Origin of the sequence: Bradyrhizobium sp. CCBAU 53421 (assembly GCF_015291625.1) — a bacterium.
Lineage (GTDB): Bacteria > Pseudomonadota > Alphaproteobacteria > Rhizobiales > Xanthobacteraceae > Bradyrhizobium.
Genome location: NZ_CP030047.1, coordinates 4,024,241 through 4,249,003 on the forward strand (window position 1 = coordinate 4,024,241; position 224,763 = coordinate 4,249,003).

Sequence of the window (224,763 nt, forward strand, 5' to 3'; positions counted from 1 at the left end):
TCGGCGACAGCCGTTCATACTCGGTCTTCGCCCGCGCGATGAACTGCGCGAAGGTCGGGTTCTTGTCGATGTCGGGCTTCAGCCCCGACGCCTGGGTGTTGGCGCCGAACGCGAACACGCTGGTCACCCGGTCGGGATGGCGCATCGCCATATCCAGCCCGATGATGGCGCCGTCGCTCCAGCCGACGATCGCCGCGCGCGGAATCTTCAGGTAGTCGAGCAACGCCACGACATCGTCGGTCATCAGGTCATAGCCGAACGGCTGCGCATTGCGGCCGCTGCGGCCGTGGCCGCGGCTGTCGGCGCAAATCACCCGATGCCGCCGCGCGACTTCCGGCACCTGCAGGCCGAAGTAATCGGAATTGGAAAGCCCGCCGTGGAGAAAGACCACCGGGCTGCCTTCGCCGGTTTCGACATGGAACAGGCTGATCCCGTTGACCTCGGCATAGGCGCTGCGCCCCGCGATCGGCGCCGGTGTTGCGGGCAAAGTCTGCCAGCGCTCGAGCGCGTCGGCACGCGGGATGCGCGCCACGCCGAACAAGGCGGTTGCGAGAAAGAGACGTCGGTCCATGATGATGCTCGCGCTAACAGGCGCGCTCCCGGAATGACGTGTGTGACGTCCGCCTACGACTGCGTCTGGCTCTGCCATTGCCCGGGGCGGCCGGCCTGGTCGACCTTGACCGCGACCGTCAGGGTCTCGCTGCCGCCGCCATAGCGGGTGCCGCGAACGGGGGCGGCGCCGAGATAGTCGAGGCCAATCGCGACGCGGGCATGGGCGTCGGTGGTGCAGATGCCGTTGGCGGCGTCGAAGCCGACCCAGCCCAAATCCGGCACGAAGGCCTCGGCCCAGGCGTGGCCGGCTTGCTGGTTGACCATGCCGTCGGAGCGCAGGAAGTGGCCGGAGACGAACCGCGCCGGAACGCCGCCGGCGCGCGCGCAGGCGATCAGGATATGCGCGTAATCCTGGCAGACCCCGCGCTTCAGCGCGAACGCCTCGGAGGCCGAGGTGGCGCTGTTGGTCGGGTCCTCGTCGAAGGTCATGTGCTCGTAGATCTGCACCATCAGCGCGTGCAGGAAGCCGAGCACGTCGCTACCTGCCTCCGCGCGCAGCTCGCGCACGAAACTCGTCATCGCCGGGTTGAGGTCGGTCAGCGCCGTGGGGCGCAGGAACAGGCTCGGCGGAAACCGCTCGTCGCTGCCTTTCAGCACGCCGCCGGTGTCCTGGGTCTCGACCAGGCCTTCGCAGTGGATGGTGAGGTCACTGATCGAGCCGTGCGTCAGCACATGGGTGACGTTGCCGAACGCATCCTCATGGGTGTCGAGCCGGGAATCGGTCGAGACGTCGATCTGCCAATCCGCGACATACTGGCCATCATGGCTACCCGGTGTCATCCGCAGAATCTGGATCACGCCCGAGGCCGCCGGCTCGTAGCGATAGGTGGTGGTGTGGGCTATCCGCAGGCGCATGGCTCAACCGCGTTCAGTCGGTCTTCTGGGCAGGAACGTCATGCCCGGCCCCATGCCGAGCATCACGTCTTTCGTCCTAATCGGCCGCGAAAGCAAGACATCCATGGCCGGCGTGAAGCCCGCCATGACGACAATTTGAGCACTTTTCGGCCGTATCGGTTAGATCAGGTATTGCTTGGTGATGATCTCGCCCAGCCGCGAATTGTCGGCGATGAATTCCTGGATGAATTCGTGCACGCCGTGCTGGAAGATATCGTCCATGTGGCTGTGCTCGAGCCGGTTCCTGATGCCGCGGGCGTGGCGCTGGGAGGCGCCCTGGCGGCCGTAGGCGACGCCGATCTGGTCCAGATTGCGCACCAGATTGCTGTAGCAGCTGGCGAGCGACCGCGGCAGCGTGTCGTTGAGGATCAAGAGGTCGGCGATCAGCCAGGGTTTCAGCGTTTCCCGGTAGACCCAGTGATAGGCGGTCGTTGCCGACACCGAGCGCAGGATCGAGGTCCACTGGTAGTAGTCCAGCGGGCCGCCGACATGCTCTTCCTCGGGCAGCAGCACGTGATACTTCACGTCGAGAATGCGGGCGGTGTTGTCGGCGCGCTCGAGATGCACGCCGAGCCGCGAGAACCAGTAGGCATCGTTGCGCAGCATGGTCCGGTAGGCCGAACCGTCGAAGCGCAGCGAGGTCTCCTGCACGAAGCGCAGGAATTTCGCCAGCTCCTCGCGGTTGGCGGGACCCTTGTTCCAGACCGCCTGCAGCTCGATCCACGCCGAGTTGATGGTGTCCCACATCTCCGAGGTCAGCGCGGTGCGCACCGAGCGCGAATTGAGCCGGGCGGCCTCGATGCAGTTCTTGATCGAGGACGGATTCTCCGACGCGAACGAGAGATATTCGATGACGTTCTGCTCGTTGGCTTCCGGATAGTGATCGTAGAAGCTCGCGCCGACGCCGGCGGTGAGCAGCGCGGAGTCCCACTCATTGGTCTTGCCGACATAGGCCGCGGGCAGCGCGGTGACGCGGAGCGTAGCGTCGATCGTGCGCGCGAGGTATTCGGCACGTTCCACGTAACGGGCCAGCCAGAACAGGTTTTCAGCGGTGCGCGACAGCATGCTTTCAACTACTCGCTCAGTATCCAGGTGTCCTTGGTGCCGCCGCCTTGGCTCGAATTGACCACGAGCGAGCCTTCCTTGAGCGCCACCCGCGTCAGCCCGCCGGGGACGATGGTGGTCTGGCTCGAGCCGGTCAGCACGAACGGGCGGAGGTCGACATGGCGTGGCGCCAGGCCCTTGTCGGTGCAGGTCGGGCAGGTCGACAGCGCCAGCGTCGGCTGGGCGATGAAGCCCTCCGGCTCGCGTTTGAGTTTGTCGCGGAACGCCTCGATGGTCGCCTTGGTGGCGGCAGGACCGATCAGCATGCCGTAGCCGCCCGAGCCGTGCACTTCCTTGACGACGAGGTCGGCGAGGTTGTCGAGCACGTAGGACAAATCCTGCGGTTCGCGGCAGCGCCAGGTCTGCACGTTCTTCAGGATCGGCTCCTCGCCGAGATAGAACTTCACCACGTCGGGCATGTAGGAATAGATCGCCTTGTCATCGGCGATCCCGGTGCCGACCGCGTTGGCGAGCGTGATGTTGCCGGCCGCGTAGGCCGACATCAGCCCGGGGACGCCGAGCGCGGAATCCGGCCGGAAGGTGAGGGGGTCGAGGAAGTCGTCATCGACGCGGCGGTAGATCACGTCGACCCGCTTCAGCCCCTCGGTGGTGCGCATGAACACCTCGTCGTTCTTGACGATGAGGTCGCGCCCCTCGACCAGCTCGATGCCGAGCTTGTCGGCTAGGAACGAGTGCTCGTAATAGGCCGAGTTGTAGACGCCCGGCGTCATCAGCGCGACCGTCGGCTCGGCGGAAGCGCTGTGCGGCGCCACCGAGCGCAGCGCCGACAGCAACTCGTCCGGATAGCGCTCCACCGGCGCGACGCGATGCCGCGCGAACAGGTCCGGAAACAGCCGCATCATGATCTCGCGGTTTTCCAGCATGTAGGACACGCCGGACGGCGTGCGCGCATTGTCCTCCAGCACGATGAAATTGTCCGGATCGGTGCGGATGATGTCGATGCCGGCGATGTGGACGTAGATGTCGTGCGGCACGTCCTGGCCGTTCATCTCCGGCCGGAACACCGGGTTCTGGAAGATCAGGTCTTCCGGGATGACGTTGGCGCGCAGGATGTCGCGGCCGTGATAGATGTCCTTCAGGAACATGTTGAGCGCGAGCACACGCTGCTTCAGGCCCTTCTCCAGCAGCGTCCACTCGGTCGCGGACATGATGCGCGGGATGACGTCGAAGGGGATCAGCCGCTCCTGGGCCTCGGAATCGCCGTAGACCGCGAAGGTGATGCCGATCCGGCGGAACAGGAGCTCCGCTTCCTGGCGTCGATATTCGAGCGCGTCCGGCGGCGTCTCTTTGAGCCAGCGGGAGAGCTCCTGGTAGGCCGGGCGGAGATCCTCGCCAAGGCCGTTCATCTCATCGAACGCGACTGCCATATATCCCGACTGCCCTCCCAAGCCATGTGACACAGTGCATGACTTGATGGGATGGTAGCAAGGGGCGGGCCAGCGCGATATGCATTGGCTTGTGGCATTTGCTAAGGGTGAAGCTGAAGGCCTGCCCGAAAAACCGGCTGAGGTCTGCTTAATTCGGCGGCAAAACCCCGTGACATCAAGGCATTGGATCGGCAATGTCAGGGGATCAAGTTAGGGAATGAGACCATGAGCGAGATCGTCACGGCGGGGATATTGGTGATCGGCGACGAGATCCTGTCCGGCCGGACCAAGGACAAGAACATCGGCTTCATCGCCGAATATCTGACCAATATCGGCATCGACCTGAAGGAGGTTCGCGTCGTTGCCGACGACGAGGCCGACATCATCTCCGCCCTTGATGCGCTGCGGCATAGGTACACCTACGTGTTCACCACCGGCGGCATCGGGCCGACCCATGACGACATCACCGCCGACAGCGTGGCGAAGGCGTTCGGGGTCGATATCCACCATCATCCCGATGTGGTGGCGCGGTTCAGGGAGCGCTGGAGCGAGCAGGACCTCAACGAGGCGCGGCTCAGAATGGCCCGGGTGCCCGACGGCGCCGAGCTGATCCAGAGCGCGACCATCCTGGCGCCGGGCTTCAAGCTCGGCAACGTGATCGTGATGGCCGGCATCCCCACCATCATGCAGGCGATGATGGACATCGTGGCGCCGACCCTGAAGTCCGGCGTGCGGATGCTGTCGGACTCGGTCCGCGCCGACGCGCGGGAGGGCGATATCGGCGGTCCGCTGCGGGCGATCGCTGAAGCCAATCCCGACACCATCATCGGCAGCTATCCGTTCCAGGACGAGAACCAGAAGCCGAACACCAACCTGGTGGTCCGCTCCCGCGATCCGGAAAAGCTCGCCGCGGCGATGGCCGCGGTGAAGGAGATGTTGAAGCAGGTGCAGGCCGCGCAGAAGAAGCCGGCGGGTTGAGGCGACATGGTCGAGCGAAATTCTGAACCGAGTGTGCAGGATCGGGCCGGCAGGCCGTTCCCGGTCTCGTGGGATCAATTCCACCGGGACTGCCGGGCGCTGACCTGGCGGCTCAACGAAGTCGGTCCGTTTCACGCGGTGATCGCGATCACCCGCGGCGGGCTGGTGCCGGCGGCGATCGTGGCGCGCGAGCTTGGCTTGCGGGTGATCGATACCGTCTGCATCGCCAGCTACGACCACGACAAGCAGGGCGACCTGAAGGTACTCAAGGGCATTTCGGAGCAGACCGCCGAGCTCGGCGGCGGCACCGGCAAGGGGCTCTTGATCGTCGACGACCTCGTCGACACCGGCAAGACCGGCAAGCTGGTGCGCGAGATGCTGCCAGACGCGCATTTCGCGACGGTCTATGCCAAGCCGAAGGGGCGCCCGCTGGTCGACACCTACATCACCGAGGTGTCGCAGGACACCTGGATCTTCTTTCCCTGGGACACCGCGCTGTCGTTCCAGCCGCCGATCAGGGATGGGGCGGCGTAGACTTCCACCTCGCCCCGCTTGCGGGGAGAGGTCGGATCGCATGCCGTGCAGCGCAATGCGATCCGGGTGAGGGGGACTCACCGCGAGTTCATCTCTCACTATCTTTGCGGACATAGCCCCTCACCCCAACCCTCTCCCCGCAAGAGCGGGGCGAGGGGGAAGTAAAGAAGCATGCCCCTGCAAAACCGCGTCACGCCCACCGGCGACATCGTCGCGTCAGAGCATCGCGGCACCTTCACCGGCAATCGCGGCATCATCCACGATCCGGCGACGCGGACGCTCTTGAACAAGCGCTGGTCGAGCCCGGCCTGGCTCACCTGCGTCTGCGAGTTCAGGGGACGGCGACGCAAGGTGATGAGCCGGCAGAGCTGGACCGAACTGTTCTTCCTCGATGAAGCGACCGCGTTCGCGGCCGGGCACCGGCCCTGCTTCTACTGCCGCCGCGACGACGCCAAGCGGTTTCGCGCCGCGTGGGAGGAGGGCAATGGCGTCAGCGACCTCAGCGCCAAGGCGATGGATGCGGTGCTGCACGCCGAGCGGCTCGAGCGCGGCAAGAAGCGGCTGCATCCGCTGCCGATGCCGATTGACGAACTGCCCGACGGCACGATGGTGCAGGCGAACGGCGAAAGTTACCTCGTTGCCGGTGGCAAGACCTTGCGCTGGTCGTTCGGCGGCTACGAGCGAGCCGATGCGACCGCTCCCGCGATGCTGTTGACACCGCCGTCGACCGTTCGTGCATTTCAGGCCGGCTATCGGCCGGTGCTGCATCCGAGCACGGCTGCCGCTTTGGGCTGAACCGCCAACGCGGCGCTTACGCCAGCCGCTGCCGCGCCAGCTTTGCACCAGCACCCAGCGCGATCAGCTTGGCTTCGGCGATATCCCGCCGCATCGGCGCCATGCCGCAATTGGTGGTCGCGATGATGTTGCCCTTCGGCACGTGCTTCGCGACCGCCTCGATCACCTTGACGACGTCTTCCGCGGTCTCGACCTCGTCGCTGGCGACGTCGATCACGCCGGCCTGCACGATCTTGCCGGGGAGCGCCGCTAGCAGCTCGATCGGCACCTTCGAGTTGCGGCATTCGATCGCGACCTGTTGGATCGTGCTCTTGTCGATTACCGGGAAGGTCTCTTCATATTGTCGCCACTCGCCGCCGAGCGTCTGCTTCCAATCGGTGTTGGCCTTGATGCCGTAGCCGTAGCAGATATGCACGGCGGTGGCGCAGGTCAGGCCTTCGGCCGCGCGCTCCAGCGCCTTGATGCCCCAGTCGCGGACCTGGTCCATGTAGACGTTGAACGCCGGCTCGTCGAACTGGATCATGTCGACGCCGTCGGCCTGTAGCGCCTTGGCCTCCTGGTTCAACAGCTCCGCGAAGGCGAACGCCATCTTGACGCGGTCGCCGTAATATTGGTCGGCGATGGTATCGATGATCGTCATCGGGCCGGGCAGGGTGAATTTCAGCCAGTTCCTTGTATGGGCGCGCGCCGCGCGCGCCTCGTTCTCATGGACGCGGCCCTTGAGCTGGAGCGGCGCGACCACCTGCGGCACCATCGCTTTGTAGCGGTCCTTGCGGATGCCCATCTCGACCTTATGGGCGAAATCGATGCCCTCGATCCGTTCCAGGAAACCGTGCACGAAGTGCTGGCGCGCCTGCTCGCCCTCGGTGACGATGTCGACGCCGGCATCCTCCTGCAGCTTGACCGCGAGCACGGTGGCGTCGCGCTTGGCACGGGCGAGCTCGGCGCCTTCCGACTTCCAGGGTGCCCACAGCATGTTCGGCTCGGCGAGCCATTCCGGCTTCGGCAGGGAGCCTGCGATCGTGGTTGGAAACAGCATGGGTGCCTCCCGATGGGTTCTGATTGAGCGCCTGTGTGCCATGTCCTAGAGTGGGGGTACAGAACAACAAAAGTCTTTGTGATGGGGAAGTGGACGCCGATGATCGACCTGCACTACGCGCCGACGCCGAACGGCTGGAAGATCTCGATCATGCTGGAGGAACTCGGGCTGCCGTACACGGTGATCCCGGTGAACATCCGCGCCGGCGAGCAGTTCCGGCCCGAATTCCTGGCGATCAGCCCGAACAACCGGATCCCCGCGATCATCGACCATGCGCCCGCCGGCGGCGGCGGGCCGTTCTCGGTGTTCGAGACCGGCGCCATCCTGATCTATCTCGCCGACAAGACCGGCCGCTTCCTGTCGAGGGAGCTGCGGGCGCGGTCGAACGTCATCCAATGGGTGATGTGGCAGATGGGCGGCCTCGGGCCGATGCTCGGCCAGCACGGCCATTTCGCGCTCTATGCGGCCGAGAAGATTCCCTATGCGATCGAGCGTTACCGCGACGAGACGGCGCGGCTTTATGGCGTGCTCGACCGCCAGCTCGGCAAGACCGGTGCCTACATCGCCGGCGACGACTATTCGATCGCCGACATCGCCTGCTTCCCCTGGACCATGACCCACAAGGCGCAGGGCTTCACGCTCGACGACTACCCGAACATCAAGCGCTGGTACGCGACCGTGCGCGCCCGCCCGCAAGTGCAGGCGGGCCTTGCGATCGGAAAATTCGTCAAGGAGCCGTTCGACGAGGAATCACGCAAGAACATGTTCGGCCAGCGTGCGAAGGAGCTGGTCGAGAAGAAATGATGCCCGTTATTCCGTGGCGCGACACGGTCGCGCGCTCTGCGCCTTGCGGCGTTTCCCGGAATGACGACAATGAAACTGGAAAAAGATAAAGGGAAACGCCAATGATCGAATTCTTCTTCGACTGTTCCAGCCCGTGGACCTATCTCGCCTGGCACAACATCCAGCCGCTGGCGAAGGAGTTCGACGCGCCGATCACCTGGCGGCCGATCCTGGTCGGCGGCATCTTCAACACCGTCAATCCGTCGGTCTACGCGCAGCGCGAGACGCCGGTGCCGCTGAAGGCGCGCTACATGAAGAAGGATCTCGGCGACTGGGCGCGCTCGGCCGGCCTTGCGATCAAGATGCCGCCGACCGTATTCCCGGTGAACAGCGTCAAGGCGATGCGCGGCTGCATCCTTCTCGGCAACGAGAAGATGGTGCCGTTCGCGCGCGCCGTGTTCGAGGCCTATTGGGGCGACGACAAGGACATCTCGCAGGATGCGGTGCTGACCGAGATCTGCACCAAGCTCGGGATCGATCCTGAAAAATTCCTTGCCGGCATCGCCGATCAGACGATCAAGGACCAGCTCAAGGCCAATACAGAGGAAGTGATGGCGCGCGGCGGCTTCGGCTCGCCCACGATCTATCTCGACAAGACCGACATGTATTTCGGCAATGACCGCCTGCCGCTGATCCGCGAGGCGCTGGCCCGTCTCAAGGCGCGGGCCGCCTGATGCCGAAAGCCGTCGTTTGCCGTGAGCTCGGCCCGCCCGAGCGCCTTCAGCTCGAGAATTTTGCCTCGGTGGCTTTGCAGCCGGGGCAGGTGCGGGTCGCGATCCGCGCCGCCGGGATCAATTTCCCCGACATACTGATGGCCGCCGGTGAGTACCAGCTCAAGCCGCCGCTGCCGTTCACGCCGGGCTCGGAAGCCGCCGGCGATGTCGTCGAGGTCAATGATGCGGCCGGCGTCGCCGTCGGCGACAAGGTGATCGTCAAGATGCGTTTCGGCGCCTATTGCGATGAGACGGTCGCCGTGCCGTCGCAGCTCGTGCCGGTGCCGTCGACCTTCGACTATGCCGAGGGCGCGACCTTCCTCGCTGCGCACGGCACCGCCTATCACGCGCTGATCGACCGCGGGCAGATCAAGCCGGGCGAGGTGCTGCTGGTGCACGGCGCCGGCGGCGGCGTCGGACTTGCAGCGGTCGAGATCGGCAAGCTGCTCGGCGCCACCGTGATCGCGGCGGCCTCATCCGAGGAGAAGCTTGCGATCGCCAGGGCGCGCGGCGCGGATCATCTCGTGCTCTATGCGCGCGAGCCGTTCCGCGATGCCGTCAAGCGCATCACCGACGGCCGCGGCGCCGATGTGGTGTTCGATCCCGTCGGCGGCGAGGTGTTCGAGAACTCGATGCGCTGCATCAACTGGGGCGCGCGGATTCTCGTGGTCGGCTTCACCGGCGGCATCGGGCTTGCCCGCACCAATCTGTTGATGATCAAGGGCGCCAGCGTGCTCGGCGTCCGCGCCGGTGAGGCGGTGCGGAAGGATCCGGCGCTCGGCGAGGTCAGGTTCAAGGCGCTGAGCGAATGGGCCCAAGCCGGTAAGGTGCGGCCAAATATCTCACACCGGCTGCCGCTGGAAGACTATGCGAAGGCGATGCGGCTGTTGATCGAACGCAAGGCGATCGGGCGTGTGGCGCTGATCACTCGGTGAACGTGCGTAGGGCGGGTTAGCCGTCAGGCGTAACCCGCCGCATCTCGGCGACGGCGGCGGATTACGCTGCGCTAATCCGCCCTACGATTTCGCGAACCTGCCATCGCGCAGGAATGCGATGGTTTGCGCGATCGCTCCCGGTTGCGCACCAGCCAGGGATGCGAGGTGCGGATCACGATGTGATCGGCCATGCCGTCGAGCCTGGTGTTGGCGACCGACACCCTTCCGTCATGCGGACGCGGCAGGCCGATCGACGTGATCGGATAGACCGAGCGGTCGCCGGCGATGATACCGGCCTCGTAATCGATCGGCGGCAGCAGCGCGCTGGTCGCGGCATCGCGGCGGGTGCCGAGCTGCTGGCCGGCCGGGCCGAAGAAGGCGCGATAGGCCGCGAGGTTCTTCAGGCGGTCGGCGATCTCGCTGCCGCCGTTTGGCGTGCCCAGCATCACGACGCGGCCGAGCCGCGCGGGGCGATGTCGTGCGAGATAGACGCGGGCGAGCAGGCCGCCCATGGAATGGCAGACGAAATGCACGGCGCCGTCGCGGCTCTGTACGAAGCGATCGAGCGCGGGGTGGATATCCTCGGCCAGCGCATCGAGAGGCTTGCGCCGGCTGTCATAGTCGAGATTGAGCGTGGCAAAGCCGGCATCCCCGAGCGCCAGCTCCATCCTGCGAAACGAGCGCGCCGTCCTGCTGATGCCGTGCAGCAGGACGACGCCGTCAGGCGTGGGCGCCGCGGGACGCCGTTCGCTCACTTATAGTCGCGCTCCTGCCACCACGGGAAATAGTCCGGCATATCAGACGACACCTTGTTCTTGAACTGCGCCGGACGCTTTTCCAGGAACGACACCACGCCTTCCTTGACGTCCTCGGAGCGGCCGCGGGCATAGATGCCGCGGCTGTCGACCTTGTGCGCCTCCATCGGATCGTCGGCGCCCATCATGCGCCACATCATCTGGCGGATCAGCGCCACCGACACCGGCGCGGTCTTGGCCGCGAACTCCTTGGCGAGCGCACGCGCGGTCGGCAACAGATCGGCGGGCGGCACCACCTTGCTCACGAGCCGGCCGGCAAGCGCTTCCTGCGCCGGGAAGACGCGGCCCGAGTAGCACCACTCCAGCGCCTGCGAGATGCCGACGATGCGCGGCAGGAACCAGCTCGAGGCGGCTTCCGGCACGATGCCGCGCTGCGAGAACACGAAGCCGAAGCGCGCGGCCTCCGACGCAATGCGGATATCCATCGCAAGCTGCATGGTGACGCCGATGCCGACCGCCGGGCCGTTCACCGCGGCGATCACAGGCTTCAGGCACTTGAAGATGCGCAGCGTCACCTGGCCGCCGCCGTCGCGCACCTGCGGATCGCTATAGTCGACGCTGCCGTCGGCATTGCGCTTGACCGGGCCGCGCCGCGCATCGCGATCGAAAGTGTTGGCACCGGAGGATAGATCGGCGCCGGCACAGAAGCCGCGGCCTTCGCCGGTCACGATGATTGCCCTGACGTCGTCGTCCTTGTCGGCCTTGTCGAACGCGTCGATCAGCTCCTGCTGCATCGTGGCGTTGAAGGCGTTGAGCTTGTCGGGCCGGTTCAGCGTGATGGTCAGGATCTGCTCGGCGACCTCGTACTTGATCGTCTCATACGCCATGGGGATGATTTCCTCTCGGTTTTCTTGAATGAACGACGTGCGTCGTCATCCAGTTAACCCGGCAATCATCCCTTGTGAAGAAGTGGGGATGCGCGGCGTGGTTCCGCGCATCCCCACTTGCGTTGAGGCGCTACTTCTTCGGTGGCGCAGGCCACGGCTTCTGCGGGCCGCGCAGGCCTTCGAACGCCTTGCCCATGCCGAGCACGCCGATGTCGTCGAAGCGGCGGCCGATGATCTGGACGCCGATCGGAAAGCCCTTCTTGTCGTAGTCGCCGTTGATCGACAGCGCCGGGTTCTCCGACATATTCCACGGCACGGTAAAGCAGATGTGCTCGAACGGCTTTGCCGGGTCGTTGAGCGGCGCTGCGAACTCCGCAGGGAAATTCACGACCGGCGACACCGGCGAGATCACGTAGTCGACTTCGCAGAACAGTTTTGCGGCGGCCGCGCGGATCGCCATCGTCTGGTTGAAGCCGCGCACCACGTCGACGCCGGAGAGCTTTGCGCCGGCCTCGGCCCAGTTGAGGATGTAGGGCAGGGTCTTGCCGCGGTCGGCCTGCGACAGCTTCGACAGCTCGTCCCAGGTCCGCGCCCGCCAGAAATTGTCGAGCCCTTCGAGCATCTCCGGCGTCAGGATGCCGTCGATCTCGGTGATGACGGCGCCGGCGGATTCGAACGCCTTCCCCGCCTTGACGACGATTTCGCGAACCTCCTTCTCGACCTTCTGGCCGGATCCGGCATCGAGCATCAGCCCGATGCGCAGCTTGCGCGGCGACTTCTCCAACGCCTTCCAGTTCACTTCCAGCGCCGGCAGGCTCATGCCGTCGCGGCGATCTGGGCGCGACAATACGCTCATCATCAGCGCGGCATCGTCGACGGTGCGGGTCATCGGGCCGGCGACGCGGCCGACATAGGGTGGATCGATCGGCACGCGGCCGAGGCTCGGCTTCAGCGCGACGAGGCCGCACCAGGAGGCCGGCAGCCGCACCGAGCCGCCGATATCGGTGCCGAGATGCAGTGGGCCGTAACCGGCAGCACCGGCCGCGCCGGCGCCGGAGCTCGAGCCGCCGGGGTTCTTGCTGACATCCCAGGGATTGCGGGTGAGGGGATGGAACGACGACAGGCCTGACGACAGCATGCCGTAATCCGGCATCGTGGTCTTGGAGAAGATCACGCAGCCGGCTTCGCGCAGCCGCGCGGCAGGCGGCGCATCCTTTTCCGCCGGCGCGAGCTTGACGCTGGCAGAGCCCAGCGGCACCGGCTGGCCTTTGGTGGCGACGTTGTCCTTGATGGTGACGGGCACGCCGTCGAGCGTGCCGGCCGGCTCGGCTTGCTGCCAGCGCTCGGTCGAAGCCTTGGCGACCTTCCGCGCGCCTTCGGGATCGTACAGATACAGCGCCTTGATGTGCGGCTCCCAGGTCGCGACCTGGGAGATGATGTCCTCGAGCACCTCGGACGGCGAGAACTGCTTGGCACGATAGCCGGCGAGCAGGTCGATGGCGGAGAGATCGTGCAGCGACGTGATGGCGTCCCCTTTCGGCTTATGCATGCGCACCTGCCGGCATGCGTTTCTCGATGATGCGGGCGAACATGCTGGCGCCGATCGGCAGGATCTTGTCGTCGAGAACGTAGCCGGGATTGTGCACGGGCACTGAACCGTCATGGCCGACCCAGAAATACGCGCCGGGAATGGCCTGCATCATGTCGGCGAAATCCTCGCTGCCCATCTTGGGCGTCGAGCGGGTGATCACCTTTGCCGGATCGACAACGGTGCGCGCGACTTCCTCGACGACGCGGGACTGCTCTTCCTGATTGACCAGGACGCTGAAGCCATCGCGGATCTCGACCGAGATTTCGGCGCCATAGGCCACGGCAAAGCCGGCGGCGATTTCGCGCATGCGCTTGCGGATCAGCTCGCGGATCTCGTCGGAGAAGCAGCGCACCGTGCCGCACATCCAGGCTTCGCCGGGAATGACGTTGTACGCCGACCCGGAATGGATCTGCGTGATCGACAGCACCGCGGCCTGCAGCGGATCGACGTTGCGGCTGACGATCGACTGCAACGCCTGTCCGAGCGTCATTGCGATCACGACCGCGTCCTTGGAGCGCTCCGGCATCGCGCCATGGGCGCCGTAGCCCTGGATCCTGATATCGAAGAAGTCGGCTGCGGCCATTGCCGGGCCCGGCAGGATCGCGATCTCGCCATGGTTGAGGTCGGGCGCGTTGTGCAGGCCGTAGACCTCGTCGCAGGGGAACTGCTTGAACAGGCCGTCCTTGATCATGGCGCGCGCGCCGCCGAGGCCTTCCTCGGCCGGCTGGAAGATGAAATGCACCGTGCCGTCGAAATTTCGGGTTTCGGCGAGATAGCGCGCCGAGCCCAGCAGCATCGTGGTGTGGCCGTCATGGCCGCAGCCATGGAAGCGGCCGGGGATGGTGGAGCGCCACTTCAGATTGGTGTTCTCCTCCATCGGCAGCGCGTCCATGTCGGCGCGCAGGCCGATCTTCTTGGTGCCGTTGCCCTTGCCCTTGAGCACGCCGACCACGCCGGTGCCGCCGAGGCCGCGATGCACCTCGATGCCCCAGCTCGCAAGCTTGTCGGCGACGATGCCGGAGGTGCGGACTTCCTCGAAGCCGATCTCCGGATGCGCATGCAGATCCCGTCTGATGGCGGTGAGTTCGTCGGCAAAACTGTCGATGCGCTCAATGGTCGGCATGGTCTCTATCCGTTTGTGCGTGATGGGGAGGAGGGGGTGAAAGCGGGGCCGTTAGGCTTGATACGAATGCCGGGACGCAAATGTTTCCACGGCAGCGTGGCGGTGTCGGCCGGCATGGCGCCGGGCGCGGCGCAGATCAGCAGTTTCTCGGCGATCGGCTCGAAATCGGCGCGGAAATGCACCGAGCTCTTGTTGACCAGGATCTTCTGCGCGGTCGGCTCGATGCCGACATAGCGGTACATCGACTGGTCGGCAAGCTGGGCCTTGTAGGAGCCGACGACGACACGGACGTCGCCGACCCGCAGGCAGGCCGACGGACCCATGTCCATGTCGCGGCCGCCGAAATAGGGGCCGGGTGCGACGAACTTGCCGTCCGAGAGCTTTTCGACGACGAAGGTCTCTTTGTACGGCGCGTCGCCGGGAATGCCGGACTTGCCGCCGAGCTCGAGCGTGACTGATGCTCCGACGCCGGCCACATGCGCAGCCTTGGCCGATTGCGGGTCGTAGATCACGCCGGTTGCGGCACTCGCTTTGTTGCGCACCAGCGCGCGCAGCATGCCCGTGGTGTCGGAATCGCCACCGGCGCCGGGATTGTCCTGGGTGTCGGCGATGATGATCGGCTTGCTCGCCGACTTCGCCAGTTGCATCGCCAGCTGCACGCCTTCATCCGGCGAATAGATCCGGCCGTCGAAATCGTCCTCATGGCTCTCGACCAGGGCGACGACCTCGTCGGCGGCCGCATCCGCGTCGGCCTGGGTCAGGCCATAGGCGAACACGCTCGGCCCGCAATCCCTGAAATCGGCCGCCGGGAAGCCCGGCGCAAACGACAGCGTCGGCACGGCGTCGCTCTCCAAGGCCGCGAGCTTCTGATAGATGCCCTTGGTCGGCTGGTCGTTGGTGCATTGCCAGCTGATCGGGATCAGGAACGGCAATTGCCGGAATGCTTTCGCAAAGCGCTGCCCGGACTTGAGCATCAGCGCCAGATGCCGTGCGCAAGCGCGGCCGGTGTCGGCCATGTCGACATGCGGATAGGTGCGGTAGGCGATCAGCGCATCGGCATGCTCGACCATCCTGGGCGAGACGTTGGCATGCAGATCGAGGCTCGCTACCAGCGGCACATCATTGCCGATGGCCTTGCGCACGCGGGCGAGGGTTTCGCCTTCACCATCGTCATGATGCTCGGTGACCATGGCGCCGTGCAGGTCGAGATAGACGGCATCGATCGGGCCGGCGGCGACAATGCCGTCGACCATCTCCGTCACGATCCGCTCGAACGCATCCTTGCTGACATGCGCCGACGGGCTCGCCGCGGCGAAAATCGTCGGCACCAGCTCCCAGCCATTGGCCTCGGCGGCCTCGACAAAGCCGGCGAGGCCGACATTGATCTTGCGCATGACCCTGAGCACCTCGGCGCCATGGGTCATCGACGGCCAGCCGCCGCCATGCACGAAGTCGTCGTAGGTTGCCTTCGTCGGTGCGAAGGTGTTGGTCTCGTGCAGGAAGCCGCCAACGGCAATGCGGGTCATCAAGTGGTCTCGATACGTTTCTTCGATCGTGATGCGATCGGAACGGTTCGCGCCACGATCTCGTTTCGTTGGTTAGAGCGCGAACTTTCGGGGAGGCCGGTGTCCACCCTCGGGTCATGCCCTAGCGCGCGACGTTAAGCGTGTCGTCGCGCCAAGCGCAAGCCGTCGAGCACCTCCGGATTTGCATGCCCTATGGGCGTCCCGAGTGGTTCGGGTGCGTCAACGTTGCTAGCCGTCATTCCGGGGCGCGTCGAAGACGCGAACCACAGGTGCGCAATTGCGCACCGTGGAATCTCGAGATTCCGGGTTCGATGCTGACGCATCGCCCCGGAATGACGGTAAACCGGCTACTCCGCCGCCTCCGAAACGGGGCGGAAATTCGCAAAATCCCAGCCGCGTCCGGGTGCCGCATCGAGCAGCGCGCGGGTATAGGCCTGCTGCGGATTGGTCAGCACCTCGGCCGCCGGTCCCTGTTCCACGACGCGGCCATGTTGCATCACGGCGACGTCGTCGCAGATCTGCGCGGCGACGCGCAGATCATGCGTGATGAACAACAGCGCGATGCCGAGCCGCCGCTGGATCTCGTCGAGCAGATTGAGAACCTGCGCCTGCACCGAAACGTCGAGCGCGGACACCGCCTCATCCGCTACCAGCACGTCGGGATCGAGCGCCAGGGCACGCGCGATCGCGATGCGCTGGCGCTGGCCGCCGGAGAACTGGTGCGGATAGCGCGAGATGGCGTCGGGCGGCAGATGGACGAGCTCGAGCAGCTCGCGGGCCCGCGCCAGCGCATCCTTGCGCGGCATGCCGTAATTGATCGGGCCTTCGGCGATGCTCTCGCCGACGGTGACGCGCGGATTGAGCGAGCGGTAGGGGTCCTGGAAGATGATCTGGATCTTCTGGCGATGCGGCTGCAACAGCCGGCGCGACAGGTCGGATATCTCGCGGCCGGCGAGCCGCACCCCGCCCGAGGTCGGATCGATCAGGCGGACGATGCAGCGCGCCACCGTCGATTTGCCGGAACCGCTTTCGCCGACGATGCCGAGCGTGCGGCCCTTGCGCAAAGTGAGCGTGACGTTGCTGGCGGCGGCGACCTCGCGGGCTTTGCCGTACAGCGACCGCTCCCGGTAAACCTTGCTGAGCTCGTTGGCCTCCAGCACCACCGGCTCGGTCGTCTCCGGCCGCGGCGCGCGCGGCACGAGGCTCGGCACCGAGGACAAGAGGTTGCGGGTGTACTCCATCTTCGGAGTGCGCAGCACCTCCTGCAGGGGGCCGGCTTCGACCAGCCTTCCGTGCCGCATCACCGCAACGCGGTCGGCGATCTCGGCCACCACGCCCATGTCGTGGGTGATGAACAGCACAGCCGTGCCGTGATCGCGTTGCAGGTCGCGGATCAGCGTGAGGATCTGCTTCTGGGTGGTGACGTCGAGCGCGGTGGTCGGCTCGTCCGCGATCAGCAGCTTCGGTTCCAGCACCAGCGCCATCGCGATCATGATGCGCTGGCGCTGTCCGCCCGAGAGGCGGTGCGGGTAGGAGGAGAAGATGCGTTCCACGTCGGGCAGCCGCACATGCTCCATCATGGCCAGAATCTTCCGACGCCGCGCGCGGGAGTCGAGATCGGTATGGGCGCGCAGCACCTCGTCGATCTGGCGGCCGACCGGCACGACCGGATTGAGCGCGGTCATCGGCTCCTGGAAAATCATCGCCATCCGCGTCGCGCGCAATTGCCTTAAGCGCCGGTCGGTTGCGGTGAGCAGTTCCTCGCCGACCAGCTTGACGCTGCCGCCGGAGGGCACCAGCGTGCCCTTCTGCTGCAGGCCCATCACGGTAAGCGAGGTCACCGATTTGCCGGAGCCGCTTTCGCCGACGAGGCAAAGCGTCTCGCCTTCGCGCACCTGCAACGACAGGTCGTCGATGATGCGGTGCGCGTCCGCCTTGCGGCCGAGACCGACGACGAGGTTGTTGATGTCGAGGACGACGTGGGAAGAGTTGGTATTGGTCACTTGCCCTCACGCTGCTTCATGCGGGGATCGAGCGCGTCGCGGGCGGCGTCGCCGATCAGGTTGACGCTGAGAATGGCGATCGAGAGCAACAGCCCCGGCCAGAAGATCAGCGACGGCTTGACCTGGAAATAGGCGCGGCCCTCGGCCATGATGTTGCCCCAGGTCGGCGTTTCCGGCGAGATGCCGGCGCCGAGGAACGACAGGATCGCCTCGGTCAGGATCGCGGATGCGCAGACATAAGTGCCTTGCACGATCAGTGGCGCTATCGTGTTCGGCATCAGATGCCGCCACATGATCTTCGGCAGGCTGGAGCCGAGCGAGATCGCGGCCTCGACATAGGGCTCCTCGCGCGCGGTCAGCACCACCGAGCGCACCAGCCGCGCCACGCGCGGGATCTCGGGGATGGTGATTGCGACCATCACGGTCCAGATGCTGGCGCCGGACAGCGACACCACGGCGATCGCGAGCAGGATGGCGGGGATCGCCATCAAGCCGTCCATCACGCGCATCATCACCGCGTCCACCCAGCGGAAGAAGCCGGCAACGAGGCCGATCAGCAGCCCGATTGCGATCGAGCAGACGGCGGCGCCGAGCCCGATCACCAGCGAGATGCGCGAGCCGTAGATGATGCGCGACAACAGGTCGCGTCCATAGGCGTCGGTGCCGAGCAGGTATTGCGCGCTCGCCGGCTTCAGCCGCTGCGCCGGCGTCAGCAAGAGTGGATCATGAGGCGCAAGGAGCGGCGCGAAGATCGCCATCAGGATGATCAGCACGAGGCAGATCGTCGCAACCGCGATGATCGGCGTCGAGGTGAGGAAGCCGAACTTGACGCGGAACGGCCGGGTGACGGGGATGGTGGATTCGGGAAGGGTTTCGATCGCCATTGCTCAGTACCGGATACGAGGATCGAGCAGGGTGTAGGCGAGGTCGATCAACAGATTGACCGCGACATAGATACCCGATGTCAGGAGGATCATGGCCTGGATCACCGGATAGTCTCGCGCCAGCACCGCATCGACGGTGAGGCGGCCGATGCCGGGCAGGTTGAACACGCTCTCGGTGACGACGACGCCCGAGATCAGCAGCGCGAAACCGGAACCGATCACGGTGATGACCGGGACCGCGGCGTTGCGCAGCGCATGGCGCAGCAGCACGCCGGTCTCGCCGATGCCCTTGGCACGCGCCGTGCGCACGAAATCCTCACCCAGCACGTCGAGCATCGAAGCCCGCGTCATGCGCGCGATCAGCGCGACGTAGATGAAGGAGAGGGTGCAGGTCGGCAGGATGATGCGCTCGAAGAACGGACCGAAGCCGGCCGAGATGCTCTTGAAACCCTGCACAGGCACCCAGCGCAGATCGATCGCAAACACCTGGATCAGCACATAGCCGATCACGAACACCGGGACCGAGAAGCCGAGCACCGAAAGCCCCATCACGAAGCGGTCGATCCAGGTGCCGTGCTTCCACGCCGCGATCACGCCGAGCGGCACCGCGACCAGGATCGAAAGGACGATGGTGGCGAGCGCAACCGAGATCGAAGGCTCGAGGCGGGGGCCGATCATTTCGAGGATCGGCTTGTTCGAGATCAGGGAGACGCCGAGGTCGCCGTGCAACAGCTTGGCGACCCAGGTGTAGAACTGGATGTAGATCGGCTCGTTAAGACCGAGCGAGGTGCGGATGCGATCGAGCTGTTCGGGCGTCGCATTGTCGCCGGCGAGGATTGCAGCCGGGTCACCCGGCGTCAGCCGCAGCAACAGGAACACGAACAGGGCCACCACGCCCATCACGGGAATGGCGGCGAGGATGCGGCGAAGCAGATAGCCGAGCATCGCTGCTATCTCCTGCCGTCAGAGGGTGCGAAGCGAAGGCTGGGCCGCATCATACTCATGGTGTCCCCGTGATGTGTCTCATGCGCTTCTGCGTCTTGTCTCAAAGGCAGCGCGAACGTGATGAATTTGCAGGCAAATACTGTGCCAATGGCGACGTTATATCAAGGCGCGGTTCGGGCCGTTGGAGGCCTCCTCTGGTTTGAAGCTGCTATTTCGAATTGCACTTGTCGTCGTGTGCCACCGACCTGAGACGACAAGTTCATTCACGCTCTCATCACGCCGCACCAATTGGCGACGAACAGTGCGATGCTCTGCGTTGTCTTGCGAAGACTGTCGAGCTCGACACGTTCGTTGAACGCATGCGGGCCGACACCGTAAGGACCATAGCAAAGGGCAGGGATGCCGTAATCGACGCAATAGTAGCGGGTGTCGTTGACGGCCGTAGACAGGCGCTCCTGCATTGGAGCCTGGAAGATGGATTGATGGGCTGCCGACAGCGCTGCTTCCGCTTCGCTGCCGGGCGCGCACACCGCGGCGTCCGCCTGGAAGCCGCTCCACACGAGCTCGGCCGGATTGTCGGACAGGAAGTCGTCGGCCTTGTGCGCCTCGGCCAGGCATTCCTCGATGCCACGCATCGCCTGCTGCGGCGTTTCGCCCGGCAACAGGCCGAGCCGGCAATCCAGCTCGCACCACGCCGCGGTCGAACTGGCCCAGTCGCCGCCCTTGATGATCCCGACGTTGAACTTGATCGGGTTCTTGACGCTGCGGAACCAGCTATTGTCGAGCGCCCGCGCATTGAGCGCCTTGGTGTAATCCTGGAACGCGCGCACCAGATGCATCGCCGACAGGATCGCGCTGGTGCCGGACTCGGAATAGGCGACATGCACCGGCGTGCCGCGGACGCGCAGGCGAAACCAGACGGCGCCGACCTGGGCGCGCGTCAGCGTGTGTCCGGTCGGCTCGGGAATGAGGCAGGCGTCGGCGCGATAGCCGCGCATCAAGGTCGACAGTGCGCCATTGCCGGTGCTCTCTTCCTCGGTCACGGTTTGCAGATGGACGCGTCCGCCCGGGGCATAGCCGGCATCGCGGATCGCATCGAGCGCGAAGATCATCGCCGAGACACCGGCCTTCATGTCCTGCGCGCCACGCCCGAACATCCAGCCGTCGTGCACGGCGCCCGAGAACGGCGGCTGGTCCCAAAGGTCGGCGGGCCCCTCCGGCACCACGTCGATATGGCCTTGCAGGATCAGGCTGCGCCCGCCGCCTTTGCTGTCGCGCGTCGCAACGACCTGCTGCGATCCGGCAAGATCGATGCCGTCCATCGGTGCAGCCTTCGGATGGCTCATCAGGTTGACGTCGGCGAGGTTGAACGTATCGACGTCGTAGCGGCGCCTTGCTAATTGCTCGGCCAGCCAGTGTTGTTGCGGCGCTTCCTGTCCGCGCAGGCTGCGGAACTGCACCATGCGCGACAGGAACGCGACCTGATCGTCGAAGTTTCGATCGACGGCCGCGCAGAGCTCTGCGGCAATCTGATCTGGCTTGGTCAACGTCCCGGTTGTCATGTCGCGCCTTTCGTGGAGCCCGATGCGTGGGAGCGAGCGTTGATCGTTTCGGGAATGTGGCGCACCGTGTTGATGCGCGTGCCGGTGGCGAGGATGCGTATCGGTCCGCCGAAGAGATCGGCGCCGGCACACGTGACGTCCGTAATGTCGCGCCGGGCCGCAATGCCATGCGTGCCCGCTACCCCCATGCGCATTGTCCCCTCCCGCGCTGAAGCGTTTTTTCCCATCATGACGCTAGTCGTTGTCATGCGGCGATTCTCAGCGAATTCCGACTTGGCCACACGAAAATACGCACATATTCTTCCTCATCAGCGGGATAATTAGGGGAAAGCTGCACGGGCAGTCTCGTTCGCCTCGACCTGCGACGGCACCATTGAGGGCGTGTCGAGGTCGCGCCAGTCGTCGATCGCCCCTGCCACCATCTGTGCCGTCGCAGCCGACAGCGTCCAGCCGAGATGACCGTGGCCGGTGTTGTAGAACACGCCCGGAATCCGTCCGGCGCGAACCACCGGCATCATGTTCGGCATCATCGGGCGCAGGCCCGCCCACGGCACGACCTTCGAGGTGTCGATGCCCGGGAAATGGTGCCGTACCCAATCCACCAGCGGCTGGATGCGGTCGGCGCGGATGTCTCGGTTGAAGCCGTTGAACTCGGCCGTGCCGGCGACGCGGAAGCGATCGGCGCCGAGCCGGCTGGTGACGATCTTCGCGGCCTCGTCGAGCAGGCTGACGGTCGGTGCGGCGTCCCGGCTTTGCGGCGCATCGAGCTGCACGGTGATCGAATAGCCCTTCACCGGATAGACGTTGACGCGGTCGTTGAGCAGGCCGGCGAAGTGGCGGCTCGCGACCCCGGCGCAAATCACGATGCCGTCCGCCCGCAACTCATGTCGCGTCGCGACCTCGGCATCGTGCGAAGCGGCTTGGTTCCAGCCGATCCGGAATCCGCCATCGTCACGCGCGATCGCGTCGACGTCGGCCTCATGGACGAAGCTCGCGCCGCGGCGGACGCAGGCGTCGGCGAGGCCGCGCGTGAACTTGTGGATATCGCCGGTCGCGTCCGACGGCGTGAAGAAGCCGCCATAGCAGGTCGTCTGCAGCGCGGGTTCGATGCTGCGGATTTCATCCGCCGTCACCGGCCGGCGGTCGAGCCCGCCTTGCTGCAGCAGCGCGTTGACGCGCAGGCCCGCCTCGAAGCCGGCCTTGTCGTGATAGACGTGCAGGATGCCGCGGCGTTCGAGATCGAAGGCGATGTTCTCGCGCTGGGCGATCGAGAACAGATGCTTGCGCGCTTCGATTGCGAGCCGCGTGGTCTCGATGGTGTTGCTGCGATAGCGCGTGATGCTGCCGACGAATTCGCCGATCCAGGAATATTTGTGCCAGCTCGGCTTCGGATTCATCAGCAGCGGCGCGTCGCTGCGCAGCATCCAGCGCAACCCCTTGAGAATGGTCGCGGCGCTGTTCCACACTTCGGCGTTGCTGGCGGAAAGCTGTCCGCCGTTGGCGAACGAGGTTTCCATCGCGGCATAGCGATGCCTGTCGAGGACGGTCACCCGGTAGCCGCGTTCGAGCAGGGCATAGGCCGTCGTCACGCCGGTGATGCCGGCGCCAATGATTGCGATGTGAGGCATGGTGGTCTTCAGGCTCCCGTGGGTTAGAGTCGCCGAACCGCCGGTGAAACCGGTTGTTTCGACGCCCCATCTGTCACGGTACCTGAGAGCTTGATCCGCATCGGGCGTGAGCCCGACGGCGAACTATCCCCTTCGGTGGACGTCACGGCCGTTTCCATTTGGCCATGTCCGTCTCTCTCCAGATCGTCCTGACGATACAGTCCTTTTGCCTGAGAGTTTCCGGGGCGGTTGCTCCGTCGGCGCCGAAGCAACAACACGAATGTTGTCGCTTCGATCTCTCCCGCATCGTCGCGTTGGACGGCCGGACCGTAGGCGAAGCCTCAAAATTGAACAAGGCTAAATTTCGATCCGGCAGTGCCAACGTGTTGTGCAGTGCAAATCAACCTTAGTCGAGCGTTGCGAGCAGTGCGGCCATCAGACGGCCGCGCTCGGCAAGGCTGTCGACTTCGATATGTTCGTTCAAAGTGTGGGCGTCGGCACCGCGGACGCCGAGGCCGTCGAGGGTAGGGATGCCCATCGCGCCGGTGAAGTTGCCGTCGGAGCCGCCGCCGGCGCTGCCGTGCGGCAAATCAAGACCCATGTCGGCGGCGAGACGCTTCGCCTTTTCATAGAGCGCCATGGTGCCGGCATCCGGCTCCCACACCGGGCGCGTGACGCCGCGCGTCACCTTGAATGTCACGTCATTTGCGGTGCCCGACAGCGCCAGCATGCGCTCCACGCCGCGATCGAGATCGGCCTGGCGCTTGGCCATGCTGAGCGCTTCGCCGGTGCAGGTCGTTGCGACGCAATTGACCCATTGGCCGCCATGCACGATGCCGACCGAGAAGGTGCAGTCCTCGGTGGTCATGCCGTCGATGGCGATGATTTGGCGAGCCATTTCGCGGATCGCGGAACGGCCGGACGACAGTGTCGCGCCGGCATGGCTCGGCTTGCCAATGGCTTCCAGATTGAAGCGCGCGATCGCGTAGCGTCCGGTGACGACGCCGTTGTTCGGCCGGCCGGGCTCCGGCACCAGCACGTATTTGTTGCGTGCGGCTTCCGCCTCGATGATGTCGCGCGTCGATGGCGTGCCGACCTCTTCATCGGGCGTGAACAGCACCGTGATCGGCAGCGGCGTCGTGAAGGAGGCGCGTGCCAGTTGCCGGATCGCCTCGATCGACAGATAGTTGCCGCCCTTCATGTCGAAGATGCCGGGCCCGAAGCACTTGTTGCCTTCGCGCCGCCACGCCAGCTTTTCGATGGTGCCGACCGGGTGCACGGTGTCCAGATGGCCGGCGATCAGGATGCCCGGCTGGCCTTGTTTTGGATGGGGAAAACGGGCGCGGACGCAGCCGGCAAAGCCCTGGCGTCCCGCGATGCGTTCGATCGTCGCACCCATGATCGCCATCTCGCGCGCGGCGAGGCCGAGCATGCGCTCGACCGCGGCCGCATCCCATGTCGGGCTCTCGCATTCCACCCAGCTGCGCAGCCCCTGCAGCATCGCTTCGGAATCAAAGGGAAGATTGGCGGGGTTCATGTCTTTTCTCTCTTGTTGTTTGTTCGCGCCGATACGCGTTCGCGTGCCATACGAAAAGCTCGGGCGACGACTTTGTAAAGTCAAATGCGCTGCACCCGCCGTTCATTCGTTCGTATACGTTTGATCCCGCCCGAAACCGATTGACGCGCATTGCGCTTGATGCAAGTCTCGATTTCACAAGCCATACAGCATGTTAGTTCGCCTAAATAACGAACCGCATGCATAACGAATAAGCCGGCTTTGACCAGTTACACGTCAGGAGAGAATTGCATGTTCCCTATCTCGCGTTGGAAGCGCCGCACGCTCGCGGCTGCGTTGTCGGCGCTTGCGCTGTCATTCGCACCGCACGAATTGTCGTTTGCGCCGCCGGCCATGGCCGCGGACAAGACCATCACCGCGGTGATGCATTCGGATCTGCGCGTCATCGATCCGATCCTGACCACGGCCTACATCACGCGTGACCATGGCTACATGGTTTACGACACGCTGGTGGCGACCGACTCCAACTTCAAGATCCAGCCGCAGATGGCGGACTGGAAGGTGTCGGACGACAAGCTTACCTACACCTTCACGCTGCGCGATGGCCTCAAGTGGCACGACGGCACGCCGGTGACCGCCGAAGACTGCGTCGCGTCGCTGAAGCGCTGGGCCAAGGTCGACGGCATGGGCCAGAAGCTGATGGACTTCACGGCGAGCCTCGAGGCCACCGATGCGAAGACGATCACGCTGAAGCTGAAGGAGCCCTACGGCCTGGTGCTGGATTCGATCGGCAAGCCGTCGTCGCGCGTCGCCTTCATGATGCCGAAGCGGCTGGCCGAAACGCCGCCGGACAAGCCGATCCCGGAGCAGATCGGTTCGGGCCCGTTCAAGTTCGTGCAGGCCGAATTCCAGCCGGGCGTGAAGGCGGTCTATGTCAAGAACAAGGACTACGTGCCGCGCAAGGAGCCGGCGAGCTGGACCGCGGGTGGCAAGGTCGTGAAGGTCGACCGTGTCGAGTGGGTCACGATGGCCGACGCGCAGACCGCGATGAACGCGCTGCAGTCCGGCGACATCGATTTCCTGGAGAACCCGTCGTTCGACATGTTGCCGATCCTCGAAGGCGACAAGGACCTGAAGGTCGAGACGCTGAACAAGTTCGGCTTCCAGACCCTCGGCCGCATGAACTTCCTCTATCCGCCGTTCGACAACATCAAGGTTCGCCAGGCGGCGCTGATGGCGGTCAACCAGAAGCAGGTGCTCGACGCGCTGGTCGGCAATCCCAAATATTACAAGACCTGCGTCTCCTTCTTCATCTGCGATACGCCGTTCGCGTCCGAGATCGGTGGCGAGACGTTGTTGAAGGGCGGCGACATGGCGGCGGCCAAGAAGGCGCTTGCCGAGTCGGGCTATGACGGCACGCCTATCGTCATCATGGCGCCCGGCGACGTCACCACGCTCAAGGCGCAGCCGGTCGTTGTCGCCCAGCAACTGCGCGACGCCGGCTTCAAGGTCGATCTGCAGGCCACCGACTGGCAGACCGTGGTGACCCGCCGCGCCAGCCAGAAGGCGCCGAAGGACGGCGGCTGGAACATGTTCTTCACCAACTGGGTCAGCGCCGACGTCTCCAACCCGATCGCCAACCTCTCGATCGGCGGCCAGGGCAAGAATGGCGGATGGTTCGGCTGGGCCGAGGATCCGAAGATCGAACAGCTCAAGGATGCCTTCGTGCGCGCGCCGTCGCTCGACGAGCAGAAGAAGATCGCGGCCGATATCCAAAAGGAAGCCTACGAGCAGGTCATCTACATTCCGCTCGGCCAGTATCAGGGCCCGAGCGCCTGGCGGAAGTCGCTGAGCGGTGTGCTCGACGGTCCAGCGACGCCGATCTTCTGGAACATCGACAAGTCCGAGTAAGCTTGCGGCTTGACGCAACACGTGTGGCCGGGACTCGTCCCGGCCATTTTTCGTTTTGCGGCATGACAAATTGATGCGCGACTGGTTCGGCGACGGCAGTCGCTAGTTTACGTGACCCGATTTGGCGTTGCCCGCGCTCGACAGGCTCGAGAGCTGCGTCTGTCCGACACTGGCGCCGTTCATCCAGACCATTGCTCCCGCGGCAAACGCCAGCAATCCGTACAGCACGACCGAGCCGCGAATCCATCGCCGGTAGACCGCGCGCTCGTCGGGCGTCGCATCGCGGAATTTCTGTGCATTGAGCCCGTTGCTGCAATGAGCTGCGTCGTCGCCGTGCTCCAGAAGCGAAGCGCCATGATCCGGCGCGGTAGTGCCGACAATCCGATTGCGACCGGCAATCCGATTGCGATCCGCAATCGTCATCGCCTATCTCCAATTCATTGATCTCGAAATGCGAGGGCCGCGAAATGTGCGGCCGGAATTTTCCAACACGCCAAGACTAGCACGGCCGGCGATCACGGCGTGTGAACCGCGCCACAGCCGGAAGACACGATGAGGTGATGCGCGCACCGTGATATCGCGCGCGCGTCTGCCCAGCCGGTCGGCAGGCGCTGGCATGCCAATTCGGCCGCGGGGGCGGTCTTAAGGTTCCCGTCAGCATTGCGTCGTAACCTGACCACCAGTCTGTGTACCTACCGCGACGGGCCCATGGCCGACGACGACAACAGGCCCGCACCGGCCAGCGCGCAACAGCCAATACCGACCGAGAAGCGGCGTGCCGGCGCGCGCCGCCGCGTCCTCAAGTCGGGCGCGATCGAGTTCGGCAATGAAGCGATCGCCTGCACAGTCCGCAATCTCTCGCCCCAGGGCGCCTGCGTCGAAGTCAACTCGCCGCTGTGGTTTCCCGACCGCTTCATCCTCGGCGTCGATGGCCAGCGGTGGCCGTGCCGTATCGTATGGAAGAAGCAGAAGCGGCTGGGACTGGCGTTCGATTAGGGCGCGATGCCCGGCGCGCCACGCCGATTTGCACGAACAGTTGTCGTCTATTTCACAAACTACTCAAGGTTACCGGGGTAATGTCCTGCGCGGTTTCGGCGCCGCCCTGGGATGCACGCGCTCGCCGTGCACAGGCGGTGTCGATTTTTTCGCGCCGGTGGATTCACCCAGCCTCGGGGAAATTGTGATGACCATCAACGTCAAGGCTTACGCGAACGCCGATGATATCCTGATCGCCTGGCAGCCGGATGCCTGGTCGAACGACTGGGTGGGTTTCCAGCTCGAGCGGCGCAACAACATCACGCAACAGACGACCATACTGTCCAACCGCATTCCGCCGCAGCCCGGCGAGAAGCCGGTGGCGGACGCCGGCATCTCCTCGACGCAATCGCCGTTCCGGCGCTGCATCTGGACCGATCACAGCGTCGTCGACACCGACAACGTCTCCTACCGCGTCACCGCGATGAAGAACGGCGCGAGCGGGACGTTCACGCCCGATGCCGCCTCGGTGTCGGCCTGGACGACGCCGGCCGTCGCTTCGGGCGATGCGGGCGGCGGCTTGTCGGCCTATTTCAACCGCGGCACCCTGATGTCCCAGATCGTCAGCCGCTTCGTGAAGGGTGATACGTCCGACGACTCGCTGCGCAATTTCGTCAAGGGCCTCTCAGATCCGGCCAATCAGGCGCGGCGCTATCTGTCGGGCGATGCCCTGCACGAGATCCTGGCCTTCCTGCACGATGCCGACCTCCGCGGCAGCCAGGTTCATGCCGCCATCTACGAGATGAATGACGAGGAGCTGGTCGGCGCGCTGAAGCCGTTCGGCAGCCGCGGCAACGTCCTGCTCGGCAATGGCAGCGCAACCAAGCCCAACATCGCGGGCGAGCTCAGTGGCGCTGGGCTTGCGGTCAAGCATCGCGATCTGTCGAATGCGGGCAGGTCGTCGCCCAGCGTCCACAACAAGTTCGTGGTCGAGAGCGACGCGCATGGCAATGCCATCCGCGTGCTGACCGGCAGCACGAACTGGACCACCACCGGTCTGTGCACGCAGCTCAACAATGTGCTGATCATCGAGAACGCGGTGATCGCCAGGCGCTACCTCGATCAGTGGGGCAAGCTGGTCGCCGCGGGCAACGCCATGCCGCCGGCCCTGAAGACGTCGAATTCCAGTCCGACCAGCGACAGCAACATTTCGGTCTACTTCGCCGCGACCAACGGCGAGGCGGAGTTCACGCCGGTGCTGGACCTGATCAAGAACGCCAGGGACGGCGCGCTCTTCCTGATGTTCATGCCGGGTCAATCGCCGCTGCTGGAGTCCCTGCTGGAGCGCGCACAGCAGAACGACATCTATGTCCGCGGCGTGGTGTCGACCATGATGGCCAGCAAGAACGGCGACATCGTTTCGGTCGGCGGCGAGGTGGTCAAGTCGGGCGCGCCGAAGCAAACCTTCCACGACGACGTCCAGCTGCCGCATGGCGTCAGCGCAAGCAACGAACCCTCATGGGCCGACGTCGAGTTCAGCGTCCAGCAGATACGCAACGCGGGGATGATCGCGATCGTTCACTCCAAGACCATCGTGATCGATCCGTTCTCGGACAATTGCGCCGTCATCACCGGATCGCACAATTTCTCGGTCGCCGCCTCGGAGAAGAACGACGAGAATCTCGTGATCATCCGCGGCAACAAGCAGCTGGCCCAGGCCTATGCGCTGCACATCAACGGCGTCTACGACCATTATTCCTGGCGCGGCTATCTCGGCAGCGGCGGCAATCCGGACCAGATCTATTCGCTCGACGGCTGGAAGCCGGGCGGCGGCAAGGAGCAGGAGCTGGATTTCTGGATGGAGGAGCCGGTGCCGCCACGCCCGACGCGTAGTGGCGGTGGCGGCGGCGCGGCGCAACAGCCCGCCGTGGCTCGTGCGGCGTCGACGAAGAAAGCCGTCAAGAAAGCTCCGAAGAAATCGGTGAAGAAATCAGCCAAGAAGTCCGCAAGGAAATCTGCCAAGACGTCAGCCAAGACATCGGCGAAGAAGGCGAAGGCCAAAAAGCCGGCGAAGGCCGCAAAGGCAAAGAAAGCAAAAGCCAAGACGGCGAAGAAGGCCAAGGCCAAAAAAGCCAAAGCCAAGAAGTAAGAGGGGCCGCACGACAGGCTGGTGCGGGCGGTGGGACTCGAACCCACATGACGTTGCCGTCGAGGGATTTTAAGTCCCTTGCGTCTACCAGTTCCGCCACGTCCGCGTCGTTGATTTGGATAGCGTTTTCGACTTTCCACCGCAAATGTTTTGCAGATTTTCCTTCGCGTTTTGCAAAATCTGTTCACGATGCGTCCTTAGTGAGACGCTTAAACGCTCTGGTGATGTTGGCCTCTGATTCGACGTGGCGGCTGTAGTGCGCGCCCATGCGCTCCGACTTGTCGGCCGCGCGGGTCTGTCTTGGCGTCGCGATCTTTAGCGTCACCATGCTGGTTGCGGTGGTGACGAGCATTCTCATAATCAGTTAGGAACCGGCCATCGCTCCCCTAGTTGTCCGCACGTTCAGGTGCTGACCCCCGTCCGGCGACACTTGAATGGTCAACTCGAAACGGTCTCAGTGCCCCACAGTCGCTGGGGCCGTTTTCGTTTTGGGAACAAGTGGTAATCAGCGGAGTTAGCCGACTAATAATATGTGGAGATCGCGGCGCGCGCTGGGCGACCACCGCTGCAACGGGACGGGGCATCCGAAACGACAAGGCCGCCTGTTGGGCGGCCTATGGTGATCGAGATCGAGGGAGATGATCCAGCGCCGGTCATTCCCGCTTTATGGTTCCGTCGTGGCAATTTTCGCGATATCGGCCGCAGTTGTTGTTGCCTTCGACGCCGAGTTCTTCTCGGTACATGCAGGCATCACGCAGCCACTCGCAGTTGAGATGAGGGGTCGAGGGCGCACACGATTTGCGAAACTTAATGCAGTTATCGTCACCTTCGCCAAGTTCGTCTTTCATTTCGCACGCCCGCAGCAAGTCGCGGCAATCGCCGCCTTGTGGCGTCGTCGCATTTGCGGTGAGCTGACCATCCACACCGGCCAACATGGCGAGTGTTGTTACGATCCTGAACCCAATGATCACCCGCCTATTTGGACTCACGCCCATCTTGATTTTCGGCTCCTGCAAATGAGAACGGTCGCAGTCAGCGACCGTTCCTAAGCTCGGGGCTTTCCCCGGCTGCAAGGGCGTGGATCGTTCAAGCAAACGGCCCGCTCGATGGCGGGCCGGTGGTCGAGATCGAGAGAGGAGGGGGCGGAGTGCTGCGCCGGCCGCGCAAGCATGCGGGCCTGACTCTTCGCATCGAACACCGGCGTCCCGTGCTCGTCGCCCATAGTGAACCGGCTTTTCCGGTACGGATGGCGGGGTGCAGGCCGCCTCTCAAGGCGTCGAGCCGGCGCGCGGCGTTGTGTCGTCACTCGCCCTGGACCTACCGGCGATCAGCGCGAGCCGGTTATCAATCCCAGCCTCGGTTCGGCGCATCTGGATTGCTATGAGCCGGTGGTTCATCGTGGACTCATGCAACTCGACCAGCAATCGTTCTTCGGTCTCGGTCCAGCTCTTGAATCTGTTCGCACGCATTCGCCACGCTCCGACTGCGAGCGATGATCGCTAATTCCCGAAACCTCGGAAAAAAAATTGCACGAGAGGATGTCCGACACGCAGCGACCCCGTCTTGCGGCGGGGCTTTGGCGGGGTCGCTTGGCTCCGCGCAGGGCTTCATGGGGGGCATGCGAAAGCCCACGCAGGAACAGCGGCAGTCTACGCCCAACGTCGGGACGAGTTTATTGCTCAAACGAGGCACTCCGTTTTCTCAGAACGGAACGGCCTTCTGATCGTCAGCCAGGCCCCGGACCGCCAAGACAAATAGGGTGTTCACAAGATCACCACACAAGCCGCCACTGCGAGAGTCAGCGCCAGCAAGAACAGCACTATGTGCGACGTCCGGTCATTCATTGGGATGTCATCTAAACATTTCTAACTGACATCAGCCTTACGGCTGTTCCGATATGCGGTTTCAAGAACGGCAGGCTTACCCACACGCTTGGGACATCAGCTGGGACATGGTGTGACATCCGTGACATCGGACATCGGAATCGCCGAGAATTCTGCGGGACATTCGTGTGTCGCCGCATGTCACGTTTGGAGAGATCAGGGCCGCTGGACATGACGTCGCGGGCGCTAAGGCGCCGCTCCGATGTCGCGACGGGCGTGTTATTATCTGAAGCCATGTCCGACAGTGCTCCTACACTGTCTGACGGTGCCGGTGATGACGGCTGGTCACCGTCTTCTCCAACAAGCCCGAAAGGGGTCAGGAAGCCTCAGCCTCATCGCTGAGGCCTTTTGATTCCTGGACCTCCGATGTAATCATCACCGCTTCACTGCGGATATCGATTCCCGAATTACCGAATTGGTGAATGGGCGCGATGGTTTTGCAGATGTCGTCGTTTTCGATCGTTATCGATCGTGGAATTGGGCGATGTTTTGCTGGAAGGTCGAATGATTTCAGCGTGTGCGTCTACCAGTTCCGCCACGTCCGCATTGCGCCAGGCGCGCCGATTGCTAGCGCGTTTGCCGGCGGAGTGGAATTGCCACTATCCGCTGCTAACAGCTGCGCTTTCAAAGGCTTAACCTGTCCGTTGCAATTCCATTTGCCTCGGCGGCCGGGCATTGGGATAAGCAGCGCGCCGCCGCGATTGAGCCTCAATCCGGACACCGGCGGCTGCTTTAGGCAATCTCAACACTGTCGGACTAAGAAACCTGAATGTCTGTTCGTCTCCCACGCCGCCCAAATCCGTTGCGCGCGGCAGCCATCGTTGCGCTGTTCGCCTCGGCCGCGGGCGTTTCCGGCTGCGCACAGATCGGCGAGAGCGTGCCCTCGGCGTTCGCCGATCCCGCCAAGTACGATCTGTATGACTGCAAGCAGCTCGAGACCGAGCGCAAGGGCCTCGCGGCTCGCGCGACGGATCAGGAAAAGTTGATGGCCAAGGCGGAGACCGGCGTCGGCGGTACCGTGGTCTCCGAGATGGTCTATCGCAACGAGCTGATCGCGATCCACTCCCAGCAGAGGCTGGCGGAGCAGGCCTGGCGCGCCAACAAGTGCCACGAGAGCCCGCCGGACACTCCGGCGGCCGCACCCGCAGCCCCGACGCCGGCGGCGAACGGTCCGCGCGCGCCGCGAGGCCTCATCCACTGAATACCCGCCTCGTAACGGGCGATTGCTTGTCGCGCACGCAAGCCGCGTCCGGCCGATCTTTCAGGCGCGCCAGTCGTAAATCCAGTCCTGCCGCGCCAGCATGCGCTGTGGACCGATGGCGCGGATCGCGAGATCGCGCGCGATCGCCAGGGGTCCGCTCAAATGATAGATGCGGCCTTGCTGCCGCGCCAAGCGCTGTACCTTCAGCACGCGCCCGCGCCGCATCCTGGCGTAGCGCTTCAGCGCGTCGGGAATGCCTGCGGTGTTTTCGCCGGTGCAATCGGCCAGGGCCTTGGCGAGCACGGCCGCATCCTCGATCGCCATGCCGGCGCCTTGCGCGGCAAACGGCAGCATCGCATGCGCGGCATCGCCGAGCAGCGTCACCGCGCCTTCGCTCCAGCGGCCGATGTCGGGCAGGGTGAACAGCGCCCATTTGCGCCAGCCGTCGACCGCGCCGATCAGCATCCGCGCCGTGGCCGGCCAGCGCGCCGTGCCGAACGCGCCCTTGATCTCGTTGACGTCGCCCGGCGCGCTCCAGCCCGGCCGGTTCCAGGTGCCCGACACGATCGCGACCACGTTGACCTGGCGCCCGCCCGAGATCGGATAGGCCACGAGATGCGCGTCCTGCCCCATCCACAGTTGCACGCGCGGCGCGGTGTATTCGCGCGGCAGGGCGGTTGCGTCCAGCGTGCCGCGCCAGGCGATCAGGCCGGAGAATTGCGGCTGCACATCCGGAAACAAATGCCCGCGGACCGACGACCAGATGCCGTCGGCGCCGATCAGCGCAACGGCCAACTCATCCTGCCGCGCGTTGCCGCGCCGCTGCACCACCGTGAGGCCCTTGGCATGCTTGGTCACGTCTTCGAACTGGCAGCCGAGCCGCAGATCGATATCGGGATGGGCGTTGACGGCGGCCTGCAATGCGGACTGCAGATCGGCGCGGTGGATCACCCAATAGGGAGCGCCGGCGCGGAACTCGGCGGCTTGGCCGAGCGGCATCCGCGCGATCTCGCCGCCGGCCCGCGCGCTCAGGATGTTGACGGAGTCCGGCGTGACCGCACGCCGCGCCAGCGGTTCCTTGAGCCCGAGCTCGACCAGGATGCGGCTCGCATTGGGAGAGAGTTGGATGCCGGCGCCGGCTTCCTCGAGCCGCTCAGCCTTTTCCAGCACGACGACTCGAAAGCCCTGTGCCGCCAGTGCGAGCGACGCGGTCAGTCCTCCGATCCCGGCGCCAGCAACGATGACGGTTCGCGTCAGCGCCACGGAGCGGTCAGGCGACCTTGTCTTTCAACACACATTCCGGCGGCCGTGCTTCGCCGGCAGCAAGGTCGGATGCGAAGCGGTAGAGCGTCGAGCAGTACGGGCAGATGATCTCGTTGTCGTTGCCGAGGTCGAGGAACACGTGCGGATGGTCGAACGGAGGGTTGGCGCCCACGCACATGAACTCCTGCGACCCGATCTCGATCACCGAGACACCGGCATCGTTATGGAAGTGCGGGACGACGTGGTCGGACATATTCTCACCTTGGTGGCAACGACGGGCGGACGCAATCAACAGCATGCGGCATTGCGAAATGCCGCGCACCATACTGGCGGGAACAGTTGATTCCTAGAGCCCCGATGGCTCATTTGCTCATGCAAATTCGACACAATCTTGTCGTCCCAGAGAAGCCCTTCTTTGGTCGGAGCCGTTGTGTCGCAAAAACGGCACACTATTTCCAAGGCACGAACTGAACAAGGCGAATTAAACTTGAGGTTTCAAGGGGAATGAACGGGGTGCGCCTCAGTTTTGCGATGGCCGGCCTGGCAGCGAGCGCTGCCGTGGGCGCGGCGATCTGGCCGCACGCCCGGGACGCCGGCACGGTGCTGTCAGCGCGGAACGACCCGGCTGCGCTCGCCGACCTCAGGCTCAATTCCGTGCTGCGCAACAACCCGGCGTTGATATCTGAGAATATCGAGGCGGCACTCGCCGCGGGAGATGCCGATCTTGCGACGAGCTTCGTCGCGCTCGCAGGCGAGAAGAACATTGCGCTCGGCGATGAACTCACAAAGCGCGTCGACGACGCGCGCGCCGAGCAATCGTCCACCACGCATTTCGCCAAGGGGTTCGCCACCGGCCTCGTGACCGGCAATGCCGACGATGTCGCGAGCCTGTCCGGCACGGTCGCAGGCGACCTGTTCGTGTTCGGTGACGTCAGGGACGTCGTGCGCGAGAGCAAGCATCTCGTGATGGGCGAGGACACCGACCAACTGGTGCTCGGCCTTGCGGCCGCCGGGCTTGCCGTGACCGCGGCGACCTATGTGTCGGTCGGCGGCGCCGGGCCGCTGCGCGCCGGGCTGACGCTGGTCAAGGATACCCGCAAGGCGGGACGGCTGAGCGAGGGGATGATCGAATGGGCCGGACGCTCGACCCGTGAGGTGGTCGATCAGCCGGCGCTGCGCGAGGCAGTCGCATCGGGCTCGGTGCTGCGGCCGGTGGAAACCGCAACCGCGATCCGCGCGGCCTTCCGCGCCGAGAAGGCCGGCGCGCTGGTGCGCGTCGCCAAGGATGTCGGGCGCATCGGCGAGGCGGCCGGGGTTCGCGCCGCGCGGGACACGCTGAAGGTCGCGGAGAACCCGCAGGAGATCGCGCGCGCGGCCCGCATCGCGGACGTCAAGGGCGGCCAGACCCGCGCGATCATCAAGCTGCTCGGCCGCGGTGCGCTGCTGCTTGTCGCCGGCACATTCAATCTCGCGATGTGGTTGTTCGGCGCGCTGCTCGCGCTGTTCGGCTTCCTGTCGTCGATCAAGGCCACCACCGAGCGGGCCACTGCATGGTGGCTCAGGCGAAGCAAGGCGCTGCGCCTGAAGCGCCAGATGGCCGCCGCAGCTACCTTGGCGAGCATGCCTGCCCAGGGCTAAGCTTGCGGTCGCCGGTCGATCGCAACTCCAAAATCCCAAGTCGCAAGAAAACAAGTCCCGAGAAAAAACGGAATCGATGATGCCGAGCTTCCATCACGGCGATGTTGAAATTGCCTATGTCGACGAAGGTGCGGGCGAGCCGATCGTGCTGGTGCACGGCTTTGCCTCGAGCAAGAACGTCAACTGGATCTATCCGACCTGGGTGTCGGAACTCGTCAAGGCTGGCCGGCGCGTGATCGCGCTCGACAATCGCGGCCACGGCGAATCCGCCAAGCTGTACGATGCCGCGCAGTACGAGATCGCGATCATGGCAAGCGACGTGATCGCGCTGATGGATCATCTCGGCATCGCGCGCGCCGACATCATGGGCTATTCGCTGGGCTCGCGGATGACGGCGATCCTGGCGCGCGAAAATCCGGATCGGGTGCGTTCGGCGATCCTTGGCGGCATCGGCATCGGGCTGATCGAGGGCGGCGGTCCCGGCGAGGCGGTCGCGCTGGCGCTGGAGGCGCCGTCGCTCGACGACGTCACCGATCCGGTCGGCCGCACCTTCCGCGCCTTCGCCGACCAGACCCGCTCCGACCGCCGCGCGCTCGCCGCCTGCCTACGCGGCTCGCGCCGGCTGATGACGCGCGAGGAGGCCGCCGGCATCGGCGTGCCGGTCCTGATCGCGGTCGGCAGCAAGGACGAGATCGCCGGCTCGGCGTCAGCGCTCGGCCGGATCATTCCGGGGTCGCAGGTGCTCGACATTCCGAACCGCGACCACATGCGGGCGGTCGGAGACAAGGTCTACAAGACCGGCGTCATCGACTTCCTGTCGCAACGAATATAGCTCGTCGGGATCGTTCCCGGCATCGTCCTTGGCGAAGGCGCGGGCGGCCGCGATCAGCACCACGAAGGTCGCAACCCACACCATGCGCGCGCCGTAGCGGTCGTGCGGCCCCGAGATCACGCCGCAGACGGCGGCGTTGCCGAGCAAAGCGAGCGTCACCGTGCCCGCCAGCAGCGTCAGATCGTCGAGCCGCCGCTGCCACAGTCCGCGGCCGAACACGATCACGACCAGCAGCATCGAGGCCAGCGCGACCGGCACGTGGATGCGGTTGATCGCGGTGAAGTCGAGGTGCCACTGTTGTTGCCGTGCGGCGCGCATCGGCGCGAGCTGCCTCGGAATATAGCGCTCGATGATACCATAGGTATGCGGGATCCAGCCCGAGGAGCCTTCGCCGGTCGCGACATGCACCAATTGATCGGCGGTTGCCGTCAGCGCCGCCTTGGCCTGCCATTCCGGATATTCGGCGAGCGAGCGCACCACGATGTGGCCCATCTCGTCATTCAGCCCCTGGAAGCGGCCGAGCGTGTTGAACATGCTGTGGCCCCACAGGAAGTCGTCGGCGGTCGGCGGCAACTCGTCGCGATAGGGGCAGAGCTTGAGGTTCTCCGTCGCGCAATGATCGCGCAGATATTGCGCGACGATGCCATCCTGCAGCATGCGGCCGAAGGCGACGCCATAGCCGCCGGGTGTCCAGGCCAGCTGTCCCGACAGCGCGAAGTTCGCCGCCAGCAGCATCACGGCGCCCGTGACGATGGTCAGGCTGCCCTGCACGAGCCCCGCGACCGGGACGCGGCGGCCGAGCCACGGACGCAGCATCCAGCCGACGCAGCACAGGCCCAGCAGCACCGCGAGCGTCGCGCTGTGCGTGGCGGCGGAAAACGCTGTGAATCCGAACAGCACCGTTTTCTCGAGGGTCGAGATCCTGTCGCCGTGCAGGACGAGGATGAAGAGCGCGAGCACCGAGAGGCCGGCAAAGATATCGGTCAGCAGCATGCTGGCGAGCCAGGGCAGGGCGGTGGTGGCGATCAGCGCAAGGCTGATCGCGATCAGCCGGACCGGCCGGGCGAGGTCGAGCATGCGCAGGGTCAGTTGCAGGATCCACAGCGTCGCCAGGGTCTGGATGCCGAGGTTGAGCCAGAAGCCCGACGTCTCACCGACATGCAGGTAGATGCCGAACACCGTGGACCGGCTCGGCACCAGATAGCCCTCGTACCAGCGCGCCAGATAGCCGCCGGTATCCCATTGGAGCAGCGGATAGCCGTTCCAGAAGGCAGGGGCGAGCAGGAGGAGGGGAATGGTAATGGTGGCGACCCAGACCGACCGTGCATCGGTCAGACGGGCACGTAAACTGCGGGTATTGATGACGTTTCCCCCTTTTATTGGGGCCGACCATGCCCAAAACCACACCCGCGACGAAATCCGTCAATAGTTGCAGAAGCACGGCTTGATTTCGGCAAAATCCCGACCAATTCCCCTAGACGTCGGCCCGAGGGGGCGTTCGGCTGGGGTTTACCGTACCGAGCCTTCCCGGGACGCGCTGGGTTCACCGTGCTATAACGCACATCAGAACAACCGAATTGCGAGAGCAGCTATGGCAGTTCATCAGGTCAATCCGCAGGGGAGCAAGCTGGCGGCGCTCGATCCGATCTGGGATCGAATCCGCGGCGAGGCGGAGGACATCCTGCGGCGCGAGCCGGAACTCGCATCCTTCATCTATGCGACCGTGCTGCATCATGAGCGGCTGGAAGATTCGGTGGTCCATCGCATTGCCGAGCGGCTCGATCACGCCGCGCTGTCGGGCGACCTGATCCGCCAGACCTATGGCGAGGCATTGCGCGACGAGCCCGATATCGGCAACGCCTTCCGCGCCGATCTCGTCGCCGTCTATGACCGCGATCCCGCGACCTCGCGCTTCATCGATCCGTTGCTCTACTTCAAGGGCTTCCACGCGCTGCAGACCCATCGTCTCGCGCACTGGCTGCATCAGAAGGGCCGCAAGGATTTTGCCTTCTACCTGCAGAGCCGCTCGTCGGCGGTGTTCCAGACCGACATCAATCCGGCGGCCCGGATCGGCCGCGGCATCTTCCTCGATCACGCCACCGGTTTCGTCTGCGGCGAGACCGCGGTCATCGACGACGATGTCTCGATCCTGCATGGCGTCACGCTCGGCGGCACCGGCAAGGAGAACGAGGATCGCCATCCGAAGATTCGCCACGGCGTGCTGATCGGCGCCGGCGCCAAGATCCTCGGCAATATCGAGATCGGTCATTGCGCGCGCATCGCGGCGGGCTCCGTTGTGGTCAAGCCGGTGCCGCACAACGTCACGGTCGCGGGTGTGCCGGCGAAAATCGTCGGCGAGGCCGGCTGTGCCGAGCCGTCGCGCACCATGGACCAGATGCTCAACGCGATCGGGCTTTGATTTCACTCGCTTTCTGATCGGCGGCGCGCTTTTGCGTGTGCGCAACATCACGTCGTCAAGGCCTGAAAAGGCTCTGGCGATCTTTGCCGTCTCGTCCTAAAACTCCCCCGAAAATCATCGACCCGATTGGAGACGGCTGTGGACGTTCAGGAAGTCAGGAAGCTCGACGCGTATCTCAAACGCGTGTTCAGCAATCCCAAGATCCGCGTGGTGCCGCGGCCCAAGAAGGACGACTCGGCCGAGGTCTATATCGGCGAGGAGTTCATCGGCGTGTTGTTCGTCGACGACGAGGACGATGATCGCTCGTTCCAGTTCCAGATGGCCATCCTGGAAGAAGATCTGGGTGAGCAGGGCTGAACGGCCGCTCGCTGCCACCGGCGCCGGCGCATGATCGCTTGCGCCGGCGGGCATTGGCGCGCGGCTCGACCGATCCCGCAAGCCCGGGCTCCGCGATGGCGAACAAACCGGCTGCCGGGGCCAGGGCACACGACTCAAGCGCCGCTTGAGACCAGCGGCGGCGCGATCAGCGACAGGCCGGCGAGCAGCAACAGTGCCAACACCGCCTTGCGGAACATCTCGTTGTCGATGGTTCCGTACAGCCTGAAGCCGCTCCACAATCCGGCGAGCAGAAACGGCAGGCCCAGGCCGTACAATTTGACGGTTTCCAGCGTGACGGCGCCGGTGACGCCCATCGAAATCGAGATCACGACAAAGGCGGCGAACAGCACCGGCTGGAACACCGCGCGCTGCACGTCTTTCGTCCAGCCGCGCCATTGGCAGGAAATGGTCGAGACGATGCCGCCAAGCCCGGTGAGACCGCCGACCAGCCCGTTGACGAGGCCGATGGCGATGTCAGCCATGATACCGATCTTCATCGGCTTGAATGCCGGTCGCGCAAGACTGTAGATCGCGTAAAGCGCCAGCAAGGTGCCGACGCCAAATCGCAAATGGACGGGACTGAGGTAGGTGAGCAAGACCACCCCGGTCGGGATGCCAATCGTCGTGCCGAGGCATAACGGCCAGATGGCGCGCCAGTTCAGCGCCTGACGCAATTTCAGGATGCCGTAACCCTGTGTCAGCAGGCCGTAGCCCGCGATCAACGCTGCGGTCTGGACCGGCGTGATGATGTGCAGCCACACACCGGACACGACGAGCCCCATCGCAAACCCCGAAAAGCCGCTGACGAACCCGCCGGCAAAGGCGGCGACGGCAAAAAGAACGAGTCCCATCTCATCCATCGGTCGCTCCTCAAAAAGCGAGGTGACGCACACTTGGATGGAGGGTCCATCTGATGGGGAGGATGCGGATCCCCGCACTTGCTGATTTGGCAGTTACCGGCGGATTGCCGGCTTGGCTATTTCGCCTCTCCGTAGGTGATTTGATCGAACAGCGTCACACTGTCGGCCTTGGTCCAGAGCCCGACTTTGCCCGCATCGCCGAACGTGGAATCCTCCACCTCGAACAATTGCTTGCCGTTGAAAGATACGATGAAGCGCGAGGCCTTGAAGTCGATGCGCAGCGTGTGCCAGGTGTTGGACGGCACCTTGATATCGACTCCGTAGCCTCCCTTTCGGCCGACAATGTCGAGCGGGCTTCGAACGCCGTTCACCGTCTTGTAGAGAACGACATTGTCCTCAAGTGCGTTGGCGCGGGTCACGTAATAGTTGTTCGCGTCCTTCGCCCGCCAAACAATGCCGGCGGCGCGGTCCTGGGAGCCCGCGACAGCCTTGAACCCGACCTCGACAAAGCCGTCGCTGATGCTGGTGTTGTCCTTCAACAGCAGCGGGTAGGTGGCGCGGCCGGACTGCTTGAGCACCTTCGATTTCGACGGCGCCGTCGCATCGTTTTCGACCGTCCATTTTGCGTCGCCCGACCCCGTGACGGCGGCAGTCCAACCCTCAGGCGCAACGCCGATCCGGGTACTCTCAAAACCGATTGCGGATCTCGACATGTCACTCACTCCCAGGAGAAGCAGCGTAGCTGCGGCAATAGCCATGCGTCGTTGGAGATGGGACATTTCCAGGCCTCCTAGAGACGACGATTCCGCTGTGCGGATGTCGTCGTGTAATGCGAACTGAGCAGGCGCTGATCATTCGAAAAGCCCGGGCTCTTGAACGGGAGACACCGCCGGCTCGGGAAGTTGTTCGGATCCCGTGATTCCCATTGCGCGTAGCGCTATGAGGAATCCCTGCCGGACCTCCTCTCTGTTCCGGTGATAGACGGCGACCAGCGATTCATCGGCGCAATCGTCCCGGCCGGGCTGGGTTGGCCCGGACCAATCCTGCCACTGGCCGGCGACGCGTTCGTCTGAACTTGCGGGGGCAGGATCGATATCCGGCGAGGTCCGCGAAGACGCCGACCGCAAGGCAAATTGGCTGGAAGGAATTGCTGGCTTGCTTTCGTCCATGTGCACATGCCCTCGACAAATCGAGCGTTGCACAGTCTTGGACCGAAGCCTCAAGGGGAGACCGCATTTCCCCTAAGGAAATTTTAGTCCAGCGAGGCGGCAAACGCAACATGCGTCGACCGGTGCCGCCATGGATGCTTCGCGAAAACTGTCATCCGCCGGTGCCTTGCACCGACCAGGCGGCGCAGAGGCGGCTATCCCTTCGCGCTGTGCATCTGTGCGGAGAGGCGGTTCATCGCGGTGGCGATGTCGCGCCATTGCGCAAGCCAGCCGCGCGGAAAGCGGAAGGTCAGGTCGGCGCCCTCGATGCGCTGCTCACTCAGGCACATGCCCGGCGTCGACGTGTCGCGCGTGCAGCGCGCGATCAATTGCGGCTCGGTCGCGGTGAACAGGTCCTCGCCGCCGTAGGGCGTGCCGTCACGGAATGCGCGCGCCGTTAGGCCGTCATCGGTATTTGCGCGTTCGTCGAGATAGCGCGGATAGATCGTGCGCACGCGCATGTCCGGCGCTAGTGAATCGTGATGCGCCGCGATCGACACGAAGATCCTGTCGATCGGCTGCACCTTGTCCTCGACCGTCTCGGCGCTGTAATGCTTCGGCGCGGCGGGTGCCTGCAGCGACGGGTAGAGGAAGCTCAAATCGACGCGCTCCTGCGGCCCGGAATGGCGCTGGATCTTCATGCGCACCGCCATGGTCGGGACGTTGAACAGCGTGCCGCCGACGCTCACCGGCAACCGCGACGGATCGCTCGACGGGACGGTCGTATAGGTCGGCCACAACAGATAGGCGACGAGCGCAATCGCGCCGGCCGCAATGACCGCCGAGGCGATGATCGGAACGAGATGCGCGCGCGGATTGCGGCGGGTGTCGCGGGCGAGATGCTGGGCCGTCGAGAGGAGCGTCATGAGCGAGGTTGAGAGCAGGCCGGGAGTGGCCGAATCATCTGCCGAATATGCCACGCGGCGAAGAATTTCCGTACGATTCCAATGGAATCCCTGATCGAATGGCCATGCGCAAACGCCGCGCCGGGCGCCCCGGTTAACCTTTTCTTAAGGATGATGTGGCGGCGGGCCGGCAATTCTGCGAAGCAGGAGCGAGTGCCCTGTTGCGTAGCGGAAGTTCCGATGTCGCCCGATACCTTGAATTCGCTGTTCTCGCTCGTCATCGGCTTTGCGTTCGCGGGCGCGCTGGCCAGCGGCTATCAGGCGATGGCGGAGCGCCCGGCCGGCTTCGGCCTGCTGCAGGAAGGCGTGGCGCCGAAGACCTTCGCCGCGGTCCCGTTTCTGGTCTTCGCCGCACCGTTCATCATCATGCGCAACACGCTGCGCGGTGCGCGCATCGAGCGCCGCCGCTTCGAGTTCGTGATGATGGCGACCGTCATCTCCGGCTTCTGGAGCCTGATGTCGGGCACCTTCTTCGTGATGACGCTGCGCGCCGCCGGCGTGATCGGGTGATCCGATCATGATCCGCGCCGGATCATGACGGCACTTGCTTGAAACCAAGTCGTCCGCTGTGCCAAGGTCACCTTGATCCAAGGAGACCTTCATGGCGATCTACGAACTCGACGGGCAGGGGCCCGATCTTCCCGCCGACGGCAGCTACTTCATCGCCGACAATGCCGTCGTGATCGGCAAGGTGCGCCTCAAATCCGCGGCGAGCGTCTGGTTCGGCGCCGTGCTGCGCGGCGACAATGAGTGGATCGAGATCGGCGAGGGCTCCAACGTCCAGGACAATTCGACCCTGCATGTCGACCCCGGCTTTCCGCTGACCATCGGCAACAACGTCACGATCGGCCACAATGCGATCGTGCACGGCTGCACGCTGGAAGACGGCGTGCTGATCGGCATGGGATCGATCGTGATGAACGGCGCGCGGATCCGGCGCGGCAGTGTCGTCGGCGCCGGCTCCGTCATCACCGAGGGCAAGGAGTTTCCGGAAAACTCCCTGATCATCGGCGCGCCCGCGCGCGTGGTGCGCACGCTTGACGCCGCGCAGGCGGAGGCATTGTCGCGGCCGGCGAAGTCCTATGCGATCCGGGGCCCGCAATACAAAGCCGGGCTGAAGAAGATCGGCTAACCCCTCAGCGCTTGCGGCCCTGCTTGCGAGCGCCCTTTGCTGTTGCGGGGCGTGGCTTTGCCGCCTGCTGCAGTCCTGCTGCTTCCTGAAGTCTTGCGCTCTTGCGCAGCGCATCCTTCAGGTCGATCGGAATACCGTGCTTCTTGAGGAGGTCGGCGAAAGCCTCGTCCGCGAGCTCCTGTAAGGTCGCCATCCGGTCGCGGCCAAGCTGCTTCAGCTTGTCGGCGGTATCGTCGTCGAACTCGATCAGCTTGCGCAAATTGCATTGCTCCCAAACTGTATTGCCCCAACGCCTGTGGGAACCGGCGTTTTGCGGACCAGTTGATGTCCGCAAGGGAGAATTGGCATGCGCAAATTATCCGTCACCACAGCAGTCGCGACAATCGCCATTCTGCTGACACCCGCTGTTACCGTTGCCCAAGGCACCGGTAGCGGCACCGGTAGCGGCACCGGGAGCACCAGCCCCTCGTCCGCCAGCCCGACATCGCCGCAAGCCACATCTCCGCCGCCCGGCACCAACAGCGCCGGCACCGCGCAATCCTCCGGCCGGCTGAACGGCGGGGAGGGCGTCACCACCGGCGCGGCGTCGAGCGAAAGCTTCGACAAGGCGATCGCCGACGAGAACAGGGAAGTCGATCGCCGGACGAAAGGCATCTGCCGCGGCTGTTAACTTTTGACGGCTGGGCCTTGATGAACGCGGGTCGCGCAGAAGTGAGCGTGACATGACCGCGCGGTCGAAGCCGCGATCCTAGATTGGGTTAGCATGCGCGGGACGCGGCGGAGGAGGCTTGGAAAGAAAAGCCTTGGACAGAGGAGTGACGGGTGATGTTGCGTAAAACGATGATTGCCTTGCTGGCGACGGCCACGGTCGGCCTGTTCACGGTCGACGCCGCGTCAGCGCGAGGTGGCTTCGGCGGCGGCGGCTTTCACGGCGGTGGTGGCTTCCACGGTGGTGGCGGCTTTGGCGGCTTCCACGGTGGCGGCGGCGCTTTCCGCGCCATGGGCGCGGGCGGTGGCTTCCGCTCGGCCGGGATCGGCGGCGGCTGGGCTGGCGGCGGTTGGCACGGAGGTGGCTGGCACGGCGGTGGTTGGCATCGGCGCGGCTGGGGCTATCCGTTCGCGGCAGCCGCGATCGGGTTCGGCCTCGGCTATGGCGCCTACGATTACTATGACGGCTACTACGGCAACCCGTACTACGCCGGTTACGGCTACGACGACGGGTATGGTTACGGCTATGGGTATGGTGACGGCGGCTGTTACGTCGTGCGCCGTCGCATGCTGACGCCGTATGGCTGGCAAGTCCGGCCGGTGCAGGTTTGCAACTGAGCCATCTGCTGACGCATGGCCGGTCCATCGGATCGCCATGCTGATGATCTTGGAATGATTGGCACGGCCCCGGTGTCCTGACGCCGGGGCCGTCGCGCACTGGTACGCAGCTTGCAACACTGTGCAGCAGTCTGCGCGTGAACGTGTCGCGAAAACCAATGATCCGGTTGCGATCGGAGCCGGGCCTCAGAGGATATCGGAGATGCTGACCATTCCTGATCTGACATTGCTGTTCATGGTTGTTGTTTCGGGCCTCGCCATCGCATTCGTCTACATGCTCCACGAGCTCGAGCCGAAGCTCGCGCGGCTGCGGCAGCGCGCCAATCGCGTCATGCGCGACCGCACCAAGTAGGCGGCAATGCTGTTCGCTGCGGCTTCAGCCGTAGCGATGTTGCGCGCGCAGAGCCATCGGCCGGGCACGCCACATGACGTCCGGAGTTCACTGGGCGTTGCGGGCAATCCTGCCAGCGGGATTCATCGCCCCAAAAAAACAAGGCCGTCGACGTAGTATACCGTCAACGACCTTGCCAGCCCCGGATATTGAAATCGGCTCACGCCATCCGGTGATTTAAGGATGACTCGGATTCGAAGTCGGATATGTGAACCAGTTCACAAAGTCAGGATTAATTCACGGTAACGGGCACTCATGCGAGCTGTCCTCGGCAGGCCGGGCGCCTGCAAGTTCCACCTTAGCTGCTGATCTTGCTCCGGATTTGGCGCATTTTGATGGCCGGTCTGGTGACCGGGCGATCGGCATCCTCGGTCGTCAACCGCGCGATCTGTGGCGCTTGCGGTTGGCGCTCCGGGTGGCCTTCGACCGCTTGCGCGGCTCGGGCTCGGCGGCCGGCTCATTGGCCTGCGCGCTCGCGAGCGACTGGCGCAGGCCCTCGACCTGTTCGGTCAGTGCGGCGACCTGGTCGGAGAGCTTCTTGGCGTCGGCCTGTTGCGCGGCGACCTGCTTGCGCATGGTCAGCAGCTGGTCCTGCACTTCCTGCAACTGGTCGATGGATTCCTGCTGGGTCACCTCCATGCCCTTGGTCTTTTCCACCAGGGCCTCGGAGACCTGCGCGGTCCGCGCCTGCAATTGACGGGCGGCGATCATCCGATCGGTCTCCGGCACGGCGCCGCTGAAGGCACGCCACAGCGCGATCGAGCCGATCCCGAACAGCACGAGCACCAGCGCGACGGCGCCGATCGCGATCGGCTGCACGCCGATCAGGCTGCCAGCTTGCGAATTCCGGGGGGCAAGTTCGACCATGCGACCAGAACCGGACATCAATTGAAAGATTTCGAATAGCACAACCGCGACGCGGGCAAAACCCCCGGGAATTCAAGCAGGTGGCGCGGGGAGTGCAAAATTTGCCGCACCTGTGCCCCAAAACGGGACTGTCCGGCGCGTCCGTGCCTCAGCCCGTCGGCGCGATCAGGCCGACACTCATGTCCTTCGCCAGATAGACGCAATTGCCGTCGGCGAGCACGCGGCCGTCGGCGATACCGAGTACCAGCCGGCCGCGCCGGACCTGGCGCATGTCGACTTCGTAGCGCACGAGCCTGACCTCCGGCGTGATGTGGCCCCTGAATTTGACCTCGCCGACCCCGAGCGCGCGGCCCTTGCCCGGCGAGCCCGACCAGCCGAGCCAGAAGCCGATGATCTGCCACATGGCGTCGAGCCCGAGGCAGCCGGGCATCACGGGATCGCCGGCAAAGTGGCAGGCGAAGAACCAGTGGCCCGGTGCAATGTCGAGTTCAGCGGCGACATGGCCCTTGCCGAAGGCGCCGCCGTCGAGGCCGATGTCGGTGATGCGGTCCATCATCAGCATCGGTGGCGCCGGCAGCTGTGCGTTGCCGGGACCGAAATAGCCGCCGGCGCTCGAGCGCAGCAGATCCTGCTTGCTGTAGGACGATTGCGGCGTGTGAAAGTCGTGCGGGTTGAACAAGATGGCCACCGACCTTGGGGTTACGGTTGAACGTTAGGAGCGGCTGCGCCGCGTGGCTTTCGGCTTCACGGGCGAGGGCTTGGCCGGCAGGCGCAGCGCCGCGGCCATGAAGGCCCAGATGTCGTCGGTGAGCCTTGCCGGATCCGGCCGCCGGTCGGCCGTGAGCGCACCGATCAGCGCCTGGCGGATGCCGCCGATCATCAGCGCGATGGTGAGGTAAGGGTCGAGGTCACCGGGGATGATCCCGTCGCGCTGCGCCGCGGCGAGCATCCGCGCCCCGGCCGCGAGCTGCCTTGCGGTGAAGGCGGTCTCGACATCCAGCACCTCGGGCGCCCGGCTCAGCGGTCCGATCACGAGCGGGGCAAACGGATGCTCGTAGTGAAACGCGACATAGGCGCCGATGCGCGCCTTCTCCCGGCCCGCCCAGTCTGCCGCCGGCAGCTTGGCACCACTGAAGGCCGCTTGATCGAGCCGCTCGTAAAACGCCTCGACGACGGCGGCGATCAGGCCGGCCTTCGATCCGAAATGGTGATAGGCGAGCCCGACCGAGGCCGACGCCCGTCTTGCGACGGCTTGCATCTCGAGATGCCCGAGCCCCTCGATCAGCTCGTCCTGGGCGGCGGCGAGTAGCCTGTCCCGCGTTCCCTGGTTGGCAACGGTCATTGGTCATCCCGCAACTGAATTGAATTCAATTCAATAGCCCCGATGCTACGATGTCAAGCATGGCGGCGGGAAGCCGGGCGACGGGACGGAAAGGCAGGGGATGGCATTCGCGATCAAGGCCGAGATCTCCGATCCGCGGGCGGTGGCTTTCGTCTTCCAAGCGCAGAAGACCATGTATGGCGGAAAGCTGATCGTCGCGGGCGACATCGTGTTCGTCTTCGCGAGCGAGAACGAGGGCGGCAAGGGCCTGATCGCCCGCGCGATCGTCACCTCGCCCGAGGCAGTGCCGCGCAAGGCGGGCATCGCCCGGCAAACCCCGCGAGTCAGCATCGCGGTCAGGCGTGTTGCACTGGCGAAGCGGCCGCTCGGACGTGACACGCTCAAGCGCTTCAAGGCCTGGGACGACGGCCGGCCCGAGACCGAGCTCAACTTCAAATTCTATCGCCAGGCCACCAACAAGATCGTCGGCATCACGGACAGGACGGCGGCGTTCCTCGATCGCTTCTTCTGATCGGCCGCCGTACCCCGCAAAAGGTTGCGGCCAGGCTTTGGGGGAAGCCTGGCCGCGCGCGAACCGGTCTGGGACGGGGAGGGGTGGGGATGTGACCGGGTCGCGAACTCGATTCCTTGTTGCCGCTCAGCGCGAGCTTGCGGTTGAAACTGCGGGGCGGCTGTCGCCGAGCGAGACCCACACATTGGGATCGCTCTGCGATTGCCGCTTGACGAAGCGGTAGCCGGTCTCCGTCCAGGCGACGATGCTCTCGTTCTGATTGTCGAGCACGAACTCGCCCTTGTCGGTCTTCACCGTCAGCACCGCGTGGCCTTCGCCCTTCTTGTCGCGGACCACCGTGATCAACAGCGCCTCGCGCGGCCAGCCGGCGTCCATCAGCATCTTGCGCTTCAGGAGCACGTAGTCCTCGCAGTCGCCGTAGCCGTCCGATGGCAACGACCATTTCTCGATCACGCCCCAATGATCCATGTCGGTCATCGGCTTGATGGATTCGTTGACCCACTTGTTGACCCGCACGAGGTCGCGCCAAGCGGTCTGCGACAGCACGATGTCGCGCGGTTGCGTCTTGCCGCCGCGGCACTCGGCGGGATTGTCGGTACAGAATTCGACCCAGCCGATCGGCGAACGCGCAACGTCACCGAGGCTGGCGTAGACCACGTCGCCGGCCTTGGCCGACACGCACGTCGCAAACAGAATGGCGGCAACCGCCAAACCTTTCCCCTGTCCCCTGAACCCAAACATCGTAGCCCCCGTTCTTCTTGTTGGGACCACGTTTCGCACAAAGCTTTTGCGCCGCCGCTAAGTACGCAAAGTAGATTTGACGCGAATACTGGTAAAAGCTGCGGCGAATTCGATCTGTACTTGAATCGAATTCGCGTAAAATTTGAAACAACTGCAATTGATTCAAATTTTATGCATTAACGCGGCAAGCGTTGTGCCGGCGCGGTTTGTTGCGCCAAACGGCGCCGCCGTTAACCGCCGAATTCACCGGGCCAAACGCAGCGAAGGCGGCCACCGGTGCACCGGAGGCCGCCTTCGCGGGCTGAAAACGGGGGTGTTGAGCGGTTTTTCGCTTTACCTCGCGGTAACGCTCTCTTCGAGGGTTTCCGCGGACTGCTCGTGGACGAACTCGAGCGCGAAGCCTTCCTCGAGATTTCGCACCACGCGAGCCTGCACCCGGCCGAGCATCACCAGCGACTTCAGCGGCGGGCGGTTCTCGGCGGCGATCGCAGCGCCGGACAACGAAAGGTCGATGATGCGGCAGGTCATCCGCGTGCCGTCTTCCTGGGTGAGCAGGGCGATCGGGTTGCGCGGCACGATACGGTCGTGGCGGCGATCCTCGGGCAGATTGAGGATGTCGCGGTTGGCGAGCCAGGTCAGCTGGGCGGCGAGCTTGTCGCGCTTGCGCGCGGTGGCGCCGATCGTCATCGCAAAGCCGTTGTCGATGATGCGGGTGATGCGGCCCTCGACCCGGCCGATATGGTCGAGATAGGCGATCACGCGGTCGCCGACATTGCCGATGCCGGGCGCCAGCAGAGCGAGGCCGCCCGGGGACATGTTGATAATCTGGCAGGGAAACTCGCGCCGGTCGGGCAGCATGTAGCGGCCGAGCAGGTGCACCTTGACGCGCTGGAAGCGGCGCCGCTCCTCGGCTGCGGGGACGACGTTAGTTTTCTTCTGTGCAAACGACATCACGACAAACCCGGCCACCGTCCATTCGGAGCCCCGACGACCCTAAGACTGATAGGGTTAACGGGACGTTACGGTTGTGAAAGGGAACCCGGACACGGAGCGAGAGAGAAGCAGGCGAAGCTCACGTGCACCGTACCGAGGACATTAGCCTCACTCAGATGCCGCATCCGGTTCTCCGAACCATCGCGCGGCGGCTCGGGCAGTCTCCTCCAGATCCGGCGCGATGTCTGTGGCCCAGGCCACAACCCCGTCGGGACGCACCAGCAATGCGCGCAAGCCCAGCCGATCGCCGGCGTCGCTTGCGACGTAGCTGATCCGGCCGCGCCAGCGATCGGCAAACGCTCGCAAGGCAGAGCGCGCCTCGAAGTCGAGCAGCAGGCCGCGTCCGTCTCTCAGCAATTGGCCGAGCCTCATCCCGCAGGCGAGCGCGAAGTCGGGCACGCTGCGGCCCATCAGCGGATGGCCGGCGCCGAGATCGTAGCGCAGCGACACGCCCCATACGCGTTCGGCAAAATACGTCGCGCCGTCCGGCGTCGCGATCAGGTCGCGGATGATGGCTTCGAGCGCACGCGAGCTGCGGCTCGGCCGCATCAGCGCGACCTGGGCGCGCGACCAGTCGAGGATCTGCGCGCCCACCGGATGGCGCTCACGCGAGTAGCTGTCGAGCAGGTCCACCGGCGCATCGCCACGGATCGTGGCCGCGAGCTTCCAGCCGAGATTCATCGCATCGCCAAGTCCGAGGTTGAGCCCCTGGCCGCCCAGCGGAGAATGGATGTGCGCGGCATCGCCGGCGAGCAGCACGCGTCCCCTCCGATACGCCGGCGCCTGACAGGCGCGATCGGTCCAGGTGGTGGCGAGCTGGAGCGCCGTCAATGTGACATCGGTGCCGGAGATGCGGCGCAGCACCGCCTGCACATGCTCGCGCGTGATCTCTTGGGTGCGATGCAAGGCGCCGCCGTCGAAATCGACCATCGCGATGGTGCCGGGACGTGCATGCGTATACATGCCCGTCGGCGTGTAGTTACGGCCCGGGCGGAGCTTGTCCGGATCTGATATCTCGACCTCGACCGAATAGCCGGTGAACTCGGGATCGGTGCCGACAAATTCAAAGCCGCCGGCCTTGCGCACGATGCTGCGGCCGCCGTCGCAACCAGCCAGCCAGCGTCCACGGAACGTCTCGGTGCCGGCGCGAACGGTGACGCCGTCATCCGACTGTTCGAACGCCTCGACGCCGAGGCCGCGTTTGATCTCGACGCCCATTGCGACCGCGCGCGCGGATAGCACAGATTCAAGCTGCTCCATGTCGACCGCCATGCTGGTGCCGGCCGGACCCGGCAGCCGATACGGCCATCGCGAGGTGTCGATATCGTCGTGATAAAACTGGATGCCGGCGAAATGGCCGGCCGGGCGGCGCGGCTGTTGTATCCAAGGCGCTGCGGTCGCTGCGTCTTCTTTCGCACGCTGTCGCGCCGCGATCTCGTCCAGCATCCCGCGACGCTGGAGGGCTTCGATGGTGGGCGCCGAGAGGCCGCGCATGCCGAACGGCAGCCGCTTCAATGGCGAGCGCGGGTCCGCGGCCTGCTCCAGCACCAGCACCGAGCATCCGGCGAGCCGCAGCTCGCAGGCAAGCATCAGGCCGACGGGGCCGGCACCGGCAATCACGACATCATGGGGAAGGGGATGGTGGTTGTGCATGACCTGCTCCTTTGTCGATGTTCGACCGGAGCGGTTCGTCGGGTTGAGAACCACACGGACGAACAATGGACGCTTCGATGGCGTCCGGTGTTCGTCGTGGGGATCTCATGCACGCGGCAGGAGACCAGAGCTTTCGCTTCGTTTGCGAAAGGACTTGGGCTTACCAAACCAAGTCTGCCTTTTCCGACAGGGGCGATATAGCGGCGTCGCGGCAGATCCGCAATGACGATCTGTGCATGCGGGTTACGGGAACAACGCGCGGCCGTGAGGTGCGACCGCATCAGCGTTATCAGGGCCGTCGACGCGGCGCGCACCGGGGCGCGGCGCAAGATTGTCCGGCGTCTTGATGTTGCGCGCGAGGCCCGCGGCCTCGAACGCCCTGATCAGCCACCAGCCGAGATCGATCTGGCCCGGCAGCAGGCCGAGCTTGGCGGAGCCGGGATAGGCGTGGTGGTTGTTGTGCCAGCTCTCGCCCATGCTGATCAGCCCGGCGATGCCGACATTGTAGCCCTGGGCCGCGACGCCTTCGATGACCCAAGTCTGTCCACCCTGGCGATGCGAGTAGTGACCGATCAGCCAGTGACCGGTGACGCAGACCGCGACCCGGACGCAGATGCCCCAGACCAGCCAGCTCCACGAGCCCATCGCAAAGAAGAGCATCGCCCAGGGCAGTTGCTGCCACATCCAGCTGCGCTCGACGAAGGCATAGAAGCGATCGTCGGCAAGCCGCGGTTCGAGCTGGAATACCGGCGGGTGCTTCAGCACCAGGATGCAGTGCAGCTGCCACCAGGCATCGCGCCAGAAGCCGGCAGCATGGCGGGAGTAGGCGTGGCACGCCGCCTGGCGTTGCGCCCAGTCGCGGAAATCATGCAGCCGCACCATGCCGTAGGGGCCGGCCATTCCGACCAGCGTGCCGAGATAGACGCAGAGCCGCTCGAGCCACAGCGGACAATCGAAGCTCGCATGGATCAGGCGGCGATGCATGCCGACCGAATGACCGAAGCACAGCGTGATCGCGCTGGTCGCGATGAACAGCGCGAACGCACTCCACGAGAACAGCAGCGGCCCGAACACGATCGCGACCGCGGTCATGCCGCCGAGCCACAGCGACTTCGCCGGTGCCCATTGCACGCGCCCGTCCAGCGGGTCGGTGCGCTCGTCCGCGAAGATGCGTTCGGACCCGGGTTGCAGCTTCATTCCGTAACCTGAAATTGTGCCGAAGGTTGGGATGAAGCGGCCGTTGCTGTCAATCCACCGCGCACGCCCATCGTGTCGCAGTCCGCATTGGCATCTCCGGCCGCTTCGCCTAGCCTGCCGTGACTTAGTCAGCTCATGGGGCGGAGACGTTCGATCATGCGACTGAAATTCTGGCTCGCGCTCGTCGCGGCGATCCTCGCCGGAACCGGCATGGCATCTGCCGCCGAAATGCGGGTCACGTTGCTCGGCACGGGCACGCCGACACCGCGGCTCTCCAGCTTCAGCGCTTCGACGCTGGTGGAGGCGGGGCCCGAGAAGCTGATCTTCGATCTGGGACGCGGCTCGACGATCCGCTTGTTCCAGAAGAAAATCCCGATCGGCGCGATCACGGCGCACTTCATTACTCATCTGCATTCGGACCACATCGTCGGCCTTCCCGACATGTGGCTGACCGGATGGATCGGCACGCCATACGGCTCACGTAAGACTCCGATGGTGATCTTCGGGCCGAAGGGCACCGTGGCGATGACCGAAAATCTCACCAAGGCGTTCGCCGAGGACATCCGCATCCGGATCGATGACGAGAACTATCCGCCTGCAGGCGTCGCGTTCGCGGCCAAGGACATCGAACCGGGCCCGGTCTACGAGAACAATGGCGTCAAGGTCACCGCGATCGAGGTCAATCACGGCGAGAAGATCAAGCCGTCGTTCGGCTACGTCGTCGAATATGACGGCAAGAAGCTGGTGCAGTCGGGCGATACCAAGCCGGACGAGCGGATCGCGAAGGCGGCCGAGGGCGCCGACCTCCTGATCCACGAGGTCGCGGTCATCGATCCCGACCTGTTCAAGGCCTAGCCGAACTATCGGGCGATCGAGAACCATCACACCTCGCCGGAGGAGGCCGGCAAGATCTTCGCGCAGGCGAGGCCAAAGCTTGCGGTCTATTCGCACATCGTGTTCGCAAGCCAGCCGCCGACGCAGGACGTGCCCGAGGATGCGCTCTTGAGGCGGACGCGCGCGACCTATCAGGGACCGCTGGTGATCGGGCACGACCTGATGTCGTTCGTGATCTCGGACAAGGTCGAAGCCTTCGCGCCCGACGGCACCGCGATGAAGTGACGATCGCTGTGTGAACGCGATGCGGCGGGCTTGGCTTCTTACTTGGCTTCGGCGTCCATGGCCGGCTCGGCCGGCACCGCGGGTGGCTCAACCGTCACGGCCTTCAGCACTTTGCGCCTCGCCGCACGGATCTCGAGCTGCAAAGGCGGCTGATAGGACCCGGCTGGCGGCTCGAACATGAAGGCATGGTGCCCATCGCCCTTGTTGAGCTTGAGAAGATCCTTGCGGAACTGATCGGCGACGACTTCGCCAACATGATCGCCGTTGAAGTAGATGTCGATCGTGACCCGTTTGTCGGGGTGCCGGTCGTACAGCGCCCAGCCGGCGATCCTGTTCTCGTTGAAGACGTCGACATGGCCGGTGACCTCGCCTGACAGGCTCTCGATGCCGGCCTCGATCACCTCGAGGTCGCTCCTGTAGATCGATCGCGTGACGTCGAAGCTGAAATGCGCGGTGTCGACACATTGGTCGAGCAGGTTCTGCCGGTGCTCTTTCATGCGTTGCAGCGTGTCCAGCTCGCCGAGCTTGACGTACATACCAACGATGCCTTCGATACCAGGATTCATGGTGTCGTTCTCCGCAATACTGCAAGCCTATTCGCCGTTAGATGCCTTCACAATCAATGGTCCTTTGCGATGCTTCGTTTGCGGAAAACCTTCCCGTCAAGACTTGAAGCGCCTCGTCCCGCCAATGTCTGTCATGACGGCCTTCATGACAGGCGTTCATGACATCCCGATCGTCCTGACCTAAAGTCGGTGCGGCCGAACCCGGCCCAATGACAAGGACAGGGAGAGCGAACCGATGGAGCAGATCCGCGTCTGCACGCATGACGGACCTGGAGCCAAGCCCGTAATCCGGACCGTGCCATGGCCGGAAGTCGGCAAAAAGGCGGCCTTGATCAAGGTCGGCGCCTGCGGTGTTTGCGGAACCGACCTGCACATCCTGAAGGGACATTGGCCGAAGCCGCTGCCATGGCCGTTCACGCTGGGCCACGAGATCGGCGGCGTGATCGTCGAATGCGGCCCGGAGTTCACCGAAGACTTCATGAGCAAGCCGCTAACGGTGGGATCGAAGGTGATGATCCCGCCCTTGATGCCGTGCGGCCGCTGCTATTACTGCATCCATTATCCCGAGAGCGCCAACAAGTGCCTGACGCCGGTTTACTACGGCCGTTATCTCGGCTTCGACAAGGCGCCGCACATGTGGGGCGGCTGGGCCGAATACGTCTATGTCGATCTCGACATGCTGCCCGGCACCAAGATCTACAAATTGCCCGACGACATGTCGTTGCGGCTCGGCGCGCTCTCGGAACCGTTGACCTCCTGCATCCGCGCCTTCAACCGCGCCACCCGCGCCGGCGGCTTCAGCTGGGGCGACACCGTGGTGATCCAGGGCTCCGGGCCGATCGGCATCCTTGCGGTCGCGGCCGCGCAGGAGATGGGGGCAGGGCGCGTGATCTGCGTCGGCGCGCCGGAGGCGCCGCGGCTGGCGCTGGCGCGCAAGTTCGGCGCCGAGGCGACCGTCGATATCGAGCAGCTGAAGACGCCGGAAGAGCGCATCAAGGCGGTGCGCGATATCGTCGGCGGTTTCGGCGCCGACCTCGTGATGGACTGCTCGGGCCATCCGACCGCCGGCCCCGAGGGCATCGAGATGCTGCGCGACGGCGGCACCTATGTCGAGATGGGGCAGTTCACCGATGCCGGCTCGATCGACACGTCGTGGCACCGCATCTGCACCAAGGACCTCAACGTGCTCGGCTCCTGGGGCTTTACCGGCAATGATTTGCCGCTTGGCGTCGACATGCTCTACCGCACGCGCAACGAATATCCCTGGCTCGACATGCAGACGATCTATCCGTTCACCGAGGACGGCGTCGCGCAGGCGGTGGCGGACGCGATGGCGATGAAGACGGTGAAGTCGACCATCGTGCCGTGGCCGGAGCTGATAGGCTGATGCAGGCATCGCTATTCCTGTTGCAGTGCTCCCAAAGAGTGTGGGCCAGGGTGCCGCCGGGGGGCGGCCTGATATCGCTCGCCGGGACCGCGGCCCGGCGCTAACATCCGCGCATGCAATCGAACCGTGTGCCGCCGAGCGCAACGTTTGCGTGGGGAAACCTGTCCGAGGACTTCGCGCTGTTCAGGACGCTCAGCGCCGAGCAGCGGCTGATCGCCTTTGGCGCGATGACCCGGCGCGACCTAGTGCGTGGCGAGCTGCTGGTCGAGCAGGGCGGTGCCTCGGACTCGTTGTTCCTGGTGCTGCACGGCGCGCTCGCGGTGCACCGGACCGATCATCCCGAGCCGATCGCGGAGCTTCGCGCCGGCGAGCTGGTCGGCGAGATCGGCTTCTTCGCCAACATCCCGCGCACGGCGAATGTGATCGCGATCCGCGATACCAGCGTGCTGGTGCTGACGCGGGCGGCCTATGCGAAGCTTGTGCAGGAAGCGCCCGGCATCGTCGAGGCGCTGCTCGCGGCGCTCGCACAGCGGTTTGCCATCCAGACCGCGCGCCTGCTGCCCGTCCGGGCGTCACCGAAGGCACGCACCGTCGCGCTGATTGCGGGCGGACGGGAGCCGGTGCCGCCTGCCTTCGAACAGCGGTTGCGCCAAAGCCTTGCCGCCGCGGGCGCCGAGATCGTCGATCTCGCGCGCGTGCAGGCCATGTTTCCCGGCCGTGCACTGGATTCATCCGAGGTCGCCGACTGGCTCAACCGGATCGAATACGACGCGCCGTTGGTGGTCTATTTCGGCGGTCGCGAGGCATCGGAATGGGCGCGCAAGACCATTCGCCAGGCCGACCTCGTCGTGTTCGCCTGCCGCGGCCACGCGCCGGCGCCTGATCTCACCGAGATCGAAAGCTTCGCCTGCACCGTGCATCCCGCGTCGGCGCGGCGCCTGGTTCGTGTTCACGACATCAGGCAGCACGAGGTCAGCGGCACTGCGGCCTGGCTGGCGCGGCTGCCGTGCTTCATGCACCACCAGGTAGCGCTCGAGGACCAGCTCGATATCGAGAGCCTGGTGCGCTTCCTGTGCGGCCGCGCCGTCGGGTTCGTCGCGGGGGGCGGCGGCAGCCTCGGCACCGCGCATGTCGGGGTCTACAAGGCGTTCCGCGAGCGCGGCGCGATGTTCGACATCTTCGTCGGCACCAGCGTCGGTTCGGCGATGGCGGCGGGCTTTGCCAAGAATTACGACGCCGAGCATCTCGAGCGCGGCACCCATGAGATCTTCGTCTCCAGCCGCAGCTTCCGGCGCCCGACCTGGCCGCGCTACGCGTTGCTCGACCACAAGGCGTTCGACCGGGCGCTCGCCGATCAGTACGGCGACACCTGCCGGATCGAGGATTGCTGGCGGCCGTTCGCGGCGGTCGCGACCAATTTGTCGACGCACAGTCTCGAATTGATCCGCACCGGCCTGCTCTGGCAGGCAGTGCGCGCATCGAGCGCCATCCCCGGCCTGCTGCCGCCGTTCTATACCAGAGACGGCTCGATGCTGGTCGACGGATGCCTCGTCGACAACGTTCCGCTGGCGCAAATGCAGCAGCTGAAGAGCGGTCCCAATCTGGTGGTGCATTTCGGCGAGCCGGCGACCGAGATGTTCGACGTCGACTATGCCGCGTTGCCCGGTCGCCTTGAACTGCTGGCAACCATGCTGCTGCCGTTCGGCAGGAAAGCGCTTCCCGCCGCGCCGAGCGCCGTCAACGTGCTGTGGCGAAGCCTCGTCGCGCATCAGCGCTACGATACGCTGCCGACCACGCCGCTCGACTTCGTGATGCGCCCGCCAACGCCTGTTGGCATCGACGTGACCGATTTCGACCGCCATCAGGAAATCTTCGAATCCTCGTACCGGTGGGCGCAAGAGACCATCGCGGTCTCGGAGGCGGCGCATCATCCGGCCATTGCAGCCATCGTCGCGTCGGCCATCGCCGCGGACAAGAGTGCGGATCAGACGACGACGGTGACCGCGCCCGTGACCCAGCAGGCTCGCGTCGGTTGAGCCGCTTGCAGGCGGCGGCGAAGTCGACCATCGTGCCGCACTGAAATCCGGAGACGACAATGCCTTTCGATTTGATTCTGCGCGGCGGACGGGTGATCGACCCGTCGCAAAAGCTCGATGCGGTGACGGATGTCGCCTTTGCCGGCGGCAAAGTCGCCGCGGTCGGCCGGGAGCTGAAAGCCGATCCGGCGACCGACGTCCGCGACGTCTCCGGGCTGATCGTCTCGCCGGGCATCATCGACCTGCACACCCATGTCTATTGGGGCGGCACCTCGCTCGGCATCGACGCGGAGGAATTCTGCCGCAACTCCGGCGTCACCACCTCGGTCGACACCGGCAGCGCCGGCCCCGGCAATTTCGCCGGTTTCCGCAAGCACGTGATCGAGCCGAGCCAGGTTCGCATCCTCGCCTATCTGCATGTCTCGCATGCCGGCATCTTCGGCTTCTCCGACCGCGTGATGGTCGGCGAGAGCGAGGAGCTGCGGCTGATGAACCCGGTCGATGCGGCGCGCGTGGCGGACGAGAATCGCGACCTGATCGTCGGCATCAAGGTGCGGGTCGGACTGTTCGCCTCGGGCACCTCGGGACTGGTGCCGCTCGAGATCGCGCTCGATGTCGCGGAACAGGTCGGCATGCCCCTGATGGCGCATATCGACCATCCGCCGCCGAGCTACGAGGAGGTGCTGGCGCGCCTGCGCCTGGGCGACGTGCTGACCCATGCGTTCCGCCCGTTCCCCAACACGCCGGCGACCGCGCAGGGCACGGTGAAGAAGGTGGTGCTGGAGGCGCGTGAGCGCGGCGTGCTGTTCGACATCGGCCATGGCAAGGGCTCGTTCGCCTTCAAGACCGCACGCGCGATGCTCGCCAACGGCTTCTATCCGGACACCATCTCGTCCGACATCCATCAGCTCTGCATCGACGGGCCGGCCTTCGATCAGGTGACGACGATGTCGAAATTCCTCTGCATGGGGATGTCGCTGCCGGACGTGATCGCTGCGTCCACAGTCAATGCCGCGATGGCGCTGCGTCGGCCGGAACTCGGCAGCCTCAAGCCCGGCAGCGCCGGCGACGCCACGATGCTCTCGATCAGGGAAGGGCAGTTCGACTATGTCGACGTGGTCGGCGAGCACCTGACGGGCGATCGCAAGTTCATATCCGAAGGCGTCGTGATCGGCGGACGCTGGTGGCATCCGAAGTAAGGCGCGTACTTACAGGATCCGCGTCCGCTCCCTTGCCAAATTTCAACTAGATCAGCGAATGCAAAGCCATGACCGCGGCCTCGCGGCTCTCCACCGGAACGAAGAAGCTGACCGAATGCGATGACAGGACATACTTGTCGGCTATGATTCCGTGACGTTGCAGAATCTGGACCGCCTTGTATGGCAGGTCCGAGGAAATGCCGCCGAAGCAAGTGAGGCTCACCGAACTCAGCGTCTCGCGCTGTTTGCGCAGGCCTTTGCTCTGTTCCAGTGTGCGCAGCAACGCGTCGAGTGTCTCCGAATCGCAGGTCATCATGATGCGGGTTTTTTCGGCGGTGAAAGCCGAGGCGAGCAGTTGCGGCCACGGCAAGCCATTTTGCTTCAGATGCTGCGCGAACTTCTCAAAGCCTTGATTGAGGTCCGCCGAATCGATTTCCACATGCTCGATACGAGCCATCGAGTTGACGGCCAGGACTTTTCCGTTCTCCATGTCCGCGACCTCCTTCATCACTTGCGTGCTGTGTCGCGCGCCGCCCCATTGTCTCAGGACCAAAGGCACGTTTTGGCTGTGGGCCAGCTCCACGCTGCGAAAGTGCAGGACTTTGGCGCCCCAGAAGCACATTTCGGCCAGCGATGCGAAATCCAGCTGACGCAGGGGTTTTGCGTTCGCCACAATGCGCGGGTCAGCCGAGCAAACTCCGTCGACTTCCTTGATGATCTCGCAGCACTCCGCCTTGAGCGCCGCGGCCATGGCGACCGCGGTGGTATCGCTGCCGCCCCGGCCAAGCGTCGTGATTTCCTTGGTCAGCGGGTTCACGCCCTGAAAGCCCGCCAAAACCACGATGCGTCCACGATCGAGCTCTTCGCGCACGCGAATCGGCCGCACATCCAGAATGCGTGCGGAGGAATGGGACCCGTCGGTCATGACACCGGCCTGACTCCCAGTAAAGCTGATCGCCGGCACGCCGAGATCGGACAGCGCCATGCTCATCAAGGACATGCTGATGCGCTCGCCGGTGGTCAACAGCATATCGAGTTCGCGGCGATTGGGATGCGGGCTGACCCGATAGGCCATGCTGACGAGTTCATCGGTGGTCTTGCCCATCGCTGAAACGATCGCCACGACACGATGGCCGCGGCCATGCAGATCGGCGACACTGCTCGCGGCCGCGCGGATTTTTGCCGGTGTTTCGAGACAGGCGCCGCCGTATTTTTGCACGATGATGGGATTGCTAGGCATTCTTGCCCGCATCGTGTTGGAAGGCGCAGCTGAACCCGATCAGATCGTTCTCCCCTTCGACGCTTTTGCGGTCTTTGACCGTTTCGCCACGACCCGCACAGCGCCCCGGTTGCGCTTCTTGGTATCCTCTTCCACGTGCTGAGCTTTCGTCCCGCCGCGGTGAGCGGCGTATTCCTTGCCGTCGATCGGCGCGACATGCGGTGGATCGCGATCGAGATACGGTCGCCCGATTCCAAAATCCGGTCCACGCGCATCGATCCATTTCCAAAGCGCCTCGGTGGAGACCCAGCGCTCCGCCCGCGTCGCGCCTTTGACGCTCACGATATCGGCGGCAAGCCCGTGGCCATAGCCGCCACGGAAGCTCCCGCCATGGTATGACTTGTCGGACGCCGCTTTCAGGCCGCTCGCGATCGATTGACGGTAGTCATCGCGGAACGCGCTGGTGATGCCGGGCGACAACCCGGCCTGCTCCGCCGCGTAAAGCGCGTGAAACAGCTTGAGTTTGAAGCTCCGATCCACCCCTCCGATCACGTAGTCGATCATCGGCATGCCCATTCTTTCCGCCGCCTTCGGATCCTTCCACGTGAAATCGTTGTCGACGCGCCGGGTGAACGTCCTGGTGACGGTCACCGTCTTGCGCTTCTTCTTGACGGTCACTTTCCGCTGCTCTTGTACGCTGATGGTGTCTTGTTTGGGCGTCCGTTCGTAGAGCGCCCACAGGTAGCGATCGATGCAGACATCGACGACGAGGCACTCCTCGAAAATATCGAGGGGTTTCGCGGCCTCCTCGGTGTCACCAGACACTGGAGGCGGGCTTGCCGTCGCCGCCTGCACCGGCGATGTTTCGGCCGGCAGCGTCTGCGACGCATCCGGCAACGCGGCCACGACGATTGACTTCGGTCCGCTCGAGGCCGCCGTCGCATCAGGGGCCGCCGCCGGCGCCGATTCAACCGCCATCGCCGCATCGGCGGTAGCGACAGCGTTAACCATGACGCCTGCCTGCGGGGTGGCCATCGTGTCGGACGCCGGGCCCGTTACGGGCTCTGCAGCCATCGCTGCTTCAGCATTCACTTTGGTGACGTTGTCGACCGCAGTGGCCTGTCGCGCATCAGCCGGTTCGGCGTTGGCGGTGAGAGATGGTGCGAGGTCCTCGATGGACACTGCGCTGCTGTTCCCGATGCCGGCAGAGCCAGCAAGCCAGGCAAGCAGCCAACCTGCGAGAACGACGGTCCCGCACATTTCCGGAGTCGCAATTCGCCGCGGGTTCATCACCCCGTAGCCTCCAAAGGCTCGATCCGAGCCCCGTTGCACCGCCCAGCACGCGACGGCATCGATCATTCGGATCAAAATGGAAACGCGCAATGGGCGGATACCGTTAACGCTACGCTTTTCCAGAAAGTGTTGCCCGACCGCAACGCGCGGCTGCGCGCAACCTGGCGTGGCGATAGCCGAATCTTGATGAGTCCGCGCCCTAGTCGGCAACGATCGGCCCGAACGGTTCCCACCGTTCGCCGCTGAAGCGCATCATGCGAAACTGCTTGATCACACGATAGTCGGTGCGGCTGGTGCTGATGGCGAGGCCGGGCAGCAGCAGGTCGAGCTTGACGTTCGCAAGGCTCGCGGCCTGGCGCATGACGTTGTCACGGGAGACATCGTCGCCGCATTGTTGCAGCACGTGCACCAGGAGCTCGGCCGCGCTATAGCCATAGACAGTGAACAGGCTCTTCCTGTCGCCATCCGGATAGTACGAGTCCATGAACGCGCGCCATTTCTTCATGCCCGCATCGTCAGCCCAGGTCGGGTCCGCGGCCTCCTTGAACGAGCTCGCCGAGATCAGCCCCTTGGCATTTTCGATTCCCGCCGGCACCAGCACCGCGTCGATCGAGGACGAGCCGACGCCGAGCAGATGGAGCGGCCGCCAGCCAAGCTCGGCCGCCCTGCGGATCGCCTGGGCGGCGAATTTCGGTGCAGCCATGTCGATCAGCACATCGACCGCGGCGGCCTTGAGCCGGACCACCTGCGTATCGATGGTCGGGTCGGTCGCGTCATAGGCAGCTTCGGATACCAGCATGGCCGGTGCTTGCGCGCCGAGCGCGTCCTTCAGCCCCGCGAGATATTCCTTGCCGCTTTCGTCATTCTGGTAGAGCAGGCCGATCCTGGCGTTCGGATGATTGTCGAGGATGAATCGCACATAGACGCGGATCTCGGTCCGCAGGTTCGGCGCGAATCCCATGGTCCAGGGAAAGCTGATCGGATCCTCGAAGCGCGTGGCACGCCCGCCCGCGAACAGCTGGGGGATATGGCGGTCGTTGAGATATTTCTGTACGGCGATGTTTGAAGCGTTGCCGACGCCCTGGAATGTGAACAGCACCTCGTCGCGCTCGACGAGCTTGCGAACCTGCTCGACCGTCTTGGCCGGCGTTGCCGCATCGTCATAGGAGATCAGGTTGATCCGGCGGCCGTTGATGCCGCCGCCGTCGTTGATCATCCGGAAATAGGCGGCCTGCACCTTGCCGATGACGGAGAACGCCGATGCCGGGCCGCTATAGGGCATCGTCTGTCCGATCCTGATCTCGGTATCGCCGGCGCCGGGATCGTATTTGCGCTCGTCGGCGAGCAGGTCGGCGGCAGCAAACAGACCGAGGCTGACGATCGCAATTCCGATTGCCGGTCTGCATCGGCTCTTAAGCATTGCGTGCATCCATCCGGCATTCCCGACTGCTGCAAACCGACTCCATAGCATCAGCGTGCGCATGCAGTATCGCGATGTGGTCGGGCGTTTTGCCCGAAGCGGCGTCGAGATATTCCCGGCTGATCAGTGAGCCAGCTCGCAGTAAAGGCGTGAGCTCCGCGCCCGGCACTTCGCGCCGCATGCGCGCCGTCGCGTCGTGACGCGCCGCTGCGAATGATGCGCAATCGCAGCAAACTATTCGCGTCGATCGGTGTCGCGCGACTCGTTCGGCGGTTCATCCTCTCATCAAAAAAAGATCGGCAGTGCGAATAATGTTCACGCCTTGCGCCCCAGGCCGCGCACCACATGTCCGCACCGCAATTCTTGGGTGAGGTTTGGGTTCCCAAACCGCCCAGTTGCGAATTGTGGAGACAAGACTATGGACTTCCTCGGTTTTCTTAATGGTTCAGGTTTAACCCAGCCTGCCATTTGGATCGCTGCAGCGGTCGCATGTGTGATCCTGCTGCGCATATCGAACGTATTTCGCTACATTCCCAACAATCAGGTCGGTATCGTCGAGAAGCTGTGGGCGATCAAGGGCTCGATCGATGACGGCTTCATCGCGCTGAACGGCGAGGCCGGCTACGAGCCGGAAGTGCTGCGCGGCGGCCTGCACGTGATGTTTCCCTTCATGTACCGGATCCACCGCTCGGACCTCGTGACCGTCGGCCAGGGCAAGATCGCCTATGTGTTCGCGCGTGACGGCGCGCCGCTGGAGCCGTCGCAGGTGCTCGGCGCCAACGACACCGAAGACAAGTCGGACTTCCAGGATGCGCGCCGCTTCCTGCTCGGCGGTGGCCAGAAGGGCCCGCAGCGCAAGATCCTGCGCGAAGGCACCTATGCGATCAACACCACGCAGTTTGCCGTCATCACCGACGAGCGCGTCTACGGTCATGCGCTCAGCGAGCGGGAACGCGGCGTGCTGGAGAGCATGCAGCTGACGATCACCGAGCGCTGGGGCTTTGCGCCCGTCGTGCTGGCGGCCGATCACGACCTGGTCGGCGTCGTCACCGTGCATGACGGCCCGTCGCTGCCTCCGGGCGAGATCATCGCGCCCGAAGTCGGCATCGAGCTGCGCGATACGTCGACCTTTCACAACAATTTCCAGGAGCCCGAGAAATTCCTGAGCGCCGGCGGCTATCGCGGCCGCCAGCTCCAGGTCATCGTCGAGGGCACCTGGTACATCAACCGCCTGTTCGCGACCGTCGAGGCCGTGCCGAAGACGGTGATCCCGGTCGGCAATGTCGGCGTCGTCATCTTCTACACCGGCCCGCGCACCAACGACGTCTCGGGCGAGCAGTATCGCCATGGCGAGCTGGTGCTCAACGGCAGCCGCGGCGTCTGGAAGGACCCGCTGCTGCCGGGCAAGTACGCCTTCAACACCTATGCCGGCAAGATCGAGGTGATCCCGACCGTCAACTTCATCCTGAAATGGATGCGCGGCGAGGTCGGTGCGATGAAGCTCGACGAGAACCTGTCGGAGATCTCGCTGATCACCAAGGACGCGTTCGAGCCGACGCTGCCGCTCTCGGTGGTGATGCATATCGACTACAAGAAGGCGCCGATGATCATCCAGCGCTTCGGCGACGTGAAGAAGCTGGTCGAGCAGACGCTCGACCCGATGGTCAGCGCGTTCTTCAAGAACATCGCGCAGAAGATGACGCTGATCGAACTGCTGCAGAACCGCGCCGCGATCCAGGCGGAGGCGGCGCACGACATGAAGGCGAGGTTCGAGAGCTATTCGCTCGACCTCCAGGAGGTGTTGATCGGCACGCCGCGCGCGGCCCCCGGTGACCACACCATCGAGAACATCCTGATCCAGCTCCGCTCGCGCCAGATCGCGCGCGAGCAGATCGAGACCTATCAGGAGCAGGAGAAGGCCGCGGTGCAGGAGCGCGCGCTGAACGAGGCCAAGGCGACGGCGGCGGCGCAGACCGCACTGACGCAGTCGCTGATCCAGGTCAAGGTCAACGAGAACGAGGGCGCGGCTGCGCTCGCCCGCGCGCAGAAGGATGCCGAGACGAGGAAGGTGACCGCGGCCGCGGTCGGCGAGCAGTCGCGGCTCGAAGGCAAGGGCGAGGCCGACCGGGTGCTGGCGGTCGGCGCCGCCAACGCGCAGGCGACCAAGCTGTCGGTCGATGCCTATGGCGGGCCGGAATACCGGCTTGCCGAGCAGAACTTCGCCAAGTTCGCCGATGCGCTGACGCGCATCAACCAGCCGCTGGTGCCGCAATTCCTGATGTCGGGCGGGCAGGGGCAGGAGGGCGGCAGCGCGGGGCTGATCCCGACTGCGATGCTGAGCTCGATGTTCGGGCAGATGATGCCCGGCGCATTGGAGAAGTTGAAGGACGAGGCACCGAAGGCCGTGCGCCGCACCAACGGCCAGTGATGCAGTGATGGTGCGGTGAGATAGCCGGGCCACCGCCGCGAAGGAAGTGCGCTCCCTCTCCCGCTTGCGGGGGAGGGCTGGGGCGGAGGCTCTTTCCACGAGTCACGTCGAGGAGATAGCCCCAACCCGCCGCAAGCATAGGGCAGTTGCATCTGCGTCTTTGCCAGCCGCGCAGATGCTTGGCCTCGTGGTTCGAGATGCGGACAACAATCACCTTCGGTGGCTATGGGTCCCGGCCTTCGCCGGGACGACGATGAGGATAGTTCTCGTTTCAAGTTGCCACACCACGCGACGTCATCACCCGCGAAAGCGAGGGCTTTGCAGAAGTCTGCCGGGATGATTCTCTTTGGTGAAGGATTCGCCGGAGGAACGGATGGCGGAGCGGCAGATTGGTCAATTGAGCTTTACCGACGGGCTGGTGAATGACGCGGCTCGAGCCAACGCGCCTTTGCAGCGAGTATCGGAACTGGTCGACTGGAGCGCGATTGAAGCGCTGCTGAGCGGCTTGCGTAGCGGGTCGATGGGAGCGCCCGCTTACCCGTCGCTGGCGCTGTTTAAGGCGCTGTTGCTGCAGCAATGGTATGGGTTGTCCGATCCGGGCCTTGAGGAGGCGCTGGTGGACCGCCTGTCGTTCCGGCGCTTTCTGGGCCTGTCGCTGAGTGAGCCGGTACCGGATCATTCCACGCTGTGGCGTTTCCGCGAACAGCTGGCCAGGAGCGGGCTGGCGGAGCGCGCTTTTGCCCTGATTACGGCGCAGATCGAGAAGTCCGGCTTCGTCTTGAAGCGCGGCACATTGATTGACGCTTCGCTGATCCGCTCGGCGGTTAATCCGCCCGAACCACCGGATCCCGATTTGCCCCCGGATGCGGACGGGCGCCCCGCCAGCAAGCTGGTCAAAAGCCCTCACGATCCTGACGCCGCCTGGACCAGGAAGGACGGCAAATATGCCTTCGGCTACAAGATGCACGTGGCGATGGACCAAGGCAGTCGCATCATCCGGCGCCTTGCCTTTACGCCAGCCAATGTCAACGACACCGTGCCCGCCGACGAGCTGATCTGCGGCGACGAGGCAACAGTCTACGCTGACAAAGCCTACGATACCATCGCGCGACGTGGGCGGCTGAAGCAGATGGATATTCGCGACGGCATTATGCGCAGACACAACCGCTGGCTTCGCTTGGGGCCTTGGGCGGTGCGTCGTAACGCGGTCATCTCGCATCGACGCGCGCCGATCGAACCGTTGTTCGCATTGCTCAAGCGCGTCTACGGCCTTGCGCGTGCCCGCTATCGGGGCCTGATACGCAATGCCGCAGCTTTCCAGCTCGCCGCGACCGCGATCAATCTCCAGCGATGGGCCAGGACGCCACCCCACATCGCCTAACCAAACGAGGCACCCAGCCATCATGGCTGGCCCGTCCAGCCGCTAACCGGCCCAAACAACAGCCGTCCGGCCCCGTCGAGCTGTTCGACTTTCGCAAAGCCCTCGCGAAAGCGGGTGATCCAGTATTCCAGAGACGGCTGTGCTTGAGCCGATGGGCCGCGCGGCGTACTGGATCGCCCGGTCGAGCCGGGCGATGACAGCGGTGGACGAGAGATACGTCTTGTTTCGCGGCCAGACTGTAGACCCTCATCGTGAGGAGCGCCACGCGAGGGGGTGCTTGCACGATTTCGGAATAATGGAATTGTGCCGCTGAGTTGCCCGACGTGTCAAGTGGCCGCGTCGAGCGCCGGCAGCCGACGGCTACTGTGCATGGGGTTGTTTTCGATATTTTGGCCGTGCGCAGCTATTCCGTCTTGTCGACGTTCCAGAACACCGGCGGGGCCGGGCCTTCCAGCACGCCGGTGAGCGATTTGCGCCAGGCGCACGGCAAGCGGAACTGGCCGAGCGGGACATAGATCACCTGCTCGTAGGCTTGCTTCTGGATCTCCACCGCGAGCTTCTTCTGGTCCTCGGGGGAAGTGGCGCGCGCGTAGGCGTCGCGCATCTGTTCGAGCTTGGCGTCCTCGGGCCAGCCGAACCAGGCGCGCTTGCCGTTGGCCGCGATCTGGTTGTTGACGATCGGGTTCATCACCTCGGTCGCGCCGGTGAAGGTGAAGAACAGGTTCCAGCCGCCTTCCTTGGGCGGCTTCTGGCTGGCGCGGCGGCTCACCACGGTCTGCCAGTCCGTCACCTGCGCATCGACATTGAAGCCGGCCGCGCGCAACAGCTGCGCTGCGACGGTCGGCGGCCCCTTCAGTGTCTGCACGTCGCCGGGGATCATGATCACGACCGGCGTGCCGTCATAGCCCGAGGCGGCCAGCGCCATCTTGGCCTCGGCCATGCCGTTGCCCTTGATCAGCGTCTCCGCGCCGGCGTCGCTGGCGAGCGGCGTGTCGCAGGCGAAATACGAGCCGCAGATCTCATAGTATTTTGCGTTGCCGACGGTGGCGTCGAGCACGTCCTTCTGGTTCATCGCCAGGAATGCCGCGCGGCGGATCTTCGGATTGTCGAACGGCGGGTGCAGGAAGTTCATCCGGCCTTCGATCTGGAAGCCGAACTTGTTGAGCACGGCCACGGTCAGATCGGAATTGGCTTCGAGCACCGGCACCAGGTCGATTGACGGCTGTTCCAGGAAATCGATGTCGCCGGACTGCAGCGCGTTGATCGCGGTCTGCGCGTCCGGCATCGTGATCCATTCGACGCGATCGACCTTCGCGACCTTGCCGCCCGCCAGCCAATCCGGCTTTTCCTTGCGCGGCACGTAGTCGGCGTTGCGCTCATAGACCGCCTTCACGCCCGGCTGGAATTCCGCGGTGACGAATTTGAACGGCCCGCAGCCGATCTGCTCGGCGATCTGCTTGCCCGGCGGCGTCTCCGCAAGCCGCTTCGGCATCATGAAGGCGACATAGGAGGACGGTTTTGCCAGCGACTCCAGCACCAGGCCGTACGGCTCCTTGAGCTTGAGCACGATCGTCTTCGGTCCGCCGGCCTCGAGGGAGGCGGTGAATTCGGCGAGCTTCTGCGCCATGCCGTCGACGACGGTCCAGCGCTTCAGCGAGGCGATGCAGTCCTCCGCCGTGACCGGCGCGCCGTCATGCCATTTCAGACCGTCGCGCAGCGTGAAGGTGTAGGTGAGCTTGTCGTCGGAGATGGTCCAGTCCGCCATCTGCGGCCGGACCTTGAAGCTTGAATCGATGCCGAGCAGCGTGTCGTAGACCATGTAGCCATGGTCGCGGGTGATGTAGGCGGTGGTGAAGCCGGGATCGATGATGCGCAGATCCGAGTGCATCACCGCCGATATGGTCTTGCCCTTGCCGGCGGCGCTGGCGCGGGATGACAGGATCGCCGGGGCCGCGATCGCCGGCGGTACGCTGGCCGCGAGCTTGAGGAGCATTCTGCGCGAAACATCGACCATTCGCCGTCCCCCATTTGTCGTTGCGCCGGCCCGCAGGCTGCAGCGAGCCGCATGCTTCACCAATCCGTGACTCAAAGCAAGCAAGGGCCGTGCCGCTGATCTCTGAATCTCGGCGCAGGTTCGCGCGGACAGGTGACGTGGAACGTTCGATGACCTTCGGCGGCGGCGGGCCGCGGCACTGCGCAAGCGCGCATCCTGCATAGGAGCCTGCGCTTCCTGCCGCACCTCGCAGGCTGTTCGGACCCCGCTTCGCCGTGTAGGCTTGCAGTCCTGCGGCCAGCAATAAGGCCATATCCCCTTGAGGGAACAAGCAGCCGAGGGAGACCAGAAGAACCGTCATGACCGATATCCGATACGTAGCACCGCGCACGCTTGATGAAGCGATTGGCGCATTCGCTGCCGCCGGAAGTGCCGCCCGCATTATGGCAGGGGGCACTGATTTGTTGGTGCAAATGCGCTCCGGCCTGGTGCGGCCGGGATTGATCGTCGACATCAAGAAGATCGGCGAGATGACCGAGATCACCGAGGCCGCCGATGGCGGTTTCCGCGTCGGTGCCGCCGTCTCCGGCATGGAGCTCGCCGACCACGCGCGCTTCGGCAAGGTGTGGCCCGGCGTGCTGGAAGCCGTGAACCTGATCGGCTCGAAGCAGGTGCAAGGCCGGGCCTCCGCCGGCGGCAATCTTTGCAACGGCTCGCCGGCCGGCGACAGCGTGCCGGCGATGATCGCGGCGGGTGCAATCGTCACCGTGCAGGGCCCGAACGGCCGGCGCGAGATGAAAGTCGAGGACGTGCCGGCCGGACCGGGCCGCACCAACCTCAAGCCGGGCGAGATCCTCGTCAGCTTCACGTTGCCGCCGCGGCCCAAGGCCTCGGGCGATGCTTACCTGCGGATGATTCCGCGGACCGAGATGGACATCGCGGTGGTCGGTATCGGCGTCAGCCTGACCTTGCAGGATGGCGTCTGCACCGCGGCGCGCGTCGGCCTCGGCGCGGTGGCGCCGACCGCGCTGCTGGTTGCGCCTGCAGCGCAGGCGCTGATCGGCTCGAAGCTCGACGCAGCGGCACTGGAAGCGGCCGCTGCGGCGTGTCGCGCCGCCTGCCGTCCGATCGACGACAAGCGCGGCACTATCGCCTATCGCACCAAAACCGCCGGCGTGCTGCTCAAGCGCACCGTCGCGATCGCCGCCCAGCGCGCCGGAGGACACTAGCGCCATGCCGAAACTGCACGTCACGACTTCCGTCAACGGCGAGCCGGTCGAATTCCTGTGCGAGCCCTATGAGACCATGCTCGACGCGTTGCGCGGGCAGTTGGGACTGACCGGCTCCAAGGAAGGCTGCGCTTCGGGCGATTGCGGCGCCTGCTCGATCACGCTCGACGGCCGCCTGGTCTGCTCCTGCCTGATGCTGGCGGCCGAGGCCGAGGGCCACGAGATCCGGACCATCGAGGGCATGGCCAAGGGCGACAAGCTGCATCCCCTGCAGCAGAAGTTCCTCGAACATGCCGCGCTCCAATGCGGCATCTGCACCTCGGGCATGCTGGTCGCCTCCGAGGCGTTGTTGGCGCGCAACTCCAATCCGACCGAAGAGGAAGTGCGTTTCTGGCTCGCCGGCAATCTCTGCCGGTGCACCGGTTACGACAAGATCGTCCGCGCGGTGATGGAGACCGCAGCCGAAATGCGGGAGATGCGGCCATGAACGTCGTCAACAACAAGTGGATCGGCCAGCGCACTATCCGGCCCGATGGCGTCGACAAGGTGACGGGCCGCGCGGCGTTCGCCGCCGACACCACCATGCCCGGCATGATCTGGGGCAAGGTGCTGCGCAGCCCGCATCCGCATGCCCGCATCAGGTCGATCAAGACCGCGAAGGCCGAGGCGCTGCCCGGCGTCAAGGCGGTGGTCACCTCGCGCGACATCGTCGATTTCACGATCGAGAAGGGCGCCGTGATGCTCGGCATCCAGGACATGCGCTGGATGTGCCGCAACGTGATGGCGCGCGACAAGGCGCTGTTTCCCGGCCACCCGGTCGCAGCCGTCGCCGCGACCACGGAAGCGATCGCGACCGAGGCCTGCAAGCTGATCGAAGTCGACTACGAGGTGCTGCCCTGGGCGATCGAGATCGACGACGCCTTGAGGCCCGACGCGCCGATCCTGCACGAGTTCAACAAATTCGACGGCAAGCCCTCGAACATCATGGGCCGCATCGAGTCCAAGAAGGGCGATATCGCGCAAGGCTTCAAGGACGCCGATGTCGTGATCGAGCGCTCCTTCACCACGCGCCCGGTGCACCAAGGCTATATCGAACCGCATGCCTGCCTGATCTCGGTTGCGGCCGACGGCAAGACCACGATCTGGTCGTCGAGCCAGGGCCAGTTCATGGTACGCGCGATGACGTCGATGCTCACCGGCATCCCGCAGAGCGACATCCGCGCGATTCCCGCCGAGATCGGCGGCGGCTTCGGCGGCAAGACCATCGTCTATCTCGAACCGCTTGCGACCTTGCTCGCCAAGAAGTCCGGCCGCCCGGTCAAGATGGTGATGACGCGCGAGGAGGTGATGCGTGCCACAGGTCCCACCTCGGGCTCGAAGAGCACGGTCAGGATCGGCGCCAGGAAGGACGGCACCATCGTCGCCGCCCACGGCAGCTTCTATCTGCAGGCCGGCGCTTTCCCGGGCTCGCCGATCCGCGGTGCGGTCGGATGCAGCTTCGCGCCCTACGACATCCCGCATGTGCTGTCGGAAGGTTTCGACGTCTGCTCCAACCGCTCCAAGGTGGCGGCCTATCGCGCGCCCGGCGCGCCGATCGGCGCCTATGCGGTGGAATGCGTGCTCGACGAGCTCGCAGAACGCCTCAAGATCGATCCGCTGGCGCTGCGATTGAAGAACGCGGCCAAGGAAGGCACCAAGGCCGCGCATGGCCCGGTGTTCCCGCGCATCGGCTATATCGAGACGCTGGAGGCCGCTAAGAACCACCCGCATTACGCCGCGCCGCTCGGCAAGTATCAGGGCAGGGGCGTCGCTTCCGGCTTCTGGTTCAATGCCGGCGGTGAATCGTCCGCGCAGGTCAACATCACCGAGGATGGCAACGTCGTCGTCACCACGGGGCATCCCGATATCGGCGGCTCGCGCGCCGGCATCGCCAACATCTGCGCCGAGCTGCTCGGCATCGACTACAAGCGCGTCTCCGTGATCATCGGCGACACTCAGACGGTGGGCTTCTCCAACCTCACCGGCGGCAGCCGCGTGCTGTTCGCCTCCTCGATGGTGGTGACGCAAGCGGCCGACAAGGTGATCGCGACCTTGCGCGAGCGCGCGGCGAAGCTCTGGGAGATCGATCCTGAAGCGGTGAAGTGGGAGAACGGCGCCGCGCATCCCGTCAGTCCGAACGCCGGCCAGTTCGAGCCGCTGACGCTCGCCGACCTCGCCGAGAAGGCGCCGTCGCAGGGCGGCCCGATCGGCGCCAGCGTGCAGCTCAACACCCAGGGCGCCGAGGGCGGCTTCGGCACCCATATCTGCGACGTCGAGGTCGATGTCGATCTCGGCATCGTGCGCGTGATCCGCTACACCGCCGTGCAGGATGTCGGCCGCGCCGTGCATCCGAGCTATGTCGAGGGCCAGCTGCAGGGCGGCGTCGCGCAGGGCATCGGCTGGGCGCTGAACGAGGAGTACATCTACAACAAGGACGGCAAGGTCGATAATCCGGGCTTCCTCGATTACCGCATGCCTGTCTGCTCCGACCTGCCGATGCTCGACTGCGCGCTGGTCGAGGTGCCGAACCCGAAGCATCCGCAGGGCGTCAAGGGCGTCGGCGAGGTGCCGCTGGTGCCGGTCATGGCCGCGGTCGCCAACGCTGTCCACAACGCGCTCGGCAAACGCTTCTACAGCCTCCCAATGTCGCCGCCGAAGGTCTCGGCGGCGCTGGATGCACCGGCGCAACAGGCCGCGGAGTAGAGCGTGGTGGGCGGGTCAGGCTCGCCGTGAACGGATGAGGATGACCCACCCCGACGAGCTCGCCGCCTACATGATCTTCGGCCGTGGCGATTGGGCCGCATTGCGCGCCGGCACGTCGCTGACGCTGTCGGACGCCGATCTTGCGGCCCTGCGCGGTCTGAACGGGCCGATCGATTCCGCCGAAGTCAGCGACATCTATTTGCCGCTGACGCGCCTGCTGAATCTGCATTTCTCGGCGGCGCGCAACCTTGCGCAGGTCAAGGCGGAATTCCTCGGCCGGCCGGCCCGCCGTTCGCCCTACATCGTCGCGCTGGCCGGCAGCGTCGGCGTCGGCAAGAGCACGTTCGCGCGCGTGCTGTGTGCGCTGCTCGCCGGCTGGGCCGACCATCCGCGTGTCGAGCTGGTGACGACCGACGGATTCCTGCATGCCAACGGCGTGCTGGAGGAACGCGGCCTGATGCGGCGCAAGGGCTTTCCCGAGAGCTACGATCTGCCGCGGATGCTGCGATTCCTCGCGGCCGCAAAGGCCGGTCAAGGTGAGCTCGAGCTGCCCGTCTACTCGCATTTGATCGGCGATATCGTGCCGTCGGAACGGCAGGTGATCCGGCAGCCGGACATCCTGGTCTTCGAAGGCCTCAACGTGCTGCTGGCGCGCGGCACAGCGCCGGTGGTGGTCTCGGACTTCTTCGACTTCTCGATCTATCTCGATGCCGATGAGGCCGACATCCAGTCCTGGTATGTCGAGCGCTTCCTCAGGCTGCAGCCGACCGCGTTCCGGAACCCGGCCTCGTATTTCCACCATTACCGAGACCTTCCGCCCGCCGATGCGCGCGAGGTGGCCGAGCGGCTGTGGCGTGAGCATCATCGCGCCAATCTCCGGGAGAACATCCTGCCGACGCGAACGCGCGCCGACGTCGTGTTGCGCAAGCGCTCCGACCATTCGATTGGCGAGGTCTGGTTGAGGGAGACGTAGCGCAAAGAAACGTAAGGCGGGTTGCACTCCGTTAATCCGCGCTACGTTTTCGCTGTCACCCCAACTCCTTCCCCAGCTGCGCAAGCACCGTCTCGCAGGTCATCAGATCGAGATGTCCGCCCCCGGCGTTCTTGAAGAAGGTGATGTCGTCGGCTGACTGCCGGCCTTTGACCTTGCCGGTCGCGAGATCATAGTGATCGCCGAGCACGTCGCTTTCCTTGATCGCGCCGCTCGCGATCGGCGCCAGGATGTCGCCGACGCCGTCGAAGGCGGATTCGCGGCGGTCGACGAAGATGCGCGATCGGCGCGCCGCCTCGTCATCGGACTCGCGGGTCTCGGGGGTGAAGCCGCCGACCAGGTCGAGATGGGTGCCGGGGTTCAAATTGGCGCCCTTCACCAGCGGCTCGCGCGAGCGGGTGCAGGTGGTGATGATGTCGGCCTCACGCGTCGCGGCGTCGAGGTCGGTGACGACGTCGGCGGCGATGCCGTCGTCTTCAAGCTGTGCGGCGAGCTCCTGCGCGCGCTCGACTGTCCGGTTCCAGATCCGTACCCGCCGCAGAGACGGCCGCACCGCGCGGTGGCCGCGCACCAGCCAGTGCGCCATCTCGCCGGCGCCGACCACCAGCAGCGTCTCGGCGTCCGGCCGCGCCAGATGCTTGGCGCCGAGCGCGGAGTCAGCCGCGGTCTTCCAATGGGTGATCTCGGCGGCGTCCATCACCGCCAGCGGCCGCCCATCATTACCGTCGAACAGCACGCAGACCGCCTGCACGGCCGGCAGCTTGCCGTGCGCGAGGTTGCCCGGGAAGCTGGTGTAGAGCTTGGTCATCATGAAGCGGCCGGCATCGACCGCGCTGCGCGTCACCAGCTGCTGGCCTCTGTCGTCGCCGAGATAGCTGTCGTGCACCGCGATCTTCGGACGCCGATGCGCGGCCTCGATCGCCTCGATCAGGATCGGAAAGCTCAGGACGCGGTTGACCTCGCTGTCGTCGACAATATGCACGTGCTTCTCTCCTCAGGCGCCCTTGCGCTCCGCCTCAGGCGCGCTCGGCGCCAGAAATCGGTCCGGACTGGATAGCGCGTGGGGAAGGCCAGTCAACCGGGCATGCGCCGCCGCGCGGCACTTGCTATCCTGCGCACCTGATTCTCTCGCAGGTCTCCGCAAGCCGTGGTTGCAATTGTCGTCGCCATCCTGATCTTCATGCTACTCGCCGGCGCCGCGCTTGGAACCATGGCGATCCATGGCCGGCTCCAGGACCATCACCGCAGCGACGAGACCAATACCTCGGTACGCCTGGTCGCGACCCTGTTCGTCACCATGCCGTCGCTGCTGCTCGGCCTGATGATGAACAATTCGGCCAGCACCTATGTGGCCGTCGACCGCAATTTGCACGTCTTCGCCACCGACCTCATCCTGCTCGACCGCAGCCTGCGGCCGCTCGGCCCCAGCGCCGACGAGCCGCGCCAGCGGCTGCTCGCCTATGTCGAGCAGGTGCTCAAGGATGTCCCGATCTCGCGCGCCAACGAGGTGTCCGAACATCTGCTCGACGAGGTCGGCAACAGTCTCCGCGAGCTGAAGTTCAACGACGAGCAGAAGATCGCGTTGTGGAACGAGGCGCGGTCGGTCTATCGCCAGGCGGTGCAGCAGCGCTGGACCTTTGTCGAGCAGTCCGACAGCTCATTCCCGTCACCGCTGATTTGCATCCTGGTCGGGTGGCTGACGCTGATGTTCGCGACGCTGGGCTTTCGCGCGCCGCGCAACGCGGTCGTGGTCGCGACCTATATCGCCGCCGCGGCGCTGATCTCGGCCGCGATCTACCTGATCCTCGAAATGAGCACGCCGTTCACCGGCCCGATCCAGCTCTCCGATCGCCCGCTGGTGCGCGCGGCCGAGGAGATCAGGCGGTAAGACATCCGGGACACGTGCAGGTATTCGCACGTGCTTCCTGTTTTATTCCGCTGCAGTCAGAGATCACCAGGAAAATTCTTCGCGCGCCGCCGACGGAATACGAAGCGTGCTCCGGCGTCCTTACGCATGCAAGCCATTTGCATTCGAAAGGGAGACATCATGAAGACAACGCTCGCACTCGCACTCGCCGCCGCGGCTTCGTTCGCGCTCGCATCCGCCGCCTTTGCCGCGCCGCCGACCAAGACCGGCACCACGGCGAAGGGCTTGGTCCTGACCGACAGCAAGGGCATGACGCTCTACACCTTCGACAAGGACAGCGACGGCAAGTCGGCCTGCAACGGCCCCTGTGCGACGAACTGGCCGGTGCTGAAGGCGGAAGCCAGCGACAAGGCCGAAGGCGGCTATACCATCATCTCGCGTGACGACGGTTCCAAGCAGTGGGCCTACAAGGGCAAGCCGCTCTACACCTTCGCCAAGGACCAGAAGGCCGGTGACATCACCGGCGACGGTTTCCTCAACGGCGCCTGGCACCTCGCCCAGCCGTGAGATCAGCAGGGCGGGTTAGCGAGCGGGTTGCGCGACCGCTAACCCGCCCGGCGATCGCACTAGCGGCCGCCTCCGCCGCCACCACCGCCGCCGCCACCGCCTCCACCGGCGTTGAGCAGGCTCTGATTGTAGCGCGGATCGGACTGTCTCATGTAGGCCGGCGAAGTGTCGCGGTTGCGCGCACGGCCCGGATCGGCCTGCGCGACAGGCTGGCCGCATCCTTCCGTGAACAGGAAGAAGCTGCAGGGCGGAACGATACGCGGCTGAAATGCATGGGCTGCGGTGGTCGTCAGCGCCGTCGTGGCGACGGTCGTAGCCAACACCGCGGTTGCCGCGAGGGTGGTGGTGCTCGCGACGGTGAATAATGTTGCTAACGAAAATCTTGATCGCATCGACATTGGAAATTCCATCCTTCGGTTCGGCGAAACCGGAATGGCCCGCTCGTCGAATTGGACGGGGCCTGATGGAAGTGGGTTCGAGAGGGAAGCGGCGATTTGGCGCCGCGGACACGACAACGTGAAGGCGCGAATGCTCGCGCCGTGTGCAGGCCGGCCGGGCCTTGCGAATTCAGGCTCGCTGCTTGAGCGCCATGCCCATGCTGATCCAGCTGACGCCGGCGCAGATCAGGTCGACGCTGAGGAAGATGCCGAGCACATAGAGGCTCGACACCGGCCAGCGTGCCAGGATCATGGCCCCGAGCACCAGCGTGATCAGCCCGGAGATCGCGACCATTCCCCACGGCGCGGCCGAGTTCATGCCGAACGCCAGGAAGATGCGGACGATGCCGGAAACCACGAGGGCAATGCCGAGGAACAGCGTCAGCGTTGCAGCCGCGAGCAGCGGGTTCTCGAAGGTGATGAAGCCGGCGACGACATAGAGTGCGCCGAGCAGCAGCCAGAACAGGAACTTGCCCCACGTCTTGAACTGGAAGGCGTTGATGATCTCGGCAACGCCGGCGACGATCATCATGGCGCCGACGAACAGCACGCTGACGACGGTGGCAAAGAACACACTGCCGAAGGCGAGCACGCCTGCGATCAGGTAGATCACGCCAAGGGCGACGATCCAGCCCCATTTCGCGCGAAGGTTGGCAAGCCCGGATCCGAGGCTGTGAGGCGGTGTGGCGGGTGAGCTGGACGCTGTCGACATCGTATCGCTCCCGAAACTGAACCGGGCCATGCTACCATAGGTGATAGCGCGGACAAGGGCGGGCGCCCGGCCGGCACGAAATGCATGCTGGCACCAAAGGCGCCGCGACACGTTGATTCAAATCAACCGCCGTGTTGCCGCGCAGCATTCGTGGTTTGACGGCAGTCCGCATCGGACGACGGACTGTCCGGATCGGAGTGCAATTGTCCGGATCGCGCATCCACCCAAGGAGGTCGATATGCCCACGACGCACGACAAGGACCATGTCTACAAGATCCTCGAACTGGTCGGATCATCGGACAAGAGCATCGAGGCGGCGATCGAGAACGCCGTCAGCCGCGCGTCGACGACAATCCGGGAAATGAAATGGTTCGAGGTGGTGCAGACCCGCGGCCACATCGAGAACGGCAAGGTCCGGCACTACCAGGTGACGCTGCGGGTCGGGTTTACGCTGGAATAGGGCGCCTCCTCGTCATTCGCCGGTGCGCAATTCGAACGCGAACCTGCGCCCCACTATAGCTGTCATCGCCCGGCTCGACCGGGCGATCCAGTACGCCGCGGCTCCTCGGCTCAAGCACAGCCGCCTCTGGAATACTGGATCACCCGCGCATGGTGATGACACCGCGCTGTTTGACGTCTTGAATTGCGACCCATCCTCACCGTCGTCCTGGCGAAAGCCAGGACGACAGTTGTGGGCTACCCCATCACCGCCGCGACAGCGGAGCGGGCGGGGGCGGGGCAGTCGAGCCGGCGGCGAGCGAGCGCTGCACCATCACGGTGTCCGACCAGCGGCCGTAGCGATAGGCGACACCGGGCAAATGGCCGACGCGGGCGAAGCCGAACCTTTCGTGCAGCGCCAGCGAGGCGGCGTTGTCGCTATCGATGTAGCCGATCATCTGGCGGAAGCCGGAAGCGGCGCAGGTGTCGACCAGCTCCTGCAACAGCCGGCCGCCGACGCCCTTGCCGGTGAAACGGTGATGCACGTAGATCGAATGCTTCACCGTGTAGCGGTAGGCCGGACGTTTGCGGAACTGGACGACATAGGCGTAGCCGACAACCTCGCCGTCGCACAGCGCGACCAGATGCGGCAAGCGGGTGTTGCGCAGATTCTTGCGGCGGTCGCGCAGGTCGTCGGGCTCGGGGGTGCCGCTATCGTCGACGCTCTCCTCGATGCCATGACGGATGTGGTAGCGGTAGATCGACAGCATCGCATCGACGTCGCTGTCGCGCGAGGCGCGGACGGTGATCTTGTGATCATTCTCCATTGTGTGGCGTCCGCTGGCCTATTCGGACACGACATAGGTGTAGAAGCGGACGCAGCCGGATTCGTCGATCTCCTTGTAGATGCCCTGGACCTCGACCTCGAAGCCCGGGAACGCGTTGAAGCTCGCCTCGAACATCTTGAGATAATCGATCATCGGCTTGCTGCGCTCCGACAGCCGTTCGCCGGGCACGATGGTGGCGATGCCGGGCGGGTACACCACGAACGGCGTCGCGGCGATGCGGCCGAAGATCTGGTCGATCGGCAGGTAGTCGACGTCGTTGCGGATCAGATATTGCGCCGCCTGGCGCGGCGACATCGCGATCTCGGGCAGATGCTCGGGCAGGAATTGCTTGGCCTGCAGCGTGCTGACGCCGCCGTCGCGGAAGAAGCGGTGCATGTCGCCGCAGAGGTCGCGCAGCCGCACCCCGGTGTAGCGTTGCGGGCGGCGGCGGAAGAATTCGGGGATGACGTCCTCGACCAGCGCATTGTCGTCGTGCAGCTTCTTGAAGGCGACGAGCCCGGACACCAGCGTGCCGGCCTTGCTGGCCTCGACGCCGGGCGTCAGCAGGAAGAGCAGGGAGTTGAGGTCGTTCTTCTCGGCGACGATCTGGTTCTCGCGCAGATATTGCGCCACGACCGGTGCGGGGATGCCGTGATCGGCATAGGCGCCGGTGGCGTGATCGAAACCCGGCGTCAGCAATGTCAGCTTGTTCGGGTCGGTCATGGCAAAGCCTTCCGTCAGCTCGGGGAAGCCGTGCCAGGTCTGGCCGGGGCTGAGCTGCCAGTAGGACGGATTGGTCGCGAGCTGATCGGTCGAGATGGTCTCCCAGGCGACATTGTGCACGCCGTTCTCGCGGGCGACGTCCGGAATCATCACGCGGTCCGGCACGAACGGCTCGAAGAACCAGCGCCGCTCGGCGCGCGTCTCCTTCTCCTCGAACTCGCGCTTCACCGCGCGGATCTTCTTGCGCAGCTCGATGCCGAGCCGGATCGTGTCGTCCCACAACACTTCGCCGGAGCGGCCCTTCATCATCTGCGCGCCGACGTCGAGCGAGGCGAAGATCGGATAGAACGGCGAGGTCGAGGCGTGCTGCATGAAGCTTTCGTTGAAGCGGCGGTGCTCGACCCGGCGCTTCTGGCCCTTGATGTGGCGGTCGCGGATGTGGATCTGCGAGGCCTGCGAGAAGCTCGCGAGCTGCTTGTGGGTCGATTGGGTCGCGATGATGCCGGGCGCCTCGGGGCCGAGATTGGCGAGCCCCATCGCGAAACGGCCGGCATAGATCGGGTGGAACTTCATGAAGCCGGCCCAGGCCTCGTCGAACAGGATGTAGTCGCAGAGATGGCCGATCCGCTTCAGGATCATCTCGGCGGAATGGATGGTGCCGTCGTAGGTGCATTGCTCGACCACGGCGACACGGAACGGACGCTCCTTCTTCCAGGCGTTCTCGTCCTTGACCAGGGGGTGCTTGCGGATCTGGTCGCGCAAGCTTCCCTCGTCGAGCAGGTCCCAGCGCATCGGGCCGATCAGGCCCCAGGCATTGCGCACGGTCGGTACATAGACCGGGATGCCGCCGCCGATCAGGAGCGCGCCGTGATGGGCGGCCTTGTGGTTGTTGCGGTCGAACAGCACGAGGTCGCCGTCGGTGACAAGCGAGCCGAGCGCCACCTTGTTGGAGGTCGAGGTGCCGTTGAGCACGAAATAGGTCTTCTCGGCGCCGAAGATCCGCGCCGCCTCCTTCTGCGCCTTCAGCGCCGGCCCCTCGTGGGTCAGGAGGTCGCCGAGGTCGAGCACGGAATTGTCGAGGTCGTCGCGGAACACCGCCTCGCCGAGATGCTCGACGAACACCCGGCCGATCGGGCTGCGGCTGTAGAACACGCCGCCATTATGGCCCGGGCAGGTCCAGAGCTGGTTGCCTTCCTCGGCATAGTCGACCAGCGCTCCGAAGAACGGCGTCTTCAGGTTCTCTGCATATTGCTTCAGCCTGGAGATCAGGTTCTTGGCGATGAAGGGCGGGGTTTCCTCGGACAGGAACACATAGCCGTCGATGAAATCCAGCACCTCGACCGGCAGGTCCTCGAATCGCTTGCGGCGGATCAAGAGGATGATCGGGAAGTCGAGGCCGCGGCGGCGCATCAGGTTGATCAGCGCCGCGGTCTTGCCCTCAAGACCCTTCTTGCCCCAGTCGACCACCATGCAGCCGATCGCCGCATCGGTCTGCACCGCAATCTCGGCGTCCTCCAGCTTGCGGGCGCGGACCACTTCGAAGCCGGAGCGCTCGATCTCGGTGATGATCTGGTTGAAGCGGATGCCTTCGAGGTCGTCGGCCTCGAAAACCGGCGCTGCGAACAGGAAGTTGAAGCGTTTGAAATAGTCCATGCGTGTCCCCGAAACTGGTCCGCTGAACCTGTCTGCACAATTCATGACAAAGAGATGACAATGCGGGGCGGGGCATCTCGAATTGGCTTTTTGCAGCATCACCCCTCAGGGGGCTGCCTGAACCCGCGGATATCAGAGCTGCACGGAAATAAAGTCTGCCGTGCTCCGACGGCCTCAAGGCGCGACAGGGACCAGGCCGTAACGCAGCATCGTCTCCTTCATCTTGGCTGGATCGGGGGTACCTCCTGCCAACAGGGCCGCCATTTCCCTGAAATATTGCGGACCGAGCGCGCCGGGGCTCAGCAGGCAGAGACAGCTCGCCGGACGGTCCGAACGGTTGGTGAAGCCGTGCACGACGCCGCGCTTGATGAACACCGACTCGCCGGGGGCGAGGTCGATCTCCTTGCCGTCGACCCGCCAGGTCGAGACGCCCGACAGCCCGTAGATCGTCTCGTCCCAGCTCTCGTGATAGTGCGGAATCGGCATCCGGGCGTTCGGCTGCAGCGTCATCTCGAACAGATCGACGCTGCCGCCGGTGGTTTCCTTGCTCTGCAGGAATTTGAGCTGCAACGTGCCAAGATCGATCAGGTCGGGCATGACGGACTCGCAAATGGTTTGCGTGCCCACGATAGCGGACGGCGCCGCAGGAAGCCAACGGCGCGTGCAGCCCGGACTGTGAAGCGCTATCCGGCGCCGGTCCGGTGGCCTCGCATTCCGCGGATGCCGGCTCCGCGCCGGCTCGCTCAGTAGACGAGGTTCGTTCCCGGCGGCTTCTCCAGCGCCGCTGCCAGCGTCCGATACTCCTCGCAGCCGGTGCCGCAGATCTCGGCGATCCGCTGCAGATGATACTGCGCCTGGTCGCGGTTGCCCTGTTCGATCTGCCAGAGGCCGTAGTAGTTCCAGGTCAGCACGTGGTTTGGATCGGCTTTCAGCGCGCGCTCGTACCAGACTTGCGACTGCTTGTAGTCGCCGAGCTTGCGATAGGAGTAGCCGATCAAATTGGCGACATCAGGATGATCGTCGCGGCCGAGCGCGTGCAACTGATCGATCGCGGCGGCGTAGTCGTTGCGTTCGTAGATCGTCGCATAGGCCGCGCGATAGTCGTCGCGGAAGGCCGGATCATCGAAGCTGGATTGCTTGACCGGCTTCTTCACCCTGTGCGTGGTCTTTCTGTCCTTCTGCTGCGGATAGGCCGGCGCAGGGGTGCTGTAGCTCGACCCGTATAATTCTCCGCCGCCTGCTCCTCCGCCGCCGCCACCGCCTCCGCCGGCGGCGAGGGTGGTCTGCTGCGGAAACAGGATGATCGGCGCTGTCAGAACTGCCGCAAGCATTGCGAGCTTCACAGGTGACTTGATCATGCGCACCTCCCGAGTAGACGTGGACAGTCGTGGTCTGAAGCACTAACTCCCGATCGCGGGAGACATTCCGCGGGTTCTGAAAAATTGTTGCCGATGCGGCAATCGCACTGTCGCTTCCGGACCTCGCGCTTGCGCGTATGCGCTGTCTTGTTCGCGCCATCGAACGACGAAGCCGAAATTAACATCGATGTTAGATTCGCGTGCAAATCTTCAGCGTCTTTCTGGCGCGCAGCGACAAGGACGATCGATGATGAAAACGGACCTCGCCGAGATCTACCGGAACTACATTGTCTGCCTGAACCGGCGGGACTGGCCGCAGCTCGCTCAATTCGTCGGCGACGACGTGTCCCACAACGGCCGGCGGCTCGGGCTGTCCGGCTATCGCGCGATGCTGGAGCAGGATTTCCGCGACATCCCCGACCTTCGCTTTGAGGTCGTGCTGTTGATTGCGGATGCGTCCCGTGTCGCGAGCCGGCTGATATTCGACTGTTCGCCGAAGGCAAGATTCCTTGGCCTCGATGTCGATGGCCGGCGCGTTTCGTTTGCGGAGAACGTGTTCTACGAATTCCGTGACGGCAAGATCGTGGAAGTCTGGTCAGTGATCGACAAGGCCGCGATCGAGGCGCAACTGTAAGCGACGACTCGCGCGGCGCTATTTCTGCTCGAGGTGCCAGGCGCCGTCCCAATCCGCCGCCGGCGGATTTTGCCTGAACGCTGCGACGCGCGCCTTCATGGCGATCGACGGGCCGTCGCCCGGCGCCGCAGCGAGCGCCGCGGTGAACGCTTGCTCGGCGTCGTCCCAGCGGCGGTCGCGATAGGCGGCGAGCCCATCCGCGTAGCGCTGCCGCAACTCGGTCTGTGCCGGCGTCAACTCGTCCTTCTTGCCGATGATCTCGAACACGGCGACCGGCTGGGTCTGGCCGACGACGACGAGGCGGTCGATCTCGCGTAGCTCGATGGTTGAGGCGCAGGCGCTCGCGGTGGCCTCCGAAATCAGGCTGCGGCTGCCGTAGAATTTGTTGGCGCCCTCCAGCCGCGAGGCGAGGTTCACGGTGTCGCCGAGCACGGTATAGCTCATCATGAATTCGGAGCCGATGCTGCCGACCAGCGCTTCACCGGTGGCGATCCCGATCCTGATGTCGCAATCGGCCGGGATCGCCCGCACGCCGAGCAGTTCGGGCAGGTCCTTGCGCAGCTGGCTGACCTGACCGACCATGTCGATGGCGGCCAGCGCGGCCAGATGGGTCTGCTCGGCCTCCTCGACGAAGGGCGCGCCCCAATAGGCCATGATGGCGTCGCCGATATATTTGTCGATGATGCCGCGATGCGCATGGACCGGCGCCGACATCGTCGACAGATACAGGTTCATGATCTTGACGAGGCCGCTCGGCGTCACGCCTTCGCTCAGGCGGGTAAAGCCCTTCATGTCGCAGAACATCACCGTCATGACGCGGCGCTGTCCTTCGGTGGCGGCGATCGCCGGCTGCTCGAGCAGGCCTTCGGCGATCCGCGGATTGATGTAGCGGCCGAACGTCTCGCGGATGCGCTGGTTGTGGCGCAGCGTCTCGATCATGCGGTTGAAGGCGGCCGAGAGCTGGCCGATCTCGTCCTGGGTCGTGATGGCGATGGCGCCGTCGAGGCGGCCCGCCTCGACCTCGCGGGTGCTCTCGAGAAGGCGCATGACCGGACGCGTGATGCCGCTGCCGACCAGCATCGCGAACACGAAGCCGAGGATCGCGGCAATCGCGGTCACAACGCCGGAGATGATGATCGCCCGCTGCTGGGCACTCATCACCTTCGCCGCGGCGGAGGCGACCTGCGCCAGCATGTCGGCGCGGATGCCTTCGATCCTGTTGTTGAAGTCGTCGCGCAGGGCGTCGGCGCGGAGCGTGGTCGCTTTCGCGGCCGCGAACTCCTGGGCGTCGAGTTGCTCGAGCAGCGTCTTGTTCTCTGCGTTCAGACGCATCAGGAGGTCGTTGACCGCATTGTCGATGCGGTCATCGAGGCGCCCGAGCGCGGCATTGTCTGACGGCGTCGAGGGATCGGCGATGATCGCATCGATCAGCACGCGCGCCGCGTCGGCCTCGCGCTTGATCGCCGGCTCGATCTCGTCGAAGGTCTTGCGTGCCGCCGCGTAGCCGCCGTCTTCGCCGGGCGCCTGCATCTTCGCCATCATCATCCGGCGCATCGCCAAAGACCGCTCGAGCGAGCGGATGTTGACGCGGGCGAGATGGCCGTAGGCGGGGATGTAACGGTTGGTGAGCTCGTCCAGCAGATGGCCGACCTGGCCCGCCATCACCATGGACAGCAGCGAGGTGATCACCGCGAGGACGATCAGTCCTGCGGCAATGCCGACGATCTTCTGCCTGATCGAATTGCGAAACATGCCGAGCCCCGCCGCAGCTGCAATAAACGGGTCCACCCCCGCCAAGGCGGCGAACCAGCTAATAGAGTTCCACGGCCCGCGGTGCAAGCGACCGGCGTGGCCGGTCGCGCCGGATCAGGACAGGAGCCAGGGGCTAGCGCAGCCCTTCATAGACCATCAGGCCGCGTGCGATGGCGAGCTTGCGCAGGGTCCGCGGCACAAACCGCTCCTGTGGATGCAGGTAGCGCCACGAGGTCAGGACGAGGTCGTGCAGCCTTGTGACGTCGTCCTCGAACGGGGCGAGCAGGCCGGTGAGGCTCGCCGGCATATGGACGCGCGCGGTGAAGGGCAGCAGCAGCAATTCAAGGTGCGCCTTGGCGCCGGTCTCGGTCGTGGCGGTGACGCCGGCGATGGCCGGCAGCGTCTCTTCGACGACGCAGGTGATGATGTCCTCGATCTCGCCGCGGCTCGCGTCGGTGAAAAGCGCGGAAAAGCTGCGGTTCTTGAGATCGCAGCCGAGCAGGGCGGAGGTGCGGGTGCCGGCGACCCGGAACGGAAAGCGGGTCTCGCCGTCATAGGACAGCACGAAGATGTCGGACAGCAGCTCGCGCACCGCGGACGGCTCGAACTCACTCCGGTCGGGCGCACGCGCAGTGCCGCGCTTCGCATTCCAATAGGCGAAGTACTCGCGGCTGGAGCTGTGTTTCATCTAAAGAACCTTGCCCGGCGCCTGCCTCGGCGGGACACATCTGTCCCGGTTTTGCTCAGGCGCCTTCCCTTCTCTGTTGTGCAGGGAAGGCAGTGCAGCGTCCATGCCGTGGCCGCGGTTTGGGCGGCTTATCGGCAGCTTTGTGTTGTTAACGTAAATTTAACTATGTCCTTGGCGGCGGCGGAACCCGCGGGTAGGGTTCGCGCGTTCCCGTTCGCCGGCTGCCCCAAGCGCTGGCGCAGTTGGTACACAGGCGGCGTCAAACAGTTTGGTCACCGTGCGGGGAGGGGTGGGGATGTTCTCCCGATCCCTCTGGGGCACGCGAAGACCAGCCGATGAGGGAGGGTGTTCTCAGCGCCCTCCCTTTTCTTTTGTCTCTTTTGTCCAAGAATCTCGTGTCCCGGACGCAGTGCAGCGCAAAGCGGTGCGCTGCAGAGCCGGGACCCATGCCAGAACCCGCTCAAGAATTGAGCTGATCAGACAGATCTCGCCAATCCGGATTGAGTCCTTCAATCAACTTGATCTTCCATGCGCGACGCCATCGTTTGAGCGAGTGTTCACGCGAGCGCGCTTCCAGAATGGAGTCGAATGCCTCAAAGTAAACCAGCTGATCGACGCTGTATTGTCGCGTGAAGCCTGGGACGAGCCTCGCCTTGTGCTCAGCGATTCGGCGAGCAAGGTTGTTGGTCACGCCCACATACAGCGTTCCGTTTCGTCCGCTCGCGAGGATGTAAACGAAAAATTGCGCGTTCATCTTGGGCCAAATGGATGCGGAAGGCGCCTAAGTCTCGCAAGTTCAGGGAGCATTGCCAATTCCGTGGGTCCCTGTGTCTTGGAAGTCTGTCATGATGAGGGTGGGCGGGAAGCCGTTGGGTCCTTGGCGCTTGACGCCGTGAGCCGGCTCGGTCTCCCGCCCGTTCCATCTATCAACCTGAACAGTTGCACGAGGCTGCGCCAACAGACCTCGCATCACAGGGACAGGCACCGTGATCATAGCTCTTCGTTACGTCGGAATCGACATCTCCAAGAAACACCTCGATATCTTTGATGAGGCTGACGGCGTGCCGAGGCGCATTGCCAACGCGCCACAGGCCATCACACAGCAGGTGGCGCGTTGGCAATGCGATACGCTGGTCGTCTTCGAGGCGACGGGTATCTATGACCTCGCGCTTCGCGAGGCGCTGCGTCAGGCCGGGATCCGGTTCGCACGGATCAACCCGGCCCGTGCCCGCGACTTTGCACGGGCTAGCGGCCTACTCGCCAAGACCGATCCGATCGATGCGCGGATGCTGGCGGCCTTTGCGCGGGCCATGCAGCCTGCCCCCGAGCAGGTCGCCGATCCTGCACGCAACACTTTGGCGAGGCTTGCAAAACGGCGGGATCAGCTGGTCCTCATGCGCGCCCAGGAGAAGAACCGGCGCAGCGAGGCCGACGATCGCGCCATGGCCGAACGCATTGGCCGCCTCATCGAGGTCCTCGACAGCGAGATCGCCGAGATCGAGGCGGACATCAGTGCATTGATTAAAGCCGAAGCGGAGATCGCGGACGATGCCAAGTTAATGCGTTCGCTGCCCGGCGTGGGTCCGGTAGCCTGCATGCAGCTCATCGCGCAGATGCCGGAACTCGGGCGGGTCGGGCCGAAACAACTCGCAGCGCTCGCTGGCCTGGCTCCCTTCAACGTCGACAGCGGCGCCTTCCGCGGCAAGCGCAAGATTGCGGGCGGCCGAAAGCGCGTTCGTGACGCCCTCTATATGGCGGCCCTCAACGCAGTTCGCAGAGCTGATCTGTTCAAGGCCTTCTATGCACGACTGCGACAGGCCGGAAAACCAGCCAAACTCGCCCTCATCGCCGTCGCCAGGAAGCTGCTAACGGTCCTCAATGCCATGATGCGAGACCGAAAGCCGTACCTGCAGACCAAACCAACATAACAGTTGCCGGCTCTGCGTCGCAACACTGCGTGCTGCGACGCGTCCGGGACACGAGAGGTGTCCGATTTCGGGATTGTGCACTTGCACAGCGGTGTGAAAGCCGCCTATCTCTGCTTCACAGCCGCATTCGAGGTCGCCGACCCCTTGGACTCCCATCCCGAATCCCCGCTCGAGCCGCCGCCGGAGGCGCCGCGCGAGCCGATCCTGACCTTGCCGCCGGCGCTCACCGCCTACATCCTCCTGATCGCGGTGATCCATCTGCGGGTGCTGCTGCCGCCGGAGATGGAGAACTGGACCATCGACGTCTTCGGCTTCATCCCGAAGCGCTACGATTCGACGCTGCTCGACGTCACCTTCCCGGGCGGAGACGGCGCCAAGGTCTGGACCTTCGTCACCTATTCGCTGCTGCACGCCAACCTCACCCATATCGGCTTCAACGTGCTGTGGCTGCTGCCGTTCGGCAGCGCGCTGGCGCGGCGCTTCGGCGCGGTACGCTTCTTCGTCTTCATGGCGGTGACGGCGGCCGCCGGCGCGCTCGCGCATCTGTTGACCCATGAGCACGCGATCGCGCCGATGATCGGCGCGTCGGCTTCGGTGTCGGGGACGATGGCGGCGGCGATCCGCTTCGCCTTCGTGAAGGGCAGCTTCCTGTCGTTCAGCCGGGGCGACGCCGATGCCGCCGCCAAGGTGCCTGCGCTGTCGCTGTGGCGGGCACTGCGCAACGGACGGGTGCTCGCGTTCCTGGCGATCTGGTTCGGCGTCAACATCCTGTTCGGGGCCACCTCGCTGTCGCTTGGTGCCGAGGACGCGAGCGTCGCCTGGCAGGCGCATATCGGCGGCTTCCTCGCCGGGCTGTTGCTGTTCTCGTTGTTCGATCCGATTCCGCGCGCGCGAGACGATGCTGCGGATGCGTCGTCGGTGGACCAGTCCGGCCGCGTCTGATCGCCGCTTGCGGCTCGGTTCGAATTCCTCCATCATCTTTGCGACACAGAACAAAGCGGGCCGACAGATCGAGCCCAGCTACCGACCGCGCCCCGGAACCGAAATCGGCGCGGAACTGTTGATTGAAGACTCTGGCGAACAGGCTCGGCTCCGCTCAAGCGGGGCACGAACGGATTCAGGGAGGCCGACAATGACGGTACGTTCTATTCTCGATGCAAAGGGCCATCAGGTCATGAGCGTCGCGCCCGGAGCGAAGCTTTCGGCCGCGGTCAAGCTGCTCGGCGAACGCAAGATCGGCGCGGTGCTGGTGATAGAGCAGGGCCGGATGGAAGGCATCCTGTCGGAGCGCGACATCGTGCGCGTGCTCAGCGAGCGCGGCGCGGGTGTGCTGGACGAACCGGTGAGTGCAGTGATGACCAAGAAGGTCGTGAGTTGCCGCGAGTCCGATACCGTCAGCGGCCTGATGGAGATGATGACGACCGGCAAGTTTCGCCATCTCCCTGTCGTCGAGGACGGCAAGGTCGTCGGGTTGATCTCGATCGGTGACGTCGTCAAGCGTCGCGTGCTGGAATATGAGCACGAGCAGGAAGCGCTGCGCGACTACATCAAGACGGCCTGAGCGCTATTTCCCGGTGGTGCCCGCGCCGTTGGACGGCGGCACCAGGATATCGATCGCTTCCTCGATCGCGCCGATCGCGCGTTCGGCTGCGCGGATGCCGTGCGCGATCAGGTCGTCGGCGCGGTGGAAGTCGAACCAGCCGATCTGACCGACGCGCGGCGAGATCAGCATGTCGGGCGGATCGCCGGCGAGGCGCGCGCGCGTGATCCGGTCCTGCATGATGTTGAAGGCGTCGACCATCACGCTCGAGATCCCGGGCCGGCTGGCGCTGCCGAAAAACTCCCGCTTCACGGTCCGTTCGGCGGAGAAGAAGCGGCCGAACCGCCGCTTCGGCGGTTCCGGCTCGATCTCTGCCTCGGCGGTCACCGCGACCGTGACCTCGGGCGCGGCGGACGGCCCGTGATTGTAGATCGTGGTCGAGTGCGCGAACACGTCGCTGGAGAGGTTCGCGGCAATGACGATCTCGGCGCCGAGGGCGCGGGCGGCCGAAACCGGCACCGGATTGACCAGCGCGCCGTCGACCAACCAGCGGTCGCCGATCAGCACCGGCGCGAAGATGCCGGGCAGGGCGTAGGAGGCGCGCATGGCGTCGACCACGCGGCCCTGGGTCAGCCAGATCTCGTGGCCGGTGCGGACCTCGGTCGCGACGCTGGCGAATTTGACCGTGAGGTCCTCGATCATGACCTGGCCCAGCGCCGCCTCGATCTCGGCAGCGAGCTTGGTGCCGCCGATCAGGCCGGACCCGTTGAGGCGGATGTCGAGGTAGCCGAGCACGCTGCGCGGCTGCAGACTGCGGGCCCACTGCTCCAGCGTGTCGATATGGCCGGCCGCATAGGCGCCGCCGACCACAGAGCCGATCGAGGTGCCGACCACGACGTTGGGGACGATGCCATGGGCGAGCAGGGTCTTGATGATGCCGATATGGGCAAAGCCGCGCGCGGCGCCGCCGCCGAGCGCAAGCCCGATCACCGGCCGGCGAACCGGTCCCAGTCCTACCTTGTCGGGGCCGTCGGAGCTCTTGTGGCCTCGGCCCATCCAGCTATCCAACACGACAAATCTCCTGCCAACGCGAGACTAGGCCGCGCGGCATCGCTGCGCCAGCGTTGTCCAGTTTCATGGTTAGTCCCACAGGCATGATTCATGCCCGGGTGGTCCGCGGTAGGCAGGGAATGTGACTGGACCGCGACGATGGGACTAACATCGGCTTGATCGAGCGGTTCCAACCACGGACCGCGCCCCGGGACTGTGACAAAGCCTTGGAAGAAGGCTTGAATTTGCCGCGTTTTCGTTGAAAAGCATGGGGATGACTTCAAGGGGCAACGGCATCTGCGGATGCGGGCGGGGCATGCGGCTCCTTCCGCTATTGATGCTTGCGGCATTTTTGCTGGCCCTGATCCCCACGTCCGCGTCGGCGCAGTTCTTCAGCGACCGGCCGCCGCCGATCCCGCCCGCTCCGGTGCCGGAAGTGCCGTCCGGCCCGGCGCTGAACCTGGCGCCGCCATCAGGGCCCGGTTCGGGGCCGGTTCTGCCCGGTCCTCTGAACCAGCCGACCATCGTCCAGCCGTCGATTGCGACCGTGCCTCCGGTTGCGCCACAGGCCGGCTCGCCGACGGCCGGGCAGGCGGTGCTGTCGCTGACGGCGCGGTACGGCAAGGACCTGCCGGTGATCAATGGCGGGCTGGTGTGGCGGGTGTTCGCCGACAGGCCGGATGACAACGGCACCTACAAGCTGATCCGCGAGGAGCGCGGGGCCACGCCCAACCTCGTGCTGCCGCCCGGCAACTACGTCGTCCATGTCGCGCTCGGCCTGGTCAGCGCGGTGCGCGCCGTCAGCCTGAAGTCGGAGACCGACCGCGAGTCCTTCGTGCTGCCGGCCGGGGGCCTGCGGATCGAGGGCCGGGTCGGCTCCAGCAAGATCCCGGCAAACCAGATCTCGTTTGCGATCTACAAGGGCAGCCAGTTCGACGGCTCGGACCGTGGCCCGCTGGTGCCCAACGTGTCCGCCGGCGACGTCGCCCTGCTGCCGGAGGGCACCTACTACATCGTCTCCAACTACGGTGACGCCAACTCCGTGGTGCGCTCCGACATTCGCGTTGCGGCGGGCAAGCTGACCGACGTCACCGTCACGCATCGCGCGGCCGTCATCACCCTCAAGCTGGTCAGCGAGAAGGGCGGCGAAGCACTCGCCAATACCGCATGGTCGGTGATCACGCCGGGCGGCGACGTGATCAAGGAATCGATCGGCGCGTTCCCGCGCGTCGTGCTCTCCGAGGGCGAGTATCGCGCGATCGCCAAGAACGAGGGCAAGGTGTTCGAGCGTCCCTTCAACGTCGTCAACGGCGTCGATGGCGAAGTCGAGGTCGTGGCGCGCTGACGCCCGGCCGCGCTGCATTTCATGCAACTGTCATAGTCTCTAACGTCAACTAACCATCGCGCGAATTTGAGCTGTCATAATCGCTCGCAGCGACGCGCGGCATCGCTATTTTTACATGGCGTTAAGCCGCGGCATGACTTGGATGCCACGGGGACTAAAGCGCGCTGAGTTCACGTCGTGTCGTCATCGCGCCTTGGCTTTTTGCTTGAGCATGATCTTCTCGGAAGGCGGCTTCGCGCTTTTCCGGATCACGCTCCGGCGTTCGCGTGAACGGGGCGTGCCATGGTCATGGCCAACAACAAATCAGCAAAGACGTCGGCCAAGTTCAGTTCCGAAATGTTCGCCGACGTTTCGGTTCTGCAACGCAAGTGGCAGGCGGCCGTCCGCCCCGGCGAGAAGCTGCCGCACTATGAAGACGTGATGCTCGGCAGCCTCGGCCGGCTCGCCGATCACATCGTGCTGCTGCGCAACGTCGACGGCGTGCTGAACGTCTCGCACACCGGGCGCTACGTGCAGACCTGGCTGAACGACGAGCGCTGGGACATTCCGCTCAGCGCGCTGCCGCCGGACTGCGCCACGGCATTGACCGAAGCCGCGGCGAATGCGCGCGAGAACTGCCGGCCCTATCTCGCGTCGGCGCATTGCGTGCGCGACGGTCTGGTGCGGACCTTCGACGTGCTGGCGCTGCCGACGCGGTCGCGCTGGGGCGGCATCCTGGTCGGCGTCTACGTCAACGAGCGCAATGCGCAGTACAATCTTCTCGACACGATCTTCTCGGCCACCGACGAGGGCGTGCTGTCGCTCGCCGCGATCCGCGACGCGCGGGGCGAGGCGGCCGACTTCCAGATCGTGCACCTCAACCAGGGTGCCGCAAGGCTCCTGATGCAGCCCGCGACCGAATTGCTGTGGCGCCGGCTCAGCGCCGGCGGCAATCCGCTCGCCGCACCGGCGGTGATGAACCGCCTGCGCGGATTCGTCGGAAGCGGCTCCGGCGGCCAGTTCGAGATCGACAGCGGCGATCGCTGCCTGCGGCTCGGCGTCACGGCGTTCGGCGACATGCTGTCGCTGACCGTCTCCGACGTCACCGCGCTAAAGCAGCGCGAGGTGTCGTTCCGCCTGCTGTTCGAGAACAACCCGATGCCGATGTGGGTGTTCGACGCCGGCACGATGGAATTCCTCAGCGTCAACGACGCCGCCGTTCAGCACTATGGATACAGCCGGGAGACGTTTCTCGGCATGACGCTGCGCGAGATCTGGCCGGTCGACGAGTGGAGCGTGCATAGCGCCGCCTTGCGCGATATCGGCGACGTCTATCAATCGAGCCGCGACTGGCGGCACATCAGGGCCGACGGCACCGAGATCCATGTGCTGACCTTCGGGCGCAGGGTGGCGTTCGAGGGCCGCGACGGCTATCTGGTCGCGGTGGTCGACATCACCGAACGCCGCGCCGCCGAGGCGCGGATCGCGCACATGGCGCACCATGACGGCCTCACCAACCTGCCGAACCGCGACTTCTACCAGGAACGCCTGAGTGAAGCGCTGGATCGCGGCCGAAGCGGCAACAAGCGCGTCGCGGTGATGTGCATCGACCTCGATCTGTTCAAGAACGTCAACGACTCCTTCGGGCATCCGATGGGCGACCGGCTGCTCAAGCTGGTGGCGGAGCGGCTGCGCGAGGTGGTCCGCGACGACAATTTGGCGGCCCGGCTCGGCGGCGACGAGTTCGCGATCGTGCTTGCCGCCGATGTCTCGCCGAACGAAGCGAGCGCTTTCGCCGAACGGCTGATCGATGCTTTGAGCGCGCCCTACAAGATCGACGGGCTCGAAGTCGTGGTCGGCGCCAGCGTCGGGATCGCGCTGTCGCCGGGCGACGGCACGACGTCGGAAGAACTGATGCGCAATGCCGACATGGCGCTGTACCGTGCCAAGTCCGAGGGCGGCGGCGTGCATCATTTCTTCGAGCCGGAGATGGATCAGCAGGCGCAGAAGCGCCGCGACATGGAGCGCGATCTGCGCGCGGCCTTCAACAACGGCGAATTCGAGCTGCACTACCAGCCGCTGGTCGATATCGCCGCCGACCGCATCTCGGGTTTCGAGTCGCTGCTGCGGTGGCGGCACCCGCAGAAGGGCATGATCTCGCCCGCGGAGTTCATTCCGGTTGCCGAAGACATCGGCCTGATCGTCGCGCTCGGCGAATGGGTGCTGCGCGAAGCCTGTGCGGAAGCGATGAAGTGGCCCGCCGACGTCAAGGTTGCGGTCAATCTGTCGCCGGTCCAGTTCCGCAGCCGCAATCTGGTCCAGGCCGTGATCTCGGCGCTGGCGCATTCCGGCCTGCCGGCGCGCCGGCTCGAGCTCGAGATCACCGAGTCGGTGTTCCTGGCGGAGACCGAGGCCAATCTCGCGATCCTGCATCAGCTTCGCGAGCTCGGCGTCAGCATCTCGATGGACGATTTCGGCACCGGCTATTCCAGCCTGAGCTATCTGCGCAGCTTCCCGTTCGACAAGATCAAGATCGACCGCTCCTTCGTGAAGGACCTCGCGCGGCGGTCCGACTGCCTTGCGATCGTGCGCGCGATCTCCGGGCTCGGCCGCAGCCTCAAGATCACCACGACCGCGGAAGGGGTCGAGACGACGGACCAGCTAGACTGGCTGCGCGCCGAAGGCTGCAACGAGGTGCAGGGGTTCCTGTTCAGCGCTGCTAGGCCGGGCCACGAGATCGCGGCCTTGCTGACCGGCTTTGCCGAGCGCGCGTCGAAGGCGGCTTAGCTCGTCACCCTCGGGCTTGACCCGGCATCGCACCGTTGAGGTTGCCGGGCAATGTCGGACCGGCGGTGTCGCCGACCGGGCGGATCAGAGCGACCTATCGGCTGACAGCGGCCTAGCGGCAGGCGTTGCCCCGCGCTGCCATCCGCTCCCGTGTCATTTCCCACAGTGTGGCTGAGCGCGGCAGCATTCCCCAGCTGAGCCCGGATCGCAGCGTGGCCGTTCGGTAACATTCAGCCAAAAAGCACCTCGGTGCGCGGGGTGAGAAGACGCACGTTCGAAAGCCTGCGACATGGGGAAGGGGAGTCTGCGTCCGGCGTCGTCGTATCGCTTGGAATCATTTTGCAGCAGTCATTTCGCAGGGGCCGCCGACGATCGGCGTCGGTTGAGGGTAGCGCCCGTGGGGCGGACGAACCAATGCATAGAAACCGACTTGGAAACCAATTTGCGCGGGCGGCTGGCACAGTGAGAGACAAGTTCTGGTTCGCGGCGACACTGGTCGTCGCTGTCTGTCTTGGGACGGTGACCGCGGCGCAAGCGCAGTTTGTCGTCACCACCACCGCCGACAGCGGTCCGGGCTCGCTGCGTGATGCCATCAATCAGGCCAACGTCGCCGGCGGAACGATCACGTTCAACCTGCCCGCAAACTCGACGATTGCAACCAGCGCCGCCAATGGCGCGCTGCCGCCCATCAATAACAACGTCACAATCGACGGCTCGGGATCGAGCGGCCTCGTCATTAGCGGCGGCAACGCCAATCGCGTCTTCTTCGTGCTCTCTGGCACGGTTGCGATTTCGAACCTCACGATTGCCAACGGCAGTGCCCAGGGCGGTGCTGGCGGCGCATCCGGCAGCGCCCCCGGCGGCGGCGGTCTCGGCGCCGGTGGCGCGATCTTTGTCAACGCTGGTTCGACGACCGTCAGCAACGTGACGTTCAGCAACAATACCGCCACGGGCGGCGCCGGAGGCGGTGTTGCGACGCAAAACGGTACGCCCGGCGGCGGCGGCGGTGGCGGTTTGGGCGGCAGCGGCGGTAGCGGCGGTCAGGATGCCGGCGGCGGTGGTGGCGGCTTTAGCGGCGGCGGTGGCGGCGCCGGCGGATCCAATGACGGATCGAGATTCCTGAACGGCGGCGCCGGCGGAAGCGGGCCTGGAGGTAGCGGCGGCAACGGAAGTGACGGAACGAACGGCGGCGCAGGACAAAATGGCACCAACGGCGGATCAGGCGGTGCAGGAAGGACGGGCGCTGCAGGATTCTCGACCGGCGGTGGCGGTGGCGGCGGCGGCGTCAATGGTGGCAATGGCGGTGACGGCAGCACGTCGAGTGTCAACGGCGGCGGCGGTGGCGGCGGTGGTGGATTGGCCGGCGGTGCCGGCGGCGCCGGCGGTTCGCAGCCGGGCAGTCCGAACGGAACGGATGGCACGCTGGGCGGCGGAGGTGGCGGCGCGGCTGCCGATAGCTCCACGGCCGGCAATGGCGGCGATTTCGGCGGCGGCGGCGGTGGTACCAACTTCAGCAGCGCAGGATCCGGCGGTTACGGCGGCGGCGGTGGCGGCGGCGGCGCCATCGCCCCTTCGGCCGGTAATGGCGGCTTTGGCGGCGGCGGCGGGGCCGGCACGAACTTCACTGCTGCCGGGTCCGGCGGCGTCGGTGGTGGAAATGGCGTGGCAGGCAGCGCCGGCGGTGGCGCCGCTTTCGGTGGCGCCGTATTCGTTCGCGCCGGTGCCTCGCTGACCGTCGGTGACGGCACGTTCGGGAGCAGCGCCGTTACCGGGAGCCAGGGCGGCAACGCGGGCGCGGCGGCCGGCTCCGATCTGTTTCTCTCGAGCGGCACGACCACCACTTTCAATCCGACCGGCACGCTCACGCTCAGCGGCACGATTGCTGACGACAGCGCCGCGAGCCTTCCGACCGGTCAAGGCTATACGGCCGGCACCGGCGCCGGCGCGGCGGTCGCCATCTCGGGCGGCACGGTCATCATGACCGGTGCGAATACCTATTCCGGCGGCACCACGGTCAACAGCGGCACCCTGCAACTCGGCAATGGCGGCACGACGGGTTCGATCATCGGCGACGTCGCCAACAATGGTAAGCTCGCATTCGATCGCTCCAACACCATGGCGTTCAGCGGCACGATCAGCGGCAACGGCAAGGTGGCGCAGATCGGCAGCGGTACGCTCAGCCTTTCGGGTGCCAACACCTACTCGGGCGGCACGACGCTGACGGCTGGCATCTTCCAGGTCAATGCATCCTCGACGGGCACTCCGGGCGCTGTCACCTCGGGCCCGCTCGGCACTGGCGTCGTGACGTTCGATGGCGGTACGCTGCAGGCAGGTGGCGCCTACACCATCGCCAATACCGCGGCGATCAACACCACCGGCGGCACGATCGACGCCAACGGATTTGCCTTCACTTACTCCGGCGTCATCGGTAACGGCAACGGCACGACCGGCGGTCTGACGATCGCCAATACCGGCGGCAACGCCAGCGGATCCGTGACGCTGGCCAACACGGAGACCTATACCGGCAGGACAACCATCAACAGTGCGGCGACGTTGAACCTCGGCGTCGTCAACGCGATCGCGGCGTCGAGCGGTGTTGTCGTCAACGGGACGCTCAACCTCGGCGGTTCCGATCAGCAGATCGCAGCGCTGTCCGGGATCGGTACCGTAACGAACGACGCCAACTCGAATGTCCTGACCATCGCGGGCGGTACTGCCTCGACCTTCTCGGGCGCGATCACCGACGGCAGTGGCAAGACCGGGCTCTCGCTCGTCAACGCGAACACGGCGCTGACGCTGAGTGGCGCCAACACCTACTCCGGAGCTACGACCGTCGGCGACGGCGTGAGTGCCAGCTCGCTGATCGGCGGTGCGGTGAACGCGCTCAGCGCCAATTCGTCGGTGACGGTGAAGGCCGCCAGCAATCTCGATCTCGGTGGCTTCAACCAGCAGATCGCGGGGCTGTCCGGCGGTGGCATCGTCACCAACAACGGCGCGGCGGCGGTACTGACGGTCAACAATCAGGGCGGCAGCGCGACGACGTTCGGCGGCGCTATTCAGGACGGCACCGGCGCGACGGGACTGGCGCTCGGCGGCAGCCTGACAAAGCTGACGCTGACCGGCACGAACACATATTCCGGTGGGACGACGATCAACGCGGGCACGCTGGCGCTGTCGGGAACAGGCTCGCTCGCAGCGTCGAGCGCGGTCAATCTTGCGACCGGAGCGACCTTCGACATCTCGCAGACCTCTGCCGGCGCGTCGATCACAACGCTTGGCAATACCGGTACGGGGCAGACGGGCACGGTGTCGCTTGGCGCCCAGATGCTGACCATCACGGCGAGTTCAACGTCATTCGCGGGCGTGATCCAGGATGGCGGTATCCAGAATGGTGCCGGCGGCTCGTTGAAGATCAACGGAGGGGCGCTGACGCTGACCGGTGCAAACACCTACACCGGCGGAACGCTGGTCTGTAATTGTGCGACCCTGCAGCTCGGCAACGGCAACGGGACCGGTTCGATTGTCGGCAACGTGACGCTTGGCGGAACGCTGATCTTCGATCGCAACAATACCTATCAGTTCGACGGCACCATTTCCGATGGCGGCGGTGGCAAGGTCGTGCAGGCCGGCAGCGGCACGACGATCCTGACCGCGTCCAATGCATATACGGGCGGCACGACGCTGACGCAGGGGACGCTGGTGGTTCGGGGCGCGTCCGTCTTCACCAACGTCAACGATCCCTCGACCCAGACGGCCTCGGCGGTCGGTCTGGGGACACTGACCTTCAATGGAGGCACTCTTGCAGGCGGCTCCTTGCTCGATCGCGCTTTTGCCAACGGCGTCGAGATCACCGCCAGGGGTGGCACGATCGACGATGCCGGCGGCCTCATTCGCTTGTTCGGCACGATCTCGGATGCGGCATCGTCGCGAGGCGGCACGCTGACATTGATGAGCAGCAATCCGCGTGCTTTCGCGGAAGGCATTTTGCTGGGCGGCGTCAGCACGTATTCCGGCACGACGAATATCGCGTCGGGTACCGTCATCGCGCAATCGTCGACGGGTCTCTCGCGCAACTCGGCCTTCCTGGTCAATGCCGGCGCGACCCTGGACCTGTCGGGCTACAGCAACTCGGTCGCCTCGCTCGCGGATGGCAGCAGCGGCGGCGGTGTCGTCAGGAATGCCGCGGCGAGCGGCACGGCGACGCTGACGATCTCGGGCGTGAACGGCGGGTCGACAACGTTCTCCGGCACGATCCAGGATGGCGGCGGAGCCGGCGAAGGCGGCGCGGCCGGTCCCAAGCTGGCATTGGTCAAGAACGGCGACAGCAGGCAGATCCTGACGGGCACCAACACCTATCGCGGTGCGACGACGGTGAACGGCGGCACGCTGGAGATCGGTAATGGCGGCGCAATCACGCACAGCGCCTCGCTCACGAACGCCGCGAATTTCGTCGTCGATGGCGGCGGCGCGGCGACATTCGGCTCGGTCACCAACACGGCGACCGGCAAGATCGTCGTGGCGGCAGGCGGTACGCTGCATGACGATCTCACCAACGCCGGCACCGTCATCAACAACGGCACCTATGTCGCCAACGTCGCCAGCAATAGCGGCACGATCGCCAACAATGCGACCTGGACCGGGACCATCACGACCGCGGGCACCTTCATCAATGCGGCGGGTGCCACCGTATCAGGCCTGGTGACCAACAGCGGCACCGCGAGCAATGCCGGCACGCTCAATGGAGGCCTCACCAACACTGGCGGCACCTTCAACAACACCGGCACGATCAACGGCACCACGACGATCTCGGGCGGCGGTGCGCTGTTCGGTACCGGCGCGGTCGCTAACCTCAACGTCGGCAGTGGCGGCATCTTCGCAGCGGGCAACGGCACCGCGGGATCGTCGATGACGGTCAACGGCAGTCTCGCATTCTCGTCGGGTGCGTTCTATCAGGTGGCGATCAATCCGACGACCGCATCCTTCGTGAACGCGACGGGATCGGCCACTCTGGGCGGCGCCTCGGTGCAGGCGTTCTTCTCGTCCGGCACCTACGTCGCCAAGCAATACACCATCGTCGCCGCGGCAGGCGGCATCAGCGGCACGTTCAACACGCTCGCCAATACCAACCTGCCGTCCGGCTTCACCTCGACGCTGAGCTACGATCCGACGCACGCCTATCTCAACCTCGCCCTGAGCTTCACGCCGCCAAGCGGCGACCTCAACATCAACCAGCGCAATGTCAGCAATGCCATCGTCAATTCCTTCAACAGCACCGGCACGGTACCGATCGCGTTCGGCGCGCTGACGCCGACCGGCCTGACACAGGTCTCGGGTGAACTCGCCACGTCGACGCAGCAGACCACGTTCAAGGCCATGGACCTGTTCATGGGGCTCCTGACCGACCCATTCATGAACCGGACCGGTGGCGCCGCCACGCCCGGCGTGCCGGGTTATGCGGAGGACGACAATGCCGGCGCCTATGCCGCGACACGTCAGACAGATGCGTTCGCGATGTTCGCCAAGGCGCCGCCGGTGACTTTCCAGCAACGCTGGAGCGTGTGGGCGGCCGGCTTCGGCGGTTCGCAATCGACCAGCGGCAATGCGGTGGTTGGATCGAACAGCACGACCAGCAGCATCTACGGCACCGCCGTCGGTGCGGACTATTTGTTCTCGCCGAATACGGTCGCCGGTTTTGCCGTCGCCGGCGGCGGCACGAGCTTTGGCGTGAACAACCTCGGAAGTGGACGCTCCGATCTGTTCCAGGCCGGTGCCTATGTTCGCCACACCGAAGGCAATGCCTACATCACGGCCGCGCTGGCTTACGGCTGGCAGGACATCACGACCGATCGCACGGTGCCCGTACTGGGGCTCGATCATCTCCGGGCCGAGTTCAACACCAATGCCTATTCCGGCCGCGTCGAAGGCGGCTATCGTTTCGCCACGCCGTGGATGGGCATCACGCCCTATGCGGCCGGCCAGTTCACGACGCTCGATTTGCCGAGCTATGCCGAGCAGACGATCTCCGGGCTGCCGACCTTTGCGCTCGGCTATGCCGGCAAGCGCGTCACCGACGCGCGCAGCGAACTCGGCTTCCGGACCGACAATTCATTCGCGGTGCAGGACGGCCTGCTCACCCTGCGCACGCGGTTCGCTTGGGCGCATGACTACGATCCGAACCGCACGATCGCGCCGACGTTCCAGGCGCTGCCGGTCTCGTCCTTTGTCGTCAACGGCGCGGCACAGGCGTCGGAGTCGGCGCTGACGACGGCCGCGATCGAGATGACGTGGCGCAACGGCTGGTCGGCGGCTGCGACCTTCGAGGGCGAGTTCTCGAACGTGAGCAGCAGTTACGCCGGCAAGGGCGTCGTGCGCTACGCCTGGTGATGTCTGCCGGCGGCCCGTCGCGTCATTGGGCTGCGTTGCAGATTTGGTCGCTGTCGGTGCATGGCTCCGCTGCCAGCCCGACCGGCTTATGGGATCATGACCGCCCTTAGAATCGCGTCACGATATCCGACAGCACCGGGCGCGGGCGATCTTCGCTCGGCTTGGTCGGGGTCCCGATATGAATCAGGCCGGCGAGCTTCTCGTCCGGCTTCAGGCCGAGACCGTCGAGCACGTCGCGGTCGAAGGCGAACCAGCCGGTCAGCCAGCAGGCGCCGTAGCCGAGCGCGGTCGCCGCGGTGACGATGTTCATCGCGCTCGCGCCTGCCGACAATTCCTGCTCCCACGGCGGCACCTTCGGGTGCGGCTTGGTGAAGGAGACCACGCCGATCACCAGCGGGGCATCGGTCAGGCGCTTCTTCTCGACCTCGATGTCGGTGGCCGGCGCGCCGGGGTTCTTGCGGGCGAACACCTTTGCGATCACGTCGCCGGCGCGCGCGCGGGCGTCGCCCTCGAACACGATGAAGCGCCAGGGCGCCAGCTTGCCGTGATCGGGCACGCGTGCGCCGATCGTCAAAATGGTCTCGAGCTCGGCCGCGGACGGGCCCGGGCCGGTCATCTCGCGCGGTTTCATCGAGCGGCGTGTCTTCAGGAGTTCAATGGCATCGGGCACGGAAATGTCCTTCAAGTGGAGTCGTGCCCCCAAGATGGGGGCACGACCAAGCCTGTGAAAGCCAATTTAGACCGATTGTGAAGATCAGGCGACGGATCGCGCCCGTTTCACGTCCGGCGGCGTCGCCTCGTCCACCAGCGCGGCGATCGCCTCGTCGGTTGGCATCACGGTCTGGCGCTCGCTGCCGAGGCGGCGGACCGATACCGAATGGGTCTCGGCCTCCTTCTTGCCGACGACCAGCAGGGCCGGGATCTTGGCCAGCGAGTGCTCGCGGACCTTGTAGTTGATCTTCTCGTTGCGCAGGTCGATCTCGACGCGCAGGCCGGCGCGGCGCGCCGCTGCCGCCACCACCTTGGCGTATTCGTCGCCCTCGGAGGTGATGGTCGTGACCACGAGCTGGGTCGGCGCCAGCCAGAGCGGGAAGTTGCCGGCGTAGTGCTCGATCAGGATGCCGATGAAGCGCTCCATCGAACCGCAGATCGCACGGTGCACCATGACCGGCGCCTTCTTGGAGCCGTCGTGATCGATGTAGAACGCGCCGAACCGCTCCGGCAGGTTGAAGTCGACCTGGGTCGTGCCGCATTGCCAGTCACGGCCGATGGCGTCGCGCAGCACGTATTCGAACTTCGGCCCGTAGAACGCGCCTTCACCCGGGTTGATCTCGGTCCGGATCCGGTTGCTGCCCTTGGCCTTGATCTCCGACAGCACGGTGGCCATCACGCGCTCGGCGTGATCCCACATCTCGTCGGTGCCGACCCGCTTCTCCGGCCGCGTCGAGAGCTTGACCGTGAGCTCGCCGTCAAAGCCGAAATCGGAGTAGGTCGACAGGATCAGCTCGTTGATCTTGAGGCACTCATCGGCGAGCTGCTGTTCGGTGCAGAACACGTGGGCGTCGTCCTGGGTGAAGCCGCGCACCCGCATCAGGCCGTGCATCGCGCCCGACGGCTCGTAGCGATGCACGACGCCGAACTCGGCGAGCCGCAAGGGCAGGTCGCGGTAGCTCTTCAACCCGTGCTTGAAGATCTGCACATGGCCCGGGCAGTTCATCGGCTTCAACGCGAACCAGCGCTTGTCCTCGGCCTCGTCGCCGGCGGACTGCGCCGCGAACATGTTCTCGCGATACCAGTCCCAGTGGCCCGAGGTCTCCCACAACACCTTGTCGAGGATCTGCGGAGCATTGACCTCGTTGTAGTCGCCGAGCAGCCGGCGCCGCATATAGGCGATCAGCTGCTGGAAGATGGTCCAGCCCTTCGGGTGCCAGAACACCACGCCGGGGCCTTCCTCCTGGAAGTGGAACAGGTCGAGCTCGCGGCCGAGCTTGCGGTGGTCGCGCTTCTCGGCTTCCTCGATCTGCTTGAGGTACGCGTCGAGGTCTTCCTGCCTGGCGAAGGCCGTGCCGTAGATGCGGGTCAGCATCGGATTGTTGGAATCGCCGCGCCAATAGGCGCCGGCCACCTTCATCAGCTTGAAGGCATTGCCGACCTTGCCGGTCGAGGTCATGTGCGGGCCGCGGCAGAGATCGAACCAGTCGCCCTGGAAGTAGATCTTGATCGGCTCGTTGCCGGGAATGGCGTCGACCAGCTCGACCTTGAAGGCCTCGCCCTTGTCGCGGAACACCTGCTTGGTCTTCTCGCGATCCCAGACCTCCTTGGTGAACGGCTTGTCGCGCGCGATGATCTCGCGCATCCGCTTCTCGATCGCGGCAAAATCTTCCGGGGTGAACGGCTCATTGCGGAAGAAGTCGTAATAGAAGCCGTTCTCGATCACCGGGCCGATCGTGACCTGGGTGCCCGGCCACAGCGACTGCACGGCTTCGGCGAGCACGTGCGCGGCATCGTGCCGGATCAGTTCCAGCGCGCGCGGGTCTTCGCGGCCGATCAGTTCGATTTTGGCGTCGGCTTCGATCGGATCGTTGAGGTCGGCGAGCGTGCCGTCGAGCGCCATCGCGACGGTGCGCTTGGCGAGCGAGGGCGAAATGCCTTTGGCGATGTCGAGGCCGGTGGTCCCTTTCGGGAAATCGCGCCTCGCTCCATCAGGGAAGGTGAGGGCGATCTTGTTCACGGGTTCTGCGGGCTTGAGGTTCGAGAGGCTGTACTGGAATCCGGATTCGGATTTGGGCGGCGTGTCGGCCATGATGTCTCCTGTAGCTCACTCCTGCGAACGAGCGCAGGTAAGCGGAAAGCAGCGGTATAGCAGGGGATTTGACGCCTGCAATCCGGCAATATCAAGAAAATGGGCCACCGGCCGCATCGAATCGGGGGAGCTCGCCTGCGCCTGGCGCGTTGCGACACTGCCGATCATCGTCTAACGTCCGACGTCCATTTTCCCGCCATCGCGATCCGCAAGGTTCATGTTTTCCCGTCTCCTGTTTTTCGTGGCGCTGCTTCTGATCCCGGGCGTGTTGCGGGCGGAAGAAACACCGGTCGAGAAGGCCGGATTTGCGAAGAAGCTGACCATCTATCTCGCCAAGGGTCCGCCGAATGCCTGTGGCGCCGGTTGCGATCGCTGGATCGCGATCGAGGGCGAGATCGATCGGGAAGCCGCGCAGCGGATCCGCACCTTCCTGTTTCCCATCAAGGACAGGCAGCTTCCGATCTACCTGCATTCGCCGGGCGGAAACGTCGAGCAGTCCTACGCGATCGCGCGGTTTCTGCGCGCGCACAAGGCGATTGCCCGGGTCGGTCGCACCACCGTGCCGGCCTGTTCCGCGGGCACGCAGACCGACGCCGCCTGTCTGAAGATCAAGGCCGCGAAGGGAGAGGTGGAGGCCGAGCTCACCACGCGCAATGCGATGTGCGTCTCGGCCTGCGCCTATCTGTTCCTGGGTGCGACCAACCGCGAGGTGGCGCCCGACTCGGTGCTTGCGGTGCATAACTCCAAGCTGATGTTCGTCGTCCACGGCCATCCGCCGCCGCAGGTCGTCGCGGATTTCAGGCGGCGCGAGATGGTGAGTGCCGATCGCGACCGCAACCTGTTCCTCGAGGCGATGGGGATCAGCCATGAGCTCAGCGACCTGATCCGGACCGTGAAGTTCGAGAGCCTGCATGTGCTGACGCGGCAGGAGCTCTATCGATTTGGCATCGATATGCGGCCGTTGCCGGAAACCCTCTGGGCGGTGGAGAAGGAAACGCGGCCCTATGTCCGCAAGATCGCGCAGCAGAAGAAAGGCGACGGTAGCGCGTTCCGCATGATGGAGTGGCGGCTGTTCTGCGAGAACAAGGATCGCGGGCGGCTGATGTTCGTGCGTGAATTCGACGAGGGCGGCGCGGGCAAGAGCACCGTGGTGATGATGGCCGGCGCCACCAGGGCGATCGCATTCGGCAGGTTGCCGGCGCGGTTCGGCAAATACGAGGTCTGGAGCGACCCCGTGGCGTCGGACATCGTCAAGGCGATGCTGGCGGTCCCTCATCTGCAGGTCGGCGAAAGCCCGCTATCGTCCGACGGCAAGCCTGACGGCAAGGCCAGCGTTGCGACATTCGATATCGACACGACCGGGCTGGAGCAGGGGTGGACGCAACTGCTGGCGTCATGTCCGGCCACGACCGTCGGCCCGAAACCTGCGAGCCCATGGCCGTCCGGCGCGTCGCCGAGCGTCAACGCGGCGCCGGCGGCATCGCCGTCGCCGTGAGCGCAAGGACGGGTGCAAGCGGCGCCACTTGATGGCGTGCTATGCATTTAGATGCAGTTGCATTGATCTCGGAGTCTGCTAACAACGCGGCGTGAAACGCTTCGCTCCCACCGCATTGATGCTCGGCAATATCGTCACCGGCTGCTCGGTGCTGGCGCCGGCCGGCATGCTGGCGGAGTTGTCGGATGGCCTCGGCGTCACGATCCACACCGCGGGTCTGTTGATCACCTTTGGTGCGATCGTGCTGTGCGTGGGCTCGCCAGTGACGGCGTGGCTGACCAGCCGGTTCGAACGGCGCGCGCTGCTGACGGCGACGCTGCTGGTGCTGACGCTGACCAATGCCGCATCGGCCTTCGCGCCGGACTACGACAGTCTCCTGATCATCCGCCTGGTGATGCTTGCGGTCGGCGTCCTCTACACGCCGCAGGCGGCGGGCACCGCGGCGCTGATCGTGCCGATGGAGAAGCGCGGCAGCACGATCGCCTACATCTTCCTCGGCTGGTCGCTCGCCGCCGCGATCGGGCTGCCGTTGATCACCTTCATCGCAAGCCGTTACGGTTTTCGCGTGACCTACGGCGCGATCGCGCTGACCGGGCTGATGAGCTCTCTGCTGCTGTGGTGGCGGTTGCCCGGCGGTTTGCATGGCATGCCGGTCGACCTGAGGACCTGGGTCGATCTCGGCCGCAATCCGACCGTCGTCCTGCTGTTGTCGATCACGACGCTGCAGATGTCCGGCCAGTTCGTGGTGTTCACCTTCATGGGGCCGCTGCTCGGCAAATTGACCGGCGCTAACGCGGACGCCGTCGGTGTCGTATTCGCGCTCTACGGCATCTTCGGGTTCGTCGGCATTGCGATCGCGACCCGCATCGTGGATTCCTGGGGCGCCTGGAAGACGTCGGTGCTGTTCACCGCGTTGCTGCTCGCCGGCGTGGCCGGCTGGGCACTGAGCGCCGGCGCCTACGCATTGATGGCCGCCTCGGTTGCGTTGTGGGGCCTCGGCTTTGCCTCGACCAATTCGATGCAGCAGGTGCGCCTGGTCGGCGCGGCGCCGGCGCTGGCGTCGGCGTCGGTCTCGCTCAACACCTCGGTGCTGTATATCGGCCAAGCCATCGGATCCGCGATCGGCGGATTGCTGTTCGCGCGCGAATGGCTCCACAGCGCGGGCTACGTGGCCACGGCCTTCGTCGCGGCGGCGCTTGCGGTCGTGGTGATCACGCGGCCGCGACGCACGGCGGGCGCTGCCGCAGCCGAGTGAGCCCGTTCGCTTTTGAGGCGCGAAGCGTGCGCGTGGCCGTGCTCGAGGGCTGGTGCTAGCCGGTGGTCGACGCGCTGTGCGTCACCACTTCACGCTCTGGCTCGGCACGATGAACGCCGTCGTGCTCGGCTTGTTCGAATTGTGGGTGAAGTATCCGTAGGCGGCAACGATCACGACGAGCAAGGCGAGCACGGCCAGCAAATCGATCTGCCGGGGATCGTGCCCGTTGTGGCTGAGTTTCCAGCGCATTGTTGTTTCCTCCCCAAGGGGGCGATGAAACAATGCGCCGACGATCGCCACAGTTCCGCCGGAACAGCTATGCGCGTGGCGTTTGGGAGCGCCGCAGCAATCGATCAGGCATCGGTTGACGCCGCGTCAACCTTCGTTGACGCCGCGCCAGCGGCCGTAGCGCCAGGGCAGGTACCAATGCGCCCCAAGCGGCTTCGTCTGCGGGACGTTGTCGATGCCCGAGGTTCCCCAGGGCTGGCAGCGCAGCAATCTTGCCAGCGTCATCCATCCGCCGGCCCAGAGTCCGAAGCGCTCGATTGCCTCATCGCCATAGACCGAGCAGGTCGGCAGATGCCGGCAGTTGTAGCCAACCAGCGGCGACAGCGTGTGCCGGTAGATCCAGATCAAGGCGCGGCCGAAATTGCGCGGCATGCGGCGCATGGTGGTGGCACAGTCCGTGCATCGCGGATGGCGTGTCGTCGAATGATCGGTTGGGGACATACGCAAGTATGTACGTAATCTTGCGGGGGTTCCAAGCCAAGGAACTGTTCAATTGCAGATATTTACGCCACAGTTCACCATTATCGCACAGCGCTGGTCGCGGTGCAGCAAGGGTCCTATGGACGGTCCAGGTCAGCAACGCTACCGTTCCCATAACGCGCCGATGACAGATTCGTGGCGCATTGACATGGGGCCATTGCCACCGCTCGCATCACCAAGGGCTTGGGGGAAGGAACCAAATTGAGGCTCGTCAGGTCGATCTCGTTGCGCAGTTGGGTGCTTACCGGCGCCGTTGCCCTTTGCTTTGCGGTCTCCGGCACCGCCACATGGGCGGGGAACTCCGCGCAGACCAGCTCGACGCTCGAAGAGCGCAAGCTGCCGATGAAGTTCAGCTGGATCGCCTGCCAGCCGAATTGCCGCGGCTGGGTGTCGGCGGTCGGCATCATCACCGCCGATAGCCCCAAGGAATTCGACGAGTTCGCGCGCAGCCGCCAGCTCAACGGCGCCACCATCGTGCTCGACTCCAGCGGCGGCTCGGTCAACGACGCGATCGCACTCGGCCGCCGCTTCCGCGGTCTCGGCGCGCTGACCACGGTCGGCACCAGCGTCGTCAATCAGGCCGCGCAGGGCGATCGCGCCAGCGTGCTGCCGGATGCTTATTGCGAGTCGATGTGCGTGTTCCTGTTGTTGTCGGGCAAGACGCGCTACGTGCCACCGGCCGCGCATATCCGGGTGCATCAGATCTGGATGGGCGACCGCGCCGATGACGCCAAGGCCGCCAGCTACACCGCGCAGGACCTGATGATCGTCGAGCGCGATATCGGCCGTCTTGCCAAATACACGTTCGACATGGGTGGCGGGGGTGAGCTCTTGTCGCTCGCACTCAGCGTGCCGCCGTGGGAAGACCTGCACGAATTGTCGCCGGCCGAACTGCGCCTGACCAATCTCGTCACCACGGACGCGGTCGCGGACGTGCTGCCGCGGCAGGACAACGCAATCCCGGTTGCCGAGGCGAAGCCGAAGAACGGCGATCGCTTCGCGAGCAGCGCGATGGAAGGCGAAGCACTGCCGCAGGCTGCGAGGGCGACCAAGACCGCCGAGGCCGTGGTGCCGACCGGTGGCACCGCAGCGCCGGCGCCGGTCCAGCCGTCGCAGTAAGGTCTAGGCCGTCGGGCTTACGCCGGCTGTTTTGCCTTGGCCTCGATCTGACCGATCGCGTCGACCACGGCATCGAAGGTCAGCAGCGTCGAGGCATGGCGGGCCTTGTAGTCGCGCACCGGCTCGAGCAGCGCGATGTCGGCCCATTTGCCGCCCTGCGGGGGCTGGCCATTTTCCTTCAGCATCTTGCGGACGGTCTCGCGCAATTCGCGCAGCTCGTCCGCGGTCGACCCCACCACATGGCTCGCCATGATCGAGGAGGAGGCCTGGCCGAGCGCGCAGGCCTTCACGTCATGGGCGAAGTCCGTCACCACAGGGCCGTCCATCTTGAGGTCGACCTTGACGGTCGAGCCGCACAATTTGGAGTGGGCGGTGGCACTGGCGTCCGGCTCGGCCAGCCGTCCGAGGCGCGGAATATTGCCGGCCAACTCGATGATCCGCTTGTTGTAAATGTCGTTCAGCATGGGGACAGATGCCTGGTTCCGGCCGTGCCGGGCGCTCTTGGCGGCTGGGTTTCACCGTCCTATATATGAACGGCAGCGCCGGAAACATAGCCCGGCCATGCGGCCAGCGCGGCCCACATCCGTCGCGGTGGTGCTACAATTATGGGACTCAGGCGTCCGGCGGTTCGACGATCCGCCCCGTCTGCCCGGTGACACATCCGGCCCGAAGGCTAATGCCAGGCCGGTCGAACGGAGAAGACATGGACGCCTTGATCAAACCGATTCGCCCCAACAAGCCCGACGCCAAGTCCAGCGAGCTCGACCCCGCAGAATTCCTGGCGGCGGCCGTCCGTGCCGACCAGCCGCGCCCGTCGCGGGCCGAGGCCGAGGACGCCGTGAAGACGCTGCTCGCCTATATCGGCGAGAACACCGGCCGCGAAGGTCTGCTCGACACGCCGCGCCGCGTCGTCGAGGCCTATGACGAGCTCTATCAGGGCTATCATCAGTGCCCCGCCGAAGTGCTCAACCGCACCTTCGGCGAGACCGCCGGCTACGACGATTTCGTGCTGGTCCGCGACATCGAATTCACCTCGCAGTGCGAGCATCACATGATGCCGTTCTACGGCAAGGCGCATATCGCCTACACGCCGGTGGAGCGCGTCGTGGGCCTCTCCAAGCTGGCGCGGCTGACCGACATCTTCGCCCGTCGCCTGCAGACCCAGGAGCATCTCACCGCGCAGGTCGCAGCCGCGATCGACGAGGTGCTGAAGCCGCGCGGCGTTGCCGTGCTGATCGAGGCGGAGCATACCTGCATGTCGGTGCGTGGCGTCGCCAAGCATGGTGCATCGACCTTCACCAGCCGCTTCACCGGCATGTTCCGCGACAATCCGGCGGAGCAGCAGCGTTTCCTTTCCCTGGTGCGAGGACCGAACCGGTAACCTCGCATTTTCCCAAGCGAGGTTTGCCGTGTCCGCATCGACCCACGATCATGACCGCGAAGAGGGGCTGGCCTTCCAGCCCAAATTCGACGCGACAGGTCTTGTGACCTGCGTCGCGACCGATGCCGCGACCGGCGACGTGCTGATGGTCGCGCACATGAACGACGAAGCCCTGCGCAAGACGATCGCGACCGGCGAAGGCTGGTATTTCAGCCGCTCGCGCAACGCGCTATGGCGCAAGGGCGAGAGCTCGGGCCAGACCCAGCGCGTGATCGAGATCCGGATGGATTGCGATCAGGATGCGGTGTGGATCAAGGTCGAGCAGATCGGCGCGGCCTGCCACACCGGGCGGCGCTCCTGTTTCTATCGCGCCGTGAAGGACGAGGGCGGCAATGTCGGCCTGTCATTCGTCGACGCCGAGCGGCTATTCGATCCGGCACACGTCTATCGCAAATAGAGCGTTGATCTAAATCAAATGCGATGCGTCGAAGTGGTGCACTTCGTTGCCTCCTGTCCGGCCGTGTGCAAGTAATTGCACATCGTCGTCGCGCTGGGGGTGAGTTGTGGCGCATCGTCTGATACCGCTTGTTGGGTTTCTTGCCTGGGTTGTATTGCCGATCGGGGCGGCGCAATCGCAAACGGTGGAGCGTGCGCCCGATACGATGGCCGCGCGCGTGCTTGCCTGCGCGCCGTGTCACGGCGCCGAAGGCGAGGGCACCAGCGACGCCTATTTCCCGCGCCTTGCCGGCAAGCCGGCCGGCTACCTTTATAACCAGCTGATCGCGTTCAGGGACGGGCGGCGGAAATATCCGCCGATGAACTATCTGCTGGAATTCCAGACCGACGATTACCTGAAGAAGATCGCCGAGTATTTCGCGTCGCTCCGGCCCGCATTTCCGCCGCCGGTCCCGCCGGTCGACAGCAAGGAGATATTGGCGCGCGGCGAAGAGATCGTGAAGAACGGCGATCCGCAGCACGGCATTCCGCCGTGTTCGGCCTGTCATGGTCCGGCATTGGGCGGCATGGAGCCCGGCATTCCCGGCCTGCTCGGCCTGCGCGCGGCCTATATCAGCGGCCAGCTCGGCGGCTGGCGCTACGGCACGCGGACCGCGCTTGCGCCCGATTGCATGCAGATCGTCGCGAGCCTGCTGACGGAAGATGATGTGAAGGCTGTGGCGGCCTACTTGTCGTCGCGTCCGGCGCCGGCGGATCCGTCGTTCGCGCCGCGAGGCAGCCTGCCGATGCCGCTCGAATGCGGCAGCGAACCGCACTGAAGGGATCGTGCCGATGTCGCGAACCTCCACAGGAGTGCTTGTCGGATTGATGCTCGCATGCGCCCCCGTCGCCGCACTGGCGCAGCAGAAGGCGGCCGATCCGACCGTCATCGCCAAGGGCGAGTATCTCGCACGCGCCGGCGACTGCATCGCCTGCCACACCGCGCGCGAAGGCAAGACCTTCGCCGGCGGCCTTCCGATGAAGACGCCGTTCGGCACGCTCTACACGTCGAACATCACGCCCGATCCGCAGACCGGGATCGGGACGTGGACGTCGGATCAATTCTACCAGATGATGCACAATGGCCGCTTCCCCGACGGCGGTCTGGTCTATCCGGCGATGCCGTTCGCCTCCTACACCCAGGTGACGCGCGAGGACAGCGACGCGATCTACGCCTATTTGCGCACCGTGCCGCCGGTCAAGCAGCTCGACAAGCCGCACGACCTGACCTTCCCGTTCAACAACCGCTCGCTGATCCTCGGCTGGCGGACGCTGTTCTTCAGGGAAGGCGAGTTCAAGCCTGATCCAACGAAGTCGGCAGAGTGGAATAGAGGCAACTATCTGGTCGAGGGGCTGGGTCATTGCGGGATGTGTCACACCCCGATCAATGCGCTCGGTGGCAGCAAGCAGTCGCAGGCCTTCGAGGGCGGCCTGATCCCGATGCAGAACTGGTACGCGCCGTCGCTGACCTCCAACAAGGAGACGGGGCTCGGCGACTGGACGATCGAGGAGATCGTCGACTATCTGCGCAAGGGCGTGTCCGCCAAGGGCGCCGTGTACGGACCGATGGCCGAGGTCGTCTACAACAGCCTGCAATATCTCAACGATGATGATGTGCGCGCGATGGCGGTCTACCTGAAGGGCCTTGCGCAGGGCGGTCCGCCAGAAAAAGCGTCGACTTCGCTGCCGTCGGCCGAGAGCAGTCTGCTGCTATCCCTTGGCAAGTCGATCTATGATCGGGACTGCGCGAGCTGCCATGGCGCGACCGGGCAGGGCATGCCGCCGGACTATCCGCCGCTCGCCGGCAACCAGTCGATCCAGATGGTCTCCGCAGTGAACCCGATCCGGATGGTGCTCAATGGCGGCTATCCGCCGGGCACGTCAGGCAATCCGATGCCCCACGGCATGCCGCCATTCGCGCAGAAGCTGTCGGACGACGAGGTCGCGGCTGTCGTGACCTACATTCGAACGGCCTGGGGCAATCGCGGCGAGCCGGTGTCGGCGCGCCAGGCCAACGAATTGCGTGCAGCAACGCTGAACTAGGAACGCGGTCATGATCAATTCATCTTCGCCGCAACCGAACACATCGGGCTCGGAAGACGAGGCCGTCGAGACAATTGTGCGCGCTGGCCCGAGCGGTGCCGTCGCGATCGCAGGCGTTGCGACGGCCATCGTGGTCGGCTTGTGGTTTGCGTTCTATCTGCTCGTCTTCCTGCCGCGGAGCGCTCCCTGATGGCGACCGAGACGGACCATAGCCTCGGCGAAGCGGTTGCCGCACGGATCGAGCGGCGCTGGGCGACGCTGTCGATCGTCATTGTCGGCCTGCTGGTCGGCATGGCGGCCTATATCGGCATCCATCAGGCGACGATGCCGCAGGGCCGGGTCGAAACCGCCGATCCCAAGACGTTGCATCTGTCCGGCGAATTCGTCGAGAGCAATCTCGGCAGCGAAATGGCGGCCGACGGCTCGGTCACCGTGCGCGCCATCGGCCAGCAATATTCCTTCACGCCGCAATGCGTCGTGGTGCCGGCGGAGACGCCGATCACCTTCCGCGCCACCAGCGCGGATGTGGTCCACGGCTTCCTGATCGAGGGCACCAACATCAACACGATGTTGGTGCCGGGTTATGTCACGGACCTGCCGGTGCGCTTCAAGACGCCGGGCGATCATGTGATGCCGTGCCAGGAATTCTGCGGCATCGGCCACCAGGGCATGTGGGGCAAGGTCAAGGTGATCGACAAGGCCGCGTTCCGGGACATGGCGGCAGCAAAGCGGAGGCTGACCTGTGTTGACTAACAGACGGCTGATCGCAGCGCATTTCTGGCTCGCCTTCATCGTGTTCGGCGTCGCGCTGGTGCTCGGCGCCTGGCAGATGTTCGTGCGCAGCCCGTTGAATGCCTGGCATTTAAACCCGGAGTTCTACTATCGCTCGGTTACCGCGCACGGCTCCGCGATGGGCTACGTATTCCCGACGCTGATCGCGATGGGCTTCGGCTATGCGATCACCGAAGCCTCGCTGGAGAAGGAACTGATCGGGCGGCGCTGGGCCTGGGCCGGCTTCTTGCTGGTCGCCGTCGGCGCCGTCGTCGCGATGATCCCGGTGTCGCTCGGGCTCGCCTCGGTGCTCTACACCTTCTATCCGCCGATGGTCGGCAATCCCTTCTATTACATCGGCGTGGTCATGGTCGTGGTCGGCTCATGGATCTGGGTCGCGCTGATGGTGACCAATTTCGCGATCTGGAAGCGCGACAACCGGGGCAAGCCGGTGCCGCTTGCGATGTACGCCAATGTCGCGGGCTCGTTGCTCTGGGGCTGGACCGCGGTCGGTGCGGCGCTGGAGATCCTGTTCCAGATCCTGCCCGTAGCGCTGGGACTCAAGTCGACCATCGATGCGGGGCTGGCGCGCGTGTTCTTCTCGTGGACTTTGCATGCCATCGTCTATTTCTGGCTGATCCCGACCTATATCGCCTATTACACGATCTTCCCGCGCGCGATCGGTGGCCGGCTCTTTAGCGACGCGATGGCGCGGATTTCGTTCATCCTGTTCGTCGTGGTGGCGATGCCGATCGGCGTGCACCATCTGTTTGCCGACCCACAGGTCGGCGCCGGCTTCAAGTTCATGCACTCGGTGTTCACCGGCCTCGTCGCGCTGCCGACGCTGCTCACGGTGTTCACGATCTGCGCGTCGGCGGAGATCGCGAGCCGCCTGCGCGGCGGCCGCGGCGCATTCGGCTGGATCGGCGCGCTGCCATGGTCCAATCCGATCATGCTGGCGACGGCGCTGTCGCTGGTCATGCTCGGCTTCGGCGGCGCCGGCGGCCTGATCAACATGAGCTATCAGCTCGATGCCACCGTGCACAACACGCAGTGGATCACCGGCCATTTCCACCTGATCTTCGGCGGCGCCATCGTGATCATGTATTTTGCCATCGCCTATGATCTGTGGCCGCATCTGACCGGGCGTGCGCTGGACAGTTTCGGCCTGATGCGCACGCAGCTCTGGCTGTGGTTCGTCGGCATGATCGTGACCACCTTCCCATGGCACTATGTCGGGATTCTCGGCATGCCGCGCCGCATGGCATACTATGACTATGCCAACCCCGCGATCTCGCCGCAGGCCTTCTCCGTATCGATGTCGGCGATCGGCGGCTTCATCCTGCTGCTGTCGGGCCTGCTGTTCCTGCTGGTGCTGATCCGCGGCCAATTCGGCGCGCGAGGCGAGGCGGGTGCCTACCGCTTCGCGGTGCCGCTGCACATGCCGGCGCGGATTCCGGTTGCGCTCAACTCGTTCGGCCTGTGGCTCGCCTTGATGGTCGGCCTCACGGTGGTGAACTATGGTTTCCCGATCGCGCAGCTGATGACGCTGAACGAGACCAGTGTGCCCGCGGTCTATGTCGGAGCCGGCCGATGAGCGATCAGCAGCTGTTCTCCCCGCGCAATCCCTGGTTCGGCATCAGCGTCGGCGTCACGGCCGCCATTGCCGTGCTGTCGGCCATCGCTGGCCTGATCTGGTTGCCGCTGGCGCAACCCAACCTCAAGCTTGCCGGCGTCTGGGACGCGATCTGCAGCGCGGCCGGCGTTCCGCGCGCTGCCGTGCAGGAGGCCAGCGTCAAGCCGGATTTCAAGACCTCCAATGTCGTCATGACGTCGGAGATGCTGACCAAGGTCGATCAGGTCTCGATCGGGCGGGGCGCGACGCTGGCGCAGCGTTGCGCGATCTGCCACGGACCGCAGGGCGTCAGTGACGCCAATTCACCGAACCTCGCCGGGCAGTTTGCCGCGGTGACGTACAAGGAGCTGAGCGACTTCAAGTCCGGCGCGCGGGTCAGCGTCGTGATGAGCCCGTTCGCGGCGGCGATGAGCGACCAGGACATGAAGGACGTTGCGGCCTATTACGCTTATCTGCCGCGGGTGCCTTCGAACAGCCTGGACACCGGGCGCCCCGCGCCGGCGATCGTGGTGACGGGCGCCCCGATGCGCAACATCCCGCCCTGCGGCTCCTGCCACGGCGACATCGACAACAAGGCGGGGAGCCCCTGGCTCGGCGGTCAGTCGGCGGTCTACATCAAGGTCCAGCTCGAGGCCTTTGCGTCCGGGGCACGCCGCAACGACATCAGCGAGCAGATGCGCAACATCGCCCGCCGGATGACCGCCGAGGAGATCGACCAGGTCGCGCACTACTACGAGGCCCAGCCTTGAGCTGCGTTAACGCGCCGTTAACCATAATTACGGCAGGTTGACAGGACATGGGTGCCGATTGCCGGCGCCCGGCAAGGCACCCGGACAGATGGCGGTCGACCTCTTCAATGCGACGGCTTCGGCAGGTGTCGATGCTTCGCGCCTGAAGGTCGCGAGCTCGATCAAGCAGGCCGCCGCCACCACCGGCACCAGCTTCGAATATCTGCTCACCACCGCGAAGATGGAATCCAACTTCAATCCGCGGGCCGGCGCCACGACCTCGTCGGCGCACGGACTCTACCAATTCATCGATCAGACCTGGCTAGGCACCGTCAAGGAGGCCGGAAGCCAACTCGGCTACGGCCAGTATGCCGACGCCATCACCAAGAATTCCGACGGAAGCTACTCGGTCAGCGATCCCTCCGCGCGCAGCGCGGTCATGAAGCTGCGCGACGATCCCGATGCGGCGTCGTCGATGGCGGCGGTGCTGACGCAATCCAACAGCTTCAAGCTCACCGGCACGCTCGGCCGTCGTCCGAGCGATGCCGAACTCTACATGGCGCATTTCATGGGTGTCGGCGGCGCCGGCAAGCTGATCTCGAGCGCCGAGGACAGTCCGAGCGCCAATGCGGCCGCGATGTTTCCGAAGGCTGCGGCTGCCAACCAGTCGATCTTCTACGACAAGTCGGGCAGCGCGCGCAGCGTCAGCCAGGTCTATTCGGTGTTGACGACGCGCTACGCCGCGGCCGCAAATTCGAAGGATACGCGCACCGCCTTTGCCGCGGCGGGCGGTGACACCATGTCGCCTTACGCGATCGCAAGCGCGACACCGACACAAGCGGTGACCATGGACACCGCGTCCTATCTCTCTACCTTCCCGAACGTCAGTGCGGGCTCATCGGCTGGTGCGACCTCGGCCGTCGCATCGGCGCAGCCGGCGCCAGCCTTCCGCTCGCTCTACCAGGCCGGCGACCGTTCACAGCCGATCTCGCCGGCGGTGCAGGAGCTGTGGGGCAGTTCCTTCGCGCTGACCACGTCGGCGACGCCGAAGGTCCGCGCGCCCGGGCGGCTTGATCTGTTCAGCGATCCGAACGGCACCTACAGCAGCGGCTAGCTTTCGTGCCTCGCGTTGACGCGCCGTGGCCGTCTTAACGAAACGTCAATAATCCCAAACGTTTATGATGAACCCTTTGTTAAGCGTCATGGTTTATTTTTCCTTGTAGTTGGCATCGTATGTCGATGCCGTCTCGTTGCGTAAGCCGGCAGGACCATGATCGTTCGGCAGTTCATTAGTTGGATTAGGACCGCTCCGGCGGGCGAGCGGGCAGAGGCGACACGGGCGTTGGCCCGCGCCTGGCTCATTTCGGATCTCACCGAGGACGACCGCATCGCAGCCGAAGGCGCGCTGCTGATGCTGCTCGACGACCCGTCGCCATTGGTGCGCCAGGCGATGGCCGAGGTGTTCGCCCATAGCGCGGAGGCGCCGGCCGCGATCGTGCAGGCGCTGTCGGCCGATCAGCCGGCGATCGCGCTGCCGGTGCTGGAGCACTCACCGCTCTTGATCGATGCCGACCTCGTCGACATCGTCGCCACCGGCTCCGACGAGATGCAGTGCGCGATCGCGCGCCGGATCAACCTGCCGGCCTCGGTGGCCGCGGCGATTGCCGAGGTCGGTTCGGCGGCGGCCGCGCTCGAGCTGATCGAGAATCCATACGCCGGGCTTGCGCCATTCTCCTGGGACCGCATCGTCGAGCGTCATGGCCATCTCGCCGCGATCCGGGAATCGATGCTGCAGCTGGAAGACCTGCCGTCCGCGACGCGGCTGGCGCTGGTCGCAAAGCTCTCCGACACGCTGGCGCAGTTCGTCGTCGCGCGGAACTGGCTCGGCGCCGACCGCGCCGACCGCATCGCCGGCGAGGCGAAGGAGCGCTCCACGGTGAATATCGCCGCGCGTGCCTTCGGCGACGACATGCAGAATTTGATCACGCATCTGCGCGCCACCGGACAACTGACCGCCGGGCTGATCCTGCGTGCGCTGCTGTCAGGCAATCTCGATCTGTTCGGAGCTGCGCTCGCCGAACTGTCCGGACTGCCCTATGGCCGCGTTTCCGCGCTGTTGAACGACCGCGGCGGCAACGGCCTGCAGGCGCTGCTGCGGCGCGCCGGTCTGCCGGAATCCACCTACGCCGCGTTCCGCGTCGCGCTCGAGGCCAGCCACGAGGTCGGCTATGTCGACAGCGGCGACGGTGCCGCGCGGCTGCATCGCCGCATGGTCGAGCGCGTGCTGACCCATTGCGAGACCGATCATTCGGCGGCCGAGCCGCTACTGATCCTGTTGCGCCGCTTCGCGACGGAATCGGCCCGCGAGGATGCGCGGATGTTCTGCGAGGAGCTCGCCGCGGAAGACGCGATCGCGGTGCTACCTTACGACGACGATCTGATCGCGGCCTGACGGCCGCGTTTTCCTGCAATTGATGGCGATTGAAGCCTAGGCCCTTTGGCCGTGGCGCGCGGCTATTCGCCGGGCACGATGCTCGGCGCGAGGATGGCCTCGAGATGCTCGGGCCGGTCGCGGTTGGCGTGAGTCAGGAATTCATCGGCGATGCCGCGGAGCTGCTTGCTCAGCACGCCGGCCACGACCGCGGTATCGAGCTTGGTGCGGTTGCGCACGATCGCCTGCACGGCGTTGATGTGGTGGGCAATCAGCTGCTGCGGCACCGCGGCGAGGTCGGGAGCGTGCTCGATGATGCGGCACAGGCTTTCGGCCGCCGCGGCCGCCGAGGGATAGCCGAATGTCGCGGCGTCGCCCTTGATGTCGTGCGCGGCGCGGAACAGCTCCTCGCGCGTCTTGTCGTTGAAGCCCTCGCGCAGCACCGTGGCGTGCGCGGCGGAGAGGCGGTCGGCCTCGATCGTCATCCATTCCTTGAACTCACCCGACAGCCCGGCGAGCGCCTTTTCGGCGCGGCCGACGGGATCGTCGAGATCGCTCTCGGGGACGCGCAGCAGCATCTTGCGCAGCGGGTTCGGCTGCGTGATGACATGGTGGGTGCCGAAGCTCTTGACCTCGATCGTCCCGGGTTTGTCTTTCGCCATGGCGATATCCTAAATGCTCGAGCGCGCCTTCTCGAGCAGCGACGGCTGCTGCAGGATTTCGACCTCACCGCTGCCGCGGCGCTCGGGGCCGATATAGGTGTTGGTGGTGTTGCGGCGGCGGTCGGGGCCGAAATAGGTCTTGGTCTTGATGAACGGGCGCGGATTGGCGACCACGTTCATGATGCGCTGGTAGAGGCCTTTGGCCGAGATCGGCTTGGCCAGGAATTCGGTGACGCCGGCGTCGCGCGCCACCGTGACGCGGCGCTTCTCGGAATGCCCGGTCAGCATGATGATCGGCGCGTAGGGATTGCCCTTGGATTCCGGCTGCCGGATCATCTGCGCGAGCTCGAGCCCGTCGAAGATCGGCATCGACCAGTCGGTGATGACGATGTCGGGCACATAGTGGGTGTACATCTCGAGCGCGGTGGCGCCGTCCTCGGCCTCATACACCTCGCGCGCGCCGAACGAATGCAGCAGCGTCCGCAGGATGCGGCGCATGTGCGGATTGTCGTCGCAAATCAAGAACCGCAGCTTGTTGAAATCGATGCGATACATGGTCCGGTCCCGAAGGGGCATACCGGGCCAAACGCGGTATTACCCAACGTTAACCATATCCTGCCCGGGGTTAATGATTGGTTGCCGCGCAAGGGGGCGGGGGATGCGGTGCGCCGTCAGTAGCCGAACTGCTCGCGCAGGATGCGCTCTTCGAGCGAATGACCGGGGTCGAACAGCATCCGCATCGCGATGGTCTTGTCGGAGAGCACCTCGACCCGGCGGACGTCGCGGACCTCGTCATGGTCGGCGACCGCGGCCACCGGGCGCTTCTCGCCCTCGATCACCTCGATCACCACGAAAGCGGAATTCGGCAGCAGCGCGCCGCGCCAGCGCCGCGGCCGGAACGCGCTGATCGGGGTCAGCGCCAAGAGCGCCGCGTTGATCGGCAGGATCGGCCCCTGGGCGGAGAGGTTGTAGGCGGTCGATCCGGCAGGGGTCGCCACCAGGATGCCGTCGGCCATCAACTCGGGCATCCGCTCGTGCTCGTCGATCAGGATGCGCAGCTTGGCGACCTGGTACGTCTGCCGGAACAGCGCGACCTCGTTGATGGCGTGATGCAGATGCACCGCGCCGTGGGTGTCGGTCGCGCGCATCAGCAGCGGATTGATCAGCGACTCCCGCGCGGCGGCAAGCCGCGTGCGCAGATCATGCGTCGAATATTCGTTCATCAGGAAGCCGACGGTGCCGCGATGCATGCCGTAGATCGGCTTGCCGCTGCGCATGTTGGCGTGCAGCGTCTGCAGCATCAGTCCGTCGCCGCCGAGCGCGACCACGACGTCGGCTTCGGCGGCCGAATGGTTGCCGTACATCGCAGTCAGCTCTTCGAGCGCGGTCTGCGCTTCAGCGCTTGCGCTGGCGACAAAGGCGATCTTGTCATACCGCTTGGAGCTGGCCATTGCTCACGAACTCGTTTGGCACGGAACACGCCGCGCTCGTCTATACATCCCGGGCGGCCTTGTCGAGATGGTCCGGGAACGGACCGCATGCCTTGCCGGTGCCGCCAAGCTAGCGCAGTTTGCCGATGGAATGCGTAAACGTCGGCCCAGGGAGTGAACGGCATGGCTAACAGTTTTGCGACACGGCTCACCGCAGCGTTGCTGGTGGCCTGCCTCGCAACCGCGGCGCGGGCCGACGAGGAGGCCCCGCAGCCATCGCCGTCGCCGAGCGTGCAGGCCCCGAGCGGCCAGACTCCAAGCGGCCAGAAGGGGCGGGCAGGGCGCGGCGAGGCCGGCTCCGGCGCCAGCGCGGCGGCCAACACGCCCGCCGCCGAGCAGCATCGCCTGCCGCCGGACTCCACGACCAAGCAATCGGTAGCGCTGCCCGGCCGCACGCTGAACTTCAGCGCGACCGCGGGCTCGATCCGCGTGTTCGACGACAAGGGCGAGCCGCTCGCCGACATCGCCTACACCTCCTATCAGCTCGACGGCGCCGAGAAGGCGAGCCGCCCGGTGACGTTCCTGTTCAACGGCGGGCCGGGCTCCGCGTCCGCCTGGCTGCAATTCGGCAATGTCGGGCCGTGGCGGCTGCCGTTCGACGGCGCGGTGTCGTCGGCCTCGCCGGAGCTGCAGCCGAATGCCGACACCTGGCTCGATTTCACCGATCTCGTCTTCATCGATCCCGTCGACACCGGCTACAGCCGTTTCGTCACCACGTCGGAGGATGCGCGCAAGCGCTTCTTCACCGTCGACGGCGACGCCAACTCGGTCGCGCTGGTGATCCGCCGCTGGCTGGAGAAATACGACCGGCTGACTTCGCCGAAATATCTCGTCGGCGAAAGCTATGGCGGCATTCGCGGGCCCAAGGTGGTGCGCAATCTGCAAATGCAGCAGGGCGTCGGTCCGCGCGGCCTGATCCTGATCTCGCCGGTGCTCGACTTCCGCGACTATACCGGCTCCAGCCTCCTGCAATATGTCGCGAGCCTGCCGACCATGACGGCGGTGGCGCGGCAGGCCAAAGGGCCGGTGACGCGCGAGGATCTCGCCGACGTCGAACGCTATGCGAGCGGCGATTTCCTGCTCGACCTCGTCAAGGGGCAGGCCGACACCGAGGCCACCACGCGGCTCGCCGACAACGTCGCAGGCCTGACCGGCATCGATCAGGCGGTGAGCCGCAGGCTCGCCGGCCGTTTCGACATCGGCGAATTCCGCCGCGAGTTCGATCGCAAGAGCGGCAAGGTGACCGGCCGCTACGACGCCTCGGTCGAAGGCTTCGATCCCTATCCGGATTCCAGCTACTTCCGCTTCAACGATCCGTCCGGCGATCCCTTGATGGCGCCGCTCACCAGCGCCGCCGTCGACCTCACCACGCGCAGACTGAACTGGCGGCCGGACGGCTCCTATCATCTGCTCAGCGAAAGCGTGAACAAGGCCTGGGAGTTCGGTCACGGCATCAATCCGGCGGAGTCGGTGACGCAGCTGCGCCAGGCGCTGGCGCTCGACCCCAAGCTGAAACTGCTGATCGGCCACGGCCTGTTCGATCTCGCGACGCCGTACTTCGCCTCGAAGATCATACTCGACCAGCTGCCGGCCTTCGCAGGACCGAGCCGCACCAGGCTCGCGGTCTATCCCGGCGGCCACATGTTCTACTCCCGCGACGGCTCGCGCCAGGCCTTCCGCAAGGAGGTCGAGGCGCTGGTGAAGTGAGGGGATGTGGCGGCGTGGATTGCGCCGCTGGCGCCACGTCCACAGCCGTCGTGCCTGCGAAAGCAGGGACCATGCGCCGCGGCTTGGTTGCGGACGGGATTAGTCGTTCCAGCGTCGCGCAATCATCGGTATTGGTGGTTATGGGTCCGTGCTCCCGTGCGCAATTGCGCACTAGGCAGGGACGACACGGAATGTGTTGCGCAGCCGGTGAGTCATACACCTGCGTGCTTGCGACATGGTCGCCCGAGGTTTGTCTCTCGTCTCGCCCTAGCGCTCACGGCTCCACGGGAAGAGGGAGGCCGGGAAATCGGCCGCGTAGCGGTGACCGATCGGCGGACGGGGCTCTTCCTGCGGAGGATTCCGGTCGGGCTCGACCACCTTCCTGTAAAGATGCCAGGTCGCATGACCAAGCACCGGCAGAACGACGCAGAGGCCGACGAAGAATGGCAGTGAGCCCACGGCCAGCAATACCGCAACGATCAGTCCCCAAGCGGCCATCTCGATTGGATTCATCATCACGGCCCGTATCGAGATGCGGATCGCGTCGATCGCCGTCGCATGACGGTCGAGCATCAGTGGAAATGAGACGACGCTGACGCATAGGGAAACCAAGGCGAAAAGGAAGCCGACGCCGCATCCGACGATGATGAGCGACCAGCCTTCGGGCGTCGTCAACACGCGCTTTGCGAAATCGGGGATGCTCGCGGCCGGCGCATAGCCGAACGTCATGATGTAGATCGCGTCCGCGGTGGCGATCCAGACCCCGAACAGAACGAGCAGGAGAACGCCAAGTTCGAACATGGCGCCGAACGACGGCGCACGCAGCACCTGCATTGCATCCCAGGCTCCTGGCTCCTCTCCGCGTTCGCGTCGTCGGCTCAGTTCGTAGAGGCCTAATCCGGCGAAGGGACCGATCAGGGCGAAGCCGGCGGCGAGCGGAAACAGCAGGGGCAGCACCGAATAGCCAAGCACAAGTCTAAACAGGACAAGTCCGAGCACGGGATACATCACGCACAGAACGATTGCGTGGGTCGGGATGGCCTTGAAGTCCTCCCAGCCGAGGCGCAGCGCGTCGCCCAGGTCGGAAAGGCTGATCTTGCGAACGACGTAGGCGGTAGAGACGCCAAACAATTGCAGTTTGGGTCGTGCGAACACCGTGGTCATGGTTCCGGTCTCCTTGCTTGTGGCCGCAGGGGAACGGAGCGCCATCAACACACGCACATCCGCCTCATGCGCGAAAATCGCGACTGAGTCCGGCAAATCAGATTCAACCAGAAGGAGCTTGCCGGACGACATCTGTCGCAACCGGTCAAGTAAAACTAGTCCGATGCGCGGCAGAAGCAAGGTGGCGAATGCGGTCGGGAGAATTGTGCAGGTGCACACACGAGGTCTTGCGATGCACCATGCGATAGGGGAGGGCCGACCGGTGTTCGCGGCATCCAACACGCGCCGGATAGCGGCGGGCATTACTCCTCTATTGACGTCTGGCTCGATGGGTACCATGTTGATGATTGACGCCCCCAGCTCCGATGAGGTTGCGGCCGTGACGTTGAGTTTTTGTCATGTCCCAGCATCGTGACCGGCAGAATGGGCGAGGCAAAAGCCACGGTGATGGTGAACGTGAGACCATCCCTCTGACGTGAGCTCCGCCCTTTCGTTCGTCTCCGCAGCCTTCGATGGCAAGGAGGAATGAGGGATGGCTGTAGCGATCTTACTGCTCCTGGTTGCCGTCGCCTCGGTGCTGTTTCACCTCTACAGCCCCTGGTGGTGGACCCCGATTGCCTCGAACTGGCGCTACATCGACGACACGATCAACCTGACATTCTGGATCACCGGAGCAGTGTTCTGCGCGGTGATAGCCTTCATGGCCTATTGCGTCCTGCGCTTTCACCACACCGAGGGACGGCGCGCCCACTACAATCCCGAGAACAAGAAGCTCGAATGGTGGCTCAGCATCGGCACCGCGATCGGCGTCGTCGCCATGCTGGCGCCCGGCCTCGTCGTCTGGCACCAGTTCGTCACCGTTCCTGCCGACGCGACCGACGTCGAGGTCGTTGGACAACAGTGGATGTGGAGTTATCGGCTCCCGGGGAAGGACGGCCGGCTCGGCACGTCAGATGCGCGCCTGATCAGTTCCGAGAATCCACTCGGGTTGAATCCCAATGATCCGAACGGACAGGACGACATCGTCGTCCAAAACGAGGATCTGCATCTGCCGGTCGGGAAGCCGGTGAAGGTGTTGCTCCGCTCGATCGACGTACTGCACGATTTCTATGTGCCCGAGTTCCGGGCCAAGATGGACATGATACCGGGCTCGGTGACCTATTACTGGCTCACGCCGACCCGCACCGGGACATTCGACGTTCTCTGTGCGGAGCTGTGCGGTGCTGCGCACGCGCAAATGCGGAGCAGGGTCGTCGTGGAGGAAGCGAAAGAATATCACGCGTGGCTCGAGAAGCAGCGAACGTTTGCGGAGTTGTCAGGCCAGCGCGACGTCGCGAAGGCCGCATACAGGACTGGCAGCGAATGAACATGCCGACGAGGATCGGCCGGATGTTCGGCCGGATATGAAGTGAACTCGTCGCTGAGCGGAAGACCAAGGAGGGTATTCCGATGGTCGATATCCCGTTTGATGAGGTCGCAGGCATCCCGCCCGCCGAAGTAGGTGAGGTCGAGCTCTATCATCCGCACAGCTGGTGGACGAGGTACGTCTTTTCGCAAGACGCCAAGGTGATCGCCGTCCAGTACTCGATCACGGCGATGTCGATCGGAATGGTTGCGCTGGTGCTGTCGTGGATGATGCGGCTGCAACTAGGATTCCCCGGCACGTTCTCCTTTATCGATGCCAATCAGTACCTTCAGTTCATCACCATGCACGGCATGATCATGGTGATCTACCTGCTCACGGCGCTGTTCCTCGGCGGCTTTGGCAACTACCTCATCCCGCTGATGGTCGGCGCGCGGGACATGGTCTTCCCCTACGTGAACATGCTGAGCTATTGGGTCTACCTGCTCGCGGTGCTGGTGCTGGCCGCGACGTTCTTCGTGCCGGGCGGGCCGACCGGCGCCGGCTGGACGCTTTATCCACCCCAGGCGATTCTCTCCGGTACCCCCGGACAGGACTGGGGCATCGTTCTCATGCTGGCCTCGCTGATCCTGTTCATCATCGGCTTCACGATGGGCGGGCTCAATTACGTGGTAACGGTATTGCAGGCCCGCACACGTGGCATGACCTTGATGCGCATGCCCTTGACGGTGTGGGGCATCTTCACCGCCACCGTGATGGCGCTGCTGGCGTTCCCGGCGCTGTTCGTGGCCTCGGTGATGCTGCTGCTCGACCGCCTCCTTGGAACCAGCTTCTTCATGCCGACACTGGTCGAGATGGGCCAGCTGACCAAGTATGGCGGCGGCAGCCCGATCCTGTTCCAGCATTTGTTCTGGTTCTTCGGTCACCCCGAAGTCTACATCGTCGCGCTGCCGGCGTTCGGCATCATCTCGGATCTGATCAGTACGCACGCGCGCAAGAACATCTTCGGCTATCGCATGATGGTCTGGGCGATCGTGGCGATCGGGGCGCTGAGCTTCGTCGTGTGGGCGCACCACATGTATGTCAGCGGCATGCACCCGTATTTCGGGTTCTTCTTCGCCACCACGACGCTCATCATCGCGATCCCGACCGCGATCAAGGTCTATAACTGGGTGCTGACCCTTTGGCGCGGCGACATCCATCTCACGGTGCCGATGCTGTTTGCGCTCGGCTTCATCGTCACCTTCGTCAATGGCGGCCTGACCGGGCTGTTCCTCGGCAACGTCGTCGTCGATGTTCCGCTGTCCGATACGATGTTCGTTGTCGCGCACTTCCACATGGTGATGGGGATTGCCCCGATCATGGCCGTGTTCGGCGGAATCTATCATTGGTATCCGAAGGTCACCGGGCGGATGCTCAATGATGTGCTCGGACGGTTCCACTTCTGGGTGACGTTCATCGGGGCCTATGCGGTGTTCTTCCCGATGCACTATCTCGGCCTGCTTGGGATGCCGCGCCGCTATCACGACATCGGCGAGACCTCCTTCGTCCCGGCATCCGCCCATGACCTCAATGCATTCATGAGCGTCGCGGCGCTGATTGTCGGCTTCGCCCAGCTCGTCTTCCTCTTCAATCTGGTCTGGAGCCTGTTCAAGGGAAAAGAGGCGGGCGGCAATCCCTGGGGTGCCACCTCGCTGGAATGGCAGACGCCGGAGACCCCGCCGGGGCACGGCAACTGGGGCAAGGAGCTCCCCGTCGTCTATCGCTGGGCTTACGATTACAGCGTGCCCGGTGCCGCCAGGGACTTCATCCCGCAGAATGAACCGCCGGCCAAGGTGCTGGCTCAGGGAGCCCATCCGTGAGTGCCATCGTCCTGTTCATTGCTACGATTGCAGCGATCGCGGGATGGTGGCTCTCGCAGCAACGGCTGGCCGCCAAGCCGTGGCTGGAGCAGGGCATTGCCGTCGATCTTCGCGGCGATCGCGGCTCTTCGGTGCCGGCGGCGAAGATCGGCCTCGGTGTTTTTCTCGCGGTGGTCGGCTCGCTGTTCGCGCTCCTGATCAGCGCCTACTCGATGCGCACCACCATGGTGGATTGGCGCGAGCTGCCGCTGCCGAGGTTAGTGTGGTTCAACACCGGCGTTCTCGTCATCAGCAGCGTGGCGCTGCAATGGGCGCTGATGGCCGCGCGCCACGACGACCATGAGGGCTTGATCGCGGGCCTGTTGGTCGGCGGTGCATCGGCCGTGATGTTCCTGACCGGGCAGCTCGTGGTGTGGCAGCAGCTCAACATCGCCGGGTATGTCGTGGCGTCGAATCCGGCCAATTCCTTCTTCTATCTGATCACCGCGCTCCACGGGCTGCACGTGACCGGCGGCCTGGTGGCGCTCGGCAGGGCGACCGTAAAACTGTGGCGCGGCGCGCCGATGACGCAGATGCGCTTGAGCGTCGAGCTTTGCACCATCTACTGGCATTTCCTGTTGTTGGTCTGGCTGGTCCTGCTCGGTCTGCTGACTGGCTGGACCGACAATTTCGTCGACATCTGTCGACAGTTGCTCACCTAGCGAGGGCAGGAAGCGATGACGGAAACCACACTCGCAACCCCCAAGGCGCTGCCCGGAACGATACCCGGATTGCGAGGCATCGCCGCCGACTGGGCCTCGGACCAGCGCGCGTTCAAGAACGTGTCGTGGGGGAAGGCCATGATGTGGATCTTCCTTCTGAGCGACACCTTCATCTTCAGCTGCTTCCTGCTGTCGTACATGACGGCGCGAATATCGACGACGGTGCCGTGGCCGAATCCCAGCGAAGTCTTCGCGCTCAATATCGGCGGCCGGCACATCCCGCTCATCCTGATCGCGATCATGACCTTCATCCTGATCAGCAGCAGCGGGACGATGGCGATGGCCGTCAACTTCGGTTACCGCCGGGATCGCGTCAAAACGGCAGCCTTGATGCTGGCCACCGCGGCATTCGGCGCGACGTTCGTCGGAATGCAGGCTTTCGAATGGACCAAGCTGATCATGGAGGGCGTGCGGCCCTGGGGCAACCCGTGGGGCGCACCGCAATTTGGCGCCTGCTTCTTCATGATCACCGGCTTCCACGGCACCCACGTGACCATCGGTGTGATCTTCCTGATCGCCATCGCGCGAAAGGTTTTGCGGGGAGACTTCGATGTCGAGCGGCGCGGGTTTTTCACGAGCCGCAAGGGCTACTACGAGATCGTCGAAATCATGGGCCTGTACTGGCATTTCGTCGATCTGGTCTGGGTGTTCATCTTTGCGTTCTTTTATCTCTGGTGAGGTCGCGCATGACAGAAGCAGCGGTACATGTGGAAGGGCAGGCAGCACAACATGCGCTACACACCTATGTGCATGGTGCGGTGGCATCAGGCGCCGCGCATGCAGAGGGGCAGCAGCACCCGATCAAGCTCTATCTCGTGGTCTGGGGATGGCTGTTCGTGCTCAGCACCTGCTCCTATCTCGTCGACTATTTCGGTATCCACGGCCACCTGCGATGGTCGCTGATCCTGCTGTTCATGGTGCTGAAGGCCGGCCTGATCGTCGCCGTATTCATGCATATGGCCTGGGAGCGGTTGGCGTTGGCCTACGCCATCCTGTTGCCGCCGGTGCTGGTGCTGGTTTTTGTAGGGATCATGGTGTTCGAATCCGACTATACGCATCTGCTTCGGGTGATGTTCTTCGCCTCGGCAAGCTAGAAATGGGACGGCCTTGCGAAGAAGGCCTTCAACCGATGGCTTTTTCGAACTGACGAGGAATTAATCTCGTGCAAATCAATCGTTCAATTCTTCGCCGGAGCTATGCCAACATCGGAGACTATGTCGCACTGACGAAACCGCGCGTGATGTCGCTGGTCGTCTTTACCGCACTTGTCGGTCTCATGGTCGCACCGGGCGGCATCGATCCCTTCACCGGGCTCGCTGCTCTTCTTTGCATCGCTGCGGGCGCCGGCGCCGCGGGTGCGCTCAATATGTGGTACGACGCCGACATCGACGCGATGATGGCACGCACCGCCATCCGTCCAATTCCCAGCGGCCGCGTATCGCGCCCGGAAGCATTGGTCTTCGGATTGATGCTCGGCACGTGCGCCGTCCTGGCCCTCGGCACCTTGCTGAACCTGGCCGCTGCTGCGCTGCTCGCCTTCACGATCTTCTTCTACGTCGTCGTCTACACGATGTGGCTCAAACGCCGAACGCCGCAGAATATCGTCATTGGCGGTGCCGCCGGTGCACTCCCTCCGGTGATCGGCTGGGTCGCGGTCACGGGATATGTCGGGCTCGAGCCGTTCATCCTGTTTCTGATCATCTTCCTTTGGACGCCACCCCACTTCTGGGCACTGTCGCTCAATCTTGCTGGAGAGTATGCCCGCGCCGGAGTGCCGATGTTGCCGGTCGTGGCTGGCAAGACCGAAACAAAGCGCCAGATTCTTCTCTATAGCGTGCTTTTGGTTCCGACCTCACTGCTGCCTTGCGCACTGGGGTTTGCGGGAGCCGTCTATGGCGCGGCTGCGGCGACGCTGGGCGCGATCATGATTGTTCTCGCATGGCTGGTACGCCGCAGCCACGACAAGGAACGGCGGCCTGCTCGTCGCTTGTTCGTGTTTTCGATGCTCTATCTGGTCCTTCTTTTCGGGGGGCTGCTGATGAATGCTGCGCCCTACGCTCAGTCCCACTGACTGATTGGATGATACGGGCAAACCATATACTCAATCGGAATCCCGATAAACCGAAGAAATCTGCGCGGGGGCCTGCGCCGTGGGGCAAACTCGGTGGTCGACTATGCCGGGACCCGCCGGACCCAAGCCCGTTTCGCGACCCTTTGGTCCCGTATGGCCAACGTGGCGGCCGAACCGCCACAATCCTGCGGAATTGCGATAGGCCGGCGCGGCGACCGGCCGCGGAGATCAAGAGGCAACAAAATTAGTTCTAGCCAATAACAATGCTAGTTCAGACGCAATCTGAGGTGTAACGTCCGCAGCTCCCTCAGTAACAGTCAGGGACGCGCCCATATGTCTGCTCTCCAAGCAAAGCTGGAACGATTTGAGATCCTTGCGGTCGAATGCGAGACGATCGCTAGCCGGGCGCTGGATGGGGACAATCGCGAGCTATATCTGCGGCTGGGTGCGCGCTATCGCGACCTGGCGACCGATATGCGGAACGTGATCGCGACCGTCGATGGTGCAGCGGCCTAGCTGCTGCTGGATCGGTGGTTGACATTGCGGAAGCAGCGGCCCCAGCGAGAGGCGCAGGTTGAGGCCGCGTCCAGATGCTGTCCGTTCTCGGCTTCTGGACGACAACCGGGCATCCCTGTCGCGGCCCGCTCAGCGATCCTCGCCCGTCAGGTTAACCTGTCTCAGCCATAGGTCTCCACGATGAAGTCGATCAGCGCGCGGAGCTTCGGCGTCATCTTGCGGTTCTTCGGCCACAGGATCTGGCGCGCGCGGGCTTGCGTCGCATAGTTCGGCAGCAGTACCTGCAACCGGCCCGCGGCGATGTCGTCGGCCAGCAACTCGTCGCGCATCAGCACGATGCCGGCGCCGGCCAGCGCCGCATAGCGGATACCGAACGCACTGTTAATGAAGAGGCGGCTTGCGACATCGACCTGCACTTCGCCTTCCGGTCCGAAGAAGGTCCAGCGCTGCCCGTCAGACCAGCCGGGATAGCGCAGGCATTCGTGTAAGGCGAGATCGCCTGGATGCGTCGGCGTGCCGCGTTCGGCAAGATAGCTCGGCGCGGCGCACAGCACGCCGGTATAGGGAGATAGCGAGCGCGACATCATGGTGGAGTCGGTCAGGGTGCCGACCCGGATCGCGGCGTCCAGCCCTTCCTCGAGCAGGTCGACCATTTTGTCGCTGAGGATGAGGTCGACCGAGACGTCCGGATATCTTTTCATGAAGCGGACCAGCGCGGGCGCCAGGCTGTACGATCCGAACGCGACCGAGGTCGCGACGCGCAGCTTGCCGCGCGGCGCGCTGAGGGCCTCCTCGACCAGCGCGTCGCCGGCCTCGGCCTGCTCCAGCAGCTGCTTGCAGTGATCGAGATAGCTGCGGCCGAGCTCGGTGAGGCCCTGCCGCCGGGTGGACCGGTTGATCAATTGCGAGCCGAGCCGGTCCTCCAGAAAGCGGATATGCTTGCCGATCATGGTCGGCGACATCCGTAATTCCTTGGCTGCCGCGGTGAAGGAGCCGAGATCGGCAACGCGGGCGAACACGGACATGCTGGTCAGTCGATCCATGATTATAAACCAATAGTCATTTCACTGCGGACCAAAGGGCCGCTTATAGCGTGTAGGATTTCTATTTATTACCACAAGTGAGCAATCGACGCGATGATGCGTTCGATTGCTTTGAAATACCGCCGAATTCGCCCCGAGGGACGCAATCCCGCGCAGGGCTCGAACCAGGACAGGAGTGTCAGGATGCCTTTCCAGATCACGATCAACGGGACCAGTCATTCGGTCGATGCCGACGGCGATACGCCGCTGCTGTGGGTGCTGCGCGACGTGCTCGGCATGACCGGCACCAAGTTCGGCTGCGGCATGGCGCTGTGCGGCGCCTGCACGGTGCATCTCGACGACAGCGCGGTGCGCTCCTGCATCACGACGATCGACAGCATCGGCGACTCCAAGATCACCACCATCGAGGCGGTCGGCAAGACGCCGGCCGGCAAGAAGATCCAGGACGCCTGGCTCGCGCACGAGGTGCCGCAATGCGGCTACTGCCAGTCGGGCCAGATCATGTCGGCCTCCGCACTGCTTGCGAGCAAGCCGAAGCCGACCGATGCGGACATCGACGACGCGATGTCGGGCAACATCTGCCGCTGCGGCACCTATGTCCGCATTCGCGAAGCCATCAAGCAAGCCGCGCAGTCGGGAGGTTGAGCCATGACGCTGTTGGACAATCTGTCTGAGCGCGCCGCCGATCTGTCGCGGCGCAACTTCCTCCGCGCCAGCGCGATCTCCGGCGGCGGCCTGATGCTCAGCGTGAGCCTGCCGTTTGCCAGCCGCGAGAGCGAGGCTATGGCAGCCGGCGACTTCGCGCCGAATGCCTTCATCCGAATCGGCGGCGACGGCAAGGTCGTGCTGACCATGCCCTATGTCGAGATGGGGCAGGGCACCTACACCTCGATCCCGATGCTGATCGCGGAAGAACTCGAGATCGGCCTGACGCAGGTGCAGCTCGAACACGCGCCGCCGAGCGACAAGCTCTATGCCAATCCGCTGCTCGGCGTGCAGGCCACCGGCAATTCGAACGCGATGCGCGGCTCCTGGCAGCCGATGCGGAAAGCCGGCGCCACCGCGAAAGCGATGCTGGTCGCGGCTGCGGCGAAGCGCTGGAACGTCGAACCTGCGTCCTGCCGCGCCGAGAACGGCGAGGTGCATCATGCGGCCTCCGGGCGCAAGCTCGGTTACGGCGAGCTGGCGGCCGCTGCGGCGCAGATGCCGGTGCCGGAGAACGTGATGCTGAAGAGCCCGGCCGAATTCAAGCTGATCGGCACGCCGGCCAAGCGGCTTGATACGCCCTCCAAAGTGAACGGCACGGCCGTCTACGGCATCGATGCGCGGCCGCCCGGCGTGAGGGTCGCGACGCTGGCGCAGTCGCCGGTGTTCGGCGGAAAGGTCAAGCGCGTCGATGATGCCGCGGCGAAGGCCGTCAACGGCGTGCGCCAGATCGTGAAGCTCGATGACGCGGTCGCCGTGGTGGCCGATCACATGGGGGCGGCGAAGAAGGGTCTTGCGGCGCTCACGATCGAGTGGGACGAGGGGGTTCACGCCAAGCTCGCCACGGCCGATATCGCGCGCGAGCTCGAAGCCGCCACCACCAAGCCCGGCGCGGTCGCGCAGAATGTCGGCGACGCCGACAAGGCGATGGCGGGCGCCGCGACGAAGCTCGAGGCGAGCTATCAGCTGCCGTTCCTCGCCCATGCGACGATGGAGCCGATGAACTGCACCGTGCATGTTCGCGCCGATGGCTGCGAAATCTGGGTCGGCAACCAGGCGCTCTCGCGCGTGCAGGCCGTGACAGCAAAGATGCTGGACCTGCCGCCGGAAAAGGTGGTGGTGCACAATCATCTGCTCGGCGGCGGCTTTGGCCGCAGGCTCGAGGTCGATGGCGTGATCCGCGCCGTGCAGATCGCAAAACAGGTCGATGCCCCGGTCAAGGTGGTGTGGACCCGCGAGGAGGATATCCAGCACGACATGTACCGGCCGTACTGGTGCGATCGGATTGCGGTCGGCCTCGATGCATCAGGCAAGCCGGTGGCCTGGAATAACCGTTTTGCCGGTTCGTCGGTGATTGCGCGATGGGCGCCGCCGGCGTTCCGCAACGGTCTCGACCCCGACACGACGGAAGGCGCGATCGATCTGGTCTACGACATTCCGAACTTCCACGTCGAATATGTCCGGGTCGAGCCGCCCGGCATCCCGACTGCGTTCTGGCGCAGCGTCGGACCCTCGCACAACGTGTTCGTCACCGAAAGCATGATCGACGAGATGGCGGCGGCCGCCAAGCAGGATCCGGTCGACTATCGCCGGGCTCTGCTCGGCAAGTCGCCGCGCGCCAAGGCTGCACTCGAACTCGCGGCAGCCAAGGCCGGCTGGGGCGGCAAGCTGCCGGCCGGGCGCGGCCGCGGCGTGTCGCTGCAATTCGTGTTCGGCAGCTACCTCGCGCAAATTGCGGAGGTGGAGGTGGCCAAGGACGGCTCGGTCCGCGTCCACCGCGTCGTCTGCGCGATGGACTGCGGCACCGTCGTCAATCCCGACACGGTGCAGGCGCAGCTGCAGAGCGGCATCAATTTCGGCGTCACCGCCGCGCTCTACGGCGAGATCACGCTGAAGGACGGCCGCGTCGAGCAGAGCAATTTCGACAGCTACCAGATGCTGCGCATCGATCAGGCGCCGGCCATCGAAGTCCACATCGTGCCGAGCACCGAGCCGCCCGGCGGCATGGGCGAGACCGGGACATCGGGCATCGTGCCCGCGATCAGCAACGCGATCTTCGCGGCGACCGGCAAGCGGCTGCGGAGGATGCCGATCGATCCGGCGGTGCTGAAGCAGGCGTGACCGATTGAAGCTTGTCAGGACAAGGCCCCTCGCATCGCGGGGGGCCTTGGCGCGCGCAAGGCTTCGCGTTCTCGAGCTTCGCCCTTGATTCCGCCCTCGGTGAGGGCGTCGGCACGCAGTTCTCGAAGACGAGCTTGCCCAGGCTGGTGAACCCGCAAACCGGCATTGATGAAGGCGAATTGAGCCGAATCCGCAGCGGCATCGAAAATATTCGTCGTCCGGCCGATCGGGGTGTAACCAAACCGCCCGCGTGAGCGAACCAGACGATAGCAGCGCTGCATGACGACCGCGGAAAACGAACTCAAGATATTGATGCTTGCGAGCCAGGATGGCGACGCGGCGGCCCACCGGGCGCTGCTGGAGCGCCTGAGCCGGCATTTGCGTGCCTACTACAAGAGCAAGCTTGCGAGGAGCGGCCGCGGCGCGGCGGAGGCGGAGGATCTGGTGCAGGAGGCCGTGTTGGCTATTCACCTGCAGCGACACACCTACGACCCGGCGCAGCCGTTGACGCCCTGGGTGCATGCGGTCGCACGCTACAAGCTGATCGATTTCCTGCGCCGCACGCGGGCCTCGCGCGCCGACGTACCGATCGACGAGGCCGACGACATCACCGCGCATGACGACCACGTCGGCGCCGAGAGCAGCTTTGATGTCAGGCGATTGCTCAAGCAATTGCCGGCCAACATGCAGTGCGCGATCAGGGCCGTAAAGCTCGACGGATTGAGCGTCGCGGAAGCAGCGCAGCGATGCGGCATGTCGGAATCCAGCGTGAAAGTCGGCATTCATCGCGGGCTGAAGGCCCTGGCCGCGTTGATCGCTCGGAGGACGGAGCCATGAAGACGGATGAACTCATCGCCGCGCTCAGCAACAATGTCGAGCCGGTCGATCGCCGGCTGGTCGGCCGGAGTGTCGCGATTGCGCTCGGGCTGGCACTGGTTGCCGCACTTGGCCTCGTGCTTGCCGGGCTTGGCATTCGCACCGACCTGGCCACGCCGCGTGCCGTGACTTTCCTCTTTCTGAAGTTCGCATTCGCGTTCGGCACGGTTGGTGCCGCGTCGATCTATTTGACCCGGCTGGCGCGGCCGGGCGGCGAACGAAAGATCTCGCTCGGGCTTGCTGCAATACCGTTCGCCGCGATCATGCTGCTTGCCGCCATCAGCCTTGGGCAGGCACCCAGCTCCCACTGGGACAGGATGGTGATGGGAGACCAATGGCTCGAATGCCTCATCTCCGTTCCGATCATCGCGATCGTGCCGTTTGCCGTCGTCATCTGGGCAGTCAGAAAGGCGGCGCCGACCAATCTGGTGCAGGCGGGGGCATTCGGCGGCCTCGTCGCAGGCGGCGTGAGTGCCGTCGCCTATGCGCTCCACTGCACCGACGACTCGTTGCCGTTTGTCGCACTGTGGTACGGCGGCACGATCGTGCTGTGCACACTTGCAGGCGCGGCATTGGGACCACGGTTGCTGCGCTGGTGAAAGGCAGTGATCAGACCTCTCACGTCGGCGTGAGCATGTAACCGGGGAAAGGCCGGCTCCGTATTCATGATCGGAAGCGCAAATCAATGCGCTTCAGCAAAATGATGGAGCCGATGATGTTGATCAACAAATGCCTGCTTGCCTTCTCAATCCTCGCGCCGCTGGTCGTGGCGTCCGCAACCGCGCAGGCGGGGCTGACGGCCTCCGACCGGAGATACCTGCCCAACGAGGCCGCAGAAACGGCAGCGGCCGCCACGGTTGCCGTGCAACGCGACCCGATGTCTGCATTCGGCTATGATCAGGGAGCGGCGTGCGCGCAGCCGGCGACGGTTCCGGATGCTGCCCGGACGCCGTGGCGCTATCACGGCGGCCCGAAGTTTCAATAGGCGTTTCATGCGGGACGCCAGGCTGCGATGAACGATTAACCACCCAATCTCCCCCTGGTGCACTTGTGAACAGGGTGACCTTTTCAGCACCCGTCCTTTGTGAGACTGTCGCACCATGAATGTTCGCCAATTGTTCAGATTGCTGCTCGCCGTCCTTGTGACGGCAGGCCTGACAATTGCGCCGCTGGCTGTGCCCGCGGCGGCCGGATCTTCGTTGACCGGCATGAGCCAGGTGGCGGACATGTCTGACATGGCGGCCGATATGCCGTGCTGCCCCGACAAGCAGAAGAGCAATGATTGCCGGGATTGCCCGCTGGTTGCGATCTGCATGTTGAAGGTCCTGCACGCGGGACCATCGACCCTCGGCCTCGCAATGCGGCGATCGACACAGCTGCAATTGCATCCCCGCGACGATCTGGTCGCCGACGGGCTGGTCCGTCCGCCTCCCGACCATCCTCCCCGATATTTGGTCTGATTGGCGCCGCAAGCGCCGGTTGCTGCCGCGCGACCTTTGGGCGCGCGGAAGTCGCATGCCGCGCAAGCGGCTGATCAAATCCAATCGAGGAATGAAACGAATGACGTCGTTCAATACGTCGCGTGCCGCAGCGGCCGCGCTCATCGGCCTGGCATTGACAGGCACCGCCACCGTCGCGCGCGCCGACATCAAGGACTACGAATTCCAGCTCGTCGACCAGACTGTCCAGGCTGGTCCGGACAAGATTGTCACCGTCCGGCTGATGAACAAGAAGACCGGCAAGGCTGTGCCTGATGCCGTGATCTTCGCGACGCGGCTCGATATGGCGCCGGACGGCATGCAGGAGATGGCCACCAAGGTCACGCCGATGCCGGGGACCGAACCTGGCACCTACCGGTTCAAGGCGAACTTCGGCATGGCCGGGCGCTGGCAGCTGTCGCTCGGCGCGAAGGTGCAGGGCGAGACCGGCTCGGTCGAGAGCAAGCTCGTCGTCACGGCCGGAAAATGAACCGGCTCGCCCTGGCAGGCGCTGCCGCTGCGATCGTTGCAGCGGCAGGCGTCGCATATCTCGGTCGCGGCCTGCCGCCGTGGCCGGGCGCAAGTCTCGCGGCTTCCGCCGTGCAAGCGGCGGAAGCAGGCGCGCCGATCTATTTCCGCGATCCGGACGGCAAGCCATCTTATTCGCTGACGCCGAAGAAGACGCCTGACGGCCGCGACTACCAGCCGGTCGCCGCCGGCGCCGATCTCAGCTTCGATGAGCCGGAGGCGCCGATGGCGATGCCGGTGGACAACAAGGCCATGGCCGCCAAGGGCGAGCGCAAGGTCAAGTATTATCGCAATCCGATGGGCCTTCCCGACACCTCGCCGGTGCCGAAGAAGGATTCCATGGGGATGGACTACATCGCAGTCTACGACGGCGAGGACAGCGACGATGGATCGATCACGCTGTCGCCGGGAAAAATCCAGCGCACCGGTGTCAAGTCCGAGGCGGCACAGATGCGCCGCATCCGCACGCTGGTGCGTGCGCCCGGCACGATCCAGCTCGACGAGCGCCGGGTGTCGGTGATCGCGATGCGGGCCGAGAGCTACGTGCAGAAAGTCGCTGATATCACGACCGGGAGCCGGGTGACCAAGGGGCAGCCGTTGATGGAGATCTACAGCCCGGCGATATCGTCCGCGGCGGCCGAATATGTCGCGACCATGACCTCGAAGGCGATCGCAAATATCGAGCCTTACGGACGCGGCTCCAAACAGCGGCTGACCAATCTCGACGTTCCCGAGCCGGTCATCGCCGAGATGGAGAAGAACCGCACGGTTCCGCTCGCGATCCAGTGGCTGTCGCCGCGCGACGGCATCGTGTTGCAGCGTGCCGCGATCGAGGGCATGCGCGCGCAGCCCGGCGACGTGCTGTTCCGGATTGCCGACGTCTCTGTCGTGTGGGCGCTGGTCGACGTCGCCGAGCGCGATCTCGGCAGCATCGTGGTCGGGCAGACGGTCGCGGTGCGGGCCCGCAGCTATCCCGGCCGCAGCTTCATGGGCCAGATCAGCGTGATCTATCCGCAGGTCAACAAGGACACGCGCACCGCGCGGGTGCGGATCGAATTGCAAAATGCCGATCTGGCGCTGCTGCCGGACATGTATGTCGATGCCGAGATCGACACCGGCAGCCCGGCGCCGGTGCTGACGGTGGCCGACAACGCGATCCTCGACACCGGGAGCCGGCAGACCGTGCTGATCGACCGGGGCAACGGCCGGTTCGAGCCGCGCGAGGTCAAGCTCGGCCGGCGCGGCGAGGGCTATGTCGAGATCCGCGACGGGATCGCGGAAGGTGACGCGGTGGTCACGTCGGCGACCTTCCTGATCGATGCCGAAAGCAACCTGAAAGCCGCGATCAAGGGCTTTGCCGAGGCCGGCGCCGCGCAGGCGGCAGCGACCGACGGCCAGATGACGGACGGAGGCAAGCCATGATCGCCCGCGTCATCGCCTGGTCGGCGCGCAACCTGCTGCTGGTGCTGTTCGGCACTGGCTTCGCTGCCGCCGCAGGGCTTTATGCGCTGCTGCATCTGCCGCTCGATGCGATCCCCGATCTCTCCGACACCCAGGTCATCGTCTATACGGAGTATCCCGGCCAGGCGCCGCAGGTGATCGAGGACCAGGTCACCTATCCCCTGACCACGGCGATGCTGACGGTGCCGAAGTCGAAGGTCGTGCGCGGCTTCTCGTTCTTCGGCGTGTCGTTCGTCTATGTCATCTTCGAGGACGGCACCGATATCTACTGGGCGCGCTCGCGCGTGCTCGAATTCCTCAACGGCGCGGCGTCGCGCTTGCCGGCCGGTGTGTCGCCGACGATCGGGCCCGACGCGACCGGCGTCGGCTGGGTCTTCCAGTACGCCGTGATGTCGAAGCAGCTCAATCTGGCCGATACCCGCACCATCCAGGACTGGAACCTGAAATTCGCGCTGGCAAGGGCGGAAGGCGTCGCAGAGGTTGCGAGCGTGGGCGGCTTCGTCAAGCAGTACAATGTGATCCTCGATCCGCAGCGGATGCGCGATCGCGGCATCACCATGCAGCGGATGCGCGATGCGATCCGCGCCAGCAATGCCGACGTCGGCGGCCGCACCGTCGAGCTCTCCGAGTTCGAATATGTCATTCGCGGCAAGGGCTATCTGAAGGACATCAACGATCTCGGCAACGTCGTGCTGAAGACCGACAACGGCACGCCGGTGCTGCTGCGCGACGTCGCCCGCGTCGAGCTCGGCCCCGACGAGCGGCGCGGCATCACCGAGCTCAACGGCGAGGGCGAGGTGGCCAGCGGCATCGTGCTGCAGCGCTTCGGCGTCAATGCGCTCGACGTGATCGAAAACGTCAAGAAGCGCTTCAAGGAGATCGCGACCAGCCTGCCGAAATCGGTCGAGATCGTGCCGGTCTATGACCGCTCCAACCTGATCTATGCGGCGATCGATACGCTGAAGCGCACGCTGTTCGAGGAGAGCGTCGTGGTCGCGCTGGTCTGCTTCGTGTTCCTGCTGCATGTCCGCAGCGCGCTGGTCGCGATCCTGATGCTGCCGGTCGGCGTCCTGATGGCGTTCGGCGCGATGAAGCTGCTCGGGATCGGCTCCAACATCATGAGTCTTGGCGGCATCGCGATTGCGATCGGCGCCATGATCGATGCGGCGATCGTGATGATCGAGAACGCGCACAAGCATCTGGAGCGGGCCGAGCCAGGCCGGTCGCGGGTCGCGATCCTGATCGAGGCCGCGGCGGAAGTGGGGCCGGCGCTGTTCTTCAGCCTGCTCATCATCACCGTGTCGTTCATGCCGATCTTCACGCTGGAATCGCAGGAGGGCCGGCTGTTCTCGCCGCTCGCCTACACCAAGACGTTCGCGATGGCGGCGGCGGCGCTGTTGTCGGTGACGCTGGTGCCGGCGCTGATGGTGATCTTCGTCCGCGGCCGGATCGTTCCCGAACACAAAAATCCGATCAACCGCTTCCTGATCTGGATCTACCGTCCGGTCATCAACGGCGTGCTGCGGGCCAAGACGCTGGTGATCCTGCTCGCGCTCGCAGCGATCGCCGTCACGGTCTGGCCGGCCCGGCAACTCGGCACCGAGTTCATGCCTGATCTCAACGAGGGCACGCTGCTCTATATGCCGACCACGCTGCCGGGGATTTCGGTGACCAGGGCAACTGAGCTGCTGCAGATGCAGGACCGCATCATCCGCAGCTTTCCGGAGGTCGTCTCGGTCTACGGCAAGGCCGGCCGCGCGGCGACTGCGACCGACCCGGCGCCGTCGGAGATGTTCGAGACCGTCGTCAACCTCAAGCCGAAGCAGCAGTGGCGCAAGGGCCTCACGCTCGACGGCCTGATCGCCGAGATGGACAAGGCGCTGCAATTCCCCGGCGTCTCCAATGCCTGGACGATGCCGATCAAGGCGCGGATCGACATGCTGTCGACCGGGATCCGGACGCCGGTCGGCGTCAAGGTGATCGGTCCCGATCTCGCCGTGATCGACAAGCTCGCCCGCCAGGTCGAGCAGGTCGTGAAGGGCGTGCCCGGCACCTCGTCGGCCTATGCCGAGCGCAGCCTTGGCGGCTACTACCTCGAGATCACGCCGAACCGCGAAGCCTTGTCGCGCTACGGCATCGCGGTGCAGGACGTGCAGGACACGATCGCGACCGCGCTCGGCGGCGAGACCGTCACGACGACGGTGGAAGGACGCCAGCGCTTCACCGTCAACATGCGCTATCCGCGCGACCTGCGCGACAATCCCAGCGCGATCGCCAGCGACATCCTGGTGCCGATGCCGGCGGGCGGCGCGGTGCCGCTCGGCGAGGTCGCCGATATCACACCGGCGCGCGGACCGACCACGATCAGGACCGAGAACGGGCAACTCGCGACCTACATCTATGTCGACATCCGCGATCGCGATCTCGGCGGTTATGTCGCGGATGCGCAGCGCGCGGTGCAGGCCGGCGTCCAGTTCCCGCCCGGCACCTATGTGGTCTGGAGCGGGCAGTACGAATATCTGGAACGCGCCACCGCGCGGCTCAGGATCGTGGTGCCGGTGACGCTGCTGATCATCTTTCTCTTGCTCTACCTCAACTTCCGCTCGGTGGCGGAGACCATGATCGTGATGCTGTCGCTGCCGTTCGCGCTGGTCGGCGGGCTTTGGCTGATGTGGGCGCTCGGCTTCAACCTGTCGGTCGCGGTGGCGGTCGGCTTCATCGCGCTGGCCGGCGTCGCCGCCGAGACCGGCGTCGTGATGCTGATCTATCTCAACCAGGCGCTGGCGGAGATCACCGCGCGCCGCGCCGCCGAGGGACGCGCGGTCGGTCGCGACGACCTGCATCGTGCGATCATCGAGGGCGCGGTCGAGCGGGTGCGGCCGAAGATGATGACGGTGGTCGCCATCATGGCCGGGCTATTGCCGATCATGTGGAGCACCGGCACCGGTTCCGAGATCATGCAACGCATCGCGGTGCCCATGATCGGCGGCATGATCTCGTCGACCTTGCTGACGCTGATCGTGATTCCCGCGATCTTCGCCGTCGTGAAGGGCATCGGGCTTCGCGCAAGGAAGCCGGAAACAGATGTCGTTGCGCCGGTCGTGCGACAGCGTGTAGCAGGAGCGGGGAAGCCGTAGGCTGGTTCAAACCGGATTGAATGATACCCTGCGGGGGTATATAGCGTTGCGGTGAACTGATTTGCAGTTGGGCTGCGGTCAGGCGAGTTCGGAGCGATCGGGCGCGTGTTGGTGGGACTGAGCAGGTCAGGGCGGGTGCGGGCGGGATGTTCCATCATCCTGGCCTATCTGTTCTGCGTGCTCGCGCCGTCCATAGCGCTTGCGTTCGGGGCACCGTTTCCGTGCCTGACCGATGAGGTTCAGCCATCCACCGCGATGCACGTGCATGATGCCGCGATGATGCATGCCGATGGCGCCGCGCACGATCATGCCGGCCACGATCACGGCGGCATGCAGATGCATCACGCCGCCGATGGCGCTGCACCGCCGGTCAAGCACAGCCACGACGGCAAGACCGCGCCGGGGCCGTGCTGTACGATGATGTGCGTGTCGGCGCTGCCGGCCGATCTTCCGCTTGTCGCCGGCCCCTTGCACCCGATCGCGACCCGTCTCACTGAAGCCTTCCAGAGCTTGCGCAGCGAGGCGCCGGCGCGGCTCTATCGTCCCCCCATCGCCTGATCCTCGGCTGACATCGTGGCTGCGCCGCGCGCTCGCGCGCGCATGCCTGTCGTTCATCTGACGATCGGGACAAACCCATGTTTTCGCATTTCGGGGCGAGGCTCGCCGCCGTGGCTACACGGCGTGGCCGGCGCGCGCCACCCACATTCGTGTCGCGGATGGCCGCCGCTATCCTCGCGGCCGCGCCGCTCGCCGGCTGCATGGCCGACGGCCGGCCGCTCGCGGTCGCGAGTGATCCGGCAAATCCGTCGGCGCGCACGGCCGGCGTCGGCTATCGCTCGACCATCGCGCCCTACAGCAGCCTGCGTCCTGCGACCCCGCTGCCGTGGCGCGAGCGTAATGACGGCGTGACGCCGCCGCCCAAATCGGACCGGTAGGAGGGCGCCATGCGACATCTGGCCATTGTGCCGATCCTGCTGCTGACATCCGCGCTCGCGGGATGCGCTTCGTTCTCGCCCGACAGCGGCATGGGCGTGGTCTCCGAGGTAACCGAGCAGGCGATCGGCAAGGACGTTGCCTTCGTTCGCTCGGCGGACGAGGCCGCGACTGCCGACGCCGCGGTGAAGCGGCTGCTCGCGCGCAATTTGACCGCGGATGCCGCCGTCCAGGTCGCGCTCTTGAACAACAAGGGCTTGCAGGCCGCCTACAACGAGCTGGCGCTGGCGGAGACCGATCTCGTCGCCGACAGCCTGCCGCCGAACCCGACCTTCTCGGTCTCGCGCATCACCGGCAACGGTGCCAGCGAGGTCGAGCGGCAGGTCGTCGGCGACATTCTGGCGCTGGCGACCTTGCCGGCGCGCTCCGAGATCGCGCGCGAGCGCTTCCGCCAGGCGCAGCTGAAGGCGGCGCTCGCCACCCTGCGGCTCGCCGCCGAGGTGCGGCGCAGCCATGTCGCCGCGGTCGCTGCGAACGAGACCGTCGCGCTGCTGACGGACGCGAAGGCGACCGCCGAGTCGACCGCGCAACTTGCAAAAAAGCTCGGCGAGACCGGTGGCATGAACAAGCTCGACCAGGCCCGCGAGCAGGTGTTCTATGCCGAGATCACCGCTGACCTCGCCAGCGCGCGGCAGAACGCGGCGAGCGCGCGCGAGCGGCTGGCGCGTCTCTTGGGATTGTGGGACGGCGATCTCGGCTTCCGGATTCCCGGCAAGTTGCCATCGCTGCCGAAGCGGCCGCTGGAACAGCCGTCGATCGAGGTCGCCGCGGTCGGTCACCGCGTCGATCTGCAGATCGCGCGGATGGAGATCACAGCCCTCGCCAAGGCGGTCGATCTCACCGAGGCGACGCGCTTCGTCACGCTGCTCGACGTCGCCGGCATCGACAGGCGGACGCGCGATCCGGAAGGCCCGCCATTCAAGGAGCGCGGCTTCGACGTCCAGTTCCAGATTCCGATCTTCGACGGCGGCGAGGTGCGGGTGCGGCAGGCGGCGGAAACCTACCGGCAGGCGATGAACCGCCTGACCGAAAAGGCGATCAACGTCCGCTCCGAGGCGCGCGACGCCTACCGCGTCTACCGCTCGACCTACGACATCGCCAGCCACTACCAGCGCGAGGTGCTGCCGCTGCGGCAGATCATCACCGAGGAGATGCAGCTGCGCTTCTCCAGCATGCAGGTCGACGTGTTCGCGCTGCTGACCGAAGCGCGGCAGCGGCTCGGCTCGCTGCGCGCGGCGATCGACGCCAGACGCGACTTCTGGCTGGCGCAGTCCGACCTGCAGACCGCGATCAACGGGGGCGGCGCGTCGGCCGCGCCGTCGACTCCATCCGCCACAGCCTCGGCCGCGCCTGCGGCCGGCGATCATTGAGAGGAGACGTAGATGTTTTCACGTCGAGGATTTCTTGGGAGCGCCGCGCTGGTTACGGCAAGCGCGGTCAGCGGCCGCGTGCAGGCCGCGGCCATTCCGGAAGCGCCGACCATGGACAAGGCGGTGATGCAGCCGCCGCTGCATCCGTCGAGCGGGCCCGACTACCGGCCCGTGGTGACGCTCAACGGCTGGTCGCTGCCGTGGCGGATGAACGGCGACTGGAAGGAATTCCATCTCGTCGCCGAACCCGTGGTGCGCGAATTCGCCGACGGCATGAAGGCCAATCTCTGGGGCTACAACGGCCAGGCGCCGGGACCGACCATCGAGGCGGTCGAGGGCGACAAGGTCCGCATCTTCGTCACCAACAAATTGCCTGAACATACCACGGTGCACTGGCACGGCATGATCGTGCCATCAGGCATGGACGGCGTCGGCGGCCTCAACCAGCCGCACATCAAGCCGGGCAAGACCTTCGTCTACGAGTTCGAGATGAAGCACAGCGGCACCTTCATGTACCACCCGCACTCCGACGAGATGGTGCAGATGGCGATGGGCATGATGGGCATGTTCATCGTGCATCCGCGCGATCCTGCATTTCGTCCGGTCGACCGCGACTTCGTCTTCATCATGAGCAGCTACCTCATCGATCCCGGCACCTATCTGCCGAAGGTCAACGAGATGACCGACTTCAACATGTGGACCTGGAACAGCCGGGTCTATCCCGGCATCGATCCGATGCCGATCCGGCTCGGCGACAGGATCCGCGTGCGGATCGGCAACCTGACCATGACCAACCATCCGATCCACGTGCACGGGCACAATTTCGCGGTGACCTGCACCGACGGCGGCTGGGTGCCGCAGAGTGCGCAATATCCGGAGACCACGACCGACGTGCCGGTCGGCGCCGTCAGGGCGTTCGACATGCTCGCCGACAATCCCGGCGACTGGGCGTTCCACTGCCACAAGTCGCACCACACCATGAACGCGATGGGCCACGACGTGCGCAATTTCATCGGCGTGTCGCGAAAGGATCTGGCGAAGGCGGTCGGCAAGCTCGCGCCCGACGCCATGGTGATGGGATCGACCGGCATGGCGATGGGCAACATGGAGATGCCGGCGCCCGACAACACGCTGCCGATGATGACCGGGACCGGGCAATTCGGCCCGATCGAGATGGGCGGCATGTTCACGGTCATGAAGATCCGCGAGGGGCTCGGCCGCGACGATTACGCCGATCCGGGTCCCTACAATTATCCGCCGGGCACCGTCGCCTATGAGGTCGAGGCGCCCGCGGCCGAGCCCGCGCGTCAGCCGTCGGCCGCGCCCGAGCCGAAATCCAAGCCATCGATGAAGGGAATGAAGATGTAGCGGATCGACGCGCCATCCAACGACACGCAGTTATCAAAACACAGAATGGAGAATCCAGTGAAGCACCTCACCACGATCGGCATCGCGCTCGTCGCGCTGTCGGTTACCGCCGCGCCGTCGCGCGGTCACGAAAAACACGCGCACCAATCCTTTTCGGCCGGCGAGCCCGGCGACCCGAGCAAGCCGTCGCGCACGGTCGAGGTCGAGATGAAGGAGATGGAGTTCACGCCGTTCCGCATCGAGGTCAAGCGCGGCGAACAGATCCGCTTCGTGATCAAGAATGCCGGCACCGAGGATCACGAATTCCTGCTCGCGACCACCGAGGAGAATCTGAAGCATGCCGAAGTGATGAAGAAGCATCCGCATATGGAGCATGACGATCCGAACGGCGTCCGCCTCGCGCCGAAGAAGACCGCGGAGATCGTCTGGAAGTTCACCAAGGCCGGAACATTCGAATATTCCTGCCTGATCCCCGATCACCGCGACTACGGGATGACCGGCCGCGTCATCGTGAAATGAATTCAGCAACAAAAGAAAGGACGACGACGATGAACAGGATGATCCGGACCGCACGCGGCGCCACGCTCGCGCTGGCGCTGACATTTGGCGGCGCGCTGGCCCAGGCCGCGGCCATCAACGGCGAGGTCAAGAAGATCGACGAGGGCGCGGGCAAGATCACGCTCAAGCACGGCCCGGCCAAGAGCCTTGGCATGGATGAGCCGATGACGATGGTCTACCGCGTCAAGGATCCCGCGCTGCTGAAGCAGGTCAAGGTCGGCGACAAGGTCAGGTTCGAAGCCCAGGAGGGCGACGGCGGCTATACCGTCACGGCGATCCAGAAGGCGAAGTGAGCGACAGGCTTATCGCCGCTCCACGCACGATGGGCTGTCGGCTGAGATGGAGCCGGCAGCCCCAGCAAGCGCGGGTGCGGGAATTTCGCCACGCATTTACCTTAAATGATGGCGCCGGGGGAACGTCCGTGGCGGCGGTGCGTTGCTGTGCATCATTCGTGTGCAGAAGGCCCCCTCCATGACAGTCAACGCGGCGATACTGATGGCGGCATTGGTGCTGTCGGGAACCGTGTTGGCGCAGAGCTCCGGTCCGTCGGCCGGCTCGGCGGGCGCCGGGCAGGCCGCCAATGTCACCACCACCGGCCAGGCGATGAACACCAGCAAGAAGACCGGCGACAGCGGCCCGCCGATCGAGAAGGCCGCGCGGCCGGCGAAGCCTGGGGATGGCGCTGGCGGCAATACGGTCGGGGTGAGCCGTCCGCAAAAGCCCGACCGGCGTCTCGAGCATTACCCTTAGAGCGTTTTCGAGCGAAGTGGATACCGGTTCGCGTCAAGAAAACGCGTCAAAACAAGAATCTAGAGCCCCGTTCCGATTCAATCGGAACGGGAGAGGCTCTAGGCTGCGATCCACCCATCCTACGGCACAGCAAAAAGCCGGCGGGTCCTGTGACCGCGCCGGCTTGATGTTTTGAACGGTTGCCTAGCTCAGTAAACCAGGCCGGTGCCCGGGGGCTTCTCCAGCGCCGCGGCGAGCGAGCGATATTCGTCGCTGTTGGTGCCGGCGAGCTGGGCGATGCGGTTCAGGTGGTACTGCGCCTGATCGCGGTTGCCCTGTTCGACCTGCCAGAGCCCGTAATACTGCCAGGTGCGCACATGGGCCGGGTCGGCCTTCAGCGCGCGCTCGTACCAGATCTGCGAGACCTTGTAGTCGCCGAGCTTGCGATAGGAGTATCCGATCAGGTTGGCGACGTCGGCACGGTCGTCCTGCCCGAGCGCCTTCAGCTGCTCGATCGCGGCGGTGTAGTCGTGCTTGTCGTAGATCGTGGCATAGGCGGCGTGATAGCCGGCCAGGAACTTCTGATCGTCGATCGCGGAGCTCTTGTCCTTCTTCGCCTTCTTGCCCTTGCTGCCGCTGTCGGAAGCCGGCGGGGCGGGATTTTCGCCGCCTGCGGCGTAGGCCGAGATGACCGGCCCGGCGGCGAGCGTCATCGAGAGCACTGCGAGGCCCAAAATCTTCGTCGTCCTGCTCATTCCTGGTTGCTCCTGATCGTTCATGATCGTGCTCGGCAATCCTACACCGAGGCCCGATGACTTGAACACCCAGGGGTGCAGAACATTCCCGGCCGATCCCACGATTGCGTGATCCCTGCAATTGACCCGCAGCGTCAGGCAACATGACCAAGATGTCATTCACATGAATGAATTCCGTCCATGCCCTTCAGAACGGGTTCAGTGCGCGGCCCCTAAGGTCACGTGCATTGATCGGTGAGGCCGACCATCCGGCCGGAGACCTCTCGATCCCGAAGAGGAGGACCACCATGCTGAAGACCATTTCCGCCGCGCTGCTCGCCATGTCCGTGATCGCAGCGCCCGCGCTCGCCGCCGAAACCGGCAAGACTGCTGCGCCCGCGCCGGCGACCACGACCGCCCCGGCAACGACCGCCCCGGCGACCAAGGCCGCTCCCGTCATCAAGAGCGAGCAGGTGCCGTCGAAGGTGCGCAACGCCAACGCCAAGATGCACCACAAGCACTATAGCCATCACCGCCACCACAAGCACATGGGCATGCTGAAGGTGAAGGCGCCGAAGCACGTGACCAAGCACGTCCACGCCAAGGTCGCGACCAAGCACGTCGTGCCGGCCAAGCGTGGCTGATCAGCGCGGCTGAACCTGATCCGAGCGGCGTAGTTCGATCCACATTGCCCCGCTGCGCCGTTGGGATGCAGAACCGGCCCGTCCGTCCATTGCTTCCCCAATGGCGGCGGGCCGGAGTGCGTCCGGGCGGGAACAACCGAGTTGCGAATTCCCCGCCTGGCGGTTTATGAGACGGCACCGGGGCAACATGAAACAGCTGACTTTGCGGACTTCATCCAGACTGGCGGCAATCCTGCTGCTCTCGATTCCGCTTGCCGGCTGCCTCACCAGCGATGACGGCGGCAGCTCGACCACGTTCACCGATGATCGCGGCGTCGCCAACCAGCCCTTTCCGGACCGGTACCGCGACCAGATCCTGGCCTTCATGCGGACCTACCTGAACAATCCGGTCGGGGTGCGCGAGGGGGCCATCGCCGATCCGGCGCAGCGCACGATCGGCGGCCGGCTGCGCTATGTGGTCTGCCTGCGCTACAGCGCCAAGGAGACCGATGGCACTTACCGCCCGGCCCGGGAGCGCGGCGTCCTGTTCGTCGACGGCCGGCTCGACCGCATCCTCGACAATGCCGCCGAGGCCTGCGCCGGCGCGTCCTACGCGGCATTTCCGGAACTGGAAAAGATGTCGCGCTAGGGCATGATCCGGAAAAGAGTGAAGCGGTTTTCCCTCGCGACAAACGCGTAGCGTTTGCGCGGAGATCTTGCCCGCTATTAGCCGCGGCGGCTTGTCGCAAGCCTGACCGGATCCTTAGCGAACTCCGATCACTTTTCGCGGAGCACTGAACTTCACCTTAGCCGTTTGCGACTTACATACAGCCGAAATACGGCTGCTTAACCGGTGAAAAAACCTTCTGTGCCAGGGAACAAACGGGCGTTGTTGCGACCCCGTCACAGCACGGAAACATCACAGGTCAGGCATTGCCCCAAAGCAACCTAATTGGCGTCACGTTGTTTGGCTTAACAGCGCAGCGTTAGTAACGGGGACCGAAGATGAAGAAGTTTTTGCTCGGCACAGTCGCGCTGGCCGCCCTTGCGGGCCCGGCATTTGCGGCTGACATGCCGGCCCGCACCTATACCAAGGCACCGCCGCCCTATACCGCCCCGGCACTGGTCTACAACTGGACCGGTTTCTATATCGGCGGCCATGTCGGCGGCGCGTTCACCGACGGCAATAATTTGATGGGCAGCGATGCGCGCTTCATGGGTGGCGTGCAGGGCGGCTTCGACTATCAGTTCGCGCCCAACTGGGTGATGGGTATCGAGGCGCAGTACTCCTGGCTGCCGAGCTCCACGAACAACGGTCTGGTGTTCCCGGCCGGAACGGTCGTGACCGGCAATACCGACCAGCTCGGTTCGGTGACCGGCCGCCTCGGCTACACCTGGGGTCCGGCGCTGCTCTACGCCAAGGGCGGTTACGCCTGGCGCGACAACAACAACATCACGGCGTCGGTCGGCGGCGTGCCGGCGGCCTTCACCACCGATGGCGGTCACAAGGACGGCTACACGGTCGGCGCGGGCCTCGAATACATGTTCGCCCCGAACTGGTCGGCGAAGGCCGAGTACCAGTACTACAATTTCGGCAAGACCACCTTCACCAGCGGTCCGGCCGACATTGTCGGCGCGAACTTCCGGAACGACGAACACACCGTCAAGCTCGGGGTCAACTACCGCTTCGGCTGGGGCGGTCCGGTGGGCTCCCGCTACTGATCACGTCTCGGTATCACCGGGATCGAAAGGCCGGCCTTCGGGTCGGCCTTTTTTGTTGGCCTGCCGCGCGCCGGCGCCCCCGCATTCACCCGATGTTCAGGCCTGATCGTGCAATGCAAAAAATAATTCCTGCATTGCACGGAACTTTCATCGTGATGCGCTATTGTGGGATCGCCGGGCTGGTGGACAAACAAACATGCGTAGCTTTGCGTTAGGGCTGATCATCTCTGCGGTCTCCGTGCCGTGCCTTGCCCAGACCATCCTCAAATCCGAACCCTTGGCACTTGCGCCTTACGAGGTCGTGTTCGTGCAGGACGCCTCCTGCACCGCCGGCAAGGTGCTCAAGGTGACCGGGTCGATCCGCGGTCTGCATCGGCGGAAAATCTGCGTCTCGCTCGCCGCCGAACAGGCGTCGCTGGCGACGGCGACGCCGTAAGGGCGACACGACGCCCCGCACCAAGCTATCCGGTCCGCCCTAGCGCACCGGACGACCGGTCGTCCTTCAGTTCAACTTCAGCTAATTCAACCGCGGCTAGTTCAGCCGCGGTTCTTGGCGCGCTTCGCGATCGGCATCAGCCTTGTTCTTGACCGGGTCCTCGTTCGGGTCGAGCTGGCAGGGCCGGATCTCGTAGTCATTGTCCAGCACCGGGCGGGGCGCGGACTTCTCCTCCTCGGAGACGGTATCCACCACCAGGCCCGATTTCCGGGCGAGCTTCCAGACATCGGCCTCGGTCGGGTAGGCCTTGCTCAGCCTGGCGTCTTGATAGAACAGCGCGTACGGCATTCGTCGTTTCCCCAAACAACCGACAACGCCAAGGCCCGTCCCGGGTTTCAGGCGCGAGCGCTGTTCCGATCACGGAACCGTGAGCGAAGATACGGCAAGCATCTGAAAATATGAGTCATTTCGGGCCTTTCGCCGGCGGGGCCTGAGTCCTTAATGACCGGTAAACCCCGGAAAAAAGAATCCCCGGGACTCCCCGGGTAGAATCGCCGGATGCTCCGAGCCATGAGAGCGATCCACCAGCCCCCCTACGAACGCGTGCAGCTCGCGCTTGCGGTTGTGCTGCTGGCGGCCTGCGCCGCAAACGTGGCGCTGGTCTGGTCCTGGCTTTAGGGAAATCTGGCTTCAGCCAAAATCCGTATGTAGCGGCCCGGGCGAAAACGCCGTGGCCGCGCCACGCCGGTAGCGATTGACGGCCCAGCCGTTCCTTCCATGATTGCCTTCCATCATTGCCGGCAGAACAAGTGCCCGCCGCGGCCAGCGCGGACGGGCTGCGATCCGGGGGAGGCGATATGATCGAAACGCTGAAGGAACGGGTCAATGGCGACGCCGACCTGGTGCGGCGCGGCCGCTATCTCACCACGACCTTCCTGCTCGAGATCGGCAAAACCGCCTGGCTGATCGCGATCCATGAGGGCCGGATCGTGGCGATCACCAAGGGCCCGTTCGTGATGCCGTCGTCGTCCTTCGCGCTGCGCACCTCGGATGAGGAGTGGGACAAGTTCTGCGAGAAGCGGCCGCCGCCGGGCTCCAACGACCTGATGGCGCTGATCAAGCGCCGCGTGCTGAAGGCCGAGGGCGAGCTTCAGATCTTCATGGCCAACCTGCGTTACTTCAAGGAGGCGCTCGGCAAGCTGCGCCGCGAGGGAGCGGCCGCATGAGCGCCAAATTCGAGCCGATCGTCGGCCGCTACATGCACCTCGAACTGTTCGGCCGGCCGCACCGCGTCTATGTCGAGGAGGCGGGCGAGGGCACGCCGCTGCTCTGCCTGCACACCGCCGGCGCCGACGGGCGGCAATATCGCGGCCTGATGAACGAGGAGCGTGTCACCCGCAACCATCGCGTCATCGCCTTCGACATGCCCTGGCACGGCAAGTCGTCGCCGCCCCAAGGCTGGCACGACGAGGAGTACCAACTCACCTCCGCGCAATACGCCGCCATGATCCTCGCCGTGATCGAGGCGCTCGACCTCGACAAGCCGATCGTGATGGGCTGCTCGATCGGCGGCCGGATCGCGCTGCATCTGGCGCTCGAGCATCCGGAGCGCTTCCGCGCCATCATCGGCCTGCAGGCCGGCGCGCATGTCGATCCCTATTACGACCTAAACTTCCTGCACCGCCCGGACGTGCATGGCGGCGAGGTCGCGGCCGCCATCGTCTCGGGTCTGGTCGGGCCCGACGCGCCCGACAAGGAGAAGTGGGAGACGCTGTGGCACTACATGCAGGGCGGCCCCGGCGTGTTCAAGGGCGACCTCTATTTCTACAAGATCGACGGCGATATCCGCGCCCGCGTCGCCGAGATCGACACAAGGCGCTGCCCGCTGTTCCTGCTGTCGGGCGAGTATGATTATTCCTGCACGCCGGAGGAGACTCTGGCGGTCGCGAACAGCATTGCCGGAGCCAGGGCCGCCATCATGAAAGGCCTCGGGCATTTCCCGATGAGCGAGAACCCAAGCGAGTTCTTGAAGCACCTGCTGCCGGTGCTGGAGGAGATCGGCGGCGGCTAAACCGCCCTCGACCTCGGGCGTTGCGGTATGACAGACTGCGGCACGAAAGGTTTGCGCAGGAGGTCTCCATGCTTCCGAAGGCTGAAGCGGCATATTTCGCAATTGCCGACATCTCCGGCTATACCAACTTCCTCGCGGCGGTCGAGCTCGACCACGCGCAGGATATCATCGCCGATTTCATGGACGTGGTGGTGAAAGGGCTGCGCCCGCCGTTTCGCCTCGCCAAGTTCGAGGGCGACGCCGCGTTCGTCTACTCGACCGGGACAATCGACGGCTCGCTGCTGCAGGACGCGATCGAGGGCGCCTATTTCAAATTCCGCCGGCGCCTGCGCGACATTCGCCAGGCCTCGACCTGCGAGTGCAAGGCCTGCGTCGCGATGGGCGATCTCGATTTCAAGTTCGTCATCCATCACGGCGAGATGGTGAAGCAGAAGATGGGCGGCCGGGAAGAGCTCGCCGGACGCGACGTCATCCTGGTCCACCGGCTGCTCAAGAACACGGTCAGCGAGAAGCTCGGCGGGCGCGCCTACGCGCTCTACAGCGACGCGGCGATCCGTGCCATGGGCGTCGATCCGGTGGCGCAAGGTCTCATCCCGCATCAGGAAACCATCGACGTCATCGGCGACGTCACGCTGTGGGCGCGCGATCTCGAAGCGGCGTGGCAGCACGACGACGCGCAAACGCGGATGGAGGTGACGCGCGAGGACGCCTACGCCATCCTGGAGTTTGATATCGCCGCGCCGCGGCAGACGGTGTGGGAGTTCATCACCGTGCCCGGACAATGGCGGAAATGGTGGGACGCCGACGACATCGTCGAGGAGTCGGGCAAGGGGCGGCGCGGTGTCGGCACCAAAAATCATTGCGCGCACGGCAACCATACCAACGTCGAGGAGACGCTCGACTGGCGTCCGGTCGATTACTTCACCGTCGGCATCACGCTGCCGGTGCCCGGAGCGCCGCGCATCATCATGACCCGGGCCGTGCTGGACGGCCCGGACGGAACGTCCCGTTTCGAGTTGCGGATCGCCAAGCCGAAGCCGAAGGACAGGGCGTTCCTCGATGGCGCCGCGGCCAAATTCGCCGAACGCATGACCCAGGCGATGGCTGGCCTGCGATCAATGGCGGAAGGCAAGCAGCCCGGCGTTGACGCCATGGAAGAGCCGGAGCCGGCGCGCTCGAGCGGACGCTTCCTGACCGAACCGGTGAAATCCGAAGCGCGGAGCTGAGGCTCATAGGTTTGGAGAAGGGGCGCCGGTTACTTGCCGGAGCGCGGCAGCTCGCTGTTGTCGCGGATCGCGGCGCGGACCTTGGCCATGGTCGTCGTGCAATATTCCTCGCGCTCCTTCAGGAAGCGCTGCTGCTGCGCGCGGAAATTGGCCACCCGTTCACGCACCTCGGATCCGAAGTCGCCGCTGATGTCGAGCTTGGCGAATTGCGGCGGCTGTGCCGGCGGCGGCGGGACTTCGACGACGGTCACCGTCAAGGGCGGCGGCGCGGGGGGCAAGCCCTCGAGCACGGTCGGCACCGGAAGCGGCGGCGGCATGACCATCCGGGTCTCGGCCGCCGGCTTGATCTCCAGCGCGGCCTTGATCTCCAGGAGGGCCTTGTCGTCCAAGGTGGGCTTGGCCTCGGCCTCCGCCGCTGGGTTCGCGGGCTGCGGGGCAGGTACCGGTGCCGCGGCGGTCCGCGGGGCGGGCGCCGGCAGCTCGGCGTCGGGCAGCTTGCCCTTCACCGACTGTACGAAAGCCATTGTCTGCGCGATCAGGAGATCGCGTTCCTTCATCCACTTCATGGCGCACCTTGAACGCGCGGATTGCAGCAGAGCAACCCCACGGAATCAAGCACTGGCCATCATGATGGTTGACGAAGACGCCTGTTTTACAGGCGCGGTGACAAAATTGTGACGCGCCAGGGCGCGAGGACGGTCAGCGCTGGCGGGGATTGGTGTTCGGGACGAACGGGGTACCGACGATCCGGACCGGTGCCTGACTGGCGATCGGCGCCTGATTCGCGGCCGGCCGGGACACCGCGCTGGCCGGCGCGGGCGCCGGATCGAGCAGGGCAACGATGCCGGCCGCGGCCACGCTGAGCAGCGTGAAGCTGCCCAGAAGGAGCAAATTGCGGTTGGTCTCGCGTACCCTCATGCGAGGGAAAATCGCGTGAGGGGGCATAATGTTCCGAACGAATCCTCAGGCGTTTTCGCGGCGATCGGGCCCCAACGTTAAGGTGCTGCGTCAGGAGCGGCAGGGACCCCAGGGCGACCCGATCAGAAGATGAGCCGGCCCAGCGGGATCAGGATCGCGGCGGTGATGGCGCAGCCGAGCGCCAGGCGGCCGATCTTGTGCAGGGTCGAGATCTGCGACGGGTCGCGATGCGGTTGCCGATCCAGCCATCGGCCGAACCGGCGTACCGGCAAACCCAGGATCGATGCGAGCAAATAAAGGATGCCGTCGAGCGCTTCCAAGCGCATTCCTTGCAACTGAGTGTCCGGCCCCGGCGGGGGAGCGGATCGGGCTGTTTTAGTGAGCTGCTGCTGGGCGAGCTGCTGCTGCCTGGATCGGCGCCGGTTCGGCGCTGCGGGCCTCGATCAGGTCGGCGTAGCGACCATACTCGTCGGCCATTTCGAGCAGTTTTTCACGCACCGCGGCGTCGGTGACCTGGCGGGCCAGCCGTCGCGCCTGATCGGACTGGAAGCGATAATGGGCTGTGTCGGACATTCGCGGGCTCCTCACACATGTGTAAGGGCCACCCGGCAAAGGTTCATCAAGACGTCATTGAAGCGAAGGCGTCACTGAAGGGAAGCGTTATTGAAGGGTGTTTGCCCGACCGGCCAGCGTGGCCGGGTTGCCGGCCTTGTCCTCGCGGACCTCGACCTCGAACCAACCCATCTCCTTCAGCTCGCGCGCCTTCTTCTCGGCCGCGTCTTCGCTGTCGCGCTTCAGCACGATCTGACTGGTGCCATCCCGGGCAAGGATCAAATAGGTCATTGGCTGAGTCCCACCCCGCATTCTGCATACCTCATTTTGGGCCGCAAGGACAGAAACAAGGCAGGGATGGGTGATCCTACGGGGATGCTCCCACCATTCCTGCCAGGCGGCGGGGCAGTCCGGATTCCGTTTGTCGGAAGCGGCACGGCATGCGACCGCGCGGCCGAACTGGCTGGCTGCATTGAGCGGGAGTAGGAGAGCAAGAGCGGCTGCAAAAAAGGGTTCGCAATTCGCTCAACAAATTCTGGCGTGCAATTGCCGCAGGCTGCACCGTGATGATCGAAGCCGTCGCGCGTGTCCGGCAGCGACTGATTTGGCGCACGCCCTCGTTCTACTTGAATGAACGCGGCTGAGCACCGGGAGACTACGGCTCCCTCTGTACGTTGTGGGTAAGCCAAGTGAGGGACTTTGATTGAATCGCAAGTCCGTGCTCGGCTTGGGGACAACACTCGGCTCAAGCCGCGACGATCTGATGGAGGACGCGATGCCCAGGCACTTCGGTTTGAAGGCAACTCCGGCCGCAGGACGTTCGGCATTCACGGGATCATCTGGAGATTTGCAGGAGCGAACTGCGTCGGCAGCTGCATCGAAGAACCGTGCTCCGGCCAGTTCGCCGGCGCCGAAGCCCGCCTCGCCATATTCGGAGCTGCCGTATTCTCCGACGAGCTGGCGGGGCTGCTGCGGTCGACGGTCGATCTCGGCCGATTGAGGAGGCACGCGACGAGGCGTGGCCAGTCTTATGGCTGGACGGCGCGTGCTTTTTGTCGGGCCCCGGCAACCGTGCCAAGCGGCGCTGCCGCCGGCTCGCCAGCATGACCGCGGTGTCAGCTCAATTGGTGCCCGCGAGGATGATCAGATTGTTGTAGACCGGTAGCGCAATGAGCGCGACGACATAAGCCATTTGGCGTTCGCTCTTGCCGTGCCAAAGCAACCATATCACGAGGTAGGTCAAACCCAGTTTGGCAATCAGCCACCATTCACCCAGCCACGCCTGGGTCAGCCACATGAACGGGTTCAGTTCGCCCATTCCCCGCTGCAATATTTCGTTGGTGGTGATGAGATCCGAGTAGCCCATCAGCAGGGCACAGACCAACAGCAATGCCTTCAGCAAAGAGGTCTTCGCTCGCAACTGCGTTTCCGTCATTCCGGTTTCTGCCCCGAAATCCGCGTGTGGCTCCCCAGTTCCACAATTTTGCGGAATATTTTCAGCGAGTGCAAGCCTCCGCCACTTGGTGGTCGAACCTTATGCCCGCCAATCGCACTGCAAACCGGCGCACCCTCGGGGGCTGCCTTGATGGCGATGGCCGGAATTAACCCGGTCGGGGACCTCGTATCGAGGCGCGGCCAACTGAGCTGTCCGATTGATGTCGTGAAAAGCTGGTGCCGGCTGAGGGGATTGAACCCCCGACCTTCAGTTTACAAAACTGCTGCTCTACCGCTGAGCTAAGCCGGCGACATGGGAATGATTTGCGCGCTCGCATAGCAGACTTGGCGGGGCAGGGCCAGAACCTGCCGGCCCGAATCCGCTACCCGGCCCCTTATAGGACTGGCAGCAAAAAGGCGGCCCGGAGGCCGCCCTTTGCGCCCGTCAGCGTTTGGCTTGAGCTACTGGCAGGGGTGCTGAAGGCCGTCGCTGCCGCGGAACCAGGTGCCGGGGGTGCAGACAAAGCCATTTTGCCGGGCATATTCCGCGCCGCCGATCGGGGCGCGGCCATAATAGTCGGGGCCGCCGAACGGGGCGGTGGCGATCGCAGCCGCCGTGCCGACCGCGCCGCCGACCACGCCGGCCGCGACGCCGGCAGGACCGGGATCATAGCGGTTGTAGCTGCCCTGCCAGTCGCGATCGCGCCGGTAAGAGCGGTGATGGTAGGTGGTGCGGGTGGTGCCCGGCGCCATCGTCTGGCATCGGGCGGCGGGATCGGCATTCGAGCAGCGCGCGGCGGTGCCGATCGTCTGCTGCGCCATCGCGGGGCCGGCCAGTGCCGAGGCGAGCAGGGCTGCTGCGCCAAGGATTTAGAGTTGTGTCATGAGATATCTCCTCTCGTCGTAGTGGAGAGCTAATCTCGCTCTGCCGCGACCGTTCCGACGCGGCCTTGCGCCGTGTTCAAACCGATGTGAAGTTCCGCTTGATGCACGCATGACGCGTTCCGGATCATGCTGCCTTTGACGAGAATTGCATGCACACACGCGACATCGACTACACCGGCGGCGATGCCAATTTGCGACGAGGTGCTGGTTTGACGAAGGGCTGGCCTGACAAGATCGGCGATGTGGTGTTTGATCTGCCGTCACGCGCCGGCGCGGGGGATCGATGTTCGCAATCTTGAGTCTTGGCTTTCTGCTCGGCATGCAGCACGCGCTGGAGCCGGATCACATCGCGGCGGTATCGAGCATCGCGGCGCGCCGCACCCATGTCGGCGACATCGTCAAGCACGGCCTGACCTGGGGCCTCGGTCACACGCTCACGCTGTTCATCTTCGCCGGCGCGGCGATCCTGCTCGGGCGCGCGATCCCCGAGACGGTGGCGCAGCCGATCGAGACCGCGGTCGGCGTCATGCTGGTCGGCCTCGGCGTGCATGTGTGGTGGCGGCTGTGGCGCGACCGCGTGCACTTCCACACCCATTCGCATGGCGACGGCACCACGCATTTCCACGCCCACAGCCATGTCGGTGACGTCGTGGCGCCTGCGTCCACCGTGCCGCACGTCCGCGCGCCGCACGGCCATGCGCACGGCTTCCGCTGGCGCACGCTGCTGGTCGGCCTGATGCACGGCATGGCCGGCTCCGCGGCGCTGTTGGTGCTGACGGTGTCGCAGGCCCCAGACCCGGTGATCGGGCTCGGCTATGTCGCGCTGTTCGGCGTCGGCTCGATGATCGGGATGGGCGTGCTGTCCAGCGTGATCGCGGTGCCGCTCGCGGCCTCCGCGCGCTGGCTGACCTGGGCCAATCGCGGCCTGCAAATCGCGGTCGGCGCGGTCACGATTGCGATCGGCATCCACTCGATCATCGAGAACGCCTTCGCCTGATGCCTTGTTTGAGCATGATCTTTTTCGGAAAACCGCTTCGCACTTTTCCGGATCATGCTGCGGCCGTTAACGATTTCTGATCCCGCTCGGCCGCATTGACCGGATGCCGATGCTTACGCGTTAGGCTTACCGCCAGTTTGGCCCGCGTCCTTAACCCTTCCGCCAAGCCGTTGGATTAGGCTGCGGATGGAACAATCTGGGACGCTGGGTGAACATGCGCGGAAGTCTTGCGCTCGCGATATTGGCTGCGACGACCTCGACGGCGCTGGCCGGCGGCGGTTTCGACATCGTCGTGCCCGTGCGCCCCGGCGTGCCGATCATCATCAACGGCGTCGACGCCTCCTACGCGGTGGTCGAAAGCGCGATGGGGCTTGCCCGCAACGACTCGATGGTGCCGACCGTCTATGGCGGCCGCCCGATCGATCCCGAGCCGAATGTCGGCCACTATTATCCGAGCCTCGGCCGCATGCCGGGTTACGGCCGCCTCGAGATCGAGCCGCCGGCCAACCGCCGCCTGCCGAAGCCCGCCGAGAGTTATCATCAATCGTGGGGAGCGCAATCCGCGCCGCTGCCGGCACAGTCCAACGTGCCGGTCGATCCGCCGCCGGTGATCTACGCGCCGGAATTCAACGGGCCGCGGCCGCTGCCGGGTCCGCCGATGCGGCCACCGCGACCGAGAGGCTTCTGAATGGGGAGCTCTCAAGCAGAGGGCACTTCATAGCCACCAAGAGCTACGCGACGACAACAAGACCAACAGGGCAAGATTTACAGGAGAGAGTAATGCGTCAAATGATTAAAGGACTGATTGCGGCCGTGGCCGTCATGGTGACCGCGCCCGCGATGGCGTGCGGCTTCAACCCTTGCGGCTATTCCGCGCCGGTCGTGAATTACGGCTGCGGCGGTTGCGGCGGCTACTACGGCGGTTACGGTTACGGCGCAGTCGAACGTCTGCCCGACCCGGATGCCGTTTATCCCGGCGCGGCGCAGCAGTACTATTACGTCAACCAGGGCCCGGCCTATACCGGCCCGGGCAACTGGGCGCCCCGTCCGTACTACCGCGAGGGCTACGGCCGTCCATATTACGGCTATCGCCACTACGGCTACCGCCATCACTATCGGCCCTACCGTCCGCACTACGGCTATCGCTACGGCTACGCGCCGCATCGTTACGGCCGTGCGCCGCTGCGCCGCTACTACTGATCCGATCGTCAGTCCAGGATTCTATCCAAGACATCAGCGCCCGTTCGCGTGAAGCGAGCGGGCGTTGCTACATCAGCCCGAGCCGGCTGGCGCCGATATAGAGCGCGAGCACGCAGGCGTTCGACACGTTGAGGCTCTTGATCTCACCGGGCATGTCGAGGCGGGCGACGACGCGGCAGGTCTCGCGTGTCAATTGCCGCAAGCCCTTGCCTTCGGCGCCGAGCACCAGCGCGAGCGGCTGCTGCAATTGAACCTTGCCGAGATCCTCCGATCCCTCGCTGTCGAGGCCGACGGTCTGGAAGCCGTGGTCGTTCAGTTCGTTCAGCGCCCGCGCCAGATTCTGCACGGTGACCATTGGCACCAGCTCGAGCGCGCCGGAGGCGGACTTCGCCAGCACACCGGTCGCCTCCGGGCTGTGCCGCGCGGTGGTGACGATCGCCTTCACCGCAAACGCCGCAGCCGAGCGCAGGATGGCGCCGACATTGTGCGGGTCGGTGATCTGGTCGAGCACCAGCACGATGCCCTCCTGCGGCAGCGTGTCGATGCCGGGCGAGGGCAGGGGATCGGCCTCGGCCAACAGGCCCTGATGCACGGCATCGGGCGTCAGGCGCCGGTCGATGTCGCCGGGCCGGACGATCTCCGGGGTGACCCGTGTCGCGATGTTTTCCTCGGCAAGCCGCCGCGCCGCGTTCTCGGTGAGGTAAAGCTTGCGGATATGGCGGTCCGGGTTGGCAAGCGCGGCCGCCACCGTGTGCCAGCCATACAGAATCACCGGTCCGTCGGAACCGGATTCGCGTTCTCGCCGAGCCGCCGGGCGGGCGAATTTCGGCCCTTTTTGGAAGGGTTTACCGCCCTTGCCTCGGAAATTGGGTCTGCGGTCGCGATCGCTCATGTGAGGCTTGTGTCACGGCTCCCGAATATTGGCAATTTAACCGGCAAATAGGCGGCCCGCTTGGTTGACTTTGGGGACCGCATTCCCCCATAAACGCGCCCGACCGCGCACCCGCTTCGGGTCGGCCGGTTATCAGCGTCATTTCGATGACCCGGTCCGCCGCCACTCGCGCGGCCGGTCCGACGCTGTTGGACGGGGGAGTGTCCCGAGTGGCAAAGGGAGCTGACTGTAAATCAGCCGCCTCATGGCTTCGCAGGTTCGAGTCCTGCCTCCCCCACCACGCTTCGCCCTGACGGGCTACGCGTGGCGCAGCCACGCTTGGCCCGTCAGGGCGAAGCGTGTCCGGCGTAGCTTGAGCGCTAGCGAAAGCGAAGACGGACTGGCCGAGGCCAGCAAAACCCCATCGTAGCGAAACGAGCGAAGGCTGCCACGCCGAAGCCCAGAGGGCGAAGGCGGGCCGTGTCCGTAATCGCTCTGATTGTCCCGATGCGATCCGCAATGGTAAGCATCCATCGAACGGGATGGATGGTCAGAAATCGGGCGGAGCAATGCGGCCGGAGCTACGGGCATTGACTGGGCTGCGCGGCGTGGCGGCGATGGCCGTCGCGCTTGCTCACTTTCAGCTATTTTATCCCAGCTACGCCAACGCCCCGATCATGTGGGGCAACGCCGTCGACCTGTTCTTCGTTCTCAGCGGCTTTACGCTGTCCTACGTCTATCGCCGCGAGGACTTCCAGTTCTCCAGCTTTTTGACGGCTCGCATCGCCAGGATCTATCCGCTCTACATTCTCACCACGGTAGTCGCCGGCGCAGCCATTGCTTTGCCGCTGCAGCTTGATCCGACGACCTACCCGCTCAAGAACGCGATATCGGACTTCGTGCTTCAGGCCTTGATGCTGAACGCGTGGCCTTTCGGATCCGCCGTTCATTGGAACGTTGCGGCATGGTCGATATCCTCCGAATGGTTCTGCTACCTCGTACTGTTCCCGCTGTTGCTCTATCAGAAGGCGGCAAGGTCGGCAGCAATGCGGCTGCTCTGCATCGTCGTGCTGTCGGCAACGTCTTATTCGATCTTCGTGCGCTGTTTCGACGGCAATCTCGGCGCTGCCCGGATCTACCATTCGGAAAGCCAATGGAGCTACTGGGTCGCTCTTCTCCGAGGGGTGTTCGGCTTCACGGCCGGCTGGGTCGTCTTCGCGTGCTACGAACGGCGTGACGGGCTCTACACCTTCTGCACACGGGCCTCCACGTTGATCTGGTCGATCGTGATCCTCACGGTCGTCCTGGCGTACCGCGATCTCGTCAACCCGCAGGCGCTGGTGTTCCTCCATCCATTCGTCGTGCTTGCCGCGACCGACCAGGCATCGGCCACGTCGCGCCTGCTGGGATCAAGGCCGCTGCATTTTCTGGGCGTGATTTCGTACTCGATCTACATGATGCATTACATCCTCTTCGTCGGTTTCCTTGCTGCGCTCGGTCCGCCGAACACCTGGTCACCTCTCACCTATGTCCTGGCGGCTGCGATGTCTCTTGCCGTCTTGGCTGGCAGCTATTTCCTGATCGAACGGCCGGCACGCGATGCCATCCGCAATCTCCAACGCATGCGCCAGGCAACAGCGAGCACGTGATCGCGCGCCAATTCCCACTCCATCCGCGCGCACATCTCTACCCGCGTGGCGCCGCCGCCAGCACGACTTACCCCCGCAACCCCCGCCGCAGCAGCTTGGCGAAATCCTGCGCCATCTGCGACGGCGCCTCGTGCGTCGGGGAGAGGATCGCGATCTGGTACTGGACCTTCGGCTTGAACGGGCGGATGACGAGGCCCTCGGTGAAGGGCTTGCTCACCACGGGATCGACGATGCCGACGCCGCGGCCCTCGGCGACGAGCTGGCAGGCGGTCGAGAAGAATTCGGTCTCCGCGACCACGTTCCAGCGCGCGCCATATTCGGAGAAGGCGGATGCCAGCTGCTGGTAGATCGGATCGCCGCGAAACAGCGTGACGAACGGGACGCCGTCGAGGTCGTCTGGGGTGATCTGCTTCAGCTTCGCAAGCGGGTGGGCGTGCGGCAGCATGCACATGCACTCATACGAGAACACCTCCATATGCGAGGTCGGATAATCCAGCGGCAGCTCGGCGATCGCGAGATCGAATTGCTGGGTCGAGATCAGCTCGCGGACCGTCGCGGAATTCCGCGTGATGATCTTGATCTGCAGCTCGGGTCTGTTCTTGGCGAACTGCGACAGCAGCCGCGGCAGCAGATTGATCGAAATGCTCGGATAGGCCGCGATCGCGAGGTGACCGCGCCGCCCGGACCTGATCTCGGCCGCAACGCGCGATGCGTTCTCGGCAGCTTCGAGGGCGCGAGCCGCCTCGACATAGAACAGCCTGGCTTCCGGGGTCGGTTGCAGGCGGCCGCCGCGGCGCAGGAAGAGGTTGAGGCCGGTCTCGTGCTCGAGGCCCGCGATCATCGTGCTGATGCCGGGCTGCGACATGCCGAGCAGCTCGGCCGCCCTTGTCATGGTGCCGTGGAGCATCAGGGCACGGAAGCATTCGAGCTGTCTGAGGCGCATGGGGCAACTATACGAATCTGCTATAATGGACACAATTAATATTATTAGAATTACATGACGGGCGATGCTCCAATGGCGTAACGAGCCATTGAGGAGACATCACGTGACCGCAGCAACCATCGATCTAACCCGCGCCCGTCTGATCCCCGCCCGCAATGGCGTGGCGGCTCGCCTCGATGCGGGCGAGACCGTCACGATCGTCAACACCCATGGCAAGCAGGTGGTCGATACCTGGGCCTTCAATGCCCGCGACACCGGCGAGTTCATGTCGATGGAGCACAGCCGTGCATCGATGCTGCGGCTCGTTCCGCGCGTCGGCGACACGCTGACCACCAACCGGCGCCGCGCCATCCTCACCTTGGTCGTCGACACCACGCCGGGAATCCACGACACCTTGATCGCGGCCTGCGACATCCATCGCTATCGCCAGCTCGGTGCCGTCGGCCATCACGACAACTGCACGCAGAATCTGGCGCACGCACTCGAGACCGTCGGCCTGTCGGCGACGGTGACGCCGGCGCCGCTCAATCTGTTCATGAATGTGCCGGTCACCGACAGCGGACAACTGGACTTCAGATCGCCGGTCAGCGAGGCCGGGCAGTATGTGGCGCTGCGTGCCGAGATGGACCTGGTCATCGTGTTCTCGGCCTGTCCGCAGGACATGGTGCCGGTCAACGACATGCGCCCGACCGACGCTCATTTTTTCATCGCCTGACACTGTCAGCGCGGAGAACCGATGATGCGCAAGCTGCCGCCGCTCAATGCCGTCCGCGCGTTCGAAGCCGCGGCGCGCCACGAGAGCTTCACTGCCGCCGCCAATGAGCTCTGTGTCACGGTGACCGCGATCAGCCACCAGGTCCGGCAACTCGAAGCAATCCTCGGACACAGACTGTTCGAACGCTCCGGCCGCGCGGTCGTGCTGACCGCGGAGGGCCATGCGCTGTTTCCGATGCTGCGCGACGGTTTCGACCGCATGGCCAGCGCCTTCGCGGCAATCAGGCCGCCGGCCGATGGCGATGCGGTCACCGTATCGACCACGCGCGCCTTCGCCGAGCGCTGGCTGATGCCGCGGCTGGCGCGCTTCAACGCGGCGTTCCCGTCGGTCGTGGTCCACATCGATGCGACCGAGGAGGTGCGGGCGCCGGGCACCGACGGCGTCGATCTGGCGATCCGCTACGGACGCACTGAGCGCGCCGGCGAGACATCGGTGCTGTTCGGCGATCGCTACATTGCGGTTGCGGCGAGCGCGATCTGTCCGCCCGGCGCGCGTCCCGCCATCGACGACATCCGCTCGCGCTCGCTGCTGGCGTTCCGCTGGAAGAACGCCGCGCTGGATTCGCCCGCATGGTCGGCCTGGCTCGCGGGGACCGATCATGATCCCGGCCGGGACTTCCGCATCTCCTGGTACAGCGAGGAGCCTCTGGCGCTGCATGCCGCCGAGCGCGGGCTCGGACCGCTATTGTGCAGCGATGCGCTGGTGGACGAGCAATTGCGTCAGGGCACGCTGCGCCGGCTCGACGGTCCCGCGCTTGCGGGCTTTGCCTATCGTCTCGTCGATGCGCCGGGCGCTGGCCGGCGCAAATCGGTGACGGCGTTCATCGACTGGCTGCGCGCCGAAGCCGCCGCATTTCGGGCGGCTCCCGGACAGGTCATGATACGGGCTGCGTGAAGTAGGGCAGGGTCTCGATACGGACCCGGTAGGTGCCTGCCTTGACCAGGCCATCGAGATGCGCGGCGATGTCCTCCAGCGATGCGAACCAGACCTTGCGCTCGGCGACGATCCGTTCGAGCCAGCGCTCCACGACGCGCCAGCGGGCAAGCCGGCCGGTCAGGAACGGGTGCCAGATCCCCATCCAGAATCCGCCGGCCTCATAGGCCGCCTCGAACTCCTCGAACGAGGCGGCAAGGCCCTCGCTCGGCGATTTGACCGGCATCATGTAGCCGATCTCCGCGTAATGGGCGAAAGGCGGCCAATCGTCCGATCCCCAGTGCGGCGGCATCTCGTAGAGCGACCCGCGCGCGGTGCGCATCTGGTACGGGATGTCGTCGGCCATCAGCGACGAATCGTAGACAAAGCCGTGCTCGATCAGGAGATCGATCGTGGTCTGGTTGGCGTTGTAGACCGGCGCGCGGTAGCCGCGCGGCTTGCGCCCGGTCATCGCGACATGGATGCCGAGCGCGCGTTCGAAGGCCTCGCGCTGCTGTCCCGATGAAATCTCCGTCGGATCCTCGTGGATATAGCCGTGATGGCCGATCTCGTGGCCACCCCTGAGGATCGCCTCCACCGCATCCGGATAGCGCTCCATGGTCCAGGCCGGCATGAAGAACGATTGCTTGAGGCCAAGGCGCCGATAGGTCTCCAGGATGCGCGGCACGCCGACGGTCGGACCATAACGTCCCATCGTGATCGGATAGAGCCGGTCGAGCGAATCCTTCGGCCGGGCAATGTGGATCAGACTGTCGGCATCGACGTCGAACGTGATCGCACAGGCGCAACGCGCGCCGTTCGGCCAGGGGATGGGATTCTTTATCATCGGATCATCCTCGTGCAGCCGGCGGACAGCGGCGCATCATTCGGCCGCGACATTAACAGGCCCGTCGATTCCAAGACACTGCCGGACCAGCACCGGGATTGCCGCAAAGGCATCGGCGACCGACCTCCGGTAGCGCTCGTCGTTGAATTCCTGGTAGTCGACCGCGATCAGATGGCTCTCCTGCACCCCGAGATAGTGGGCGCAGGTGAAGATGTGCGTCTCCAGATGGTTCATGGTTTCCCGCACCCCGCCGGGGCCGAAGCCGAATTCGCCGCGCGAGCTCAGCACCACCAGCGTCTTGCCGCGCAGGACCGGCTCGAGCGGAAAGTCGCCGCGCGCGAGATCGAAGCTGAAGGTCTTGTCGATGCGGATCACCTTGTCGAACCATGACTTCAGTGCGGCCGGCATGCCGTAATTGTGCATCGGCGCCCCGATCACGATCACATTGGCGCGTTCGAGCTCGTCGATCAGCTCGTCGGAGAGACGGAGCTCGTCGCGCTGCTCCGCCGTGCGCTCGCCGGGCGCGGTGAAGGCGGCGGCCACCCACGCCTCCGTGATGAGGGGCGGCGGGTCGCGGCCGACGTCGCGCGAGATGACCGTGGCGCCGGGCTCGTGCGTCAGCCAGTGCTCGACAAACGAGCTGGAGAGTTTTCGGCTGACCGAACGGTCGCCGCGCGGGCTGGCATCGATATGCAGAAGTGTCGTCATCCTTGGCCTCGGCTGATTGGAGAGCAGTGCGTCGCTCCACAATGATCGAATGCCCCGGGCAGCGTGATTGACGAATCCGGCAGCCGGGTTGAGAAAATCTCAACAGTGAAGCGGCGCGCCATGGTGCCGCGATGTGCGCGCGTGATCGCGGCCGATTTGCCGACATTCGGGTAGACAAACTTCACTCTCGATGCCGTCTCAACCCGGCTTGAGGATTTCTCATTACCGCCTCAACGCTGCCTGCTGCTCAGATACCCCATCCCGGCCCAAACCAATGCGCCGGACAACGGGGGAAACATGTTGCTCAAGCAGACACAGCTTCCGGCGCAGGATGAGGCCGGCTTCGATGCCCACGGAATCGAGCCGGTGCCGGCGGCGCACCGCACTTCGTCATCGTTCGATCAGTTCTGGATCTGGACCGGCGCGAACATCGCGCCGATCAACTGGGTGCTGGGCGCGCTCGGCATCCAGCTCGGCCTCAGCCTGCTGCAAACGCTTGCGGTCATCGTTGTCGGCAATCTGTTCGGCGCGGCGCTGTTCGCCGCCTTCTGCCTGATGGGGCATCGCACCGGCGTGCCGCAGATGGTGCTCGGCCGGTTGGCGTTTGGCCGCCGCGGCGCCTATCTGCCGGCACTGGCGCAGGTGCTGATGCCGATGGGGTGGGTCGCGATCAACACTTGGATCGTGCTCGACCTCTGCATGGCGGCGCTCGCCCAGATGGGCGTCGGCGGCGGTGCCGAGTTCAAATACACGATCGCGGTGCTGGTGATGCTGATCCAGGTCGGCATCGCGGCCTGGGGCTTCAACGCCATCAAGGTGTTCGAGCGCTACACGATGCCCTTCATCCTGCTGATCATGGCGGTCATGACTGCGCTCGCTTTCCTGCGTGTCGATATCAAGTGGCAGTCGGCCACCGTCACCGGCATGCCGGCCTTCGCCGCGGCGACGCAGCTGATGACCGCGATCGGCATCGGCTGGGGGATTTCGTGGCTCACCTATGCCTCCGACTATACGCGCTTCACCAGGCCCTCGCTCGGCGCGGCCAAGGTGTTTCGGGCGACGTTCCTCGGCATGTTCCTGCCGACGGTCTGGCTCGCTTTCCTCGGTGCGGCGATCGCGTCCGCCGGCGCCGGCTCCGATCCGTCGAAGCTGATCATCGCAGCGTTCGGCGCGATGGCGCTCCCGGTGCTGCTGGTGCTGCTGCATGGCCCGATCGCGACCAACATCGTCGTGATCTATTCGGCGGCGCTGTCGTCGCTCGCGCTCGATCTGCGGCGGCCGCGCTGGGTGATCTCGGTGATGTCAGGTCTGATCGCCTCCGCGATCCTCTACGGCTTCTTGCAGTCGGGCGATTTTGCTCATGCCTTCGACAACTTCATGGTCGCCCTGATCGTCTGGATCAGCCCATGGGCCGGCGTCACGCTTGCGGATTTCTACCTGGTGCGGCGCGGCCGGATCGATGTCGCCTCGCTCTACGGGGCGCCGGGCCGGTATCGTGATTTCAATTGGGCCGGGCTGATCGCCTTTGCTGCCGGCTTCGCGGCGGCGTGGGCCTTCCAGATGGGCACGATCAAGGCCATGCAAGGTCCGCTTGCATTGGCGACCGGCGGGGTGGATTTGTCGTGGCTCACCGGTATCGGCGTTGCGATGGCGAGCTACCTTGCGCTGCATCGGCTGTTTGGACGTCCGCTGGCGCGGAGCGTGCCGTCGCCGGCCGCGGACGCAGCGTCGATCGAACCCGCGCCCACATCGACCTGACGGGGGCCCGCGGTGCGCTGGTTCACTCCATCCGCCCAAACAGCTCCACCAGCGTCTCGCGCAGCCAGCGCTGCGCGGGGACGGTGTCGTTGCGCTGGTGCCAGAACAGGCTGACGATGCGCGGCGGCGCCGGCAGCGGCACCGGCACCGCATGCAGATGGGGCGCGTGGCGGGACTGTGCGCTGAGATCGCGCGGCAGCACCGCGATCAGGTCGGACTGGCGCACGATCTCGTAGGCGGCGTTGTAGTGATTGACTGTCGTGACCAGATTGCGCGACAGCCCGCGCGAGGCGAGGAACTGGTCGTAGGTCGGCAGCGTCTTGCCGGCGAGGCTGACGTCGACATGCTTGGCGTTGAGGAAGCTGCGGGCGTTGAGCCGTTTCCTGTTCGCCAGCGGATGGTCCCGCCGCATCATGCAGGCATATTCGACGGTCCATAGCGAGCGTGAGCGGATCGCGGCCGGCGGCTGCTGCGCCTCGTTGACATAGACGCTGAGCACGCAATCGACCCGGTTGTCCTCGAGCCGGTCGCCGATCTCGAGGATGGTGTTGGGCAGAGTGTGGATGCGCGCGGACGGCGCGATTTCGCCGAAGCGGTTGATGAGCCGCGGCATCACCAGCGAGGAGACGTAGTCCGACATCGACAGGCTGAATTCGGCCTCGGTGCGCCGCGGATCGAAGGCGTCCTCGTCGAGCGCGTGGCGGACGTGCTCCAGCGCGTCGCCGATCGGTTGCCACAGCGCCACCGCGCGCTGCGTCGGGCGGATCCCGCTGGCGGTGCGCACGAACAGGGGATCGCCGAGCGCGTCGCGCAGGCGGGCGAGGGCATTGCTGACGGCGGGCTGGGTCATCGTCAGCGCGCTCGCGGCGCGGGTGACGCTGCCCTCGGTCATCAGCGCCTCGAAGACTTTCAAGAGGTTGAGGTCGAGCGTGCGGAAGGACACGAGTAATATTCACATAGGTGATGTGCCAGATAACAATTATAAATTATTCCCATAATATTGATTTGTCTATCATTCCCCCGGCTGACCCTGCGGCGTGTGCCGACCGTGGGGCGGAGGGGGGCTATTTCATGTCGATGATTTCGGCGCGCATCGAGCGCCTGCCGTTCGCGCGTTTCCATGTGCACCTGCTGCTGATGGGCGGCCTGGGCTATCTGTTCGACGCGATGGATGCCGCGGTTCTGGCGTTCATCCTGCCGGTGCTGCGCACCGCCTGGGGTCTCACCAATGTCGAGACCGGCGTGCTCGGCAGCAGCACCTTCGTCGGTTATCTGTTCGGCGCGCTGCTGGCGGGGACACTGGGCGACCTGATCGGCCGCCGTGCGGTGATGATGTCGGCGCTGGCGCTCTACAGCGCGGCCTCGCTGGTCAGCGCGGCCGTGGACAGCTGGCCGGCGTTCTTCGCCGCGCGCGTCGTCGCCGGCATGGGCACCGGGGCGGAAAGCGCGATCATCGCGCCATACCTCGCGGAATTCGTGGCGCGGCGTTACCGCGGCGCCTTCACCGGCGCGCTCGCCGGCTTCTTCTCGTTCGGCTTCGTCGCAGCCGCCTTGCTCGGCTATTTCATCGTGCCGGCCTATGAGAACGGCTGGCGCATCGTGCTCGTCGTCACCGCCATACCTGTCGTGATGCTGTTGTGGTGGCGCAGGTCCTTGCCGGAATCGCCGCGCTGGCTGGAAAGCCGCGGCAGGGCCAAGGAAGCCGAAGCGGTGCTCGACAGGATCGAGGCCGGCTTCGCGCGCGAGGGCCGGCTGCTGCCGGCTCCGGTCGCCGAGCCCGCTGCGCCTGCCGTATCGTCGGGAACGCTGCTGAGCAATTTTGCGGCGCTGCTGGCCGGCCGCCAGGCGCGGATCACGACCATGACCTGGATCATGTGGCTGTCGATCACGTTCAGCTATTACTCCTTCTTCGTCTGGATTCCCGGCCTCTTGGTGCAGAACGGCATGAGCATCACCAAGAGTTTCGGCTATTCGCTCGCGATGTATTGCGCGCAGGTGCCGGGCTATTTCACTGCCGCCTTCTTCAATGAGCGGATCGGAAGACAGGCCACCATCGCAACCTACATGCTGCTCGGCGGCATCAGCGCGCTCGGGCTCGCTTTTGCTGCCAGCGACGGCCAGATCATGACGGCCGGCCTCTTGCTGTCGTTCTTCATGAACGGCACCTATGCCGGCGTCTATGCCTACACGGCGGAAGTGTTCCCGACCGCGATCAGGACCACGGGGGCGGGGCTCGCATCCGCGATCGGCCGCATCGGCGCGATCGCAGCGCCGATCCTGGTCGGCTATCTCTATCCCAATTTCGGCTTCGCCGGCGTGTTCGGCGTCACCACCTCCGTGCTGTTGATCGGCGCTCTGACCGTCGTGCTGATGGGCGTGCCGACGCGCGGCCGGTCGCTGGAAGATATTGCAAGCGAAGCCGCGTGAAGCATGATCCGGAAAAGTGTGAAGCGGTTTTCCGAATAGATCATGCTCAAGCCACGCTGCCCTGACAGGAGACCTTTATGACAAGTATCCTCTTCAAGAACGCTGCGCTGCTCGATCCGCTGCGCTCCGATCTGCTCGAAGGCCATCACGTGCTGGTCGAGGATCGCCTGATCAAGGAGGTCTCCGACCGGCCGATCGAGGCCACGGTCGATCGCGTCATCGACCTCAAGGGCAAGACCCTGATGCCCGGCCTGATCGACCTGCATGTGCATGCGGTCGCGGTCGAGCTCGATCTGTCGCAGCAGGCCCGGATGGCCAACGTGCTGGTGACGCTGCGCTCGACCATGCTGCTGCGGGGCATGCTGAAGCGCGGCTTCACCACGGTCCGCGATGCCGGCGGCGCCGGCTATGCGCTCAAGCAGGCGATCGACACCGGCCTCACCGATGGTCCGCGGCTGTTCGTCTCCGGCCGGGCGCTGAGCCAGACCGGCGGCCATGGCGACGGGCGCGCCCGCTCGGACTATCTGGCCGACCCGACCTGCTCCTGCTGCGTGCGGGTCGGCGCGATCGCGCGCGTCGTCGACGGTGTCGATGCGGTGCGCAAGGCGGTGCGCGAGGAGCTGCAGATGGGCGCCGACCAGATCAAGATCATGGCGTCCGGCGGCGTCGCGTCGCCGACCGATCCGATCGGCGCCTACGGTTACTCCGAGGACGAGATCCGCGCCATCGTCGCGGAGGCGAAGGCGCGGCACACCTATGTGCTGGCCCATGCCTACACCGCGGAAGCGATCGAACGCGCGGTGCGCTGTGGTGTGCGTACGATCGAGCACGGCAATCTGGTCGATCTGCCGACCGCCCGCCTGATGGCGGAGCAGGGCGCCTATGCGGTGCCGACCCTCGTCACCTACGAAGCATTGGCAAACGAGGGCGCGAAGTACGGCCTGCCCGCGGCGAGCGTCGCCAAGATCGCCGACGTGCGCGACGCCGGCCTGCGCTCGCTCGCGATCTACCGCGAGGCCGGCGTCAAGATCGGGTATGGCAGCGATTTGCTCGGACCATCGCAGCGGCTGCAGAGCGAGGAGTTCCGGATCCGCGCCGAGCTGATGGGCGCGCAGGCGGTGATCGCGAGCGCGACCATGATCGGCGCGGAGGTGCTCGGCATGGAAGGCAAGCTCGGCCGCATCGCGCCGGAGGCCTTTGCCGACCTGCTGGTGGTCGAGGGCAATCCGCTGCGCGACGTGGGGTGCCTGCTCGGCCAGGGCGAGCAGATCCCGCTTGTCATGAAGGCCGGCAAGGCCGAGGTCGATAGGCTGAGTGGGTAGGGCAATCGCATCTGTCATCGCCCGGCCTGTGCGCAATTGCGCACATGGACCCGGCGATCCAGTACGCCGCGGCCATCGGCTCAAGCACTACTGTCTCTGGAATACTGGATCACCAGCATGCGCGGGTGATGACACCGTGTGGGAGGAGCCGCACATTACGAATTCGGAATAATAGAAGAATGCCACTGAGTTGCCCGACGAGTCAAGTAGCCGTGTCCGCCGGCTACTTTGCATGGGGTTGTTTTCGATATTTTGGTCCACGCGACGGCAGGCGATCGCATCCGGCGATCTTATGACCGTCCGCCCTCACCACACCACGCGGAGGCCGGCGGTGCCCATCGAGGGGCTCGGGCAGGTCCGACGAGCTCGATCACGATACCGCTGGCGGCGTTGACGTTGCCGGGCGGAAGCACGACATACCGGTTGCCGACCCCACCCGCCGCTCCGGAGCCAGCCATGAACGCGCCCAACATCGATGCCGTCCCGCCGCAGTCCGACGGCGACGTCGTGAGCTGGCTGACCAACCAGACGCGCGACCAGCGCTTCATCGACAACATCTTCGCCGAGCTCTGCGTCCGGCTGCAGGGCGCGGGCATCCCGCTCAAGCGGGCGACGATGAATCTCCTGATCCAGCATCCGCAATGGCTCGGCGCCCGGATCATGTGGGCCGACGGCAAGCGCGAGGCCGAGATCAACCGGGTCGACTACGATGTCCAGCAGCGCTCGGAATATATCGGCAGTCCGGTCTACGAGATCCATCAGGGCGTCGACGAGGTGCACGAGAAGCTCGAACGTGACCCATCACAGGGCCGCAAGCACGCGCTCTATGACGACATGCGCGCGCAAGGCCTGACCGACTATGTGGCGTGGCCGCTGCTGCATACGCTCGGCAAGCGGCATGTCGTGACGTTCGCGACCGACCGGGCGGGAGGCTTCGATGACGCCCATGTCGCCAGTCTGAAGAAGGTGCTGCCGGTGCTGGCGCTGGTCAGCGAGATCCGGATGAAGAACCGCCTGGCGCGGACGCTGCTCGAGACCTATGTCGGGACGCACGCCGGCGAGATGATCCTGGCCGGTGCGACGCGGCGCGGCAGCGGCACCACGGTGCGTGCCGCGATCATGATCTGCGACCTCAGGGATTTCACCCGCATCTCGGATAGCTGGCCGCGCGATGACGTCATCGATCTGCTCAACGACTATTTCGACGCGATGTCGGAGCCGATCGCGCGGCATGGCGGGGAAATCCTGAAGTTCATCGGCGACGGTCTGCTCGCGATCTTCCCGCTGAGCGATCCCAAGGCCTGCGCCAACCTGCTGCACGCGGTGTCCGAGGCGCGCGAGGCGATGGCGGCGCTGAGCGAAAAGAACAGCATGATGGGCCGGGCGCCGATGAATTACGGCATCGGCGTCCACGTCGGCGACGTCATGTACGGCAATATCGGGTCGCGCAGCCGGCTCGACTTCACCGTGATCGGCCCGGCGGTGAACATGGCCTCGCGGCTCGAAGCGCTGACCAAGCAGTTGAAGAAGAACGTGCTGCTGTCGCGCGCCTTCGCCGATCTGGTCGAGCACGATTTCGCGCTCGAGCATGTCGGCGAGCATGCAGTGCGCGGCTTCAGCGAGCCGATCGAGCTGTTTGCCTATAGCGGCTGAAGGATCTTCAGGCCGGCGTCGCCTTCGGCGCCGGCGCAGCCCGATCGATGAATCCCTTGGCGAGGGCGTGATAGACGCCCTCCTTGCAGATCAGGCGCGAACTCGCATGCGCAATCAGGGCCGCGGCCATCAGCGGCACGACCATCGCGTGATTGTCGGTCATCTCGGTGACGATCACGAAGGCCGTAATCGGGGCCTGAACCACGCCGGCGAAATAGGAGACCATGCCGAGCAGCATGATGGCCGGTAGCGGCGCTCCGTGGAACAGCGGCGCGATGTTGGAGCCGAGCCCGGCGCCGACCGCGAGCGAGGGTGCGAAGATGCCGCCCGGCATGCCGCTGATCGAGGCAAAGGTGGTGGCCAGGAATTTCCAGAGGCTGAAGCTCGCGGGCAATTGCGAGCCGGCTTCGAGCGCGGATTTGACCTGCTGATATCCCGTGCCGTAGATCGCGCCGTCGGACGCGATCCCGCAGATCGCCGCGGCCAATCCGCAGACCGCGGCGAAGCAAACCGGATAGCCTTTGATCGCGCGGCCCACCGGATTGGCAAATCCGCGCGCCATTGCGATCAGGATGCGGCTGAACAGGCCGCCCGCCAGACCTCCGGCGACGCCGCAGATCGGGACCGCGAGCCAGTCGGCGCCGTTGTGCAAGCCCGTCGCGCTGGTGCCGAAATAGGTGTAATTGCCCATCAGAGCGAGCGACGTCAGGCCCGCGGCGATGACCGCGCCGATGATCAGGCTCGAGGTTCGCGTCTCGAAGGCGCGGCTCATTTCCTCGATGCCGAACACGATTCCCGCCAGCGGGGTGTTGAAGGCCGCCGCGACGCCCGCGGCCGCGCCGGCAAGGATCAAGCCGGGTTGACGCCGGGGCGAGAAGCGACCGAGCGCAAACATGATCGACGCGCCGATCTGCACCGTTGGTCCCTCGCGCCCGACCGAGGCGCCGCACAACAGGCCGAACAGGGTCAGCAGGATCTTGCCGGCCGCGACGCGCAGCGAAACCAGGCTTTCGCGCGCGGTCTGGTCGGTCAGATGGCGTGCGGCGATGGCCTGCGGGATGCCGCTGCCCTGTGCGTTCTGAAAGAAGCGATTGGTCAGGAAGACCGACAGGGCGAAGCCTGCGGGCGTCACCACCAGCGAGGCATAACGGACATGCGACACCAGCGCGGAGAAGGCGACCTGCGCCAGATCGGCGAGTTGTGCGAGCGCGACGGCGGCCGCGCCGACGGCAATGCCGCCGAGCAGGAAGATGGCCCGGCGTTGCCAACGCGCGGAAACAATTCTGAGCAGCCGCCTGTGGCGGTTGGAGGGGAAGGCCATTCTGACGGTGTTCCGGCTGATGTCGTGGTCCGGTCCGGACGGATCACGTCATTCCTAGCACGCGTCGGTGGTGGGCGAAGCTCAACAAATCAGCAAGGCATGCCCGCGCAGCGGCCAGATGCCAAAGCCGAAATCTACGATTGTGCGCGAGCAGCAGATATCCCGCCGTCTATCTCCGGCGCCGCTGCTTCCTTGGAAACAGCCGGTCGCGGATGTAGCGCGAGGTCGGCGTCAGGCGAAGTCCGCGCGGCTTCTGCCAGGCGGCGCGGTCGATCTCCTTCTTGTCGCCGATCGCCAGCCTTCCCTTGGCGTTCTTGGCGATGAAGATTGCATCGCTCATCCTGCGGCCGGAACGCTTGTTCTTGGCCGTCACTTCCTTCCACAGGCTGAGCCTGCCGAGCTTGAGCTTCGGCAGCTCTTCCTTGATCTCACGCTTCAGGCAGTCCTTGCCGGTCTCGCGCGCACGCCTGCGTCCGCCGGGGAACATCCACAGCCCGTCAGATCGACGTCGGACCAGAAGGACCTTGCCGCGCTTCGCGGCAACCAGTTTGGAAGACTTCGTCATGTACTGCGCAATGATCGAAACAGAATCGACCCCATTTTAATTTGTCTATTTGAGTAGACAAGTTCCAACGACGAATTGTTCCACAGTCATGTGTCGGCCGTTTGTCTGTCACGGATGGGCCTGAGCACTGAGGAAGTCCTGACGACGCGCGTTCTCGTAAGAGGAGGCTGCAAATGATGAGGTGGCCGGCTGTGACGGTCTGCCGCGGCTTCACCGCAGAGACGCGCACACGTTCGCCGTGATCCCGGCCGGGCGCGTTCGTCCGTGGCTCTCCGGTCTCGTTTCATCGAACATCCTCACGTTGAGTTTGTTGAGAATGAGATACTCCTGGTTCCGTAGCGGGAACCCTGCGATCGCGTGTCGATGACAAAAGCCCATGACAGCCAGCTCCGCCGCTTGACTAGATGTTCTTGTTTTGTTCTAATTGCCCTCCACCGTGAATAGGAGCCCGTCATGGACAACCGTATCAGCGAAATTCGCAGGCAGATCAGGGCGCTGCGCGTCAGTATGCTCGAGGCCGAGGCGATCATGCGACAGCAGATCAACCGGGATGAGGACTGCGCCTTCGTCGCCGGGGATCTCCTGAAGATGCGCCTGGTGATGAGCCGTCTGGTCGAGGAGCGGGGCATGCTGGGCGACCGCGAGCCGATCGTCGTGCATGCGAGCGTTGTGCCGCGCCGCCGCGCCGCGACACCGATCTTTCTTCGCGCGGCGAAGCGAGAGCTCGTCGCCGGCGAAGCGCGTGGGTGATGACGCACCCGGGATGCAGCGGCTGCGCGCCGAGTTGCGCGCGCTCGACGCATCCGTGAACCGGCTCAGGCAGGCCGGACGCGATAGTGCATCGGCGCAGCTTCTGCTGTCGCGCAAGCGCGCCGAGCTGGAGGACGTGATCTGCCGGAGGAAAGATGAGAGAGCCGCTTCGGTATTTCCACGACAGCGATGAACACGCACCCTGGATCAAGGCGCTGGCCGAGGTCCGGCACATGGCGACGCGGGAAGGCTGGTGCTTTCACCACGTGCAGGCGATCATCGTCGCGATCGACCAGTATGCGGAGGCCGCGCTCGGCAACCGCGAGTTCTTTCTCAACCGCCCGCAGACCGTCGGCCCGCTGCGGCGAGGCGAGGTGCCGTAGCGGGCGGGATCGCGTACGACATCTTGCGCGCTGGCGCTGCCGCCGTCACCGCCGTGTGGATGACCTGCTTACGGCAGCACATCCTCACGGCAGCACGTCGGCGGGGTGCTTGTCGCGATGCTCGACATATTCGACACGTGTCCGGTCCGGATGCAGCACCAGCATGTTGCGGCCGGTCGGGACCGGCTTGGGAACCTCGAGGATCGTGGCGCCGACGCCGGGGAGATGCGCCGCGAATGCGTCGATGTCGTCGACCAGAAACGTCAGGTGCGTCGCCGTGAACGGCTTCAGGCTCTGTTCCGTCCCTGCAATGAACAGGATCGAGGCAACCTGCGCTAGTCTGAGATCATATTCGGGATAGTCGAAGCGAAGGCGCGCCTTTTGGCCGATCAACGCTTCGTGGAAGGCCACGGCCTCGTCCAGGCCCTCGAGCGGCAGGTAACGTCTCGCCAGGATATTGAGTATCTTCATCGCCAGGTCCTGCTGTTCTGATGTTGCTGCGGCCGCCATCCGGTCCGGCCAGACGACGCGACAAGGCGCGCCGCCGCTTGCGCAGCACCGCGATCGCGCGATCGATCTGATCGAGCTTATCCTGCATCACCAAGGAGCAGTTGACGCGCGCGCCGCGCCGGCCGTCTTCGAGCGCAGTCAGAAGATTGCGCAGCTCACGGGTCGAGAAACCCGCGGCGATGAGGTCTCTCACCCACGCGGCCCGCTCGATCTCCGACGCCGAGTAGCTTCGATAGCCGTTCGAATTCCGGTGCGGCACGATCAGGCCTGCCGCCTCATAATGCCGAAGCGCCCGGGCACTTACGCCAAGATGGCGTGCCGCCTCCTGAATCCGCATCGCGATCTCCTGTCGAGGGCAGGCTTAGCACCTTCTCATTAGCGTCAATGTCAAGCGCCGTGTTCAGGGCTGCGCCGGGCGCGGCCGGCTGAACCTCGTCAATTCGCCGGCACGGACGCAGGGGCCTATGTCCTGGCCTGCCTGATGTGGCCGGGATGGCCAATCCGCTGCCGGCGACATATCGTGACGGTCCACGGCCGAATCTGGGGCGGATCGTTCATCGCCGGGTCATCTATGTCAGGCCATCGTCAGCGCCGCGCCGGCAGGGGCGGCGGCACATTTCTCGGAGGAGGTTTCGGATGATCAGGGGCTGGCAGATTGCGGCGTCGGCGCTCGCCATCGTCGTGACGGTTGCAACGCTGGGCGCAGAGGCGAACGCGGCGCAGTGCGGCAACGGGCCCGGCGGGTTCGAAGCCTGGAAGGAGCAATTTGCCGGTGAGGCGCGAGCCAAGGGCGTCGGTGCCACCGCGATCGACGCGCTGATGCAGGCACATTACGCCAGCGCGACGATCGCCGCGGATCGCGGCCAGCGCAGCTTCGGCCTGTCGCTCGAGCAGTTCATGGCGAAGCGCGGGTCGGCGACCATCGTGGCGCGCGGCCGCTCGCTGAAGCAGTCGCAGGCGGCGATGTTCGCCTCGATCCAGCAGCGCTACGGCGTGCCACCGGGACCGCTGATCGCGATCTGGGGCATGGAGAGCGGTTTCGGCAGCCAGCGCGGCAACCAGAACATGCTGTCGTCGATCGCGACGCTTGCCTATGACTGCCGCCGTCCGGAGTTCTTCACCGAGCAGCTCTATGCCGCGCTGAAGCTGATCGACCGCGGCAGCCTGTCCGGCAGCACGCGCGGCTCGATGCATGGTGAGATCGGCCAGACCCAGTTCATGCCGAAGAACGTCCTCGCCTATGGTGTCGGCAATCTCGACGTCGCCGCCAATGCGCTGGCCTCGACGGCGAACTTCCTGCGCGCCAATGGCTGGCGCGCCGGCGCCGGCTATCAGCCGGGGGAACCCAACTTCGCCGCGATCGAGGCGTGGAACGCGGCGGGAGTCTATCAGAAGGCGATCGCCATCATGGGACGGCAGATCGACGGCCAATGAGCGCGGGACAGGGTTCCTTCACTGCCTGTTAACGCAACGGTGCCCAGATCGTTTGCGGTGAAACGGAGCAGTTGGAGACAGGCTCCATGCTCAAGAACGGCACCTATGCGGCGTGGTTTCGCACGCCGCTCGCTGACGGTACCGGCATCGTGCACGTCGCCGACGGACGGCTGTGGGGCAGCGATGCCATTATGCTCTACAGCGGCACCTATGAGGTCGATGGCGAACGCTTCTCCGCGGTTCTCACCGCAAGACGGCATTCCGAAGGTCATGCGACCGTGTTCGGCACCGACGACCTCGTAGTACGGCTCGAGGGTGTCTTCAGCGGCACGATCGCGACCTGCACGGGCAGGGCTGACGCCGTGCCCGATCTCGCCTTCGAGGTGACGCTGATGCCGAGCCACGACGTGCCGCCCGAGCCGCCGCCGGATCTGCCGCTGCCGAAGTTCGATCCGAGCAGGCTGCCGAAATTGCCGAAGCGCTCCGGCCGCTAACATCTCCTTACGCGTCGCTGGGACCTGCGGTCTCCGGAAACGGTGCGCCGGGGATATAGAGCTTCAGCGGGCGGATCTCGTAGACCGCCGACGGGTTGACGCTGCGCAGGTCGCGCGCCGCCGCGATCGCTTCGGCCTCATCGGCGCAATTGATCACGTAGAAGCCGAGCAGCTGCTCCTTGGTTTCCGCGAACGGGCCGTCGATCACCATGCCGTGGCCGGGCCCACGTAGGGTGCTGGCCTTGCGCGTCTCGTCGAGCCGTGCGGCCGGGCCGAGCCGGCCCTTCAGCCGTTGATGGACCTCGCGAAGACCCGCCATGACGGCTGCGTCCTCTTCGGCATTCCACGACTTGACCTCGGCTTCGACGTGGTAGGCCAGGATGGCATAAAGCATCTCGTGAGCTCCTCATTTCCAATGCGGCAGGCGCCAAAGCGCGATGATTGTTCGAGCATGATCTGTCCGGAAGATCGCTTCGCACTTTTCCGGATCATGCTCTAGGACGTCGCTTGCGCGCCCATGCCGACATTTCATCTGTAGCGGACCGGCCGGTTTTTCGGCTGCGACAATGTATCCCCCCGGCGGCATGGCGGCGGCGCGTGGCGCGGGCCGGACAGCCAAAAAGGCGCGGCGGATGAGCTTCCGCCGCGCCCCCGATTTTGTTGTCTCGCTGGTCCAGGGCTGAGAGCGCCCCGATGCCAGGCTGATTACTCAGCGCCTAGCGGGCGATCCCAGCGAGGTGACAGCGCTTGAGACAAGACACTAGATCACCTCCTTTCTTTGTTGATGGGACCTGCAATATAGGTGGCGAATCCGCCGCTGTTAAGGCCGCCATCCGCCCGATTCGAGCCAGGATCGGGCGGATTGCGTGGAAATGTTTGCGTTTGCCGGACGACAAAGCCGTACACCGTGGCAGTTGAGACGGCCGTCCGGCCGTGTTAGGGGATCGTCCGACGCGGGTGTAGCTCAATGGTAGAGCAGCAGCCTTCCAAGCTGAATACGAGGGTTCGATTCCCTTCACCCGCTCCAATGTTTTCAATCACTTGAGGCACAACCCCGACTCCATTCGGACAAAGCGGCTGCCGCTCATTCGGACAAATGTCTGCCGTTCGTTCGTGTTGCTCGACGCTTTTTGGTGCCGGTTGCGATCTGTCTTGTGGTTCGCTTCACGTAGCGCGGTAGCACCTTCGGCGAGCTGTGCCGGCCCTGTGCCATGATCTCGCGATCGGTCAACTCGGCATCGCCCGTCTCGGTGAAACCGCCGTGTCTGAAGCTGGCGAATGATAGCTCATCGCGCATCTGCGCGGCGCGGATGATCGCCTTCACCTTTCGCGACACGTGGGTGAAGTCAGGCGCGTCCGGTTGCGGCCATGTTGGCCATGGCCCTTTGCTGCCCCAATCCCGCCGCAACATCAGCCCGCCGATGCGATGGCGCTTGAGGGCGTCCAACTCGGCCATCAGTTCGGGATAGAGTCAATGCCTGTTTCCGGATCAAATAGCGGAATCCAGCTCTCGGTTCCGGTCTTGGCATCGATCACCCGCACCATGTTCGGCCGTTCTTTCGGGCGGTAGTGCGACAAATCGAACGTCGCAAAGATGTCAGTCTCCCGCTGCAGCCATTCCCAGCCGATCAGCGCGGCGGTTGCCAGCGATGACAAGCCCAGCTCTACAGCCTTGCCGCGGAACGCGATCAGTTCCTCATAGGTCGCAGTCGGAGTCTGGCGGTCGGAGGATTCCAGGCCCATCTTTGCGAACGGGTTGACCAATGGAATGGTGCCGGCGACAATCATCTTCGGATTGCGGCGGGCACAGATGAACCACGCGCGACGGCAAGACTTCATCGCGTGGTTGACCGTGGTGCGCCGTTCGCGCTCCACCACATTGCCTTTCGCGTCGGCGACCTTGACGACCAGCAGCTTCTCATAGAGGTCGTCAGTGATTGACGTATCGATGGCAGTCATCGGCCTCTGCCCTAGTCGCGTGCCGTCTTTGAGGATGTAGCCGCCAACCAGCCTGAAGCCGTTTTCGTGATTGCGCTTGTGCTTGGCCGATAGCTTTTTGTAACGACGATCAGCGCGATACTCGGCAAACATCCAATCGAGCGTCCCAAGCTTGACAATGGCTGGTAACTCGGCCGGTGCATCACCGCGCATGCGCCACGCATCAAAGGCAGGAAGTAGGATCTTCTCGGCGCGTTCGACTGCGGCAGTGTAGTCGGTGCCGAGCGGGCTGTTCTCGATCTTGCAGCCGGCCTTCCTGGCCCATGACGGCACGTGGAAGAAGTAACCCCAGTCGCCGCTCTGGAGCGGCTTGCGCTCGACATAGCGGGGCAACGGGAGGGCGGTGCGGAGCGGTTTCATCAGAGCAGCCCCCGGAGATCGTCTGACGTGTCGCTGACTCCCCTATCCTGATCCGACCCGGCGTCGGCAACAACGATGATTCGTCCATCTGGTGAAATCTCGACCCGGCCAACCGTCACGCCGGCCGCCGCTACGGCCCTGACGGCCTTGGTGACGTCGGTCTGTTTGAAGGCTTGCCTGGCGCGAGACATTACGCCGTCCCTGCGTTTGGCCGCCGATCGAGATAGTCCGGTATGTCTAGCCCGTCATCTGGCGCGAGTGGGGCGGACTCGGTCCTCGGCGCGGTGGTCTCCTCGGCCTCGATCGCCTTCTGCTTGGCCTGGTCGACCTCGGCCAACAGGTCCATAGCTTCACGCAGTTCGTCTCGCGAACACGCGTCGGCCAGTGCCGCCGCGAAACACGATCAGGCGTCTAACGGCTTCACTGAAGAATCTTCGCTCGGCAGAACCTGATCCGAATGGTTGTTCTGCTCGAACCGGACCAGAAGATGAAGGACCGGGGTGTACTCGTGCTGTTGGAGGCGTGGTCACGACCTCCGGACGGGACTTCGGCTTGGTGGTCGGTATCGGCTTAATCGACTTCGATTTGTTGGTCGGCTGACGCCTGCCCTTGGTGTCGACAACTCTCTCGACGTGGGGAATGCTCCCCACGCGTTCCTGTTCGCGTCGAACGGCAGCGACCGTCTTGTGATCCACCTTGGCTATCTCAGCGGTCGCGCGGTCGGATCTCTCCGGGCTTTCTTGCAGAAGCTTCGCGATCAGATCGCGCTTGGTCTCCTGCGTCAGGTGTCGCCGGTGGATATTGGCGCTCGCAATGTACTCGACGGGATCGTATAGGATGACGTTGACCGCAGCGGCCATTGACCTCGTGCCATGGTTAAACTCGAGGTTGAGGTCGACCTGTTCGCCATGTGGGTCAAAGGCTTCAACTTCCCAGCGATACTTCGTCTGGGACTTCCTCACGATCTTGACCTGAAGCCCGACCCGCTCCATTGCGTCCAGTCGGTTGCGGCCGTCGATCAACAGCGCCTTGTTGTCCTCGACTATGACAGCGATCGGGCTGGCCAAGCCATTGCGCTTGATGTCCTCGCCGAGAGCGGCCAGCTCTTCATCAGTGAGCATGGGGAACAGATCGGCGGCGGGATGTACTGGGAGATGATCGCGCCAGGACATCATCGCCCCCCCGGCCGCTTCGCCCAACCCTCGGGATCGGCGACCCATGCATTGATTTCGGTGCATCGCCATCCAAAGCGATGCGGCGAAATACGGATGCGCCGAGGGAACAAGCCGCGCTTCTCCATGCGCTGGCGTGTCGGGTCGCGAAGCCGCGTTATCTTCTCGACTTCGGTCGGGAGTAGGAATTCGGGATTTGCAACGCTCATGAGACAAGCCCATCACAACATGGTGGATGTTGCGCGGGGGCCCCTTTGGTCCAATCAATCCCCGCTGGGCCAGTCCCCCTGACACCGCACCGTTTAGCGTGAAGGGGCGCGGTTGTTTCCTCAAAGAGGTCGGGAGTTGTCGGTCCTCATATGGTTTTGAGCGCTAGGGTAGTCAAGAGTCAGTCTCCGGCTCGAACGAAAAGCCGCATGAACAAACGTTCAGCCGCCGTTGAACGCGCTCCCCGGCGCGCGCTATTGCTCGCGAGCAAGCGCGTGAAGAGCAGCATCGATACCGGCGACAAGCTCGCGGCAAACAGGCGAAGGCATCTGCGAGAGACGATTGCGAAGAACCTCGAGACCTGCCACGGCTTGCTCGATCTCGGCGCCGGCTGCGCGTTCTCGTAGCCGGTCCATTTCTTGGGCGTCGATGCGACGGGCATTTGCATACCAAAGATCCCTGGTCCTGCTGTAGGTGAAGTCCAATCGCCTCGCGGCTCGGTAGATTGCTGCCTTGACGCTGTCGCCGACGGGCCTAGGCTCGGCGCAGCGATGTACTAGGTTCCGTGCTTCCTCGATCGGAGAGACACAGGGCGATCGCGCCAAGGTCGGACGGGCCGGAGCCGCATAGCTCCGCCGCTCACTGGCAAGGTGCATTTGGTTGCTCGCGGATTGAATATTTGATAGAAAAGCTATTAATGCATCTGAAGGCGGAAATCAATAGAAATTCTATCAGTGGGGCAAAAATGATTTCGGTTCGTCAACTCAAAGCCGCGCGCGTACTTTTGGCATGGTCGCAGGAGGACTTGGCTCAGGCCTCGGGAATATCTGAGCCGACAATTGCTCGTCTTGAATCGGTTGACGGACCTGTAGGGGGGAGACCAGAGACGGCCTCTGCCTTGGTCGGAGCCCTCGAAAAAGCCGGCGTCGAGTTCATCCCGGAGAACGGGGGAGGGGCTGGGGTGAGGCTTAGGAAAAAGAAGCGTTAGAAAACGGAGCCGCTCATGGCGCCCAGCGCTCTGCATGCACAAGAGTTGAACCGACGTTCTAGGTCGTGCCCGCAACCTACTGCGGGACAGGGATTGCCTGCTTGCGTCGCGGAGGGGCGAATGCTCCTTGCGCCATATGATGTCATCTGAGTGAATCTGTAATCGTCTCTAACCGCGGGTCGGACCGAGACTGGTCTGATTATTCGACCTTGGAATTCGCATTCCTCGTTGCTTCTTGTCGCGCAGGGTGACGTACATCATCGCGGCCATTAAGGCGTCGTTGAACGCGTCATGTTGAGGAAGCGAAGGGATTTCGAGGTCCGCGAGAATTGCGGAGAACGAGAGATCGATGGAGATGTTAGGGTGCGCATCACCGTACTTCCGCTCGTAGTAGAGGCTGGAGATCTCGATACGGGGGTTTGGCAGTTCGATTCCAATGAACGGAAGAATATATTTGTCCAGCATCGCGATGTCGAAATCGACGTAGTATCCGACCAACGGCCGCCCGCCTACGAAATGCAGAAAGTCGGGCAGCAACTTCCGGATCGGGGATCCATGCTCAACGTCGACCTGACGCAGGCGGTGTATCTTGATCGCATCCGCCCGTATGCTTGCGTCGGGACGTACGACCCTCTCGAACCGTTCACTTGTCAGAATGCGGTTGCCCCTGATCTTGATAGCGCCGATGCTTATGATGTCGTCCGTACGTACGTTTAGTCCCGTGGTCTCGCAATCGATCGCGACAACTTCGTCCGCAGGACCGCGCTCGAACATGAATCGATATGACTGGTCGCCGATTGACGCTTGGTGAAACAGGCGTTTTATCGCGCGCGCAATCACGTCAGAAGACACCGAGATTGAAGTGATGGCGAATGAATTCGCGGAACTTCTTGACGACATAGAATGAGTCACGCAGGAGATCACGTTCCATACTCGACAAGGATGCCGGTCGCACCAGCGTGCCTGTGGCGCCGGCTGACTCCGCTAGTTGTCCGTCGAGACGCAGCATCAGCATGAAGTTGAAAGCTTGATGGAGCTCGCGGGCGAATTCGGCATGCAAGATGCCCATTTCGCGTAGACGGTTGATGCGCCTATCCGTCGCGGTCTCCATCAACCCATGCTCGAGAGCGAGGCTGCGAACGCCATGCACAATCGGAAATAGACCGCCTTTCTTCAGGTCGATCGCGTCGCCATTGCCCGCAGATGTGATCAAGTTCTTGAACAGGCCAATCGGTGTCGCGAAGAGGTCTATAGCCCGTGCGAACTGCGCGAGGAACGCCTGCTCCCCACGTGCCGTCTCGATCAACGTAGTCTTCGCTTTGGCCAGAAGTGTCGCTTTGCCGGCAACGCACCGCGCGTCAAAAAGTATCGCGACGTTCAGATGAGCGGTATCGTCAGGCAACGTGAGCCAGTTGCGTATGTCGGCGATATAATCGGGCAGCGGTTTGGACCACGCTGGATTGCTCACCATCACGTGTCCGGGGCACGGCGGAAAGCCAAAGGCTGACAGTGCATCGGAGAACGCGGTACGGAATGCATCAAGCGTGGTCTTGTCGACTGCACCTGACAGGATGAGAGCGTTGTCTTGATCTGTGCGGGCAGTCTGCTCAGCTCGGCCCTCGCTTCCCATGACCATCAGGCACCCGCCAGCGCGAATGTCGGCCGGCGCCACGAGGTCGAACAATCTGGAAAACAGACGCTGGTTCAAATCGGAAACAATTTCGCCAATCAACTCGACGCCGATCCCTTGGCGGCGCAGGGTCCGCACCTGGGCCGCTATCTGGCGAGCGGCAGCCGCCAGGTCGTCTTGATTCGCCGCGCGCTCAATACGTCCTGCAATGACCTGAGCGCTACCGGCGAGGAAGCCCAGTACATCGATGTCCTCCAGGATGCCGACGAAACGTTCGTCGTCGCGAATGACCACGCGGCGCTTGTTGAGCTTGGTCATGAGCACTAGCGCTGACGACACGAAATCGTCGGGTCGCAGTGTAACCAGGTCGAAGTGCGCAAGATCGCGAACAGATGTTTGAATAGATTGGCGCCGTAACACAACGGCTTTTGACAGGTTCATGCCCGTGATGATGCCGGTCCGTTGGCCGTCGCGAACAAACAATGCGTTGCTGTTAATCTCTTGCATTTTGCGGCCAGCCGTTTCCACGGTGTCGTCGCCTTCAACGAAGGCAGCAGGGTGCAAAAAAAGCTCGGAAATGCGAGCGCGCATCATAGATCCGTGCCTCTGTTCATCCTGATCCCTGACGAAATCATCCAGTTTGCGCGCGATATCGTGGTAGAAGAACGAGGCAAACCTCGGATTATTCTGGATCAGGTCGAGCACCGCAGCTCGCGGAGCGGAGTAGCATAACGTTTCGTCACGCGCGAGAAAGGCATGACCGCTCTTGCCGTGCACCAGGGCGCGGCTATCGAAGCTGTCCTTGGGGCCGAGCAAAGCCAGCAGATCGGTCCCGTCGCGCTCCTCTATGGTGCCTTTGATGACGACGAAGAGGGCCTGCGAAGGGCTGCCTTGATCGATGACCGGTTCACCGGGTCGAAAGTAGACGATATCCAACGCCGCACGAAGCGTCTCCACTTCGTGCGGCGTCAGACGATCAAACGGTGGATTTGCGGCATCAAAAGCCTTGGGCATTCGCAATTGTGCCTATTTTCCATAGAGCGAGAGGTTCAATGACTGGTAGCGCTTGCTGCTCCGATGCCAGTCTGGCTCCGGACGAATTGCGCGTCGAAGCCGTCGCGGTCAGTGCCGGCACGCGCGCTACGGTCCAGAACTGAGATCAGCCAGATGGAAACGAATGCAATTGCCATCGAGAACAGAGCAGGGTTGTCCAGCTTAATGGGGGCCGATCCCTTCGCAAAGCCGAGGGTCACCTCCCACACTGCCGGCGACAGGATGACGCCGACGACGGCGCTGATCAGGCCGAGCAGGCCTCCAATCAAGGCACCCCTCGTGGTGAGGTTCTTCCAGAAGATCGACATCACCAGTACCGGGAAGTTGCAGGACGCCGCGATGGCAAAGGCAAGGCCAACCATGAAGGCGACGTTTTGGTTCTCGAAGATGATGCCAAGCACGATTGCGAGCATGCCCAGGAACAACGTCGCTATCTTTGAGACACGAACTTCGTCCTGTTCATTGGCATGGCCCCCCTTGATTACCATGGCGTAGATATCATGGCTGATGGAGGAAGCTCCTGCGAGCGCCAGGCCGGAGACCACCGCGAGGATGGTGGCGAAAGCGACGGCCGAAATGAAGCCGAGGAACAGATTGCCACCTACTGCGTCCGCCAGATGGATCGCGGCCATGTTCGACCCGCCTTTGATCGCGGCGATCCCGCTTTTGGTTTTCTCGAGAATCCCTGCGTCGAGGAACGCCAGATCGGTCGAGACGAGCGTGATGGCGCCGAATCCGATGATGAAGGTCAAGATGTAGAAATAGCCAATGAAGCCTGTCGCATAGAATACCGACTTGCGTGCGGCCTGCGCGTCTTTCACCGTGAAGAAACGCATCAGGATATGGGGCAAACCGGCGGTGCCGAACATAAGGGCCAAGCCGAGTGAAATGGCCGATAGCGGATTTGAAATCAGGCTGCCGGGTTCCATGATGGCCAGTTTCTTGGGATGGACTTCGGTTGCCTTGGCGAACAGTGCTTCCGGGCTGAACCCGAATTTGTAAAGCACGGCTCCTGCCATGAACGTCGCGCCGAACAGCAACAGCACAGCCTTGATGATCTGTACCCAGGTTGTGGCTTTCATGCCGCCAAAGGTGACGTAGATCATCATGAGGCCGCCGACCAGGACGACGGCGATCCAATAGTCCAGTCCGAAAAGCAGCTGGATCAGCTTGCCGGCGCCGACCATCTGTGCGATCAGGTAGAAGGCAACGGTCACCAGCGAACCGCATGCCGCCAGGACGCGTATCCGCGTCTGGCCGAGCCGAAATGATGCGACGTCGGCGAATGTGAACTTGCCGAGATTGCGGAGTTGCTCGGCAATCAGGAATGTGACAACAGGCCAGCCGACAAGCCAGCCGACCGAGTAGATCAGGCCGTCGTACCCTGAGGTATAGACAAGGCCTGAGATACCGAGGAAGGACGCTGCCGACATATAGTCGCCGGCGATCGCGAGACCATTCTGGCCGGCCGAGATGCCGCCGCCCGCCGAGTAGAAGTCCGCGGCCGAAACCGTCCGTTTCGATGCCCAATAGGTTATTACAAGGGTCAGGGACACGAACCCGATGAACATGCCAATGGCGGCCCAATTGACCGCTTGCCTGGCGCCGCCATCAATCGTTCCAGCCGCAAATGCAACCGAAGGCAAGCAAACGAGCAACGTTACGAACAGGTGGCAAATCTTTTTCATTGGCGGCGGGCTCCAACAATCTTGCGGATCAGAGGGTCATATTTTGAATTCGCTTTGCTGACGTAGATGCCTGTCAGCAGAAATGCCGAAACAATGACCAGTAGCCCGATGGGAATGCCAATGGTCGTGACGCCTGCTCCTATAGGGGTGCCCAGGAAGTGCGGAGCGTAGGCGACGAGCAGGATGAAGCCGAAATATACGATCAGCATGATCGCCGACAGCGTCCAGCCAAGGGACGAACGGCGGCGAACTAGTTCCTGATAATCTGGGTCTTGCTCAATCTTTTGGTGGGCGTTCAATTGTCGGGTCCCTTCGAGTGAGTGGAAGAGCGTCTGGCCGCGCGGAGCGGCGTTCATTTCCAGCGTATTCAACGTCGGGCTCTTGCGGGCGTGAGGCGCGCGGACTCACAGCAGTCGCTGTTGAGCGATGTGAATATGTAGGATCGAAAAGGAGGGGTCTTGATGCAGATCAAATGTCGCGTGTGCGCATTGATCGGCTGGTCTTGAGCGAAGATATCTCTGTTGCGGTGTCTGCAAAGCAAGCTGCAGAGGCGTGCTTTTTGATGGAGATCAACCCGGCATCGATCACATGATCATATATGGCGCATGAGTGGGGGAGTTGGACAAAGCAGCCAGTCGGCCGCGTGCGTACCGCATGGCCTCCGAGAAGAGAGAGCCAACTTCCTTGGTGTTGTGGGTAGTGGCGTCACACAGAAGATAATCTCGGAGGAAATCCTATGGATGTGAAGTTCGTGAATGCTGGTTCGCCGGAAGCGAGTTACGACGTGCCGGCCGACTGGGCCAAGCGCGCTTATGTCAACGACGCCAAATATCGCGAGATGTACGCGCACTCGGTCAAGGACCCGAACGGCTTCTGGGCCGAGCACGGCAAGCGGATCGACTGGATCAAGCCCTACACCAAGGTCGAGAACGTCTCCTTCGCGCCCGGCAACATCTCGATCAAATGGTTCGAGGACGGCGTGCTGAACGTCGCCTGGAATTGCATCGACCGCCATCTCGAGAAGCGCGGCGACCAGACCGCGATCATCTGGGAGGGCGACGACCCTTCCGAGTCCAAGCACATCACCTACCGCCAGCTGCATGACGAAGTCTGCAAGATGGCCAACATCCTGCGCACCCGAAACGTCAAGAAGGGCGACCGCGTCACGATCTATCTGCCGATGATTCCGGAAGCGGCCTACGCCATGCTGGCCTGCGCACGGATCGGCGCGATCCATTCGGTGGTGTTCGGCGGCTTCTCGCCGGACAGCCTTGCCCAGCGCATCAAGGACTGCGATTCCAAGGTGGTCATCACCGCCGACGAGTGCCTGCGCGGCGGCAAGAAGGTGCCGCTGAAGGCCAATGTCGATTCCGCGATCGCCAAAACCGGCGGGGTCGATTGGGTCGTGGTGGTGAAGCGCACCGGCGGCAAGATCGACATGAACCCGACCCGCGACCTCTGGTATCACGAGGCTGCCGAGATGGTGACGACGGAATGCCCGGCCGAGCACATGCATGCCGAGGACCCGCTGTTCATCCTCTACACGTCGGGCTCGACCGGCACGCCGAAGGGCGTGCTGCACACCTCGGCCGGCTATCTCGTATTCGCGTCGATGACGCATCAATACGTGTTCGACTACCACGACGGCGACGTCTACTGGTGCACCGCCGACGTCGGCTGGGTCACCGGCCACAGCTACATCCTTTATGGGCCGCTAGCCAACGGCGCGACCACGCTGATGTTCGAAGGCGTGCCGAACTACCCGGACAATTCGCGTTTCTGGAACGTCGTCGACAAGCACAAGGTCAACATCTTCTACACCGCGCCGACCGCGATCCGCGCGCTGATGCAGGGCGGCGACGAGCCGGTGAAGAAGACTTCGCGCAAATCGCTGCGCCTGCTCGGCTCGGTCGGCGAGCCGATCAATCCGGAAGCCTGGGAGTGGTACTACCGCGTGGTCGGCGACGACCGCTGCCCGATCGTCGACACCTGGTGGCAGACCGAGACCGGCGGCATCCTGATCACGCCGCTGCCCGGCGCGACCAAGCTGAAACCGGGATCGGCGACGCGGCCGTTCTTCGGCGTGGTGCCTGAGATCGTCGATGCCGACGGCAAGACGCTGGAGGGCGAGACCTCGGGCAATCTCTGCCTGACCAAGTCATGGCCGGGCCAGATGCGCACGGTCTACGGCGACCATGCGCGGTTCGAGCAGACCTATTTCTCGACCTACAAGAACAAGTACTTCACCGGCGACGGCTGCCGGCGCGATGCCAACGGCTATTACTGGATCACCGGCCGCGTCGACGACGTCATCAACGTCTCCGGCCACCGCATGGGCACCGCCGAGGTCGAGAGCTCGCTGGTGGCGCATGAGGCGGTGTCGGAAGCCGCCGTCGTCGGCTACCCGCACGACATCAAGGGCCAGGGCATCTACGCCTATGTCACGCTGATGAAGGGCACCGAGCCGACTGAGGCCTTGCGCAAGGAACTGGTCGCCTGGGTCCGCAAGGACATCGGCCCGATCGCCTCGCCGGACCTCATCCAGTTCGCGCCCGGCCTGCCGAAGACGCGCTCCGGCAAGATCATGCGCCGCATCCTGCGCAAGATCGCCGAGGACGAACCGTCGAGCCTCGGCGACACCTCGACCCTCGCCGATCCGGCCGTGGTCGACGACCTCGTGCAGAACCGGCAGAACAAGAGGGGTGCGTAGGCGTAGGAAAGCGACCGTATCGTACCAACGGCATACCGAATGCTCGAACCTGTGGAGACAACGCTGTGAGATTAGTTCTGTTGGGGGCCCCTGGATCCGGGAAAGGGACTCAGGCGGCCCGTCTTGCCAAGCGCCTGGACATTCCTCAACTGTCGACCGGCGATATGCTGCGAGCGGCCGTATCCGAAGGAACGCCAATCGGGACAAAGGTAAAGGCGACAATGGAGCGCGGTGAACTTGTTCCCGATGATCTTGTCGTGGCCATCGTTGCCGAGCGCATATCGCGACCTGATGCGAAGTCCGGGTTTATCTTGGACGGCTTTCCCCGGACCATTGCTCAGGCGGCGGCGCTCGACGATATTTTGCGCGCGGCCGATCTTCGAATTGACCGCGTGCTGGAATTGGACGTCGACGAAGCCGCTCTGCTGAGCCGCATCCTCAACCGCGCGAACGAAGCAAGATCCAATGGCCACGCACGCGCGGATGATAACGAAGCTGCGCTGAGAGTGCGCCTGGCCGAGTATCGCGGCCAAACCAGACCGCTGGCCGACTATTACCGTGAGCAAGGACTTCTGAAGAGCATCAATGGTCGGCAATCGATTGACAAGGTAGCAAGCTCGCTGTTGGAGGCGCTCGATGCTTGAGAGAGCGAGAGTTAGTGGGTAGCCAAGGTCCGGGCTCAAACCCGACGCCTCCACCATATCGAAGCTACCTTGCCGCTTCCGGCTCAGCATGGGGATAGGGGCGGCAAGTCTATGTCTGTTTTAGTCTGGCCCGAGCGGCACCGCGCCGTTAAACTGGGAGGACGCGATGCATTGACTGGCGTCAAACCAAAGGCAACCTAATACTGCTAGATGCGCTTATCCGAAAAGCTGGGGCATGATATGATTATCTGTGGCCTGAAGTCTTTCATGATTGCCGGTCTGACCGCTGGTTTCGCCGCGGCCGCTCACGCTGAAGACGCCGATGTTGGCAAGGCGGAATTTCAAGCGTCGTGCGCAAGCTGTCATGGCGTAGATGGAAAGGGCAAAGGACCTGTTGCTGGGCAACTGAAGGTACCGCCTGCCGATTTGACGGCCTTGGCCAAGAACAACAACGGGGTCTTTCCTATTACCGCCGTCTACGAAGCCATAGATGGGCGGAGAACAATTTCCGCGCACGGCACGCATGAAATGCCGATTTGGGGGGAACGATTCAACCCCGTCAAGGGCTTGCCTCACATTGTCGATCCGGCCTACGACGCGCTCGATCCTTCCCGGGATTTGCGGGAGGTCGTCGTGCGAACACGAATCCTTGCCATTATCGATTATCTGAATCGCATTCAGCAGAAGTAGCGCGCCGCGAAAGCGCACGGCCCCCCCCGGCAACGCAATCTGCCGCAATAGATGGGCGGCAACCGCACGCACGCATCCAGGCTCGTCCTATCATTGATCCCCATCAAGGCCGCTGCGAGTAAAGTCGCTAATGGTCATATGGAAAACGGAGGATCAACGATGACCGGCATAGTGCTTGACGCACAGCAAATTCAGAACGCTCCAGCTCCCGTTCGCCTCTGGCTTGAGCAGCAGATTTCGGCCGCTCTCGGACCGAAGCCGGCAGCCGGAGCGTCGTCGCCTCGCCTGGCTGCCTGCACGGAAGCTCAGGCAGCGAACCTTCTCAATCGAATCAGACAGGCGCCATCTGCGGTCGAAGTGTTCTTCGGGCTCGCCCATCCCGAGATATCGTTCGGCGAGCCGCCTGTCGTGACGTTCCGTCTCCTCGATCTTCAGCGTCGCGCCAGCCTGGAGAACGTCACCAAGCTGCTGGAATGTTTCGATCTCATCAACCGGGCGTTTGCGGAAATATGTGGCGATCCGGCAGCCAGGTTGTGTGATTTTGACGCCGCAGGGCATTGCGCGATTCTGCCAGCCACCCAGGGCAGCATCACCGCGCTGTGGAAGGCAATCATTGCGGCTGAGCGGCCTGGCGTGCTGCCGATCGCCGCAGCCGAATAGGCGGGCGGGGGCGAGATGACTCCGAAAGGACCATGCCGCAAGTTGGCGCGAAAGTGGTCCGAACGCCTGTCGTTATCCGTGATCGTCGTCACGTGCATGCTCCTGCTCTGGCCTGGGCTGGCGCAAGCAGGGGAAATCCGGGATGTGCAAACTCTTGCTCCACTGGTCGGGAAGGTCATCCAAAGTGTTGTCGGCATAAAGGCCAGCACGGAGGCTGCGGCAGCCTCCCGGTCAATGGGCGCTGGTGCCGAGCTTCCCAATGGTCCGCTTCCCACGACGAAGGACGTGTATGGTGCGGGCGTCATCATCAAGGCGGAGTCCGGATTGATCGTGACGAGCAATCATGTAGTCAACGGCGCCAAGACACTATCGGTCCGATTGCCGGACGGGCGCCAGCTCGACGCCAGATTTGTAGTGGCCGACGAGCGATATGACCTGGCGATGCTGAGGATTTCGGCCTCCGGCCTGACCGCAGCCCGCATCGGTCGATCGATCGACGCAGAGCCCGGGGATTTCGTCCTTGCGGTCGGTGGCTCCGCGGGATCCACTCCGAGCGTTAGCTTCGGCATCGTCAGCGCTCTGCATCGTTCGCGGCCTGGCATTCCCTGCCAGGATCTCATTCAGACCGACGCGTTGCTGGATCGTGGCAGTGCAGGCGGGCCGCTGTTCAATCTGCGGGGCGAAGTGATCGGCATTGTCGCCGCCAGCGTAGGCGAGACCGAATCCGAGCGCGCCTTTGCGGTTCCCTCGGATGCCATCGATCGCCTGTTCGTCAGGATGAACTAGGTGTTCGCTGCGATCCTGGATCGATTTGAGGCCGTTTGATCCGATCTGGAGTTTCCCGGCCCTGGAGAGGAGCCGTTGAAGCGGAGGATGTCGAGATGGCGGGAATTCCAAACAACGCGCTGGTGTTTGTCGGGGACGGGCGCAAGGCATTGTTGCTCCGCAACGAAGGCGATGATCGGGTTCCCAACTTGAAGGCGGAGGCTGTCTTCGACGATCAGAATCCGGCGACGCATCTGCAAGGCACGGACCGCCCCGGACACTTCGTAAAGGGGATCGTCTCCGGTCAGCGGGGAGCCGTCGAACCGACGAACTGGTACGAACTCGAGGAGTATCGATTCACAAGGCGGATTGCGCGGGCAGCAGAGACCATGGTCCGGAGTCGAAGAGCGACGGCGCTTGTCATCGTCGCTCCACCGCGCACTCTGGCACAGCTTCGAGCGACACTCGCTCCCGATGTCAGACGCCACATCATTGCGGAGATTGCCAAGGATCTGACCAGGCTTCGCGTCGGGGAAATTGAAAGGCACATTGTGGAAGCACTTGCGTCGCACACACGATAGGTACTGTGCGGCCGACAGTACCTCAAGAGCGAGTTCAAGAGTAAGTCCGTCTCGTCGTATAGAACAGCCAGATCGCTACGACGGCCAGCAACGCTGACATTATCCGCCTGATGAGCATTGTATTTGCCCGTTTTTCGATGCTTGGCCGGATGGCGTTGGCTGAAATCACGACAGCCGTATGAACTGCAGTCGCTATCGTGACGTATACTGTCAGCAAGATCGCCGTCTGCAGAAGCAGTGGACGCGCCTCGTCGATAAAAGTCGGAAAGATCGATAGATAGAAAACACCGGCCTTGGGATTGAGAAGATTGGTAATCAAGCCCCTGAGGAAAAATCTGGTGTTCGCCGTCGCTTCGAATGGCTTGGTGATCTCTTGTGGTGCATCGCGCCATCCTTGCCAGGCAAGCCAAAGCAGGTAGAGCGCGCCACCCCAGCGAAGGGCTTCGTAAATCGGGTCGGAGGCAGCCACGATAGCTGCAAGGCCGAGCGACGATGCGATTCCAATTCCTAACAAGCCCAAGGCGACACCGGCTGTCGCGGCAAGACCGGCCCTGCGGCCAGCCGACGCGGCCAGCACCGCAAGATAGCCCATGTTAGGCCCCGGTGTCAGTTCGATGAGCGTGACCGTTAGTGTGAAAGCAAAGAGAGAGTTTTCACCCATGGATCGATCCGCGCGTCCCCCACGCGGGGTTGCCCTAGATCTTGGTTTGATGGCTTGATCTGGGTCAAATTCTCCGTGTTATGCTACCGCTCTCGATTTCGAGCTGACATGGCTGCAGTCAGCAGAACGCGCAACGGCCGCGAGCTTCCGCGAGTAGCATTCGACGTGGGCAATCAGGGTAGCGGCCCCATCCTCAGCGGCGATTCCATATTTGCCTGACAGCTCGCCGGATGATCGTGCGGCGAAAACCAGCGGGTATAAAAAGCTGCGCGGCTTATTGATCCAGATCAGCCTGGCCTTCCATTTTTGATCGATGCTGGCAGATCATCGCGTACACGAAGCTCTGGGGAGGTTGCCATGTTGGCTTTGGATGTCATGCGGACGTCTTTCTCGACGATCAAACCCGGCGCGCCATTGCTCTATGCCGTTCGTCTCTTGCTGGAAACCGGCCAGCGCGGCTTGCCTGTGCTCGATGGCTCAGGGGCGCTGATCGGTGTTATCTCCGAGGGCGACTTCCTTCATCGTCGCGAACTCGGCGTGCATTGGCCAGAGGGCTTTTGGCTCGAATGGCTGCTGAGCAGAGAGGAGGGGCGACTGGTCCGTGAGCGGACCCGGGCCCTGAGCGTCGACGCTGTGATGAGCCGCAAGCCGGTTTGCGTCGACGAACGCGCGACTGTGGATGAGATCGTGGTCGAAATGGACAAGCATCAGATATCGCAAGTCATGGTTCTCCGGGATACGCGTGTGGTTGGCATCGTCGGACGTGTGCAGCTGATCACCGCGCTCGAGCGAATACTCGCGCGATCCGAGGGCGATTGATGCGGAAGACCGCAGCAGGCAATTGTGGGCAACGCGCGAACGATCCGTGCGCGCTTCCGGTCGAGCGTACCAGCGGCGAGAAAGTAGGCTCGACTCCGCACCTTACCATCATGGAATGCTATCGCTGAATTGACCTTCTGCGCTCAGTTTGATCTGGCGCAAATATCACTGGAAATCGATGCGTTACAAAGCGCGGGTCCTTGCAGGCCGAACACGCACGTCCTTCAGAGAGGCCAGATCGTGTTGCCGGCCTGCGTTGGATGAAGGGCGGCGCCCGCCGTTGCACCCCCGTCGGCGAAGCCGCCCTTCCTCTGGACCGTTCCAATAGCAAAAGACCGAGGGTAGCATGCAAAAGGACTATGCCGACGTCTGCAAGCGCATCTCCAACAATCTGGGCCAGCTGCGCAAAGGTATTCCTGAAACCATGCGAGCGTTCTCGGCCATGGCGCAGGCGGCCACCAGAAATGGCGCGCTTGATGCCCGGACGAAGGAATTGATCGCGCTCGCGCTGGGCGTTGCCGCGCACTGCGATGGCTGCATCGGCTTCCACGCCGTGGCCCTGGTCAAGCTTGGGGTTAGCCGCAAGGAGGTCGAGGAGGCGCTCGGCTTGGCGGTCTATATGGGCGGCGGACCGTCCCTGATGTATGCCGCCGACGCGCTGGGGGCTTACGACCAGTTTCAGGAGCGCGCGGTGGTTCCCGAGCCGGCGATGGATTGATCCGACGTCACGCGCCGTGAGGCGTTGGCGAACTGCTGGAAGGGACCGGAGCTGTTCCCCTTCGATAGCCGGGAGATTGGTGCGATGTGCGCTGGAGATGGCAAGCGGCGGCTGCCGCAGCAACACGGGAGTGGAGCCGTCACCGTTGCGCAGCCACGTCAAGCGGCGAAGAATGCCGATGAGGTGGCGGAGAAGAAGCCGCGCGCCCGTAAGCCTCAGGACGACGCGTCATATTGGGCGTCCCGCGCCGAGCGGACGAAGCGGCAGGCCGCGCGACATCAGGACCAAGCGACTCGCGATCATTTCATGAAGATCGCGGCCGGATATGAGGCGCTCGCCCGCTCGGCCCGTAGCGTAGGGCAGGATCAGGCAGGTGACTAACGAAGAGTCGAGGGGATCGAGGCAGGCTTAACCTTGGCCGAGCCGCATGCGCGACAACAGGCAATGTCCGAGCTGGTGGAGCGGGGATTTGGCCGATGTCATGCTGGTTGCGATCTGCACCGCATGAATTGATCATGATCAAGGGCTGTGGGCCGGAGTCCGTTCAAAGTGAACCTTCACTAAAGGAGGCTCGGTGCCATGACACGCAACGTCGGACTCATTGATCAGTACGCCCGGATCTTCATCGGTCTGGCTCTGATCGCATATACCGTGAAGGACGGCTCGCTGGGAGCGGGATGGCTGGTCGCCGGGACTCTCGGATTCGTTTTGATCGTGACGGCATTCATCTCGTACTGTCCGCTGTACACGTTGCTGGGAATCAACACTCGGCAGAAGTCCAGCTCGGTCTAGAGATCTGATAACAGCAATGAATGAAGACCTCACTCTTGCCGAGTTGCGGTCGAGACTCGATCGTCTCGGCGCGGGCGCTGTCTTGAGAATTTCCGATCATGATTATGAGCGGTTGTTTGGGATCAACGAGGTCGCTGCCGCCAAGGCCGCACAATTTGCCAGGAAGCATCATTGCGTGAGCGTTCCGGGAGAGGGCTCGGTGTACTTCCGAAAGTCGAACTCCGACGCATATGGTTCAGCCGAGTTGGTGCAGGACGCTCCCTCAATTTCAAGCTGACCCGAAATCCGTTCAACGAACCTTCAGTCGAGAGTGATGATGGTCAGAAGCAGCTGGAAGATCTCCCAGCCGGCGGCGACCAGCAATGTCCCAACGATGAGCACACGGCCGTACCATGAGACGGTCGGACCGCTCCGACGCTGCCGGCGTCGGAGCTGATTGACCGTCGGCATCGATGTAAAGGTTGGAACGGCGTGAGCATACCTATCGCTCGCGTCGTCAAGTCTCAGTTCGTTTCGTTGCCGTGATCGATCCATTTGTGGTCAAAGCCGTGTATCTTACCGGCACCACGATCGCATTCCAGGGACGAAGGGCCTTGATGCGGATCAACTCCGGTCCCACGGCCTGGCTAATGTGTAGCGTCGTAGGTCATCCATTCAGTGCGGTATCGCTGGCAGGATATTGTCGCCCCAGTGCAGCGCGATTTGGCTCATGTGTAGCGGCTGGAAGCGCAAGGCGCTTTCCGGTCTCCGCCATGACGAGGTAGCCGAGCGTTATCAGCGTGATCGCGCCCAGGAGTACAGGCGGCAGGTCCGCGAAACCGAACAAGGAACCGAACGGTCCCAGGGCGAGGAAGATGCCTGAAGCAAGCGCGCCCAGCGAGCCCAACGCCAGGATGCGGTGCGGGCGGCTCGCGCGCCACGGCGGCCGCCGCGAGCGGATCAGGAAGATCACGAGGATCTGCGTAGCGATCGATTCCAGGAACCAGCCGGTTTGGAACGCGGCCGCATCGGTATGGAAGACCTTCAGGAGAATGGTGAAAGTCGCGACGTCGAACAGCGATGAAATCGAGCCCATGACGAACGTGAACCGCAGAATATCCGCCATATTCCATGATTGGGGTCTCTCGGCATCCTCCTCGTCGATCTCGTCAAACGGAATGCCGGTCTCGGAGAGATCGTAGAGCAGGTTGTTCAGGAGGATCTGCAGCGGCAACAGTGGCAGGAACGGCAGGGCAAGGGATGCCAGCGCCATCGACAGCATGTTTCCGAAATTCGAGCTGGTACCCATGCGGACATATTTCAGGATGTTCGCGAACGTTCGCCGTCCCTCGATCACACCGGCGCCCAGCACCGAGAGGTCAGGGGCCAGCAAAATCATGTCGGCGGCTGCGCGTGCCACCTCGGTCGCACCGGCGACGGAAATTCCAACATGGGCGGCGTGAATTGCCGGAGCGTCGTTGACGCCGTCGCCTATGAAGCCGACGACGTGACCACGCTGGCGTAGAGCCCGGATGATCCGTCGCTTCTGCTCGGGGTCGATCCTGGCGAACAGGTCGACATCCTCGATCTGGGCGGCGAGTGCATGATCGCTCAAATCGGCTATCTCGCCGCCGGTCAGGATGCGACCCGAGGGGAGGCCGACGGCATCCGCGACGTGTGCGACCACCGCAGCGTGGTCTCCGGAGAGCACCTTGATGCCGACACCGCGTGCCCGCAGGTCTCGGACCGAGTCGGCGGCATCGCGCTTGGGAGGGTCTGCGAAGGCGCAGAAACCGACCACCGTCAGGACAGCTTCGTCCTCGGTCGTGACGGTGACCCGATCCGGCGCCATGGTTCGGATGGCGACGCCGAGCAGCCGAAAGCCCTGCCGGGCATGGTCGTCCTGCAGGCGAACGAGCTCTGCACGGTGGCTGTCATCCAGCGGTCGGGCCAGGCCATCGACCTCGACCGCGATCGCGCGGGCCATGATCGCTTCCGGCGCGCCCTTGACGATCAGGAACCGGTCGCTGCCTCGCGCCGCAAGCACCGAGAGGCAGCGCCGCTCGAAGTCAAAGGGAATCTCGGCGAGCTGGGTCCAGGCGCTGGTCCCCGGCGGGTTGTCTGCAGCAAGTAGCGCCTCATCCAGCGGGCTGTGGATCCCGGTCTGGAAAGCGCTGTTCAATCGAGCCAGCTCGAGCACCCGATCGCTGGGGCGTCCCGCAGGATCAAAATGTGCCGCGAGCGTGATCTTGGCTTCTGTCAGCGTGCCGGTCTTGTCGACGCACAGCGTGTCCATTGCACCAAGATCGTGGATCGCAGACAGCCTCTTGACGATCACCTGCCGCTTCGCCATCCGCTGCGCTCCGCGCGCCAACGTCACCGTCATCACCATCGGCAAAAGTTCGGGCGTCAGGCCGACAGCGAGCGCGACGGCAAACAGGAATGACTCCATGGCCGGCCGATGTGCCACGAGATGGGCGAGCAGCACGAACAACGTCAAGAAAAGCGTCAATTTGAGAATGAGCAGGCCAAGCTTCTGGACGCCTTGCTCGAGGGCGCTTGGGGGATCGTTCGCCAACAGCTCGGCACTGATCATGCCGAAGCGCGTACGACGCCCGGTCTCGACGACAAGCATGACCCCGCTGCCGCCGACGACGCTGGTGCCGGCGAACAGGGCATTGCTCGCTTCGGCGGGTAGGCTGGTCGCGCATGGCTCGGTCGTCTTGGCGGCCGGAAACGGTTCGCCGGTCATCAGGGCCTCGTTCAGCTGGAAGTCGCGGGCCATGAGCGCGACCCCGTCGGCCGGCACGAGGTCGCCGGTCCGCAGCTCCACGACGTCTCCGGGGACGAGTTCGCTGATTGGTAGCGCCACAATTGCACCATCGCGAATGACGTCGGCCTGGATCGCAACCGAGCGCCGCAAGGCATCGGCAGCGACTTCCGCGCGATGTTCCTGCAAGATGTCCAGCGTCAGTGACAGGCCCACCACTAGCGTAATGATCACAAAGCTCGCGAAGTCGCCGCTGAAGCCCGATACGGCCGCCGCCACGATCAGGATGGCGATCAGCGGATTGACCAGACGATGCACGACCTTCTGCAGGATCGATCGCGTCCGCGACGGCTCTGCGAGGTTCGGGCCGATCCGGGCGAGCCGCTTTTCGGCCTCCTGTTGGCGCAGACCGCACCGTTGAGTGTCCAGCCTGCGCAACAGCGCATCGGTCGGCTCCCGCCAGAACGCTTCAACGGCTGGCCCATACGCGGACGGCTTGAGCGGCATGAGGGTCTCGTGATGTCGGAAAGAATTGGCAAATTGTAGTGCGGCCGAATGGATCCGCGGTTGATGTGGCTCAAGCTGCCCGCGGGCAAAAGCGTTCTTCGATAACTAATTGATTAAACGTTGGAATCGTGAGATCGCGTCGGGACCGGACTGCGCCGCGGCGTCAAATCCGACACGCCCGCAATCCGCTTTGCTCGAGGCTGCGCGGATTCCCCAACTGCGCACAGCCCGCCCCACTGAAGCTGCCGGCAGGCGTAAGCTGGCAGCTTCTTTTGGGCAGGCCGCTGTCTGATCGGAGATCCGAAGCAGCGGGTGACTTAAATCTGCCGGCACAAGCCAGCCACCATCGTTGGCACCTTTCGCATGCCTACAAGGGGCGATCGTCTTCGGTCGAGGGCTCTTCCTGCAACGAGACAAAGTCGCCGCCGCCATAATCGTCCTCCGGCAGCGGGTAGGTGATCTTAACCAGTTGGTCGTCGACCCGCTTCACGCCCGCGACGTTTTCCGCAGCAACGATCGCTGCTTTGTGCGCATTGTCGTTCCGGATGCTGCCGCGCAGGCTGACGATCCCGTCATTTACGCTGACGTTCAGTGCAGCGGGTCGCCAAGGCGCATGCGCAAATGCCGCAATGACCGACGCACGGATCTGATCGTCATTGCCGGAAGCGGAAGACCACTCGAGGCGAAGCTTTGCGATTGCCGTCATGAAATCCGTGCGCGTGACGATCCCGATCAGCTTCTTATCGCGCATGACCGGGAATCGCGTGACGCCGTGCGATTCCATGAGCTCGACGACCTGCTCGAGCGATGTATCCTCCTCGACGGTGATTGGGTCGGGCGACATGATCTGACTGACCTTGCGGCCATGTTGGCGCGCGAAGTCGAGTGCAACCTGGTTCGTGCCTGCGAGCATCGCAAGCCAGCGGCCGCGGCGCTTCTCCGTTCCAACTTCCACGCGCCGGATGAAATCTCCGTCCGACAGGATTCCGATGAGCGCTCCATCGTGATCCGTGACAGGAAGGCCGCTGATGTGATGGGACAGCATCGTCCTGATGGCATCGATCACCGATGCCTCGGCATCGATTGCAATGACGTTCCGTGACATGATCTCCCGCACGCGCACGGCGCAAATCCTCCGACATGAGCTGATGAAGCTCAGCTAACTCCTGGAACAAACAACGCGTGTTGATCCCGATCAACCGGACGGCCGTTGTTCACCGGGACCTCGCGCTCCCGAGGAGGCATCCGGGGAAGGACGACAGCGTGCCGTTGGACCGCGAAGGGGCCGGCCGCCCGCCGCGGTCGCAACCTAGACCGCTCGGCTATGCCGTGCCGTGGCGCGACCGAGGTGAGCGTCGAACGCCGAGGCGACGTTGCGGACCAGGAATCCCGCGTCATCGTTGATCAGGAGACGGTCGCCCCTCACCGTCACAGCGCCATCTGCGATCAACCTCTCGAGCCGGGACCGATCGACGACGGCCAAACTCGGGTCCCAGCGGTGCTGGTGGCATATTTGCGGCAAGTCGACGGCCATGTCGCACATGATGCGCTCGATGATGTCGGCGCGAAAGCGGTCCTCCGCCGTCAGCATGTAGCCCTTGACGGTGGCAAGCCGGTCCTCGGCGATGTGCGCCAGGTAGTCGCGTGTCGCGACTGCATTCTGCACGAAGCCCTGCGGCATGCGGCCGATTGCGCTGGCGCCGAGACCGATCAAGGTCTCGGCAGCATCGTCCGTGTAGCCCTGGAAGTTACGCCGCAGCCGGCCCTCGCGCTTTGCCATGGCCAGATTGTCGCCGGGGAGCGCGAAATGGTCGAGGCCGATGCGGATGTATCCGGCGTCGGTCAGCGCCTGCGCGATTGCCTCGGACTGACGATGCCGCTCGAGGCTATCCGGCAGCAAGTCCTCGTCGATCATGCGCTGGTGCTTCTTGAAGGAAGGAATATGGGCGTATCCGAACACGGAAAACCGGTCGGGCCGCAGCGCGACGCATTTGTCGATGGTATCCAGGCAGGAAGTGACAGTCTGAGCGGGCAGGCCGTAAAGCAGGTCGAAGTTGACGCGGCCGACGCCGGCATGGCGCAGCCGCTCGACCGCTTCCGCGGTCTGCTCAAGGCTCTGCGACCGATTGATGGCGTGCTGGACGACAGGATCGAAGCTCTGGACGCCAAGGCTCGCGCGGTTGACGCCGCTGTAGCCCAATGCTTCCGCCATCGGCTCGCTCAGGGTGCGTGGATCGATCTCGACGGCGATCTCGGCGTCGGCCTGCACGAAGAACGAGTAGCGCAGCGCGCTGACGAGGTCGGCAAAGGTCTCGGGCGTCATGATCGTCGGGGTGCCGCCACCGAAATGGATATGCGAGACGGGCAATCGCTGACCGACCGCTTCCGCGACGAGGTGCGCTTCGGTGCGAAGGCCGGCGGCGTAAATGGCGATCGGTTCGTTGTGCTTGGTGATGGAGGTGTGGCACCCGCAGTACCAGCACATCGACCGGCAAAACGGCACATGCAGGTAGATCGAGGCCGGCCGCCGAGCTGGAACCGACCTCAGCCATACCCGGTAGTCAGCCTCGCCGACCGACGCAGAAAAATGTGGAGCCGTGGGATAGCTGGTGTAGCGTGGCAGTCTGTCCTGCCCATAGGTGATTGCCAGGCTCGACCGCATTGGATTCCTTGCCTCTCACGCGCCGCCGATCATCGGAGCCAGGCTCGCCCTCTTACGCCGCCATGACCCGGTTCGACATCGCACGGTTGCGAAGCTCTACCCGGCGCGAGGTCGGTAGCGAGATCACGCCGTTCTGCTCGAGCTGGGTAAAGGTACGTGACACCGTCTCGATCGTCAGACCGAGATAGTCGGCGATATCCTGCCGCGACATCGGAAGCTCGATGGCGGCATTCTTGACGGCGCGCTGGGCCATGTCGTTGAGAAAGCCGACGACACGATCTTCGGCGCTGCAGATCAGCAGCATCAGATGCTCCTGGAAACGGCGCAGTTCCCGGGCCGTCGCATCCCACAGCTGCCGTGCCAGATCCTTTTCGTGCGTCGCACGGACCATGAGCGCGGCGCGCTTGACCACGATGACCCGCGTCTCGGAGACGGCCTCGGCCGAGGAAATATGGGTCTCGCCAGCCTCGAAGCCGAAGATGTCGCCGGGCAGATAGAATGCGCCGATCTGGCGACGTCCGTCTTCCAGGATCTTAAAGGTTCGGACCGCGCCTGAAACGACCTGGTAGAGATATTCCGCGGCCTCGTCCTCGCCGTAGATCTCGCTGTTGCGAGCGAACCGCATCGGCATCCCGATCATGCCGAAAGGCCCTTCGACGCGCGCCTGCCGGCTGAGGATGCTGGTCGGGTGGCGGCTGTTCTCGAGAGAAATGGCGTTCTGGGCCTGCATGGCGGCGCTCCATGGATGGGAAGATCGATGGAGCCAGATTGATCGCATCTTCTGGATCGGGAAATTTGGATATTTCCCCTAAGTAGAAGCCACTTACGTATATATACGTAGGAGCCGGACAACTAGCCTCGTGCCGCGCCATGAGTCGCTCTGCGCGTTGGTCGAGAGGCGAGGCTAGCTCCCGCTCTTGTCGGGATATGCAGCGCGAGTGCTGGCTTCATTCCCGTCCTGTTCCCGAAGCCAGCGCGTCGTGTTGCGATCGGTCACGGCGAGCACGAGCGCAAAGATCGCGAAGATGAGACAGACGGCCGTGACTACAAGCAGTGTACTGATTGCCATGTTGGACCCCTCGATCTTATCTAGCCGGCCGCCTTGATGTCTTCCGGCGATTCGACGTAGTAGCCCGAATAGCCGTCGACGAAGCAGAGATGATCGCGGACTTCCTTGACGCCCGACGTGTTCTCGGCAAGCACGATTGCGGCCTGGCGAGCTCGTTCATCGAAGATCAGGCCGTGCAGATGCACGGCGCCGTTGCGCACCCAGACCTGGAAGCCGGCAGGGCGCCAGCCGGTGGTGTTGATTTCGCGCAGAATCCGTTCGCGAATATGGCTGTCATCGGCGGTCGGATCGGGAACTTCACGCGCCAGCGAAGCGACGGCCTGCAGGATGTCCGCTCGGGTGACGATCCCGACCATGGTCTTGCCGTTCACGACCGGCACCCGTTTCACGCCATGCTTGTGCATCAGATGCACGATCTCGTCGAGCGACGTCTGCTCGTCGACGGTGATCGGCTTCGACGTCATGACATCTTCGACCTTGCGGCCGCGCTCATGCACGAAATCGGTGGCGGCGCGACCCACGCCGGTGAACAGCTCCAGCCAAGCTGATCGCTTGTGTCCTGTGCCGATCTCGCCGCGTTCCAGGAAATCTGCCTCGGACACCATGCCCCTGAGCGTGCCGTCTTCGTCCATCACCGGCAGGCCGCTGAGATGGCATCGCAGCATGATGTTGGCCGCATCCAGGATCTTCGTGTGCGGACTGACGGCGATGATGTGCTTGGTCATGATCTGATGCGCACGCATATTGGGGACCTCCGTGTTGAGAAACGAACAATAAAGCTTCGCGTGCCCCGCACGTTGACCTGGCTCAACGGTCTGCCTGGCCGTGTTCCAGAGATTTCAGGAACAGCATGAAGTCGCCCACCTGGTCCGGCTCAAAGCTGAACTGGGGCATGGTCGGATGGCCGGTGACGATCCCTTCCGCCAGTGCTTCCTGCAGCATCTCGACCGGATAGCGTTCGTGCAATGTCCGGAACGGCGGTGCTATCTTCAGCGGGCTCGGGCTTACCCGGTCGATTGAATGGCAGCGAGCGCAGTAGAGCTGCGCAAGGCGACGACCTTGTTCCTGGTCGGCAGCGGCCGGAGTCAGCATGGCGCGGATCGCGCCGATGATGACGAGGCCGTGAGCGACATGACGCCGAAATGTCCTGGCAGGATGTTTCACGGGACGGCTCGCGCTTAGTGGGACATCAGAACCGGGACGGTCATCGCTCGCAGCATGTCGCGCGTAACGCCGCCGAGCAGCGTCTCCTGCAGACGGGAGTGGCCGTATCCGCCCATTACCAGAAGGTCGAGGCTCTCATCTGCCGCGATCGACAGCAGGATCGACTGAACTTCTGACTTTGACGCCGGCAACGACGCGATCTTGGCCGGAAGCCCTTCCTTCGCAAGATAGCGCACCAGATGGTCGGTGGAGCTTTCGGAGGGGATCGGACCGGCCGCACCGATGGTGATGACGGCGAGAGCGTCGGCTGCGCGCAGCAGCGGCATGGCGTCGTGGAGGGCGCGGGCAGCAAGCCGGCTGCCGTCCCAGCAGATCCCGATTCGCTTCGCCGAGAATGCGCCATGGAACGTGTAGGGCATGAACAGGACGGGACCGCCGGCCTCGAACAACAGCTCCCGCGGGATCACGTTGTCGTAGCTGTTGTATTCGCCCAGCGGCTGCACCACCACGGTCAGGTCATGCAGTCGCGCACTGGCACAGATCGTCTCGCGCGCGTCGATGGGGAGTGCGCCTACGGCGCGGGTTGCGTAGGATATCCCTGCATTCCGCGCCTCGATATCGAAAACGCGCAGTGCAGCTTCGGCGCGTACGAGGGCCTGTGCGTGTTCGACCTCGAACAGCGAGGCGACCGCCACGCTCCCTTCAACGACGAACGGCACGCTGGCAGTCTCGTAGCCGATCGCCATTGCGTCGAGATGCGCGCCGGTGGCGAGCGCGAGGGAGACCGATCCGTCGACCGCGGGACGCGGCGACAGCTCCGTCGGAATGTGGACCAGGATGTTCTTGAACATGGCCATTCTCCAAAGATGTGGAAGCGCATTTGCCATCAGAGCACGGGTCGAGGCGCACCAATTTGATCTGCCTCATGCGCGTTTGCGGAATTCGATTGAGCGAGATCAATTCATCGCGCGTGTACTTCGCGCAAATGTTGCCCTCAGTTGGAGGAGCCGGCATGGCGCGCGTCGCATTGGTTACGGGGGGAAGCAGAGGAATTGGCGCAGCAATATCGCGCGCCCTCGCTGCCGCCGGATGCCGGGTTGCGGCCTGCTATGCCGGAAATGCGGGAGCCGCCTGGTCGTTTCAGGATCAGACCGGAATTCCCGTGTTCCAGTGGGATGTCGCGAACTTTCAGGCCTGTGCAGCCGGTGTCCGCGAGGTGGAAGCCGCGCTGGGCCCTATCGACATCCTGGTCAACAACGCCGGTATCGTGCGCGACGCCACACTGCATCGAATGACCAAGCCGCAATGGGACGCGGTGATCCGAACCGATCTCGATTCGTTGTTCAATATGTGCCGGCCACTCATCGAGGGCATGCGGGCGCGCAAATTCGGGCGGATCATCAACATCTCGTCGATCAATGGGCAGAAGGGCCAGATCGGCCAGACGAACTATGCCGCGGCGAAGGCCGCCGAGCTCGGCTTCACTCGCGCGCTCGCGCTCGAAAGCGCGCGGTTCGGAATCACGGTCAATGCGATCTGTCCCGGTTACATCAACACCGAGATGCTGGCCGCGGTGCCGACCGACGTCATGCAGAACTCCATTCTACCGCAGATTCCGGTCGGGCGGCTGGGGCAGCCGGAGGAGATCGCCCGTGCCGTCGCGTTTCTTGCCGCCGACGAAGCAGGGTTCATTACCGGATCGACGCTGTCGATCAATGGCGGTCAACACATGTGCTGAAGGGGAGCGATGACCATGCTCGCAACCGATGTGATGCGCAGTTCGTTCGCGACGATCAGGCCGACTGCCACAGTGCTCAATGCCGTCGAACTGCTGCTTGAAACCGATCAGCGCGGCCTTCCGGTGATCGACGACGCCGGCGAATTCGTCGGCATGGTTTCGGAGGGCGACTTCCTTCACCGCGATGAGCTGGACATCAGCCCGCCGTCCGGAAACTGGCTGGAGTCTCTGCTTGGCATTGTGGAGAATACACCTGAACGCGAACGCATGCGTACGCTGCAGGTCGGCTCGCTCATGAGTGGCTCGCCGATCACTGTCGATACCGAAGCATCGATCGAGGACGTCGTTGCGCAGATGGATGTCTACAATGTCGCCCAGATTCCGGTGCTCCGCGCCAGAACCGTCGTTGGTATTGTCAGTCGCAGGGAATTACTTGCGGCATTGGCGCGCCGATTGAGAGAAGCAGAGAAAGCAAGCACCGGAGTTACATCATGAGCGAGATGGCCCTGCAATCACATGCGCACGCCGTCGTTTGGATCGATCACCTTGTTGCGAAGGTTTTCGGCATTGGATTGACAGGCATCAGCACGACGGCCGTCCATGCGCATTTGGCGTCGCAGCATCTGCATCACAGGGCGAATACGATCGGCGATGGTCGCGTCCAAGCCGACGCGACGTTCCTCGCGAGGGTGGGGGAGGCCGTGCGCGATTGCAGCGATCTGCTCGTCATTGGTCCGGGTATCGAGAAGGTCGAGCTGACGCAGTATCTCAGGGCGGAGCGGCCCGACCTCAACTTGCATGTTGAGCCGAGCGATCATCCGACTGACGCGGAGATCGTGGCGCTGGGTCGGAAGCGGTTCCACCTCGGAGACGAGCGATGACAGTCCTGGCAGTCCTCGACCAGTCCAGATCTCCTGCCAACGATGATGTGACGGGTGCCGGAACGCCTGCATCAGTGCAGCCCGAGAAGGAGCCATTGACGGGTACGGAATCACTCGACCAACTCGTTCACGCGGCGATGGCGCGATGGACCGGCGGGCTTTCACCGGCCGGCCTCGCACTCGCCTTCGCCGATTGGCAACTCCATCTTGCGGCGTCCCCCGGTAGACGCCTTCAGCTGGCACTGAACGCAGTTACTGACGGCTCGCGCTTCGCGCGCATGGTGTCGACGCCGCATGCGGCCTGGCAACCCTGGTTCATGGTCAAGCCTCAGCCGGGTGACAACCGGTTTGCCGGCCAGGATTGGTCATTGCCGGCCTTCAACGTCATGGCGCAGGCGTTCCTGCTTGCGGAGCAATGGTGGCATTCGGCGACCAGCGGCGTGCACGGCGTCTCGAAAGCAAATGCAGCGGTCGTGGATTTCACCGTCCGGCAATGCCTCGACGTCGTTGCGCCGTCCAACTTTGCGTTCAGTAACCCCGGGGTGCTGCGCGAGGCAATGGAGTCGGGTGGCGGCAACTTCGTGTCGGGCTGGCATAACTGGCTGGAGGATTGCAGGGACCTGTGGAGTGCCAAGCAACCCGGACCCGTACCGTTTGTGGTCGGGAAGGACGTGGCGGTGACCAAGGGCAAGGTTGTCTACCGGAATGAGCTGATAGAGCTCATTCAGTACGCGCCCGCAACAGCCGACGTTTGCCCCGAGCCGGTGCTGATCGTGCCGGCGTGGATCATGAAGTATTATATCCTCGATCTCTCACCACAGAATTCGCTCGTCCGATTCCTGGTCGAGCGCGGCTTCACCGTGTTCATGATTTCGTGGCGAAATCCGGGGCCAGCTGACCGCGACCTTGGCCTCGGCGACTATCGTAAGCTTGGTGTTGACGCTGCGATCGACGCGATCAATCAGCTCGTGCCTGGACGCGCAATCCACGCGGCCGGCTATTGCCTTGGTGGCACGCTGCTCACAATTGCAGCTGCTCGTCTGCAAAAGGAGCGGCCCGGCTGCCTGCGCTCCGTGACATTGTTGGCAGCCCAAGTCGATTTCACCGATGCAGGCGAGCTGACGTTCTTCATCAATGAGAGCCAGGTTGCGTTCCTGGAGGACATGATGCGGCAGCGCGGCGTGCTCGAGGCGGCGCAGATGGCCGGTGCGTTCCAGTTGCTGCGGTCGAACGACATGATCTGGTCGCGTCTGATCCGCGACTATCTCATGGGCGAGCGTGCAGCACCGAGTGATCTGATGTCATGGAACGCGGATGCGACCCGCATGCCCTACCGGATGCATTCGGACTATCTGCGCAAGCTCTTTCTCAACAACGACCTTGCCGAGGGCCGCTATCTGGCGGACGGGCAGCCGGTTGCACTTTCCGACCTTCGCGCCCCCATGTTCGTGGTCGGCACCGTCCGCGATCACGTCGCGCCCTGGCGGTCGGTTCACAAGATTCACCTGTTGGCTGATGCCGATATCGCCTTCGTGCTGGCGAGCGGCGGTCACAACGCTGGCATCGTTGCTTCGCCGTCGGAAGAGGGACACAGCTATCAGTTGTTGGAGAAAACGGCGGATCAACCCTATGTCGGCCCCGACGAGGGGCTGCGCAAGGCGGTGAATCGCGACGGATCCTGGTGGCTGGAGTGGGTTCGGTTCCTCACGGCGCGCTCCGGTGACTGGGTGCCGGCGCAGCCGGTGCTTCACGCACCCGAGGGTGGACCGCCGCTTGGTGATGCGCCGGGACAGTATGTCCTCCAGCATTGAACGTCGCGTCAGCTTGATCTGTCGCAAATCCTCTCCGCCGCGAGCCCGCTAAGATGAAAAAGCGGTGCACCAGGTTGCAGCGAGGAAGCCATGAGTCTGATCCTTCGCGTTTTCTTCATACTTGCGGGATCCATCACCGCGCTGTTCGTCGCGCGCGATTCTCTGAACTTCGACGTCATGCAAATGTTCGTGGCGATCCTGCTCGTGATCGCGCTCCTGTTGGCCGGCAGTCTCTGGAGCCTGTGGAGGCAAACGTGACAGCTCGAGTTCGGTCGATGGCCCTGGGATTGGGGTGTCCCTTATGGTTCGCCGGTATCGGCGCCATTCGCCCATAATATTTGCTGTTGCACTTCAGTTACGCGCTGAATCGGTGATGCAGTCGAGCTTGGAACGATTGAGCCAGCGGGCGTCGGATATTGATCGGGGGGATGTTGGCGCAGATCGTTCCGGCCCAGTTCGGAACGCATGCGCCACGGGGTGATGGGCCGGCTGTTCAGGCCGACCCTCGGAAAGCGGATGGCGGAGGTCGTCGACGCGTTCGGAACTGAAACGTCTATCATCCTTTGAGCTCGGTGGAGCTCTTGGTGATGTTCATGAACATCAGGGCTATTGCAGATGCGGCAGCAACAAACGCCGCAGTCCATCTGAGGGTGGAGACGGCAAAGGCGGCGTCGAGCCGCCAGCTTGTGGGTGCCGGCTCGGTCGAGGCAAGCGGTACCACGTCAGGAAAGTACCAATTGCAGAATAGAGCGAGCACGACCGCGAGGATCGCACTACCGACAAAGACGAAGGTTAATCGCCGCTTCATGGAACTTCTCCTGTCAATGGGAGAATGTTGCCAGACCTGACGGCATCGACCAATTCAGGAGTTTCCCTTAGGCGACGTACCGCTCGCCCGGTTCGTTGGGGTCGCCAGCAAGCGGGAAGTACTGCGCTCAAGCGTGGTGGAGGGCGTGCCGGAAGCGTCTACAATATCCCAATCGATCATGCCGGTTTCAATGCTGTCTTGGATCAGGACTACATCGGACGTCGCGTCCGACGCGTCGTTTTGTCGCGATGCCACGCGGTGCAGCCGCGTGGCGCGCCCGGCGGTCAAGAAAATGCCCCGAAAGTCAACTTTCGCGTCGCGAGCAACGGCTTTCGCGGCATCACGCTCCTCCGGTTTCAGGAAGGCCGCATCGAGTATTACTGAAACTCCCTGGCCTAATGTATGCGCGGCACGATCGAGCATGGCCTGGTAGACGCGGTCTGATGCGTCGGGAGTGTAGGTCTCCGGCGCTAACGTGGCGTGCTCGGCGACGTGAGAGAGCTGCTTGCGAATGACATCCGATCGCAGAACCAGGGCGCCGGGGGGCGGCGCGATCAGGTGCGCCATGTCGCGCGCCAGCACGCTCTTGCCGGTACCGGACTTCCCGCCGACTGCAACGAGGCGACGCGGCTCCGGTTCAATCAGCCGGCGTGCAAGCTCGAAATAGCGTCTCGCTTGGGCGGCGATCGCTTGATCGAGCTGGTGTTGCCGTGCCTTGGTGAAGAGCACATTGGCCCGGATCGCTGCGCGCATTGATAGGAACAGCGGCAGTAAACACAACGCCCCCGATTGCGTGTCCCAGGCGGTCTGCATGTAGCCATTGAACAGCCTGTTGGCCATGGTCTCCCGTCCGAAGTGCAGCAGGTCCATCAGTGGAAATGCGAGGTCGTAGAGGACGTCGGTCGTCGCGATATCGGGGTCGAACTCGATCGCATCGAACAGAACGGGCTCGCCGTCGAGCAGGACGATGTTGCCGAGATGTGCATCGCCGTGACAATGCCGGACCTGCCCAGCTGCGGCGCGGAGGCGCAGGGGCTCAAGATTCCGAGCGAGCGATAGATGGCTCAGTTCGTGCAATCTATCGATTTCCTCCCGCGGCAGAGCTGGCTCGGCGCGAAACTGCTCGGTGTTGCGATCAATGATGATGGGAAGTGACTTAAGCCAGTGCGATCCATCGCTCCCAATCAGTTCTCGATGGGATTCGAGGAGGATGGCGGCCAGTCTCTCGCCAAGCTCCGGCCGGATTGCATCCCGCTCGGCGAGATGATCGAGTGTCTCGTTTTCGTCGAAGCGGGCCATTTCGACGGCCCATTCGACGACTGGTCCGGGCCCCCCGACCGCAAGCCCATCGCGCCCGCGCGTGATCGGAATCACCCTGCGATAGATGGCGGGAGCGTGGCGCTTGTTGATGGCAATCTCATCCTCGCAAGCGCGCCGCCGCTTCTCCAACGTCGAGAAGTCGAGATAGGGCAGCTTGACCGCTCGCTTGATCTTCAGGACGCGCGAAGGTTCGAGAAAGACGATCGAACAATGGGTGTCGATCCGCTTTATCGGGGCGTTCGGCTCGCCAGATCTGGCCAGGAACGACAATACGGCGGCCTGGCCGGTCTCGCCTGTGGCAGTCTCGGTTGATGATGTCGGCGTCATCATGGCTTCAAGACAGCCGCGCCGACGAGCTTGCCGTCCCGCAAGCGCGCAAGTGCTTCATTCGCCTGGTCCAGGGGAAAGATGGTGACGTGCGTCCGGATTCCAGCCCTTGCCGCTGTCTTAAGAAAGCCGACGCCATCTTGTCGCGTCAGGTTGGCAACGGAAACGATCTGCCGTTCACTCCAAAGGATGTCGTAGGGAAAGCTCGGAATATCCGACATGTGAATGCCGGCACAGACCACGCGTCCACCTTTGCGCAGCGTACGCAGCGCGAGTGGAACAAGCGGGCCGATGGGTGCGTAGATGATTGCGGCGTCCAGTTCATCCGGCGGCCGGTCTTCCGAGGCGCCGGCCCAGCAAGCGCCGAGCGACAATGCCAGGCGCTGGGCCTCGGTGTCGCCCGCGCGGGTGAAAGCATACACTTCGCGCCCTTGCCAGCGCGCCACCTGCGCGACGATATGTCCCGCCGCGCCAAAACCGTAGATGCCGAGCTTGCGGCCGTCGCCAGCCATCACCAGGGAGCGCCAGCCGATCAGGCCGGCGCACAGCAGAGGTGCCAGCTCCGCATCCTCGCCGTCTTCGCCGAGCGGAAAGCAGTAACGCGCGTCTGCCACCAGGTGCGTGGCAAAGCCGCCGTCCCGCGTGTAGCCGGTGAACAGGGGAGCGTCGCAGAGGTTTTCCTTACCCTCCCGGCAATAGGGACAATGCCCGCAGGTGGATCCGAGCCAGGGAACGCCGACGCGTGCACCGAGATGCAGGCCGTCCACGCCTTCACCGATCGCGTCGATACGGCCAACCACCTCATGGCCTGGAACGATCGGATAGGCGATGTCGGGCAGTTCTCCGTCGACGACATGCAGGTCGGTGCGGCAAACGCCACACGCATTGATCTTGACGCGCACCTCGCCCAGGCCGGGAATCGGATCGGGCCGCTCGGTATATTGCAGCCGCGCGCCGCGCGCGGGCAGAATCATGGCGTGCATGACGGAACTCGCTTGGGTTTGTGCCTCTCCTTTGATCACATGACATTGGTCCGGTTTTGATCCTGGTCAACGGCCGGGTGACTGTTCCTGACTAGCTTTTGCTTCACGAGCGACATGTAAACAGGAGGTCGCCAAAGGCGTGCTCAAGGTCACCGCCAAGAAGCCGGCTCCCAAGCAGAGCAGGCAGATCGACATCAAGACGGCGGCGTAGCCGCCTTGCGGAACGCGTCGCTCGTCAGGCAGCGACGTGTCCGCGAGACAACCATACAAAGGGGATCAGCCATGTACGAGTTTCTTCAGGAGACCGTTGCGAGCAACATGACGAGATCGGTACGAAGCGTCGCTCCCGAAATGACGGTCGGCGACTTGTACCGGTTGTTCGCGAAAAACGACTATGACGCCTATCCCGTGCTCCGCGACGATGTCGTGGTCGGGTTCGTCACGAAGCTGGACGCCCTGAAGGTGTTTGCCTGTCCGGTAGATCACATGCTGCCACGTTACGACGATCGCATGGGAACGACGGTCGACGAGATCATGTCGTCCGATGTGATCGCGGTCGAGCCGGATACAAATCTGCAGCGCGTCCTGCAACTGATGGTCGCGCACCGGCTCAAGAGCCTGCCGGTGATCGACAAGTATCACCACCTGGTCGGGATTATTGCTCGCGAGGATGTCATGCGGGCTCTGGCGCGCTGCACGAAGCGGCAGGCGCCTCCGCTCGTTCCCTGCGAGACTGTCCGATGTCTACGTTTGGTTTAGATCGGGTTCTTTCGCCTCGATCGGTCGCGCTTGTCGGCGGCAGTTCGCGTCCGTCTTCGCTCGGCCTGGCGGTACTCACGAACCTCAAGGCATGCGGTTTTGCCGGCCGCATCGCCGTGGTCAATCCGAACTACACTGCGATCGACGGCGAGATTACGTCCCCGGATCTCAAGTCACTTCCATTCGTTCCGGACCTCGTTGCGATCACGGCACCTGCGGCCGCGATTCCCGGAATCATCTCGGACGCTGCCGCGGTCGGTGTCGCCGGTGCGGTGATCCTGTCCGCCGGCCTCGGGCATGGTGCCGGCTCGCTAGCCGAGACGGTCGCACAGACGGCGCGCCGGCACGGCATGCGCCTGATCGGGCCGAACTGCCTCGGCGTCATGGTGCCGCGCGCGAAGCTCAATGCAAGCTTTGCCGCGCATCAGCCCGCCGAAGGGCGTCTTGCCCTGATCTCGCAGTCCGGGGCCGTCGCTGCCGCGATGATCGAATGGGCGGCAGAGCGGCGGCTCGGCTTCTCAGGCATTGCGTCGATCGGAGACCAGCTCGACGTCGATGTCGCCGATCTGCTCGACTATTTCGCGCAGGACGATCACACCAACGCGATCCTGCTCTACGTCGAGGCCGTCAGGGATGCGCGCAAGTTCATGTCGGCCGCGCGCGCCGCGGCACGGCTCAAGCCCCTGATCGTCGTGAAAGCGGGCCGGGTAGCGCAAGGTGCCAAGGCCGCAGCCACCCATACGGGAGCGCTCGCCGGTTCGGACGCCGTCTATGACGCGGCGTTCCGCCGGGCCGGCATGCTGCGTGTGTATGATCTTCGCGAATTGTTCGACTGCGCCGAGTTGCTTGGCCGCGGCTTCGTTCCGCGCGGCAACCGCCTGTCGATCCTGACCAATGGCGGCGGGCTCGGCATCCTCGCGATCGATCGGCTCGTTGAGCTCGGCGGCGTTCCTGCAAGCCTGGCGACGGAGACGATTGCGGCACTCGATCGGGTTCTGCCGCAAGGCTGGTCTCGCGCCAACCCCGTCGATATCTCCGGCGATGCCGACGCTACCCGCTACGCGGCCGCACTCGGCGCGCTGCTTGAGGACGCCAACAGCGACGCCGTGCTGGTCATGAACGTGGAAACGGCTGTTGCGCCGGCCGAAGCGATCGCCGAAGCGGTCACGCGGTGTGTTGGCGACCGCCGAGCCAGGAACAGCGAGGTAGCCGCACTGGTACTTGCGTCGTGGGATGGTGCCGACGCGCGCACCGCGGCGACCTTCGAGCGGGCGCGAGTCCCGCATTTCCCGACCGAGGATGATGCCGTGCGCGCCTTCATGTATCTGGTGAGATACCGCGATGCCTCCATCGCGCTGGCCGCAACGCCGCCCAGCAGCGCCTCGACGTTTGCGCCGCGCACGGCGGCGGCGCGGCACGTAATCGCGAAGGCTCTATCCGAGGGGCGGGAATGGCTCGATCCGGTCGAGATCGTCGCGCTGTTCGAGGCTTACGATATTCCGATCGTTCCGACCGTCGTGGCCGGCGATGCCGACGATGCCGTGGACAAGGCAGCGCCCTTCCTGGCGCAAGGGCTTGCCGTGGCGGTGAAGCTGTTCTCGCGCGACATCAGGCACAAGTCGGACATCGGCGGCGTCGTTCTCGGCCTGCGGACTCGCGAAAGCGTCGCACAGGCGGCCAGGACGGTGCTGACGCGCGCTCGTGCCGCGCGTCCGGATGCCGCCCTGCAAGGTCTGACGATCCAGCCGATGATCGAGCGGCGGGCGGCACGTGAGCTGATCCTTGGCATTGCCGACGATCCGACCTTTGGTCCGGTGATCGTGTTTGGCCGCGGCGGGACCGCGGTCGAGGTGATCGACGACAAGGCGCTGGCGCTGCCACCCCTCGACATGAACCTGGCGCGCGACCTCGTGGGGCGCACGCGGGTCTCACGGCTGCTTGCCGCCTACCGCGACGTACCCGCCGTTCCGGAAGATGTCGTCCCGCTCACCCTCGTCAAGCTGGCGCAGATGGCCGCCGATATTCCCGAAGTTGCGGAGCTCGATATCAATCCGCTGCTGGCGGACGAAACCGGCGTACTGGCTCTCGACGCGCGGGTGGCGGTCCGCAAGCCGGCGCGGCTGTTCGCCGGTCAGACGCGACTCGCAGTGCGACCCTACCCGTCGCAGTGGGAGGGCGAGCTTGCCCTAAGGGAAGGCTCGCGCGTCGTGGTGCGGCCGTTGCGGCCGGAAGATGAGCCCATGGTCGAGAGCTTCTTCAAGCGAGTGACCGCCGAGGATCTCAGGCTTCGCTTCTTCCAGGCGATGAAGAATTTCTCGCACGCGTTCATTGCGCGGCTGACCCAACTCGACTACGCGCGTGCGATGGCCTTTGCGGCGCTGGATCCAACTACGGGTGCTATGGTTGGAGCGGTCCAGCTTCATTCCGACTCGCTCTATGAGAATGCCGAGTACGCTATCCTCTTGCAGTCTGATCTCAAGGGCAAAGGGCTTGGATGGGCGCTGATGCAGCTCCTGATCCGTTATGCGAAGTCGGAAGGGCTGAAGCGGCTGTCTGGCGAAGTGCTGGCCGAGAACAGCACCATGTTGAGCATGTGCCATGAGATCGGATTCACGGCGGCCACAGAGCCGACCGACCACAGGATCGTCAATGTCGTTCTCGACCTCTCCCTTCCGGTGGTGGATGCCTTGGGCGTCGGCATCCTGATCGGGCCCAGTGCAATCAGAGCGGCGTGACGGCGACGACCCGGTAAGGATGCATGCCGTCCGCCTCACGGACGGAGACATATTCGCCGACCCGAAAGGGCTCGCTGCCGAAATGAAACCCGGCTTCATCGGCGGTGGCGCCGGCCACGTCATAGTGAAAGCGCCAGCTGTCGGCCGGTCCATGCACGAGGTGGCCGAGCTGATCGTCTTCGCCCGGCCGTTGGCGGACGACGCGGCACGCGTCGCGATGGGCTCTCCAGGTCTCGACATCGATCCGCGATGCCGTGTCGAGCGGGGCGACGATGACATAGCCGATCGCGGACGCACCCTCGGGATGATCGTGCTCGCGGGCGCGCTCGAGCCGGACCTGCCTGAACGAGTGCGGCAACGCAGTGTTTTGCAAAGGTTTGAAGGCGGCGCGATTCATCTGAAATCTCCCGAGCACGCCCGAGGCTGCCGGGCAATCTGCCAAATCATAAGGCCGCCGCGTGCCAAGCCGTTGATCTCGGTCAAGCGCATTCCGGGGCACGGTGAGGCCGGTTGCGCTGGGTCAAACACAGGCGTCTCCAGCCCCCTAAGGTGAGCTGCAAATTGGAGTCAGAATCGTGCTCAATGCCCCAGCCCTGATAGCGAATGCGAGCGATCCGCGCGTGCTCATCGCATGTGGGGCTTGGAACGTTGCCAATGTCGAGGCGCTGGAGCGGCTGTGCGCGCACGCCGTGCGTGCCGATATCGGCTCGATCGATGTACGGCGTGTCACCGCGCTCGACACCGTCGGCGCCTGGCTGCTTGAAAGGTTGGCCCGCGGCGGCACGACCAGAGCGGTCCTCACCGGCGCCGACGGTCCGTACGGCGACCTGCTGGAAGAGGTGCGGGGGCTGAACCGTTCCGGCCCCGCCGAACGCAGATCGGTCAACCCCGTGCTGGAGAGGCTTGATCAGCTCGGCCGCGGCGGCAGGCGGCTGGCGTCCGAGTCGGCGGCATTCCTGCATATGCTAGGCGCCTTCAGCGCAGCGCTGCTTGGCATTTTCAGGCATCCGCGATCGTTCCGATTGACGTCGACCGTCTATCAGCTCGGCCGGGTGGGCTGGCAGGCGGTGCCGATCATGGTGCTGATCACGTTCCTGATCGGCGCCATTATTGCTCAGCAAGGCATCTTCCACTTCCGCCGCTTTGGCGCGGAATCCTATGTCGTGGACATGGTTGGCATCCTCGTGCTGCGCGAGATTGGCGTGCTGATCGTGGCTATCATGGTGGCCGGACGATCCGGCAGCGCCTATACGGCCGAGATTGGTGCAATGAAGATGCGCGAGGAGATCGACGCGCTCAGCACCATGGGGCTCGATCCTGTCGCAGTCCTGATCCTGCCGCGGATCCTGGCGCTGGTGGTGGCGCTGCCGATTCTCGCCTTTCTCGGCTCGCTCGCGGCGCTCTATGGCGGCGGCCTCATCGCCTGGCTTTATGGCGGCATGAGTCCGGCGATCTTCATCGCACGCCTTCACGACGCGGTTTCAGTCACTCATTTCGAGGTCGGGATCATCAAGGCGCCATTCATGGCGCTCGTGATCGGGCTGGTCGCGGCCGTGGAGGGATTGAGCGTGAAGGGCAGTGCGGAGTCGCTCGGACAGCAGACGACGGCGTCGGTCGTGAAATCGATCTTCCTGGTGATCGTGCTCGACGGGTTGTTCGCGGTCTTCTTCGCCTCGATCGGGATGTAGCCATGACCGACACGCCAGCGATCCATATCCGCGACCTCGTGGTCGGCTTCGGTGAGAAGATCATCCTCGATCACCTCGACCTCGACGTGAATGACTGCGAAATTCTGGGCCTCGTGGGCGCGTCCGGCGGCGGAAAGTCAGTGCTGATGCGGACATTGGTCGGCCTGCTTCCGAAACGAAGTGGTCAGATCGATTTCGCGGGCAATAGCGATGATGAGCGCCGCTGGGGCGTCCTGTTCCAGCAGGGAGCGCTGTTCTCGGCCTTGACGGCTCGCCAGAACATCCAGTTTCCGCTGCGCGAGTGCGCGCGGCTGTCGCCGGGACTGCTGGACGAAATTGCGGACGCGAAGCTCGAGATGGTCGGCCTGACGCGCGAAGACGGGGAGAAGTATCCGTCCGAGCTCTCGGGCGGGATGACCAAGCGGGTTGCGCTCGCGCGGGCACTGGCGCTCGACCCCTCGCTCCTGTTTCTCGATGAGCCGACCTCAGGTCTCGATCCCATCGCTGCGGGCGAATTCGACGCCCTGATCCGGACGCTGCACCGGACGTTGCGTTTTACCGTGTTCATGGTGACGCACGACCTGAACAGTCTGCAGGCTATTTGCGACCGCGTCGCCGCGCTTGCCGACGGCAGGATCGCAGCGATCGGGCGGCTGTCATCGGTGCTCAAGTCCGATCACCCTTGGGTCCAGGCCTACTTTCATGGCGTCCGGGCGCAGAAGCTGGGCCTCGGCAATTAGGCAGAAAGAGACGCACATGGAAATCCGCGCGCCCTACATCGTCGTTGGTGCATTCGTATTGTCGGCAATCGTCGCCGTGTTCGGCTTCGTCTACTGGCTGAACAATTTCGGTGGAATCGGAAAGCGGGAGACATATCAGCTCGTTTTCGCCGAACCGGTGCCGGGTCTGCTCGTCGGGGCAGGTGTTCTCTTCAATGGAATCCGCGTTGGCGAAGTGACCGCGCTTGAGCTGGTTCCGGACCGTCCGCGCGAGGTTCACGCCACGATCGCAGTCGCCGAGCGCACGCCGGTGCATAGCGATACACGCGTCGGCCTCGATTTCCAGGGACTGACTGGCGTGCCGGTGATCGCGCTGGAAGGCGGCGATGATCCCCAGGCGCCGCCGGCGCGCGCACCGCTGGTGGCCGAAAAGGGGGCGGGGCGGAGCATGACGCAGGCTGCCCGGGATGCGCTACGCCGGGTCGATGCCGTCCTGTCCGAGAATGCCGCGCCGCTACACAGCACGATCGAAAATCTCGGCACGTTCGCTGACGGGCTCGCGCGTAACACGCCGAAGCTCGATGGAATCGTGGCCGGACTCGAACGCATGACCGGCGGCGGTGCGCCCGCACCGCGCAAGGTGGTGTATGACCTTCACGCGGTGGACGACTTCGGCGCGCAACGCCGTGCAAACCTGCCTGAGCAGCTGGTCATGGCGGAGCCGACCGCGATTGCGCGCTTGCAGACCCAGCGCTTCCTGTTCACGCCGGATGGGGAAACTCAGGGATTCGAAGCTGCGCAGTGGAGCGATAGTCTCCCGGTGCTGGTGCAGGCGCGGTTGCTGCAGAGCTTCGAGAATTACGACGTCGACCATGCGCCACTGCGGGCCGACAGCGGTGTTGAGGGTACGCCGCGCCTGCTGATCGACCTGCGTCGGTTCGAAATTGTGCAGGGAGCCCAATCGCGCGCGACGATCTCCTTCTCCGCGAAGATCGTCGATCGAAATGGGCAGGTAAGGGCCGCCAAGCTTCTCGAGGGATCCGAAGGAATTAACTCGCTTACACCGTCCGAGGCGGCAGCCGCATTCGATCGGACTTTCGGCACTCTCGCCAGGGAGCTCGTGATGTGGGTTGCGGCGACGGACTAAAGCATGATCCGGAAAAGTGCCAAGCGGTTTTCCGAAAAGATCATGCTCAAACAAGGACCTAAAGCGCGATGACGATTCAATCCAATCTCATCGCGCTTTAGCCTGTGCGCAGCAGGCTGCGGCAGTGTCGTGCAATACTGACTTCCTCGTTGGTCGGAATGACCAGTACGTCGACCGGGCTGCCCTTCGCGGCGATGCGTTGTTCGCCCTGTGCGTTTGCTGTCGTATCGATGCTGACGCCGAGCCAGGAGAGGCGATCGCAGACGCGTTGTCGGATGTCCGCGGCATGCTCGCCTATGCCGCCGGTGAACACCAGGCCGTCGAGGCCCGCAAGGGTATTTGCCATCACGGCGACTTCTGCGGCGACACGAAATATGAAGAGATCGATGGCTTCGCAGGCCTCGGGCTTTTGGCTCGCTAGCAGGGCGCGCATGTCGGCCGACACCCTTGAGACGCCGAGCAGGCCCGAACCTTCGTACAGCAAATGTTGGACGTCATCGACCGACATCTTTTCTTCCTGCATGAGATAAAGCAGCACGCCGGGATCTATCGTTCCACAGCGGGTCCCCATCACGAGACCGTCGAGCGGGGTCAATCCCATGGTGGTGTCGACGCTGCGGCCATTTTGCAGGGCGCAGAGGCTCGCGCCGTTGCCGAGATGCGCCACGACGACGCGCTTGTCGGCCCATTGCGGCGCGATCGCGGCGAGCTGGCTCGCGACGTATTCGAAGGAGAGGCCGTGGAAGCCGTAGCGGCGGATGCCGCGCTCCTCAAACTGCCGCGGGATGGCAAAGCGGCTGGCCGGCGGCGCCAGGCCGTGATGGAAGGCCGTATCGAAGCAGGCAATCTGCGTCAGCTCCGGCCGCAGCGCCAGCACGGCGCGGACCGGCGCCAGGCAGCGCGGCTGGTGCAGCGGCGCAAGCGGCGTCAGCGCCTCCAGCGCGGCGATAGTCTGTCCTGTGATGACGACCGGCCAATAGAACGCACGCCCGCCATGGACGATACGATGGCCGACGGCGGCGAGCCTGCCGCCGGCGAGATAGTCCTCGATCCAGGCAAATACGTCGCTGAACAGGCCGTTGTCCTCCGACGTGCCGCTCGGGCGACGCTTCTCGAACAGCTGTCTGCCTGAGGCGTCGCTCACCACGATGCGTGGGACCTTCTCCTGCTCATCGAGCAAGCCCCTGCATTGCAGCCTTGGCTCGGCCGGTGCGATGTCGAACAGGCCGAACTTGATGCTGGACGAGCCGGCGTTGAGCACCAGGACGCTGTCGGGCATAGACCGTCTCTCTCTCTCGCGTTCGCTGCCTCAGTCAACGGATTTGTGGTTTGTCGTACCGTAGGGCCAGACCCAGTCACGGATCTGCGGCATGTCCTCGCCATGCTCGCGCACGTACCGGGTGTGCTCGGTCAGCGCGTCACGGAATCGCTGCTTGACGTGGGCTGCCGCGATGTCGAGCCCCGGCACGCGCTCGATTGCCTCGATGGCGAGATGGAAGCGGTCGAGGCCGTTCAACACCACCATGTCGAACGGGGTCGTGGTGGTGCCTTCCTCCGCGAAGCCCCGCACGTGCATTCCGTCGTGATTGGTGCGGCGGTAGGTCAGGCGATGGATCAGATAGGGATAGCCGTGATAGGCGAAGACGACAGGCTTGTCGCGGGTGAACAGGCTGTCGAAATCGCGGTCGGACAGGCCGTGCGGATGCTGCTCCATCGGCTGCAGCGTCATCAGGTCAACCACGTTGACGACGCGGATCTTCAGTTCCGGGAGCGCCTTGCGGAGCAGGTCGACGGCGGCGAGCGTCTCCAGCGTCGGAACGTCGCCGGCGCAGGCCATCACCACGTCGGGCTCAGCGTTGGGGGGCTCGGTGCCGGCCCAATCCCATATCCCGATGCCGGCTTCGCAATGGGTGATTGCCGCACGCATCGAAAGCCATTGCAGGGCAGGCTGCTTGCCCGCCACGATCACATTGATGCGATCATAGGTACGCAGGCAGTGATCGCCGACCCAGAGCAGGGTGTTGGCATCGGGCGGAAAGTAGACGCGGACGATATCGGCCTTCTTGTTGGTGACAAGATCGACGAAGCCGGGATCCTGATGACTGAATCCGTTGTGGTCCTGACGCCAGACATGCGAGGTGAGTAGGTAGTTCAGCGACGCGATCGGCCGCCGCCAGGGCAGCGCGCGCGAGACCTTCAGCCATTTGGCGTGCTGGTTGAACATTGAGTCCACGATGTGGATGAAGGCCTCATAGCAGGAGAAGAAACCGTGGCGGCCGGTGAGCAGATAGCCTTCGAGCCAGCCCTGGCAGAGATGCTCGCTCAGGACTTCCATCACGCGGCCGTCATGGGCGAGATGGACGTCGTAAGGCTCGATGCCTTCCATCCAGATCCGGTCGGTGGCCTCGAACACCGCGTCGAGCCGGTTGGACGCGGTTTCGTCCGGACCCATGATGCGGAAATTGCGGGCCTCCGCATTCAGCTCCACCACCTCGCGCAAGAACTTGCCGAGTTCTCGCGTGGCTTCGGCGACGACCTCGCCCGGAGCGGTGACCTCCACCGCATACGCACGGAAATCCGGCAGCTTCAGCTCCCGCTTCAGGAGGCCCCCATTGGCGTGCGGGTTGGCACCCATCCGACGGGCGCCTGCGGGCGCAAGGGCTTGCAATTCAGGTATGAGCCGCCCATTCGCATCGAACAGGCTTTCCGGTTCGTAGCTCCGCATCCAATGCTCGAGCAATTTCAGATGCTCGGGGTTGCCGCGCGGGTTGGCGATCGGCACCTGATGCGCACGCCAGAAACCTTCGACCTTCAACCCGTCGACTTCCTTCGGTCCCGTCCAGCCCTTCGGACTGCGCAGCACGATCATCGGCCATCGCGGCCGCTTGAGGCCGCCGGTCTGCTGGCGCGCGGCTTGCTGGATCGCGCGGATGCTGCCGAGCGCGGTGTCGAGCGTGTCGGCCATCAAGCGATGCATGGCACTCGGATCGTCGCCTTCGACGAATAGCGGCTCGTAGCCGTAGCCAATGAAGAGGCTCCGGACTTCCTCGTCATCCATTCGCCCTAGCACGGTGGGATTGGCAATCTTGTAGCCATTGAGGTGCAGGATTGGCAGCACTGCGCCGTCATGCTTCGGGTTCAAGAACTTGTTGGAATGCCAGGAGGCCGCGAGCGGGCCGGTCTCTGCCTCGCCGTCGCCGACGACGCAAACGGCGATCAAATCGGGATTGTCGAACACTGCGCCATAGGCGTGAACCAGCGCATAGCCGAGTTCACCGCCTTCGTGGATCGAGCCAGGTGTTTCCGGAGCGGCGTGGCTTGGAATGCCGCCGGGGAAGGAGAACTGACGGAACAGCTTGCGCAAGCCGTCCAAATCGCGCGCCACCTCCGGATAGAGCTCCGTGTAGGTGCCTTCGAGATAGGTGTTCGCGACCATGCCGGGGCCGCCATGGCCGGGACCGCAGATATAGATCACGTTGAGGTCGGAAGTGCGGATTGCGCGATTGAGGTGAGCGTAGATGAAGTTGAGCCCCGGCGTGGTGCCCCAATGCCCGAGCAGGCGCGGCTTGATGTGCTCCGGCTTCAGCGGCGCTCTCAGAAGCGGATTCGCGAGCAGGTAGATCTGTCCAACGGAGAGATAATTGGCGGCTCGCCAATAGCGGTCGAGCAGCACAAGATCGTCCGCCCGCGCTTGCTCGTTTGGAGTCGTCGCAGATTGCATGTCGTTCTCCCGGGATTCAAAGATGACCTCGGACGCCGCTATCGGTTCCACGTTAGAGGGCGAATATGACGGGAATGGCTTGAGCTAACTCAAAGATGCACGCCAATTCGAGCCGAAACCACAAAACGTTGCTGCCGACGTGTGTCCAGTCTTGGCGCCCAAGGAAGGGAAGGCTCAGTCGTTCGAAAGTGGAACCGGCTCCTTCGAGGTAAGCTTTGCTCGCGGAGTTCCGGCGGCGGTTATCTCAGGGCGATCTCTGGAGGCCTTGCGCTGACCCGAAGCGGCGCTGCGCCTGCCGGGATCCTGCCAATTTCCTAGCGTCGTGCGGCGAGACAAAAAGATGCCCGGCAAAAGCCGGGCATTAAATATCGAGACAACCCCAGGGAGAATGGGCCACTCGTCCTAACAGCTCCATTCAAGCATGCGATGGCGGACGACGATTTGAGCTAGCGCAACAAGTCGCCGATTGGTCTTTACCGGGATTCAGGACGAGACCGTTCCTGCTCCAGTTCGCCTGGCACCATGCCATATGTCCTCAGCACGGTGGTTTTCGTCCCCGAATGGCCGGTACGGACGAATGCCGCAGCACCAGCGTGGCCGAACGTCTTCCATAAATGCTTGGCGTGCTCGATCGCCGCGGCTGGGCTGGCGCATTTGGCCTGCTGACCTGGAACGAGTTCGCCGTCGGTCCGATCGTACGGCAGGGCAATGAAGTGCGTGATCTCGTCCATCGATAAGCCCTTTCTCCTTTGGTCGACTTCACCCAGAAGATGATGGTTCGGAGGGAGCTATCTTGATCTCCCTCGGCCCATTTCGCTTGATCCGGATCAAGGCGGAATGGCGCATTTGCTGTTGATTGGCTCGAAAGGGAGCTCGCTTGCAATTCGAGCTTCCTCCTCTCGAATATGACTGGCCATGGTGATGGGAAACCTCGTGCACTTTCCGGCATCGCGTCGGGCTAACCACGAACAAGGGTCGTCAGGGGTGGACATTCGCCATTCCATCCGCCAAGTGCTGCTAATGCTAGAACTGCAACTGCTTCAGATCAGCGGTCTGGTTGAGTTATGTCCGGCCGGAAAGGCCAGGACGAAGCTGCGGCAGCAGCACGACCAACTGCTCGGTCGCCTTGCGGTCGTGCGACAGCATTCGCGAGTTCTCATCGGCAATTGATGTCGGCCGCACATTGCGGGCGTCACCGGGTGCCAGCATTGGATTGACGATAGATCGTCCTGCGCGCGGCCAAGCGAAATAACGAGCCCTGTTGCTGAATTCCGATAGGAGATTTTATGCGTGGGCGCTCGGCAGCGGCTTGGGGCTAGAGCCCGGCGGCGATCGCGATCCGCATCAGCTCCGACATGCTACGCACATTGGTCTTGGCCATCAGGTTAGCCCGGTAGACCTCGACCGTGCGCGGGCTGATGCCAAGGTCGTGCGCGATCACCTTGTTGATCTTGCCCGCCACCAGCCCCCGCAGAACGTCACGTTCGCGCGGCGAGAGATCCACGAGGCGAGCTTCAGCCTCGCGCTTGACCGTGCCGTCGGCCGGGGCCGCGGACTGTGTCTGTAGGGCTTCGCCGATTGCGCGCAACAGCGCCTCATCCTCGAACGGCTTTTCAATGAAGTCGACCGCACCTGCCTTCATCGCCTCGACAGCGAGTGCGACGTCTCCATGGCCAGTCATCAGAATGACGGGACATGCGACCGCATCGGCCTTGAGCTTGCGGACGAGTTCGAGGCCGCTCATGCCGGGCATGCGGATATCGGACACGATGCAGTCGACCGCGCTGCTCTTGAGCTGGTCGAGAAATTCGGTTGCCGTCTCATAAGTCGTTACGGCAAAGCCGTTGACGTCGAGAAGGAAGGCCAGTGAGTCCCGCATCGCCGGATCATCGTCGATCACGTGAATTGTGCGCCGCGTCGTCATGCTTCTTCACCGTCCTCCGCGAAGGGAAGGATGAATCGAAAAACTGTGCCGCCACCCGCGTTTGGCATCACGTCGATGCGTCCGCCATGGGATTCGATGATGGTCCGGCAGATCGAGAGGCCGACCCCCATACCATGCTCCTTGGTCGTGATGAAGGGCTGAAACAAACGGTCGGCGATATCGGGGCTAATGCCCGGGCCGGTATCGGCGACAGTGAACGTCGCAACTCCGTTAGCCTTGGTGACGCCGACCGTCAACTCGCGGCGCGGGCCGGAGGCCATCGCCTCGATCGCATTGCGAACCAGATTGAGCACGACCTGCTGAATCTGGATCTTGTCGACGATGATCGGGGGCATGTCGCGGTCGCTGCGGATCGCCACGCGGACGCCCTGCTCCTTGGCGCCGAGCAGCGCGAGCGCGACGGCCTCTTCAAGCAGGGTGGCCGGGCTCTCCAGGGAGTGTTGGGTCTCGCCCTTGGCGACAAATTCGCGCAGTCGCTTGATGATGTCGCCGGCCCGTAGCGCTTGCTGCGCGGCCCGCTCGAGCGCCTCCTGAATGCGGGTGGTATCCGGCGTCTCTGACGCCAGCAGCGCCTTCGCACCGCGCATGTAGTTCGTGATGGCTGACAGCGGCTGGTTGATCTCATGCGCGATTGAGGACGCCATCTCTCCCATGGCGGTCAATCGAGAGACGTGGACCAGCTCTGATTGCAGCTCTTGAAGCCGCCGTTCCTGCGCACGGCGCTCGGTGAGATCGCGGATAAAGCCGGTGAAGAAGCGCTCTCCGCGCACCTTGGCCTCGCCGACGGCGAGCTCCATCGGAAAGGTCGAGCCGTCACTCCGTTCTCCGACAACGATGCGGCCAATGCCGATGATGCGACGCTCGCCGGTCGTAAGGTAACGCTCGAGATACCGGTCGTGCTCACCGCGATACGGCTGGGGCATCAGGCTTGAAACGTTCTTTCCGACGACCTGGTCCGCTGTCCAGCCAAACAGGCGCTCGGCCGCCGCACTGAAGGAGCGAACGATACCGTGGTCGTCGATCACGATCATCGCATCAGGGACCGTGTCGAGGATCGACTGCAGATGGGCCTGGCGATTTCGTGCCTGATCGCTTTCCTTCAGTAGCCGGTCGCCCATAAAGCCAAGGATCGGGCCGAGGACAGCAAAGCAAGCGGTATCGATCAAATTCGCAGGTTCAGTGACCAGGCTCTTGCCGAGGAATTT

General features: G+C 64.2%; 224 protein-coding genes, 4 tRNA genes, 2 pseudogenes and 2 riboswitches (2 of these 232 only partly in view). Of the genes and pseudogenes, 125 read left to right on the plus strand and 105 right to left on the minus strand.

Annotation, left to right across the window (positions count from 1 at the left end):
• The 4 genes from XH92_RS19020 to XH92_RS19035 all read right to left on the minus strand — a co-directional run.
• Nucleotides 1–571: the 5' portion of an alpha/beta fold hydrolase gene (locus XH92_RS19020; RefSeq protein ID WP_194460556.1), read on the minus strand. Its footprint begins 272 nt before the window's first position; the window shows 571 of its 843 coding nt (coding positions 1–571); the start codon lies at nt 569–571; the stop codon falls past the left edge of the window.
• A gap of 53 nt (nt 572–624) precedes the next feature.
• Nucleotides 625–1,467, minus strand: a complete 843-nt coding sequence (locus XH92_RS19025; RefSeq protein ID WP_194460557.1) for a transglutaminase family protein — start codon at nt 1,465–1,467, stop codon at nt 625–627.
• A 159-nt stretch (nt 1,468–1,626) separates the two neighbouring features.
• Nucleotides 1,627–2,571 carry an alpha-E domain-containing protein gene (locus XH92_RS19030; protein ID WP_194460558.1) on the minus strand — a complete coding sequence of 315 codons (945 nt, stop codon included), beginning with the start codon at nt 2,569–2,571 and terminating at the stop codon, nt 1,627–1,629.
• 8 nt (nt 2,572–2,579) lie between these two features.
• On the minus strand, nt 2,580–3,998 hold the full coding sequence (locus tag XH92_RS19035; RefSeq protein WP_194460559.1) for a circularly permuted type 2 ATP-grasp protein: 1,419 nt from the start codon (nt 3,996–3,998) through the stop codon (nt 2,580–2,582).
• A gap of 225 nt (nt 3,999–4,223) precedes the next feature.
• Here XH92_RS19035 and XH92_RS19040 point away from each other — a divergent pair, with 225 nt between their 5' ends.
• The 3 genes from XH92_RS19040 (at nt 4,224) to XH92_RS19050 (ending at nt 6,305) form a co-directional block, all read left to right on the plus strand.
• On the plus strand, nt 4,224–4,976 hold the full coding sequence (locus XH92_RS19040; RefSeq protein WP_050625549.1) for a molybdopterin-binding protein: 753 nt from the start codon (nt 4,224–4,226) through the stop codon (nt 4,974–4,976).
• Nucleotides 4,977–4,982: 6 nt separating this feature from the next.
• On the plus strand, nt 4,983–5,510 hold the full coding sequence (gene gpt / locus XH92_RS19045) for a xanthine phosphoribosyltransferase (protein WP_194460560.1): 528 nt from the start codon (nt 4,983–4,985) through the stop codon (nt 5,508–5,510).
• 171 nt (nt 5,511–5,681) lie between these two features.
• Entirely contained in the window at nt 5,682–6,305 is a 624-nt protein-coding gene (locus XH92_RS19050; RefSeq protein WP_194460561.1) for a hypothetical protein, read from the plus strand.
• 16 nt (nt 6,306–6,321) lie between these two features.
• On the opposite strand, the gene XH92_RS19055 is transcribed toward XH92_RS19050, so the two are convergent.
• Nucleotides 6,322–7,344, minus strand: coding sequence for a methionine synthase (locus tag XH92_RS19055; protein ID WP_194460562.1), 1,023 nt, complete (start codon nt 7,342–7,344; stop codon nt 6,322–6,324).
• 99 nt (nt 7,345–7,443) lie between these two features.
• Here XH92_RS19055 and XH92_RS19060 point away from each other — a divergent pair, with 99 nt between their 5' ends.
• The 3 genes from XH92_RS19060 (at nt 7,444) to XH92_RS19070 (ending at nt 9,835) form a co-directional block, all read left to right on the plus strand.
• The gene (locus XH92_RS19060; RefSeq protein WP_194460563.1) at nt 7,444–8,148 is read left to right on the plus strand and encodes a glutathione binding-like protein; all 705 of its coding nucleotides are present in this window, start codon (nt 7,444–7,446) and stop codon (nt 8,146–8,148) included.
• Nucleotides 8,149–8,249: 101 nt separating this feature from the next.
• Nucleotides 8,250–8,861: a 2-hydroxychromene-2-carboxylate isomerase gene (locus XH92_RS19065; RefSeq protein WP_194460564.1), complete on the plus strand. Its 612-nt coding sequence runs from the start codon at nt 8,250–8,252 to the stop codon at nt 8,859–8,861.
• Nucleotides 8,861–9,835, plus strand: a complete 975-nt coding sequence (locus XH92_RS19070) for an NADPH:quinone oxidoreductase family protein (protein ID WP_194460565.1) — start codon at nt 8,861–8,863, stop codon at nt 9,833–9,835. Before XH92_RS19065 ends, XH92_RS19070 begins: the two co-directional genes overlap by 1 nt.
• Before the next feature lie 81 nt (nt 9,836–9,916).
• Here XH92_RS19070 and XH92_RS19075 read toward each other — a convergent pair.
• From XH92_RS19075 to XH92_RS19130, 12 genes and pseudogenes are all read right to left on the minus strand, one after another.
• A pseudogene (locus XH92_RS19075) lies at nt 9,917–10,590 on the minus strand (esterase/lipase family protein).
• A complete protein-coding gene (locus tag XH92_RS19080; protein WP_194460566.1) occupies nt 10,587–11,477 on the minus strand; it encodes a crotonase/enoyl-CoA hydratase family protein in 891 nt (296 codons plus the stop codon). The pseudogene XH92_RS19075 and the gene XH92_RS19080 overlap by 4 nt, the downstream one beginning before the upstream one ends.
• A 130-nt stretch (nt 11,478–11,607) precedes the next feature.
• The gene (locus tag XH92_RS19085) at nt 11,608–13,026 is read right to left on the minus strand and encodes an amidase (RefSeq protein ID WP_194460567.1); all 1,419 of its coding nucleotides are present in this window, start codon (nt 13,024–13,026) and stop codon (nt 11,608–11,610) included.
• The gene (locus tag XH92_RS19090; protein ID WP_194460568.1) at nt 13,019–14,191 is read right to left on the minus strand and encodes a M20 aminoacylase family protein; all 1,173 of its coding nucleotides are present in this window, start codon (nt 14,189–14,191) and stop codon (nt 13,019–13,021) included. The genes XH92_RS19085 and XH92_RS19090 overlap by 8 nt, the downstream gene beginning before the upstream one ends.
• Nucleotides 14,192–14,196: 5 nt before the next feature.
• Entirely contained in the window at nt 14,197–15,717 is a 1,521-nt protein-coding gene (locus tag XH92_RS19095; protein ID WP_194460569.1) for a M81 family metallopeptidase, read from the minus strand.
• 347 nt (nt 15,718–16,064) lie between these two features.
• Nucleotides 16,065–17,720, minus strand: coding sequence for an ABC transporter ATP-binding protein (locus XH92_RS19100; RefSeq protein WP_194460570.1), 1,656 nt, complete (start codon nt 17,718–17,720; stop codon nt 16,065–16,067).
• Nucleotides 17,717–18,604 (minus strand): ABC transporter permease, encoded by an 888-nt coding sequence (locus tag XH92_RS19105; RefSeq protein WP_194460571.1) that lies wholly within the window; start codon nt 18,602–18,604, stop codon nt 17,717–17,719. The genes XH92_RS19100 and XH92_RS19105 overlap by 4 nt, the downstream gene beginning before the upstream one ends.
• A gap of 3 nt (nt 18,605–18,607) precedes the next feature.
• Nucleotides 18,608–19,549 carry an ABC transporter permease gene (locus XH92_RS19110; protein ID WP_194460572.1) on the minus strand — a complete coding sequence of 314 codons (942 nt, stop codon included), beginning with the start codon at nt 19,547–19,549 and terminating at the stop codon, nt 18,608–18,610.
• 263 nt (nt 19,550–19,812) lie between these two features.
• Entirely contained in the window at nt 19,813–21,111 is a 1,299-nt protein-coding gene (locus XH92_RS19115) for an ArgE/DapE family deacylase (RefSeq protein WP_194460573.1), read from the minus strand.
• A complete protein-coding gene (locus XH92_RS19120; RefSeq protein WP_194460574.1) occupies nt 21,108–21,305 on the minus strand; it encodes a hypothetical protein in 198 nt (65 codons plus the stop codon). The genes XH92_RS19115 and XH92_RS19120 overlap by 4 nt, the downstream gene beginning before the upstream one ends.
• Nucleotides 21,306–21,431: 126 nt before the next feature.
• Nucleotides 21,432–22,739: a D-amino acid dehydrogenase gene (locus tag XH92_RS19125; RefSeq protein WP_194460575.1), complete on the minus strand. Its 1,308-nt coding sequence runs from the start codon at nt 22,737–22,739 to the stop codon at nt 21,432–21,434.
• A 68-nt stretch (nt 22,740–22,807) separates the two neighbouring features.
• A riboswitch (glycine riboswitch) is annotated at nt 22,808–22,923 on the minus strand.
• A 3-nt stretch (nt 22,924–22,926) separates the two neighbouring features.
• A riboswitch (glycine riboswitch) is annotated at nt 22,927–23,032 on the minus strand.
• 92 nt (nt 23,033–23,124) lie between these two features.
• Nucleotides 23,125–24,255, minus strand: a complete 1,131-nt coding sequence (locus XH92_RS19130; RefSeq protein ID WP_194460576.1) for a M20/M25/M40 family metallo-hydrolase — start codon at nt 24,253–24,255, stop codon at nt 23,125–23,127.
• 270 nt (nt 24,256–24,525) lie between these two features.
• On the opposite strand from XH92_RS19130, the gene XH92_RS19135 reads away from it, so the two are divergent.
• Nucleotides 24,526–26,145, plus strand: a complete 1,620-nt coding sequence (locus tag XH92_RS19135) for an ABC transporter substrate-binding protein (protein ID WP_194460577.1) — start codon at nt 24,526–24,528, stop codon at nt 26,143–26,145.
• A 102-nt stretch (nt 26,146–26,247) separates the two neighbouring features.
• On the opposite strand, the gene XH92_RS19140 is transcribed toward XH92_RS19135, so the two are convergent.
• Nucleotides 26,248–26,568, minus strand: a complete 321-nt coding sequence (locus tag XH92_RS19140; protein WP_194460578.1) for a hypothetical protein — start codon at nt 26,566–26,568, stop codon at nt 26,248–26,250.
• Between the two features lie 285 nt (nt 26,569–26,853).
• On the opposite strand from XH92_RS19140, the gene XH92_RS19145 reads away from it, so the two are divergent.
• Complete coding sequence (locus tag XH92_RS19145) at nt 26,854–27,141, plus strand: PilZ domain-containing protein (RefSeq protein ID WP_194460579.1); 288 nt, start codon at nt 26,854–26,856, stop codon at nt 27,139–27,141.
• 187 nt (nt 27,142–27,328) lie between these two features.
• Nucleotides 27,329–29,269, plus strand: coding sequence for a phospholipase D-like domain-containing protein (locus XH92_RS19150; RefSeq protein WP_194460580.1), 1,941 nt, complete (start codon nt 27,329–27,331; stop codon nt 29,267–29,269).
• Between the two features lie 19 nt (nt 29,270–29,288).
• Here the strand turns inward: XH92_RS19150 and XH92_RS19155 are convergent.
• Together XH92_RS19155 and XH92_RS19160 are read right to left on the minus strand one after the other, a co-directional pair.
• Nucleotides 29,289–29,375, minus strand: a tRNA-Leu gene (locus XH92_RS19155).
• A gap of 78 nt (nt 29,376–29,453) precedes the next feature.
• On the minus strand, nt 29,454–29,621 hold the full coding sequence (locus XH92_RS19160; RefSeq protein WP_194460581.1) for a hypothetical protein: 168 nt from the start codon (nt 29,619–29,621) through the stop codon (nt 29,454–29,456).
• A 286-nt stretch (nt 29,622–29,907) separates the two neighbouring features.
• Between XH92_RS19160 and XH92_RS19165 the strand changes: the two genes are divergently transcribed.
• Both XH92_RS19165 and XH92_RS19170 read left to right on the plus strand, forming a co-directional pair.
• Nucleotides 29,908–30,318, plus strand: coding sequence for a hypothetical protein (locus XH92_RS19165; RefSeq protein ID WP_194460582.1), 411 nt, complete (start codon nt 29,908–29,910; stop codon nt 30,316–30,318).
• A 1,603-nt stretch (nt 30,319–31,921) separates the two neighbouring features.
• Nucleotides 31,922–32,353: a twin-arginine translocation pathway signal gene (locus tag XH92_RS19170; protein ID WP_194460583.1), complete on the plus strand. Its 432-nt coding sequence runs from the start codon at nt 31,922–31,924 to the stop codon at nt 32,351–32,353.
• Nucleotides 32,354–32,413: 60 nt separating this feature from the next.
• Here the strand turns inward: XH92_RS19170 and XH92_RS19175 are convergent, their stop codons facing one another.
• Together XH92_RS19175 and XH92_RS19180 are read right to left on the minus strand one after the other, a co-directional pair.
• Nucleotides 32,414–33,616, minus strand: coding sequence for an FAD-dependent monooxygenase (locus tag XH92_RS19175; protein WP_194460584.1), 1,203 nt, complete (start codon nt 33,614–33,616; stop codon nt 32,414–32,416).
• A 7-nt stretch (nt 33,617–33,623) separates the two neighbouring features.
• Entirely contained in the window at nt 33,624–33,869 is a 246-nt protein-coding gene (locus XH92_RS19180) for a zinc-finger domain-containing protein (RefSeq protein ID WP_018272338.1), read from the minus strand.
• Between the two features lie 251 nt (nt 33,870–34,120).
• Here XH92_RS19180 and XH92_RS19185 point away from each other — a divergent pair, with 251 nt between their 5' ends.
• A complete protein-coding gene (locus XH92_RS19185; protein ID WP_194460585.1) occupies nt 34,121–35,254 on the plus strand; it encodes a hypothetical protein in 1,134 nt (377 codons plus the stop codon).
• A gap of 79 nt (nt 35,255–35,333) precedes the next feature.
• Nucleotides 35,334–36,086, plus strand: coding sequence for an alpha/beta fold hydrolase (locus XH92_RS19190; protein WP_194460586.1), 753 nt, complete (start codon nt 35,334–35,336; stop codon nt 36,084–36,086).
• An 18-nt stretch (nt 36,087–36,104) separates the two neighbouring features.
• On the opposite strand, the pseudogene XH92_RS19195 reads toward XH92_RS19190, so the two are convergent.
• Nucleotides 36,105–37,493, minus strand: a pseudogene (locus XH92_RS19195) (hypothetical protein); the annotation flags it as partial.
• 184 nt (nt 37,494–37,677) lie between these two features.
• Here XH92_RS19195 and cysE point away from each other — a divergent pair.
• Both cysE and XH92_RS19205 read left to right on the plus strand, forming a co-directional pair.
• Nucleotides 37,678–38,505 carry a serine O-acetyltransferase gene (gene cysE / locus XH92_RS19200; RefSeq protein ID WP_050406402.1) on the plus strand — a complete coding sequence of 276 codons (828 nt, stop codon included), beginning with the start codon at nt 37,678–37,680 and terminating at the stop codon, nt 38,503–38,505.
• A 138-nt stretch (nt 38,506–38,643) separates the two neighbouring features.
• On the plus strand, nt 38,644–38,862 hold the full coding sequence (locus XH92_RS19205) for a DUF3126 family protein (protein WP_050406403.1): 219 nt from the start codon (nt 38,644–38,646) through the stop codon (nt 38,860–38,862).
• Between the two features lie 134 nt (nt 38,863–38,996).
• Here XH92_RS19205 and XH92_RS19210 read toward each other — a convergent pair whose 3' ends face one another.
• The 3 genes from XH92_RS19210 to XH92_RS19220 all read right to left on the minus strand — a co-directional run bounded on the left by XH92_RS19210 (nt 38,997) and on the right by XH92_RS19220 (nt 41,817).
• A complete protein-coding gene (locus XH92_RS19210) occupies nt 38,997–39,743 on the minus strand; it encodes a sulfite exporter TauE/SafE family protein (RefSeq protein ID WP_194460587.1) in 747 nt (248 codons plus the stop codon).
• Nucleotides 39,744–39,859: 116 nt separating this feature from the next.
• Entirely contained in the window at nt 39,860–40,456 is a 597-nt protein-coding gene (locus XH92_RS19215; protein ID WP_194460588.1) for a family 16 glycoside hydrolase, read from the minus strand.
• A 650-nt stretch (nt 40,457–41,106) separates the two neighbouring features.
• Complete coding sequence (locus XH92_RS19220) at nt 41,107–41,817, minus strand: hypothetical protein (protein ID WP_194460589.1); 711 nt, start codon at nt 41,815–41,817, stop codon at nt 41,107–41,109.
• 219 nt (nt 41,818–42,036) lie between these two features.
• Here XH92_RS19220 and XH92_RS19225 point away from each other — a divergent pair, with 219 nt between their 5' ends.
• The gene (locus tag XH92_RS19225; RefSeq protein ID WP_194460590.1) at nt 42,037–42,366 is read left to right on the plus strand and encodes a hypothetical protein; all 330 of its coding nucleotides are present in this window, start codon (nt 42,037–42,039) and stop codon (nt 42,364–42,366) included.
• Between the two features lie 91 nt (nt 42,367–42,457).
• Nucleotides 42,458–42,988 carry a gamma carbonic anhydrase family protein gene (locus XH92_RS19230; RefSeq protein ID WP_092115174.1) on the plus strand — a complete coding sequence of 177 codons (531 nt, stop codon included), beginning with the start codon at nt 42,458–42,460 and terminating at the stop codon, nt 42,986–42,988.
• Between the two features lie 4 nt (nt 42,989–42,992).
• Here the strand turns inward: XH92_RS19230 and XH92_RS19235 are convergent, their stop codons facing one another.
• On the minus strand, nt 42,993–43,247 hold the full coding sequence (locus XH92_RS19235; RefSeq protein WP_194460591.1) for a hypothetical protein: 255 nt from the start codon (nt 43,245–43,247) through the stop codon (nt 42,993–42,995).
• A gap of 87 nt (nt 43,248–43,334) precedes the next feature.
• Here XH92_RS19235 and XH92_RS19240 point away from each other — a divergent pair, with 87 nt between their 5' ends.
• The 3 genes from XH92_RS19240 (at nt 43,335) to XH92_RS19250 (ending at nt 44,666) form a co-directional block, all read left to right on the plus strand.
• The gene (locus XH92_RS19240) at nt 43,335–43,658 is read left to right on the plus strand and encodes a hypothetical protein (protein ID WP_194461729.1); all 324 of its coding nucleotides are present in this window, start codon (nt 43,335–43,337) and stop codon (nt 43,656–43,658) included.
• 155 nt (nt 43,659–43,813) lie between these two features.
• Nucleotides 43,814–44,314, plus strand: coding sequence for a hypothetical protein (locus XH92_RS19245; protein ID WP_194460592.1), 501 nt, complete (start codon nt 43,814–43,816; stop codon nt 44,312–44,314).
• Nucleotides 44,315–44,516: 202 nt separating this feature from the next.
• Nucleotides 44,517–44,666, plus strand: a complete 150-nt coding sequence (locus XH92_RS19250) for a hypothetical protein (RefSeq protein WP_194460593.1) — start codon at nt 44,517–44,519, stop codon at nt 44,664–44,666.
• A 414-nt stretch (nt 44,667–45,080) separates the two neighbouring features.
• On the opposite strand, the gene XH92_RS19255 is transcribed toward XH92_RS19250, so the two are convergent.
• From XH92_RS19255 to XH92_RS19265, 3 genes are all read right to left on the minus strand, one after another.
• Nucleotides 45,081–45,572 carry a hypothetical protein gene (locus XH92_RS19255; RefSeq protein WP_194460594.1) on the minus strand — a complete coding sequence of 164 codons (492 nt, stop codon included), beginning with the start codon at nt 45,570–45,572 and terminating at the stop codon, nt 45,081–45,083.
• 148 nt (nt 45,573–45,720) lie between these two features.
• Entirely contained in the window at nt 45,721–46,251 is a 531-nt protein-coding gene (fabA, locus tag XH92_RS19260; protein ID WP_194460595.1) for a bifunctional 3-hydroxydecanoyl-ACP dehydratase/trans-2-decenoyl-ACP isomerase, read from the minus strand.
• A gap of 33 nt (nt 46,252–46,284) precedes the next feature.
• The gene (locus tag XH92_RS19265) at nt 46,285–46,914 is read right to left on the minus strand and encodes a TetR/AcrR family transcriptional regulator (RefSeq protein WP_194460596.1); all 630 of its coding nucleotides are present in this window, start codon (nt 46,912–46,914) and stop codon (nt 46,285–46,287) included.
• A 100-nt stretch (nt 46,915–47,014) separates the two neighbouring features.
• Here XH92_RS19265 and XH92_RS19270 point away from each other — a divergent pair, with 100 nt between their 5' ends.
• Complete coding sequence (locus XH92_RS19270) at nt 47,015–47,425, plus strand: hypothetical protein (RefSeq protein WP_194460597.1); 411 nt, start codon at nt 47,015–47,017, stop codon at nt 47,423–47,425.
• Between the two features lie 126 nt (nt 47,426–47,551).
• On the opposite strand, the gene XH92_RS19275 is transcribed toward XH92_RS19270, so the two are convergent.
• The 4 genes from XH92_RS19275 to XH92_RS19290 form a co-directional block, all read right to left on the minus strand.
• On the minus strand, nt 47,552–48,166 hold the full coding sequence (locus XH92_RS19275; RefSeq protein ID WP_194460599.1) for a transglutaminase-like cysteine peptidase: 615 nt from the start codon (nt 48,164–48,166) through the stop codon (nt 47,552–47,554).
• 333 nt (nt 48,167–48,499) lie between these two features.
• Nucleotides 48,500–49,117 (minus strand): PilZ domain-containing protein, encoded by a 618-nt coding sequence (locus XH92_RS19280; protein WP_194461329.1) that lies wholly within the window; start codon nt 49,115–49,117, stop codon nt 48,500–48,502.
• Nucleotides 49,118–49,267: 150 nt separating this feature from the next.
• Nucleotides 49,268–50,812: an FAD-dependent monooxygenase gene (locus XH92_RS19285; RefSeq protein WP_194460600.1), complete on the minus strand. Its 1,545-nt coding sequence runs from the start codon at nt 50,810–50,812 to the stop codon at nt 49,268–49,270.
• Nucleotides 50,813–51,055: 243 nt separating this feature from the next.
• Nucleotides 51,056–52,009, minus strand: a complete 954-nt coding sequence (locus tag XH92_RS19290) for an acyl-CoA desaturase (RefSeq protein WP_194460601.1) — start codon at nt 52,007–52,009, stop codon at nt 51,056–51,058.
• Between the two features lie 156 nt (nt 52,010–52,165).
• Here XH92_RS19290 and XH92_RS19295 point away from each other — a divergent pair, with 156 nt between their 5' ends.
• A complete protein-coding gene (locus tag XH92_RS19295) occupies nt 52,166–52,864 on the plus strand; it encodes an MBL fold metallo-hydrolase (protein ID WP_246788488.1) in 699 nt (232 codons plus the stop codon).
• 302 nt (nt 52,865–53,166) lie between these two features.
• On the opposite strand, the gene XH92_RS19300 is transcribed toward XH92_RS19295, so the two are convergent.
• Nucleotides 53,167–53,694 (minus strand): hypothetical protein, encoded by a 528-nt coding sequence (locus XH92_RS19300; protein ID WP_194460602.1) that lies wholly within the window; start codon nt 53,692–53,694, stop codon nt 53,167–53,169.
• A gap of 235 nt (nt 53,695–53,929) precedes the next feature.
• Between XH92_RS19300 and XH92_RS19305 the strand changes: the two genes are divergently transcribed.
• The 3 genes from XH92_RS19305 to XH92_RS19315 all read left to right on the plus strand — a co-directional run bounded on the left by XH92_RS19305 (nt 53,930) and on the right by XH92_RS19315 (nt 58,316).
• The gene (locus tag XH92_RS19305; protein WP_194460603.1) at nt 53,930–55,081 is read left to right on the plus strand and encodes a zinc-binding dehydrogenase; all 1,152 of its coding nucleotides are present in this window, start codon (nt 53,930–53,932) and stop codon (nt 55,079–55,081) included.
• Nucleotides 55,082–55,194: 113 nt separating this feature from the next.
• Entirely contained in the window at nt 55,195–57,117 is a 1,923-nt protein-coding gene (locus XH92_RS19310) for a cyclic nucleotide-binding and patatin-like phospholipase domain-containing protein (protein ID WP_194460604.1), read from the plus strand.
• A gap of 59 nt (nt 57,118–57,176) precedes the next feature.
• A complete protein-coding gene (locus XH92_RS19315) occupies nt 57,177–58,316 on the plus strand; it encodes an amidohydrolase/deacetylase family metallohydrolase (RefSeq protein WP_194460605.1) in 1,140 nt (379 codons plus the stop codon).
• Nucleotides 58,317–58,362: 46 nt separating this feature from the next.
• Here the strand turns inward: XH92_RS19315 and XH92_RS19320 are convergent, their stop codons facing one another.
• The 3 genes from XH92_RS19320 to XH92_RS19330 all read right to left on the minus strand — a co-directional run bounded on the left by XH92_RS19320 (nt 58,363) and on the right by XH92_RS19330 (nt 62,248).
• On the minus strand, nt 58,363–59,556 hold the full coding sequence (locus XH92_RS19320; RefSeq protein WP_194460606.1) for an aspartate kinase: 1,194 nt from the start codon (nt 59,554–59,556) through the stop codon (nt 58,363–58,365).
• Between the two features lie 39 nt (nt 59,557–59,595).
• Nucleotides 59,596–60,894, minus strand: coding sequence for a peptidase M15 (locus tag XH92_RS43100; protein WP_246788489.1), 1,299 nt, complete (start codon nt 60,892–60,894; stop codon nt 59,596–59,598).
• Nucleotides 60,895–61,027: 133 nt separating this feature from the next.
• Nucleotides 61,028–62,248, minus strand: coding sequence for an ABC transporter substrate-binding protein (locus tag XH92_RS19330; protein ID WP_371818053.1), 1,221 nt, complete (start codon nt 62,246–62,248; stop codon nt 61,028–61,030).
• A 418-nt stretch (nt 62,249–62,666) separates the two neighbouring features.
• Here XH92_RS19330 and XH92_RS19335 point away from each other — a divergent pair, with 418 nt between their 5' ends.
• On the plus strand, nt 62,667–64,676 hold the full coding sequence (locus XH92_RS19335) for an SPFH domain-containing protein (protein WP_194460608.1): 2,010 nt from the start codon (nt 62,667–62,669) through the stop codon (nt 64,674–64,676).
• A 373-nt stretch (nt 64,677–65,049) separates the two neighbouring features.
• On the plus strand, nt 65,050–66,057 hold the full coding sequence (locus XH92_RS19340) for an IS5 family transposase (protein ID WP_194455643.1): 1,008 nt from the start codon (nt 65,050–65,052) through the stop codon (nt 66,055–66,057).
• Between the two features lie 403 nt (nt 66,058–66,460).
• On the opposite strand, the gene XH92_RS19345 is transcribed toward XH92_RS19340, so the two are convergent.
• A complete protein-coding gene (locus tag XH92_RS19345; protein ID WP_194460609.1) occupies nt 66,461–68,071 on the minus strand; it encodes an ABC transporter substrate-binding protein in 1,611 nt (536 codons plus the stop codon).
• 347 nt (nt 68,072–68,418) lie between these two features.
• On the opposite strand from XH92_RS19345, the gene XH92_RS19350 reads away from it, so the two are divergent.
• Genes XH92_RS19350 through coaA form a run of 4 tightly spaced genes read left to right on the plus strand, consistent with a single transcriptional unit; the run spans nt 68,419 to nt 72,994 of the window.
• A complete protein-coding gene (locus tag XH92_RS19350) occupies nt 68,419–69,279 on the plus strand; it encodes a xanthine dehydrogenase family protein subunit M (RefSeq protein ID WP_194461330.1) in 861 nt (286 codons plus the stop codon).
• Between the two features lie 4 nt (nt 69,280–69,283).
• Complete coding sequence (locus XH92_RS19355; protein ID WP_194460610.1) at nt 69,284–69,766, plus strand: (2Fe-2S)-binding protein; 483 nt, start codon at nt 69,284–69,286, stop codon at nt 69,764–69,766.
• Nucleotides 69,763–72,021, plus strand: a complete 2,259-nt coding sequence (locus XH92_RS19360; RefSeq protein ID WP_194460611.1) for a xanthine dehydrogenase family protein molybdopterin-binding subunit — start codon at nt 69,763–69,765, stop codon at nt 72,019–72,021. The genes XH92_RS19355 and XH92_RS19360 overlap by 4 nt, the downstream gene beginning before the upstream one ends.
• A gap of 34 nt (nt 72,022–72,055) precedes the next feature.
• On the plus strand, nt 72,056–72,994 hold the full coding sequence (coaA, locus tag XH92_RS19365; protein WP_210345563.1) for a type I pantothenate kinase: 939 nt from the start codon (nt 72,056–72,058) through the stop codon (nt 72,992–72,994).
• A 55-nt stretch (nt 72,995–73,049) separates the two neighbouring features.
• Here the strand turns inward: coaA and XH92_RS19370 are convergent, their stop codons facing one another.
• Nucleotides 73,050–73,994 (minus strand): ornithine cyclodeaminase family protein, encoded by a 945-nt coding sequence (locus XH92_RS19370; RefSeq protein ID WP_194460613.1) that lies wholly within the window; start codon nt 73,992–73,994, stop codon nt 73,050–73,052.
• 165 nt (nt 73,995–74,159) lie between these two features.
• Here XH92_RS19370 and XH92_RS19375 point away from each other — a divergent pair, with 165 nt between their 5' ends.
• Nucleotides 74,160–74,900, plus strand: a complete 741-nt coding sequence (locus XH92_RS19375) for a hypothetical protein (RefSeq protein ID WP_194460614.1) — start codon at nt 74,160–74,162, stop codon at nt 74,898–74,900.
• Nucleotides 74,901–75,059: 159 nt separating this feature from the next.
• On the plus strand, nt 75,060–75,446 hold the full coding sequence (locus XH92_RS19380) for a hypothetical protein (RefSeq protein ID WP_194460615.1): 387 nt from the start codon (nt 75,060–75,062) through the stop codon (nt 75,444–75,446).
• A gap of 59 nt (nt 75,447–75,505) precedes the next feature.
• Here the strand turns inward: XH92_RS19380 and XH92_RS19385 are convergent, their stop codons facing one another.
• Both XH92_RS19385 and XH92_RS19390 read right to left on the minus strand, forming a co-directional pair.
• Nucleotides 75,506–75,769 carry a hypothetical protein gene (locus tag XH92_RS19385; protein WP_194461730.1) on the minus strand — a complete coding sequence of 88 codons (264 nt, stop codon included), beginning with the start codon at nt 75,767–75,769 and terminating at the stop codon, nt 75,506–75,508.
• 244 nt (nt 75,770–76,013) lie between these two features.
• Entirely contained in the window at nt 76,014–76,595 is a 582-nt protein-coding gene (locus XH92_RS19390) for an HdeD family acid-resistance protein (RefSeq protein ID WP_063695610.1), read from the minus strand.
• Between the two features lie 238 nt (nt 76,596–76,833).
• On the opposite strand from XH92_RS19390, the gene XH92_RS19395 reads away from it, so the two are divergent.
• Nucleotides 76,834–77,055 (plus strand): dodecin, encoded by a 222-nt coding sequence (locus XH92_RS19395; protein WP_194460616.1) that lies wholly within the window; start codon nt 76,834–76,836, stop codon nt 77,053–77,055.
• Nucleotides 77,056–77,299: 244 nt separating this feature from the next.
• Here XH92_RS19395 and XH92_RS19400 read toward each other — a convergent pair whose 3' ends face one another.
• From XH92_RS19400 to XH92_RS19415, 4 genes are all read right to left on the minus strand, one after another.
• Nucleotides 77,300–77,860, minus strand: a complete 561-nt coding sequence (locus XH92_RS19400) for a GNAT family N-acetyltransferase (protein WP_194460617.1) — start codon at nt 77,858–77,860, stop codon at nt 77,300–77,302.
• A gap of 18 nt (nt 77,861–77,878) precedes the next feature.
• Nucleotides 77,879–80,236 carry an Orn/Lys/Arg decarboxylase N-terminal domain-containing protein gene (locus tag XH92_RS19405; RefSeq protein WP_194460618.1) on the minus strand — a complete coding sequence of 786 codons (2,358 nt, stop codon included), beginning with the start codon at nt 80,234–80,236 and terminating at the stop codon, nt 77,879–77,881.
• A gap of 174 nt (nt 80,237–80,410) precedes the next feature.
• Complete coding sequence (locus tag XH92_RS19410; protein WP_194460619.1) at nt 80,411–80,833, minus strand: cupin domain-containing protein; 423 nt, start codon at nt 80,831–80,833, stop codon at nt 80,411–80,413.
• A 146-nt stretch (nt 80,834–80,979) separates the two neighbouring features.
• On the minus strand, nt 80,980–81,594 hold the full coding sequence (locus tag XH92_RS19415; protein ID WP_194460620.1) for a lipopolysaccharide assembly protein LapB: 615 nt from the start codon (nt 81,592–81,594) through the stop codon (nt 80,980–80,982).
• A gap of 247 nt (nt 81,595–81,841) precedes the next feature.
• Here XH92_RS19415 and XH92_RS19420 point away from each other — a divergent pair, with 247 nt between their 5' ends.
• Nucleotides 81,842–82,228 (plus strand): ester cyclase, encoded by a 387-nt coding sequence (locus tag XH92_RS19420; protein ID WP_194460621.1) that lies wholly within the window; start codon nt 81,842–81,844, stop codon nt 82,226–82,228.
• 18 nt (nt 82,229–82,246) lie between these two features.
• Here the strand turns inward: XH92_RS19420 and XH92_RS19425 are convergent, their stop codons facing one another.
• The 3 genes from XH92_RS19425 to XH92_RS19435 form a co-directional block, all read right to left on the minus strand.
• Nucleotides 82,247–83,980 (minus strand): adenylate/guanylate cyclase domain-containing protein, encoded by a 1,734-nt coding sequence (locus tag XH92_RS19425; RefSeq protein WP_194461331.1) that lies wholly within the window; start codon nt 83,978–83,980, stop codon nt 82,247–82,249.
• 133 nt (nt 83,981–84,113) lie between these two features.
• On the minus strand, nt 84,114–84,668 hold the full coding sequence (locus XH92_RS19430; RefSeq protein ID WP_194460622.1) for a PAS domain-containing protein: 555 nt from the start codon (nt 84,666–84,668) through the stop codon (nt 84,114–84,116).
• Between the two features lie 460 nt (nt 84,669–85,128).
• Complete coding sequence (locus XH92_RS19435; protein WP_194460623.1) at nt 85,129–85,422, minus strand: GIY-YIG nuclease family protein; 294 nt, start codon at nt 85,420–85,422, stop codon at nt 85,129–85,131.
• A gap of 232 nt (nt 85,423–85,654) precedes the next feature.
• Between XH92_RS19435 and XH92_RS19440 the strand changes: the two genes are divergently transcribed.
• The 3 genes from XH92_RS19440 (at nt 85,655) to XH92_RS19450 (ending at nt 88,157) form a co-directional block, all read left to right on the plus strand.
• Nucleotides 85,655–86,596, plus strand: coding sequence for a transposase (locus XH92_RS19440; RefSeq protein ID WP_194458139.1), 942 nt, complete (start codon nt 85,655–85,657; stop codon nt 86,594–86,596).
• Between the two features lie 144 nt (nt 86,597–86,740).
• On the plus strand, nt 86,741–87,538 hold the full coding sequence (locus XH92_RS19445; RefSeq protein WP_194461332.1) for a rhomboid family intramembrane serine protease: 798 nt from the start codon (nt 86,741–86,743) through the stop codon (nt 87,536–87,538).
• A 190-nt stretch (nt 87,539–87,728) separates the two neighbouring features.
• Nucleotides 87,729–88,157, plus strand: coding sequence for a CBS domain-containing protein (locus XH92_RS19450; RefSeq protein WP_194460624.1), 429 nt, complete (start codon nt 87,729–87,731; stop codon nt 88,155–88,157).
• Between the two features lie 3 nt (nt 88,158–88,160).
• Here the strand turns inward: XH92_RS19450 and XH92_RS19455 are convergent, their stop codons facing one another.
• Nucleotides 88,161–89,207, minus strand: a complete 1,047-nt coding sequence (locus tag XH92_RS19455; RefSeq protein WP_194460625.1) for a patatin-like phospholipase family protein — start codon at nt 89,205–89,207, stop codon at nt 88,161–88,163.
• Between the two features lie 253 nt (nt 89,208–89,460).
• Between XH92_RS19455 and XH92_RS19460 the strand changes: the two genes are divergently transcribed.
• The 3 genes from XH92_RS19460 to XH92_RS19470 all read left to right on the plus strand — a co-directional run bounded on the left by XH92_RS19460 (nt 89,461) and on the right by XH92_RS19470 (nt 99,681).
• A complete protein-coding gene (locus tag XH92_RS19460) occupies nt 89,461–90,531 on the plus strand; it encodes a hypothetical protein (RefSeq protein WP_194460626.1) in 1,071 nt (356 codons plus the stop codon).
• 282 nt (nt 90,532–90,813) lie between these two features.
• Nucleotides 90,814–93,297 (plus strand): bifunctional diguanylate cyclase/phosphodiesterase, encoded by a 2,484-nt coding sequence (locus XH92_RS19465; protein WP_194460627.1) that lies wholly within the window; start codon nt 90,814–90,816, stop codon nt 93,295–93,297.
• A gap of 462 nt (nt 93,298–93,759) precedes the next feature.
• Entirely contained in the window at nt 93,760–99,681 is a 5,922-nt protein-coding gene (locus XH92_RS19470) for an autotransporter-associated beta strand repeat-containing protein (protein ID WP_194460628.1), read from the plus strand.
• Nucleotides 99,682–99,787: 106 nt separating this feature from the next.
• Here XH92_RS19470 and XH92_RS19475 read toward each other — a convergent pair whose 3' ends face one another.
• Nucleotides 99,788–100,351, minus strand: a complete 564-nt coding sequence (locus tag XH92_RS19475) for a nitroreductase (protein ID WP_194460629.1) — start codon at nt 100,349–100,351, stop codon at nt 99,788–99,790.
• A gap of 84 nt (nt 100,352–100,435) precedes the next feature.
• Complete coding sequence (thrS, locus tag XH92_RS19480) at nt 100,436–102,484, minus strand: threonine--tRNA ligase (RefSeq protein WP_194460630.1); 2,049 nt, start codon at nt 102,482–102,484, stop codon at nt 100,436–100,438.
• 217 nt (nt 102,485–102,701) lie between these two features.
• Here thrS and XH92_RS19485 point away from each other — a divergent pair, with 217 nt between their 5' ends.
• Together XH92_RS19485 and XH92_RS19490 are read left to right on the plus strand one after the other, a co-directional pair.
• Entirely contained in the window at nt 102,702–103,979 is a 1,278-nt protein-coding gene (locus tag XH92_RS19485) for an ATP-dependent Clp protease proteolytic subunit (RefSeq protein WP_194460631.1), read from the plus strand.
• A gap of 118 nt (nt 103,980–104,097) precedes the next feature.
• A complete protein-coding gene (locus XH92_RS19490) occupies nt 104,098–105,234 on the plus strand; it encodes an MFS transporter (RefSeq protein ID WP_194461333.1) in 1,137 nt (378 codons plus the stop codon).
• Between the two features lie 81 nt (nt 105,235–105,315).
• Here the strand turns inward: XH92_RS19490 and XH92_RS19495 are convergent, their stop codons facing one another.
• Together XH92_RS19495 and yidD are read right to left on the minus strand one after the other, a co-directional pair.
• A complete protein-coding gene (locus tag XH92_RS19495) occupies nt 105,316–105,483 on the minus strand; it encodes a hypothetical protein (RefSeq protein WP_194460632.1) in 168 nt (55 codons plus the stop codon).
• A 126-nt stretch (nt 105,484–105,609) separates the two neighbouring features.
• On the minus strand, nt 105,610–105,903 hold the full coding sequence (gene yidD, locus XH92_RS19500; protein ID WP_210345564.1) for a membrane protein insertion efficiency factor YidD: 294 nt from the start codon (nt 105,901–105,903) through the stop codon (nt 105,610–105,612).
• Nucleotides 105,904–106,203: 300 nt separating this feature from the next.
• Here yidD and XH92_RS19505 point away from each other — a divergent pair, with 300 nt between their 5' ends.
• Nucleotides 106,204–107,121, plus strand: a complete 918-nt coding sequence (locus XH92_RS19505; RefSeq protein WP_194460634.1) for a hypothetical protein — start codon at nt 106,204–106,206, stop codon at nt 107,119–107,121.
• A 17-nt stretch (nt 107,122–107,138) separates the two neighbouring features.
• On the opposite strand, the gene XH92_RS19510 is transcribed toward XH92_RS19505, so the two are convergent.
• On the minus strand, nt 107,139–107,585 hold the full coding sequence (locus tag XH92_RS19510; protein WP_029080129.1) for an iron-sulfur cluster assembly scaffold protein: 447 nt from the start codon (nt 107,583–107,585) through the stop codon (nt 107,139–107,141).
• A 239-nt stretch (nt 107,586–107,824) separates the two neighbouring features.
• Here XH92_RS19510 and folE point away from each other — a divergent pair, with 239 nt between their 5' ends.
• The 10 genes from folE (at nt 107,825) to XH92_RS19560 (ending at nt 116,627) form a co-directional block, all read left to right on the plus strand.
• On the plus strand, nt 107,825–108,502 hold the full coding sequence (folE, locus tag XH92_RS19515; protein WP_194460635.1) for a GTP cyclohydrolase I FolE: 678 nt from the start codon (nt 107,825–107,827) through the stop codon (nt 108,500–108,502).
• A gap of 28 nt (nt 108,503–108,530) precedes the next feature.
• Complete coding sequence (gene hisI, locus XH92_RS19520; protein WP_194460636.1) at nt 108,531–108,959, plus strand: phosphoribosyl-AMP cyclohydrolase; 429 nt, start codon at nt 108,531–108,533, stop codon at nt 108,957–108,959.
• Between the two features lie 205 nt (nt 108,960–109,164).
• The gene (locus XH92_RS19525) at nt 109,165–109,776 is read left to right on the plus strand and encodes a c-type cytochrome (RefSeq protein WP_194460637.1); all 612 of its coding nucleotides are present in this window, start codon (nt 109,165–109,167) and stop codon (nt 109,774–109,776) included.
• A 49-nt stretch (nt 109,777–109,825) separates the two neighbouring features.
• Nucleotides 109,826–111,040 (plus strand): cytochrome c, encoded by a 1,215-nt coding sequence (locus tag XH92_RS19530; protein WP_194461334.1) that lies wholly within the window; start codon nt 109,826–109,828, stop codon nt 111,038–111,040.
• 10 nt (nt 111,041–111,050) lie between these two features.
• Nucleotides 111,051–111,230 (plus strand): hypothetical protein, encoded by a 180-nt coding sequence (locus XH92_RS19535; RefSeq protein ID WP_194460638.1) that lies wholly within the window; start codon nt 111,051–111,053, stop codon nt 111,228–111,230.
• Nucleotides 111,230–111,793, plus strand: coding sequence for a cytochrome C oxidase subunit II (locus XH92_RS19540; protein ID WP_194460639.1), 564 nt, complete (start codon nt 111,230–111,232; stop codon nt 111,791–111,793). Before XH92_RS19535 ends, XH92_RS19540 begins: the two co-directional genes overlap by 1 nt.
• On the plus strand, nt 111,783–113,408 hold the full coding sequence (locus XH92_RS19545; protein WP_194460640.1) for a b(o/a)3-type cytochrome-c oxidase subunit 1: 1,626 nt from the start codon (nt 111,783–111,785) through the stop codon (nt 113,406–113,408). Before XH92_RS19540 ends, XH92_RS19545 begins: the two co-directional genes overlap by 11 nt.
• The gene (locus XH92_RS19550; RefSeq protein ID WP_194460641.1) at nt 113,405–114,196 is read left to right on the plus strand and encodes a c-type cytochrome; all 792 of its coding nucleotides are present in this window, start codon (nt 113,405–113,407) and stop codon (nt 114,194–114,196) included. The genes XH92_RS19545 and XH92_RS19550 overlap by 4 nt, the downstream gene beginning before the upstream one ends.
• 88 nt (nt 114,197–114,284) lie before the next feature.
• Nucleotides 114,285–115,289, plus strand: coding sequence for a transglycosylase SLT domain-containing protein (locus XH92_RS19555; protein WP_194460642.1), 1,005 nt, complete (start codon nt 114,285–114,287; stop codon nt 115,287–115,289).
• Nucleotides 115,290–115,445: 156 nt separating this feature from the next.
• Nucleotides 115,446–116,627 (plus strand): DUF2336 domain-containing protein, encoded by a 1,182-nt coding sequence (locus tag XH92_RS19560; protein WP_194460643.1) that lies wholly within the window; start codon nt 115,446–115,448, stop codon nt 116,625–116,627.
• Between the two features lie 62 nt (nt 116,628–116,689).
• Here the strand turns inward: XH92_RS19560 and XH92_RS19565 are convergent, their stop codons facing one another.
• From XH92_RS19565 to XH92_RS19575, 3 genes are all read right to left on the minus strand, one after another.
• Nucleotides 116,690–117,268 (minus strand): Hpt domain-containing protein, encoded by a 579-nt coding sequence (locus XH92_RS19565; RefSeq protein ID WP_194460644.1) that lies wholly within the window; start codon nt 117,266–117,268, stop codon nt 116,690–116,692.
• Between the two features lie 9 nt (nt 117,269–117,277).
• On the minus strand, nt 117,278–117,823 hold the full coding sequence (locus tag XH92_RS19570) for a response regulator (protein ID WP_194460645.1): 546 nt from the start codon (nt 117,821–117,823) through the stop codon (nt 117,278–117,280).
• Nucleotides 117,824–117,939: 116 nt separating this feature from the next.
• Nucleotides 117,940–118,719 (minus strand): NAD kinase, encoded by a 780-nt coding sequence (locus XH92_RS19575; protein ID WP_194460646.1) that lies wholly within the window; start codon nt 118,717–118,719, stop codon nt 117,940–117,942.
• 162 nt (nt 118,720–118,881) lie between these two features.
• On the opposite strand from XH92_RS19575, the gene XH92_RS19580 reads away from it, so the two are divergent.
• Nucleotides 118,882–120,465, plus strand: coding sequence for a S10 family peptidase (locus XH92_RS19580; protein WP_194460647.1), 1,584 nt, complete (start codon nt 118,882–118,884; stop codon nt 120,463–120,465).
• Nucleotides 120,466–120,732: 267 nt separating this feature from the next.
• Here XH92_RS19580 and XH92_RS19585 read toward each other — a convergent pair whose 3' ends face one another.
• Complete coding sequence (locus tag XH92_RS19585) at nt 120,733–121,629, minus strand: DUF2189 domain-containing protein (protein WP_194460648.1); 897 nt, start codon at nt 121,627–121,629, stop codon at nt 120,733–120,735.
• A gap of 532 nt (nt 121,630–122,161) precedes the next feature.
• Here XH92_RS19585 and coxB point away from each other — a divergent pair.
• The 7 genes from coxB to XH92_RS19620 all read left to right on the plus strand — a co-directional run bounded on the left by coxB (nt 122,162) and on the right by XH92_RS19620 (nt 128,202).
• Nucleotides 122,162–122,995 carry a cytochrome c oxidase subunit II gene (gene coxB / locus XH92_RS19590; protein ID WP_194460649.1) on the plus strand — a complete coding sequence of 278 codons (834 nt, stop codon included), beginning with the start codon at nt 122,162–122,164 and terminating at the stop codon, nt 122,993–122,995.
• Nucleotides 122,996–123,078: 83 nt separating this feature from the next.
• Nucleotides 123,079–124,854 (plus strand): cytochrome c oxidase subunit I, encoded by a 1,776-nt coding sequence (ctaD, locus tag XH92_RS19595; protein WP_194460650.1) that lies wholly within the window; start codon nt 123,079–123,081, stop codon nt 124,852–124,854.
• On the plus strand, nt 124,851–125,555 hold the full coding sequence (locus XH92_RS19600; RefSeq protein WP_194460651.1) for a cytochrome c oxidase subunit 3: 705 nt from the start codon (nt 124,851–124,853) through the stop codon (nt 125,553–125,555). The genes ctaD and XH92_RS19600 overlap by 4 nt, the downstream gene beginning before the upstream one ends.
• 15 nt (nt 125,556–125,570) lie before the next feature.
• Complete coding sequence (locus XH92_RS19605) at nt 125,571–126,293, plus strand: heme-copper oxidase subunit III family protein (RefSeq protein ID WP_194460652.1); 723 nt, start codon at nt 125,571–125,573, stop codon at nt 126,291–126,293.
• Between the two features lie 8 nt (nt 126,294–126,301).
• Nucleotides 126,302–126,709 (plus strand): cytochrome C oxidase subunit IV family protein, encoded by a 408-nt coding sequence (locus tag XH92_RS19610; RefSeq protein WP_194460653.1) that lies wholly within the window; start codon nt 126,302–126,304, stop codon nt 126,707–126,709.
• Nucleotides 126,710–126,777: 68 nt separating this feature from the next.
• Nucleotides 126,778–127,686: a heme o synthase gene (locus tag XH92_RS19615; RefSeq protein ID WP_194460654.1), complete on the plus strand. Its 909-nt coding sequence runs from the start codon at nt 126,778–126,780 to the stop codon at nt 127,684–127,686.
• Between the two features lie 333 nt (nt 127,687–128,019).
• Nucleotides 128,020–128,202, plus strand: a complete 183-nt coding sequence (locus XH92_RS19620; protein ID WP_194460655.1) for a hypothetical protein — start codon at nt 128,020–128,022, stop codon at nt 128,200–128,202.
• A gap of 161 nt (nt 128,203–128,363) precedes the next feature.
• Here XH92_RS19620 and XH92_RS19625 read toward each other — a convergent pair whose 3' ends face one another.
• The gene (locus tag XH92_RS19625; RefSeq protein WP_194460656.1) at nt 128,364–129,245 is read right to left on the minus strand and encodes a LysR substrate-binding domain-containing protein; all 882 of its coding nucleotides are present in this window, start codon (nt 129,243–129,245) and stop codon (nt 128,364–128,366) included.
• A gap of 183 nt (nt 129,246–129,428) precedes the next feature.
• Here XH92_RS19625 and XH92_RS19630 point away from each other — a divergent pair, with 183 nt between their 5' ends.
• The 17 genes from XH92_RS19630 (at nt 129,429) to XH92_RS19710 (ending at nt 144,590) form a co-directional block, all read left to right on the plus strand.
• The gene (locus tag XH92_RS19630) at nt 129,429–129,890 is read left to right on the plus strand and encodes a (2Fe-2S)-binding protein (protein ID WP_050402832.1); all 462 of its coding nucleotides are present in this window, start codon (nt 129,429–129,431) and stop codon (nt 129,888–129,890) included.
• A gap of 3 nt (nt 129,891–129,893) precedes the next feature.
• Nucleotides 129,894–132,071, plus strand: coding sequence for a xanthine dehydrogenase family protein molybdopterin-binding subunit (locus XH92_RS19635; RefSeq protein ID WP_194460657.1), 2,178 nt, complete (start codon nt 129,894–129,896; stop codon nt 132,069–132,071).
• Between the two features lie 11 nt (nt 132,072–132,082).
• Nucleotides 132,083–132,325 (plus strand): hypothetical protein, encoded by a 243-nt coding sequence (locus XH92_RS19640; RefSeq protein ID WP_194460658.1) that lies wholly within the window; start codon nt 132,083–132,085, stop codon nt 132,323–132,325.
• 25 nt (nt 132,326–132,350) lie between these two features.
• Entirely contained in the window at nt 132,351–132,908 is a 558-nt protein-coding gene (locus XH92_RS19645) for a sigma-70 family RNA polymerase sigma factor (RefSeq protein WP_194460659.1), read from the plus strand.
• On the plus strand, nt 132,905–133,546 hold the full coding sequence (locus tag XH92_RS19650) for an NrsF family protein (protein ID WP_194460660.1): 642 nt from the start codon (nt 132,905–132,907) through the stop codon (nt 133,544–133,546). The genes XH92_RS19645 and XH92_RS19650 overlap by 4 nt, the downstream gene beginning before the upstream one ends.
• Before the next feature lie 113 nt (nt 133,547–133,659).
• On the plus strand, nt 133,660–133,932 hold the full coding sequence (locus XH92_RS19655; RefSeq protein WP_194460661.1) for a hypothetical protein: 273 nt from the start codon (nt 133,660–133,662) through the stop codon (nt 133,930–133,932).
• 139 nt (nt 133,933–134,071) lie between these two features.
• On the plus strand, nt 134,072–134,407 hold the full coding sequence (locus XH92_RS19660) for a hypothetical protein (protein WP_371818054.1): 336 nt from the start codon (nt 134,072–134,074) through the stop codon (nt 134,405–134,407).
• 100 nt (nt 134,408–134,507) lie between these two features.
• Nucleotides 134,508–134,915: a FixH family protein gene (locus XH92_RS19665; protein WP_194460663.1), complete on the plus strand. Its 408-nt coding sequence runs from the start codon at nt 134,508–134,510 to the stop codon at nt 134,913–134,915.
• Nucleotides 134,912–136,375, plus strand: a complete 1,464-nt coding sequence (locus tag XH92_RS19670; RefSeq protein WP_194460664.1) for an efflux RND transporter periplasmic adaptor subunit — start codon at nt 134,912–134,914, stop codon at nt 136,373–136,375. The genes XH92_RS19665 and XH92_RS19670 overlap by 4 nt, the downstream gene beginning before the upstream one ends.
• Nucleotides 136,372–139,551: an efflux RND transporter permease subunit gene (locus XH92_RS19675; protein ID WP_194460665.1), complete on the plus strand. Its 3,180-nt coding sequence runs from the start codon at nt 136,372–136,374 to the stop codon at nt 139,549–139,551. The genes XH92_RS19670 and XH92_RS19675 overlap by 4 nt, the downstream gene beginning before the upstream one ends.
• A gap of 111 nt (nt 139,552–139,662) precedes the next feature.
• Nucleotides 139,663–140,109, plus strand: a complete 447-nt coding sequence (locus XH92_RS19680) for a hypothetical protein (protein ID WP_246788491.1) — start codon at nt 139,663–139,665, stop codon at nt 140,107–140,109.
• A gap of 158 nt (nt 140,110–140,267) precedes the next feature.
• Entirely contained in the window at nt 140,268–140,486 is a 219-nt protein-coding gene (locus XH92_RS19685; RefSeq protein ID WP_371818055.1) for a hypothetical protein, read from the plus strand.
• 9 nt (nt 140,487–140,495) lie between these two features.
• Nucleotides 140,496–141,914: a TolC family protein gene (locus tag XH92_RS19690; RefSeq protein WP_194460667.1), complete on the plus strand. Its 1,419-nt coding sequence runs from the start codon at nt 140,496–140,498 to the stop codon at nt 141,912–141,914.
• Between the two features lie 12 nt (nt 141,915–141,926).
• Entirely contained in the window at nt 141,927–143,282 is a 1,356-nt protein-coding gene (locus XH92_RS19695; protein WP_194460668.1) for a multicopper oxidase family protein, read from the plus strand.
• A 45-nt stretch (nt 143,283–143,327) separates the two neighbouring features.
• Nucleotides 143,328–143,801: a cupredoxin domain-containing protein gene (locus tag XH92_RS19700; protein ID WP_194460669.1), complete on the plus strand. Its 474-nt coding sequence runs from the start codon at nt 143,328–143,330 to the stop codon at nt 143,799–143,801.
• A 29-nt stretch (nt 143,802–143,830) separates the two neighbouring features.
• The gene (locus tag XH92_RS19705) at nt 143,831–144,133 is read left to right on the plus strand and encodes a copper-binding protein (protein ID WP_194460670.1); all 303 of its coding nucleotides are present in this window, start codon (nt 143,831–143,833) and stop codon (nt 144,131–144,133) included.
• Nucleotides 144,134–144,311: 178 nt separating this feature from the next.
• Nucleotides 144,312–144,590 (plus strand): hypothetical protein, encoded by a 279-nt coding sequence (locus XH92_RS19710; protein ID WP_194460671.1) that lies wholly within the window; start codon nt 144,312–144,314, stop codon nt 144,588–144,590.
• A gap of 188 nt (nt 144,591–144,778) precedes the next feature.
• On the opposite strand, the gene XH92_RS19715 is transcribed toward XH92_RS19710, so the two are convergent.
• Nucleotides 144,779–145,324, minus strand: a complete 546-nt coding sequence (locus XH92_RS19715; RefSeq protein ID WP_194460672.1) for a lipopolysaccharide assembly protein LapB — start codon at nt 145,322–145,324, stop codon at nt 144,779–144,781.
• A gap of 287 nt (nt 145,325–145,611) precedes the next feature.
• Here XH92_RS19715 and XH92_RS19720 point away from each other — a divergent pair, with 287 nt between their 5' ends.
• The 4 genes from XH92_RS19720 (at nt 145,612) to XH92_RS19735 (ending at nt 148,084) form a co-directional block, all read left to right on the plus strand.
• The gene (locus tag XH92_RS19720; protein WP_194460673.1) at nt 145,612–145,947 is read left to right on the plus strand and encodes a His-rich protein BRANT; all 336 of its coding nucleotides are present in this window, start codon (nt 145,612–145,614) and stop codon (nt 145,945–145,947) included.
• Nucleotides 145,948–146,134: 187 nt separating this feature from the next.
• On the plus strand, nt 146,135–146,575 hold the full coding sequence (locus tag XH92_RS19725) for a hypothetical protein (RefSeq protein WP_246788492.1): 441 nt from the start codon (nt 146,135–146,137) through the stop codon (nt 146,573–146,575).
• 356 nt (nt 146,576–146,931) lie between these two features.
• Nucleotides 146,932–147,648, plus strand: a complete 717-nt coding sequence (locus XH92_RS19730) for an outer membrane protein (protein ID WP_194460674.1) — start codon at nt 146,932–146,934, stop codon at nt 147,646–147,648.
• 196 nt (nt 147,649–147,844) lie between these two features.
• Nucleotides 147,845–148,084: a hypothetical protein gene (locus XH92_RS19735; RefSeq protein ID WP_194460675.1), complete on the plus strand. Its 240-nt coding sequence runs from the start codon at nt 147,845–147,847 to the stop codon at nt 148,082–148,084.
• A 96-nt stretch (nt 148,085–148,180) separates the two neighbouring features.
• Here XH92_RS19735 and XH92_RS19740 read toward each other — a convergent pair whose 3' ends face one another.
• Entirely contained in the window at nt 148,181–148,432 is a 252-nt protein-coding gene (locus tag XH92_RS19740) for a hypothetical protein (protein ID WP_194460676.1), read from the minus strand.
• Nucleotides 148,433–148,941: 509 nt separating this feature from the next.
• Between XH92_RS19740 and XH92_RS19745 the strand changes: the two genes are divergently transcribed.
• From XH92_RS19745 to XH92_RS19755, 3 genes are all read left to right on the plus strand, one after another.
• Nucleotides 148,942–149,310, plus strand: a complete 369-nt coding sequence (locus XH92_RS19745) for a hypothetical protein (RefSeq protein WP_246788493.1) — start codon at nt 148,942–148,944, stop codon at nt 149,308–149,310.
• Nucleotides 149,307–150,155 carry an alpha/beta fold hydrolase gene (locus XH92_RS19750; protein WP_194460677.1) on the plus strand — a complete coding sequence of 283 codons (849 nt, stop codon included), beginning with the start codon at nt 149,307–149,309 and terminating at the stop codon, nt 150,153–150,155. Before XH92_RS19745 ends, XH92_RS19750 begins: the two co-directional genes overlap by 4 nt.
• Nucleotides 150,156–150,223: 68 nt before the next feature.
• Complete coding sequence (locus XH92_RS19755; protein WP_194460678.1) at nt 150,224–151,381, plus strand: DUF2652 domain-containing protein; 1,158 nt, start codon at nt 150,224–150,226, stop codon at nt 151,379–151,381.
• 29 nt (nt 151,382–151,410) lie between these two features.
• On the opposite strand, the gene XH92_RS19760 is transcribed toward XH92_RS19755, so the two are convergent.
• From XH92_RS19760 to XH92_RS19795, 8 genes are all read right to left on the minus strand, one after another.
• Nucleotides 151,411–151,947: a hypothetical protein gene (locus XH92_RS19760; RefSeq protein ID WP_194460679.1), complete on the minus strand. Its 537-nt coding sequence runs from the start codon at nt 151,945–151,947 to the stop codon at nt 151,411–151,413.
• Between the two features lie 133 nt (nt 151,948–152,080).
• Nucleotides 152,081–152,299 (minus strand): hypothetical protein, encoded by a 219-nt coding sequence (locus tag XH92_RS19765; RefSeq protein ID WP_194460680.1) that lies wholly within the window; start codon nt 152,297–152,299, stop codon nt 152,081–152,083.
• Between the two features lie 122 nt (nt 152,300–152,421).
• The gene (locus XH92_RS19770; protein WP_194460681.1) at nt 152,422–152,619 is read right to left on the minus strand and encodes a hypothetical protein; all 198 of its coding nucleotides are present in this window, start codon (nt 152,617–152,619) and stop codon (nt 152,422–152,424) included.
• 55 nt (nt 152,620–152,674) lie between these two features.
• Nucleotides 152,675–152,872 (minus strand): hypothetical protein, encoded by a 198-nt coding sequence (locus XH92_RS19775; protein ID WP_194460682.1) that lies wholly within the window; start codon nt 152,870–152,872, stop codon nt 152,675–152,677.
• Between the two features lie 87 nt (nt 152,873–152,959).
• Nucleotides 152,960–153,142 carry a hypothetical protein gene (locus XH92_RS19780; RefSeq protein ID WP_194460683.1) on the minus strand — a complete coding sequence of 61 codons (183 nt, stop codon included), beginning with the start codon at nt 153,140–153,142 and terminating at the stop codon, nt 152,960–152,962.
• Between the two features lie 829 nt (nt 153,143–153,971).
• Entirely contained in the window at nt 153,972–154,286 is a 315-nt protein-coding gene (locus tag XH92_RS19785; protein ID WP_246788494.1) for a DUF5658 family protein, read from the minus strand.
• A gap of 234 nt (nt 154,287–154,520) precedes the next feature.
• Nucleotides 154,521–154,595, minus strand: a tRNA-Thr gene (locus tag XH92_RS19790).
• Nucleotides 154,596–154,747: 152 nt separating this feature from the next.
• Entirely contained in the window at nt 154,748–155,107 is a 360-nt protein-coding gene (locus tag XH92_RS19795; protein ID WP_246788495.1) for a hypothetical protein, read from the minus strand.
• Nucleotides 155,108–155,319: 212 nt separating this feature from the next.
• Here XH92_RS19795 and XH92_RS19800 point away from each other — a divergent pair, with 212 nt between their 5' ends.
• The 4 genes from XH92_RS19800 (at nt 155,320) to XH92_RS19815 (ending at nt 157,367) form a co-directional block, all read left to right on the plus strand.
• Nucleotides 155,320–155,469 carry a hypothetical protein gene (locus tag XH92_RS19800; protein ID WP_194460684.1) on the plus strand — a complete coding sequence of 50 codons (150 nt, stop codon included), beginning with the start codon at nt 155,320–155,322 and terminating at the stop codon, nt 155,467–155,469.
• Nucleotides 155,454–156,167, plus strand: a complete 714-nt coding sequence (locus XH92_RS19805) for an urease accessory protein (RefSeq protein ID WP_194460685.1) — start codon at nt 155,454–155,456, stop codon at nt 156,165–156,167. The genes XH92_RS19800 and XH92_RS19805 overlap by 16 nt, the downstream gene beginning before the upstream one ends.
• Before the next feature lie 214 nt (nt 156,168–156,381).
• A complete protein-coding gene (locus XH92_RS19810) occupies nt 156,382–156,855 on the plus strand; it encodes a hypothetical protein (RefSeq protein WP_194460686.1) in 474 nt (157 codons plus the stop codon).
• A gap of 92 nt (nt 156,856–156,947) precedes the next feature.
• Nucleotides 156,948–157,367 (plus strand): hypothetical protein, encoded by a 420-nt coding sequence (locus XH92_RS19815; protein ID WP_194460687.1) that lies wholly within the window; start codon nt 156,948–156,950, stop codon nt 157,365–157,367.
• 67 nt (nt 157,368–157,434) lie between these two features.
• Here XH92_RS19815 and rlmB read toward each other — a convergent pair whose 3' ends face one another.
• Entirely contained in the window at nt 157,435–158,259 is an 825-nt protein-coding gene (gene rlmB / locus XH92_RS19820) for a 23S rRNA (guanosine(2251)-2'-O)-methyltransferase RlmB (RefSeq protein ID WP_194460688.1), read from the minus strand.
• Between the two features lie 194 nt (nt 158,260–158,453).
• Here rlmB and XH92_RS19825 point away from each other — a divergent pair.
• Together XH92_RS19825 and XH92_RS19830 are read left to right on the plus strand one after the other, a co-directional pair.
• A tRNA-Tyr gene (locus tag XH92_RS19825) sits at nt 158,454–158,539 on the plus strand.
• A gap of 289 nt (nt 158,540–158,828) precedes the next feature.
• Nucleotides 158,829–159,887 carry an acyltransferase gene (locus XH92_RS19830; RefSeq protein ID WP_246788496.1) on the plus strand — a complete coding sequence of 353 codons (1,059 nt, stop codon included), beginning with the start codon at nt 158,829–158,831 and terminating at the stop codon, nt 159,885–159,887.
• A gap of 67 nt (nt 159,888–159,954) precedes the next feature.
• On the opposite strand, the gene XH92_RS19835 is transcribed toward XH92_RS19830, so the two are convergent.
• Complete coding sequence (locus XH92_RS19835; protein WP_194460690.1) at nt 159,955–160,830, minus strand: LysR family transcriptional regulator; 876 nt, start codon at nt 160,828–160,830, stop codon at nt 159,955–159,957.
• A 103-nt stretch (nt 160,831–160,933) separates the two neighbouring features.
• Between XH92_RS19835 and XH92_RS19840 the strand changes: the two genes are divergently transcribed.
• Nucleotides 160,934–161,545, plus strand: a complete 612-nt coding sequence (locus XH92_RS19840; RefSeq protein WP_194460691.1) for a DUF1989 domain-containing protein — start codon at nt 160,934–160,936, stop codon at nt 161,543–161,545.
• A gap of 21 nt (nt 161,546–161,566) precedes the next feature.
• Nucleotides 161,567–162,499, plus strand: a complete 933-nt coding sequence (locus XH92_RS19845; RefSeq protein WP_305825876.1) for a LysR substrate-binding domain-containing protein — start codon at nt 161,567–161,569, stop codon at nt 162,497–162,499.
• Here XH92_RS19845 and XH92_RS19850 read toward each other — a convergent pair.
• Nucleotides 162,480–163,364, minus strand: a complete 885-nt coding sequence (locus tag XH92_RS19850) for a polysaccharide deacetylase (RefSeq protein ID WP_194460692.1) — start codon at nt 163,362–163,364, stop codon at nt 162,480–162,482. The two genes, XH92_RS19845 and XH92_RS19850, sit on opposite strands and share 20 nt — an antisense overlap.
• Before the next feature lie 36 nt (nt 163,365–163,400).
• Nucleotides 163,401–164,072 (minus strand): FMN-dependent NADH-azoreductase, encoded by a 672-nt coding sequence (locus XH92_RS19855; RefSeq protein WP_194460693.1) that lies wholly within the window; start codon nt 164,070–164,072, stop codon nt 163,401–163,403.
• Nucleotides 164,073–164,369: 297 nt separating this feature from the next.
• Here XH92_RS19855 and XH92_RS19860 point away from each other — a divergent pair, with 297 nt between their 5' ends.
• Nucleotides 164,370–165,830, plus strand: coding sequence for a cytosine permease (locus XH92_RS19860; protein WP_194460694.1), 1,461 nt, complete (start codon nt 164,370–164,372; stop codon nt 165,828–165,830).
• 22 nt (nt 165,831–165,852) lie between these two features.
• Here XH92_RS19860 and XH92_RS19865 read toward each other — a convergent pair whose 3' ends face one another.
• Nucleotides 165,853–166,722: a LysR family transcriptional regulator gene (locus XH92_RS19865; RefSeq protein WP_371818087.1), complete on the minus strand. Its 870-nt coding sequence runs from the start codon at nt 166,720–166,722 to the stop codon at nt 165,853–165,855.
• A gap of 179 nt (nt 166,723–166,901) precedes the next feature.
• Between XH92_RS19865 and XH92_RS19870 the strand changes: the two genes are divergently transcribed.
• The 3 genes from XH92_RS19870 (at nt 166,902) to XH92_RS19880 (ending at nt 171,232) form a co-directional block, all read left to right on the plus strand.
• Nucleotides 166,902–168,257: an MFS transporter gene (locus tag XH92_RS19870; protein WP_194460696.1), complete on the plus strand. Its 1,356-nt coding sequence runs from the start codon at nt 166,902–166,904 to the stop codon at nt 168,255–168,257.
• Nucleotides 168,258–168,334: 77 nt separating this feature from the next.
• Complete coding sequence (locus XH92_RS19875; RefSeq protein WP_194460697.1) at nt 168,335–169,579, plus strand: amidohydrolase family protein; 1,245 nt, start codon at nt 168,335–168,337, stop codon at nt 169,577–169,579.
• A 456-nt stretch (nt 169,580–170,035) separates the two neighbouring features.
• Complete coding sequence (locus XH92_RS19880; protein ID WP_194460698.1) at nt 170,036–171,232, plus strand: adenylate/guanylate cyclase domain-containing protein; 1,197 nt, start codon at nt 170,036–170,038, stop codon at nt 171,230–171,232.
• Nucleotides 171,233–171,239: 7 nt separating this feature from the next.
• Here the strand turns inward: XH92_RS19880 and XH92_RS19885 are convergent, their stop codons facing one another.
• Together XH92_RS19885 and XH92_RS19890 are read right to left on the minus strand one after the other, a co-directional pair.
• Nucleotides 171,240–172,553, minus strand: a complete 1,314-nt coding sequence (locus XH92_RS19885; RefSeq protein WP_194460699.1) for a chloride channel protein — start codon at nt 172,551–172,553, stop codon at nt 171,240–171,242.
• Between the two features lie 169 nt (nt 172,554–172,722).
• Nucleotides 172,723–173,118: an NUDIX hydrolase gene (locus tag XH92_RS19890; protein WP_092115072.1), complete on the minus strand. Its 396-nt coding sequence runs from the start codon at nt 173,116–173,118 to the stop codon at nt 172,723–172,725.
• A gap of 453 nt (nt 173,119–173,571) precedes the next feature.
• On the opposite strand from XH92_RS19890, the gene XH92_RS19895 reads away from it, so the two are divergent.
• Nucleotides 173,572–173,868 (plus strand): hypothetical protein, encoded by a 297-nt coding sequence (locus XH92_RS19895; protein WP_194460700.1) that lies wholly within the window; start codon nt 173,572–173,574, stop codon nt 173,866–173,868.
• 155 nt (nt 173,869–174,023) lie between these two features.
• A complete protein-coding gene (locus XH92_RS19900; protein ID WP_194460701.1) occupies nt 174,024–174,251 on the plus strand; it encodes a hypothetical protein in 228 nt (75 codons plus the stop codon).
• An 84-nt stretch (nt 174,252–174,335) separates the two neighbouring features.
• Here XH92_RS19900 and XH92_RS19905 read toward each other — a convergent pair whose 3' ends face one another.
• Both XH92_RS19905 and XH92_RS43915 read right to left on the minus strand, forming a co-directional pair.
• A complete protein-coding gene (locus XH92_RS19905) occupies nt 174,336–174,662 on the minus strand; it encodes a VOC family protein (protein ID WP_210345565.1) in 327 nt (108 codons plus the stop codon).
• Nucleotides 174,598–175,098: a MerR family transcriptional regulator gene (locus tag XH92_RS43915; RefSeq protein ID WP_210345566.1), complete on the minus strand. Its 501-nt coding sequence runs from the start codon at nt 175,096–175,098 to the stop codon at nt 174,598–174,600. The genes XH92_RS19905 and XH92_RS43915 overlap by 65 nt, the downstream gene beginning before the upstream one ends.
• Before the next feature lie 299 nt (nt 175,099–175,397).
• Here XH92_RS43915 and XH92_RS19915 point away from each other — a divergent pair, with 299 nt between their 5' ends.
• Both XH92_RS19915 and XH92_RS19920 read left to right on the plus strand, forming a co-directional pair.
• A complete protein-coding gene (locus XH92_RS19915) occupies nt 175,398–176,195 on the plus strand; it encodes a lytic transglycosylase domain-containing protein (RefSeq protein WP_194460703.1) in 798 nt (265 codons plus the stop codon).
• An 86-nt stretch (nt 176,196–176,281) separates the two neighbouring features.
• Nucleotides 176,282–176,689, plus strand: coding sequence for a hypothetical protein (locus XH92_RS19920; protein ID WP_194460704.1), 408 nt, complete (start codon nt 176,282–176,284; stop codon nt 176,687–176,689).
• Between the two features lie 7 nt (nt 176,690–176,696).
• Here XH92_RS19920 and XH92_RS19925 read toward each other — a convergent pair whose 3' ends face one another.
• Nucleotides 176,697–177,083 (minus strand): YciI family protein, encoded by a 387-nt coding sequence (locus XH92_RS19925; RefSeq protein WP_194460705.1) that lies wholly within the window; start codon nt 177,081–177,083, stop codon nt 176,697–176,699.
• Nucleotides 177,084–177,642: 559 nt separating this feature from the next.
• Between XH92_RS19925 and XH92_RS19930 the strand changes: the two genes are divergently transcribed.
• Nucleotides 177,643–177,716: transfer RNA gene (locus XH92_RS19930), tRNA-Gly, on the plus strand.
• A 57-nt stretch (nt 177,717–177,773) separates the two neighbouring features.
• On the opposite strand, the gene XH92_RS19935 is transcribed toward XH92_RS19930, so the two are convergent.
• The 4 genes from XH92_RS19935 to XH92_RS43920 form a co-directional block, all read right to left on the minus strand.
• Nucleotides 177,774–178,136, minus strand: a complete 363-nt coding sequence (locus XH92_RS19935; protein ID WP_194460706.1) for a hypothetical protein — start codon at nt 178,134–178,136, stop codon at nt 177,774–177,776.
• Between the two features lie 8 nt (nt 178,137–178,144).
• Nucleotides 178,145–179,047 carry a hypothetical protein gene (locus XH92_RS19940; RefSeq protein ID WP_194460707.1) on the minus strand — a complete coding sequence of 301 codons (903 nt, stop codon included), beginning with the start codon at nt 179,045–179,047 and terminating at the stop codon, nt 178,145–178,147.
• A 350-nt stretch (nt 179,048–179,397) separates the two neighbouring features.
• Nucleotides 179,398–180,219: a ParB/Srx family N-terminal domain-containing protein gene (locus XH92_RS19945; RefSeq protein ID WP_194460708.1), complete on the minus strand. Its 822-nt coding sequence runs from the start codon at nt 180,217–180,219 to the stop codon at nt 179,398–179,400.
• Entirely contained in the window at nt 180,219–180,428 is a 210-nt protein-coding gene (locus tag XH92_RS43920) for an AlpA family transcriptional regulator (RefSeq protein WP_194460709.1), read from the minus strand. Before XH92_RS43920 ends, XH92_RS19945 begins: the two co-directional genes overlap by 1 nt.
• A gap of 207 nt (nt 180,429–180,635) precedes the next feature.
• On the opposite strand from XH92_RS43920, the gene XH92_RS19955 reads away from it, so the two are divergent.
• On the plus strand, nt 180,636–180,833 hold the full coding sequence (locus XH92_RS19955; RefSeq protein WP_194460710.1) for a hypothetical protein: 198 nt from the start codon (nt 180,636–180,638) through the stop codon (nt 180,831–180,833).
• A gap of 338 nt (nt 180,834–181,171) precedes the next feature.
• Nucleotides 181,172–181,414 (plus strand): helix-turn-helix transcriptional regulator, encoded by a 243-nt coding sequence (locus tag XH92_RS19960; protein ID WP_194461339.1) that lies wholly within the window; start codon nt 181,172–181,174, stop codon nt 181,412–181,414.
• A 168-nt stretch (nt 181,415–181,582) separates the two neighbouring features.
• Here XH92_RS19960 and XH92_RS19965 read toward each other — a convergent pair whose 3' ends face one another.
• The 4 genes from XH92_RS19965 to XH92_RS19980 are packed head-to-tail and all read right to left on the minus strand — an operon-like array spanning nt 181,583 to nt 186,156.
• On the minus strand, nt 181,583–182,254 hold the full coding sequence (locus XH92_RS19965) for a 3'-5' exonuclease (protein ID WP_194460711.1): 672 nt from the start codon (nt 182,252–182,254) through the stop codon (nt 181,583–181,585).
• A 1-nt stretch (nt 182,255) separates the two neighbouring features.
• Nucleotides 182,256–184,058: a putative nucleotidyltransferase substrate binding domain-containing protein gene (locus XH92_RS19970; protein ID WP_246788497.1), complete on the minus strand. Its 1,803-nt coding sequence runs from the start codon at nt 184,056–184,058 to the stop codon at nt 182,256–182,258.
• Nucleotides 184,059–184,093: 35 nt separating this feature from the next.
• Complete coding sequence (locus XH92_RS19975) at nt 184,094–185,785, minus strand: cation acetate symporter (RefSeq protein WP_194460712.1); 1,692 nt, start codon at nt 185,783–185,785, stop codon at nt 184,094–184,096.
• The gene (locus XH92_RS19980; RefSeq protein WP_371818056.1) at nt 185,782–186,156 is read right to left on the minus strand and encodes a DUF485 domain-containing protein; all 375 of its coding nucleotides are present in this window, start codon (nt 186,154–186,156) and stop codon (nt 185,782–185,784) included. Before XH92_RS19980 ends, XH92_RS19975 begins: the two co-directional genes overlap by 4 nt.
• A 365-nt stretch (nt 186,157–186,521) precedes the next feature.
• Between XH92_RS19980 and acs the strand changes: the two genes are divergently transcribed.
• From acs to XH92_RS20010, 6 genes are all read left to right on the plus strand, one after another.
• Entirely contained in the window at nt 186,522–188,495 is a 1,974-nt protein-coding gene (gene acs / locus XH92_RS19985; protein WP_194460713.1) for an acetate--CoA ligase, read from the plus strand.
• Between the two features lie 65 nt (nt 188,496–188,560).
• Complete coding sequence (locus tag XH92_RS19990) at nt 188,561–189,139, plus strand: adenylate kinase (RefSeq protein ID WP_194460714.1); 579 nt, start codon at nt 188,561–188,563, stop codon at nt 189,137–189,139.
• Nucleotides 189,140–189,406: 267 nt separating this feature from the next.
• The gene (locus XH92_RS19995) at nt 189,407–189,829 is read left to right on the plus strand and encodes a cytochrome c (RefSeq protein ID WP_246788498.1); all 423 of its coding nucleotides are present in this window, start codon (nt 189,407–189,409) and stop codon (nt 189,827–189,829) included.
• A gap of 159 nt (nt 189,830–189,988) precedes the next feature.
• Nucleotides 189,989–190,489 (plus strand): hypothetical protein, encoded by a 501-nt coding sequence (locus XH92_RS20000; protein WP_194460715.1) that lies wholly within the window; start codon nt 189,989–189,991, stop codon nt 190,487–190,489.
• Between the two features lie 96 nt (nt 190,490–190,585).
• Nucleotides 190,586–191,275, plus strand: coding sequence for a S1C family serine protease (locus tag XH92_RS20005; RefSeq protein ID WP_246788499.1), 690 nt, complete (start codon nt 190,586–190,588; stop codon nt 191,273–191,275).
• A gap of 95 nt (nt 191,276–191,370) precedes the next feature.
• On the plus strand, nt 191,371–191,835 hold the full coding sequence (locus XH92_RS20010) for a host attachment protein (RefSeq protein WP_194460716.1): 465 nt from the start codon (nt 191,371–191,373) through the stop codon (nt 191,833–191,835).
• A gap of 34 nt (nt 191,836–191,869) precedes the next feature.
• On the opposite strand, the gene XH92_RS20015 is transcribed toward XH92_RS20010, so the two are convergent.
• Entirely contained in the window at nt 191,870–192,496 is a 627-nt protein-coding gene (locus XH92_RS20015; protein ID WP_194460717.1) for a LysE family translocator, read from the minus strand.
• A 357-nt stretch (nt 192,497–192,853) separates the two neighbouring features.
• On the opposite strand from XH92_RS20015, the gene XH92_RS20020 reads away from it, so the two are divergent.
• The 4 genes from XH92_RS20020 (at nt 192,854) to XH92_RS20035 (ending at nt 195,102) form a co-directional block, all read left to right on the plus strand.
• Complete coding sequence (locus XH92_RS20020) at nt 192,854–193,315, plus strand: CBS domain-containing protein (RefSeq protein WP_194460718.1); 462 nt, start codon at nt 192,854–192,856, stop codon at nt 193,313–193,315.
• 346 nt (nt 193,316–193,661) lie between these two features.
• The gene (locus XH92_RS20025; RefSeq protein ID WP_194460719.1) at nt 193,662–194,033 is read left to right on the plus strand and encodes a carboxymuconolactone decarboxylase family protein; all 372 of its coding nucleotides are present in this window, start codon (nt 193,662–193,664) and stop codon (nt 194,031–194,033) included.
• A 579-nt stretch (nt 194,034–194,612) separates the two neighbouring features.
• Nucleotides 194,613–194,825: a DUF2892 domain-containing protein gene (locus XH92_RS20030; RefSeq protein WP_194460720.1), complete on the plus strand. Its 213-nt coding sequence runs from the start codon at nt 194,613–194,615 to the stop codon at nt 194,823–194,825.
• Nucleotides 194,826–194,841: 16 nt separating this feature from the next.
• On the plus strand, nt 194,842–195,102 hold the full coding sequence (locus XH92_RS20035) for a hypothetical protein (RefSeq protein ID WP_194460721.1): 261 nt from the start codon (nt 194,842–194,844) through the stop codon (nt 195,100–195,102).
• 369 nt (nt 195,103–195,471) lie between these two features.
• On the opposite strand, the gene mgtA is transcribed toward XH92_RS20035, so the two are convergent.
• The 7 genes from mgtA to XH92_RS20070 form a co-directional block, all read right to left on the minus strand.
• A complete protein-coding gene (gene mgtA, locus XH92_RS20040; protein WP_194460722.1) occupies nt 195,472–198,081 on the minus strand; it encodes a magnesium-translocating P-type ATPase in 2,610 nt (869 codons plus the stop codon).
• Nucleotides 198,082–198,448: 367 nt separating this feature from the next.
• Nucleotides 198,449–199,186, minus strand: a complete 738-nt coding sequence (locus XH92_RS20045; RefSeq protein ID WP_194460723.1) for a CBS domain-containing protein — start codon at nt 199,184–199,186, stop codon at nt 198,449–198,451.
• Nucleotides 199,187–199,390: 204 nt separating this feature from the next.
• Entirely contained in the window at nt 199,391–200,743 is a 1,353-nt protein-coding gene (gene hemN, locus XH92_RS20050; RefSeq protein ID WP_194460724.1) for an oxygen-independent coproporphyrinogen III oxidase, read from the minus strand.
• Nucleotides 200,744–200,795: 52 nt separating this feature from the next.
• Entirely contained in the window at nt 200,796–201,473 is a 678-nt protein-coding gene (locus XH92_RS20055) for a helix-turn-helix domain-containing protein (protein WP_194460725.1), read from the minus strand.
• Nucleotides 201,474–201,832: 359 nt separating this feature from the next.
• Nucleotides 201,833–202,555, minus strand: coding sequence for a CBS domain-containing protein (locus tag XH92_RS20060; protein WP_194460726.1), 723 nt, complete (start codon nt 202,553–202,555; stop codon nt 201,833–201,835).
• Between the two features lie 64 nt (nt 202,556–202,619).
• Nucleotides 202,620–202,904 carry a c-type cytochrome gene (locus tag XH92_RS20065; RefSeq protein ID WP_194461344.1) on the minus strand — a complete coding sequence of 95 codons (285 nt, stop codon included), beginning with the start codon at nt 202,902–202,904 and terminating at the stop codon, nt 202,620–202,622.
• An 86-nt stretch (nt 202,905–202,990) separates the two neighbouring features.
• Nucleotides 202,991–203,827: a universal stress protein gene (locus XH92_RS20070; protein ID WP_194460727.1), complete on the minus strand. Its 837-nt coding sequence runs from the start codon at nt 203,825–203,827 to the stop codon at nt 202,991–202,993.
• Between the two features lie 161 nt (nt 203,828–203,988).
• Here XH92_RS20070 and phbB point away from each other — a divergent pair, with 161 nt between their 5' ends.
• The 5 genes from phbB to XH92_RS20095 all read left to right on the plus strand — a co-directional run bounded on the left by phbB (nt 203,989) and on the right by XH92_RS20095 (nt 207,664).
• The gene (gene phbB / locus XH92_RS20075) at nt 203,989–204,714 is read left to right on the plus strand and encodes an acetoacetyl-CoA reductase (protein ID WP_194460728.1); all 726 of its coding nucleotides are present in this window, start codon (nt 203,989–203,991) and stop codon (nt 204,712–204,714) included.
• 9 nt (nt 204,715–204,723) lie between these two features.
• Nucleotides 204,724–205,209 carry a CBS domain-containing protein gene (locus XH92_RS20080; protein ID WP_194460729.1) on the plus strand — a complete coding sequence of 162 codons (486 nt, stop codon included), beginning with the start codon at nt 204,724–204,726 and terminating at the stop codon, nt 205,207–205,209.
• Complete coding sequence (locus tag XH92_RS20085) at nt 205,206–205,595, plus strand: hypothetical protein (protein WP_194460730.1); 390 nt, start codon at nt 205,206–205,208, stop codon at nt 205,593–205,595. Before XH92_RS20080 ends, XH92_RS20085 begins: the two co-directional genes overlap by 4 nt.
• On the plus strand, nt 205,592–207,406 hold the full coding sequence (locus tag XH92_RS20090; protein ID WP_246788500.1) for an alpha/beta hydrolase: 1,815 nt from the start codon (nt 205,592–205,594) through the stop codon (nt 207,404–207,406). The genes XH92_RS20085 and XH92_RS20090 overlap by 4 nt, the downstream gene beginning before the upstream one ends.
• A 90-nt stretch (nt 207,407–207,496) precedes the next feature.
• Nucleotides 207,497–207,664 (plus strand): hypothetical protein, encoded by a 168-nt coding sequence (locus tag XH92_RS20095; protein WP_194460731.1) that lies wholly within the window; start codon nt 207,497–207,499, stop codon nt 207,662–207,664.
• Between the two features lie 298 nt (nt 207,665–207,962).
• Here the strand turns inward: XH92_RS20095 and XH92_RS20100 are convergent, their stop codons facing one another.
• Genes XH92_RS20100 through XH92_RS20110 form a run of 3 tightly spaced genes read right to left on the minus strand, consistent with a single transcriptional unit; the run spans nt 207,963 to nt 210,844 of the window.
• Complete coding sequence (locus XH92_RS20100; RefSeq protein ID WP_194460732.1) at nt 207,963–208,214, minus strand: hypothetical protein; 252 nt, start codon at nt 208,212–208,214, stop codon at nt 207,963–207,965.
• 54 nt (nt 208,215–208,268) lie between these two features.
• Nucleotides 208,269–209,861: an AAA family ATPase gene (locus XH92_RS20105; protein WP_371818057.1), complete on the minus strand. Its 1,593-nt coding sequence runs from the start codon at nt 209,859–209,861 to the stop codon at nt 208,269–208,271.
• A complete protein-coding gene (locus XH92_RS20110; RefSeq protein ID WP_194460734.1) occupies nt 209,861–210,844 on the minus strand; it encodes a zinc-dependent alcohol dehydrogenase family protein in 984 nt (327 codons plus the stop codon). Before XH92_RS20110 ends, XH92_RS20105 begins: the two co-directional genes overlap by 1 nt.
• A 282-nt stretch (nt 210,845–211,126) precedes the next feature.
• Between XH92_RS20110 and XH92_RS20115 the strand changes: the two genes are divergently transcribed.
• Together XH92_RS20115 and XH92_RS20120 are read left to right on the plus strand one after the other, a co-directional pair.
• Nucleotides 211,127–211,603 carry an HPP family protein gene (locus tag XH92_RS20115; protein ID WP_194460735.1) on the plus strand — a complete coding sequence of 159 codons (477 nt, stop codon included), beginning with the start codon at nt 211,127–211,129 and terminating at the stop codon, nt 211,601–211,603.
• Nucleotides 211,585–214,338 (plus strand): bifunctional acetate--CoA ligase family protein/GNAT family N-acetyltransferase, encoded by a 2,754-nt coding sequence (locus XH92_RS20120; protein WP_194460736.1) that lies wholly within the window; start codon nt 211,585–211,587, stop codon nt 214,336–214,338. Before XH92_RS20115 ends, XH92_RS20120 begins: the two co-directional genes overlap by 19 nt.
• On the opposite strand, the gene XH92_RS20125 is transcribed toward XH92_RS20120, so the two are convergent.
• The gene (locus XH92_RS20125) at nt 214,325–214,735 is read right to left on the minus strand and encodes a hypothetical protein (protein WP_194460737.1); all 411 of its coding nucleotides are present in this window, start codon (nt 214,733–214,735) and stop codon (nt 214,325–214,327) included. The two genes, XH92_RS20120 and XH92_RS20125, sit on opposite strands and share 14 nt — an antisense overlap.
• Before the next feature lie 178 nt (nt 214,736–214,913).
• On the opposite strand from XH92_RS20125, the gene XH92_RS20130 reads away from it, so the two are divergent.
• From XH92_RS20130 to XH92_RS20140, 3 genes are read left to right on the plus strand one after another with little or no spacing between them, the layout of a single operon-like run.
• The gene (locus tag XH92_RS20130; RefSeq protein ID WP_246788501.1) at nt 214,914–216,026 is read left to right on the plus strand and encodes an ABC transporter permease; all 1,113 of its coding nucleotides are present in this window, start codon (nt 214,914–214,916) and stop codon (nt 216,024–216,026) included.
• Between the two features lie 2 nt (nt 216,027–216,028).
• Nucleotides 216,029–216,766 carry an ABC transporter ATP-binding protein gene (locus XH92_RS20135; RefSeq protein ID WP_194460738.1) on the plus strand — a complete coding sequence of 246 codons (738 nt, stop codon included), beginning with the start codon at nt 216,029–216,031 and terminating at the stop codon, nt 216,764–216,766.
• A 16-nt stretch (nt 216,767–216,782) separates the two neighbouring features.
• The gene (locus XH92_RS20140; protein WP_194460739.1) at nt 216,783–217,892 is read left to right on the plus strand and encodes an MlaD family protein; all 1,110 of its coding nucleotides are present in this window, start codon (nt 216,783–216,785) and stop codon (nt 217,890–217,892) included.
• Between the two features lie 97 nt (nt 217,893–217,989).
• On the opposite strand, the gene XH92_RS20145 is transcribed toward XH92_RS20140, so the two are convergent.
• From XH92_RS20145 to XH92_RS20165, 5 genes are all read right to left on the minus strand, one after another.
• Nucleotides 217,990–219,171 carry an acetate/propionate family kinase gene (locus tag XH92_RS20145; RefSeq protein WP_194460740.1) on the minus strand — a complete coding sequence of 394 codons (1,182 nt, stop codon included), beginning with the start codon at nt 219,169–219,171 and terminating at the stop codon, nt 217,990–217,992.
• Between the two features lie 30 nt (nt 219,172–219,201).
• Nucleotides 219,202–221,613, minus strand: coding sequence for a phosphoketolase (locus XH92_RS20150; RefSeq protein ID WP_194460741.1), 2,412 nt, complete (start codon nt 221,611–221,613; stop codon nt 219,202–219,204).
• A 473-nt stretch (nt 221,614–222,086) separates the two neighbouring features.
• Nucleotides 222,087–222,344: a hypothetical protein gene (locus tag XH92_RS20155; protein WP_194460742.1), complete on the minus strand. Its 258-nt coding sequence runs from the start codon at nt 222,342–222,344 to the stop codon at nt 222,087–222,089.
• Nucleotides 222,345–222,928: 584 nt separating this feature from the next.
• Complete coding sequence (gene fixJ / locus XH92_RS20160) at nt 222,929–223,537, minus strand: response regulator FixJ (protein WP_194460743.1); 609 nt, start codon at nt 223,535–223,537, stop codon at nt 222,929–222,931.
• Nucleotides 223,534–224,763 carry the 3' portion of a PAS domain S-box protein gene (locus tag XH92_RS20165; RefSeq protein ID WP_194460744.1) on the minus strand. It continues 201 nt past the right edge of the window, so the window shows 1,230 of its 1,431 coding nt (coding positions 202–1,431); the start codon falls outside the window, past its right edge; its stop codon occupies nt 223,534–223,536. Before XH92_RS20165 ends, fixJ begins: the two co-directional genes overlap by 4 nt.

Coding starts and splice junctions, on each gene's coding strand:
- XH92_RS19190 (WP_194460586.1), top strand. CDS start 35,334: ATGCCGAGCTTCCATCACGGCGATGTTGAAATTGCCTATGTCGACGAA.
- XH92_RS19995 (WP_246788498.1), top strand. CDS start 189,407: ATGATTGCCGGTCTGACCGCTGGTTTCGCCGCGGCCGCTCACGCTGAA.
- XH92_RS20080 (WP_194460729.1), top strand. CDS start 204,724: ATGACCATGCTCGCAACCGATGTGATGCGCAGTTCGTTCGCGACGATC.
- hemN (WP_194460724.1), bottom strand. CDS start 200,743: ATGCGGTCGAGCCTGGCAATCACCTATGGGCAGGACAGACTGCCACGC.
- XH92_RS19975 (WP_194460712.1), bottom strand. CDS start 185,785: ATGAAAAAGATTTGCCACCTGTTCGTAACGTTGCTCGTTTGCTTGCCT.
- XH92_RS19710 (WP_194460671.1), top strand. CDS start 144,312: ATGACAGTCAACGCGGCGATACTGATGGCGGCATTGGTGCTGTCGGGA.
- XH92_RS19210 (WP_194460587.1), bottom strand. CDS start 39,743: ATGGATGAGATGGGACTCGTTCTTTTTGCCGTCGCCGCCTTTGCCGGC.
- XH92_RS19655 (WP_194460661.1), top strand. CDS start 133,660: ATGATGTTGATCAACAAATGCCTGCTTGCCTTCTCAATCCTCGCGCCG.
- XH92_RS19400 (WP_194460617.1), bottom strand. CDS start 77,860: ATGGAGAATGATCACAAGATCACCGTCCGCGCCTCGCGCGACAGCGAC.
- XH92_RS20090 (WP_246788500.1), top strand. CDS start 205,592: ATGACAGTCCTGGCAGTCCTCGACCAGTCCAGATCTCCTGCCAACGAT.
- XH92_RS19110 (WP_194460572.1), bottom strand. CDS start 19,549: ATGCTCGGCTATCTGCTTCGCCGCATCCTCGCCGCCATTCCCGTGATG.
- XH92_RS19970 (WP_246788497.1), bottom strand. CDS start 184,058: ATGCCCAAGGCTTTTGATGCCGCAAATCCACCGTTTGATCGTCTGACG.
- XH92_RS19700 (WP_194460669.1), top strand. CDS start 143,328: ATGGAGAATCCAGTGAAGCACCTCACCACGATCGGCATCGCGCTCGTC.
- XH92_RS19280 (WP_194461329.1), bottom strand. CDS start 49,117: ATGTCGTTTGCACAGAAGAAAACTAACGTCGTCCCCGCAGCCGAGGAG.
- XH92_RS19755 (WP_194460678.1), top strand. CDS start 150,224: ATGCTTCCGAAGGCTGAAGCGGCATATTTCGCAATTGCCGACATCTCC.
- XH92_RS19675 (WP_194460665.1), top strand. CDS start 136,372: ATGATCGCCCGCGTCATCGCCTGGTCGGCGCGCAACCTGCTGCTGGTG.
- XH92_RS19535 (WP_194460638.1), top strand. CDS start 111,051: ATGATCAATTCATCTTCGCCGCAACCGAACACATCGGGCTCGGAAGAC.
- gpt (WP_194460560.1), top strand. CDS start 4,983: ATGGTCGAGCGAAATTCTGAACCGAGTGTGCAGGATCGGGCCGGCAGG.
- XH92_RS43915 (WP_210345566.1), bottom strand. CDS start 175,098: ATGCGGATTCAGGAGGCGGCACGCCATCTTGGCGTAAGTGCCCGGGCG.
- thrS (WP_194460630.1), bottom strand. CDS start 102,484: ATGGCCGACACGCCGCCCAAATCCGAATCCGGATTCCAGTACAGCCTC.
- XH92_RS19105 (WP_194460571.1), bottom strand. CDS start 18,604: ATGGCGATCGAAACCCTTCCCGAATCCACCATCCCCGTCACCCGGCCG.
- XH92_RS20135 (WP_194460738.1), top strand. CDS start 216,029: ATGACCGACACGCCAGCGATCCATATCCGCGACCTCGTGGTCGGCTTC.
- XH92_RS19885 (WP_194460699.1), bottom strand. CDS start 172,553: ATGGCCTTCCCCTCCAACCGCCACAGGCGGCTGCTCAGAATTGTTTCC.
- XH92_RS19645 (WP_194460659.1), top strand. CDS start 132,351: ATGACGACCGCGGAAAACGAACTCAAGATATTGATGCTTGCGAGCCAG.
- XH92_RS19650 (WP_194460660.1), top strand. CDS start 132,905: ATGAAGACGGATGAACTCATCGCCGCGCTCAGCAACAATGTCGAGCCG.
- XH92_RS19435 (WP_194460623.1), bottom strand. CDS start 85,422: ATGAACGCGCAATTTTTCGTTTACATCCTCGCGAGCGGACGAAACGGA.
- XH92_RS19810 (WP_194460686.1), top strand. CDS start 156,382: ATGCGCGGAAGTCTTGCGCTCGCGATATTGGCTGCGACGACCTCGACG.
- XH92_RS19870 (WP_194460696.1), top strand. CDS start 166,902: ATGTCGATGATTTCGGCGCGCATCGAGCGCCTGCCGTTCGCGCGTTTC.
- XH92_RS19525 (WP_194460637.1), top strand. CDS start 109,165: ATGGCCGCGCGCGTGCTTGCCTGCGCGCCGTGTCACGGCGCCGAAGGC.
- XH92_RS19215 (WP_194460588.1), bottom strand. CDS start 40,456: ATGTCGAGATCCGCAATCGGTTTTGAGAGTACCCGGATCGGCGTTGCG.
- XH92_RS19685 (WP_371818055.1), top strand. CDS start 140,268: ATGGCCGCCGCTATCCTCGCGGCCGCGCCGCTCGCCGGCTGCATGGCC.
- XH92_RS19915 (WP_194460703.1), top strand. CDS start 175,398: ATGATCAGGGGCTGGCAGATTGCGGCGTCGGCGCTCGCCATCGTCGTG.
- XH92_RS20055 (WP_194460725.1), bottom strand. CDS start 201,473: ATGCAGGCCCAGAACGCCATTTCTCTCGAGAACAGCCGCCACCCGACC.
- XH92_RS19450 (WP_194460624.1), top strand. CDS start 87,729: ATGACGGTACGTTCTATTCTCGATGCAAAGGGCCATCAGGTCATGAGC.
- XH92_RS19315 (WP_194460605.1), top strand. CDS start 57,177: ATGCCTTTCGATTTGATTCTGCGCGGCGGACGGGTGATCGACCCGTCG.
- XH92_RS20030 (WP_194460720.1), top strand. CDS start 194,613: ATGACACGCAACGTCGGACTCATTGATCAGTACGCCCGGATCTTCATC.
- XH92_RS20125 (WP_194460737.1), bottom strand. CDS start 214,735: ATGAATCGCGCCGCCTTCAAACCTTTGCAAAACACTGCGTTGCCGCAC.
- XH92_RS19485 (WP_194460631.1), top strand. CDS start 102,702: ATGTTTTCCCGTCTCCTGTTTTTCGTGGCGCTGCTTCTGATCCCGGGC.
- XH92_RS19180 (WP_018272338.1), bottom strand. CDS start 33,869: ATGTCCGACCACGTCGTCCCGCACTTCCATAACGATGCCGGTGTCTCG.
- XH92_RS19065 (WP_194460564.1), top strand. CDS start 8,250: ATGATCGAATTCTTCTTCGACTGTTCCAGCCCGTGGACCTATCTCGCC.
- XH92_RS20095 (WP_194460731.1), top strand. CDS start 207,497: ATGAGTCTGATCCTTCGCGTTTTCTTCATACTTGCGGGATCCATCACC.
- XH92_RS19555 (WP_194460642.1), top strand. CDS start 114,285: ATGGCGGTCGACCTCTTCAATGCGACGGCTTCGGCAGGTGTCGATGCT.
- XH92_RS20120 (WP_194460736.1), top strand. CDS start 211,585: ATGTCTACGTTTGGTTTAGATCGGGTTCTTTCGCCTCGATCGGTCGCG.
- XH92_RS43100 (WP_246788489.1), bottom strand. CDS start 60,894: ATGATCGATGCCGTCGCGTGCTGGGCGGTGCAACGGGGCTCGGATCGA.
- XH92_RS19620 (WP_194460655.1), top strand. CDS start 128,020: ATGTCTGCTCTCCAAGCAAAGCTGGAACGATTTGAGATCCTTGCGGTC.
- XH92_RS20020 (WP_194460718.1), top strand. CDS start 192,854: ATGTTGGCTTTGGATGTCATGCGGACGTCTTTCTCGACGATCAAACCC.
- XH92_RS19090 (WP_194460568.1), bottom strand. CDS start 14,191: ATGCCGACCATTGAGCGCATCGACAGTTTTGCCGACGAACTCACCGCC.
- XH92_RS19415 (WP_194460620.1), bottom strand. CDS start 81,594: ATGATCAAGTCACCTGTGAAGCTCGCAATGCTTGCGGCAGTTCTGACA.
- acs (WP_194460713.1), top strand. CDS start 186,522: ATGGATGTGAAGTTCGTGAATGCTGGTTCGCCGGAAGCGAGTTACGAC.
- XH92_RS19800 (WP_194460684.1), top strand. CDS start 155,320: ATGCACACACGCGACATCGACTACACCGGCGGCGATGCCAATTTGCGA.
- XH92_RS19035 (WP_194460559.1), bottom strand. CDS start 3,998: ATGGCAGTCGCGTTCGATGAGATGAACGGCCTTGGCGAGGATCTCCGC.
- XH92_RS19865 (WP_371818087.1), bottom strand. CDS start 166,722: ATGACCGAGGGCAGCGTCACCCGCGCCGCGAGCGCGCTGACGATGACC.
- XH92_RS19890 (WP_092115072.1), bottom strand. CDS start 173,118: ATGACGAAGTCTTCCAAACTGGTTGCCGCGAAGCGCGGCAAGGTCCTT.
- XH92_RS19725 (WP_246788492.1), top strand. CDS start 146,135: ATGAAACAGCTGACTTTGCGGACTTCATCCAGACTGGCGGCAATCCTG.
- XH92_RS19745 (WP_246788493.1), top strand. CDS start 148,942: ATGATCGAAACGCTGAAGGAACGGGTCAATGGCGACGCCGACCTGGTG.
- XH92_RS19575 (WP_194460646.1), bottom strand. CDS start 118,719: ATGGCCAGCTCCAAGCGGTATGACAAGATCGCCTTTGTCGCCAGCGCA.
- XH92_RS19695 (WP_194460668.1), top strand. CDS start 141,927: ATGTTTTCACGTCGAGGATTTCTTGGGAGCGCCGCGCTGGTTACGGCA.
- XH92_RS19145 (WP_194460579.1), top strand. CDS start 26,854: ATGGCCGACGACGACAACAGGCCCGCACCGGCCAGCGCGCAACAGCCA.
- XH92_RS19795 (WP_246788495.1), bottom strand. CDS start 155,107: ATGGCGCAGCAGACGATCGGCACCGCCGCGCGCTGCTCGAATGCCGAT.
- XH92_RS19295 (WP_246788488.1), top strand. CDS start 52,166: ATGCGACTGAAATTCTGGCTCGCGCTCGTCGCGGCGATCCTCGCCGGA.
- XH92_RS19730 (WP_194460674.1), top strand. CDS start 146,932: ATGAAGAAGTTTTTGCTCGGCACAGTCGCGCTGGCCGCCCTTGCGGGC.
- XH92_RS19345 (WP_194460609.1), bottom strand. CDS start 68,071: ATGGTCGATGTTTCGCGCAGAATGCTCCTCAAGCTCGCGGCCAGCGTA.
- XH92_RS20100 (WP_194460732.1), bottom strand. CDS start 208,214: ATGAAGCGGCGATTAACCTTCGTCTTTGTCGGTAGTGCGATCCTCGCG.
- XH92_RS20045 (WP_194460723.1), bottom strand. CDS start 199,186: ATGTCACGGAACGTCATTGCAATCGATGCCGAGGCATCGGTGATCGAT.
- XH92_RS19605 (WP_194460652.1), top strand. CDS start 125,571: ATGACGGAAACCACACTCGCAACCCCCAAGGCGCTGCCCGGAACGATA.
- XH92_RS19855 (WP_194460693.1), bottom strand. CDS start 164,072: ATGACGACACTTCTGCATATCGATGCCAGCCCGCGCGGCGACCGTTCG.
- XH92_RS19115 (WP_194460573.1), bottom strand. CDS start 21,111: ATGACAACCGGGACGTTGACCAAGCCAGATCAGATTGCCGCAGAGCTC.
- XH92_RS19465 (WP_194460627.1), top strand. CDS start 90,814: ATGGTCATGGCCAACAACAAATCAGCAAAGACGTCGGCCAAGTTCAGT.
- XH92_RS20035 (WP_194460721.1), top strand. CDS start 194,842: ATGAATGAAGACCTCACTCTTGCCGAGTTGCGGTCGAGACTCGATCGT.
- rlmB (WP_194460688.1), bottom strand. CDS start 158,259: ATGAGCGATCGCGACCGCAGACCCAATTTCCGAGGCAAGGGCGGTAAA.
- XH92_RS20000 (WP_194460715.1), top strand. CDS start 189,989: ATGACCGGCATAGTGCTTGACGCACAGCAAATTCAGAACGCTCCAGCT.
- XH92_RS19300 (WP_194460602.1), bottom strand. CDS start 53,694: ATGAATCCTGGTATCGAAGGCATCGTTGGTATGTACGTCAAGCTCGGC.
- XH92_RS19850 (WP_194460692.1), bottom strand. CDS start 163,364: ATGATAAAGAATCCCATCCCCTGGCCGAACGGCGCGCGTTGCGCCTGT.
- XH92_RS19255 (WP_194460594.1), bottom strand. CDS start 45,572: ATGGTCGAACTTGCCCCCCGGAATTCGCAAGCTGGCAGCCTGATCGGC.
- XH92_RS19185 (WP_194460585.1), top strand. CDS start 34,121: ATGAACGGGGTGCGCCTCAGTTTTGCGATGGCCGGCCTGGCAGCGAGC.
- ctaD (WP_194460650.1), top strand. CDS start 123,079: ATGGTCGATATCCCGTTTGATGAGGTCGCAGGCATCCCGCCCGCCGAA.
- XH92_RS20140 (WP_194460739.1), top strand. CDS start 216,783: ATGGAAATCCGCGCGCCCTACATCGTCGTTGGTGCATTCGTATTGTCG.
- XH92_RS20105 (WP_371818057.1), bottom strand. CDS start 209,861: ATGACGCCGACATCATCAACCGAGACTGCCACAGGCGAGACCGGCCAG.
- XH92_RS19390 (WP_063695610.1), bottom strand. CDS start 76,595: ATGTCGACAGCGTCCAGCTCACCCGCCACACCGCCTCACAGCCTCGGA.
- XH92_RS19360 (WP_194460611.1), top strand. CDS start 69,763: ATGAACGTCGTCAACAACAAGTGGATCGGCCAGCGCACTATCCGGCCC.
- XH92_RS43920 (WP_194460709.1), bottom strand. CDS start 180,428: ATGAGCGTTGCAAATCCCGAATTCCTACTCCCGACCGAAGTCGAGAAG.
- XH92_RS20010 (WP_194460716.1), top strand. CDS start 191,371: ATGGCGGGAATTCCAAACAACGCGCTGGTGTTTGTCGGGGACGGGCGC.
- XH92_RS19955 (WP_194460710.1), top strand. CDS start 180,636: ATGAACAAACGTTCAGCCGCCGTTGAACGCGCTCCCCGGCGCGCGCTA.
- XH92_RS19815 (WP_194460687.1), top strand. CDS start 156,948: ATGCGTCAAATGATTAAAGGACTGATTGCGGCCGTGGCCGTCATGGTG.
- XH92_RS19750 (WP_194460677.1), top strand. CDS start 149,307: ATGAGCGCCAAATTCGAGCCGATCGTCGGCCGCTACATGCACCTCGAA.
- XH92_RS19960 (WP_194461339.1), top strand. CDS start 181,172: ATGATTTCGGTTCGTCAACTCAAAGCCGCGCGCGTACTTTTGGCATGG.
- XH92_RS19050 (WP_194460561.1), top strand. CDS start 5,682: ATGCCCCTGCAAAACCGCGTCACGCCCACCGGCGACATCGTCGCGTCA.
- XH92_RS19580 (WP_194460647.1), top strand. CDS start 118,882: ATGGCTAACAGTTTTGCGACACGGCTCACCGCAGCGTTGCTGGTGGCC.
- coaA (WP_210345563.1), top strand. CDS start 72,056: ATGAGGATGACCCACCCCGACGAGCTCGCCGCCTACATGATCTTCGGC.
- XH92_RS19165 (WP_194460582.1), top strand. CDS start 29,908: ATGATCCAGCGCCGGTCATTCCCGCTTTATGGTTCCGTCGTGGCAATT.
- fixJ (WP_194460743.1), bottom strand. CDS start 223,537: ATGACGACGCGGCGCACAATTCACGTGATCGACGATGATCCGGCGATG.
- XH92_RS19095 (WP_194460569.1), bottom strand. CDS start 15,717: ATGACCCGCATTGCCGTTGGCGGCTTCCTGCACGAGACCAACACCTTC.
- XH92_RS20145 (WP_194460740.1), bottom strand. CDS start 219,171: ATGCCCGACAGCGTCCTGGTGCTCAACGCCGGCTCGTCCAGCATCAAG.
- mgtA (WP_194460722.1), bottom strand. CDS start 198,081: ATGCCGCTCAAGCCGTCCGCGTATGGGCCAGCCGTTGAAGCGTTCTGG.
- XH92_RS19085 (WP_194460567.1), bottom strand. CDS start 13,026: ATGCATAAGCCGAAAGGGGACGCCATCACGTCGCTGCACGATCTCTCC.
- XH92_RS19425 (WP_194461331.1), bottom strand. CDS start 83,980: ATGTTTCGCAATTCGATCAGGCAGAAGATCGTCGGCATTGCCGCAGGA.
- XH92_RS19845 (WP_305825876.1), top strand. CDS start 161,567: ATGATGCGCAAGCTGCCGCCGCTCAATGCCGTCCGCGCGTTCGAAGCC.
- XH92_RS19875 (WP_194460697.1), top strand. CDS start 168,335: ATGACAAGTATCCTCTTCAAGAACGCTGCGCTGCTCGATCCGCTGCGC.
- XH92_RS19900 (WP_194460701.1), top strand. CDS start 174,024: ATGAGAGAGCCGCTTCGGTATTTCCACGACAGCGATGAACACGCACCC.
- XH92_RS20110 (WP_194460734.1), bottom strand. CDS start 210,844: ATGCACGCCATGATTCTGCCCGCGCGCGGCGCGCGGCTGCAATATACC.
- XH92_RS19720 (WP_194460673.1), top strand. CDS start 145,612: ATGCTGAAGACCATTTCCGCCGCGCTGCTCGCCATGTCCGTGATCGCA.
- XH92_RS19225 (WP_194460590.1), top strand. CDS start 42,037: ATGTCGCCCGATACCTTGAATTCGCTGTTCTCGCTCGTCATCGGCTTT.
- XH92_RS20150 (WP_194460741.1), bottom strand. CDS start 221,613: ATGCAATCTGCGACGACTCCAAACGAGCAAGCGCGGGCGGACGATCTT.
- XH92_RS20015 (WP_194460717.1), bottom strand. CDS start 192,496: ATGGGTGAAAACTCTCTCTTTGCTTTCACACTAACGGTCACGCTCATC.
- XH92_RS19355 (WP_194460610.1), top strand. CDS start 69,284: ATGCCGAAACTGCACGTCACGACTTCCGTCAACGGCGAGCCGGTCGAA.
- XH92_RS19270 (WP_194460597.1), top strand. CDS start 47,015: ATGGCATTCGCGATCAAGGCCGAGATCTCCGATCCGCGGGCGGTGGCT.
- XH92_RS19495 (WP_194460632.1), bottom strand. CDS start 105,483: ATGCGCTGGAAACTCAGCCACAACGGGCACGATCCCCGGCAGATCGAT.
- XH92_RS19565 (WP_194460644.1), bottom strand. CDS start 117,268: ATGGCGAAAGACAAACCCGGGACGATCGAGGTCAAGAGCTTCGGCACC.
- XH92_RS19395 (WP_194460616.1), top strand. CDS start 76,834: ATGCCCACGACGCACGACAAGGACCATGTCTACAAGATCCTCGAACTG.
- XH92_RS19920 (WP_194460704.1), top strand. CDS start 176,282: ATGCTCAAGAACGGCACCTATGCGGCGTGGTTTCGCACGCCGCTCGCT.
- XH92_RS19310 (WP_194460604.1), top strand. CDS start 55,195: ATGCAATCGAACCGTGTGCCGCCGAGCGCAACGTTTGCGTGGGGAAAC.
- XH92_RS19135 (WP_194460577.1), top strand. CDS start 24,526: ATGTTCCCTATCTCGCGTTGGAAGCGCCGCACGCTCGCGGCTGCGTTG.
- XH92_RS19550 (WP_194460641.1), top strand. CDS start 113,405: ATGAGCGATCAGCAGCTGTTCTCCCCGCGCAATCCCTGGTTCGGCATC.
- XH92_RS19245 (WP_194460592.1), top strand. CDS start 43,814: ATGTTGCGTAAAACGATGATTGCCTTGCTGGCGACGGCCACGGTCGGC.
- XH92_RS19275 (WP_194460599.1), bottom strand. CDS start 48,166: ATGTTTGGGTTCAGGGGACAGGGGAAAGGTTTGGCGGTTGCCGCCATT.
- XH92_RS19670 (WP_194460664.1), top strand. CDS start 134,912: ATGAACCGGCTCGCCCTGGCAGGCGCTGCCGCTGCGATCGTTGCAGCG.
- cysE (WP_050406402.1), top strand. CDS start 37,678: ATGGCAGTTCATCAGGTCAATCCGCAGGGGAGCAAGCTGGCGGCGCTC.
- phbB (WP_194460728.1), top strand. CDS start 203,989: ATGGCGCGCGTCGCATTGGTTACGGGGGGAAGCAGAGGAATTGGCGCA.
- XH92_RS19080 (WP_194460566.1), bottom strand. CDS start 11,477: ATGGCGTATGAGACGATCAAGTACGAGGTCGCCGAGCAGATCCTGACC.
- XH92_RS19220 (WP_194460589.1), bottom strand. CDS start 41,817: ATGACGCTCCTCTCGACGGCCCAGCATCTCGCCCGCGACACCCGCCGC.
- coxB (WP_194460649.1), top strand. CDS start 122,162: ATGGCTGTAGCGATCTTACTGCTCCTGGTTGCCGTCGCCTCGGTGCTG.
- XH92_RS19635 (WP_194460657.1), top strand. CDS start 129,894: ATGACGCTGTTGGACAATCTGTCTGAGCGCGCCGCCGATCTGTCGCGG.
- XH92_RS19160 (WP_194460581.1), bottom strand. CDS start 29,621: ATGCTCGTCACCACCGCAACCAGCATGGTGACGCTAAAGATCGCGACG.
- XH92_RS19740 (WP_194460676.1), bottom strand. CDS start 148,432: ATGCCGTACGCGCTGTTCTATCAAGACGCCAGGCTGAGCAAGGCCTAC.
- yidD (WP_210345564.1), bottom strand. CDS start 105,903: ATGCGCCGCATGCCGCGCAATTTCGGCCGCGCCTTGATCTGGATCTAC.
- XH92_RS19760 (WP_194460679.1), bottom strand. CDS start 151,947: ATGAAGTGGATGAAGGAACGCGATCTCCTGATCGCGCAGACAATGGCT.
- XH92_RS20025 (WP_194460719.1), top strand. CDS start 193,662: ATGCAAAAGGACTATGCCGACGTCTGCAAGCGCATCTCCAACAATCTG.
- XH92_RS19835 (WP_194460690.1), bottom strand. CDS start 160,830: ATGCGCCTCAGACAGCTCGAATGCTTCCGTGCCCTGATGCTCCACGGC.
- XH92_RS19560 (WP_194460643.1), top strand. CDS start 115,446: ATGATCGTTCGGCAGTTCATTAGTTGGATTAGGACCGCTCCGGCGGGC.
- XH92_RS20070 (WP_194460727.1), bottom strand. CDS start 203,827: ATGTTCAAGAACATCCTGGTCCACATTCCGACGGAGCTGTCGCCGCGT.
- XH92_RS20085 (WP_194460730.1), top strand. CDS start 205,206: ATGAGCGAGATGGCCCTGCAATCACATGCGCACGCCGTCGTTTGGATC.
- XH92_RS19630 (WP_050402832.1), top strand. CDS start 129,429: ATGCCTTTCCAGATCACGATCAACGGGACCAGTCATTCGGTCGATGCC.
- XH92_RS19305 (WP_194460603.1), top strand. CDS start 53,930: ATGGAGCAGATCCGCGTCTGCACGCATGACGGACCTGGAGCCAAGCCC.
- XH92_RS19510 (WP_029080129.1), bottom strand. CDS start 107,585: ATGCTGAACGACATTTACAACAAGCGGATCATCGAGTTGGCCGGCAAT.
- XH92_RS19775 (WP_194460682.1), bottom strand. CDS start 152,872: ATGTCCGACACAGCCCATTATCGCTTCCAGTCCGATCAGGCGCGACGG.
- XH92_RS19055 (WP_194460562.1), bottom strand. CDS start 7,344: ATGCTGTTTCCAACCACGATCGCAGGCTCCCTGCCGAAGCCGGAATGG.
- XH92_RS19705 (WP_194460670.1), top strand. CDS start 143,831: ATGAACAGGATGATCCGGACCGCACGCGGCGCCACGCTCGCGCTGGCG.
- XH92_RS19025 (WP_194460557.1), bottom strand. CDS start 1,467: ATGCGCCTGCGGATAGCCCACACCACCACCTATCGCTACGAGCCGGCG.
- XH92_RS19940 (WP_194460707.1), bottom strand. CDS start 179,047: ATGAAACCGCTCCGCACCGCCCTCCCGTTGCCCCGCTATGTCGAGCGC.
- XH92_RS19120 (WP_194460574.1), bottom strand. CDS start 21,305: ATGCGCATGGGGGTAGCGGGCACGCATGGCATTGCGGCCCGGCGCGAC.
- folE (WP_194460635.1), top strand. CDS start 107,825: ATGGACGCCTTGATCAAACCGATTCGCCCCAACAAGCCCGACGCCAAG.
- XH92_RS19060 (WP_194460563.1), top strand. CDS start 7,444: ATGATCGACCTGCACTACGCGCCGACGCCGAACGGCTGGAAGATCTCG.
- XH92_RS19690 (WP_194460667.1), top strand. CDS start 140,496: ATGCGACATCTGGCCATTGTGCCGATCCTGCTGCTGACATCCGCGCTC.
- XH92_RS19285 (WP_194460600.1), bottom strand. CDS start 50,812: ATGCACAACCACCATCCCCTTCCCCATGATGTCGTGATTGCCGGTGCC.
- XH92_RS19405 (WP_194460618.1), bottom strand. CDS start 80,236: ATGGACTATTTCAAACGCTTCAACTTCCTGTTCGCAGCGCCGGTTTTC.
- XH92_RS19945 (WP_194460708.1), bottom strand. CDS start 180,219: ATGTCCTGGCGCGATCATCTCCCAGTACATCCCGCCGCCGATCTGTTC.
- XH92_RS19410 (WP_194460619.1), bottom strand. CDS start 80,833: ATGCCCGACCTGATCGATCTTGGCACGTTGCAGCTCAAATTCCTGCAG.
- XH92_RS19715 (WP_194460672.1), bottom strand. CDS start 145,324: ATGAGCAGGACGACGAAGATTTTGGGCCTCGCAGTGCTCTCGATGACG.
- XH92_RS19150 (WP_194460580.1), top strand. CDS start 27,329: ATGACCATCAACGTCAAGGCTTACGCGAACGCCGATGATATCCTGATC.
- XH92_RS19130 (WP_194460576.1), bottom strand. CDS start 24,255: ATGAACCCCGCCAATCTTCCCTTTGATTCCGAAGCGATGCTGCAGGGG.
- XH92_RS19625 (WP_194460656.1), bottom strand. CDS start 129,245: ATGGATCGACTGACCAGCATGTCCGTGTTCGCCCGCGTTGCCGATCTC.
- XH92_RS19430 (WP_194460622.1), bottom strand. CDS start 84,668: ATGAAACACAGCTCCAGCCGCGAGTACTTCGCCTATTGGAATGCGAAG.
- XH92_RS19250 (WP_194460593.1), top strand. CDS start 44,517: ATGCTGACCATTCCTGATCTGACATTGCTGTTCATGGTTGTTGTTTCG.
- XH92_RS19765 (WP_194460680.1), bottom strand. CDS start 152,299: ATGAGGGTACGCGAGACCAACCGCAATTTGCTCCTTCTGGGCAGCTTC.
- XH92_RS20155 (WP_194460742.1), bottom strand. CDS start 222,344: ATGGACGAGATCACGCACTTCATTGCCCTGCCGTACGATCGGACCGAC.
- XH92_RS19860 (WP_194460694.1), top strand. CDS start 164,370: ATGTTGCTCAAGCAGACACAGCTTCCGGCGCAGGATGAGGCCGGCTTC.
- XH92_RS19585 (WP_194460648.1), bottom strand. CDS start 121,629: ATGACCACGGTGTTCGCACGACCCAAACTGCAATTGTTTGGCGTCTCT.
- XH92_RS19490 (WP_194461333.1), top strand. CDS start 104,098: ATGCTCGGCAATATCGTCACCGGCTGCTCGGTGCTGGCGCCGGCCGGC.
- XH92_RS19420 (WP_194460621.1), top strand. CDS start 81,842: ATGATGAAAACGGACCTCGCCGAGATCTACCGGAACTACATTGTCTGC.
- XH92_RS19340 (WP_194455643.1), top strand. CDS start 65,050: ATGGCGGAGCGGCAGATTGGTCAATTGAGCTTTACCGACGGGCTGGTG.
- XH92_RS19030 (WP_194460558.1), bottom strand. CDS start 2,571: ATGCTGTCGCGCACCGCTGAAAACCTGTTCTGGCTGGCCCGTTACGTG.
- XH92_RS19320 (WP_194460606.1), bottom strand. CDS start 59,556: ATGCCTAGCAATCCCATCATCGTGCAAAAATACGGCGGCGCCTGTCTC.
- XH92_RS19290 (WP_194460601.1), bottom strand. CDS start 52,009: ATGAAGCTGCAACCCGGGTCCGAACGCATCTTCGCGGACGAGCGCACC.
- XH92_RS19925 (WP_194460705.1), bottom strand. CDS start 177,083: ATGCTTTATGCCATCCTGGCCTACCACGTCGAAGCCGAGGTCAAGTCG.
- XH92_RS19665 (WP_194460663.1), top strand. CDS start 134,508: ATGACGTCGTTCAATACGTCGCGTGCCGCAGCGGCCGCGCTCATCGGC.
- XH92_RS19330 (WP_371818053.1), bottom strand. CDS start 62,248: ATGCTTAAGAGCCGATGCAGACCGGCAATCGGAATTGCGATCGTCAGC.
- XH92_RS19785 (WP_246788494.1), bottom strand. CDS start 154,286: ATGACGGAAACGCAGTTGCGAGCGAAGACCTCTTTGCTGAAGGCATTG.
- XH92_RS19735 (WP_194460675.1), top strand. CDS start 147,845: ATGCGTAGCTTTGCGTTAGGGCTGATCATCTCTGCGGTCTCCGTGCCG.
- XH92_RS19540 (WP_194460639.1), top strand. CDS start 111,230: ATGGCGACCGAGACGGACCATAGCCTCGGCGAAGCGGTTGCCGCACGG.
- XH92_RS20115 (WP_194460735.1), top strand. CDS start 211,127: ATGTACGAGTTTCTTCAGGAGACCGTTGCGAGCAACATGACGAGATCG.
- XH92_RS19140 (WP_194460578.1), bottom strand. CDS start 26,568: ATGACGATTGCGGATCGCAATCGGATTGCCGGTCGCAATCGGATTGTC.
- XH92_RS19610 (WP_194460653.1), top strand. CDS start 126,302: ATGACAGAAGCAGCGGTACATGTGGAAGGGCAGGCAGCACAACATGCG.
- XH92_RS19040 (WP_050625549.1), top strand. CDS start 4,224: ATGAGCGAGATCGTCACGGCGGGGATATTGGTGATCGGCGACGAGATC.
- XH92_RS19335 (WP_194460608.1), top strand. CDS start 62,667: ATGGACTTCCTCGGTTTTCTTAATGGTTCAGGTTTAACCCAGCCTGCC.
- XH92_RS19880 (WP_194460698.1), top strand. CDS start 170,036: ATGAACGCGCCCAACATCGATGCCGTCCCGCCGCAGTCCGACGGCGAC.
- XH92_RS19780 (WP_194460683.1), bottom strand. CDS start 153,142: ATGACCTATTTGATCCTTGCCCGGGATGGCACCAGTCAGATCGTGCTG.
- XH92_RS20060 (WP_194460726.1), bottom strand. CDS start 202,555: ATGCGTGCGCATCAGATCATGACCAAGCACATCATCGCCGTCAGTCCG.
- XH92_RS20065 (WP_194461344.1), bottom strand. CDS start 202,904: ATGCTGACTCCGGCCGCTGCCGACCAGGAACAAGGTCGTCGCCTTGCG.
- XH92_RS19070 (WP_194460565.1), top strand. CDS start 8,861: ATGCCGAAAGCCGTCGTTTGCCGTGAGCTCGGCCCGCCCGAGCGCCTT.
- XH92_RS19805 (WP_194460685.1), top strand. CDS start 155,454: ATGTTCGCAATCTTGAGTCTTGGCTTTCTGCTCGGCATGCAGCACGCG.
- XH92_RS19460 (WP_194460626.1), top strand. CDS start 89,461: ATGACTTCAAGGGGCAACGGCATCTGCGGATGCGGGCGGGGCATGCGG.
- XH92_RS19895 (WP_194460700.1), top strand. CDS start 173,572: ATGGACAACCGTATCAGCGAAATTCGCAGGCAGATCAGGGCGCTGCGC.
- XH92_RS19240 (WP_194461729.1), top strand. CDS start 43,335: ATGCGCAAATTATCCGTCACCACAGCAGTCGCGACAATCGCCATTCTG.
- XH92_RS19380 (WP_194460615.1), top strand. CDS start 75,060: ATGAAGACAACGCTCGCACTCGCACTCGCCGCCGCGGCTTCGTTCGCG.
- XH92_RS19230 (WP_092115174.1), top strand. CDS start 42,458: ATGGCGATCTACGAACTCGACGGGCAGGGGCCCGATCTTCCCGCCGAC.
- XH92_RS20005 (WP_246788499.1), top strand. CDS start 190,586: ATGCTCCTGCTCTGGCCTGGGCTGGCGCAAGCAGGGGAAATCCGGGAT.
- XH92_RS19125 (WP_194460575.1), bottom strand. CDS start 22,739: ATGCCTCACATCGCAATCATTGGCGCCGGCATCACCGGCGTGACGACG.
- XH92_RS19570 (WP_194460645.1), bottom strand. CDS start 117,823: ATGTATCGCATCGATTTCAACAAGCTGCGGTTCTTGATTTGCGACGAC.
- XH92_RS19170 (WP_194460583.1), top strand. CDS start 31,922: ATGTCTGTTCGTCTCCCACGCCGCCCAAATCCGTTGCGCGCGGCAGCC.
- XH92_RS19530 (WP_194461334.1), top strand. CDS start 109,826: ATGCTCGCATGCGCCCCCGTCGCCGCACTGGCGCAGCAGAAGGCGGCC.
- XH92_RS19265 (WP_194460596.1), bottom strand. CDS start 46,914: ATGACCGTTGCCAACCAGGGAACGCGGGACAGGCTACTCGCCGCCGCC.